This is a genomic window from Streptomyces sp. B8-7 (genome assembly GCF_058833805.1).
The window spans coordinates 403,700-630,944 of record NZ_JBYRRL010000002.1; the positions used below are offsets into that span (position 1 = coordinate 403,700).

The 227,245-nt window shown below is 74.1% G+C and carries 191 protein-coding genes, 1 tRNA gene and 5 pseudogenes (2 of these 197 cut by a window edge); 109 read left to right on the forward strand and 88 right to left on the reverse strand.

The features are described from left to right. The 3 genes in view from AC5K6T_RS10520 to AC5K6T_RS10530 are tightly spaced (at most 27 nt apart) and all read right to left on the reverse strand, a layout consistent with a single transcriptional unit that may run on beyond the window. Window positions 1–1,754 carry the 5' end (the start) of an RHS repeat-associated core domain-containing protein gene (locus AC5K6T_RS10520; protein WP_493209275.1) on the reverse strand. The gene continues 2,383 nt to the left of window position 1, outside the view, so only the first 1,754 of its 4,137 coding nucleotides appear in the window; the start codon lies at window positions 1,752–1,754; its stop codon lies beyond the left edge, outside the window. After that, window positions 1,669–2,352: a SpvB/TcaC N-terminal domain-containing protein gene (locus AC5K6T_RS10525; protein WP_493207851.1), complete on the reverse strand. Its 684-nt coding sequence runs from the start codon at window positions 2,350–2,352 to the stop codon at window positions 1,669–1,671. The genes AC5K6T_RS10520 and AC5K6T_RS10525 overlap by 86 nt, the downstream gene beginning before the upstream one ends. 27 nt (window positions 2,353–2,379) lie before the next feature. Beyond that, window positions 2,380–4,026, reverse strand: coding sequence for a phosphodiester glycosidase family protein (locus AC5K6T_RS10530; protein ID WP_493207853.1), 1,647 nt, complete (start codon window positions 4,024–4,026; stop codon window positions 2,380–2,382). 202 nt (window positions 4,027–4,228) lie between these two features. On the opposite strand from AC5K6T_RS10530, the gene AC5K6T_RS10535 reads away from it, so the two are divergent. Further along, window positions 4,229–5,866: a carboxylesterase/lipase family protein gene (locus AC5K6T_RS10535; protein ID WP_493207855.1), complete on the forward strand. Its 1,638-nt coding sequence runs from the start codon at window positions 4,229–4,231 to the stop codon at window positions 5,864–5,866. Between the two features lie 319 nt (window positions 5,867–6,185). On the opposite strand, the gene mmuM is transcribed toward AC5K6T_RS10535, so the two are convergent. Together mmuM and AC5K6T_RS10545 are read right to left on the reverse strand one after the other, a co-directional pair. Then, the gene (gene mmuM, locus AC5K6T_RS10540) at window positions 6,186–7,124 is read right to left on the reverse strand and encodes a homocysteine S-methyltransferase (RefSeq protein ID WP_493207857.1); all 939 of its coding nucleotides are present in this window, start codon (window positions 7,122–7,124) and stop codon (window positions 6,186–6,188) included. A gap of 105 nt (window positions 7,125–7,229) precedes the next feature. Further along, window positions 7,230–7,809, reverse strand: a pseudogene (locus AC5K6T_RS10545) (TetR/AcrR family transcriptional regulator). A gap of 561 nt (window positions 7,810–8,370) precedes the next feature. Between AC5K6T_RS10545 and AC5K6T_RS10550 the strand changes: the two are divergent. Next, window positions 8,371–9,714, forward strand: coding sequence for a radical SAM protein (locus AC5K6T_RS10550; protein WP_493207859.1), 1,344 nt, complete (start codon window positions 8,371–8,373; stop codon window positions 9,712–9,714). A gap of 183 nt (window positions 9,715–9,897) precedes the next feature. Beyond that, the gene (locus AC5K6T_RS10555; RefSeq protein WP_493207861.1) at window positions 9,898–11,499 is read left to right on the forward strand and encodes a cellulose binding domain-containing protein; all 1,602 of its coding nucleotides are present in this window, start codon (window positions 9,898–9,900) and stop codon (window positions 11,497–11,499) included. Window positions 11,500–11,570: 71 nt separating this feature from the next. On the opposite strand, the gene AC5K6T_RS10560 is transcribed toward AC5K6T_RS10555, so the two are convergent. Continuing rightward, window positions 11,571–13,742: a SpoIIE family protein phosphatase gene (locus AC5K6T_RS10560; RefSeq protein WP_493207863.1), complete on the reverse strand. Its 2,172-nt coding sequence runs from the start codon at window positions 13,740–13,742 to the stop codon at window positions 11,571–11,573. Between the two features lie 529 nt (window positions 13,743–14,271). Between AC5K6T_RS10560 and rsgA the strand changes: the two genes are divergently transcribed. Next, entirely contained in the window at window positions 14,272–15,429 is a 1,158-nt protein-coding gene (gene rsgA / locus AC5K6T_RS10565) for a ribosome small subunit-dependent GTPase A (protein WP_493207864.1), read from the forward strand. A 163-nt stretch (window positions 15,430–15,592) separates the two neighbouring features. Beyond that, the gene (locus AC5K6T_RS10570; protein WP_493207866.1) at window positions 15,593–17,011 is read left to right on the forward strand and encodes a bifunctional transcriptional activator/DNA repair enzyme AdaA; all 1,419 of its coding nucleotides are present in this window, start codon (window positions 15,593–15,595) and stop codon (window positions 17,009–17,011) included. A 102-nt stretch (window positions 17,012–17,113) separates the two neighbouring features. On the opposite strand, the gene AC5K6T_RS10575 is transcribed toward AC5K6T_RS10570, so the two are convergent. The 3 genes from AC5K6T_RS10575 to AC5K6T_RS10585 all read right to left on the reverse strand — a co-directional run bounded on the left by AC5K6T_RS10575 (window position 17,114) and on the right by AC5K6T_RS10585 (window position 19,253). Then, the gene (locus AC5K6T_RS10575; RefSeq protein WP_493207868.1) at window positions 17,114–17,545 is read right to left on the reverse strand and encodes a PPOX class F420-dependent oxidoreductase; all 432 of its coding nucleotides are present in this window, start codon (window positions 17,543–17,545) and stop codon (window positions 17,114–17,116) included. A gap of 190 nt (window positions 17,546–17,735) precedes the next feature. After that, the gene (locus AC5K6T_RS10580; RefSeq protein ID WP_493207870.1) at window positions 17,736–18,218 is read right to left on the reverse strand and encodes a DUF456 domain-containing protein; all 483 of its coding nucleotides are present in this window, start codon (window positions 18,216–18,218) and stop codon (window positions 17,736–17,738) included. A gap of 36 nt (window positions 18,219–18,254) precedes the next feature. Beyond that, entirely contained in the window at window positions 18,255–19,253 is a 999-nt protein-coding gene (locus AC5K6T_RS10585; RefSeq protein WP_493207871.1) for a helix-turn-helix domain-containing protein, read from the reverse strand. A 479-nt stretch (window positions 19,254–19,732) separates the two neighbouring features. Here AC5K6T_RS10585 and AC5K6T_RS10590 point away from each other — a divergent pair, with 479 nt between their 5' ends. Beyond that, the gene (locus AC5K6T_RS10590; protein ID WP_493207873.1) at window positions 19,733–21,409 is read left to right on the forward strand and encodes a protein phosphatase 2C domain-containing protein; all 1,677 of its coding nucleotides are present in this window, start codon (window positions 19,733–19,735) and stop codon (window positions 21,407–21,409) included. A gap of 423 nt (window positions 21,410–21,832) precedes the next feature. After that, window positions 21,833–22,306: an ATP-binding protein gene (locus tag AC5K6T_RS10595; RefSeq protein ID WP_493207875.1), complete on the forward strand. Its 474-nt coding sequence runs from the start codon at window positions 21,833–21,835 to the stop codon at window positions 22,304–22,306. Window positions 22,307–22,384: 78 nt separating this feature from the next. Here AC5K6T_RS10595 and AC5K6T_RS10600 read toward each other — a convergent pair whose 3' ends face one another. After that, entirely contained in the window at window positions 22,385–23,431 is a 1,047-nt protein-coding gene (locus AC5K6T_RS10600; protein WP_493207877.1) for a DUF2637 domain-containing protein, read from the reverse strand. Between the two features lie 720 nt (window positions 23,432–24,151). Between AC5K6T_RS10600 and AC5K6T_RS10605 the strand changes: the two genes are divergently transcribed. Further along, a complete protein-coding gene (locus tag AC5K6T_RS10605) occupies window positions 24,152–25,114 on the forward strand; it encodes a GntR family transcriptional regulator (RefSeq protein WP_493207879.1) in 963 nt (320 codons plus the stop codon). A gap of 18 nt (window positions 25,115–25,132) precedes the next feature. Here AC5K6T_RS10605 and AC5K6T_RS10610 read toward each other — a convergent pair whose 3' ends face one another. Beyond that, entirely contained in the window at window positions 25,133–25,906 is a 774-nt protein-coding gene (locus AC5K6T_RS10610) for a hypothetical protein (RefSeq protein WP_493207881.1), read from the reverse strand. 128 nt (window positions 25,907–26,034) lie between these two features. Beyond that, entirely contained in the window at window positions 26,035–27,783 is a 1,749-nt protein-coding gene (locus AC5K6T_RS10615; protein ID WP_493207883.1) for a PucR family transcriptional regulator, read from the reverse strand. Window positions 27,784–28,150: 367 nt separating this feature from the next. Between AC5K6T_RS10615 and AC5K6T_RS10620 the strand changes: the two genes are divergently transcribed. The 5 genes from AC5K6T_RS10620 (at window position 28,151) to AC5K6T_RS10640 (ending at window position 34,895) form a co-directional block, all read left to right on the forward strand. Beyond that, entirely contained in the window at window positions 28,151–29,041 is an 891-nt protein-coding gene (locus AC5K6T_RS10620; RefSeq protein WP_493207885.1) for an FAD binding domain-containing protein, read from the forward strand. Then, on the forward strand, window positions 29,041–29,625 hold the full coding sequence (locus AC5K6T_RS10625; RefSeq protein WP_493207886.1) for a (2Fe-2S)-binding protein: 585 nt from the start codon (window positions 29,041–29,043) through the stop codon (window positions 29,623–29,625). The genes AC5K6T_RS10620 and AC5K6T_RS10625 overlap by 1 nt, the downstream gene beginning before the upstream one ends. Window positions 29,626–29,630: 5 nt before the next feature. Continuing rightward, window positions 29,631–32,015 carry a xanthine dehydrogenase family protein molybdopterin-binding subunit gene (locus AC5K6T_RS10630; RefSeq protein ID WP_493207887.1) on the forward strand — a complete coding sequence of 795 codons (2,385 nt, stop codon included), beginning with the start codon at window positions 29,631–29,633 and terminating at the stop codon, window positions 32,013–32,015. A 209-nt stretch (window positions 32,016–32,224) separates the two neighbouring features. Continuing rightward, window positions 32,225–33,691, forward strand: a complete 1,467-nt coding sequence (locus AC5K6T_RS10635) for an NCS2 family permease (RefSeq protein WP_493207889.1) — start codon at window positions 32,225–32,227, stop codon at window positions 33,689–33,691. Window positions 33,692–33,743: 52 nt separating this feature from the next. Further along, window positions 33,744–34,895 carry an XdhC family protein gene (locus AC5K6T_RS10640; RefSeq protein WP_493207891.1) on the forward strand — a complete coding sequence of 384 codons (1,152 nt, stop codon included), beginning with the start codon at window positions 33,744–33,746 and terminating at the stop codon, window positions 34,893–34,895. A 94-nt stretch (window positions 34,896–34,989) separates the two neighbouring features. Here AC5K6T_RS10640 and AC5K6T_RS10645 read toward each other — a convergent pair whose 3' ends face one another. Continuing rightward, the gene (locus AC5K6T_RS10645; protein ID WP_493207892.1) at window positions 34,990–35,430 is read right to left on the reverse strand and encodes an SRPBCC family protein; all 441 of its coding nucleotides are present in this window, start codon (window positions 35,428–35,430) and stop codon (window positions 34,990–34,992) included. A 175-nt stretch (window positions 35,431–35,605) separates the two neighbouring features. Between AC5K6T_RS10645 and AC5K6T_RS10650 the strand changes: the two genes are divergently transcribed. Next, on the forward strand, window positions 35,606–36,823 hold the full coding sequence (locus tag AC5K6T_RS10650; protein WP_493207893.1) for a cytochrome P450: 1,218 nt from the start codon (window positions 35,606–35,608) through the stop codon (window positions 36,821–36,823). A gap of 179 nt (window positions 36,824–37,002) precedes the next feature. Here the strand turns inward: AC5K6T_RS10650 and AC5K6T_RS10655 are convergent, their stop codons facing one another. The 7 genes from AC5K6T_RS10655 to AC5K6T_RS10685 all read right to left on the reverse strand — a co-directional run bounded on the left by AC5K6T_RS10655 (window position 37,003) and on the right by AC5K6T_RS10685 (window position 46,437). After that, window positions 37,003–37,803: a polysaccharide deacetylase family protein gene (locus AC5K6T_RS10655; protein ID WP_493207895.1), complete on the reverse strand. Its 801-nt coding sequence runs from the start codon at window positions 37,801–37,803 to the stop codon at window positions 37,003–37,005. A 494-nt stretch (window positions 37,804–38,297) separates the two neighbouring features. Then, on the reverse strand, window positions 38,298–38,609 hold the full coding sequence (locus AC5K6T_RS10660) for a hypothetical protein (protein ID WP_493207897.1): 312 nt from the start codon (window positions 38,607–38,609) through the stop codon (window positions 38,298–38,300). Between the two features lie 98 nt (window positions 38,610–38,707). Next, window positions 38,708–39,313 carry a DUF6069 family protein gene (locus tag AC5K6T_RS10665; protein ID WP_493207899.1) on the reverse strand — a complete coding sequence of 202 codons (606 nt, stop codon included), beginning with the start codon at window positions 39,311–39,313 and terminating at the stop codon, window positions 38,708–38,710. 300 nt (window positions 39,314–39,613) lie between these two features. After that, window positions 39,614–40,501 (reverse strand): potassium channel family protein, encoded by an 888-nt coding sequence (locus AC5K6T_RS10670; protein ID WP_493209277.1) that lies wholly within the window; start codon window positions 40,499–40,501, stop codon window positions 39,614–39,616. A gap of 435 nt (window positions 40,502–40,936) precedes the next feature. Continuing rightward, entirely contained in the window at window positions 40,937–41,113 is a 177-nt protein-coding gene (locus AC5K6T_RS10675) for a hypothetical protein (RefSeq protein ID WP_493207901.1), read from the reverse strand. A gap of 465 nt (window positions 41,114–41,578) precedes the next feature. Continuing rightward, complete coding sequence (locus AC5K6T_RS10680; protein ID WP_493207903.1) at window positions 41,579–44,392, reverse strand: AAA family ATPase; 2,814 nt, start codon at window positions 44,390–44,392, stop codon at window positions 41,579–41,581. Between the two features lie 1,058 nt (window positions 44,393–45,450). Continuing rightward, a complete protein-coding gene (locus tag AC5K6T_RS10685; RefSeq protein WP_493209278.1) occupies window positions 45,451–46,437 on the reverse strand; it encodes a helix-turn-helix transcriptional regulator in 987 nt (328 codons plus the stop codon). A 253-nt stretch (window positions 46,438–46,690) separates the two neighbouring features. On the opposite strand from AC5K6T_RS10685, the gene AC5K6T_RS10690 reads away from it, so the two are divergent. Continuing rightward, a complete protein-coding gene (locus AC5K6T_RS10690) occupies window positions 46,691–48,358 on the forward strand; it encodes an AMP-binding protein (protein WP_493207905.1) in 1,668 nt (555 codons plus the stop codon). Window positions 48,359–48,601: 243 nt separating this feature from the next. Here the strand turns inward: AC5K6T_RS10690 and AC5K6T_RS10695 are convergent, their stop codons facing one another. From AC5K6T_RS10695 to AC5K6T_RS10705, 3 genes are read right to left on the reverse strand one after another with little or no spacing between them, the layout of a single operon-like run. Further along, on the reverse strand, window positions 48,602–49,771 hold the full coding sequence (locus AC5K6T_RS10695; RefSeq protein ID WP_493207906.1) for a hypothetical protein: 1,170 nt from the start codon (window positions 49,769–49,771) through the stop codon (window positions 48,602–48,604). 4 nt (window positions 49,772–49,775) lie between these two features. Next, entirely contained in the window at window positions 49,776–49,913 is a 138-nt protein-coding gene (locus tag AC5K6T_RS10700) for a hypothetical protein (RefSeq protein ID WP_493207908.1), read from the reverse strand. Beyond that, complete coding sequence (locus AC5K6T_RS10705; protein WP_493207910.1) at window positions 49,910–50,521, reverse strand: hypothetical protein; 612 nt, start codon at window positions 50,519–50,521, stop codon at window positions 49,910–49,912. Before AC5K6T_RS10705 ends, AC5K6T_RS10700 begins: the two co-directional genes overlap by 4 nt. Before the next feature lie 190 nt (window positions 50,522–50,711). Here AC5K6T_RS10705 and gcl point away from each other — a divergent pair, with 190 nt between their 5' ends. Continuing rightward, window positions 50,712–52,496 carry a glyoxylate carboligase gene (gene gcl / locus AC5K6T_RS10710; RefSeq protein ID WP_493207912.1) on the forward strand — a complete coding sequence of 595 codons (1,785 nt, stop codon included), beginning with the start codon at window positions 50,712–50,714 and terminating at the stop codon, window positions 52,494–52,496. Between the two features lie 174 nt (window positions 52,497–52,670). On the opposite strand, the gene AC5K6T_RS10715 is transcribed toward gcl, so the two are convergent. From AC5K6T_RS10715 to AC5K6T_RS10725, 3 genes are all read right to left on the reverse strand, one after another. Next, a complete protein-coding gene (locus AC5K6T_RS10715) occupies window positions 52,671–53,840 on the reverse strand; it encodes a glycosyltransferase (RefSeq protein WP_493207914.1) in 1,170 nt (389 codons plus the stop codon). A gap of 332 nt (window positions 53,841–54,172) precedes the next feature. Next, window positions 54,173–55,441 carry a nucleotide sugar dehydrogenase gene (locus AC5K6T_RS10720; RefSeq protein WP_493209280.1) on the reverse strand — a complete coding sequence of 423 codons (1,269 nt, stop codon included), beginning with the start codon at window positions 55,439–55,441 and terminating at the stop codon, window positions 54,173–54,175. 77 nt (window positions 55,442–55,518) lie between these two features. After that, window positions 55,519–57,036 carry a glycosyltransferase family 4 protein gene (locus tag AC5K6T_RS10725; protein WP_493207915.1) on the reverse strand — a complete coding sequence of 506 codons (1,518 nt, stop codon included), beginning with the start codon at window positions 57,034–57,036 and terminating at the stop codon, window positions 55,519–55,521. Between the two features lie 37 nt (window positions 57,037–57,073). Here AC5K6T_RS10725 and wecB point away from each other — a divergent pair, with 37 nt between their 5' ends. From wecB to AC5K6T_RS10745, 4 genes are read left to right on the forward strand one after another with little or no spacing between them, the layout of a single operon-like run. Beyond that, window positions 57,074–58,162: a non-hydrolyzing UDP-N-acetylglucosamine 2-epimerase gene (gene wecB, locus AC5K6T_RS10730; protein ID WP_493207917.1), complete on the forward strand. Its 1,089-nt coding sequence runs from the start codon at window positions 57,074–57,076 to the stop codon at window positions 58,160–58,162. Then, window positions 58,155–58,781 (forward strand): class I SAM-dependent methyltransferase, encoded by a 627-nt coding sequence (locus AC5K6T_RS10735; RefSeq protein WP_493207919.1) that lies wholly within the window; start codon window positions 58,155–58,157, stop codon window positions 58,779–58,781. Before wecB ends, AC5K6T_RS10735 begins: the two co-directional genes overlap by 8 nt. Beyond that, window positions 58,781–60,577, forward strand: a complete 1,797-nt coding sequence (locus AC5K6T_RS10740; protein ID WP_493207921.1) for a hypothetical protein — start codon at window positions 58,781–58,783, stop codon at window positions 60,575–60,577. The genes AC5K6T_RS10735 and AC5K6T_RS10740 overlap by 1 nt, the downstream gene beginning before the upstream one ends. Then, window positions 60,574–62,763 (forward strand): glycosyltransferase, encoded by a 2,190-nt coding sequence (locus tag AC5K6T_RS10745; protein WP_493207923.1) that lies wholly within the window; start codon window positions 60,574–60,576, stop codon window positions 62,761–62,763. Before AC5K6T_RS10740 ends, AC5K6T_RS10745 begins: the two co-directional genes overlap by 4 nt. Window positions 62,764–62,886: 123 nt before the next feature. Here AC5K6T_RS10745 and AC5K6T_RS10750 read toward each other — a convergent pair whose 3' ends face one another. The 4 genes from AC5K6T_RS10750 to AC5K6T_RS10765 form a co-directional block, all read right to left on the reverse strand. Beyond that, entirely contained in the window at window positions 62,887–63,117 is a 231-nt protein-coding gene (locus AC5K6T_RS10750; protein ID WP_493207925.1) for a hypothetical protein, read from the reverse strand. A gap of 467 nt (window positions 63,118–63,584) precedes the next feature. Continuing rightward, window positions 63,585–65,042 carry a catalase gene (locus AC5K6T_RS10755; RefSeq protein ID WP_493207927.1) on the reverse strand — a complete coding sequence of 486 codons (1,458 nt, stop codon included), beginning with the start codon at window positions 65,040–65,042 and terminating at the stop codon, window positions 63,585–63,587. 176 nt (window positions 65,043–65,218) lie between these two features. Then, a complete protein-coding gene (locus AC5K6T_RS10760) occupies window positions 65,219–66,127 on the reverse strand; it encodes a 2-hydroxy-3-oxopropionate reductase (protein ID WP_493207929.1) in 909 nt (302 codons plus the stop codon). 26 nt (window positions 66,128–66,153) lie between these two features. Beyond that, window positions 66,154–66,993, reverse strand: coding sequence for a TIM barrel protein (locus AC5K6T_RS10765; RefSeq protein ID WP_493207931.1), 840 nt, complete (start codon window positions 66,991–66,993; stop codon window positions 66,154–66,156). 260 nt (window positions 66,994–67,253) lie between these two features. Between AC5K6T_RS10765 and AC5K6T_RS10770 the strand changes: the two genes are divergently transcribed. The 7 genes from AC5K6T_RS10770 to AC5K6T_RS10800 all read left to right on the forward strand — a co-directional run bounded on the left by AC5K6T_RS10770 (window position 67,254) and on the right by AC5K6T_RS10800 (window position 73,113). After that, window positions 67,254–67,505, forward strand: coding sequence for a hypothetical protein (locus tag AC5K6T_RS10770; protein WP_493207933.1), 252 nt, complete (start codon window positions 67,254–67,256; stop codon window positions 67,503–67,505). Window positions 67,506–67,549: 44 nt separating this feature from the next. After that, a complete protein-coding gene (locus tag AC5K6T_RS10775) occupies window positions 67,550–67,861 on the forward strand; it encodes a helix-turn-helix domain-containing protein (protein ID WP_493209281.1) in 312 nt (103 codons plus the stop codon). A 139-nt stretch (window positions 67,862–68,000) separates the two neighbouring features. After that, window positions 68,001–68,510 carry a 2-oxo-4-hydroxy-4-carboxy-5-ureidoimidazoline decarboxylase gene (gene uraD / locus AC5K6T_RS10780; protein ID WP_493207935.1) on the forward strand — a complete coding sequence of 170 codons (510 nt, stop codon included), beginning with the start codon at window positions 68,001–68,003 and terminating at the stop codon, window positions 68,508–68,510. Window positions 68,511–68,512: 2 nt separating this feature from the next. After that, entirely contained in the window at window positions 68,513–68,914 is a 402-nt protein-coding gene (gene uraH, locus AC5K6T_RS10785; protein ID WP_493207936.1) for a hydroxyisourate hydrolase, read from the forward strand. A 4-nt stretch (window positions 68,915–68,918) separates the two neighbouring features. Continuing rightward, window positions 68,919–69,866, forward strand: coding sequence for a factor-independent urate hydroxylase (gene pucL / locus AC5K6T_RS10790; protein WP_493207937.1), 948 nt, complete (start codon window positions 68,919–68,921; stop codon window positions 69,864–69,866). Window positions 69,867–70,031: 165 nt separating this feature from the next. Then, window positions 70,032–71,411: an 8-oxoguanine deaminase gene (locus AC5K6T_RS10795; RefSeq protein WP_493207939.1), complete on the forward strand. Its 1,380-nt coding sequence runs from the start codon at window positions 70,032–70,034 to the stop codon at window positions 71,409–71,411. A 313-nt stretch (window positions 71,412–71,724) separates the two neighbouring features. After that, window positions 71,725–73,113, forward strand: coding sequence for a nucleobase:cation symporter-2 family protein (locus tag AC5K6T_RS10800; protein WP_493207941.1), 1,389 nt, complete (start codon window positions 71,725–71,727; stop codon window positions 73,111–73,113). 389 nt (window positions 73,114–73,502) lie between these two features. Here the strand turns inward: AC5K6T_RS10800 and AC5K6T_RS10805 are convergent, their stop codons facing one another. From AC5K6T_RS10805 to AC5K6T_RS10825, 5 genes are all read right to left on the reverse strand, one after another. After that, window positions 73,503–73,925, reverse strand: a complete 423-nt coding sequence (locus tag AC5K6T_RS10805; RefSeq protein ID WP_493207942.1) for an acyl-CoA thioesterase — start codon at window positions 73,923–73,925, stop codon at window positions 73,503–73,505. 69 nt (window positions 73,926–73,994) lie between these two features. Continuing rightward, window positions 73,995–74,654: a hypothetical protein gene (locus tag AC5K6T_RS10810; protein WP_493207944.1), complete on the reverse strand. Its 660-nt coding sequence runs from the start codon at window positions 74,652–74,654 to the stop codon at window positions 73,995–73,997. 639 nt (window positions 74,655–75,293) lie between these two features. After that, window positions 75,294–76,154, reverse strand: a complete 861-nt coding sequence (locus AC5K6T_RS10815) for a hypothetical protein (RefSeq protein WP_493207945.1) — start codon at window positions 76,152–76,154, stop codon at window positions 75,294–75,296. After that, complete coding sequence (locus AC5K6T_RS10820; protein WP_493207947.1) at window positions 76,154–77,416, reverse strand: VWA domain-containing protein; 1,263 nt, start codon at window positions 77,414–77,416, stop codon at window positions 76,154–76,156. The genes AC5K6T_RS10815 and AC5K6T_RS10820 overlap by 1 nt, the downstream gene beginning before the upstream one ends. A 69-nt stretch (window positions 77,417–77,485) precedes the next feature. Next, on the reverse strand, window positions 77,486–79,036 hold the full coding sequence (locus AC5K6T_RS10825; protein WP_493207948.1) for an IucA/IucC family protein: 1,551 nt from the start codon (window positions 79,034–79,036) through the stop codon (window positions 77,486–77,488). A 107-nt stretch (window positions 79,037–79,143) separates the two neighbouring features. Here AC5K6T_RS10825 and AC5K6T_RS10830 point away from each other — a divergent pair, with 107 nt between their 5' ends. The 3 genes from AC5K6T_RS10830 (at window position 79,144) to AC5K6T_RS10840 (ending at window position 82,500) form a co-directional block, all read left to right on the forward strand. Continuing rightward, window positions 79,144–80,670 carry an IucA/IucC family protein gene (locus AC5K6T_RS10830; protein ID WP_493207950.1) on the forward strand — a complete coding sequence of 509 codons (1,527 nt, stop codon included), beginning with the start codon at window positions 79,144–79,146 and terminating at the stop codon, window positions 80,668–80,670. A gap of 357 nt (window positions 80,671–81,027) precedes the next feature. Further along, window positions 81,028–81,459: an NfeD family protein gene (locus AC5K6T_RS10835; RefSeq protein ID WP_493207952.1), complete on the forward strand. Its 432-nt coding sequence runs from the start codon at window positions 81,028–81,030 to the stop codon at window positions 81,457–81,459. 3 nt (window positions 81,460–81,462) lie between these two features. Beyond that, on the forward strand, window positions 81,463–82,500 hold the full coding sequence (locus AC5K6T_RS10840; protein ID WP_493207954.1) for an SPFH domain-containing protein: 1,038 nt from the start codon (window positions 81,463–81,465) through the stop codon (window positions 82,498–82,500). 194 nt (window positions 82,501–82,694) lie between these two features. Here the strand turns inward: AC5K6T_RS10840 and AC5K6T_RS10845 are convergent. Beyond that, window positions 82,695–82,901 (reverse strand): annotated as a pseudogene (locus AC5K6T_RS10845) (RICIN domain-containing protein); the annotation flags it as partial. A 573-nt stretch (window positions 82,902–83,474) separates the two neighbouring features. On the opposite strand from AC5K6T_RS10845, the gene AC5K6T_RS10850 reads away from it, so the two are divergent. Together AC5K6T_RS10850 and AC5K6T_RS10855 are read left to right on the forward strand one after the other, a co-directional pair. Then, on the forward strand, window positions 83,475–84,386 hold the full coding sequence (locus AC5K6T_RS10850) for a HipA family kinase (RefSeq protein WP_493209283.1): 912 nt from the start codon (window positions 83,475–83,477) through the stop codon (window positions 84,384–84,386). Next, window positions 84,383–84,664 carry an Rdx family protein gene (locus AC5K6T_RS10855; protein WP_493207956.1) on the forward strand — a complete coding sequence of 94 codons (282 nt, stop codon included), beginning with the start codon at window positions 84,383–84,385 and terminating at the stop codon, window positions 84,662–84,664. Before AC5K6T_RS10850 ends, AC5K6T_RS10855 begins: the two co-directional genes overlap by 4 nt. Here the strand turns inward: AC5K6T_RS10855 and aceB are convergent. From aceB to AC5K6T_RS10870, 3 genes are all read right to left on the reverse strand, one after another. Next, a complete protein-coding gene (gene aceB, locus AC5K6T_RS10860; RefSeq protein ID WP_493207958.1) occupies window positions 84,654–86,276 on the reverse strand; it encodes a malate synthase A in 1,623 nt (540 codons plus the stop codon). The two genes, AC5K6T_RS10855 and aceB, sit on opposite strands and share 11 nt — an antisense overlap. A 185-nt stretch (window positions 86,277–86,461) precedes the next feature. Continuing rightward, window positions 86,462–87,121, reverse strand: coding sequence for a nucleotidyltransferase family protein (locus AC5K6T_RS10865; protein ID WP_493207960.1), 660 nt, complete (start codon window positions 87,119–87,121; stop codon window positions 86,462–86,464). A 215-nt stretch (window positions 87,122–87,336) separates the two neighbouring features. Further along, entirely contained in the window at window positions 87,337–88,131 is a 795-nt protein-coding gene (locus AC5K6T_RS10870; protein ID WP_493207961.1) for an IclR family transcriptional regulator, read from the reverse strand. Between the two features lie 255 nt (window positions 88,132–88,386). Between AC5K6T_RS10870 and allB the strand changes: the two genes are divergently transcribed. The 3 genes from allB to AC5K6T_RS10885 all read left to right on the forward strand — a co-directional run bounded on the left by allB (window position 88,387) and on the right by AC5K6T_RS10885 (window position 91,852). Continuing rightward, window positions 88,387–89,724 carry an allantoinase AllB gene (gene allB / locus AC5K6T_RS10875; protein WP_493207963.1) on the forward strand — a complete coding sequence of 446 codons (1,338 nt, stop codon included), beginning with the start codon at window positions 88,387–88,389 and terminating at the stop codon, window positions 89,722–89,724. A 149-nt stretch (window positions 89,725–89,873) separates the two neighbouring features. Beyond that, window positions 89,874–90,989: an allantoicase gene (gene alc, locus AC5K6T_RS10880; RefSeq protein WP_493207965.1), complete on the forward strand. Its 1,116-nt coding sequence runs from the start codon at window positions 89,874–89,876 to the stop codon at window positions 90,987–90,989. Window positions 90,990–91,225: 236 nt separating this feature from the next. Next, window positions 91,226–91,852 (forward strand): dihydrofolate reductase family protein, encoded by a 627-nt coding sequence (locus AC5K6T_RS10885; RefSeq protein ID WP_493207967.1) that lies wholly within the window; start codon window positions 91,226–91,228, stop codon window positions 91,850–91,852. Window positions 91,853–92,007: 155 nt separating this feature from the next. On the opposite strand, the gene AC5K6T_RS10890 is transcribed toward AC5K6T_RS10885, so the two are convergent. Next, the gene (locus AC5K6T_RS10890; protein WP_493207968.1) at window positions 92,008–92,319 is read right to left on the reverse strand and encodes a hypothetical protein; all 312 of its coding nucleotides are present in this window, start codon (window positions 92,317–92,319) and stop codon (window positions 92,008–92,010) included. Window positions 92,320–92,607: 288 nt separating this feature from the next. Here AC5K6T_RS10890 and AC5K6T_RS10895 point away from each other — a divergent pair, with 288 nt between their 5' ends. Then, window positions 92,608–93,792: a cytochrome P450 family protein gene (locus AC5K6T_RS10895; protein WP_493207970.1), complete on the forward strand. Its 1,185-nt coding sequence runs from the start codon at window positions 92,608–92,610 to the stop codon at window positions 93,790–93,792. Between the two features lie 54 nt (window positions 93,793–93,846). On the opposite strand, the gene AC5K6T_RS10900 is transcribed toward AC5K6T_RS10895, so the two are convergent. Continuing rightward, window positions 93,847–94,866, reverse strand: a complete 1,020-nt coding sequence (locus AC5K6T_RS10900; protein WP_493207971.1) for a Gfo/Idh/MocA family protein — start codon at window positions 94,864–94,866, stop codon at window positions 93,847–93,849. Window positions 94,867–94,982: 116 nt separating this feature from the next. Between AC5K6T_RS10900 and AC5K6T_RS10905 the strand changes: the two genes are divergently transcribed. From AC5K6T_RS10905 to AC5K6T_RS10955, 11 genes are all read left to right on the forward strand, one after another. Next, complete coding sequence (locus AC5K6T_RS10905; RefSeq protein ID WP_493209285.1) at window positions 94,983–95,732, forward strand: GntR family transcriptional regulator; 750 nt, start codon at window positions 94,983–94,985, stop codon at window positions 95,730–95,732. 286 nt (window positions 95,733–96,018) lie between these two features. After that, the gene (locus AC5K6T_RS10910) at window positions 96,019–97,023 is read left to right on the forward strand and encodes a sugar ABC transporter substrate-binding protein (protein ID WP_493207973.1); all 1,005 of its coding nucleotides are present in this window, start codon (window positions 96,019–96,021) and stop codon (window positions 97,021–97,023) included. Next, the gene (locus AC5K6T_RS10915) at window positions 97,020–98,048 is read left to right on the forward strand and encodes an ABC transporter permease (RefSeq protein WP_493207975.1); all 1,029 of its coding nucleotides are present in this window, start codon (window positions 97,020–97,022) and stop codon (window positions 98,046–98,048) included. Before AC5K6T_RS10910 ends, AC5K6T_RS10915 begins: the two co-directional genes overlap by 4 nt. Continuing rightward, entirely contained in the window at window positions 98,045–98,821 is a 777-nt protein-coding gene (locus AC5K6T_RS10920; RefSeq protein WP_493207976.1) for an ATP-binding cassette domain-containing protein, read from the forward strand. The genes AC5K6T_RS10915 and AC5K6T_RS10920 overlap by 4 nt, the downstream gene beginning before the upstream one ends. A 471-nt stretch (window positions 98,822–99,292) precedes the next feature. Next, window positions 99,293–100,438, forward strand: coding sequence for an ROK family glucokinase (locus AC5K6T_RS10925; RefSeq protein WP_493209287.1), 1,146 nt, complete (start codon window positions 99,293–99,295; stop codon window positions 100,436–100,438). Next, window positions 100,435–101,016, forward strand: a complete 582-nt coding sequence (locus AC5K6T_RS10930; protein WP_493207978.1) for a sugar kinase — start codon at window positions 100,435–100,437, stop codon at window positions 101,014–101,016. The genes AC5K6T_RS10925 and AC5K6T_RS10930 overlap by 4 nt, the downstream gene beginning before the upstream one ends. Window positions 101,017–101,398: 382 nt before the next feature. Continuing rightward, entirely contained in the window at window positions 101,399–104,422 is a 3,024-nt protein-coding gene (locus AC5K6T_RS10935; RefSeq protein ID WP_493207979.1) for an SCO1167/SCO6262 family helicase, read from the forward strand. After that, entirely contained in the window at window positions 104,419–106,698 is a 2,280-nt protein-coding gene (locus AC5K6T_RS10940) for an SWIM zinc finger family protein (protein WP_493207981.1), read from the forward strand. The genes AC5K6T_RS10935 and AC5K6T_RS10940 overlap by 4 nt, the downstream gene beginning before the upstream one ends. A gap of 667 nt (window positions 106,699–107,365) precedes the next feature. Next, window positions 107,366–108,673, forward strand: a complete 1,308-nt coding sequence (gene pcaDC, locus AC5K6T_RS10945; RefSeq protein WP_493207983.1) for a bifunctional 3-oxoadipate enol-lactonase/4-carboxymuconolactone decarboxylase PcaDC — start codon at window positions 107,366–107,368, stop codon at window positions 108,671–108,673. 51 nt (window positions 108,674–108,724) lie between these two features. Beyond that, window positions 108,725–109,360 (forward strand): MBL fold metallo-hydrolase, encoded by a 636-nt coding sequence (locus tag AC5K6T_RS10950; RefSeq protein WP_493207985.1) that lies wholly within the window; start codon window positions 108,725–108,727, stop codon window positions 109,358–109,360. Between the two features lie 158 nt (window positions 109,361–109,518). Further along, entirely contained in the window at window positions 109,519–110,301 is a 783-nt protein-coding gene (locus tag AC5K6T_RS10955; protein WP_493207986.1) for an exodeoxyribonuclease III, read from the forward strand. A 104-nt stretch (window positions 110,302–110,405) separates the two neighbouring features. Here AC5K6T_RS10955 and AC5K6T_RS10960 read toward each other — a convergent pair whose 3' ends face one another. After that, a complete protein-coding gene (locus tag AC5K6T_RS10960) occupies window positions 110,406–112,208 on the reverse strand; it encodes a GDSL-type esterase/lipase family protein (RefSeq protein ID WP_493207987.1) in 1,803 nt (600 codons plus the stop codon). 151 nt (window positions 112,209–112,359) lie between these two features. On the opposite strand from AC5K6T_RS10960, the gene AC5K6T_RS10965 reads away from it, so the two are divergent. Both AC5K6T_RS10965 and AC5K6T_RS10970 read left to right on the forward strand, forming a co-directional pair. Beyond that, on the forward strand, window positions 112,360–112,806 hold the full coding sequence (locus tag AC5K6T_RS10965; RefSeq protein ID WP_493207989.1) for a DUF6278 family protein: 447 nt from the start codon (window positions 112,360–112,362) through the stop codon (window positions 112,804–112,806). A 179-nt stretch (window positions 112,807–112,985) separates the two neighbouring features. After that, entirely contained in the window at window positions 112,986–113,423 is a 438-nt protein-coding gene (locus AC5K6T_RS10970) for a hypothetical protein (RefSeq protein WP_493207991.1), read from the forward strand. A gap of 498 nt (window positions 113,424–113,921) precedes the next feature. Here the strand turns inward: AC5K6T_RS10970 and AC5K6T_RS10975 are convergent, their stop codons facing one another. Beyond that, window positions 113,922–114,677 (reverse strand): hypothetical protein, encoded by a 756-nt coding sequence (locus tag AC5K6T_RS10975; RefSeq protein ID WP_493207993.1) that lies wholly within the window; start codon window positions 114,675–114,677, stop codon window positions 113,922–113,924. Between the two features lie 79 nt (window positions 114,678–114,756). Here AC5K6T_RS10975 and ggt point away from each other — a divergent pair, with 79 nt between their 5' ends. Then, window positions 114,757–116,595 (forward strand): gamma-glutamyltransferase, encoded by a 1,839-nt coding sequence (gene ggt, locus AC5K6T_RS10980; RefSeq protein ID WP_493207994.1) that lies wholly within the window; start codon window positions 114,757–114,759, stop codon window positions 116,593–116,595. Window positions 116,596–116,873: 278 nt separating this feature from the next. Here the strand turns inward: ggt and AC5K6T_RS10985 are convergent, their stop codons facing one another. Beyond that, window positions 116,874–119,390, reverse strand: coding sequence for an ATP-dependent Clp protease ATP-binding subunit (locus AC5K6T_RS10985; protein WP_493207996.1), 2,517 nt, complete (start codon window positions 119,388–119,390; stop codon window positions 116,874–116,876). A 563-nt stretch (window positions 119,391–119,953) separates the two neighbouring features. Then, entirely contained in the window at window positions 119,954–120,721 is a 768-nt protein-coding gene (map, locus tag AC5K6T_RS10990) for a type I methionyl aminopeptidase (RefSeq protein ID WP_493207997.1), read from the reverse strand. A 32-nt stretch (window positions 120,722–120,753) separates the two neighbouring features. Between map and AC5K6T_RS10995 the strand changes: the two genes are divergently transcribed. The 9 genes from AC5K6T_RS10995 to AC5K6T_RS11035 all read left to right on the forward strand — a co-directional run bounded on the left by AC5K6T_RS10995 (window position 120,754) and on the right by AC5K6T_RS11035 (window position 132,383). Further along, a complete protein-coding gene (locus AC5K6T_RS10995; protein WP_493207999.1) occupies window positions 120,754–121,005 on the forward strand; it encodes a helix-turn-helix domain-containing protein in 252 nt (83 codons plus the stop codon). 153 nt (window positions 121,006–121,158) lie between these two features. After that, entirely contained in the window at window positions 121,159–122,574 is a 1,416-nt protein-coding gene (locus tag AC5K6T_RS11000; protein ID WP_493208001.1) for a hypothetical protein, read from the forward strand. A gap of 281 nt (window positions 122,575–122,855) precedes the next feature. Then, window positions 122,856–123,698 carry a nitrilase-related carbon-nitrogen hydrolase gene (locus AC5K6T_RS11005; protein WP_493208003.1) on the forward strand — a complete coding sequence of 281 codons (843 nt, stop codon included), beginning with the start codon at window positions 122,856–122,858 and terminating at the stop codon, window positions 123,696–123,698. Beyond that, window positions 123,695–124,981 (forward strand): aspartate aminotransferase family protein, encoded by a 1,287-nt coding sequence (locus AC5K6T_RS11010; protein ID WP_493208005.1) that lies wholly within the window; start codon window positions 123,695–123,697, stop codon window positions 124,979–124,981. The genes AC5K6T_RS11005 and AC5K6T_RS11010 overlap by 4 nt, the downstream gene beginning before the upstream one ends. Before the next feature lie 43 nt (window positions 124,982–125,024). Continuing rightward, complete coding sequence (locus AC5K6T_RS11015; protein WP_493208006.1) at window positions 125,025–126,611, forward strand: PucR family transcriptional regulator; 1,587 nt, start codon at window positions 125,025–125,027, stop codon at window positions 126,609–126,611. A 155-nt stretch (window positions 126,612–126,766) separates the two neighbouring features. Beyond that, entirely contained in the window at window positions 126,767–127,609 is an 843-nt protein-coding gene (locus AC5K6T_RS11020; protein WP_493208008.1) for a nitrilase-related carbon-nitrogen hydrolase, read from the forward strand. Between the two features lie 147 nt (window positions 127,610–127,756). Further along, window positions 127,757–129,160: a dihydropyrimidinase gene (gene hydA / locus AC5K6T_RS11025; protein ID WP_493208009.1), complete on the forward strand. Its 1,404-nt coding sequence runs from the start codon at window positions 127,757–127,759 to the stop codon at window positions 129,158–129,160. A gap of 11 nt (window positions 129,161–129,171) precedes the next feature. Further along, complete coding sequence (locus AC5K6T_RS11030; RefSeq protein WP_493208011.1) at window positions 129,172–130,194, forward strand: TIGR03842 family LLM class F420-dependent oxidoreductase; 1,023 nt, start codon at window positions 129,172–129,174, stop codon at window positions 130,192–130,194. Between the two features lie 659 nt (window positions 130,195–130,853). Beyond that, window positions 130,854–132,383, forward strand: a complete 1,530-nt coding sequence (locus AC5K6T_RS11035; RefSeq protein ID WP_493208013.1) for an NCS1 family nucleobase:cation symporter-1 — start codon at window positions 130,854–130,856, stop codon at window positions 132,381–132,383. A gap of 23 nt (window positions 132,384–132,406) precedes the next feature. Here AC5K6T_RS11035 and AC5K6T_RS11040 read toward each other — a convergent pair whose 3' ends face one another. After that, entirely contained in the window at window positions 132,407–133,090 is a 684-nt protein-coding gene (locus AC5K6T_RS11040) for a hypothetical protein (RefSeq protein ID WP_493208014.1), read from the reverse strand. A gap of 429 nt (window positions 133,091–133,519) precedes the next feature. On the opposite strand from AC5K6T_RS11040, the gene AC5K6T_RS11045 reads away from it, so the two are divergent. The 9 genes from AC5K6T_RS11045 to AC5K6T_RS11085 all read left to right on the forward strand — a co-directional run bounded on the left by AC5K6T_RS11045 (window position 133,520) and on the right by AC5K6T_RS11085 (window position 142,820). Continuing rightward, entirely contained in the window at window positions 133,520–134,365 is an 846-nt protein-coding gene (locus tag AC5K6T_RS11045; protein ID WP_493208015.1) for an inositol monophosphatase family protein, read from the forward strand. A 291-nt stretch (window positions 134,366–134,656) separates the two neighbouring features. Next, window positions 134,657–136,075 (forward strand): phytoene desaturase family protein, encoded by a 1,419-nt coding sequence (locus AC5K6T_RS11050; protein WP_493208017.1) that lies wholly within the window; start codon window positions 134,657–134,659, stop codon window positions 136,073–136,075. 93 nt (window positions 136,076–136,168) lie between these two features. Further along, entirely contained in the window at window positions 136,169–136,678 is a 510-nt protein-coding gene (locus AC5K6T_RS11055; RefSeq protein WP_493208018.1) for an O-acetyl-ADP-ribose deacetylase, read from the forward strand. A 174-nt stretch (window positions 136,679–136,852) separates the two neighbouring features. Beyond that, a complete protein-coding gene (gene lpdA, locus AC5K6T_RS11060; protein ID WP_493208019.1) occupies window positions 136,853–138,265 on the forward strand; it encodes a dihydrolipoyl dehydrogenase in 1,413 nt (470 codons plus the stop codon). Between the two features lie 109 nt (window positions 138,266–138,374). Continuing rightward, a complete protein-coding gene (locus AC5K6T_RS11065; protein WP_493208021.1) occupies window positions 138,375–139,745 on the forward strand; it encodes a hypothetical protein in 1,371 nt (456 codons plus the stop codon). Then, window positions 139,742–140,221 carry a DUF7144 family membrane protein gene (locus AC5K6T_RS11070; RefSeq protein WP_493208023.1) on the forward strand — a complete coding sequence of 160 codons (480 nt, stop codon included), beginning with the start codon at window positions 139,742–139,744 and terminating at the stop codon, window positions 140,219–140,221. The genes AC5K6T_RS11065 and AC5K6T_RS11070 overlap by 4 nt, the downstream gene beginning before the upstream one ends. A 23-nt stretch (window positions 140,222–140,244) precedes the next feature. Then, the gene (locus AC5K6T_RS11075; protein ID WP_493208025.1) at window positions 140,245–140,601 is read left to right on the forward strand and encodes a SpoIIAA family protein; all 357 of its coding nucleotides are present in this window, start codon (window positions 140,245–140,247) and stop codon (window positions 140,599–140,601) included. Between the two features lie 240 nt (window positions 140,602–140,841). Then, window positions 140,842–142,326, forward strand: a complete 1,485-nt coding sequence (locus AC5K6T_RS11080; protein WP_493209289.1) for an AlkA N-terminal domain-containing protein — start codon at window positions 140,842–140,844, stop codon at window positions 142,324–142,326. Between the two features lie 11 nt (window positions 142,327–142,337). Then, window positions 142,338–142,820, forward strand: a complete 483-nt coding sequence (locus AC5K6T_RS11085) for a methylated-DNA--[protein]-cysteine S-methyltransferase (protein WP_493208027.1) — start codon at window positions 142,338–142,340, stop codon at window positions 142,818–142,820. Window positions 142,821–143,037: 217 nt separating this feature from the next. On the opposite strand, the gene AC5K6T_RS11090 is transcribed toward AC5K6T_RS11085, so the two are convergent. Next, the gene (locus AC5K6T_RS11090; protein WP_493208029.1) at window positions 143,038–143,790 is read right to left on the reverse strand and encodes an SIR2 family NAD-dependent protein deacylase; all 753 of its coding nucleotides are present in this window, start codon (window positions 143,788–143,790) and stop codon (window positions 143,038–143,040) included. A gap of 329 nt (window positions 143,791–144,119) precedes the next feature. After that, window positions 144,120–144,611: an NUDIX domain-containing protein gene (locus AC5K6T_RS11095; protein WP_493208031.1), complete on the reverse strand. Its 492-nt coding sequence runs from the start codon at window positions 144,609–144,611 to the stop codon at window positions 144,120–144,122. Window positions 144,612–144,781: 170 nt separating this feature from the next. Between AC5K6T_RS11095 and AC5K6T_RS11100 the strand changes: the two genes are divergently transcribed. Further along, complete coding sequence (locus AC5K6T_RS11100; RefSeq protein ID WP_493208033.1) at window positions 144,782–145,939, forward strand: glycerate kinase; 1,158 nt, start codon at window positions 144,782–144,784, stop codon at window positions 145,937–145,939. A gap of 353 nt (window positions 145,940–146,292) precedes the next feature. Here the strand turns inward: AC5K6T_RS11100 and pssA are convergent, their stop codons facing one another. The 9 genes from pssA to AC5K6T_RS11145 all read right to left on the reverse strand — a co-directional run bounded on the left by pssA (window position 146,293) and on the right by AC5K6T_RS11145 (window position 157,656). Continuing rightward, window positions 146,293–147,108, reverse strand: a complete 816-nt coding sequence (pssA, locus tag AC5K6T_RS11105; RefSeq protein WP_493209290.1) for a CDP-diacylglycerol--serine O-phosphatidyltransferase — start codon at window positions 147,106–147,108, stop codon at window positions 146,293–146,295. Between the two features lie 22 nt (window positions 147,109–147,130). Beyond that, window positions 147,131–147,787, reverse strand: coding sequence for a phosphatidylserine decarboxylase (locus tag AC5K6T_RS11110; RefSeq protein ID WP_493208035.1), 657 nt, complete (start codon window positions 147,785–147,787; stop codon window positions 147,131–147,133). Between the two features lie 169 nt (window positions 147,788–147,956). After that, complete coding sequence (locus AC5K6T_RS11115) at window positions 147,957–149,171, reverse strand: acyl-CoA dehydrogenase family protein (protein WP_493208037.1); 1,215 nt, start codon at window positions 149,169–149,171, stop codon at window positions 147,957–147,959. A 2-nt stretch (window positions 149,172–149,173) separates the two neighbouring features. Further along, window positions 149,174–149,698, reverse strand: coding sequence for a MaoC family dehydratase (locus AC5K6T_RS11120; protein WP_493209292.1), 525 nt, complete (start codon window positions 149,696–149,698; stop codon window positions 149,174–149,176). 103 nt (window positions 149,699–149,801) lie between these two features. Then, window positions 149,802–150,776 carry an HpcH/HpaI aldolase/citrate lyase family protein gene (locus AC5K6T_RS11125; RefSeq protein ID WP_493208039.1) on the reverse strand — a complete coding sequence of 325 codons (975 nt, stop codon included), beginning with the start codon at window positions 150,774–150,776 and terminating at the stop codon, window positions 149,802–149,804. Next, complete coding sequence (locus tag AC5K6T_RS11130; RefSeq protein ID WP_493208041.1) at window positions 150,773–152,845, reverse strand: protein meaA; 2,073 nt, start codon at window positions 152,843–152,845, stop codon at window positions 150,773–150,775. The genes AC5K6T_RS11125 and AC5K6T_RS11130 overlap by 4 nt, the downstream gene beginning before the upstream one ends. An 18-nt stretch (window positions 152,846–152,863) precedes the next feature. Then, a complete protein-coding gene (gene ccrA / locus AC5K6T_RS11135; RefSeq protein WP_493209293.1) occupies window positions 152,864–154,201 on the reverse strand; it encodes a crotonyl-CoA carboxylase/reductase in 1,338 nt (445 codons plus the stop codon). Window positions 154,202–154,684: 483 nt separating this feature from the next. Beyond that, a complete protein-coding gene (locus AC5K6T_RS11140; protein ID WP_493208042.1) occupies window positions 154,685–155,503 on the reverse strand; it encodes a TetR family transcriptional regulator in 819 nt (272 codons plus the stop codon). A 329-nt stretch (window positions 155,504–155,832) separates the two neighbouring features. Beyond that, window positions 155,833–157,656 (reverse strand): 3-hydroxyacyl-CoA dehydrogenase family protein, encoded by a 1,824-nt coding sequence (locus tag AC5K6T_RS11145; RefSeq protein WP_493208044.1) that lies wholly within the window; start codon window positions 157,654–157,656, stop codon window positions 155,833–155,835. A 488-nt stretch (window positions 157,657–158,144) separates the two neighbouring features. Between AC5K6T_RS11145 and AC5K6T_RS11150 the strand changes: the two genes are divergently transcribed. Continuing rightward, window positions 158,145–158,720 carry an adenylosuccinate lyase gene (locus AC5K6T_RS11150; RefSeq protein WP_493208046.1) on the forward strand — a complete coding sequence of 192 codons (576 nt, stop codon included), beginning with the start codon at window positions 158,145–158,147 and terminating at the stop codon, window positions 158,718–158,720. A 242-nt stretch (window positions 158,721–158,962) separates the two neighbouring features. Here the strand turns inward: AC5K6T_RS11150 and AC5K6T_RS11155 are convergent, their stop codons facing one another. The 4 genes and pseudogenes from AC5K6T_RS11155 to AC5K6T_RS11170 all read right to left on the reverse strand — a co-directional run. Next, a complete protein-coding gene (locus AC5K6T_RS11155) occupies window positions 158,963–159,364 on the reverse strand; it encodes a RidA family protein (RefSeq protein WP_493208048.1) in 402 nt (133 codons plus the stop codon). A gap of 90 nt (window positions 159,365–159,454) precedes the next feature. Then, a complete protein-coding gene (locus tag AC5K6T_RS11160; protein WP_493208050.1) occupies window positions 159,455–161,074 on the reverse strand; it encodes an alpha/beta hydrolase in 1,620 nt (539 codons plus the stop codon). 436 nt (window positions 161,075–161,510) lie between these two features. Continuing rightward, window positions 161,511–162,095 (reverse strand): 3'-5' exonuclease, encoded by a 585-nt coding sequence (locus tag AC5K6T_RS11165; RefSeq protein WP_493208052.1) that lies wholly within the window; start codon window positions 162,093–162,095, stop codon window positions 161,511–161,513. A 786-nt stretch (window positions 162,096–162,881) separates the two neighbouring features. Further along, window positions 162,882–163,115 (reverse strand): annotated as a pseudogene (locus tag AC5K6T_RS11170) (Rv2578c family radical SAM protein); the annotation flags it as partial. Between the two features lie 134 nt (window positions 163,116–163,249). On the opposite strand from AC5K6T_RS11170, the gene AC5K6T_RS11175 reads away from it, so the two are divergent. From AC5K6T_RS11175 to AC5K6T_RS11215, 9 genes are all read left to right on the forward strand, one after another. Beyond that, window positions 163,250–163,693, forward strand: coding sequence for an SRPBCC family protein (locus AC5K6T_RS11175; RefSeq protein WP_493209295.1), 444 nt, complete (start codon window positions 163,250–163,252; stop codon window positions 163,691–163,693). Window positions 163,694–163,945: 252 nt separating this feature from the next. Beyond that, window positions 163,946–166,450: a SpoIIE family protein phosphatase gene (locus AC5K6T_RS11180; RefSeq protein ID WP_493208054.1), complete on the forward strand. Its 2,505-nt coding sequence runs from the start codon at window positions 163,946–163,948 to the stop codon at window positions 166,448–166,450. A 176-nt stretch (window positions 166,451–166,626) separates the two neighbouring features. Then, window positions 166,627–167,349: a class I SAM-dependent methyltransferase gene (locus AC5K6T_RS11185; protein WP_493208056.1), complete on the forward strand. Its 723-nt coding sequence runs from the start codon at window positions 166,627–166,629 to the stop codon at window positions 167,347–167,349. Window positions 167,350–167,509: 160 nt separating this feature from the next. After that, a complete protein-coding gene (locus tag AC5K6T_RS11190) occupies window positions 167,510–168,343 on the forward strand; it encodes a M55 family metallopeptidase (RefSeq protein ID WP_493208058.1) in 834 nt (277 codons plus the stop codon). Then, entirely contained in the window at window positions 168,336–169,652 is a 1,317-nt protein-coding gene (locus tag AC5K6T_RS11195) for a M20/M25/M40 family metallo-hydrolase (RefSeq protein ID WP_493208059.1), read from the forward strand. Before AC5K6T_RS11190 ends, AC5K6T_RS11195 begins: the two co-directional genes overlap by 8 nt. A 17-nt stretch (window positions 169,653–169,669) precedes the next feature. Beyond that, entirely contained in the window at window positions 169,670–171,622 is a 1,953-nt protein-coding gene (locus tag AC5K6T_RS11200) for a S9 family peptidase (protein WP_493208060.1), read from the forward strand. After that, window positions 171,619–172,548: a S66 peptidase family protein gene (locus AC5K6T_RS11205; RefSeq protein ID WP_493208062.1), complete on the forward strand. Its 930-nt coding sequence runs from the start codon at window positions 171,619–171,621 to the stop codon at window positions 172,546–172,548. Before AC5K6T_RS11200 ends, AC5K6T_RS11205 begins: the two co-directional genes overlap by 4 nt. Before the next feature lie 551 nt (window positions 172,549–173,099). Beyond that, window positions 173,100–173,336, forward strand: a complete 237-nt coding sequence (locus AC5K6T_RS11210; RefSeq protein WP_493208064.1) for a LapA family protein — start codon at window positions 173,100–173,102, stop codon at window positions 173,334–173,336. A gap of 17 nt (window positions 173,337–173,353) precedes the next feature. Then, on the forward strand, window positions 173,354–173,899 hold the full coding sequence (locus AC5K6T_RS11215; protein WP_493208066.1) for a GNAT family N-acetyltransferase: 546 nt from the start codon (window positions 173,354–173,356) through the stop codon (window positions 173,897–173,899). Here the strand turns inward: AC5K6T_RS11215 and AC5K6T_RS11220 are convergent. From AC5K6T_RS11220 to AC5K6T_RS11230, 3 genes are all read right to left on the reverse strand, one after another. Beyond that, window positions 173,877–174,224 carry a DUF6204 family protein gene (locus AC5K6T_RS11220; protein WP_493208068.1) on the reverse strand — a complete coding sequence of 116 codons (348 nt, stop codon included), beginning with the start codon at window positions 174,222–174,224 and terminating at the stop codon, window positions 173,877–173,879. The genes AC5K6T_RS11215 and AC5K6T_RS11220 overlap by 23 nt on opposite strands. Before the next feature lie 289 nt (window positions 174,225–174,513). Further along, window positions 174,514–174,684, reverse strand: a complete 171-nt coding sequence (locus AC5K6T_RS11225) for a hydrophobic protein (RefSeq protein WP_493208070.1) — start codon at window positions 174,682–174,684, stop codon at window positions 174,514–174,516. Window positions 174,685–174,727: 43 nt separating this feature from the next. Continuing rightward, window positions 174,728–175,549: a methyltransferase domain-containing protein gene (locus AC5K6T_RS11230; protein WP_493208071.1), complete on the reverse strand. Its 822-nt coding sequence runs from the start codon at window positions 175,547–175,549 to the stop codon at window positions 174,728–174,730. Between the two features lie 286 nt (window positions 175,550–175,835). On the opposite strand from AC5K6T_RS11230, the gene AC5K6T_RS11235 reads away from it, so the two are divergent. From AC5K6T_RS11235 to AC5K6T_RS11260, 6 genes are all read left to right on the forward strand, one after another. Next, window positions 175,836–176,489 carry a histidine phosphatase family protein gene (locus AC5K6T_RS11235; RefSeq protein WP_493208072.1) on the forward strand — a complete coding sequence of 218 codons (654 nt, stop codon included), beginning with the start codon at window positions 175,836–175,838 and terminating at the stop codon, window positions 176,487–176,489. Between the two features lie 42 nt (window positions 176,490–176,531). After that, the gene (locus AC5K6T_RS11240) at window positions 176,532–178,151 is read left to right on the forward strand and encodes an ATP-binding cassette domain-containing protein (protein WP_493208074.1); all 1,620 of its coding nucleotides are present in this window, start codon (window positions 176,532–176,534) and stop codon (window positions 178,149–178,151) included. Window positions 178,152–178,287: 136 nt separating this feature from the next. Further along, window positions 178,288–178,605, forward strand: coding sequence for a DUF6158 family protein (locus AC5K6T_RS11245; RefSeq protein WP_493208075.1), 318 nt, complete (start codon window positions 178,288–178,290; stop codon window positions 178,603–178,605). 430 nt (window positions 178,606–179,035) lie between these two features. Continuing rightward, a complete protein-coding gene (locus tag AC5K6T_RS11250) occupies window positions 179,036–179,728 on the forward strand; it encodes a hypothetical protein (protein ID WP_493208077.1) in 693 nt (230 codons plus the stop codon). Between the two features lie 184 nt (window positions 179,729–179,912). Next, on the forward strand, window positions 179,913–181,160 hold the full coding sequence (locus tag AC5K6T_RS11255) for an aminotransferase class I/II-fold pyridoxal phosphate-dependent enzyme (RefSeq protein WP_493208079.1): 1,248 nt from the start codon (window positions 179,913–179,915) through the stop codon (window positions 181,158–181,160). Further along, on the forward strand, window positions 181,157–182,290 hold the full coding sequence (locus AC5K6T_RS11260) for an MBL fold metallo-hydrolase (protein WP_493208081.1): 1,134 nt from the start codon (window positions 181,157–181,159) through the stop codon (window positions 182,288–182,290). Before AC5K6T_RS11255 ends, AC5K6T_RS11260 begins: the two co-directional genes overlap by 4 nt. A gap of 112 nt (window positions 182,291–182,402) precedes the next feature. Here AC5K6T_RS11260 and AC5K6T_RS11265 read toward each other — a convergent pair whose 3' ends face one another. Together AC5K6T_RS11265 and AC5K6T_RS11270 are read right to left on the reverse strand one after the other, a co-directional pair. After that, window positions 182,403–183,023, reverse strand: coding sequence for a DedA family protein (locus AC5K6T_RS11265; protein ID WP_493208083.1), 621 nt, complete (start codon window positions 183,021–183,023; stop codon window positions 182,403–182,405). Further along, on the reverse strand, window positions 183,020–183,793 hold the full coding sequence (locus AC5K6T_RS11270) for an MBL fold metallo-hydrolase (RefSeq protein ID WP_493208085.1): 774 nt from the start codon (window positions 183,791–183,793) through the stop codon (window positions 183,020–183,022). The genes AC5K6T_RS11265 and AC5K6T_RS11270 overlap by 4 nt, the downstream gene beginning before the upstream one ends. 84 nt (window positions 183,794–183,877) lie before the next feature. Here AC5K6T_RS11270 and AC5K6T_RS11275 point away from each other — a divergent pair, with 84 nt between their 5' ends. From AC5K6T_RS11275 to dnaK, 4 genes are all read left to right on the forward strand, one after another. After that, window positions 183,878–184,315 carry a hypothetical protein gene (locus AC5K6T_RS11275; protein ID WP_493208087.1) on the forward strand — a complete coding sequence of 146 codons (438 nt, stop codon included), beginning with the start codon at window positions 183,878–183,880 and terminating at the stop codon, window positions 184,313–184,315. 121 nt (window positions 184,316–184,436) lie between these two features. Continuing rightward, the gene (locus AC5K6T_RS11280) at window positions 184,437–186,557 is read left to right on the forward strand and encodes a phage holin family protein (RefSeq protein WP_493208089.1); all 2,121 of its coding nucleotides are present in this window, start codon (window positions 184,437–184,439) and stop codon (window positions 186,555–186,557) included. Between the two features lie 109 nt (window positions 186,558–186,666). Continuing rightward, the gene (locus AC5K6T_RS11285; protein WP_493208091.1) at window positions 186,667–187,092 is read left to right on the forward strand and encodes an OsmC family protein; all 426 of its coding nucleotides are present in this window, start codon (window positions 186,667–186,669) and stop codon (window positions 187,090–187,092) included. A gap of 400 nt (window positions 187,093–187,492) precedes the next feature. Next, window positions 187,493–189,418: a molecular chaperone DnaK gene (gene dnaK / locus AC5K6T_RS11290; RefSeq protein WP_493208093.1), complete on the forward strand. Its 1,926-nt coding sequence runs from the start codon at window positions 187,493–187,495 to the stop codon at window positions 189,416–189,418. A 115-nt stretch (window positions 189,419–189,533) separates the two neighbouring features. Here dnaK and AC5K6T_RS11295 read toward each other — a convergent pair whose 3' ends face one another. The 3 genes from AC5K6T_RS11295 to AC5K6T_RS11305 form a co-directional block, all read right to left on the reverse strand. Continuing rightward, on the reverse strand, window positions 189,534–190,040 hold the full coding sequence (locus AC5K6T_RS11295; RefSeq protein WP_493208095.1) for a nitrate reductase molybdenum cofactor assembly chaperone: 507 nt from the start codon (window positions 190,038–190,040) through the stop codon (window positions 189,534–189,536). A 256-nt stretch (window positions 190,041–190,296) separates the two neighbouring features. Next, window positions 190,297–191,106 carry an SAM-dependent methyltransferase gene (locus AC5K6T_RS11300; RefSeq protein WP_493208097.1) on the reverse strand — a complete coding sequence of 270 codons (810 nt, stop codon included), beginning with the start codon at window positions 191,104–191,106 and terminating at the stop codon, window positions 190,297–190,299. Window positions 191,107–191,380: 274 nt separating this feature from the next. Next, window positions 191,381–192,244 carry a Sco1979 family transcriptional regulator gene (locus AC5K6T_RS11305; RefSeq protein ID WP_493208099.1) on the reverse strand — a complete coding sequence of 288 codons (864 nt, stop codon included), beginning with the start codon at window positions 192,242–192,244 and terminating at the stop codon, window positions 191,381–191,383. A 384-nt stretch (window positions 192,245–192,628) separates the two neighbouring features. On the opposite strand from AC5K6T_RS11305, the gene AC5K6T_RS11310 reads away from it, so the two are divergent. From AC5K6T_RS11310 to AC5K6T_RS11325, 4 genes and pseudogenes are all read left to right on the forward strand, one after another. Further along, a complete protein-coding gene (locus AC5K6T_RS11310; protein ID WP_493208101.1) occupies window positions 192,629–192,934 on the forward strand; it encodes a 4a-hydroxytetrahydrobiopterin dehydratase in 306 nt (101 codons plus the stop codon). A gap of 37 nt (window positions 192,935–192,971) precedes the next feature. Further along, entirely contained in the window at window positions 192,972–193,709 is a 738-nt protein-coding gene (locus tag AC5K6T_RS11315; RefSeq protein ID WP_493208103.1) for a class I SAM-dependent methyltransferase, read from the forward strand. A gap of 116 nt (window positions 193,710–193,825) precedes the next feature. Next, a pseudogene (locus AC5K6T_RS11320) lies at window positions 193,826–194,212 on the forward strand (cellulose binding domain-containing protein); the annotation flags it as partial. Between the two features lie 311 nt (window positions 194,213–194,523). Then, window positions 194,524–195,576, forward strand: coding sequence for a class I SAM-dependent methyltransferase (locus tag AC5K6T_RS11325; protein ID WP_493208105.1), 1,053 nt, complete (start codon window positions 194,524–194,526; stop codon window positions 195,574–195,576). 264 nt (window positions 195,577–195,840) lie between these two features. Here AC5K6T_RS11325 and AC5K6T_RS11330 read toward each other — a convergent pair whose 3' ends face one another. The 3 genes from AC5K6T_RS11330 to AC5K6T_RS11340 form a co-directional block, all read right to left on the reverse strand. Next, window positions 195,841–196,677 (reverse strand): aldo/keto reductase, encoded by an 837-nt coding sequence (locus AC5K6T_RS11330; protein WP_493208107.1) that lies wholly within the window; start codon window positions 196,675–196,677, stop codon window positions 195,841–195,843. Between the two features lie 127 nt (window positions 196,678–196,804). Further along, complete coding sequence (locus AC5K6T_RS11335) at window positions 196,805–198,631, reverse strand: AMP-dependent synthetase/ligase (protein ID WP_493208109.1); 1,827 nt, start codon at window positions 198,629–198,631, stop codon at window positions 196,805–196,807. Window positions 198,632–199,211: 580 nt separating this feature from the next. Beyond that, complete coding sequence (locus AC5K6T_RS11340) at window positions 199,212–200,087, reverse strand: LysR substrate-binding domain-containing protein (RefSeq protein ID WP_493208111.1); 876 nt, start codon at window positions 200,085–200,087, stop codon at window positions 199,212–199,214. A gap of 224 nt (window positions 200,088–200,311) precedes the next feature. On the opposite strand from AC5K6T_RS11340, the gene AC5K6T_RS11345 reads away from it, so the two are divergent. Continuing rightward, a complete protein-coding gene (locus AC5K6T_RS11345; RefSeq protein ID WP_493209297.1) occupies window positions 200,312–201,352 on the forward strand; it encodes a bile acid:sodium symporter family protein in 1,041 nt (346 codons plus the stop codon). 173 nt (window positions 201,353–201,525) lie between these two features. Here the strand turns inward: AC5K6T_RS11345 and fdhD are convergent, their stop codons facing one another. Beyond that, window positions 201,526–202,392: a formate dehydrogenase accessory sulfurtransferase FdhD gene (gene fdhD / locus AC5K6T_RS11350; protein WP_493208113.1), complete on the reverse strand. Its 867-nt coding sequence runs from the start codon at window positions 202,390–202,392 to the stop codon at window positions 201,526–201,528. Window positions 202,393–202,830: 438 nt separating this feature from the next. Between fdhD and AC5K6T_RS11355 the strand changes: the two genes are divergently transcribed. Then, entirely contained in the window at window positions 202,831–203,778 is a 948-nt protein-coding gene (locus AC5K6T_RS11355; protein ID WP_493208115.1) for a beta-ketoacyl-ACP synthase III, read from the forward strand. A 150-nt stretch (window positions 203,779–203,928) separates the two neighbouring features. Here AC5K6T_RS11355 and AC5K6T_RS11360 read toward each other — a convergent pair whose 3' ends face one another. Beyond that, on the reverse strand, window positions 203,929–205,260 hold the full coding sequence (locus tag AC5K6T_RS11360) for a DUF2254 domain-containing protein (RefSeq protein ID WP_493208117.1): 1,332 nt from the start codon (window positions 205,258–205,260) through the stop codon (window positions 203,929–203,931). A 139-nt stretch (window positions 205,261–205,399) separates the two neighbouring features. On the opposite strand from AC5K6T_RS11360, the gene AC5K6T_RS11365 reads away from it, so the two are divergent. Both AC5K6T_RS11365 and AC5K6T_RS11370 read left to right on the forward strand, forming a co-directional pair. Further along, window positions 205,400–205,484: transfer RNA gene (locus tag AC5K6T_RS11365), tRNA-Leu, on the forward strand. Between the two features lie 273 nt (window positions 205,485–205,757). Then, on the forward strand, window positions 205,758–206,459 hold the full coding sequence (locus tag AC5K6T_RS11370; RefSeq protein ID WP_493208119.1) for a recombinase family protein: 702 nt from the start codon (window positions 205,758–205,760) through the stop codon (window positions 206,457–206,459). A gap of 21 nt (window positions 206,460–206,480) precedes the next feature. Here AC5K6T_RS11370 and AC5K6T_RS11375 read toward each other — a convergent pair whose 3' ends face one another. The 7 genes from AC5K6T_RS11375 to AC5K6T_RS11405 all read right to left on the reverse strand — a co-directional run bounded on the left by AC5K6T_RS11375 (window position 206,481) and on the right by AC5K6T_RS11405 (window position 211,586). Then, window positions 206,481–207,335 (reverse strand): hypothetical protein, encoded by an 855-nt coding sequence (locus AC5K6T_RS11375; protein ID WP_493208120.1) that lies wholly within the window; start codon window positions 207,333–207,335, stop codon window positions 206,481–206,483. Further along, window positions 207,316–208,221, reverse strand: coding sequence for an aldo/keto reductase (locus tag AC5K6T_RS11380; protein ID WP_493208122.1), 906 nt, complete (start codon window positions 208,219–208,221; stop codon window positions 207,316–207,318). Before AC5K6T_RS11380 ends, AC5K6T_RS11375 begins: the two co-directional genes overlap by 20 nt. Beyond that, the gene (locus AC5K6T_RS11385) at window positions 208,218–209,405 is read right to left on the reverse strand and encodes a cupin domain-containing protein (protein WP_493208123.1); all 1,188 of its coding nucleotides are present in this window, start codon (window positions 209,403–209,405) and stop codon (window positions 208,218–208,220) included. The genes AC5K6T_RS11380 and AC5K6T_RS11385 overlap by 4 nt, the downstream gene beginning before the upstream one ends. A gap of 14 nt (window positions 209,406–209,419) precedes the next feature. Beyond that, window positions 209,420–209,557 (reverse strand): hypothetical protein, encoded by a 138-nt coding sequence (locus tag AC5K6T_RS11390; protein WP_169748831.1) that lies wholly within the window; start codon window positions 209,555–209,557, stop codon window positions 209,420–209,422. 493 nt (window positions 209,558–210,050) lie between these two features. Continuing rightward, window positions 210,051–210,884 (reverse strand): helix-turn-helix domain-containing protein, encoded by an 834-nt coding sequence (locus tag AC5K6T_RS11395; protein WP_493208125.1) that lies wholly within the window; start codon window positions 210,882–210,884, stop codon window positions 210,051–210,053. After that, entirely contained in the window at window positions 210,881–211,393 is a 513-nt protein-coding gene (locus AC5K6T_RS11400) for a DUF6879 family protein (RefSeq protein ID WP_493208127.1), read from the reverse strand. Before AC5K6T_RS11400 ends, AC5K6T_RS11395 begins: the two co-directional genes overlap by 4 nt. Beyond that, the gene (locus AC5K6T_RS11405) at window positions 211,377–211,586 is read right to left on the reverse strand and encodes a hypothetical protein (RefSeq protein ID WP_099202101.1); all 210 of its coding nucleotides are present in this window, start codon (window positions 211,584–211,586) and stop codon (window positions 211,377–211,379) included. Before AC5K6T_RS11405 ends, AC5K6T_RS11400 begins: the two co-directional genes overlap by 17 nt. Window positions 211,587–212,238: 652 nt before the next feature. Here AC5K6T_RS11405 and AC5K6T_RS11410 point away from each other — a divergent pair. Next, window positions 212,239–213,483, forward strand: coding sequence for an IS110 family RNA-guided transposase (locus tag AC5K6T_RS11410; protein ID WP_493208129.1), 1,245 nt, complete (start codon window positions 212,239–212,241; stop codon window positions 213,481–213,483). Between the two features lie 81 nt (window positions 213,484–213,564). On the opposite strand, the gene AC5K6T_RS11415 is transcribed toward AC5K6T_RS11410, so the two are convergent. Beyond that, the gene (locus AC5K6T_RS11415; protein ID WP_493208130.1) at window positions 213,565–214,197 is read right to left on the reverse strand and encodes a hypothetical protein; all 633 of its coding nucleotides are present in this window, start codon (window positions 214,195–214,197) and stop codon (window positions 213,565–213,567) included. A 192-nt stretch (window positions 214,198–214,389) separates the two neighbouring features. Between AC5K6T_RS11415 and AC5K6T_RS11420 the strand changes: the two genes are divergently transcribed. After that, the gene (locus AC5K6T_RS11420; protein WP_493208132.1) at window positions 214,390–214,917 is read left to right on the forward strand and encodes a transposase domain-containing protein; all 528 of its coding nucleotides are present in this window, start codon (window positions 214,390–214,392) and stop codon (window positions 214,915–214,917) included. Continuing rightward, window positions 214,815–215,288 carry a transposase gene (locus AC5K6T_RS11425; RefSeq protein ID WP_493208134.1) on the forward strand — a complete coding sequence of 158 codons (474 nt, stop codon included), beginning with the start codon at window positions 214,815–214,817 and terminating at the stop codon, window positions 215,286–215,288. The genes AC5K6T_RS11420 and AC5K6T_RS11425 overlap by 103 nt, the downstream gene beginning before the upstream one ends. Before the next feature lie 108 nt (window positions 215,289–215,396). Here the strand turns inward: AC5K6T_RS11425 and AC5K6T_RS11430 are convergent, their stop codons facing one another. From AC5K6T_RS11430 to AC5K6T_RS11445, 4 genes are all read right to left on the reverse strand, one after another. After that, window positions 215,397–215,942 (reverse strand): HAD domain-containing protein, encoded by a 546-nt coding sequence (locus AC5K6T_RS11430; RefSeq protein WP_493208135.1) that lies wholly within the window; start codon window positions 215,940–215,942, stop codon window positions 215,397–215,399. Window positions 215,943–215,968: 26 nt separating this feature from the next. Beyond that, window positions 215,969–216,637, reverse strand: coding sequence for a class I SAM-dependent methyltransferase (locus tag AC5K6T_RS11435; RefSeq protein WP_493208137.1), 669 nt, complete (start codon window positions 216,635–216,637; stop codon window positions 215,969–215,971). A 1-nt stretch (window position 216,638) separates the two neighbouring features. After that, complete coding sequence (locus AC5K6T_RS11440) at window positions 216,639–217,556, reverse strand: phosphotransferase family protein (RefSeq protein WP_493208139.1); 918 nt, start codon at window positions 217,554–217,556, stop codon at window positions 216,639–216,641. A gap of 92 nt (window positions 217,557–217,648) precedes the next feature. Then, a complete protein-coding gene (locus AC5K6T_RS11445) occupies window positions 217,649–218,395 on the reverse strand; it encodes a hypothetical protein (protein WP_493208141.1) in 747 nt (248 codons plus the stop codon). A 227-nt stretch (window positions 218,396–218,622) separates the two neighbouring features. Here AC5K6T_RS11445 and AC5K6T_RS11450 point away from each other — a divergent pair, with 227 nt between their 5' ends. Together AC5K6T_RS11450 and AC5K6T_RS11455 are read left to right on the forward strand one after the other, a co-directional pair. Further along, window positions 218,623–219,876, forward strand: a complete 1,254-nt coding sequence (locus tag AC5K6T_RS11450; RefSeq protein WP_493208143.1) for a helix-turn-helix transcriptional regulator — start codon at window positions 218,623–218,625, stop codon at window positions 219,874–219,876. Window positions 219,877–219,890: 14 nt separating this feature from the next. Continuing rightward, window positions 219,891–220,250, forward strand: coding sequence for a hypothetical protein (locus AC5K6T_RS11455; RefSeq protein WP_493208144.1), 360 nt, complete (start codon window positions 219,891–219,893; stop codon window positions 220,248–220,250). A gap of 104 nt (window positions 220,251–220,354) precedes the next feature. On the opposite strand, the gene AC5K6T_RS11460 is transcribed toward AC5K6T_RS11455, so the two are convergent. Continuing rightward, window positions 220,355–220,963 (reverse strand): lasso peptide biosynthesis B2 protein, encoded by a 609-nt coding sequence (locus tag AC5K6T_RS11460; protein WP_493208145.1) that lies wholly within the window; start codon window positions 220,961–220,963, stop codon window positions 220,355–220,357. Between AC5K6T_RS11460 and AC5K6T_RS11465 the strand changes: the two genes are divergently transcribed. Beyond that, window positions 220,905–221,069, forward strand: a complete 165-nt coding sequence (locus AC5K6T_RS11465; RefSeq protein WP_493209378.1) for a hypothetical protein — start codon at window positions 220,905–220,907, stop codon at window positions 221,067–221,069. The genes AC5K6T_RS11460 and AC5K6T_RS11465 overlap by 59 nt on opposite strands. 122 nt (window positions 221,070–221,191) lie before the next feature. After that, window positions 221,192–221,917 (forward strand): nucleotidyltransferase domain-containing protein, encoded by a 726-nt coding sequence (locus AC5K6T_RS11470; protein ID WP_493208147.1) that lies wholly within the window; start codon window positions 221,192–221,194, stop codon window positions 221,915–221,917. Between the two features lie 218 nt (window positions 221,918–222,135). Here AC5K6T_RS11470 and AC5K6T_RS11475 read toward each other — a convergent pair whose 3' ends face one another. Beyond that, window positions 222,136–222,906 (reverse strand): CDP-alcohol phosphatidyltransferase family protein, encoded by a 771-nt coding sequence (locus tag AC5K6T_RS11475; protein ID WP_493208149.1) that lies wholly within the window; start codon window positions 222,904–222,906, stop codon window positions 222,136–222,138. 117 nt (window positions 222,907–223,023) lie between these two features. Between AC5K6T_RS11475 and AC5K6T_RS11480 the strand changes: the two genes are divergently transcribed. The 5 genes and pseudogenes from AC5K6T_RS11480 to AC5K6T_RS11500 all read left to right on the forward strand — a co-directional run. Then, window positions 223,024–224,001, forward strand: a complete 978-nt coding sequence (locus AC5K6T_RS11480; protein ID WP_493208151.1) for a zinc-dependent alcohol dehydrogenase — start codon at window positions 223,024–223,026, stop codon at window positions 223,999–224,001. A gap of 126 nt (window positions 224,002–224,127) precedes the next feature. Beyond that, entirely contained in the window at window positions 224,128–224,526 is a 399-nt protein-coding gene (locus tag AC5K6T_RS11485) for a 6-pyruvoyl trahydropterin synthase family protein (RefSeq protein ID WP_493208153.1), read from the forward strand. After that, window positions 224,523–225,689, forward strand: coding sequence for a glycosyltransferase family 4 protein (locus AC5K6T_RS11490; protein ID WP_493208155.1), 1,167 nt, complete (start codon window positions 224,523–224,525; stop codon window positions 225,687–225,689). The genes AC5K6T_RS11485 and AC5K6T_RS11490 overlap by 4 nt, the downstream gene beginning before the upstream one ends. Beyond that, window positions 225,686–226,714: a class I SAM-dependent methyltransferase gene (locus AC5K6T_RS11495; RefSeq protein WP_493208156.1), complete on the forward strand. Its 1,029-nt coding sequence runs from the start codon at window positions 225,686–225,688 to the stop codon at window positions 226,712–226,714. The genes AC5K6T_RS11490 and AC5K6T_RS11495 overlap by 4 nt, the downstream gene beginning before the upstream one ends. Next, window positions 226,711–227,245, forward strand: a pseudogene (locus AC5K6T_RS11500) (lysylphosphatidylglycerol synthase transmembrane domain-containing protein); its annotated part runs 794 nt beyond the window's last position; the annotation flags it as partial. The gene AC5K6T_RS11495 and the pseudogene AC5K6T_RS11500, both read left to right, overlap by 4 nt.

The following is a 227,245-nucleotide window of genomic DNA, read 5'->3' on the forward strand; positions in this document are numbered from 1 at the left end:
TAGTCGGCGTCGTAGGCGGTACTCGCCGCGCCCTCCACCGTGACCTTGGAGTTCGTCAGACGGTCCGTGCCGGCCTCGAACGAGTTGGTGATCCAGGTCTTCTTCGAGGTGGAGTCACCTGTGAACAGCTCCAGCTGCTCCAGGTTCGAGGTGGGCGAGTAACTCACGTTCGTGACGTACCGCAGCCCTCCGAGGGACGAGTGCAGTGCGACGGGCCGCTGCAGGTCGTCGTAGGTGTAGGCGAGCGCCTCGGCGGACAGCCCGCCGGCCGCGGGGATCCCCTGGCCCTGCACGCTGCCGTCGGCGTTGTACTGAGTGGTGAACTCGTACGTGCCGCCCAGTTCCGGCTCCACCGCCTTGTTCAGCGTGTACCGGGTTGACGTGGGCTGGTAGTCGTTGTCGGGGTCGAGGGCGGGATAGGTCACCGCGGAGTGGACGGTGCCGCTCTTGTACGTGTAGACGCCGTAGACGGTGCCCTTGGCGAGGGTGTCGTACTTGGTGAAGGACAGGCGGCTGCCTGTGTCCGCCTCTCCGTCCCAGGTGGCGACGGTCCGCCCCAGTGCGTCATACGTCGTCGAGGTCTTGTTGCCGTTGACGGTGACGGACGTGACGCGGTCCAGCGCGTCGTAGGCGTACTCCGTGGTACCCGTGTCGGGGTCGATCGCCTGGTGCCGCCGGCCCAGCTGGTCGTACGTGTACGTCCAGGAGTTGCCCTTGGTGTCGGTGACCTTCTTCAGCTGCCCAGCGGGAGTGTAGGCGTAGGCCGTGGTGACCGTCCCACCGCCGGTGGGGTATTGGAACTGCGTGACCATCCGGTCGCGCGCGTCCGTGACCGCGGTGGTCCTGGTTCCGCCCGCGGGCGGGGTGGTCGTGACCCGGTCTCCGTCGTGGGCGTAGGTGGTGCGGAACTTCTCGGTGCCCTGGACGTTGAGGATCGAGGCGGTGACGCGGCCTGCGCCGTCGTACTGCGTCACCGTCTGGGCGTGGAGGTCGGCCTCCACCGGCGTGAAGAGCGCCGAGGAGGGAGCCCCGGCCGCGTAGTAGGTGTCGTTGACGGTGACGACGCGGCCGGATCCGTCGTAGAGCGTGTCGGCGACCATGCGGCCACCGCCGGCGCCCTCCGTCTGCTTCTGGCGTGGTCGCAGAAAGCCGTCGTACAGCGTCCATTCGCTGCCGTAGGAGGTACGGTCCTTCTCGATCTTCTCGGTGTGGACGGCGGTGATGCCACTGGTGCCGCGCACGACGTAGCCGTACTTCATCGACGGCGTGAGACCGATGCGGTCGGGAAGCCAGACCGAGGTGAGGCGGCCCAGGGCGTCGTAGGCGAGTTCGGTGCGCTTGCCGTTGGCGTCGACCTTCGCGACGGGGTGTCCCCGGTCGGGGGCGTACTCCGTGGTGGTGGTCCATCCAACGGCGTTCGTGGTGGTCGACTTCGCGGCGAGGCCGTAGCTGTCGGTGTACGTGGTGGAAGACGCATGCGTGGTGGAAGAGGCGAGCGTCTCGGCGTCTTCGACCACCAGGGGGCGGCCGAACGCGTCGTAGGTCGTCTCGGCCGTCGTCTGGTGTGCAGGCGTCGAACCGTCGTGCGAGGCCAGCCGCTTGGTCCTGGTCACGTCGCCCTTGGCCGGGGCCGCGCCCAGAACCGACGAACCGTCGTAGTAGGTCAGGTCATCCGAGATCACCTGACTCGCCCGGTCCGGTGCGGTGCCGCAGCCGACGGCTACCTTCTCCACCCGCGACACGTAGCTGTACATGTGCAGGGCGGCGTTGTCGGCGTACTCGGTGCGGGTGCAGGTGTCGTCGGGCACCCCCACCTCGCCGAGTGATCCTGGTGAGTTTCTTCCGGGTCCAGAAGGTCGGCGAGTTCTGGCCCGGGCACTTGGTGTCGGCCTGGCAGTTCTGGTCCCAGGGGACATCGGGCCAGTCCGCGGCCGTGGAATCGGAAAGATCACCGGGCTGGCAACTGGTCAGGGAGCCCAGGCAGCGCTCCGCCGTGGTGAGCACGACACGGGCCGCCGGCCGGGTCGAGTAGACCTTGTCGGCGCGCTGTCCGTAGTCGATCCGCTTGAGGTAGCCACCGCGGACGTGGGGCTTGCCGTTCTCGGTGGTCTTCAGCCCCTGGGTGTAGTGGTTGGTCTCCGTGCCGTACCAGTACGACATGACGTTGCCGTGCGGATCGACCACATGGTCGAGGTTCCACCGCCAGGCCTGCACGCAGCGGGCGTCTGCCAGCGTGACGTCGTAGCAGGGCTCACCGGCGTCGTCGCCGTAGACGGGCACGGTCGCCAGCTGCTCGCCGGCCGGTCCGACCGGTCCCGCGGCTCCGAGTGCTCCGACCGGTGCGGGCGGCACCCGGCCGGTGGCGCGGCCGGCGTGGCCTCAGGCCGCCGGCATCACCAGCAGTGCCTCGGCGCCGGCCCGCTCACCGGTCCGGTCGCTGGGCAGCCCCTGCAGGCGGCCCCCCACGACCATGGCCGTCGACCCGCCCCCGTCCAGATTGAGGGCGTCCACCGCGCCCAGGCTCCGCATCACCGCGGCCGTCTCGGCGATCGTCAGGCCGATGCTGTGGTCGGGCTTCCGGCCGTCGGCCGTCACCAGGACGATCCGCCCGTCCGCGGTCACGCCCGCCGCCGTGCGTGGTGCGCGCTGCAGGAACCAGCTGTTGTACGGGAGCGCCCGGTCCTCCCCGTCGATGTCCTCCGGGCTCCATCCGTCCCGCACGTCGTCGACCGCCTCCGCGCCGTCCCGCAGCAGCAGCGGACCGCCGTTGACCACGGACGTCGTCGACGTGAGCGGCAGCCGCACGTCCGCCTCCGTGTCGAGCAGCTCCGTGCTCAGCGTCAGCACGGCACCGGTTCCGGCGTGCGTGCGCAGCCACTCCGCCCCGGTGCCCGTCCCCTGCAGCACGGTGCCCTCCACGGGGACCGCGCCGCCCCGGCCGTCCTGGACCGCGGTCACCCGGCCCTCGCCGTCGAGTGTGACCTGATACCCGGAGCCCCGCGGCGCGCTCGCTCCGAACGCCGACGTGATCGCGACCACCTCGTTGCCGTTGCCGCACGTGTAGTCGTGAGCCGGGTGACGGAACGGCGTCGCGTCTCCCACGCCACCGCAGTTCACCACCAGGCCCGCCTGCCGGTTCAGGCCCGTCACCTCACGGCTCGCACCGCCCGCCGCGGTCACCCTGATCCTCGTTCCGACCCGCCGCACGGCCGCGCCCCGGCCGGACCCGTCCGGCAGCACGAGCGCCGGCCGGCCGTTCACGGCCTCCGAGACCACCACACCGCCGATCACGGCGACCCCGGCGGGATCGCCGTCCGTCCCCGCCAGCCAGGGACCCGGCGTCGTCCGCTCCCCGGCCTGCACGAAGAACCCGCCGTTCACGGCGGCCAGCGCACCCGCCCGCCGGGCCGTCGTGCTCGTCCGCTCCCGCACCGGCACGATCCCGCCCGCCAGCTCCGACCGCACACTCCCGTGGAACCGCGCGGGGTCCACCACCAGGACGTTCACCACCCACGGCCCGGTGGTGGCCCGGCCGTCCTCGCTGGTGTGCTCCACCGTCCCGGTCAGCCCCCGCGCGGCCATCGCGCGCTTCACCCGGTCGGCCTCGGCCCGGTCCTGGTACCGGCCCACCCGCACCAGCCGGCCCAGCGGGCCGTCACCGCCGTCCAGGGGGTCCGGCCCGGCGGTCTCGTCCCGGTACGGCGTGTAGCCCGCCGCACGGACCTTGCGTTCCAGTGCAGCCACTTCCCGCTCGGTCGTCCCCAGGCCGACCGTGACCGTCCAGACGTCGTCCGCCGACGCCTCTCCGCGGCGGATCGACACATGGGTCACGCCCTCGGCTATCTCCCGCGCGAGGCGCGATTCGGCCAGCGTGCCCACCCCCAGCGGCAGCCCCTCGGCGTCCGACGCCTCGCTCCGTTCCTCCGCCGAGGGCAGCAGGGCCACCCCCGTGGCTATCGACGCGGCCGCCACGGCGGCGGCCAGGACCTGCCCCGTTCCACCGCCGAGGGTTCTTCGCTTCTTCATCCGGCGGTTGCCTTTCGATCATGGTTCTGGGCCGCGACCGTGCAGGATATGTCCTGCCGCTTTCCGGCCGCCCACCGGCCTTCGCGCACCGGCCCCGCCCCGGTACGTCGCCCTGTGGCCAGATGCTCCGGCGTGCGGTGTGATGCTCTGATGTGAATGCTGCTGTCATGAGGCATCGGCGTGGTGAAGGGCTGGTGGGCACATGACGTCGGACCGGACGCACCCCGTGGTCGGCACACCCTGCGGCGCCGTACGCGGCCGCTACGAGGACGGCATCGCCGTGTTCCGCGGCATCCCCTACGCCGCACCGCCCTTCGGTGCCCGGCGCTTCCGGCCTCCCGAGCCGCCCGAGCCCTGGACCGGCGTGCGGGACGCCCTCTCCTTCGGTCCGACCGCGCCGAAGCCGGCCTACTCCGACGCCTTCGCCCAGTACCTCGCCGACCCCGCCGTCCCCGGCGACGGCTGCCTCAACCTCAACGTCTGGACGCCCGAGCCCGGGCCCGGCGCCCGGCTGCCCGTGCTCGTCTGGCTGCACGGCGGCGCCCTCACCAGGGGCTCCTCAGCGGTCCCCGTGTACGACGGGCACGCCTTCGCCCGCGACGGGGTCGTGCTGGTGTCGGTGAACTACCGGCTCGGCGTCGAGGGCTACGGCCTCTTCCCCGACGCACCCGCCAACCCCGGCCTCCGCGACCAGCTGGCCGCACTGCGCTGGGTGCACTCCTGCATCGGCGCGTTCGGCGGCGACCCCGGCCGGGTGACGCTCGCCGGCCAGTCCGCCGGTGCGATCAGCACCGGGGCGCTGATCGCCGCCCCGCAGGCGCAGGGGCTGGTCCGGCGCGCCGTGCTGCAGAGCGGGCCGCCCGAGGCCGCCGACCGCGACAAGGTGCGGCGCATGGTGCGGCGCATGGCCGCCCGGCTGAAGGTGCCCGCCACCGCGGAGGCCTTCGCCGCCGTCGACCGCGACGTCCTGCTGCGCACCCAGAGCGACGTCGGACGGCTCAGCAGCCCCGTCCTGGGCGGGCCCGCGTTCGGCATCGTCATCGACGGGGACCTCGTCCCCCGGGACCCGCTCGACGCGCTCGTCGACGGGTCCGCCGCGGCCGGCGCCGAACTGCTGCTCGGCTGGACCCGCGACGAGTACCGGCTCTGGCTCGCGCCGGGTGGCCTGCTGGAGCGCGTCGACCGGCTCGGGGCGGTCGCCCTCGCCGGAGCGCGGGCCCGCTGCCGGTGCGGGCCCGACGTCCCACGCGGCTACCGGGCCCTCCACCCGGAGGCCGGGACCGCCGAGATCGTCGGGCAGATGGTCACCGACCACCTCCTGCGGGTGCCGCTCCAGCGGCTCGCCGAGGCCCGGCCCGGGTCCGCCTACGTCTACGAGTTCGCCTGGCCGTCCCGGCTGCCGCGGCTGGGCGCCTGCCATGCGCTCGAACTCGGGTTCGTCTTCGACACCGGGCAGGTGCCCGAGGCGGTGAAGCTCGCGGGCGAGGGGGCGCCGGGGGAGCTGGCCCGGTCCATGCACCGGGCGTGGGTGCGGTTCGTGACGTACGGCGATCCCGGATGGCGGGCGTGGGACGCCTCGCACCCCGTGCGCGTCTTCGGCGAGGAGGCGCCCGGTGCGGACGAGGGGCGCGCGGTACTGGTACCGGCCCATACGGTGACCGGACTGCGAGACGGTGAGCTCGCTCTGTGGAACGGGGCGGGGAGCGGGACCGGCGCGGGCGCGGATGCGGATGCCGGTGAGGGGGAGCCGGCCGAGGAGGAGGACGTCCTGCTGCGAGGGGCCGAGCTGCGGTCGGTGGTCAGACGGCTGCGGAGGTCTGCCTCGGTGCGGAGGCACTGAGCGCTCCGCCGGAAGCACGGTGGTCCGACGACGGCCGGCCGTGGCGCCGTCGTGGCCGCTCGCGCGGTTCCCCACTCCCACGGTGGCCGGTGCCGGCGGGCCGCTCGGGACGGTGCGGGGTTGCGCGCCGCGCCGCTGTGACGGGTGGTGCCGGTGGACTGCCCGGCGCGGTGGGGTTGCGCCGCTGTGCCGGCGGTTGGGCGGGGCCGTGCCGGCGGGTGTCCGTCCTCGGGTCGGCGGTGGGGCGGGTGGGGTGGTGCGGGGGGTTTCGGCCGGATGCCGGGGGCGGGCGTCCCCGGCGTGCCGCCCGATCGCCGTTCTACCGCCGTTCGCCGCACTCCGGCCGGGGCAGCGCTTCGGCCAGGGCGCTGATCTCGCGGGGGCCCACCCGGCAGCAGCCTCCGATGAGGCGGGCGCCCGCCCGGTGCCAGGTGAGGGCGTTGGCGGGGGTGAACGTCGGGGGGCCGGCCCAGGTGCGGGCGGCCGGGTCCCAGGCCTCGCCGCTGTTGGGGTAGGCCACCGCGGGTTTGCCCGTGACACGGACCGCCGTGGCCAGTGCGGCGGGAGCGTCCTCGGGGGCGGAGCAGTTGACGCCCACGGCGATGACGTCGTCGCTGTCGGCCGCCAGGGCGAAGGCCTCCTCCAGGGGCTGGCCCGCACGGGTGCGGTGGCCCAGGACGGCGTACGACAGCCAGGCGGGGACGCCCAGGCCGCGGATCACCCGGAGCAGGGCCCTGGCCTCGTCGGTGTCGGGGACGGTCTCCAGGGCCAGCGCGTCGGGGGCCGCCTCCGTCAGCGTCTCGATCCGCGGCCGGTGGAAGCGCTCCAGCTCCGTCACGCTCAGTCCGTAGCGGCCCCGGTACTCGGAGCCGTCCGCGAGCATCGCGCCGTACGGGCCGACCGACGCCGCCACCCACAGCGGGCGCGTGACGCCCCGCGCCCTGGCCCGGTCCGTCGCCTCGCGGGCCCGCTCCACGCTCGACCTGAGGAGTTCCGCGGCCCGCCCCCGGGCGATGCCGCGCCGCGCGAAGCCCTCGTACGTCGCCTGGTAACTGGCGGTGATCGCCACGCTCGCGCCTGCCGTGAAGTAGGCCAGATGCGCTTCGGTGAGCGCCTCCGGCCGTTCCGAGAGCAGCCGGGCGGACCACAGTTCGTCGCTCAGGTCGTGGCCCGCGGACTCGAGCTGGTTGGACAGGCCCCCGTCGAGCACGACCGTCCCGGTCGCGAGGGCGCAGGCGAGCGGAGGTGCGGCCGTCATGGTTCGACAGTAGTCCGGCCCGCGCCCCCGGTGCCGTCCGCGACCGCCCCGGCCGCCGGCCCACCCCGCCGTCCACGCGTCCCGCCGCGGCTTCGGGGCGCCCGGTCAGCTCTCGCGGGGCCAGTTCTCCAGGGCCACGTGCAGCGCCTCCACGGCCCGGTCCCACGACCGGCGTACGTCGCGCGGGGCCCCGAAGCCGCCTGCGGCCTCCAGAGCGCAGTAGCCGTGGAAGGTGCTGCGCAGCAGGCGCACCGCGTCGGTCAGGTCGGGTTCGGTCAGGCCGTACGCCCGGAGCGCGCCGTGGGTGAGGTCTGCGGTGCGCCGCGGGACGGGGGAGGCGGAGACCGGGTCCTGGCCGACGCGGATCTGCGTCGCCGCGTAGCGGCCCGGGTGGGCCAGGGCGTACTCGCGGTAGGCGCCCGCGAACGCCACCAGCGCCGCCTTTCCCGCCCGGCCCGCCACGGCGTCGGCGATCCGGCCGGTCAGTTCCGCCCCCCGCGAACAGGGCCAGCCGGGTGCGCAGGTCCCGCAGGCCGCGCACATGCGCGTACAGGCTGGCGTCCCTGACCCCGAAGCGGCGGGCCAGCGCCGACAGGGTGACGTTCTCGAAGCCCGCCTCGTCGGCGAGTTCGGCGGCTGCGGCGACGAGCCGCTCCGCGGTGACACCGGCGCGCGGCGCCGCCATGAGGCCTCCTCCGGCCGGGACACGGGACGTGAGACACGGGACGTGAGACACGGGACACGGGACACCGGCGGGGTGGTGAGCCACCGGGCCCGGAGATCCGGACCAATCGGTCCGGCACAGCCTGGGCGCTCCGCCGGAAGGGCCGCGACAGGGAGCCGGCCGACCGCGGCGCCGCTCCGCGGGGCGGCGCCGCGACGCGCCCCGGCCGCCCCCGTCGCACGCCCGACGGTCACCGGGGCACCCTCGCCCCTCCCCCTGGCCCCGCCCCCTCGTCCCTCCTCCTGGCCCCGCCCCTGGCCCCGCCCCCTCGTCCCTCCTCCTGGCCCCGCCCCTGGCCCCGCCCCCTCGTCCCTCCTCCTTCGCTCCGCCCCTTCGCTCCGCCCCTTCGCTCCGCCCCTTCGCTCCGCCCCTTCGCTCCGCCCCTTCGCTCCGCCCCGCGGGAGCGTCGCCTGCGTCACATCCGCGCCGGTCCGGGCCGCCTTGCCCGGACCCGGCTGCACGGACGTCGGTGAAGGGGCATACCGTGAGGAGTCGCACGACTGAACCGGGAGGAGACACGGCATGGGCAGCCGCACCGCGCTCGTCGAGGATCTGATGGAGCGCTTCCCGCACGTGCCGCGGGAGGCCGTGTTCAAGGAGGACCTGCTCCGCGGAGGTGTGGCCTTCGACGCGTCCGCGCTCAGCGACAACGAGAGCGGCGAGGTGAAGCCGAAGTCGTACTTCATCTTCTCCTTCGACCACGGCACCCTGCCCGAACTGGGCGAGGCCGCGCTGCGACGGCCGCCCGAGGAGATCATCCTCACCGGCGGCCCCTACGACCTGCGCCGCACCGTGGTCTCCGTACGGGTGAACCCCGCCTCGCCGTACCGGGTCGCCGCCGACGAGGAGGGCCTGCTGGGCCTGTACCTCGACGGCAGGCGGATCGCCGACGTCGGTGTGCCGCCCATGCCCGAGTACTACCGGCACACCCTCTCCAACGGGAAGTCGGTCATGGAGGTCGCCCCCACCATCCAGTGGGGCTACCTGATCTACCTGACCGTGTTCCGGGTCTGCCAGTACTTCGGCGCCAAGGAGGAGTGCCAGTACTGCGACATCAACCACAACTGGCGCCAGCACAAGGCCGCCGGCCGGCCCTACACCGGTGTGAAGGACGTGGAGGAGGTGCTGGAGGCACTGGAGATCATCGACCGGTACGACACGGCCCGGGCCTCCACCGCCTACACCCTGACCGGCGGCGCCATCACCAGGACCGTCGGCGGCCGCGACGAGGCCGACTTCTACGGCCGTTACGCCAAGGCCATCGAGGAGCGCTTCCCCGGCCGCTGGATCGGCAAGGTCGTGGCCCAGGCCCTGCCGCGCGACGACGTGCAGCGCTTCAAGGACTACGGCGTGCAGATCTACCACCCCAACTACGAGGTGTGGGACCGCCGTCTGTTCGAGCTGTACTGCCCCGGCAAGGAGCGCTACGTCGGCCGTGACGAATGGCACCGGCGCATCCTGGACTCCGCCGAGGTGTTCGGGGCGCGCAACGTCATCCCCAACTTCGTGGCGGGCGTGGAGATGGCCGAGCCGTTCGGGTTCACCACGGTGGATGAGGCCATCGCGTCGACCACCGAGGGCCTGCGCTTCTTCATGTCGCACGGCATCACGCCCCGCTTCACCACCTGGTGCCCCGAACCCACCACCCCGCTCGGCAAGGCCAACCCGCAGGGCGCGCTGCTGGAGTACCACATCCGCCTGCTGGAGGCCTACCGCGCCACCATGGACGACTTCGGCCTGACCTCCCCGCCCGGCTACGGCCCGCCCGGCCCCGGCCGCGCCGTGTTCTCCGTCAGCTCCTTCATGGACAGCCTCCCCGAACGGGAGACCGCCGAGGAGGCCCCGCAGCAGGCTTCCGCGGTCTGACCCGGCCGGACCCGCACCCCCGGCGGACGGGCCCCGACTCCCGCGGAGTCGGGGCCCGTCCTGTCCGGCCGGTCCGCTTGTCAGCCGCGTCGGCGGCGTGAAAGGGTCGGAACCACCGCGAGGCACCCCACAACTCTCCTGTACCTCGGGCGAGTTGACCTCGCTCGTGGACGCAGGAGAACCATGCCCGACCCGTCGGCCCTCCGGAACGCCGCCGAGGCGGCCCTCTTCACCGAGTACCGGGACACCGTCCTGTGCTACGCCCGCCTGTGCGCCCGCGACCCGGCGTCCGCCGAGGAGCTCACCCGCGAGGCACTCGGCCGCGGCCTGCGCGAGATCCGGGCCCGGCCGCCCGGTCCCGCGTCCCGCCCCTCCCGCCCGGCCCGCCGTGTGCCCCGGCTGCCCGCCCGTCCGCTGCTGCTGACCGCCGTCCGCACGACCGCCGCCGCGTGGGAGGCGGGCGGCCGCGGCCACCGGCTCGACCCCGGGCTGCGGGCCTGGCTGCGCTCCGCACCGGCCGCCCGCCACACCGGACCGCCGTTACTGCGGCCCCTCGCCCTGCGCGCCCTGCGCGACATGCAGGAGGCCGACGCCGACCTGCTGTGGCTGACCGACGTCGAGTGCCTGCCGGCGGCCGTCGTGGCCCGCCGACTGCGCCTGGACCCCGCCGCGCTCGCCGAGGAACTCACCGAGGTGCGAGGCCTGTTCCGCGACCGCTGCCGTCGCGCCCACCTCGACCGGCCCATGGACGGCGAGTGCCGCTCCTACGCCCGGCTCCTCGACGCGGTCCACCGCGGTCCCGCCGCCGAGTCCCCCGCGGGCCTCACCGCCCATCTCGACCGCTGTACCCCGTGTGCCGAGGCCGCGGCCTGTCTGCGCCCGCACGGTGCCGCGCTGCCCGCCGCGCTCGCCGACGGCGTCATCGGCTGGGGCGGAGCCGCCTATCTGGCGCTCCGCCGCCACGCGGCCGAGGCACCGCCCGGACCGGCGCACCCGGACGGCGGCGGGCCCGAAGCGGCCGAGGCCGGCCGGGCGCGCGTCCTGCGGGGCGGCCTCGTCGTCGCAGCCGTCCTGGTGTCGCTGCTGGCGCTGGCCGTGACCCTGGTGCCGCGCCACGGCTCCGGCGGCCGGGACGGCCCGGCGCACGGTGAGGCCGCCGCCCGGCGGCCGGTCGCCGACGCGAGCACCCGACGGGGCGCCCCGATCCCGCCGTCCGGGCGTACGCGCCCCACCGCCCCCTCCACCCCGCAGGCCCCGCACGCGGCGTCCACCGCTCCCACCGCGCCCGGTGGGGCCGCCGCGGCGGCCCGGGACAGGGCCGCCTCACCGGGCGCAGCACCCTCCGCCGGCGTACCGCTGCCGTCGCGGCCCGCCGCGTCGACGACCCGTGCCGCGCCCGCCCCGCCCGCCGTGCGCGTCCCGGGACCGGGGCGCACCACCGGCTCGGCCGCCCCCGCGACCGGCGGGCCGCCGTCCTGCCGGGTCGCCTACCGCCCGGCCGGCGAGTGGCCCGGCGGCTTCCAGGCCACGGTCACCGTCACCACCGGCGGCGCACTCGACGACTGGACGCTGACCTGGGCCTTCCGGGACGGCCAGCGGGTCACCCGGGCCTGGGGCGCACGGCTCACCCAGCACGGCGCCCGGGTCACCGCCCGTGCCCCCGACCACCACCGGGCCGTGCCCGCCCCGGGCACCCTCTCCTTCGGCTTCCTCGGCTCCTGGAGCGGCCGGAACACCCCGCCCCACGGGTTCGCGCTCGACGGGCGGGCGTGCGCGGACCGCTGAGAAGAACCCCCTGACCGCCTCCCGTCCCGCGCGCTGCGCGCGCGGCGACGGCGGCTGCGCCGTCGTGACCGTCAGATGGCGGTGACGACCAACGCGGCCCGGTCGTCGAGGGAGGCATCACCTGCGAACGTGGTGACCGCAGCGGTGACGGACTCGACGAGGGCGGCGGCGGTGGGCGTCGTGATCCGGTCGGCGACGAGCGCGTCGGCCAAGCGGTCCTCGCCGAAGAACTCGCCCTCGGCGGAACGCGCCTCGGTGATGCCGTCGGTGACCAGGACCAGGCTGTCGCCGGGACGCAGGTCGATGTCGCACGGGCAGAAGCCCGGGTCGGGACGGATGCCCAGCAGCAGGCCGGGTTGCGTGAGCTCCTCGACCGTGCCGCCGACCCGGCGCACCAGGGGCGGTACGTGGCCTGCTCGAATCAGGTTGAGCGCGAGGTGGGACGAGGAGCGCCGCAGTTCGCCGTAGACGAGTGAGACGAAGCGGTCCTCTTCGGCGGTGCCTGCCGTCAACGCGTCGTTGATGGCGGCGACCACCGCCACCGGGTCGTGCAGCAGGCGGGCGGCGGCGCGTGCGGTGTGGCGGACCATTCCGGTGGTGGTGGCCGCCAGCGCGCCGCGCCCCGACACATCGCCGATCATGAACGCCCAGCGGTCGCCGGACAGCGCGAAGACGTCGTAGAAGTCGCCGCCGACGTCGAGTCCTTCACCGGCCGGATGGTACGAGGCGGCCAGGGTCGCGCCGGGAATCCTGGGCAACTCGGGAGGCAGCAGGCCTGCCTGCAGATCGTGGGCCAGCCGGACGCGGTCGGTGAACTGGTGGGCGTTGTCGGCACTCGAGGCGGCCCGGCGGGCGAGTTCCTGGGCCAGGGCGATCGTGTGGCCGTCCAGCGTGAGGGAGGTGGCCAGGAGCGTCAGCGTGCCGAAGGTACGGCCCCGGGTGGCCAGCGGCACGCACACGTAACCCGTGACCCCGAGCTGTGCGCAGGGGCTGCCCGTGCGGGCCGTCTCGATGGTGCCGGAGGCCAGTACGCGGGCGACGGCGGCGTCCACGTCGTCGCACAGCGCGGGGGAGGAGAGAAGCCGTTCTCCGTCCCGTGTCGAGGCGGCGACGGCGATGCGGCGGGTCCGGCCGTGCTCGGCCACATGGACGGCACACAGCGGCGCCAGGGCCGGAACGGTCAGCCTGGCCAGGCACTGCAGGCTCTCCGCATAGTGTGTCTCGCCCGTGATCGTGGTGCTTGCTTCCAGCAGGAAGGCCAGATCCTCACGGACGGCCCTCTCCCGCTCCTGGGCGGCGCGCCGCGCTTCCACGGCACGGTGGCGCTCGATGGCCAGCGCGGCTATGCGCGCGAACACCACGCTGAGCGTCACGTCCCTGTCTGCGGGTGCCTTGGGGGTGCGGTGGTACATCGCGAAGGTGCCCAGCAGCCTGCCGTCCGTGTCCTGGATCGGCGTGGACCAGCACGCCGCGACATCGGCCTGCAGCGCCAGGTCTCGGTAGTCCTTCCACAGGGGGTCGGTGGCGATGTCCGTGACGATCACGGGTTCGTTCCGGAAGGCGGCCGTGCCGCACGAGCCGACGCCCTCGCCGATGGGTGTCCCGTCGATCGCCTCGTTGTAGAAGTCGGGCAGGCGCGGGGCGGTGCCGTGCCGCAGGCGCTGTCCGTCGGGATCGACGAGCAGCACCGAGACGATCATGTCCGGGGAGAGCTCCTCGATCGCCGTGGCCATGCCGTCGAGGATCTCGGTGAGAGGGGCGTCACGTGCGATCTGCTCCAGCAGCACGCGCTGCTCCGAGGCCAGGAGACGCGCGTCGTGGTGCGCGGTGGTCTCGACCGCGATCACCACGACCCCGTCGATCCGGCCGGCCTCGTCCCAGCGGGGCTCGTAGGTGAAGTCGAAGAAGCGCTCCCGCTGCCTGCCCGGCTCTCCCAGCATCAGCCGCCCGTCCCGGGCCCGGTAGGCGACGCCGGAGCGGTAGACCTCGTCGAGCCGGGCGAGGACGCCCTGCGGAACCAGTTCCGGAATCACCTCTCCGACCGGCTCGCCGATCCGCCCGCGGTCGCACCCCATGGCCTCGAAGAACGCCGAGTTCGCGACTTCCAGCAGGTGTTTCGGGCCGCTGAGCGCAGCGAAGATCACCGGGGCCTCCCCGAAGAGGTCCGCGTACTCCTCGCTCCGCCGGTCGATGGGGACGGAGCCGGCCATGGCCGGGCTGTGGGGATCGAAGTAGGTAGACATGACAGGCCGCCCTCTCCTGTCTCACCTCTCCACTCTGACACATGCTGCCGCTGCTTCCAGGGCCGCGGCCGGGCCGATCGGACGGCCGGGCGCGTCGTCGGCCGGCAGAGGCCCGGCCGTCCGCATGCGGCCTCGTGCCGAAGGGAGACCGGGGTCGCCACACCGCCCGGCGTGCGTATGAGCGGTGTGCCGAGCCGCACCGGCCGCCGTCCACTCGACCTGCGGTCGCCCTGCGGCACGGCACGACCCGTGCCCCGAGGACGTGCGACCGGGGTGCCGTATGTCGATTGCGTCTCGGGCCCACGTACCTCTAGGGTCGAAGCTGTTCGAGTGGTGGCCCCGCCTGGCCGGGGTGCCGTGACCTGTTCGGGAGGTGTGACCGATGGCTGTCGTTGAGACGGGCGTTGCCCGCATCCGGAAGTTCATTCAGTCCGCTTCCGTGGCCTCCGGCTGACCTCTCCGCTTCTCCCGCGCCAGTGAGCGCGGTGCCGGGGCCACCCTTGTGAAGGGTCACCCCTTGTCTTCCCCTTTGTCTTCCTCTTTCCTTTCGGCTTCTTCCGCTTCGTCGCACCCCCTCGCCGTCTACGGCTGGGACGAGGGCTGGGAGGCCGAGTTCGCTCCCTCGGCCGAGCAGGGGCTCCTGCCCGGCCGCGTCGTCCGGGTCGACCGCGGTCTGTGCGACGTCGTCACCCCGGCCGGTACCGTCCGTGCCGACACCGAGTTCGTCGTCCCGCGTGATCCGATGAAGGTCGTGTGCACGGGTGACTGGGTCGCCGTCGATCCCGAAGGCAGCGACCCGCGGTACGTGCGGACACTGCTGCCGCGCCGTACCGCCTTCGTGCGGTCGACGTCGTCGAAGCGTTCCGAGGGCCAGGTCCTGGCCACCAACATCGACCACGTCGTCATCTGTGTGTCGCTCGCGGTCGAACCCGACCTCGGGCGCATCGAGCGATTCCTGGCACTTGCCATGTCCAGCTCCAACGGTGCGGCACTGCTGCGTCAGCCGGCGGACTCCCGGGAGTCCGGCGCCCGGCCCGTCGTCGTCCTCACCAAGGCCGACCTGGTCCCGGACCCGGTCGCGCTGTCCTACCTCGCGCAGGACGTCGAGACCAGCGCCCCCGGCGTGCCCGTGCTGACGGTCAGCGCTCAGGACGGCACCGGGCTGGACGTCCTCACCGCGCTCGTCGGCGCCGGTACGTCCGTGCTCCTCGGGCAGTCCGGCGCGGGCAAGTCCACCCTCGCCAACGCGCTGCTCGGCAGGGACGTCATGGACGTGCGGGAGGTCCGGGACGTCGACGGCAAGGGACGCCACACCACGACCACCCGCAACCTGATGCCGCTGCCCACGGGCGGCACCCTCATCGACACGCCCGGACTGCGCGGGGTCGGACTGTGGGACGCCGCAGCCGGCGTCGACCAGACGTTCTCCGAGATCGCCTCGCTCGCCGAGCGGTGCCGCTTCCACGACTGCGCACACGAAGCCGAACCGGGCTGCGCGGTGCGCGCCGCCGTGGACGACGGTGAACTGCCCCGGCGCCGGCTCGACAGCTACCGCAAGCTCCAGCGCGAGAACCAGAGGATCGTCGCCAAGACCGACGCCCGGCTGCGCGCCGAGATCCGCAAGGAGTGGAAGCGCCGCGGAGCCGAGGGCCGCGCCGCGATGGAGCTGAAGCGGGGCCGCCGCTGACCCACCGGATACCGTGTCCGCGGGCTCCGCGGTGCAGGCGGAGCCCGCGGTGCAGGCGGTGTCCGCGGTGCAGGCGGAGCCCGCGGTGCAGGCGGTGTCCGCGGTGCAGGCGGTGTCCGATTTCCGCCAGCGGGCCCGGCCGGTCCGGCGGACACTGGAAGGCATGACGGACCAGGACGGCAGGTACGAGGCGGTGCGGAGCCGGGACGCCCGGTTCGACGGGGCGTTCTTCTTCGCCGTCTCCACCACCGGTGTCTACTGCCGGCCCAGCTGCCCGGCGGTGCCGCCCAAGCGCCGCAACGTGAGGTTCTTTCCCACGGCCGCGGCCGCGCAGGGGGCCGGGTTCCGGGCGTGCCGGCGGTGCCGCCCGGACGCCTCGCCCGGCTCGGCCGAGTGGAACACCCGCGCCGACGTCGTCGGCCGGGCCATGCGGCTGATCGGCGACGGCGTCGTCGACCGGGAAGGCGTCCCCGGTCTCGCCGGCCGCCTCGGATACAGCGCCCGCCAGATCCAGCGGCAGCTCACCGCCGAGGTGGGGGCCGGGCCGGTCGCGCTGGCGCGGGCACAGCGGGCGCACACCGCGCGCGTCCTGCTGCAGACGACCGCGCTGCCCGTCACCGAGATCGCCTTCGCCTCGGGGTTCGCCAGCGTGCGCCAGTTCAACGACACCGTCCGGGCCGTGTACGCCACGACACCCAGCGGGCTGCGCGCCGCCGCACCGGACGGCGCGCGCCGCACCCGCCGGGCCCCAAACCCCGCCACCGGGATCCCGCTGCGGCTCGCCCACCGCGGGCCGTACCACGCCGCCGCCGTGTTCGACCTTCTCGCGCGCGAAGCCGTACCGGGTGTGGAGGAGGTCGGCGGCCCGCCCGGCGCGCGCATCTACCGGCGAACCCTGCGGCTGCCCTACGGGACCGGTGTCGCGGCCGTCGAGGAGCGGGCCGCCACGGTGCCCTCCGGTGCGGTCCGACCCGGCGGCTGGCTCGACGCGCGCCTGCACCTCACCGACCCGCGGGACCTGACCACCGCCGTGCAGCGGCTGCGCCGGCTGTTCGACCTCGACGCCGACCCGTACGCCGTCGACGAGCGGCTCGGCACGGACCCGCGGCTGGCCCCGCTGGTCGCCGCCCGGCCCGGACTGCGCTCGCCCGGCGCCGCCGACCCCGAGGAGACCGCGGTGCGCACGCTGGTCGGGCCGGAGCGGGCCGAGCGGCTCGTGCAGGCGTACGGCAAGCGGCTCGACACCCCCTCCGGGGGCCTCACCCATCTGTTCCCGGAACCGGCCGTCCTCGCCGGCGCGGGTCTGCGCGGCGCGGCCGGGGTGCTGGCCGCCGCGCTCGCCGACGGGGCCGTGCGGCTCGACGCGGGCGCCGACCGCGACGACGCCGAGGCGGCGCTGCGGGCGCTGCCCGGCCTGACCCCCGCCGCCGTCGCGGTGATCCGCGTCCGTGCCCTCGGCGACCCCGACGTCGCGCCCGGCGGCGAGGACGTCCCGGACGCCTGGCGCCCCTGGCGCTCCTACGCCGCGGTCCATCTCGACGAGGCCCGCCGCGCGACCGCCCCGCCCCGTCCGGCCCGCTGAGACGCCGGCCGCCCGCGACGCCCCGTGCCCCTGCCGGGCGCCCCGTGCCCCTGCCGGGCGCCCCGTGCCCCGGGGAGCCCGGTGCGGGCCGGAGCGGCCGGGTCACACCTCGTCCAGGCCCCAGCTGTGGATCCGCTTCGGGTGGATGCGGATGACCTCCTCGCTGAAGTACGGGCCCAGCGCGTGCGGGCCGGTGAGGAGCTCCGCGTCACCGCGGATGTCGACACCGCGCACCCGCCAGGGCCGCTCGCTCAGGATGTCGTCGACGACGAGGGCGACCTTCGGGTTGCGCCGCAGGTTGCGCCACTTCTTGGTGTCGCCCATCGCGCGGCCGCCGACCAGGATCGTGCCGTCGTCCTGCGGGAAGAAGCCCACCGGGTTCGCCTGCGGCTGCCCGGACGGGTCCACGGTCGCCAGCCGCCCCAGCCGCTGCGACCTCAGATACGCGCGTTCGGCCTCGCTGAACGCCTTGTCGGGCGACGGGCCGGACGACGGGCCGGACGACTCGCCGGTTGATGCGCTGGAATCGGTCATGGAGGCAGCCAACCACCCCGGCCCGCCCCGCGCATCGGCGGCCGGTCCTACGCCGCCGGTCCTACGCCGCCCCGCCCCACGCCGGCGCCCCGCCCGGCCCGCACCCGCCCGGCCCGCACCCGCCCACGCCGCTCGGCGGCGGCCCGGCCCCGCGCCGTCGGCCCGGCGCCCGGCCGTGGGGCCCGCGCCGTCATCCCCAGATCACCGCACCCAGCCACGCGCCCGCGATCAGCAGACAGGTGAACAGCTCCGCCAGCACGCTGGAGCCGCCGTTGCGCATCGCCTGCCGCAGCGCCGCCCGCGCCTGACCGTGCCGCCCGAGACGCAGCCGTTCGTACAGGTAGATGCCGCCGACGAATCCCAGGATCGCGCCCACCACGGGGACCAGGAAGAAGCCGAGGAACGCGCCCGTTCCCGCGTACACCCCCATCCGGGGCGTGGCGCCGCTCTCGCGCAGTCGCCGCGGCGGCAGCGCCCAGCGCACCACCTGCGACACGAACAGCGCCAGCGTGGCCCCCACCAGCACCCACCACGCCACCGGCTCCGGGTCCTTCAGCGCCCACCACAGCACCGCGGCCCACACCAGCCACGAGCCCGGCACGCCGGGCACCAGGACTCCGCCCAGGCCGAGCAGGATCACCGCGCCGACCAGCAGCAGCTCCCACACGCCCATCTGCCCAGCGTGCCGGAGGACACCGCGAGCCGCAGGTCAGCGAAGCGGACCCGAGCCCTCCCGGGCGACCCAGCCGCGCTCGTGGGCGTGCCAGCCCAGCTGCAGCCGGGTCGTCGCCCCGGCCAGGTCCATCAGGTGCTTCACCCGCCGCTGCACGGTCCGCAGACCCAGGTCGAGCTGCTTGGCGACGCTCACGTCGGTCAGTCCGGCCAGCAGCAGGGAGAGGATCTCCAGATCCGTGGAGTCGGGGCCGTCCGGGGTCTGCTCGGTGACACCCGTCCGGCCGATCCGCAGCGGCAGGGCCTCCCGCCACACCGACTCGAACAGGCCCGACAGCAGCTCCAGCAGGCCGCTGGCGTGCACCACCAGGGCGGACGGTTCGGCGGTGTGCGAGGTCAGCGGCACCAGCGCCAGCGTCCGGTCGACGACCACCAGCTTCGTCGGCACCCGCTCCACCACCCGGACCTGCTCGTCCCGGCCCAGCGCCGCGCTCAGCTCCGCCAGCCCCTCGGGCCGGTCCAGCGCCGCCCGCTCCAGCACGACCCGGTAGTGCACGCCGCGCCCGGCGGCCTGCTCCTCGGCCTTGTTCTCCATGCTGGTGACCGCCACCGGGTTGCCGGTCACCAGGGCGCACACCTCCTCGGCCGCGCCCAGCTGGAGCTGGAGGAAGCGCTGGGCGACCGCGGCCGCTCCGCACACCACCTCCACCAGGTCGTGCACGGCGGGCTCGGCCGCCGCCGCCCGGTACTCCTCCGCCAGCAGCGCCGCCGTCAGCTCGGCCTGCTCCAGCTCGTGCCGACGCTGGGTGAGCAGCGCGCCCAGCGCGACACCCGGCGGGGCGGCCACCCAGCGGCCGGGGCGGGCCGAGGACTGGGCCGCCAGCCCGTGCAGTTCCAGCCGGCGCAGCGCGCGTTCGGTGTCGCGTTCGCCCCGCGCCAGCCGCCGTGCCAGGTCCGGCACCTCGGCCGCGCCCGCGGTCACCAGCGCCCGGTACGCCGCCTCGTGCGTCTCGTCCAGCCCTATCGCCGCCAGCATCAGGCGCCGCCCTCCCGGAACCCTCGACTCCGCGGGTGCCTCCGTGGCGGAAACCGGCCACGGCGCAAACCCGCCTCGGACATCATCCCCGTACGCGTGTCCCCTCTGCCAAGGTGGTGGTCGTCGGCCATCGGGCGGCGCTTCTCGGCCATCCGTGCGACGCCCCCGCCGCACCGGGCCGCGCGGAGCCCGCGCGGCGCGTCCGGCCGGTTCCGCAGGCCGTGGCCCGGGTCCGAGCGCGTTCCGGCGCAGGGGAACCGGACCGGGGCCACCCGGACGTCACCGGGCGGTTCTCCCGTGGGGGGTGGAGCCGCCCGGTGGCCGCCGCCCGGCCGCCCCCTCCGGTGGCCTCGGTCGGCCGCCCCGTCCTCGTACAGGAGTACGGGACCTCGCCGACACGCCGTCAGCCTCGGCCCGGACGGGCGGGATTTTCCCGATGCCCCGTTTCCCACCCGCCCGCGCGGTGGACAATGAGCGGCATGAGCCAGCAGGGGGGAAGATCCACCGGTTCCGCGCCCGAGGACGACTGGTGGCGGCAGTTGTACGACGACGCCACCGAGGACACCGGCCCCACGGCCGCCGCGGACTCCCTGGACGACCGGTTCGCCTCGGCCTCCGGGGTGACGGGGCGGGAGGAGCCGGACGCCGGGCGCGGCCCCGGCCGGGCGCCCGCGGACTCCGGGCCGGACCTCCCCCGCCCCGCCGGGGAACGCCCGCCCGCCGTGCCCCCCGGCCGGGCGGCCCCCGCCCCGCGCACCCCTCCGGAGCCGGAGAAGGAGCCGGAGAAGGAGCCGGAGAAGGAGCCGGGGAGGGCGCCGGAGAGGGGGCCGTGGAAGGAGCCGGCGACCGGGTCGGAGACGGAGCCCGCCGTGGTCCCGGAGCCCGGCTCCGCCCCGCACGCCGCGCCCGCCGCGGAGCCCGTCCCCGCCCCCTCACCCGTGCCGGGGCGGCCCGCCCCCGCCCCGCCGGCTGCCCCGGCCCCGACCGCGCAGCCCGCTCCCGCCCCGCCCCCGGTGCCGGGCCCCGCCCCGCACACCGCGCCCCGCCTCTCTGCGCCGCCCGAGCCCCGGCTCGCACACGTCGGATCGCGGCCGCCCACCTACGAGCCCGAACCGGTCACCCTGCCGCCGGCCGACCCCGACGACCTCGCGGAACTGGTCGCGGACACCGTCCTGGACGGCGCCCGGTGCGGTTCCGGCACGCTGCGCGCGGTGTCCGTGCGCGGGGACTCGGCACGCTACCGGGGCGAGCCGCGGCGCGACGCGCTCCTCGTGGCCCGGTTCGGGGCGGGGGAGGACGCCCTGGTGCTGGTGGCGATGGCCACCGGCGCGCGGGCCACCGCCGGGGCGCACCGGGCGGCCGCCGAGGTCTGCCGGTGGATCGGGCGGGCGGTCGGGCGCAGCCACACCCGGCTCGCCGAGGACATCCGCTCCGCCCGGCGCAGCGAACTGAAGTCGGGGCTGCACCGGCTCACCGACCGCAGCCTGGGCAGGCTGCGGGCCGGCGCCGCCGAGCGGGGGGTGCCCGAGGCGGAGTACACGGCCACGCTGCGCTGCCTGCTGCTGCCGGCCGACCCCGGCTGCCGGACCAGAGTCTTCTTCGGCGTCGGCGCGGGCGGGCTGTTCCGGCTGCGGGACGGCGTGTGGCAGGACATCGAGCCCCGGGTGGGGCAGGTGACCGGGGAGCCCGTCGTCGGCTTCGGCTCGCCTTCCCCCGCACCCCCCGCACCCCCCGCACCCCCCGCACTCTCCACCGGCCCCGGCGCGCCCGCAGCCGGCACCCCGGCCGGGCCCGGCGACCCGACCGGGGCCGCCGCCGGCCTGCTCGCCCGGACGCCGGCCGAGACCTCCGGCGGTGACCGGGGCACCCTCGGCCTCGCCGTCCCGGAACAGCCGGCCCCTGGCGAGCCCGTCCCGCGGCCACCGCACGAACCGTTCCGGTTCCGTGCCTCGGTGGCCCGGCCGGGTGACACGCTCCTGCTCTGCACGGACGGGCTCGCGGAGCCGCTGCGGGGCGAACCGGAGCTGTGCACGCACCTGAGAGAGCGCTGGGCCGGCCGCCGGCCGCCGGGCCTCGCCGCGTTCCTCGCCGACGCCCAGGTCCGGGTCAAGGGGTACGCCGACGACCGTACGGCGGCCGCCGTCTGGGAGGCGTAGCCGCCGGCCGCGACCGCGACGGCCGTACCGTACGTCGGACCGGAAGCCGGACTCCGCGGCGGCCGCCCGCGCCCGCCGGGCCGGCCCGCAGGAGTGCTCGAGGACGCCCTCAGACGCGGGCGAACAGCGCTCGTGGACGGCGTGACCGTTCCCGGCGCGCCGTCCGCCCCGCCGAGGGCCGGTACCGGCACGGCGACCGGCTCCGCCCCGGCCGCGCCGGGAACGGTGCTGGACACAGGCGTAGGACGGATGCCGCAGACGGCCCGGTCCCCGCTGCGCCATGTGCACCGCCCGTGCCGGTACGGGCCGGACGTCCCGGGGCGGGGCCGTTCGGCAGGAGTGCCCGGGTGCGGGCAGGGGCATTGATTCCCGTGAACGTGTTCGAGCAGGAAGGAATCCGGCATCGGCGCGCAGGCGGGGGTCATGAAGAGGCAGGCATCAGGGGGCGGTCCCGCGACGATCGGGACGGCCTCGCACTCGGCCCGGGACCGGGCCTCAGGCGCTCCGCAGCGGGCGCCCCAGCTCAGTCGCAGACTCGGACGCGCGGACCTGCGGGCGGTGCCCGAGGCACGCAGGGAACTGCGGGAACTCTTACACCAGTGGGGGAGGCCGGGACGATCGGAGATTGCGGAGCTGCTGACCAGCGAGCTCGTCACCAACGCACTCGTGCACACCGACCGCGAAGCGGTCCTGACCGCCACCGTCTCCGCGCACGGGCTGCGCGTGGAGGTACGGGACTTCACCGGCAAGCGGCCCAGACTCCGGGTCCCGGACGCCGACGACGGTACGCACGGCCGCGGGCTGTACCTGGTCCAGTCGCTCGCCGACTCCTGGGGCGTGCGCGCCCATGAGGTGGGCAAGTCGGTGTGGTTCGAACTCGACGCGGAGGCCGCGTGACCGGGCGGTCGCCGGAACACGGCGGGGGCACGGCTCCGTCGACCGGACCGTGCCCCCGCCGTGCTGTGCTCCGGACGGTCAGCCGAACTGCTGCTCCAGGTCCTTGAGCTTGCGCTCCAGGGAGTCCAGACGCGGCAGGGCCATCGTGTCGTCCTCGGCGGTGAGGTCGACGGTGACCGGGTCAGTGCTCTTGCGCACGGGCTGCAGGGAGGGCCGTGCGCGCACCGGCAGCTGTTCCGGCGCCGATATGGCAGGCTCCACGGAGGCGCGTTCCGAGGCGCCGCGCTCCACCGCCGGAACCTCGGCCTGCCGTCCGAGGCCCCGACCGGGAAAAGGGCCGCGGTGCCCCCGGCTGATCGCCTTCAGCTGGGCCCGCTCCACACGCTGCTGCTCGCGGCGGCGCAGCCGGGTCTCCTCCTTCTGTCGCTGGTCCTCGCGGACCTCCTCGACGGCCTCGTCGAGGCTGCGCACGCCCTCCAGCAGCATCAGCGACCACGCCTTGTACGTCTCGCGCGGCGCCCGCAGCCAGCGGACGATGCGGATCTGCGGCAGCGGCCTGGGCACCAGGCCCTGCTCGCGCAGCGCGGCCCGGCGGGTCTGCTTCAGCGCCCGGTCGAACAGCACCGCCGCGGACAGGGACATGCCGGCGAAGAAGTGCGGGGCGCCGGCGTGGTCCACGCCGCGCGGGGCGTGGACCCAGTTGAACCAGGCCGCGGCGAAGGCGAAGGTCCACACGAGTATCCGGGAGCCGAGCGCGGCGTCGCCGTGGCTGGCCTCACGCACCGCCAGGACGGAGCAGAACATGGCCGCCCCGTCCAGGCCGAACGGGACCAGGTACTGCCAGCCGCCCGAGAGGCCGAGGTTCTGTTCGCCGAAGCCGACCAGGCCGTGGAAGGACAGCGCGGCGGCCACCGCGGCACAGCAGAACAGCAGCACATAGGAGACCGTGCCGTATATGGCCTCCTTGCGCCTGCGGCGCTCCTCGCTGCGCTCCCACGAGTCCTCCGCGCCAGAGTCCTTCCCCGAGGAGCGCTTGCCGCGCAGCACCGCCACCGCCGCCAGCATGCCCAGGAGCAGTACGGCGCCCGGAAGCAGCCAGTTCAGCGATATGTCGGTCAGTCTCATCTGGGGTCCCTTGCATTGGGATAGGGCGTAACGCCCGCCATAGTGACCCAAACCCTCCGGTCCTCAGGGGGTTTCGGGGCAAGAGGCCGCCAACGAAGCGCACGGGGATGCCCAGGACGGCGTTCTGCTCGAACTGCCGCTTGAGGCGCGGGAGTTGAGTTCGAATAAGACTACCCGTACGGATGGTTCCTCGGAAAGTTCCTGCGCCGGGTGAGGGCGATGTGAAGCAACTGTGACCGAGTGGGCGTCCCGTTCGGGAGGATCCTAGCCCCACGGAGGGCCCGCCCGCTCGCCGAAGGGCCGTCAGGTGACCGCCGGCAGACGGGAGATGCGCTCCGCGTCGCCGGTGCGCGGGCAGGTGACACGCGGTCGGGGTCGGGCAGGCCTCGGTGAGCGGGTGCGGGCGGCCGCGAGGGCCGAGGCGGGGGCGGGCGGGCCTCAGGCCGTCGAGGGGGCCACCGATTCACCGGGGGATGTCGCTGCGGGGATGTCGCTGCGGGGGTTCGCCGCGGGGTTCACCGCGGGGGTTCGCGGCGGGGTCGCCGAGGGGGAGGGGCGCGGACCGTCGGCGGAGCCGCCGCCGACGGGAAGTAAGGCAAGCCTGACCTGATGCGGCATGGCCGGAATTTGACCTGTCCGGTCTTGCGCCTATCGTGCTTGACGGATGAGTGACAACTCGCCGTAATGACCCCAAGCGCCGACAAGACAGGAGGAGGGCCCGTGAACCAGGGCGCGCAGGGCTCCACGACCGGAACGGGCATTCCGGAATCCGGTACGGGCCCCGCCCGGGTGCCACGGCAGTTCCCTCCGGGCGCGGGGGCCCCGGACACCGGCGAGGCGCCCCGGCCGCGCCGGGCGCCTCAGAGCCCCGGGGCGCCCGAGGTCCCCGGGCGCCCCGGAGGCTCCCCGGAGCACGGCAACCCCAGGGCGTACGGGATCCGCGACGTGCCGGAGTCCCGTGAGGGGGGCACCGCCGACGCCGCCGTGCGCGGCGGGCACCCGGCCGTCGAGCCGCCCGCCCCGAATCCCGGTCCGCCCGCGGAGCCCCCGGCGCCGCCCCGGCCGGTGGTGCAGCGCGCGTCCGTGCGCGGGCAGGTCCTCGACGCCCTGCGCACCGCTCTGGCCGGCGGCGACCTCACCCCCGGCAGGGTGTACTCCGCACCCGTGCTGGGCGAGCGGTTCGGCGTCTCCGCCACTCCCGTGCGCGAGGCGATGCAGCAGCTCGCTCAGGAGGGCGCCGTCGAGGTCGTCCCCAACCGGGGCTTCCGTGTCGTCCAGCGCGACGCCCGCGAGCTGGCCGAGCTCGCCGAGGTCCGCTCCCTGCTGGAGGTGCCGGTCCTGCTGCGGCTGGCCGGCTCCGTGCCCGCCGAGCGGTGGGCGCAGCTGCGCCCCCTCGCCGACGCCGCCGTGCGCGCCGCGGCCACCGGCTGCCGGGCCACCTACGCCGAGGCCGACCGCGCCTTCCACCGCGCCCTGCTCCGCCCGGCCGGCAACGAGCAGCTCGTCCGCGTCGTCGACGACCTCCACCGCCGTGCCCAGTGGCCGCTCACCGCCGGGCGCCCCCCGCGCCCGCAGCTGATGGCCGACGCCGTGCAGCACACCGCGCTGCTGGACGCCCTGGCCCAGGGCGACACCGAGCGGGTCCGCCTGCTCGTGGGCGAGCACTTCGGCGCCGTCCGCTGAACACCGGCCCGGTGCGCCTCAGGCGGTGGCCGCGGGCGGCGTCAACTGCGCGGCCAGCCAGGTCGGGACGCCGCCCAGCAGGCGGAACAGACGCCGGGCCTCGGTGCGCAGCCGGGAGGCCTCCGGCTCGCTCTCCGCATCCGCGAGGGACGCGAGCGCCGGGGCGGTGCCCACCAGGTAGCCCAACTCCTCACGCAGCCGCAGGGATTCGGCGAAGCCGTGCCGGGCCTCGGCCGACTCGCCCTCGCGCAGCGCCAGTCCGGCCAGATGCCGCCAGGTGGACGACAGCAGCAGCGGGTCCGCGTGGGTGACGGCCCCCGCGTGCGCCCGGCGGAACGCGGCCCGCGCGGCCTGCGCCGAGCCGCTGACGTTCTGCGCCACCAGGCCCCGCCGGTAGTCCAGCAGGGCGCGCCCCGCGGTGTCCGGCGGGATCAGGGCGGCCGCCCGGCCGAGTGCCGCCCGCGCCTCGTCGGCCCGGTCCCGCACCCCGAGCAGGGTGGCGGCGTACGCCAAGTGCCCGCGTTCACAAGCGGCCGCGCCGCGCTCCTCGTCGCTGTCGGCGAGGGCCTCCGCGGCGCGCAGCGCGTCCTCCGCGTCCTCCCAGCCCTGCTCGGTGTACAGGCAGCGCTCCACCAGCAGCCCGGCCCGCTGCAGCGCGGCCGCCGCGGACACCGGCTGGACCAGCGCGGCCGCGTCGGCCCAGCAGGCCCGCGAGCGCAGCCGCCATACCGCGGTCTGGAGTGGATCGTCACCGGCGGTCGTTCCGTAACCAGACATGGCGGTATACGCCACCTCGCCCTCCCCGAGCACGCCATCGAGCCTTGAGTGGTGGCCGCATCTCAGCACGGATCACCGGGCCCGGCCAAGAGGGTGGGTGAAGGATTTCACAAAGTCGTGGGACGGTGCGCCCCCAGCGGGATTCAGCTCATCCGCAGGGCCAGGAAGAAGTCCAGCTTGTCCTCCAGCCGCGACAGGTCACGGCCCGTCAACTGCTCGATGCGGCCCACCCGGTAGCGCAGCGTGTTGACGTGCAGGTGGAGGCGGGAGGCGCAGCGGGTCCAGGACCCGTCGCAGTCCAGGAACGCCTCCAGGGTCGGGATGAGCTCCGCCCGGTGGCGGCGGTCGTACTCGCGCAGCGGGTCCAGCAGCCGCGCGGTGAAGGCCCGCCGGACGTCGTCGGGCACGAACGGCAGCAGCAGCACGTGCGAGGCGAGCTCCTGGTGGCCGGCCGCGCACACCCGGCCGGGCCGGGCCGCCGCGACCCGCCGCGCGTGCCGGGCCTCCTCCAGCGCCCCGCGCAGCCCCTCCGCCGAGTGCACGGCCGCGCTGACGCCGACGGTGATCCGTCCGTCGCCGTCGAGTCCGGCCGCGAGCGGCTCCCGTACGGCCCGCAGCAGGACGTCGGCGTGGATGCCGGTGCCGGCGCCGTCCGGCTCGTCCGCGACGGCCGGCAGCGGCACCAGCGCGATGGCCTCGTCACCGGAGTGGGCGACGGCGATCCGGTCGGAGGGCTCCGGGCCGGTGCTCAGCGGGTCGACGAGGATCTCCTCCAGCAGCGACTGGGCGACCGGCCCGCCGTCCGGCCCGCCCGCCGCGCGCCCGCCGTCGGCGCCCGCCGCTCCGGCCGTGCCGTCGGTCCGTTCCCACTCCACCCTGGCCACGACCACCTGCCAGTGCGGGGCCGCCCCGGCCCCGGGCAGCAGCACCGGCGCCGCGACCCGGAGCCGGGCCGCGATCTCGGCGGGTGCCGCGCCGGACTGCACCAGCTCCAGCACCTCGTGGGCGAGGCGGCGGCGCACCGTGCGGGCCGCGTCCCGGCGGTCGCGCTCGACCGCGATCAGCTGGGTGACGCCGTGCACCAGGTCCAGCCGCTCCTCGGGCCAGTCGCCGGCGTCCGCCTCGACGGCCAGCAGCCAGTCCGACAGCACGCTCTCCCGGACGTCCCGGGCGGCCTGCGGCACCCGCGTCGCGCTGGCCGCCGCCGGGCGCTGCCCCCAGCTGCGGATCGGGAACGTGCTGTACGTCGTCGCGCCGACCACCGCCCGGTGCGGGCCGCGCCGCCCGGTGCGGGCGGCCGCCAGGTGCTCGCCCGCGAGCCGTGCGCACACCTCGGCAGGCAGGGCCGGCCCGGCGGCCTTGGGGCCCGCGATCAGCCGGCCGGCCGGGGACAGCACCCAGGCCCGCAGGTCGAGGTCGGAGCCGAGCAGGTCCAGCACCACGTCCGGGCCGCCGCCGGCCGGGCCGGAGGTCATCATCCGCCGGTGCCGGTCCACGACCGCGGCCAGGTCGCCGGCGCGCTCCCCGCTGACCTGCCGTACGACGTGCTCGGTGATCGTGGCGAAGGCGACCGACTCGTGCACCGCGAACAGCGGCAGCCGGTGCCGGGCGCACGCCTCGACCAGGTCCTCGGGCACATCCCCCAGCTCGGCCTCGCCGGCCGCCAGGGCCGCCACGCCCGCCTGCGCCAGGATCCGGGCGAAGGGCTCGGAGTCGGCGGCGCCCCGGCGCCAGGCCAGGCCCGTCAGGACCAGTTCGCCGCCGGACAGGTAGCGGCTGGGGTCCTTCAGGTCGGTCGTCATGACGCCGCGCACGGTGCGGTCCAGCTCGTCCTCGCCGCCGAGCAGCCTGAGGCCCAGCGCGTCCGTGTCCAGCAGTGCGCGCAGCCGCATTCTCGTCGCCGCCGTTCCTTGTCTCGAAAACTACGATGATCCTTGACACGTCCGGCCCGTCCGGCGGGTGCGGAGCGCCGCCCGCCGCCGCCGGACGGCCGTTGCGGGCTGTGTCCCAGGTCACGTGGGCCGTGTCTCACGTTTCCACGGGAGAGCAGGGAGGTTACCGATGACCTCCGTTCATACGAATCTACAAGATGCCCGGCTCGACCAGCCAACTCCTTCATGGTTTCGGTGACTGACTCCAGCGGAGTACGGCGCTGTGTACTGACCCCACTGCGCGTCAACACGATGTGAACGAGCCGGGCCCGCCGCACACGGATTGGCTCAATCTGGACGATCCACACGACGAAGAAGAGAGCCGGTCATGGACTTCCTTCGCCCCGCCAGCTGGGAGGAGGCGCTCGCCGCCAAGGCGGAGCACCCCACCGCTGTGCCGATCGCGGGCGGCACCGACGTGATGGTCGAGATCAACTTCGACCACCGCCGGCCCGAGTACCTCCTCGACCTCAACCGCATCGGCGACCTCTACGAGTGGGAGGTCGGCGAGGAGAGCGTGCGGCTCGGCGCCTCCGTGCCCTACACGAAGATCATGGAGAACCTGCGCGCCGAGCTGCCGGGCCTGGCCCTGGCCTCGCACACGGTCGCCTCCCCGCAGATCCGCAACCGCGGCGGGGTCGGCGGCAACCTCGGCACCGCCTCCCCGGCCGGCGACGCCCATCCGGCCCTGCTCGCGGCCGGCGCCGAGGTCGAGGCGGAGTCCGTCCGCGGCACCCGGCTCATCCCCATCGACGCCTTCTACACCGGCGTCAAGCGCAACGCGCTCGCCCCCGACGAGCTGATCCGCGCCGTCCACGTCAGGAAGGCCGACGGACCGCAGCAGTACTCCAAGGTCGGCACCCGCAACGCCATGGTCATCGCCGTGTGCGCGTTCGGCCTGGCCCTGCACCCCGGGACCCGCACGGTCCGCACCGGCATCGGCTCCGCCGCCCCCACCCCGGTCCGGGCGAAGGCGGCCGAGGAGTTCCTCAACGCGGCCCTCGACGAGGGCGGCTTCTGGGACAACGGAAAGATCATCACCCCGTCCGCCGTCAAGCAGTTCGCGGACCTGTGCTCCGCCGCCTGCAACCCGATCGACGACGTCCGCGGCACCGCGAGCTACCGCCGCCACGCGATCGGCGTCATGGCCCGCCGGACGCTGACCTGGACCTGGGAGTCGTACCGCGGCACCCGCCACGCCTGCGAGGGAGCTGCGTAATGCGCGTCAACTTCACCGTCAACGGACGTCCGCAGGAAGCCGACGACGTCTGGGAGGGCGAGAGCCTGCTCTACGTCCTGCGCGAGCGGCTGGGCCTGCCCGGTTCCAAGAACGCCTGCGAGCAGGGCGAGTGCGGCTCCTGCACGGTCCGCCTCGACGGCGTGCCGGTCTGCTCCTGCCTGGTCGCCGCCGGCCAGGCCGAGGGCCGCGAGGTCGTCACCGTCGAGGGCCTGGCGGACTACGCCCGGCAGCGCGCCGAGGGCGGCTGCGCCACCGGCGCCTGCGGCGGCACCTCGCCGGACGAGGCGAAGGGCGGGCAGGCGCGGGGCGCCGGCTCGCAGACCGGCGGGGACGCCGGACTCTCGCCGATCCAGCAGGCGTTCATCGACGCCGGCGCCGTCCAGTGCGGCTTCTGCACCCCCGGGCTGCTCGTCGCCGCCGACGAGATGCTGGAGCACAACCCCGACCCGACCGACGCGGACATCCGCGAGGCGCTGTCGGGCAACCTGTGCCGCTGCACGGGCTACGAGAAGATCATGGACGCGGTCCGTCTGGCCGCCGCCCGCCAGTCCGAGGGGGTCTGACCACCATGCCCACCAACGGTGCTCCCACGAAGATCACCCAAGGCTCCCGCACCCGCGGCGGCATCGGCGAGTCCACCCTCCGCCCGGACGGCACCCTCAAGGTCACCGGCGAGTTCGCGTACTCGTCCGACATGTGGCACGAGGACATGCTCTGGGGGCAGATCCTGCGCTCCACCGTCGCCCACGCGGAGATCGTCTCCATCGACACCGCCGAGGCCCTCGCGACCCCGGGCGTGTACGCCGTCCTGACGTACGACGACCTGCCCACCGAGGTGAGGAACTACGGCCTGGAGATCCAGGACACCCCCGTCCTCGCCCACGGCAAGGTGCGCCACCACGGCGAGCCGGTCGCGCTCGTCGCCGCCGACCACCCCGAGACCGCCCGCCGCGCCGCCGCGAAGATCAAGGTGGAGTACCGGGAGCTGCCCGTCGTCACCGACGAGGCCTCCGCCACCGCCCCCGGAGCGGTCCTCGTCCACGAGGGCCGCGACGACCACCACGCCGGGCACGTCCCGCACCCCAACATCGTGCATCGCCAGCCCATCGTCCGCGGCGACGCGGCCGCGGCCGCCGGGCGGGCGGACGTGATCGTCCGGGGCGAGTACACCTTCGGCATGCAGGACCAGGCCTTCCTCGGTCCCGAGTCCGGTCTGGCGGTCCCCGAGGAGGACGGCGGCGTCCACCTCTACGTCGCCACCCAGTGGCTGCACTCCGACCTGCGCCAGATCGCGCCCGTCCTCGGCCTGCCCGAGGACAAGGTGCGGATGACGCTGTCCGGCGTCGGCGGCGCGTTCGGCGGCCGCGAGGACCTGTCCATGCAGATCCACGCCTGCCTGCTGGCCCTGCGCACCGGCAAGCCCGTCAAGATCGTCTACAACCGGTTCGAGTCGTTCTTCGGACACGTCCACCGCCACCCGGCGAAGCTGTCCTACGAGCACGGCGCCACCCGCGACGGCAAGCTCACCCACGTCAAGTGCCGGATCGTCCTGGACGGCGGCGCCTACGCCTCCGCCTCCCCGGCCGTCGTCGGCAACGCCTCCTCCCTGTCGGTCGGCCCGTACGTCGTCGACGACGTCGACATCGAGGCCATCGCCCTCTACACCAACAACCCGCCCTGCGGCGCCATGCGCGGCTTCGGCGCGGTGCAGGCGTGCTTCGCCTACGAGGCGCAGATGGACAAGCTGGCCGCGGAGCTGGGCATGGACCCGGTGGAGCTCCGGCAGCTGAACGCCATGGAGCAGGGCACGGTCATGCCCACCGGGCAGCCCGTCGACTCGCCGGCACCCGTCGCCGAACTGCTGCGCCGCGTCAAGGCGATGCCGATGCCGCCGGAGCGCCAGTGGGAGTCCAGCGAGGGTGCCGACGTACGGCAGCTGCCGGGCGGCCTGTCCAACACCACGCACGGCGAGGGCGTCGTCCGCGGCGTCGGCTACGCGGTCGGCATCAAGAACGTCGGCTTCTCGGAGGGCTTCGACGACTACTCCACCGCCAGGGTGCGCATGGAGGTCGTGGCCGGCGAGCCCGTCGCCACCGTGCACACCGCGATGGCCGAGGTCGGCCAGGGCGGCGTCACCGTCCATGCCCAGATCGCCCGCACCGAGCTCGGCATCACCCAGGTGACCATCCACCCCGCCGACACGCAGGTGGGCTCCGCGGGCTCCACCTCCGCCTCCCGGCAGACGTACGTCACCGGCGGTGCCGTCAGGAACGCCTGCGCGCTCGTCCGCGAGCGGGTCCTGGAGATCGGCCGCCGCAGGTTCGGCTCCTACCACCCGGCCTGGGCGACCGCCGAACTCCTCCTGGAAGGCGGCAAGGTCGTCACCGACGGCGGCGAGGTCCTCGCCGACCTCGTCGACGTCCTGGAGAACGAGGCCGTCGAGGTCGAGGAGGAGTGGCGGCACCGCCCCACCGAGGCCTTCGACCTGCGCACCGGCCAGGGCAACGGGCACGTCCAGTACTCCTTCGCCGCGCACCGCGCGGTCGTCGAGGTCGACACCGAGCTCGGCCTGGTCAAGGTCATCGAACTGGCCTGCGCGCAGGACGTCGGCAAGGCCCTGAACCCGCTGTCCGTGGTCGGCCAGATCCAGGGCGGCACCGTCCAGGGCCTGGGCGTCGCGGTCATGGAGGAGATCATCGTCGACCCCGCGACCGCCAAGGTCAGGAACCCGTCCTTCACGGACTACCTGATCCCCACCATCCTCGACACGCCGACCATCCCCGTCGACGTGCTCGAACTCGCCGACGACCACGCGCCGTACGGGCTGCGCGGCATCGGGGAGGCCCCCACCCTGTCCTCCACGCCGGCCGTTCTCGCGGCCGTCCGCGCCGCGACCGGGCTGGAGCTCGACCGTACGCCGGTACGCCCGGAGCACCTCACCGGGACCGCGTAGCAGACCCTCCGGGCGGCGCAACGGAACGTCACAACCTCCCCGCGCCGCCCGGAGCACTCCGGCAGCCGCACCGCTCGCGGCCGCCGGAACCGACTGATCGTTCGCCTCGGGCCGTCCCCCGGGTCGTGCGGCCCCAGCACCTTCCCAAATCCCGCAGCCGCCCAGGCGGCCGACGCGGGTGCCCCTTTGAACCTTGGGAGTAGGCCCACATGACCCAGCAGTCACTGGAGCCGGAGACCGTCGCGGAGGACGCGGGCAATGGAACCCGCGTCCCGGCCGGACGCTCCTGGCTCGACCGGTACTTCCACATATCCCAGCGGGGATCCACCGTCGCCCGCGAGGTGCGCGGTGGCGTCACCACCTTCATGGCGATGGCGTACATCCTGCTGCTCAACCCCCTGATCCTGTCCGGCGAGGACGCGGCGGGGAACATCCTCGGCCAGCAGGCCCTGATCACCGCCACCGCGTTCGCGGCGGCCCTCACCACGCTGCTGATGGGCTTCGTGGGCAAGGTGCCGCTCGCCCTCGCCGCCGGCCTGTCCGTCTCCGGCGTCCTCGCCTCGCAGGTCGCCCCCGAGATGACCTGGCCGCAGGCCATGGGCATGTGTGTGATGTACGGCGTCGTCATCATGCTGCTGGTCGTCACCGGCCTGCGCGAGATGATCATGAACGCGATCCCGCTCGCGCTCAAGCACGCGATCACCATGGGCATCGGCCTGTTCATCGCGCTGATCGGCCTGGTCAAGGCCGGCTTCGTGCACGAGAACCCGGCACCCGGCGGCGGCCCGGTGATCCTCGGCCCCGGCGGTGAACTCGCGGGCTGGCCCGTGCTGCTGTTCGCCGCCACCCTGCTCGGCATCTTCATGCTCCAGGCGCGCGGCGTCCCCGGCGCCATCCTGATCGGCATCGCCGGCGGCACGGCCCTCGCCGTCGTCCTCAACGTCACCGGAGTCGTCAACCCCGCCCAGTGGGCGTCCGGCGCACCCGAACTGCACGGCGGCGCGGTCTCGATGCCCGACTTCTCCGTCTTCGGCGACGTGGAGTTCGGCGGCTGGGGCGAGGCCGGCGCGATGACCGTCGGCATGATCGTGTTCACCCTGGTGCTGGCCGGCTTCTTCGACGCGATGGCCACCATCATCGGCGTCGGCACCGAGGCCAAGCTCGCCGACGAGCAGGGCCGCATGCCGGGCCTGTCCAAGGCGCTGTTCATCGACGGCGCCGGCGGCGCGATCGGCGGGGTGGCCGGCGCGTCCGGCCAGACCGTGTTCGTCGAGTCCGCGACCGGCGTCGGCGAGGGCGCCCGCACCGGACTGTCCTCCGTGGTCACCGGCCTGTTCTTCGCGGCCTGCCTGTTCTTCACCCCGCTCACCGCGATCGTGCCCGGCGAGGTCGCCGCGGCCGCCCTGGTCGTCATCGGCGCCATGATGATGATGAACGCCCGGCACGTGGACTGGTCCGACCGGGCCACCGCCATCCCGGTCTTCCTCACGGTCGTGCTGATGCCGTTCACCTACACCATCACCACGGGCGTCGCGGCCGGGGTCATCGCCTACGTCGCCATCAAGACCGCCCAGGGCAAGGCCCGCGAGATCGGCGCCTTCATGTGGGGCCTGACCGCGGTGTTCCTGGTCTACTTCGCGCTCCACCCGATCGAGGGCTGGCTCGGCGTCCACTGAGCCCGCCCGGCGCCGCACCCCTTCACACACCCGCTGTTAAGGAGACCGAGACATGCTGGACATCGCCGACGAGCTGAACCGGTGGGTCGAGCAGGGCCGTGACTTCGCCGTCGCCACCGTGGTGGCCGTCGGCGGCAGCGCCCCGCGCCACCCCGGCGCCGCCCTCGCGGTGGACGCCGACGGCACGGCGGTCGGCTCGGTCTCCGGCGGGTGCGTGGAGGGCGCGGTGTACGAGCTGTGCCGGCAGGCGCTCCAGGACGGCACCACCGTCCTGGAGCGCTTCGGATACAGCGACGACGACGCCTTCGCCGTGGGCCTGACCTGCGGCGGAGTCATCGACATCCTGGTCACGCCGGTCCGGGCGGGCGACCCCGTCCGGCCGGTGGCCGCGTCCGCGCTCGCCGCCGCCGCGCACGGGGACGCGGCGGCGGTGGCGCGGATCGTGTCCGGACCCGCCGAACTCCTCGGCCGCGCCCTGCTGGTCCGCCCCGACGGCTCCCACGAAGGCGGCTTCGGCGGCCACCGGGAACTGGACCGGACGGTCGCCGCGGAAGCCCGCGCCTTCCTGGACGCCGGACGCACCGGCACCCTGGAGATCGGCGAACAGGGCTCCCGGTGCGGAGCACCCCTCACCCTGCTGGTCGAGTCCTCCGTACCCGCCCCCCGCATGATCGTGTTCGGGGCGATCGACTTCGCGTCCGCGCTGGTGCGCGTCGGCCGGTTCCTCGGCTACCACGTCACCGTCTGCGACGCCCGCCCGGTCTTCGCGACCCGGGCCCGCTTCCCCGACGCCGACGAGATCGTCGTCGAGTGGCCGCACCGCTACCTGGAGCGCACCGCGACCGACGGCCGCACCGTGCTCTGCGTCCTCACCCACGACGCCAAGTTCGACGTGCCCCTGCTGCGGCTCGCGCTGCGCCTGCCGGTCGCGTACGTCGGCGCGATGGGATCCCGGCGCACCCACCTCGACCGGGCGGCGCGCCTGCGCGAGGTCGGCGTCACCGAGCTGGAACTGGCCCGGCTGCGCTCCCCGATCGGCCTCGACCTCGGCGCCCGCACCCCCGAGGAGACCGCGCTGTCCATCGCCGCGGAGATCGTCGCCGACCGGCGCGGCGGCAGCGGGGTCTCCCTGACCGGGGCGCACACCCCGATCCACCACGACACCACGACACCTCCGGCGGGACGGATCGGGTCGGTGGCCTGAGGGGCCCCCGAGCCGGGACGGCCGTCCGCGCCGAGGGCTCTCCGCGCCGAGGGTCCTCCGCGCCGAGGGTCCTCCGCGCCGAGGGCCCTCCGCCTCAAGGCCGTCGAAGGAGCCGGTCCACCGCGCGTCCGAACACGGCCCGCCCCGCCGCCGCGACCAGCGGGCCGGCGGCTCCCGGGACGAACCTGACACCCACCTCCTCGCGCCACAGCACCCGCGTCCGCCCGCCCGGTCCCGGCAGCACCTCGATCTCGGCCCAGCCGCGCACCACCCGGCCGCGCTTCTCCAGCCGGCACCGCCCCGGCCCGTCACCGGCCGGCGGACGCCACACCGTGACCTCCATCCGGTCGTCGAAGGCGAGCGGCCCCACGCCGGTCCGGGCCACCACGACGGTGCCCTCGCGGGTGGGCGGGTCCGGAGCCACCGCGACCCGGGTCAGCGGCACCACGGCAGCGTGCCGGGGCCACTCCGTCAGGCGGCGCCAGGCCTCGCCGGGCGGCAGCGGCACCGTGCGCCGGAGCTGGAAGTAGGCCACCCGACGATCCTAGGGACTCCGTCGCCGCCGGGGGACGAGGAGCGCCGCCCCGTCGGCGCGCCGGAGCGGAAGGTGTTGTTCCGTCAAAAAGCATCCGATGCCAGCCCTTCCGGACGTGTACCCCTTCAGGGCACCATGATCGGCGACCGACGACCCGCCCGCCCGGAGGACGCCCATGGACAGCGAACTGCTCGACCGGCTCGGCGCGATGCACCGCGACCCCTACCCGCACTACGAACGGGCCCGGCAGGCCGACGGACTCCTGCGGGTTCCCGAACTGGACGCCTGGATCGTGGCCAGGGACGCCGACGTGCGCGAGGTCCTCGGCCGCCCCGAGGACTTCTCCTCCGTCAACGCGCTCAAGCCCGACATCCCGCCCGCCCCCGCCGCACTCGCCGTCCTCGGCGGCGGCGTGCCCGACCTGCCCCATGTCGTCGTCACCGACGGCGACCTGCACAAGCGGCTGCGCGAGCCGATCGTGCGCGGTCTGTCCCCGGCGAAGGTGGACGCCGTCGCCCCGTTCGTCGCGGAGCGCGCCGCCGCCCTCGTCGACGCGTTCGCCGACCGGGGCGCCACCGAGCTGATGACCGCCTACGCCCGCCGGCTGCCCGGCGAGGTGGTGGGCCGGATGGTCGGCATCGACCCCGCGGACATACCCGGGGTCGTGGACGGCGGCTACCGCTTCCTGGAGCTGGTGTTCGTCCCCATGCCGGAGGACGAACAGGTCGCCGCCGCCGAGTCGGTGGTCCGCACCCAGCGCGTCCTCGACCGGTACGCCGTCGCCCGCCGCGCCGAGCCCCGCGACGACCTGCTCACCGCCGTCGTCGTCGACGTGGCCGGCCAGGGCACGGCCCCGCTGACCGTCGGACAGCGCCACGAGATCGTCTCCCACCTGCAGAACCTGCTGCTCGCCGGGCATCTGACGACCAGTGCGCTGATCGGCACCACGGTGCTGCACCTGCTGCGCCACCCCGGGCAGTGGAAGCTGCTGTGCGAGGAGCCGGAGCGCATCCCGGCGGCCGTGGAGGAGGCCGCCCGCTACGACAGCGCCCTGCAGGGCTTCCGCCGGATCACCACCCGCCCCCTCACACTGGCCGGCACCGACCTCCCGGCCGGGGCCGACGTGTACGTCGCGTTCGGCTCCGCCAACCGGGACGGCGCGCAGCATCCGCGGCCCGACGACTTCGACATCACCCGTGAGCCCGGCCGCCACCTCGCCTTCGGGGTCGGCGCCCACAGCTGCCCCGGTGCCCGGCTCGCCCGCGAGCAGCTCCAGCTGACGCTCAAGGAGCTGACCTCGCGTCTGCCGGGCCTCAGGCTGGCCGAGGACCGGCCGGTCACGATGCTGCCGATGGTGCTGCGGTCCGTACGGGAGCTGCACGTGCGGTGGTGACATGACGTGCGGTGGTGACGCGGTGCCGACGGTGGCCGCTGCCGTGCCGTGCCGTGCCGTGCGGTGCCGTGCGGTGCCGTGCCGTTACGGCGCGTTACGGCGGTGGCGCGATACGGCGGTGGCGCGGTCACGGGCCGACGCGGTGACGGGGCCGGCCGGCGGAGGGGGCGGCCCCGGCCCTATCGGTAGACCCGGCCCGGCTCCGCTCGCCCCGGGGCGAGCAGCTGGGGGACCGTGACGAACACGAACCCGCGCTCCTTGAGCGCCTTGACGATGCCGGGCACGGCCGGGACGGTCCCCGGGTAGATGTCGTGGAGCAGGATGATGCCGTCGCGGGAGGACTGCTCCAGGACGCGCCGCTCGATGAGCGCGGAGTCGCTGGTCCGGTAGTCCTTCGCCGTGACGCTCCAGAGGACCTCCGCGAGGCCCAGCTCTCGGCAGATCTCGTGCACGGTGTCGTTCGTGCGGCCCTGCGGTGGACGCATCAGCGTCGGGGCGCGGCCGGTGAGGCGCTCTATCTCCTGGTTGGGGCGGCGCAGCTCCTCGCGTATCGCGTCCGGGCCGAGCTCGGTGAGGATGCGGTGGTCCCAGGTGTGGCTGGCCGTCTCGTGGCCCTCGTCGGCCATCCGCCGCACCAGTTCGGGGTACTTCTCGATATGGCGCTTGCCGAGAAGGAAGAACGTCGCGGGTACGCGCTCCCGGTGCAGGATGTCGAGCAGCCGCGCGGTGTTCTCGCCCGGCCCGGCGTCGAAGGTCAGGGCGATGCACTTGGCCCTGCGGCAGTCGACGCTGCCGAGCTGTGCCGGCGCGCCCGCGAGGGGCCGTGCCCGGGCGGTGCTCGGCGCGGTCGTCTCCAGCGTGGCGCACCCCGTCAGTGCGAGCGCCAGGCAGGCGAGGGCGGTGCCGATCGCGGCGGCACGCAACCCGGTCCCCGGTCTGTTCGTCTTCCTGTTCGGAAGCTTCTTGGTCAGAGAAGGCATGGGCGGACTATACACACCGGGTATAAACGCGGTTTATAGTGGGTTGGCCTGCGTCTTTGACGGTCGATGGCGCACTCGTCGGCGTCTTTCGACCTGCCCCGTCCGGCCTCGGGCGGCCGCCGTCCGAGGCCGGACGGTCGTACCGGCGCGGAGGCGGAGCCGGGCGCCGTCGAGGCGGGGCACGGCCCGCGCCGCCCTCGCCCGGGCCACCTCCGCACCCGGCCGGCCGCCGCGCCGTAGGGACGTCGGACGGCGTCGCACCGGGCCGCGCCGGAGTCCGGCCCGGTGCCGCCGCGGCCTGCTCGCGGCCGCGGCCGGGTGTGCCGCTACACCGCCGCGGGCGCGGGCCGCGCCCTGCGGCCCAGGCGGGCCACCAGCTGCCCCACGATGCTCGCGACGACCGTCCGCGGTCGGCACGATCAGCGGCATCTGGTCGTAGGCGTCCTTGCCGAGCAGCAGAAGGGCCAGCACGGTGCCGGTCGGCGGCAGCCCGGTCACCACGGCGGCCGCGGCGGCAGGGTGGCCGGCGCCGCGAGGACGACTCCGGGCGGTTCCTTCGGGCCGATCGGGGTTCCGCCGGCCAGGCCGTGCACCGCGACGTGCCCGCCGCGCCCCGGCAGACGGGTGACGATCGGCGCGAGGATCAGTCCGGCCGGCAGCAGCGCGGGCAGCGGCCACCGGCACGGGGCGCGGTCGTGGCCCACCGCCTCGGGCAGGGACTCCCGCACCCGGCGCTCCAGTGGGTGCTGGAGACTGACGAAGAAGAGGCAGGCGAGCGCGATCGGCACGCCGAGCAGCACGCACACCAGCAGGAGCCGCAGGGTGGTCGCGGCTGAGCACGCTGCCGCACAGTGGGGGAGGAGCCCCCGCCCGGCCGTCCGATGGGGCCGGGGCCTCCGCGTCGTCAGACGCCACGGCGCGGCGTTCTCCGGGCCACCGACCCACGGCCCACCACGGACAGCAGCGAACCGATGGTCAGGCCGACCGCGCACCACACCACGGCGGTGCCGACCTTGGCCCCGACGGCGGCCGTGGTGGTGAACGGCAGCAGCGCGAGCCCGGTGGTGACGAGCGCGACGATCCAGCCGAAGAACCGCACCGGCCGCGGTGTGGTCCGCACCAGTACGTGCAGCAGGGCGGTCGCCGCGAGCGCGGCCGCGGCCGCGCCGGCCGTCGGCAGCACGGTCGAGGCGTCGGCCAGCCCGCCACGCCGTCGGGCCGCGAGGACCGGGACACCGAGCACCCCGCGCACCAGCAGCAGCGTGACCAGGGCCGCCAGTCCCGCCACTCCGGCGGTCATCACCCCTCCGGACCACAGGCGCGCGGCGTTGAGGCGGCCGGTCGGCTCACCGGGCAGCGGCTGCGGACACCCGGTGGGGGAGCCGCTGCCGCGCCCGTACGGGGCCGGGTGCGGGTCGGGGTCCGGTGACGGGGGCGTGGTCGGTGGTGTGGACGGTGGTGTGGTCGGTGGTGTGGACGGTCCGGCGGGAGGCGGGGTCGAGGGCTGCACGTGCGGTCTCCTCTCGGTCGGCGGGGGGAGGTCGGTCGTCCGTGCGCCGCTCGCGGGCCGCGCCTGAACCACGGCCGGAGGACCGCCGCCGGTCGTGGAGGAGGGAGCGGCCCGCGGGGCCTCCGGTGTTCCCGGAACCACGAGTTGGTGGGTCTCAGTAAAACCAACGGGCGCACAGGCCGCATGTCGGACGGCCGGCCGCCCGGTGCCCCGGCCGGCCGCCGCGCCGCCCGGCGACCCGGCCGGCCGCCGCGCCGCCCGGCGACCCGGCCGTCTCCTCGCCGCGGCAGCGCGGCGGTGTCAGCCGGCGGCTGTGCCGCCCGCGTCCCGCCCGTGGTCGGCGGCGTAGGCGGCGAACACCCGCGCGGGCGGGCCGCCCGTGTGCAGGAAGCGGTCGTCCAGCACGGCCGCGAGGTCCGCGAGCGCGGCCGCGAGCACCTCGCCGGCCAGCCGCACCTCCGCGCGCTGCGCGCCGCGGCCGCGTTCGGCGAGGAGGCCGGCGTGGCCCACCGTGGCGGCCAGCGAGGAGCGGTCCTCCCCGTCGTGGAAGTAGTACGCCTCGGCGTACTGGGTGAAGTCGATGCGGACGCGGACCACGTCGGAGGCCAGGTCGTGCAGCAGCAGCGCCCCGGCGGTGCAGTCCAGCTGCCGAGCCGTCGGGGCCGCGTCGCGCAGCAGTGCCAGACGGACGGCCAGGGCCCTTCTGCGGGTCAGCGCCGGGTAGATCTCCAGTACCCAGGACACGGTGGCCGTCAGCAGCACGAACCCGACCAGCGCCTCCAGCGGCGAGACCACACGCAGCCAGGCCTCCTCGGGGGAGATGTCGCCCAGTCCCAGGGTCGTCACCGTGACCAGGGACAGATAGAGGGAGTCCAGCAGCGCCGGCTCCTGGGCCGCCTTCGAGCCGGGCGAGAAGGTGAACGCCTCCGGCATGTGCGGCCAGTAGACCAGGGCCCAGCCGAGCACGATCGTCAGTGCCCACATGGCGACCACGGTGACCATCGCGAGCGGGCCGACCAGCCCGGCGACCCGTCCGCGCGAGCGGAACCGCCGGGCGGCCCGCCACAGCCCCGTCATCACCAGACGGCTCAGACCGCCGTGGCGTGTCGGGTGCCACAGCGTGTGGAACAGGTCCCTCAAGGTGATCATCACCAGGGCCAGACCCGCGAGGGAGACGAACCACTCCATCCGCTTCCCCTCACCCGCCTCCCACGACCGGCGGGAGATCCTTTGCTCCTGCTCCTGCTCCTGCTCCTGCTGCTGCCGCCGCCACGCCGCTGCCATCGCCGCGGTCCGCCGTCGCCGTCACCTCCGGCGGCGGGCAACCCGCGTGTGCCCACCGTGCCACTCCCGGCGGGCCGCCGCTACACAGGCCGGGGCCGCGGTCCCCGGGGCCGTGGGTCCGGGGCGAGGGCAGCCGAGCCTCCGTGGGTCCCTTCCCGTCCGCGGCTCCGTTGAGCGCTGAGACGGGCGGGTTCCCCACCGGGGGTGAGGGCCGCGCGGTGGGGCGCGACAGCGTGTCGTGATGTCCGGGCAATGGAGAGGGGGCGTTGCGGGCCGCTCTTGGAGGCCCGCAACGCCCCCTGGTCTTTCACCTGAGGGGTGCTCAGGAGTCCTGCGGCATCAACCGGTGCCGCGTCCGGCCCGGGTGGAGCCGGTGAGGCCACCGGGACGCCCGCAGCGGGTGCGGCCCGCGGGAGCGCCGTGCTGCGCGGGGGCGCCGAGGCTGAGCCGGGCGGCGCGGGCGGCGCGGGCGGCGCGGGTGGCGGCGGATCTGCTGGCGCGGGTGGGCCCGGACACGAGTCTCCTCAGGGACGGCCGGTGGGGGGTCGCCGGGGTGGGGGGTGCACAAGGGGTCTGCGGGCCGACCCCGATGTGCCCGGCGAGCGGCACGTCCTCTAGGCTAGGGTCGGCCGCATCGTGTCCCAATGAGGGACTTCCCTAAGGGAGTTGGGGCAGGGAAAACCCTCGGTCGAGCCGGAGCGGGCCCCGCCGGGAGGCTCCCGCGGGGCGGTGTTCCCCGGTAACCGGCTCACCGGGGCGAGCCGTCGGGTCCGCACCTGCCGGAACAGTACCGCCGCAACGGCCCGCGAGGACCGGACGGGCCGGAACGGGCCGGAACGAGCCCGCAGGAATGGCCTGTCACCACCGGCCTGTCACCACCGGCCCGTCGAACGGACCCGTCGAACGGACCCGTCGAACGGACCCGTCGAACGGACCCGTCGAGCGGGGACACTGCCCGTCGCCCGGGGACGGCGGGCCCGGTCATCTGGCCTGGCGTCCGGCCGCGAGTCGTACGATGTCCACCCGCGAGCGGATCCCGAGCTTCCGGTAGACCCGGGTCAGGGTCGCCTCGACCGTCTTGACGCTGATGAACAGCCGCCCCGCGATCTCCCTGTTGGTGGCGCCCTCCATCACCAGCGCCGCCACCTGACGCTCCATCGAGGCCAGGCCGGCCAGCGCGTCGACGGGGGCGGGCGCGGGGGCCGGGGCCGACGGCTGCGACCGCCGCTCCGCCTCGGCCGCCTCCACCTGCCGCAGCCAGGGCAGCGCCCGGCACCGCCGGAACAGCCGCTCCGCCTCGTCGAAGTCGGCCGCGCCCGGCCGGTGCGGGCGCAGCCGGGCCAGCGCGAACGCCGCGCGGGCCTCCTCCAGGCCGTAGCCCAGCTTCGCCAGACGGTCCTGAACGGACGTCAACTGGGCCATGGCCGCGTCGTGTTCGCCGCGTGCGGCGCGTACCAGGGCCTCGGCGCGGTCCAGCACGGCGAGGACGCTCTCGCGGCCCAGCCGCAGCGCCTGCTCGCGGGTGACGTCGATGAGGTTCTGCGCCTCGTCCGGCTCGCCGACCAGGACCAGTGCCTCGGCGAGGTCGCCGTGCCAGCGCCCGCGCGCCGGGTCCGTGACACCGAGGCCGCCCTCCAGCTGGCGTACCCGCCGCAGCGACAGCACGGCGCCCTGCGCGTCCCGCGCCACCAACTGGGCGTGCCCGAGGGCGCCGAGGGCCAGGGAGAGGTAGACCGGGTCGCCGTCCTCCTCGGCGAGGCCGACGGCCTCCCGGGCCAGCGCCATGGCGCGCTCGGTGTCCCCGCCGGCCGCCTCCGCGAGGGAGGTCAGCATGGCGGAGGCGCCCTCGCCGATACCGCAGTCGCGGGCCAGCAGCAGCCCCTCGCGGGCCAGGTCGAGGGCCCGGCCGCAGTTCCCGGAACGCAGTTCGGTCTCGGCGACGAAGCGCACGAAGTGCACCTCGCTCTCGACGACACCCCGCAGCCGCGCCTCCCGCAGCAGGCCGGTCGCGGTGGCGCGGGCCTCGACCAGCTGGTCGCTCATGACCAGCCAGCGGAACCGGGCCGCCCCGGCCCCGTTGTGGTGGCAGGCCACCTGCGGGTCCTGGGGCTCCCGCAGGGCACGCTTGATGCTGGCCGGGGCGTCGGGGTGCCCCATCAGCGTCTCGGTCTGCGCCTGGAACGACAGCGCGAGCAGTTCCGTCCTGCGGTCGTCGCCGCGCGCCGCCAGCTCGGCGGCGTGCAGCGCCTCCAGCCGTGCCTCGGCGAAGTCGCCCTCGACCATGAGCGCCCGCCAGGCGAGCTGGTAGTGGACCTGCGCGAGCAGCCGCGGGTCGTCGCCCGCGTCGGCGAGGGCCTGCGGGAACACGGAGTCCACGTCGCCGAGGGCCTGCCCGGCCGACTCGATCACCACCATCCAGGCCCGGACCCGGTCCGTGGAGGAGGTGGCGCGGGTGAGCACGTCACGGGCGATGTCCCGGGCCAGATCGATCTCGCCCGCGGTCAGCGCGTCCTCGGCGGCCTGCAGACGGCGGGTGTCCGGACCGGGCACCATGCCGGCCGGCGCGTGCCGGGCGGCCAGCAGCCCGAGCGAGGCGGCCACCGAAGGCGCCCCCCGGTCGCGGGCCAGCGCGGCGGCTCCGCCCAGGCGTTTGGCGACCTCCGGGTCGGTGCCGGTGGTGGCCAGTGCCAGATGCCGGGCACGCTCGATCGGGTCGGAGGCCGCGGTGGACAGCGCGGAGTGTGCGGCCCGCCGGGTCTGCGCGGGGGCCTCCGCGTAGAGGGCGGCGGAGATCAGCGGATGGGCGAAGCGCAGCGCCGGCGCCTCGGGCTCGACGGTGAGCAGCCCGAGCGCCGCCGCCTGGGCGGTCTCGGCCTCGGCGTCCTCCCGGCCGGCGGCGTGCAGCAGGGCCAGGGTCGGGCGGGCACCGGCGCTGGCCACCAGCAGGGTGTGACGCGCCTCGGCGGAGAGCATCTCCAGCCGGCTCAGCACCAGGGCCCGCAACGAGGTCGGCACCGGCAGCGGTTCGCCCGGCCGGGGCGCGGCGCTGCTCTCGGCCAGGGCACGGCCCAGCTCCAGGGCGAACAGCGGGTTGCCGCCGCTGGTGCGGTGGATGTCGCGGACCGTGGAACGCGGCAGCCGGTAGCCGCCCTGGTCCAGCAGCGCCGACACCTGGGTGCGGGTCAGCGGACCCAGTCGCAGCGCGAGTGTCTCGGGCGGCGTGGCGCGCACCTGCCGGTCGTACTCCTGGCCCTCGGTGCGCACCGCGCACAGCAGCTGCACGGGGAAGTCGCCGAGGCGGCGGGCGGCGAAGCCGAGCAGCTCCGCGCTGGCGGAGTCCAGCCACTGGAGGTCGTCGGCGACGACCAGGACCGGGCCCTCGGCGGCCAGTGCGCGCAGCGCCGACAGCACCGCCAGGCGCAGAGCCAGTCCGTCGCGCTGGAGGCTGGACTCGCCGCGCCCGGTGAGCGCCGACTCCAGCGCCGTGCGCTGGGCGGCGGGCAGCCGGTCGGACACCTCGGGCAGGACCAGGCCGAGCAGGTCGGCGAGGGCGAGGAACGGCAGATGCGATTCCGACTCGGTGGCCGAACAGCGCAGCACGGTCCGCGCGGAGCGGCCGTAGTCGGCGGCCAGCGCCCGCAGCACGGTCGACTTTCCGATACCGGCCGGCCCGTGCAGCAGCACACTGCCGCCCCGGTCGAGCTCCGCCCGCGCCGTGGCGAACAGCTCCTCCCGGCCGATGACCAGCTCGGAGCGGCCTCGGGCAGGCTCCTGGTAGTCCCGTCGCACGGTCACCGCTCCCTCCCTGAATCGTGGCCGTGCCAAATTCTAGGCAACGAGTCATTGAAATTCGGAGTGACGAGGTGGTGAGGGAGATAACAACTGGGGAGCATCCGGAAAATCAGGACTCCGGTGTGTGAACGGCCGCCTCGTACTGCGGCCCCCCGCGCTCCGGGCCCCGCGGCCCCGGCCGGGCACGCCCCGCGCCCGCCCGTCCCGGTCCCGCGTGCCCGGCTCCCGCGTATCCGGGTGCGGCCCGCCCGGCCGCTCCGCGTGCCCGGCGGGTGCGCCGCGCTCCCCGGCGTCCCGGACTCCCGGAGCCGCGGCCCGGGCGCCCCGCGCCGCAGTGTTCCGGACCGCGGCGTTCCGGACCGCGGCGTTCCGGACCGCGGCGTTCCGGACCGCGGCGTTCCGGACTGCTGTGTCCCGGACTGCTGTGTCCCGGACGTGCCGCTCCGGGGCCGACGCGTCCCGGGCTCCCGCGTCCCGGGCCTCCCGGCCTCGGGCCCGTACATCCCGCACCTCTCTCCCCGGGGCCTGTCGGTCCCGGCCCCGCGCTCCTTCTGCCTCCGTGTGGCAGGTCTCCCTGTCACGGGCCCCACGTCCTCCGCCTCATGTTCCGGGCCTCCTCCGGGGAGCGCGGTCTCCGGTCCGCCCGCTCCGCGCCCCCGTGTCCCTGTGTCCCCGTGTCCCCGTGCCCAGGTCCCCGTGCCCAGGTCCCCGTGTCCCCGTGTCCCCGTGCCCAGGTCCCAGTGTCCCGGGTTTCCGCGCCCCTGACCCTCCGCATCCCGCAACCAGTTCCCCGCGACCCGCGGTCCCGCACCGCGCGGTCCCGTGCCCCGCGGTTCCCGTGTGCCGCCGCGCCGCCGGTGCCGCGACCGGAACGGTTCACCGGATCGCGACGCCCGGCCCGGCACCCCGCCGCGCCGTCGACGCACCCGGGCTGTCCGGTCCGCGGGTGGCGCCCCGCCGTGCCGGGCACCGCGCCGGACGCGGGCTTCCCGGCAGGCGCCGCCGGTCGCGGGACGGCCGGGCACGGGACGGCCGGGCACGGGACGGCCGGTCGCGGGACATCAGGGCAGGGCCCCCGTGCGGCGGGCCGCCGCGACCGCCTCGCCGCGGGTGTGGGCGCCCAGCTTGCGCATCGCCGAGCGCAGATAGCTCTTGACCGTCTCGGGCCGCAGTCCCAGTCTGGCCGCCGTCGCGGCGTTGGTGGCGCCTGCCGCCACCCAGGCGAGCACGTCGACCTCGCGGGGTGCGAGCCCCGCCGCCGCACCCGGTGCGCCGGGAACGGCGGGCGGCGCCAGCAGTTCGCACGCCCCCAGCAACTCCGCCCGCAGCGCCGGGTCGGTGATCCGCGGCACCAGCGCGCGCAGCGCGGTGTGCGCCTCCCGCATCCGCTCGCGCGCCGCCGCGTCCCCGGTCCCGGGGCCGGGCCCCGGCCCGACGGCCGGCCCGGCCCCCGTGTCCGCGTCCGGCCCGGTGCCGATGCCGGGCGCGGACCGGACCGCGTCCCGGACCGGCCCCGGGACCAGACCGCCGCCGGGCCCCTGGGCGAGGCCGTGGAGCGGCCGGTGGAGCAGCCCGTGGACCGGTCCGGGGACCACTGCCAGCAGCCCGCGCGCCTCCTCGGCCGCCACCATGGCCTGCTCCACGTCCCGGGCGGCCTCGACGGCCGCGTGCAGGGCGCGGTCGCCGAGCGGCTGGGCCGTACGCAGCGCGCCGTACAGCACCCCGCGCACCCGGCGCCGCACCACCACGGGCACCGCCAGCACCGAGCGCAGCCCCTCCGCGGCGACCGGCACGTCGTACTCGTGGCTGATCTGCCGGGACGCGGAGTAGTCCGTCACCGCGCACGGGCGGGCCAGTGCCACCACCCTGCCGCCCAGGCCGCTGCCGGCGGTCACAGCGAGCGCCCGCAGCGCGGGCGTGGCGGTGCCGCTCAGCTCGCTGATGCGCACCTGCGGCCGCCCGGGCTCCACCAGTCCGCCGAACGCCACCGGCAGGCCCGTGTCCCGGCGCAGCCGCAGCAGCGCCGCCCGTACGTCCGCCCTCGGCATCCCGGCCGCCGCCGTGTCCTCTGCCACCGACTCGCCCCTTCCCGCCGCAGTCGAAGCCGTGCGCCGGCCGCGTCCGCCGGCCCTGCCGACGGGCGGGCCGGGCCGGGTGGCCACGGCCCCGCGCCGGCCCACCGGACACGCCCGGGCCGCAACCTCACGGCGCACACCCCCGTTCGGGGGTGGTGAGACCTGCATCACGGATTACACGATGGCGGAAAGCCGCCCGGCAATGGTCCGGAACAGAGGAGGACGGATGACGGCGACCGAGGACTTCCGCAGGGCACGGAACTTCCTGCTGGAGCACCGCGAGGACTACGCCACCGCCGCGGCCGGCTTCGTGTGGCCGCGCCCGGAGTACTTCAACTGGGCTCTCGACTGGTTCGACCGCGTCGCGGAGGGCAACGACCGCACGGCCCTGCACATCGTCGAGGAGGACGGCGCCGAGACGCTGCTGTCCTTCTCCGTGCTGGCCGACCGCTCCGACCGCGTCGCGAACTGGCTGCGCGGGCTGGGCGTGGCCGCCGGGGACCGGGTCCTGGTCATGCTCGGCAACCAGGCCGAGCTGTGGGAGACGGCGCTGGCGGCGATGAAGCTGCGCGCCGTCGTCATTCCCGCCACCCCGCTGCTCGGCCCGGCCGACCTGCGCGACCGCGTCGGGCGCGGACACGTCCGGCACGTGATCGCGCGGGCCGCGGACACGCCGAAGTTCGCCGACGTGCCCGGCGGCTACACCCGGATCGCCGTCGGCGGCACGGGCGGTGAGTGGCATGCCTACGAGGACGCCTACGCCGCCCCGGCCGGCTACACCCCCGACGGGCCGACCCGGGCCGACGACCCGCTGATGCTGTACTTCACCTCCGGCACCACCGCCCGCCCCAAGCTGGTCGAGCACACCCACACCTCGTACCCGGTCGGCCACCTGGCCACCATGTACTGGATCGGCCTGAAGCCGGGCGACGTGCACCTGAACATCTCCTCGCCGGGCTGGGCCAAGCACGCCTGGTCCAGCCTCTTCGCGCCCTGGAACGCGGAGGCGACGGTCTTCGTCCACAACTACCCGCGGTTCGACGCCGCCCGGCTGATGGCGGAGATGGACCGCGTGGGCGTCACCTCCTTCTGCGCGCCGCCGACCGTGTGGCGCATGCTGATCCAGGCCGACCTCACCCGGCTCGCCCGCCCGCCGCGCGAGGCGGTGGCTGCGGGGGAGCCGCTGAACCCCGAGGTGATCGAACAGGTCCGCCGGGCCTGGGGGGTGACGGTCCGGGACGGCTTCGGGCAGACCGAGACGGCCGTGCAGGTCTCCAACAGCCCCGGCCAGCCGCTCAAGACCGGCTCGATGGGCCGGCCCAGCCCCGGCTTCCGCGTCGAACTGCTCGATCCGGTCACCGGCGCGCCCGGCGCCGCCGAGGGCGAGATCGCGCTCGACCTGTCCGCCCGTCCGGTGGGCCTGATGACCGGCTACCACGGTGACCCGGAGCGCACCGCCGAGGCCATGGCGGACGGCTACTACCGCACGGGGGACGTCGCCTCCCGCGACGCGGACGGCTGTCTGACCTACGTCGGGCGCAGCGACGACGTGTTCAAGGCGTCCGACTACAAGATCTCCCCGTTCGAGCTGGAGAGCGCCCTGCTGGAGCACGAGGCCGTCGCCGAGGCCGCCGTGGTGCCCGCGCCGGACGAGCTGCGGCTGGCCGTGCCGAAGGCGTACGTCGTCCTGGCCGACGGCTGGCAGCCCGGGCCCGGCACGGCGAAGGTGCTCTTCGCGCACTCCTGCGAGACCCTCGCCCCCTACAAGCGCCTCCGCCGGCTGGAGTTCGCGCCGCTGCCCAAGACCGTCTCCGGCAAGATCCGCCGTGTCGAGCTGCGCGAGGCGACCGCGGCCGGCTCGGACGCCGAGTACCGCGAGGAGGACTTCCGGTGACCCCGACCCCGACCCCGTCGCCGTCCCCGGCCCCGGCCGCGTCCCCGGCCCCCGCCTCGGGCCCGGCTCCGGCCCCGGCTCCTGCCGAAGATCCGGCATGCGCCGGGCCGAACCTCGGGGAGGCGGTCCACGTCCTCCGCGAACAGCCCTCCGCGCGGGGCGGGCGCATCCGGTCGGGCAGTGCGGTCATGGCTTCGCCGTAGCGGTACGTCGGGTCCGGAAGGCTGCGCGCGCGGGGCTGTCCTACTCGGCCGGCAGACGGAGCATCGGTTCGAAGGCCGCGTCCTCCTCGCCCTCGACCGAAGGGAGGAAGCCGTCCGGGACGGTGCGGGCGGCCGTGGTGAGGAGGCGGGCCAGGACCTCGGGCTCGGTGGCCGGGGGGAGGCGGAGGGCGGCGAGGAGGCGGTCGCGGACCTCGGGGTGGTCCGGGTTGTCCTCAAGGTAGTCGGCGTTGAGCGCAGGGGGACGGAAGCCGGCCAGGGCGTCGTGCCAGGAGGGGAGGACGATGGCCAGGGTCAGGGCCTCGGCGAGGGACTCCGCGATGAGGGAAGCCCGGCCCTCGGAGTCGGTGTGGAGGACGGGGCGGACGCGGTCGGAGCCGGCCGGGCCGCAGAGGTAGTGGGTGCCTCCCGCGTTGCAGCCGGCCACGGGCTCCACCGGGAGACCGGCCGGCAGGGCGATCGACTCGATGGGGTCGGTCCGCATGAGGTCGAACTCACCGTCGCAGGCGAGGTACGCCTCGACCTCGGGGTCGGCGGCGATCCGGCGGAGCAGGGCCTCGTCGGAGAGGGCGGCCGGGTTGAGGCCGCGGGCGGCTTCGGGGGTCAGGGGGTGGCCTGCGAGGACGTGGCGGACGGTGTCGAGGGGGACGGGCCGCCCGTAGTCCGCCTCGAAGTGCTCTTGGACGGCCTCGGGGGAGCGGTCTGTGAGGAGGTGGAAGAGGAAACCGGAGCCGTCCGGGTCCTCGCTGTCGGCAGGGAAGGCGATGGCCGAGCCGGTGCGCCAGGCCGTGTCGCCGGTCTCCCACCACAGGCAGGCGGTGACCCGCGGGGCGCCGAGGCCCTCGTCGACGAAGGCCGGGTCGTCCAGGAGCGGGCGCAGCGCGGCGGGCACCTCGTCGATGACACCGGGCCAGACCTGTTCGTCGTCCGTGGCGTACGGGCTCATCTCCGACTCGTGGTCGAAGCCGCGGACGAGCACACCGGCCGGGGTGAAGAGGACGGAGAAGTCGTCACCCGAGCCACTGTCCATCAGGGCCGCCTCCGTCCCAGGCCCCCAGGTGGTGGAGAAGGAGTAGCGGGAGAACCGCGGGTCGCGGCAGATGGCCTGGTCCAGCACGGCCAGCGCACGCAGGTACGCGCGGAGCTCGGCGGGGTCCGGGAGGAGGGCGGCGGTCGTGTGCACGGTGTCCATGGGCTCATGCAAGCAGCCGGCACTGACATCCGGGGCGGCGGTTCGGGGTGGTGCCCTTCAGCTCGGGGAGCCACGACTCGATGATGTCCGCGGCCTCCTCGACCGTGTACCTGCCCCCGGGGAAGTACACGCCGAAGCTCACCGTGTTGTCGGCTCACTCGGTCGGTAGATGGTGTGGACGCCTTCCGTCACGCCGGGCATCTTCGCGATGGAGCCGGTCGGTGCCACGGTGGTCACCTTCACCGGCTCGGGTACGCGGAGCCTGAAGGCGTAGGCGCGGGCCTCTTCGCGGACCGTGTCGTACAGGTCCCTCTCCAGGGCCTCCCGCCCTGAAGCCTCCCCCGCAAGGGTCTTCCCCGGCCCGGGATTCCCCGCCTTCTCGTGGGTCCGCGCGGTGTCGGGGGTCCCGCTCCGCTCCTGGCTCTCCTCCTCCGCACGGGCCGCTTCCGCCGCGGTCACGGGGATGCGCAGCATCGTCCCGCAGGGGCAGCCCAGTTCCGGCCGGGGCCAGTCGGAGCGGCGCCCGCAGGCGGTGCACCGCAGGGTCAGCCACTCCTCCGCCCAGGTGCGGTGCGTGACGGCGACCGGGTTCCCGGCGGGGTCCAGCGGCGGGGCGAGCGGCGCGCCGCAGACGCACGGGCAGGTCTGCGCCGTGTAGGTGTGCGCGCGGCGGCAGGCGGGGCAGCGCACCGTGACGCTCGGGGACATGGCCCGCTCCAGGACGTACTCGGGTGGGTTCGGCCCACCCATCGTCCTCCCGGAGACCCTCTCCTGTCCGTCTCTTGACGGGGTTCACCCCTCCCTCTACATTGCTTCCAGATAGCAGAAAAGAAATTCCGCAATGTGGAATCGTGTGAATCACGGGCGGAACAAGCGCGGAAAGGGTCTCACCGCGGGGCGCGACGGAGAGCCCATCCGAAAGCCGAAGCAGGAGTACTCCATGGCTCGTATGACCGCTGCCCGCGCGGCAGTCGAGATCCTCAAGCGCGAGGGCGTCACCAACGCGTTCGGTGTCCCGGGCGCGGCGATCAACCCGTTCTACGCGGCGCTCAGGGCCGCGGGCGGTGTGACCCACACCCTCGCCCGTCACGTCGAGGGCGCCTCGCACATGGCCGAGGGCTACACCCGCACCCGTCCGGGCAACATCGGCGTGTGCATCGGCACCTCGGGCCCGGCCGGCACGGACATGATCACCGGCCTGTACTCCGCGACCGGCGACTCCGTCCCGATCCTGTGCATCACCGGCCAGGCCCCGACCGCGGTGATCCACAAAGAGGACTTCCAGGCGGTCGACATCGCCTCCATCGCCAAGCCCGTGACCAAGATGGCCGTCACCGTCCTGGAGGCCGCGCAGGTGCCGGGCGTCTTCCAGCAGGCCTTCCACCTGATGCGCTCCGGCCGGCCCGGACCGGTCCTGATCGACCTGCCGATCGACGTCCAGCTCACCGAGATCGAGTTCGACCCGGAGACGTACGAGCCGCTGCCGGTCTACCGGCCGGCCGCGACCCGCGCCCAGATCGAGAAGGCGATCGGCATGCTGAACGCCTCCGAGCGTCCGCTGATCGTGGCCGGTGGCGGCGTCATCAGCGCCGACGCGAGTGAACTCCTGGTCGAGTTCGCGGAACTGACGGGCACTCCGGTGGTGCCCACCCTGATGGGCTGGGGCGCTCTCCCCGACGACCACGAGCTGAACGCGGGCATGGTCGGCCTGCAGACCTCGCACCGCTACGGCAACGCCACCTTCCTGGAGTCCGACTTCGTCCTCGGCATCGGCAACCGCTGGGCCAACCGGCACACCGGCAGGCTCGACGTCTACACGGCGGGCCGCACCTTCGTGCACGTCGACGTCGAGCCCACCCAGATCGGCAAGATCTTCGCCCCCGACTACGGCATCGCCTCCGACGCCCGCGTCGCGCTGGAGCTGTTCGTCGAGGCGGCACGCGAGCTGAAGGCGGCCGGGAAGCTGCCCGACCGCTCCGGCTGGGCCGCGGCGGCGCAGGAGCGGAGGTCGACCCTGCTGCGCCGTACCCACTTCGACGACATCCCGATCAAGCCGCAGCGCGTGTACGAGGAGATGAACAAGGCCTTCGGCCCGCAGACGCGCTACGTCAGCACGATCGGCCTCTCCCAGATCGCCGGCGCCCAGATGCTGCACGTCTACCGCCCGCGCCACTGGATCAACTGCGGCCAGGCCGGACCGCTCGGCTGGACCGTCCCGGCCGCGCTCGGCGTCGCCACGGCCGACCCGTCGGCGTCCGTCGTCGCCCTCTCCGGCGACTACGACTTCCAGTTCATGATCGAGGAGCTGGCCGTCGGCGCCCAGCACAGGATCCCCTACATCCATGTCCTGGTGAACAACTCCTACCTCGGCCTGATCCGCCAGGCCCAACGGGCGTTCGACATCGACTTCCAGGTCAAGCTGGAGTTCGAGAACATCAACTCGCCCGAGCTGGGCGTCTACGGCGTCGACCACGTCAAGGTCGTCGAGGGCCTCGGCTGCAAGGCCGTCCGGGTCACCGACCCGGCCGAGCTGGGCGCCGCCTTCGAGGAGGCCAAGAAGCTCGCCGCGCTGCATCAGGTGCCCGTCGTCGTCGAGGCCATCCTGGAACGCGTCACCAACATCTCCATGTCCGGCACCAACGACATCAGCAACGTCGTGGAGTTCGAGGAGATCGCCACCGAGCCGGGGCACGCCCCCACCGCCATCAGGCCCCTGACGGTCTGACCCGGCCCGCCCGGGACGCCCGGGGCCCGCGCGGCACCGTGCGGGCCCCTCCGGCCGGTCCGGACACGGCACGGGGCGATCAGCCGGCCGCGCCCGGCGGGCGGGCCGGGGCGGGCCGGGCGGAACGCCTCGCGCACGGACCCGCGCCACCCGGCCGCGCCGGAGGCGGTGCGCTCATGCGCGGTGTTCGCCCTCCAGCGGGGCCGGAGCCGGCGCCGCGGTCCGCACTCGGGCGCCGGACGCCCCGGCGACCCACGCCTCCAGGCAGGCCACGAACTCGGCGGACCTCGCGGTCCAGTCGAGCTCGGCGGCCGCCGCGTCCCGGCCCCGCCGCGCGGCCCGCAGCCGCAGCGGGACGTCGTCGCGCAGACGCCGTACCGCCGCCGCGGTGCCGGCCGGATCCCGGTGGGGGACGACCAGGCCGCAGCCGTGCCGCTCGACGAGCTCGGCGGCCAGCGGGCTCGGCGTGGTGACGACGGGGACGCCGTGGGCCATGTACTCGACGACCTTGGTGGGCCGGGAGTGGCGGTAGTTGGGCTGGTCGTGCAGGAGCGACAGTCCGGCCAGCGCTCCGGGCAGCAGGGCGAGGGCGCGGTCGTTGGGCAGGAATCCGCGCCAGCGCAGCACGCCGTCCCGGTCGGCCGCGGCGAGCGCGCCGCGCACGTCGGGGTCGGCCGCGCCGATCGCCTCGACCCGGACGTCCGGCGCGAGCAGCCGTGCCGTCTCCAGCAGGTCCAGCGCGCCGCGCGCCCGGGACAGGTGGCCCAGGTAGACCACCCGGTCGGCCCCCGCGGGCAGCGGGGCGGCGGCCGGTGCGGCGGCGAGGTTCGGCACCACGGGGTGCAGGCGGCGGAACCGGGACTGGTAGGCGTCCTCGGCGAGCAGCAGCCGCAGATGGCGCTCGGCCAGGCGCTCCGCCGCCCGCACGGCGAGCCGCAACGGCGACCGCAGCGGTCCGGGCAGCCAGCCCTTCATCACCAGGGCGGCCGCCGTGTCCTCGTGCACGTCCCACACCGTCACCGGGGCCCGGCCGGTGCGCCGCCAGCGGCGCAGCGTGCCGGGCAGTGTCAGCATCAGCTCGGGGTCGTGCAGCAGCAGCAGGTCGACGTCCTGGCCGCGTTCGACGATCAGGGCCCGGGCCGCGCGCAGGGCGTCCCGGCGGGAGCGGCCCGCGGCCCGGGGCAGGTCCACGCCCTCGACGTACGGCCTCGGCGCCACGCCGCACGCGGAGTACGGCGCGGCGTAGACGATCTCGTGGCCGCGGTCGCGCAGCGCGGCGATCTCGCGGTGCAGGATGCGGGCGTCCTCGGGATGGTGGACGACGGTGACGACGAGTATGCGCATCGGGGGACCTCTCAGCTCCCTCCGGCTCCGCGCGGAGCCCGGGAACACGGAGCGCGGAGTGCGGGGGCGCGGGGGCGCGGGAGTGCGGGGGTGCGGGGGTGCGGGGGTGCGGGGGTGCGGGGGTGCGGAGTCGGGGGGGTGCGGAGTGACGAGGGAGGGGTGCGGCGGCCGGACGGGGCTGCCGGGGAGCTCGCGGCACCCGGTGCGGTGCCTCGCACGGCGGAGCGTCACCCGCGTACCGGACGTGTCCGGGCGGTGCGCGCGGCGCGGCGGGGCGCCGTGCCGCGCGCCGCGGGCCGGGCGCGACGTCCGCAGCGCCCGTCCGCAGGGCCCTAGAGCACCTCGACGCCCGGCTGGAAGATCCGCCCCCGGGTGTCGAACAGCAGGCGGGCCTGGTCGGCGAGGGCGGGCAGGTCGTAGGCGGTGTGGTCCTGCAGCAGGATCGTCAGGTCCTGGCCGCGGGCCGCCGCCAGGGGGTCCGCGACGCCGGGTACCGGTTCACCGTCGACGGACCACTGCCCGACGTACGGGTCGTGGAAGGAGACCTCCGCGTCCCGTTCCCGCAGCAGCCGGGCCACCGGGATCGCCGGTGACTCGCGCTGGTCGGCGACGTCCGGCTTGTAGGTGACGCCGAGCAGCAGGACCCGGGAGCCGTGCAGCGGTCTGCCGACGCTGTTGAGGAGGTCCTGGGCGCGGCGTACCACGTACTCCGGCATCCGGCGGTTGATCTCCTGGGCCAGCTCGACGAAGCGGAACTCGTAGCCGAGCGAGGAACGCACCTTGTAGGAGAGGTAGTTGGGGTCGATCGGGATGCAGTGCCCGCCGACTCCGGCGCCGGGGCGGAAGGGCTGGAAGCCGAACGGCTTGGTGGCGGCGCAGCGGATCGCGTCCCAGAGGTCGACCCGCAGTTCGTGGCTGATGATGGCCAGTTCGTTGACCAGGGCGATGTTGACGTGCCGGTAGGTGTTCTCGATCAGCTTGGCCAGCTCGGCCTCGCGGGTGCCCCTGGCCTGCACGACGGTGTCGACGAGCTTGCCGTAGAAGGCGGCGGCGCGCGCCGCGCAGGCGGGTGTGCAGCCGCCGACGACCTTCGGCGTCCCGCGCAGCTGGTGGGTGGTGTTGCCGGGGTCGATGCGCTCCGGTGAGAAGGCCAGGGCGAAGTCCGTGCCGACGGTGAGACCGGACTCCTCCAGCAGCGGTCTGACGACCTCCTCGGTGGTGCCCGGGTAGGTGGTCGACTCCAGGACCACGAGCTGTCCGCGGCGCAGCCGGAGGGCGACCGACCGGGCCGCGGCGGTCACCGCGCCCAGGTCCGGGCCGCCGTCGGAGCCGAGCGGGGTCGGTACGCAGATGACCACGGTCTGGGCGGAGGTCAGGCAGGCGTCGTCGGTGTACGCGCGGAACCCGGCCGCGCGCATCCGGCGCACGTCCTCGCCGGAGACGTCGTCGACGTGCGAGCGGCCGGCGTTCAGTGCCGCGACGACGCCCTCGTCCCGGTCCAGCCCCACCACCCGCAGGCCCACCGACGCGGCTTCCCGTGCCAGCGGGAGCCCGACGTAGCCGAGCCCGATCACGGCGAGTTCGACGCCGTCGGCCGGTATTCGGTCCGGCCCGTTCTCGTCCCCGAGCGGCCCGTTCTCGTCCCCGAGCGGCCCGTTCTCGTCCCCGAGCGGTGCGTTCACTTCCCCGAGCGGTTCGGTCCCGTCGGCCTGCATGCGGCTTCACCCGGCTTTCGAGGCGGGAGTCGGCAGCCCAGCGTGCGATAGGCATCGCAGGTCAGGGCGGCGACCCGGTTCCAGGTACGGCTCCGCCCGACGAGCGAGCGGGCGTGTGTTCCCATTTCTTGACGCCGGTTTTGAGCGTAAAGCAGCTCTTCGAGGGCGTCTGCCCAAGTCTGCGGTGATCCGGGTGGAATGAGTCGGCCACTTGCCCCGGACTCGACCAGCTCTCTCAGCGCGGGGAGGTCGCTGGCCGCCACCGGCAGGCCGCTCGCCATCGCCTCGACGGGCTTGAGCGGGGTCACCAGACGGCACACGCGTGCGTCGGTGCGGGGCACCGCGAAGACGTCCAACGCGGCGTGGTACGAGCGCACTTGCCCGTGCGGCACCCGGCCGGTGAACAACGCCGCCCCGTCGCCGAGCCCGAGCCGCCCGGCCAGCGCCTCCAGCTCCGCCCGCTCCGGTCCGTCCCCGACGATCAGCAGCCTCAGCGGCACCCCGCGACGGCGCAGCGCGGCACCCGCATGGAGCAAGGTGCCGATACCCTCGTACGGAGTAAGGCTGCTGACGGTGCCGACCACGAGGTCGTCCGGTGCGATGCCGAGCCGGCGCCGCACCGGAGCCCGGTCCGGCAGCGGCGCGAGGAACGTGTCGTCCACGGCGTTCGGGGAGATCAGGACCCGTTCCTCGGGCACCCCGCGGGACACGATCTCGGCCTTCATGGCCGCTCCCAGGGTCAGCACCAGGTCGGCCTCGCGCATGCAGTGCGTCTCCAGCGCGCGCCGGGCGCGGTACGTCTCGTCGTCCGGGCCGCGCCCCGGCGCCTGGGTCAGCCAGGTCTCCTCCAGGAACCCCCGCACCTCGTAGACCACCGGCAGGCCGTAGGTCTCGCGCAGGGCGAGGGCCACCCGCCCGTTGCCGTGGTCGGTGGCCGCGTGCAGCACGGCGGGCCGCAGCCGTTCCACCAGCCGCCCCGCCAGCTCGGCGTTCCGGGCCAGTGCCGCCGCCTGCCCGTACGGCAGCCAGAGCGGCAGCAGCCGGTGCTGGGGCACGCCGGCCACACTCTGCGCGGGCCGCGCGTCCAGCACGCCCTGCGCCACCGGGAAGCCGATGCGGGTGACGACATGAGGGTCGAGCCCGGCCGCCCGCTGCGCCTCGGCGAGCTTCTGGGTGCGCACGGTGTAGCCGGCGTGCCTGAACGGCAGCCCGTTGGTGACCAGATGGAGTACCCGGCCCGGGACCGGCTCGAAGGCCCGCCCGGCGGGTGCGCGCACGCGTGCCGCCGGGGTCGGCGCGGCAGCGGGGCCGGCCGTGCGGGCGCGGGCTGCCAGCCCGCGTTCGACGGGCCGCAGCCCGCGCCGGAGAGGCGGCGGCAGCAGCCGCAGACCGAGCAGTCCCGCGCGCGCGGGATCCTGCCGCAACTCGCCCAAAGCGACGGAGACCGCCAGACTGAGGGCCCGGGAGACATTACGGGACATATCGCAACGTTAGGTCGACAGAGCGGAGACTCACACCATGACCGGCCGTGTACTCCATGTCGTCGGCACCCGGCCGAACTTCGTCAAGGCGGCACCGGTGGTGGCCGCCCTCCGCCCGGCCGGCTGCGCACAACTCCTCGTACACACCGGCCAGCACTACGACGGGCGCCTGTCGGACGTCTTCTTCCGGCAGCTCGGCCTGCCGGAGCCGGACACCGACCTCGGTGTCGGCTCCGGCAGCCACGCCCGGCAGACCGCCGACCTGCTGGTCGCGCTGGAAGCCGAGCTCACCGCCCGGGAGCCCGACCTCGTCGTGGTGTACGGGGACGTCAACTCCACGCTGGCCGCCGCCCTCGCCGCCGCGAAACTCGGCATCCCGGTCGCCCATGTGGAGGCGGGCCTGCGCAGTTTCGACATGGCGATGCCGGAGGAGGTGAACCGGCGCCTGGTGGACCAGCTCGCCGAACTGCTGTTCGCCACCAGCCCGGAGGCCGTCGGCCACCTCGCCCGCGAGGGGGTGGACGTGGACCGGGTCCACCTCGTCGGCAACCCGATGATCGACACCCTGCTCACCCATCTGGACCTGTTCGACCCGGTCGCCGCGCGCACCGCGTACGGCCTGCCCGAGCGCTACGGTGTGGTCACCCTGCACCGGCCGGCCAACGTCGACGACCCCGAGGCGGCCCGCGCCGCCGTCCGCGTCCTGGCCGAGGCGGCCCGCCACGTCGACCTCGCCGTGCCGCTGCACCCGCGCGGCCGGGCCGCCCTGGAAGCGGCCGGACTGGCGGGGGCCACGGGCGTCCATGTGCTCGACCCCCTGGGATACGTCGAGTTCATGAGCCTGGTCCGGGGCGCCGCCGCCGTGATCACCGACTCGGGCGGCGTCCAGGAGGAGACCACCGTCCTGCGCGTGCCCTGCCTGACCCTGCGGACGACGACCGAACGCCCGGTCACCGTCACCCACGGCACCAACCGCCTGGTCCGGCACGGAGAGCTCGTACCGGCGCTGCGCAAGGTGCTGGACGGCGGCGGGCCCGCGCACGGCGAGGGCCCACCGCTGTGGGACGGCTCGGCGGGCGCCCGGATCGCCCAGGTCGTCACCCGCTGGCTGGACCACCATGACTGACCGCATCCTCACCCAGCCGGAGGAAGCCGTGCGGGCCGCGGCGTACGGCTTCGACGGCGGTACCGGCCCGGACCCCGGGGGCCGGGAGATCTTCCACGCCCTGCGGCTGGGCACGCTGCTGCGCCTGATCGGCGACCTGTCGAGCCCCCGGGCGCCGCTGTTCGTGCTCGACGCGGGCTGCGGCGAGGGACACCTCGCGCGTGCCCTGGCCCGTTGCGGGCACCGCGTCGACGCCTTCGACGCGGACGCGGAGACCGTCGCCCGGGCCCGTGCCGAGGGCGGCGGCCCGCGCTACGCCGTGGCCTTGCTGGCCGACTGGCGCAGCCCCTGGCCGTACGACGTCGTGCTCGGCGTCGACGTGCTCTTCCACGTCCCCGACGACACGGAGTGGGCGGCGGGGGTGCGCAACCTGGCCTCGCTGGTGCGCCTGACCGGCCGGCTGATCGTCACCGACGCGGACACCGGGGAGCGCCTGCCGCGCGGCGGCCCCGTCGTGCACCGCCCGGCGGACGCCTACCGCGCGGAGCTCGAACCGGCCGGCCTGCGGCACACGCACTTCCAGCCGTACGGCTTCCGCGAGAACGAGGTCGGATTCCACGTCTTCACGAGGACCCGCTGATGAGACTGACCGATCTGCTCCGCCCGCACCTCGACGGCGTCACCGCCGTCGTCGACGCGACGCCCGAGGGCGGGCCGCGCCTCGAACCCTATCTGCACCTCCCGGACGGGATCACGCTGCGCCGGGACGACGAGAGCCCCGTGGAGCGGGGCGAGCTGGTCCTGCTGTCGTACGGGCCCGGCCCGCACGGTACCGAGGACGCCGGTACGTCCGTACTGGAGCGGATCCGGCCCGGCGGGCGCGGCGTGCTCCTCTTCGGCCACCGCGAACCGCCGTACCACCGCCTGCTCGACCACCTCGTCATCCACCACTGCCAGGTGCTGCGTGCCGCACCCCTGGAGTACGCCTCCCTCCACGCGGGCGCCGTGTTCGCCCGCACGGACGAACTCCTGCCGCCGCACGACTGGTTCGGGCGCCCGGTGCCGGCCGACGGAGCGGCCACGCAGCTGCGGATGGCGAACGAGTACGTCCTCGCCGACCTGGTCTCCCGCTCCCTGCGGGCCCGTGTGCTCGATCTGGAGAAGGACGCCGAGGACGCGGCACGGCTGGGTGACGCCGCCCGCGAGGACGGTCTCGCCGACCGGCTGGCCGCCGCCGTACGCGAGCGGGACCAACTGGCGTCGGCGCTGCGCGGGGCCCGGGACCGGGTCGAGGTCCTGCAGGCGCGCGTGGCCATGCTGGAGGGCTCGACCTCGCTGCAGGTCGGCCGGGCGCTGGTGTCGGCGGCCCGCTCGCCGCGCCGGCGGGCGCCCCTGCTGCCCCGTGAGCTCTACGGACTGTGGCGGGGGAGGTCCAGAGCGCGGCCCGCTCCGGCAGGGCAGCGCACGCGCGAGACGCCGCAGATGGCGGACGGACGCTTCCACCTCGCCCACCGGGCCCTGTCCTCCGCCCCGCGCGACCGGCTGGTCCTCGCCGGGGTGCTCACCGACCGGACCGCCGGGGACTTCGCGGCGGACGCCTGCGTGAACCGTCTGCTGCCGCACGACGGCGAGCTGCTGGTGCGGCGCACCGACCCGGACGCCGTCGTCGTACAGCTGAGCGCCTGTACCGGCGACGGCCCCTGGTCGCTCACCGGCACCGGTCTCGCCCCCGACCTGGACCGGCGGCTCGCGGAACTCCTCACGGAGGCCGGGGCCCTCGGCCGGACGGCCGTGCTGTGGCGGGACGCCCCGGCGGCCGGCGCACCCCTGCTGGCGCGGCTGGCGTGGGACGCGGTCATCGACGCGGACACCGGCGTCCGGCTCTCCCGGCTCGATCCCGACGTGTGCGGACGGGACGGGCTGCGGGAGGCGTTCTGGCAGGACTGCACCCGGGTACGGCTGGCGAGGCTGGCCCGGCTGACCGGCGCCCCTGACCCGCTGGCCCGGCGCCGGGTCGCCGTACTGGCCGATCCGCGCGACCGGCACGACGCCGCCCGACTGGCCGGCCAGGTGCTCGAACAACTGCACCGTCCGGCCGAGGTGGTGGTGCCCGGCCCCGCGGGCGGCCTGCTGGACGAGCTGACCGCGGCCGGGGTGACGGTCCGCAGCGGTGCGCCCACGGCGCCGTGGATCGCCGACTGGACCGACCTGTCCGCGACCCGCCCGCCCACCCTGCTGCTGGACCTGATGTGCGCCCAGGAGTACTCGGGCGCCGACGCCGTCGGTCACACCCCGGCCGACGACGACTACACCTTCGTACCGGCGCTGACCCCGCTCCTCGTGCGCCGGTCCCTGCACCTGGCCGGCACACCCCCCAAGGACTGGCTGAGCGAGGGGCAACGGCTGTTCGCCGTCCGCGGGAAGGAGTCGTCATGAGCCGCACGCTGCGCGCCCTCGTCTACGGCGACGTGGACCTCAACCTGATCGACGGCTCGGCGGTGTGGGCCCAGTCCACGGTGCAGGCGCTGTCCGCGGCGGGCTGCGAGACCCGGCTGGTGCTCAAGGCACCGGTACGGACCGGCCGGCTGACCGACCCGCTGGCCGGGCTCCCCGGGGTCACGCTGGTCCAACCGCACGAGGAGCAGCTGCTGCCCGGACGGTCCGCCCGGCCGCTGTCCCCCTTCCAGGCGTCGCAGGTGCTGGAACGGCTCGACCGGGAGGCGCCCTGCGACCTGCTGGTGCTGCGCGGCCGGCGGCTGACCGGCCGGGTGGTGGCCGACGGGCACTTCCACGGGAGGATCTGGGCCTATCTGACCGACATCCCGCAGTCGGCCGCGGAGATGACCGGCCAGGCCCGCGAAGAGCTGGCCCGGATCGCCGAGGCGTCGGCGCAGCTGCTGTGCCAGACCGAGGAGCTGCGCTGCTTCCTGGAGGCCTGGGTGCCCGCGGCCTGCGGCCGCTGCCTGCTCGCCCCGCCCGCCGTGCCCGACCCGGACTTCCCGGTCCCGGAGCACGACCGGCCGCACGACCCCTTCCGGCTCGTCTACACCGGCAAGTTCGCGCCGCTCTGGAACACCCTGCCCATGACCCGGCTGCCGGCCCTGCTCGCCGAACAGGGCATCCGGGCCGAACTGCACACCGTCGGCGACAAGATCCACGAGGATCGTGCCCACCCGGACTTCCACGCGGCCATGGCCCGTGCGCTGGCCGACGGCACGCCGGGTCTGGTGCACCACGGCGGGCAGCCCCGCGAACAGGCCATGCGCATCGCCGCCGACTGCGACCTCGGCCTCGGCTGGCGCGACCCAGCTCTCGACGCCAGCCTCGAACTGTCCACCAAGGTGCTGGAGTTCGGCGCGCTCGGCCTGCCCGTCGTGCTGAACCGCACACCCGCCCACGAGGCGCTGCTCGGCTCCGGCTACCCGCTCTTCGTGCCCGGCCGCGCCGAACTCCCGGACGCCGTCGCGGCAGTGGCCCGCGCCGTACGCGAGCCCGAGGCACGGCAGCTGGCGGCCGACCGCTGCCGGGAGGCCGCCGGCCGGTACACGCTGCGCAGCGCCGCGCAGCGCTGGCGCGCCCACCTCGACCGCGCCTTCCCCGCCGCGCCGCCCGCCCTGGAGCGCCGGGGAAGACCGCTGCGGGTCGGGGTCGCGGGCCACGACCTGAAGTTCCTCACCCGGCTCCTGGACCACGTCCGAGCCCTGCCCGGCGTCGAGGTCCGGATCGACGCCTGGCCCGCGCTGGCCCGCCACGACCCGGCGGCGAGCCGCGAACTCGCCGACTGGGCCGACGTACTGGTCGTGGAGTGGTGCGGCCCGGCCGCCGTCTGGTTCAGCCGCCACAAGCGGCGCGACTGCCGCCTGGTCGTCCGGCTGCACCGCTTCGAGCTGGACGCCGACTGGCCGCGGCGGGTCGACATCGACGCGGTCGACCGGGTGGTGTGCGTCAGCCCGTACTACGCCCGCCGCACCCGGGAGGTCACCGGCTGGCCCGAGGCCAAGATCACGGTCCTGCCGAACTGGGTCGACACCGACCAGCTCGACCGCCCCAAGGCGCCCGGGGCGCAGTTCCGGCTCGGCATGATCGGTATCGCGCCCAGCCGCAAGCGGCTCGATCTGGGCATCGACGTCCTGGAGAAGCTGCGTGCCCATGACCGGCGCTGGCGGCTGTCGGTCAAGTCCAAGCCGCCGTGGGAGTACTGGTGGATCTGGAACAAGCCGGAGGAACGCGAGCACTACGACGCCGTGCTGCGCCGGGTCCAGACCTCACCGCTGCTGGAGGGGGCGGTGGTGTTCGACGCGTTCGGAACGGATGTCGCGAGCTGGCTCCGGCGCGTCGGGCATGTGCTGTCCACCAGCGACGACGAGTCCTTCCATCTCTCCCCGGCCGAGGGCATGGCCTCCGGCGCGGTGCCCGCGCTGCTGCCGTGGCCCGGGGCGGACGAGATCTACGACCGGCGGTGGATCCACGACACTCCCGAGGCGATGGCGGAGGCGACCGCCCGGCTGGCCGACCCGGAGCGCTGGCGGTCGGCCGCCGAGGAGGCCCGCACCCAGGTGCGCCGGTCGTTCTCACTGGAACGGGTGGCGCGGTCCTGGACCGACCTGCTGGTGGGCGGCTGACGGCGGACCCGGCCCGGGGGAGGTGAGGCGGGACCGCGTCCCGGGCGACCACGTCTCGCCGGGGCGGCCTCGCGCCGCCGCCCCGGCGAGGCCGCGGGCGGGCGGGTGCACGGCAGGACTCGTTCAGAGGGTGTCCGACAGCCCGGGCCAGTCCTCCGGCCCGCCGCCCTGCCACTCGATCAGGTCCTCCTCCTCGACCTCGATCCGGTCCAGGTCCGCCACCCGCAGGATCTCCACCACGTCGTCCAGATGGGAGGCGACCCCCAGCGGCCGCTCGTCCGCCGTCACCCGGCGCGACCCGTCCAGAGCCGGCGGCCGCACCACCACGTGAGGATGCCGCACAGAACCACCCATGTCCCCCACCCTGCACCCCTGCCCCCGAAGAAGCCACCCGGCCCGGGAGAGCCGGCTCCCACCCCTCACCCTGAAGCGCCCTCACTCCAACCCCCCGCCGAATCCAAGGAGCGCCGGGCGCGGGACCGTCCGCACCCGGCGCTCCCCGGCCGGTGAGGCTTCTGTGGTGGCCGCCCGACGGCACGAGGCCGGGCGCGACCGGGTCGTTCGCGCCGCCGGACGGAGCCGGCGCCCCCGCGAAGGGGGCGGTCATGGGCCGGTACCGCGACGGATGCGACGGTTCCGGGAGGCCTCCCCCCTCAGGTCGGGAAGAGGCCCCGGACCTTCACCACCGCACTGGCTCGCACTCCGCCGCGGCCCGTACCTGTCCGCACCGCCGACGATCACCCCTCATCCGGATCGCCGACGCCGCGGACCGTGCGTCCGGTACCCGACCTCCCGTCGGGGTCCGGACGCGGTCGGTGAGGTCAGTCCTCGCGCAGGGCGCGGACCGCCTCCTCCACCCGCCGCCCGTACTCGGGGTCGGCCGCGTGGAAGTGGGCCAGGTTCCTCTCGACCACGTCGTCGCGGGAGACCTGGGACAGGCCGCCGGCGATGTTCGCGACCAGGCGGGACCTCTCCTCGGCGGACATCAGCCGGTACAGCTCGCCCGCCTGGAAGAAGTCGTCGTCCTTGGTGTGCTGCGGCGCCTCGTGGGTGCCGGTGTACCCGGAGACCGCCAGCGGGGCGGAGAGCGGGCGGCCGGTCTCGACGGGGCCGTCGTAGGAGTTGGGCTCGTAGTTCTTGGCGTGGCGGCCCTGGGTGCCGGACGCCATGAAGCCGTCGCGGCCGTAGTTCTCGGCCGTGGTGGCCCGGGGCGCGTTCACCGCGAGCCGGGTGTGGTTCACGCCGAGGCGGTAGCGGTGGGCGTCGGCGTAGGCGAAGAGCCGGCCCTGGAGCATCTTGTCGGGGGACGGGCCGATGCCGGGCACGAAGTTGTTCGGGGAGAACGCGGCCTGCTCGACCTCGGCGAACACGTTGTCGGGGTTGCGGTCCAGGACCAGGCGGCCCACCCGCTTGAGCGGGTAGTCCCGGTGCGGCCAGACCTTCGTCAGGTCGAAGGGGTTGAAGCGGTAGTCCGCCGCCTCGGCGGCCGGCATGACCTGCACGTACAGCGTCCAGGAGGGGTGCACGCCCCGCTCGATGGCCTGGAGCAGGTCCGTCTGGTGGGAGGTGGGGTCCTGGCCGGCCGTCTCCGCGGCCTGCTCGCTGCTCAGACAGCGGATGCCCTGGTTCGTCCTGAAGTGGTACTTGACGAAGAAGGCCTCGCCGTCGGCGTTCGTCCACTGGTAGGTGTGCGAGCCGTAGCCGTTCATGTGGCGGTAGGACGCCGGGATGCCGCGGTCGCCCATCAGCCAGGTCACCTGGTGGGTGGCCTCCGGGGCGTGCGCCCAGAAGTCCCACACGTTGTCCGGCTCCTGGCGGCCCGTGAACGGGTCGCGCTTCTGCGAGTGGATGAAGTCGGGGAACTTGACCGGGTCCTTGATGAAGAAGACCGGCGTGTTGTTGCCGACCAGGTCGTAGTTGCCCTCGCGGGTGTAGAACTTGACGGCGAAGCCGCGCGGGTCGCGCACCGCGTCCGCGCCGCCGAGGGAGTCGGCCACGGTCGAGAAGCGCAGGAACACCTCGGTGCGCCGGCCGATCTCGCCCAGGAAGTCGGCGCAGGTGAAGCCGGTGACGTCGTCGGTCACCTCGAAGTGGCCGTACGCGCCGGAACCGCGGGCGTGCACCACACGCTCCGGGATGCGCTCACGGTTGAACCGGGCGAGCTTCTCCAGCAGGTGCTGGTCCTGGAGCAGCAGCGGGCCGCCGACGCCGGCGGAGGCGGAGTTCTGGTTGTCGGCGACCGGGGCGCCGGACTCGGTGGTGAGCACGCGCTTCGACATCGTGGACCTTCCGTACGAGATTCAGCGGAAACCTGTTTCCGCTTCGTGGAGCCTAAAATCGGGCGGACGGGGCGTCAACAGTTTGTTGAAGGGGATTCCGGGCGGCGCCCCCGCCTGGGCGCGACAGGACAGGTGTCGGCGGCGGCGCCGCCCGGAAGTCTGTGGGTGCCTCCGCGTCAGACCTGGGCGCCGGACAGGCGCTCGACGGCCCGCAGCAGGGCCGAGTGGTCCAGGCCGCCGTCGCCCTGGGCGCGCAGCGAGGCGACCAGCTGGGCGACGGCCGCACCGACCGGCAGGGCCGCGCCGACGTTGCGGGCGGCGTCGGTGACGATGCCCATGTCCTTGTGGTGCAGGTCGATCCGGAAGCCCGGCCTGAAGTCGCGGTTGAGGAAGTTGTCCTTCTTGCGTGTCAGCACGGTGGAGCCGGCGAGGCCCCCGTTGAGGACGTCCAGTGCGGCCTTCAGGTCCACGCCGGACCGCTCCAGGAAGACCACCGCCTCGGCACACGCCTGGATGTTCACGGCGACGATCAGCTGGTTGGCGGCCTTCACGGTCTGGCCGGAGCCGTGCGGGCCGCACAGCACGATGGTCCTGCCCAGCGCCTCGAAGACCGGCCTGGCCTCGTCGAAGTCGGCCTGGTCGCCGCCGGCCATGATGGACAGCACGGCCTCGACGGCGCCGGCCTCGCCGCCGGAGACGGGTGCGTCCAGGACGCGGATGCCCTTGTCGCGGGCGGCGGCGGCGAGGTCGACCGAGGTCTGCGGGGTGATCGAGGACATGTCGATCAGCAGGGCGCCCGGCCGGGCGTTCTCCAGGATGCCCTCGGGACCGTAGGAGATCGCCTCGACCTGCGGGGACGCCGGGACCATCGTGATGATGACGTCGGCCTCGCGCACCGCCTCGGCGATGGAGGAGGCCGCGGTGCCGCCCGCCGCCGCGAGCCGGTCGAGCTTGTCCTGCTCCAGGGTGAAGCCGGTGACCTGGTAACCCGCCTTGATCAGGTTCTCGGACATGGGGGAGCCCATGATGCCGAGGCCGATCCAGGCGACGGACGGCAGGGCGGAGTCGGTCCGGGTGTTGCTCATGAGGGTGCCTCTCGGGGGATCGGGGGTCAGCGGGACAGCCAGTCGAAGGCCTCGGCGCTGGGGCGGTCGCCCGGCTTGTACTCCAGGCCGACCAGGCCGTCGTAGCCGGCCTTGCGGAGCTGGTCGAGCAGATCCGCGAGCGGAAGCGCGCCGGTGCCCGGGGCCCCGCGGCCGGGGTTGTCGGCGATCTGGACGTGGCCGGTCTTCGCGGCGTACCGCTCGATCACCGCCGGCAGGTCCTCGCCGTTCATGGACAGGTGGTACAGGTCCATCAGGAACCGGGCGTTGTCCAGGCCGGTGGCCTCGTTGACCCGGTCGACGACCTCCACCGCGGCCGGCGCGCTGACCAGCGGGTACAGCGGCGACTCGGGCCGGTTCAGCGCCTCGATCAGCAGGATCGCGCCGATCCGGTCGGCCGCCCGGGCCGCGAGGACGAGGTTCTCCAGGGCCAGGGCGTCCTGCTCGGCCGGGTCCACGCCGTCGACGCGGTTGCCGTACAGCGCGTTGAGCGCCCTGCAGCCCAGTGACTGCGCGAAGCCGGCGGCCACGCCGACGTTGGCGCGGAACCGCTCCGACTCCTCGCCCGGCACCGACAGGGCGCCGCGGTCCGGGCCGGGGAGCCGGCCGGCGTAGAAGTTCAGGCCCGTGAGCTGCACGCCCGCGTCCTCGATCGCCTTCCTCAGGGCGTCGAGCTCGGACTGCTCCGGGGTCGGGGTGTCGATCCAGGGCCACCACAGCTCGACCGCGGTGAAGCCTGCCGCGGCCGCCGCCGCGGGGCGCTCCAGGAGCGGGAGTTCGGTGAAGAGGATCGACAGGTTGACGTCGAAGCGCTGGTCTGCGGCTGTGCTCGATGCAAAACCTGGCATCGGGTCCGCGCTCCCTTCCGTACTGTGCATTTCCGTACCGTGCATTCCGTATTGCGGAAGTTCGTTTCTGCTCAACGGAAGATTGCCTTCGTCGAGGGACGGCTGTCAAGGGTCCTTGCGACAAACTGCCCACCGGTGGCGTCGTACGAAGGCACGGAGCGCCGCAGGTCCGGGACCTCTTCCGGACGGCGGGGCGCCGGACGGCCCGGCACGCTCGCGGGGGCTGCCGGAACCTCCGTGCGGGGCGTTAGGTTGGGCGCGTGCGATTGAGAGTGGAGTTCACGACCGAGCCGTTCGACCTCGACGAGGCGCCCGCGCACGCCACGGCCGCGCGCGGGGTGATCGAGGCGGCCGAACTGGACGCGGTGGACGTCGGCCCCTTCGGCAACACGGCGGAAGGCGGCGCCGACGCGGTTCTCGCCGCCGTGGACGCCCTGCTGCGCGCGTCGCTCCAGGCCGGGGCCACCCGGGTCTCGCTCCAGGTCAACGTGCTCGCGGAGGGTGCCGAGTGAGCGCCGAGCCCTTCATCGCGGCGGTGAAGCCCCTGGTCGACGCCATGGGCGGGGAGATCCTCCCGCCGGACGAGGCCGGCCCCGAGGACGTCGTGCTCTCCTGGGAGGGCGCGGCCGTCGTCGCCGTGCGGCTGCCGCAGCTCGCGGACTCCCTGGATCACATCCTCGCCGCGATGGAGCGCAGGAAGGGCATGCCGCTCGCGGACCTGGACCGCAGGGCGAAACAGGAGGTGGTGCGGATCCTGGAGGCGCGCGGCGCGTTCGCCGTGCGGCACGGCGTGGAGACGGTGGCCGGCGCCCTCGGGGTCAGCCGCTTCACCGTCTACAACTACCTCAACCGTGAGAAGGGCGCCTGAGCCCGGCGAAGGCCCCCGGGTGCGGGTGACGGCCCCGTCACACAGAATTTTCAACAAAGTGTTGACGTCGCGTTCCGGAGGGCGTTAGCTGTCCGCAGCCCGTTCAGCACGAAGGCCGTATCCGGCCACGGAGGCTCCCGTGACGTCGACATCCACGCCGGGCCTGGCCCGGTTCAACGCACTTGAGGAGGACGCGGCACGTGCCGCGCTCCACGAGGCGTGCGCCTCCACCGCATGGGGGCGGCGGCTGCTCGCCGCCCGCCCGTACGCCACGCCCGAGCAGCTCTACGCCACCGCCGACGCCGCCCTCGCCGGCCTGACCGCCGAGGACCTCGCGGAAGCGATGGCCGGACACCCGCCGATCGGCCGCCCCAAGCCGGGCGACCCCACCTCGGCGCGCGAGCAGCGCGGCCTGGCCGGCGCCTCCGAGGAGCTGAAGGCGGAACTGCTCGAACTGAACCTGGCCTACCAGGACAGGTTCGGCCACGTCTTCCTGATCTGCGCCACCGGCAGAACCGGCGAGCAGATGCGGGACGCGGTCAAGGAGCGGATCGGCAACTCGCCGGAGCGGGAGCGCGAGATCGTGCGCACCGAGCTGGGCAAGATCAACCGCATCCGACTGGCCCGACTCGTCGAAGAGGACACCTGAGCATGAGCACCAGCACCACCGCCTCCGTGTCCACGCACATCCTGGACACCTCCGCCGGCCGCCCGGCCGCGGGGGTCGCCGTCCGGCTGTCCGCCCGTGGCGGCCGGCTCGCGGACTGGCGGGCGCTCGGCGGCTCCGCGACCGACGCGGACGGCCGGTGCAAGGACCTTCCGGACCTGCCGGAGGGGACGACCCACGTGCGGCTCGACTTCGGGGTCGAACCGTACTTCGAGGAAACCGCGAAGAAGCAAGCCGATGCGCAGCAGGACGCCCCCGCGACTCGGGACAGCGGTGCCGTGTTCTTCCCGGAGGTGGCGATCACCTTCGCCGTGAACCCCGGCGAGCACTACCACGTACCGCTGCTGCTCAACCCGTTCGGCTACTCCGTTTACCGAGGGAGCTAGCTAAATGACCGTCAATTCCCGCCCTGCCCGGCCTGTGCTTCTGGGACAGAACCAGTACGGCAAGGCCGAGAACCGAGTCGTCAGGATCACACGGGAGGGCGCCACCCACCACATCAAGGACCTCAACGTGTCCGTGGCACTGAGCGGCGACATGGAGGAGGTCCACTACTCCGGCTCCAACGCCCACGTGCTGCCGACCGACACCACGAAGAACACGGTGTTCGCGTTCGCCAAGGAGCACGGCATCGAGTCCGCCGAGCGGTTCGGCATCCACCTCGCCCGCCACTTCGTCACCTCCCAGGAGCCCATCCGGCAGGCACGTATCCGCATCGAGGAGTACGCCTGGGAGCGCATCGAGTCCTCCGACGCCAACAGCAGGTTCATCGGCGCCGACGAGGTCAGGCACTCCTTCGTCCGCCAGGGCCAGGAGGTCCGCGTCACCCAGATCACCTACGACGGCTCCTCGTGGGAGGTGATCTCCGGTCTGAAGGACCTCGTGGTGATGAACTCGACCAACTCCGAGTTCTGGGGCTACGTCAAGGACAGGTACACGACCCTCCAGGAGGCCTACGACCGCATCCTGGCCACCCAGGTCTCCGGCCGCTGGCGCTTCAACTGGACCGACGACGAGCAGAAGATGCCCAACTGGGACAAGTCCTACGAGCAGGTCAAGAAGCACATGCTCCAGGCCTTCGCCGAGACGTACTCGCTGTCGCTGCAGCAGACGCTCTACCAGATGGGCGCGCGCATCATCAACAACCGCAGCGAGATCGACGAGGTCCGCTTCTCGCTCCCGAACAAGCATCACTTCCTGGTGGACCTGGAGCCGTTCGGGCTGAAGAACGACAACGAGGTGTACTACGCCGCCGACCGCCCCTACGGCCTGATCGAGGGCACCGTCCTGCGGGACGGCTGCGAGGCGAGGATCCCCGTGGACCTCACCAACCTGTAGGCCGCAGGACACCGGGCCCCGGCCCGGAGCACGACCGACTTCGGCACCCGCGGCCGGGCGGGCTGTGGAGCCCCCCGGCCGCGGCACTCAAAATCTCCCAGGGTCCTGCCGTGCCCTCTCCACTTCAGTATCTTTCATGAAAAGCATGAAAAAAGGGGACGCATCATGGCAGCAGGCCAGCGCATCGTCATCGAGAACTGCGCGATCGCGACCGTCGACGCGAACGACACCGAGCACGCCTCCGGATACGCCGTCCTCGCCGGCAACCGCATCGAGGCGCTCGGCGCGGGCCGGGCCCCCGAGGGCCTGGAGAACGTCGTACGCCGCATCGACGCGACCGGGCACCTGCTCACCCCCGGCCTGATCAACACCCACCACCACTTCTACCAGTGGATCACCCGCGGCCTGGCCACCGACCACAACCTGTTCGACTGGCTGGTCGCCCTGTACCCGACCTGGGCGCGCATCGACGAACAGATGGTCCACGCGGCCGCCCAGGGCTCGCTCGCCATGATGGCCCGCGGCGGCGTCACCACCGCCATGGACCACCACTACGTCTACCCGGAGAACGCCGGCGACCTGTCCGGCGCGATCATCCGCGCCGCCCGCGACATGGGCGTCCGCTTCACCCTGGCCCGCGGCTCGATGGACCGCAGCGAGAAGGACGGCGGACTGCCGCCGGACTTCGCGGTGGAGACACTCGACGGCGCACTCGCCGCGACCGAGGAGACCGTCCGGCAGTACCACGACGCCTCCTTTGACGCGATGACCCAGGTCGCGGTCGCCCCCTGCTCCCCCTTCTCCATCTCCACCGACCTCCTGCGGCAGGGCGCCGAACTGGCCCGCCGCCTCGGTGTGCGCATGCACACCCACGGCTCGGAGACGGTCGAGGAGGAGAAGTTCTGCCACGAGCTGTTCGGCATGGGCCCGACCGACTACTTCGAGTCCACCGGCTGGCTCGGCGAGGACGTGTGGATGGCGCACTGCGTCCACATGAACGACTCCGACATCGCCGCCTTCGCCCGCACCCGGACCGGCGTCGCCCACTGCCCCTCGTCCAACGCCCGGCTCGCGGCCGGCATCGCCCGTGTCCCCGACATGCTCGCGGCCGGAGTCCCCGTCGGCCTCGGCGTCGACGGCACCGCCTCCAACGAGTCCGGCGAACTCCACACCGAACTGCGCAACGCGCTGCTCATCAACCGCCTGGGCGCCCACCGCGAGGCCGCGCTCAACGCCCGCCAGGCCCTGCGCCTGGGCACCTACGGCGGTGCCGAGGTCCTCGGCCGTGCCGCCGAGACCGGCTCCCTGGAGCCCGGCAAGCTCGCCGACCTGGTGCTGTGGAAGCTGGACACCCTGGCCCACGCCTCCATCGCCGACCCGGTGACCGCGCTGGTGTTCGGCGCGGCCGCCCCGGTCACCGCCTCCTTCGTCAACGGCGTGCAGATCGTCGACAACGGCCGCCTCACCACGGCCGACGAGGACGCGATCGCCCGCACCACGCGCGAGCAGGCGCAGCGCCTGGCGCGGATCGCCGCCCGGGGCTGACCGCCCGCAGAGACTCCGGCCGGGAGGGACGGCTCCCGGCCGGCGGCCGTGGACCCGAGCGGGGTCCACGGCGGCCGTCTCCGGGGCGCGCGCCGGACGTGCGCGCCCCGGAACGGTCCCCGTCCCGGGCCCTCCCCCTTCTCGGCCCTTCTCGGCCCTTCTCGGCCCTTCTCGGCCCTTCCCGGCCCCTCTCGGCCCTTTCTCGGCCCTTCTCGGACCGGCCGGGGCGGGAGGCACCCCCTCATGCCCGCGTGCACCACCTCCCTGAAACCCGTGTCAGATCCGACGCGTTACCCGACCGGAGGAGCCGCCCGTGTCCGCCCACCCCGTCGACGAGAAACTCCCCGCCCTGAAGATGGCGACCACCGGCCTCCAGCACGTGGCCGCCATGTACGCCGGGGTCGTCGCCCCGCCTCTGATCGTCGGCGCCGCCATCGGCCTGACCGGCACCGAACTCACCTTCCTCACCGGTGCCTGCCTGTTCACCGCGGGTCTCGCCACCCTCCTGCAGACGCTCGGCGTCTGGAAGATCGGCGCCCGTCTGCCGTTCGTCAACGGCGTCACCTTCGCCGGGGTCGCCCCCATGACGGCGATCGTCGCCTCCACCGACGACCCGTCCGATGCTCTGCCGGTCATCTTCGGCGCGGTCGTCGTCGCCGGACTCCTGGGCTTCCTCGCCGCCCCCGTCTTCTGCAAGGCGGTCCGCTTCTTCCCGCCGGTGGTCACCGGCACGGTCATCACCCTCATCGGTGTCTCCCTGCTGCCGGTCGCGTTCGGCTGGGCCCAGGGCCCGGACCCGTCGGCGGACGGCTACGGCTCGGGCGCCCATCTGGGCCTGGCCGCCGTCACCCTGCTGATCGTGCTCCTGCTGCGCCGGTTCACCCGCGGCTTCGTCAAGCAGATCGCCGTGCTCCTCGGCCTGGTGGCCGGCACCCTCATCGCCGTGCCGCTCGGCGCCACCGACTTCTCGCCGGTCGCGGACGCGGACATCGTCGGCTTCCCCACCCCGTTCCACTTCGGCGCGCCCCGGTTCCAGCTCGCCGCGATCGTGTCCATGTGCGTGGTGATGGTGGTGTCGATGACCGAGTCCACCGCCGACATGCTGGCGCTCGGGGAGATCGTCGAACGCCCGGCGGACGAGCGGACCATCGCCGCCGGACTGCGCGCCGACACCCTCGGTTCCGCCCTGAGCCCGGTGTTCAACGGGTTCATGTGCAGCGCCTTCGCCCAGAACATCGGGCTGGTGGCGATGACCCGGGTCCGCAGCCGCTTCGTGGTGGCGGCCGGCGGAGGCTTCCTGGTCCTGATGGGCCTGTGCCCGGTGGCCGCCGCCCTCATCGCGGTGGTGCCCCGCCCGGTGCTCGGCGGCGCCGGAGTGGTGCTGTTCGGCTCGGTCGCCGCCAGCGGTGTCCAGACGCTGGTCCGTGCCGGCCTCGACCGGGACGACAACGTCCTCATCGTCGCGGTCTCCCTGGCCGTCGGCATCATCCCGATCACCGCGCCGGACTTCTACCACTCCTTCCCCGAGACCGCGAGGATCGTCCTCGACTCCGGCATCTCCACCGGCTGTGTGGCCGCCGTCCTGCTCAACCTGGTCTTCCACCACCTGGGCCGGGGGCGGCAGGCCCAGGACGTCACCCGCCCGACGGAAGCGGGCGACGAACCCGCCCCCGCGGCGAGCCGGGCTCCCACCCGGTCCTGAGTCCTCCCGGCCCGGGCCGGGAGGCACCGGCCCCGCCGCACCGCGGGCGCGGACCCGCCCGGCAGGAGCCGCGGAGACCCGCTCCGGCTCGACGGTCCCGGGCCGCCCGGCCCGCGCCGCCGTCCCGTCCCGGCAGGAGGTGACGCCCCGTCCCGGCCGGGGCGTGCCCCCGCGGTCGCCTCGCACGCCGGACGGTCGTCCGGGCGGGGCAGCGTACGTGTCCGGGCGGGGGACGCCTCCGGTACCTGTCCCGTACCTGTCCCGTACCTGTCCCGTACCTGTCCCGGTTCCCACCGGTGGGAACCGGGGGCACCCACCGGACGGGGGGCCGGCGGGACCGGGAGGCTCGGGTGACGCCGGTGCACCCGGCCGCTCCGGCGGCCCCGGGCCTACAGGCCGAAGAGCGCCGGGTCCGCCGCCATCTCCTTGAACCGCTCGCGCGGATCGGCCAGCAGGCGGCGGGCCGAGAGATCCATCAGGCCGCCCACCGCCTCGATCTCCGCGGCGACCGTGCCGTCGGCCTTCCGGATCGTCTGCACGATCCGGAACGTCTTCCCCTCGCTCCAGACGAAGGTGCAGCTCACATCGACCTCTTCACCGGCCAGCAGTTCACGCCGGTACCTGATCGTCGTCTCCAGCGCGACCGGGCCGACACCCCGCTCCTGGAGGTCCCGCTGGCGGATGCCCACGGCCTGGAGCAACGACCAGCGGGCGTGCTCGGCGTAGTTGAGGTAGACGGCTTGGTTGAGGTGGCCCTGGACGTCGGTCTCGTAGCCACGCACGGTCACCGGGACGGAGAACGGCTCGCTCACTGCTTTCCCTCGTCTTCCCCTCATTGCGGCAGGCGCTGTGGGTGCGCTGCACCGATCCTGTCACGCCGTTCACGCCCGGCGCGGTGAGGCCAGCAGGTACCGCTCCCGGCTGCGCGGGTCCGTGTGTTCGCCGGCCTGCCAGCCCGCCCGCTCCAGCGTGTCCGCGCAGCCCCGCAGCGCCGCCGGGTCCGGGGCGTGCACGGCGACGGCCTCCGGCTGCGGCGTGGCCCGCACCCGGTAGCCGGGAGCGTCCGGCCCGGCCGGCGGCTGCCCGCCCGCCTCCAGTGCCAGCGCCGCGGCCCGCACCAGGTGTGCGCGCTCCCAGCCGCACGGCCGGTCCGCGGCACCGTCCGGGTTGGTCATCCGGCGCAGCTCCAGCAGCCCCTGCCAGGCGCCGTGCACCTCCCGCGCGCGGGCCGGCCCGGTGCCGGCAGGGTCCTCCTCGCCGCCCACCCGCGCGGCGAACACACCCCCCGTCGCCGCGGGCTCCGCGGACCCGCCCCGGGACGGCACGGCGGCCTCCGCGGGTATCGCCTCCTGCCGCTCCGCCTCCCGTATCCGGTGCCCCGCGGGCGTGAGGAAGTGGGCGTGCGGCGGCCGTGGGTGGCGGAACGCCAGGCCATGTCTGACCAGCGCCGCGAGCTGCGTCTCCGATCCCTGGAGCCGTCCGGTGACCGGGTCGGCGGCGTGGATGACACGCCGCTGGGCGGCGGTGGGCGGTCGGGTCACGGCATGCTCCTCTCCCTGAGGTCTCGACGGTCCTCCGGGGCCTCGGCCGTCCGGCCGGCCGCGGATCGGCCGTCCGGCCGGGGCAGCCCGGCGTCCACGGCTCCGGCCCGGCAGGGCCACCGAGCCGGTACGGACTCTACGAAGACTACGACCCGCCACCGACCGTCGCCCCGGACCGGCCCTGCGACCCCGGCCGAAGGCCGGGGGAGTGCCGGCGGGCCCCGTCCTGGACGCACACGGGCTTCCGGCCGGTGCGGCGAGTGGGGCTCCGCCCACGCCCCTGCGGGAGGGGGCGAGCGTGCCGGGCGTCGCGACGGGGCGACCGTCCGGCGCCGTGGCACCAGGGCGCGCGGGGTTCCGGAAGGGCGGAGGCCCGCCCCGCGCACCCCGGCACACGACGGGCCTCCGCCCCACTCGCCCGCCCCCGGCCCGGGCCCGCTCCGGGCGCGGCCGGAGCCTGGCCGGGACGCGCAACGGGCCGATGCCGGGCCGGACGACAGGGACCGGACCCGGCCGGACCGGGCCGTGCTCGGAGCCGGGCCGGGCCGTGGCCACAGGCCCCGTCGGGCCCCGCCCCGCCACCTCTCGGCCCGCCGCCTCTCGGCCCGCCGCCTCTCGGCCCCGTCCGCGGACTCGGCGTCAGGTTCCGGACGTCGGAACCCGCAAGGGCCGGCCCGACCCGCGGGTCAGCCGGTAGCCGCCGATCCCGGCGAGCGCGGCCAGTGCGCCGCCCACCGCGGTCCACACCCAGCGGTCCGACCACCAGCCCGAGGACCAGCCGTCCTCCGGCTCGATGGCGGACAGCACGGCGGCGGCCGAGTCCTGCCCTTCGGCCTCTTCGGCCTCGGCGTCCCCGCCGCCGTCCTCGTCCGCGCCGCTCTGCGAGGACTGCGCGGACCCCATCGCGACGCCCGGGACCAGCGGCTCGCCGAGCGACCCGTCGACCGCGGCCGCGCCGCCGATCTCCTTGGCGTCGACCCGCACCTCCGCCTCCACCGGCAGGCCGCGGTCGGCGGTGCTCAGGCCGACCGCGGTGAGCCGCAGGTAGTAGGTGCCGGGCAGCGGGTCGTTGGCCCACGGCTCGGACCAGGCGCGCACGGTCCGCAGCACGCAGGCGAGTTCGAGGGAGGTGACCCCCGCGGCGGCGGTCCGCGTCTGGCGGCCGTACTGGCACGACTGGTGGCGGCGCAGCCCGTCGTAGACGTCCACCTGCCAGGTCCCGCCGGTGTGGGCCGGCGGCAGCTTCACCGTGGCCGTCACCTTCGGCCGCTGCCCGGCGTCCGCCGGGAAGGACCAGTACAGGTAGTCGCCGGTGGAGCCGTTCGCCGTGGCGGTCCGCCCCTGGTCGATCTCGGTGGCGGTGCGGAAGGACGTGCCCGCGACGGTGGGGGCCGCGCCGTCCTCGGACGGGCTCGCCGACGGCGTGGAGTCCGCGGCGGCGGGCGCGGCCGCGAGACCGAGCACCAGCAGGGCCGCGCCGAACATCTTCGTGACACGCATCAGTTGGTCCTCCAGACCGCGACCCGCCAGCGCGACAGCCAGCCCCACAGCACACCGGCCAGGAACCCGGCCACGATCAGCGCGCCCAGCAGCCACCAGCCGCGCCCGAGACCGAAGGCGGCCACGTCGTCGGAGTCGCCGGGGCCGTCGACGACGTCCACGGTCAGCTCCAGCGGCAGACCGGGGGTGGCCTGCACACCGGAGGCGCCGGAGAAGGAGTGCGCCACCTGGAGGCAGACGGCCTCGGCCGGTGCGTCCTCGTCGTCGCCGTCCGCCTTCGGGTAGCGCAGGCCGGTCGACACCATGTCCGTACGGCCGGTGCCCGCGGCCTCACCGCGGACAATCTCCCGCCCGTGGACGGTGACGGCCCGCAGCAGCACACCGTAGGAGGGGGAGACGGCACGGTCGGCGGCCACGCTCACCGAGGCACGGAGCTCCTTGCCCGGCTCGACGTCCACCCGGTACCAGCGCTGCTGCCCGAACTCCGCCCGGTCGGTGTAGAGACCGGAGGTCAGGGCCGGCGCCCCGGCGCAGGCGTCGGCGCCCTCGGCGGCCACCGGAGTCACCACCGGGTCCGCCGCCCGGTCCACCAACTGGTTGACCTTGTCGGTGAGTTCGTCGGCGTGCTCGACGGAGGTGTAGGTGCCGCCGGTCGCCTCGGCGATGCAGCTGAGCTGCCTGCGCATCTTCGTGTTGGGCACCAGACCCAGCGTGTCGATGGTCAGCCCGATGCCGCGCGCGGCGATCTCCCGGGCCACCTCGCACGGGTCCAGCGGGGCGCAGGTGTCCTCCCCGTCGCTGATCAGCACGATGCGCTTGGAGCCGGTGCCGCCGTCGAGGTCGTCGGCCGCCTTCAGCAGCGCCGGGCCGATCGGGGTCCAGCCGGTGGGTGTCAGGGTCGCCACCGCCGTCTTGGCCTCGGTGCGGTCCAGCGGGCCGACCGGGTACAGCTGTGCGGTGTCCTTGCAGCCCGTCTTCTGGTCGTCGCCCGGGTAGTCGGCGCCGAGGGTGCGGATGCCCAGCAGGACCCCGTCCGGGGTGGCGTCCAGCACCTCGTTGAACGCGTGCTTCGCCGCGGCCATCCGGGACTGTCCGTCGATGTCCCGGGCCCGCATCGAGCCGCTCACATCGATGAGCAGGTTCACCTTCGGCGCCGTGGCCGTGGTCTCGTCGGCGACGGCCGCGGTCGGGGCCGCGAGCCCGGCGGCCAGGGCGGCCAACAGGACGCACACTCCTGACGCCAGCCGTTTTCTTGTGATCATCGGCGGATCCTATTGAGCCGGGGCGCCGGGCTTCAAAGCGGGGTCTTCCGCGCCGTCGGCAACTCCCCCTCACCTCAGCGGATTCGGCAGCCGGGTCCACCGGCCGCCCGGTGCGCCCGGGGACAGCCGCATCGACGTCAGGGCCTTCGCGGGCAGCGGCCGCCCGGTCAGCGCCTCCAGGTCGGGGGTGCGCGGCAGATCCCCTACGGCCGCCTCCAGCGCGGCCCGCAGCGCCGCGCGGGATCCGGCCGTTCCCGCGAGGGCGCCTGCCACCAGCGATCCGAACAGCTTGCGCCGCAGGGCCTCCACGTCGTCGGTGAGGACCCGTGCGGGCACCCCCGCGGGCAGCGCGATGCCGTGGCGGGCCAGCCGGACGGGACTGACCCGGATGTCGGCCATGTCGCGGTAGACCAGCCGCAGCGGGTCGCCCGAGGCGGAGAGCACCACCAGCAGGTTCTGCCCGTGCGCCTCCAGTGCCACGCCCAGCTCCAGGACCCGCAGGCCCACTCCGAGAGCGAGCCGGGCGAACGCGGCCTGCCAGCCGGCCCGGCCGGGAAGCCCGGTCGAGGGCAGTGCGGCGACCGGCACCACCCGCTCGTCCCCGGCCGCGTACACCTGAGGCGGCTCGCGCAGCAGCGCCGCCAGGCCGGGGGAGCCGGCGGTGGCCGCGCCCAGCGTCCGCGTCAGGTGCAGCAGCCCGTCGGTGCGGGCCGCGAGTTGCTCGCCGAAGACCGACAGAGCCGCCGCGGCGGCGACGGACCCCGTCGACATGTCCCGTACCGAGGACGTCAGCCGGGTGCTCAGCGCGGTCTTCACATGGGGCCCGCCGGGCACCTCCAGGGTGCGCAGCGACATCAGCGGCCGCGCGGACGGCCCCGGCCCCGGCGTCGCCTTCAGGACGTGCGCGGCCTGCCAGGGATGCACGGGGAGCAGGAGGCGCCGGCCGTCGCGCAGCTCCTTCGGCCAGCAGCCCGACACCAGGCAGTGCCCGGCCGCCACCGGCACCAGCCCCAGCTCCACCAGCGGCCCGTGCTCCGGCCCGTACGCGAGCTGGTCGGCTGTGGAGAAGCCCGGCCGGGAACGGCAGTTGGGGTGGTACGGGTGCCCGTCCGTGACCCGCCGCTCCCACTCCCAGCCGTCCACCGGCCACCCGGCGCCGCCCTGCGGGCGGTTGGCCCGGGACAGCGCCAACGAGACCGCACTGTGGTCGAGTTCCCCGGCGAAACCCGCGTACGGTGCCCGCCCGGCGGCCGCGGCGGAGTCGCTGGACCCGGTCGTCCCGGGCCCGCCGTCCGGCGACCCGAGCGCCGTCACGAGCCGCGCCGGATCCTCGTACCGCACGCCGTCCAGCCGCACCTGCGTGACGTACGCGTCGGTGGCGTACGGATCCGGCGCCGGGCCGTGCAGCCGGCGCCCGTCGCGCAGCCGCAGCACGAGGACGTCGCGGGCGGGCTCGCGGCGCTCCACCCAGCGCAGCGGGTCGTGCGCCAGCCCCCGCCACAGCCGGGTCAGCACCGCCGCCCGCGCACCGGCCAGCCCGGCGGTGAACGCCGGCAGCAGGCCGGGGCGTACGACGGCCAGTTCGGCGGCCATCGTGGCCTCGGCAGGGTAGGGATGCACGGTCGGGCTCCTCGGGTGTCCGGGGAGGCGAGCGTACGACGGTCCCGGCCGGGCGGGGCGCCAGCGATACTGATCGTCTCCGCTCTTCACGGACCGTATGGAACGAAATGGATCGCGTGGATCTTCTTCCCCCGCACACCGGTGACGACGTCACCGCACGCGCCGACGCCTACGCGGCCGCGCCGCTGCTCAACTGCCTGCTGCGAGAGGTGGCACGCCCGGTGGAGACCGGGCTCGGGCGGTCCGGGTGGTCCGTGCACCGGCTGCCCGGGGGCCGGCTGCTGCGGGTGCGCGGCACCCGGCGGCCCGCCGCCGCCGAACTCGGCGCGGACGGCGCATGGCGCCCGCTGGGCCACGGCGATCTGGTGCAGCTGGTCGCCGAGGAACTGACCCTGCACACCGGCCGGTCCAACCACGAGCTGCCGGCCGAAATGGCCGACAGCCGGGACGCGGTCGCCGCGATCCTCGCCGCGCGGGCCTGGGCCGCCCCGCCGGACGACCTCTACCTGCGCTCGGAGCAGTCGCTGGTCACCGGCCACCCGTTCCATCCGGCGCCCAAGGCGCGCGGTGGCGGACCCGCGCACGGCTGGCTGCCGTACGCACCGGAGGCGTACGCCCGGTTCCCGGTGGTACTGCTCGGGGTCCGCGCGGACGAGGTGGTGGCGGACGGCGACACCGCCGCCCTGGACGCGCTCGGCCAGGCACCGCCCGGCTACCGGCTGCTGCCGGCCCATCCCTGGCAACTTCAGCTGCGGGGCGGCGAGCTGGCGGACGCCTTCGCGGACGGCCGGCTGATCCGGCTCGGCACCACCGGCTTCCCGCTGTGGCCGACGTCCGCCGTGCGCACGCTGTACGCCCCCGCACCGGACCTGTTCCTCAAGTTCAGCCTGGACGTGCGCATCACCAACGACATCCGCCGGCTGTGGCGGCACGACCTGGCCGCGCTGCGCCGTACCGACACCGCGGTGGTGCGGGCGTTCACCGGGCTCCCCGGGGCGTCCTGGCTGAGCGACCGGGGATACCGCACCGCACGGTTCGCCTTCGAGGAACTGGCCGTGCTGGTCCGCGAGGGCTTCACGGACCGGGTGCCGCCCGGCGCGGTGCCGGTGCTGGCCGCCGGGCTGGTGGAGGGCTTCGAGGGCAGTCCGCTGGACCGCACGGCGGACCCGGCGGGCTGGTGGGAGGCCTATCTGCGGGCGGTCGTGCCCCCGGTGCTGGCGGCCTTCGCCGACCACGGCGTGGTGCTGGAGGCGCATCTGCAGAACACGCTCGTCGCGGTGGACGCCGACGGCACGCCCGTGCGGGCCCTGTTCCGCGACGCGGAGGGCGTGCGACTGCTCGCGGACACGGACCGGGCGGCGGGCTGGGAGCGCCTGGTGTACTGCCTGGTGGTCAACCACCTGATGGAGATCGCGGCCGCTCTCACCGAGCGGCACCCCGGGCTGGACCCCTGGCCGGCCGTGTGCCGCGAACTGGCCCGGCACGGACTGTCCGAGGCGGCCGCCCTGCGCTCCGCGCCGACCCTGCCCGGCAAGACGAACCTGCTGCTGCGCTGGACCGGCGCGGCCGGCGCGGACGCCCGCTACCTGCCCCTGCCCAACCCGCTGGCCGCCGTGTCGGAGGCCTCGCCGTAGCGCACGCCTCGTCGTGGCTCGCGCCCCGGGCCCGGACGTACTCCTCACCGCGGCGCTGTGCCGTCCAGGGACGTCCGCGGTACGGGCTCGTCGTACGGTCGGGCTCGTCGTGCCGTACGGGCTCGTCGTGCGGTCCGGGACCGTCATGCCGTACGGGATCCCCGACGAGACGGGGTTACTTTCTCCCTTACAGGTTAAAATGAGAGTAAAGGTTGTCACCGCGCTGTGCCGGGGACACCCAGCGTCGGACCCTGCTGTGCGGGCCGTACCGTCACAGGGGTATCCACCGTCCCCCCGGCGGGGGTCCAATAGCGGGAGTCACGCCTTTCCTAGCCGCGTCGGCAGAAGGGGCAGGCAATGGATCTTTGGCTGATCTGGTTGATCATCGCGGCCGTGCTGGCCGTGGCGGAGGTCTTCACGCTCACCGCCGCACTGGGCATGCTGAGCGCCGCCGCGCTGGTGACGGCGGGGTCCGCCGCGGTCGGGCTGCCGCTGCCCCTCCAACTGGTGGTGTTCACCGTGGTCACCACGGTCACGCTGCTGTTCGTCCGTCCTCTCGCGCTGCGGCGTGTGCTCCAGCCGCCGAAGGCCCGCTTTGGGGTGGACGCGCTGGTCGGCCAGGACGGCTACGTCGTCGCGGAGGTGACGGGGCGGGGCGGCAGGGTCCGCATCGGAGGCGAGGAGTGGACGGCCCGCGCCTACGACGAGACGCTGGTGATTCCTTCGGGCGCGGTTGTCGACGTCATAGAGATCAGTGGTGCCACAGCGATCGTCTACCCACGGGGCTGAAACATGGACATCTCGGCGTTCCTCGTTGCCGGCCTGATCGTCGCGCTCTTCGCGGTCTTCACCGTGGTGCGGGCGGTCCGTATCGTGCCCCAGGCACGCGCCCGCAATGTCGAGCGGCTCGGCCGCTACCACCGGACACTGACTCCCGGCCTCAACCTGGTCATCCCCTACATCGACCGCGTCCATCCGGTGATCGATCTGCGGGAACAGGTCGTCTCGTTCAAACCGCAGCCGGTGATCACCGAGGACAACCTGGTCGTCGAGATCGACACCGTCCTCTACTTCCAGGTCACCGACCCCCGGGCGGCCTTCTACGAGATCGCGAACTTCCTCCAGGCGGTCGAACAGCTCACCGTGACCACCCTGCGCAACGTGGTGGGGTCCATGGACCTGGAGAAGACCCTCACCTCGCGGGACACCATCAACAGCCAGCTCCGCGGTGTGCTGGACGAGGCCACGGGCAAATGGGGGCTGAGGGTCAACCGCGTGGAGATCAAGGCCATCGACCCCCCGCAGACCATCAAGGACGCGATGCAGAAGCAGATGCGCGCCGAGCGGGACAAGAGGGCCGCGATCCTCGGGGCCGAAGGGCAGCGCCAGTCGCAGATCCTCACCGCCGAGGGCGACAAGCAGGCCGCCGTCCTGCGCGCCGAGGGCAACCGGACCGCCGCCATCCTCCAGGCCGAGGGCCAGTCCCGGGCCATCGACGAGGTCTTCCAGGCCGTGCACCGCAACGACCCCGACCCCAAGCTGCTCGCCTACCAGTACCTCCAGATGCTGCCGCAGCTGGCCCAGGGCCCGGGCAGCACCTTCTGGGTCATCCCCAGCGAGATGACCTCCGCGCTCCAGGGGGTGTCCCGCGCCTTCAGCGAGGTGCTCCCCCAGTCGCCGGCCACCCGCGAGGCTCCGCGGGACGACATGTCCGCCCAGGCCGCCAGCGACAAGGCCCAGGCCGAGGAAGCCGCCGCGGCGGCCCTGGCCGACGCCGCCGAGGCCGACAGCGGCACCCCCGGCGCGCTGCCCCCGGACGTCTCCCGCTGACCCGAGCGCACCGGGGAGCCGTCGGTGGGCGAGGGACCCTGCACGCCGGACGCGGCGGTGCCGGCGGGCAGCGGGCCGCGGGGAGGCGCATGGTGTGCACCTCCCCGCCGCCCCGGAGACCGGGCCCCGGAGGGTGGGTCGACCCCGGGCCGCCTCACGAACGCGCGAACTCACGGCCGGGCGGCCTCACGGCCTCACGGGGTCGCCGGGACGGTCGGGACGTTCCATTTCTGGTTGGCTCCGCCGTTGCAGTCCCAGATGACCAGCCGGGTGCCGTCCGTCGTGTTCCACCCCGGCACGTCCAGGCAGCGGCTGGATGTGGTGTGGCGCAGTGTGCCGTCCTCGTACGTCCACTGCTGGCTCGCGGCCCCGCTGCACCGCCCCAGGACCGTCGGCGTGCCGTTGGCCGTCCCGCCGCGGTCGACGGGCGGGCTCTCGGACTACGACCTGATCGAGTGGCGCAGGCCTCTGCGGTTGACCCGGGGCGTGGGCGGAGCCCGGAGGGCATCGGCCGCGCCGGGGGCGTTCTCCGCCTTCGCCGGGCTTCCGTGCGCTGCGGCACGCTCACGCCCGCGCCGTGCCGGAGGCGGGGGAGTCCGCGGCGGGACCGGCGCGCCGGCCCGGGCGCTCCTCCCCGGCCGTCACGCCTGCCTACTATGCTCTTTTCGTACCGAAGGCCGAAGGCCGAAGACCGAAGGCCGAAGACCGAAGGCCGAAGACCGAAGGCCGAAGACCGAAGGCCGAAGACCGAAGGCGGAAGACCGGCGGTCGAGGGCCGGCGGCCGGAGACCGGCGGCCGGAAGCGGGCGCACCCCCGTGGACGCCCTGCCGGGGAGAGCGGGAGGCGGGCCGGCCGGGAACTCCCAAGAACTCCCCGGATTCTCCCCAGGGCTGAGCGGGGAGGATCTCCCGGATTGCGCCGCAACGGAGTGTGCCGTGGAATGTCAGGTGATCGAGTTGTGGGGTCTTGGAAGATGCTGAGAGAGGTTGTTGCGACCCGCTACATCGAACCCCTGCACTCCGGCGGGTCCGTCCCCGGCGTCGTCGAGGCGGACGACCTGGGCACGTACGTCGTCAAGTTCACCGGGTCCGCGCAGGGGCGCAGGGCACTGGTCGCCGAGGTGATCGTCGGGGAGCTGGCCCGCGCGCTCGGGCTGCGGTTCCCGGAGCTGGTCCTGGTGCACTTCGACCCGGCCGTCGCCGCGCACGAGCCGCACCAGGAGGTGCGTGACCTGCACGGGGCGAGCACGGGAGTCAACCTCGGGATGGACTTCCTGCCCGGGGCGCGGGACCTCACCCCTCAGCTCGCCGAGTCGTTTCCGGTCGACCCCCTGGAGGCGGGGCGGATCGTCTGGCTGGACGCGCTGACCGCCAACGTCGACCGGACGGTGCACAGCTCCAACCTGATGGTGTGGCCCACCCTGGGCACCGTACCGCCGCGGCTGTGGCTCATCGACCACGGTGCGGCGCTCGTGTTCCACCACCGCTGGGACGGCGCCGACCCGGCCCGCGCCTACGACTTCCGGCACCACGCCCTCGGGCGCTACGGCCCCGACGTGCGCACCGCCGACGCCGAGCTCGCGCCGAAGGTCACGGGGGAACTGCTGCGCCGGATCGTCGCGGGAGTACCGGACGCCTGGCTCGCCGACGCCGGCACCGGCCCGCCCGCCGAGACCCGCGAGGCGTACGTGGAGCACCTCCTCGCGCGTGCGGCGGCGTCCGGCGCGTGGCTGCCCACCGACTTCCCCAGCCGGGAGGAGCTCGCCGCCGAGGACGCCCGGCGGGCGGCGCGGACCCGGCAGGGCCGGCCGGCGTGGCTGAAGCGGGTCCCCGACCTGCACGGCAGGCCGGCCGTGGAGCACGACGGGTCGGTGCACCTGCGATGAGCGGACGGGTCCAGATCGAGTACTGCACCCAGTGCCGGTGGCTGCCGCGCGCGGCCTGGCTGGCCCAGGAGCTGCTCACGACCTTCGAGGCCGAGCTGGAGGAGCTGGCGCTCAGGCCCGGCACCGGCGGGGTGTTCGTGGTGCGGGTCGACGACGAGGTGGTCTGGGACCGCCGTGAGCAGGGCTTCCCCGAGCCCACGGCGGTCAAGCGCGCCGTACGCGACCGGGTGGCCCCGGGCAGGGCCCTGGGCCACTCGGACCGGGACGTCAGCCCCTGAGCTGCTCGTAGGCGGGCAGGGTCAGGAAGTCGGCGTAGTCGGCGTCGAGCGACACCTCCAGCAGCAGGTCGTGGGCCTGCTGCCAGTGGCCGGCCGCGAAGGCCTCCTCGCCCGTCTCCTCGCGGATGGCGTCCAGCTCCTGCGCGGCGACCTTGCGGGCCAGCTCGGGCGTGGCCTTCTCGCCGTTCTCGAACTCGACCCCGGCGTTGATCCACTGCCAGATCTGCGAGCGGGAGATCTCGGCGGTGGCCGCGTCCTCCATCAGGTTGAAGATGGCTACGGCGCCCAGGCCGCGCAGCCACGCCTCGATGTAGCGGATGCCGACCTGGACGGCGTTGACCAGTCCGTTGTAGGTCGGCTTCGCCTCCAGGGTGTTGACTGCGATCAGGTCGGCCGCCTCGACGTGGACGTCCTCGCGCAGCCGGTCCTTCTGGTTCGGCCGGTCGCCGAGCACCTTGTCGAAGGACTCCATGGCGATCGGCACCAGGTCGGGGTGGGCGACCCAGGAGCCGTCGAAGCCGTCGCCGGCCTCGCGGTCCTTGTCGGCGCGCACCTTCTCGAACGCGACCTGGTTGACCTCCGCGTCCCGGCGGGAGGGGATGAACGCGGCCATGCCGCCGATGGCGTGCGCGCCGCGCCTGTGGCAGGTGCGCACCAGCAGCTCGGTGTACGCCCGCATGAACGGGGCGGTCATCGTGACCGCGTTGCGGTCCGGCAGCACGAACGCCGGTCCGGCGTCGCGGAAGTTCTTCACGATGGAGAACAGGTAGTCCCAGCGGCCGGCGTTCAGGCCGGAGGCGTGGTCGCGCAGCTCGTAGAGGATCTCCTCCATCTCGTACGCCGCGGTGATGGTCTCGATCAGCACGGTGGCGCGGACGGTGCCCTGCGGGATGCCGAGCCGGTCCTGTGCGAAGACGAACACGTCGTTCCACAGGCGGGCCTCAAGGTGCGACTCGGTCTTCGGCAGGTAGAAGTACGGGCCCTTGCCGAAATCGAGCAGCCGCCGGGCGTTGTGGAAGAAGTACAGGCCGAAGTCGACGAACGCGCCCGGCACCGGCTGCCCGTCGACCTGCAGGTGGCGCTCGTCCAGGTGCCAGCCGCGCGGCCGCATGACGACGGTGGCGAGCTCCTCGTCCGGGCGCAGCGCGTACGACTTGCCGGACCCGGGGTCGGTGAAGTCGATGTTCCGGGTGTAGGCGTCGATCAGGTTGAGCTGGCCGGTGACGACGTTCTCCCAGGTGGGCGCCGAGGCGTCCTCGAAGTCGGCGAGCCAGACCCGGGCGCCCGAGTTCAGGGCGTTGATCGTCATCTTGCGGTCGGTGGGGCCGGTGATCTCGACGCGGCGGTCGTTCAGCGCGGCGGGCGCCGGGGCGACCTTCCAGCTGTCGTCCGCGCGGATCGCGGCGGTCTCGGGGAGGAAGTCGAGCGTCGAGGTGCGGGCGATCTCGGCGCGGCGCTCCCGTCGGCGGGCGAGGAGTTCGTCACGCCGGGGCGTGAACCTCCGGTGCAGCTCGGCCACGAAGGCGAGCGCCGCATCGGTGAGGACCTCCTCCTGCCGGGGCAGAGGCTCGGCGTCGACGATGGCCAGCGGAGACGGCGCTGGTGCGGACATGAGCTGTCACTTCCTTCAGCGATGGCACCGGGTGCCATGAGGGACGAACAGGGGCGATTCGCACCCGCTGTGCGGTCGAGTGCTTCTGATCAGTGGATAGTAGTTTCCTCATTGTGGAATCTCAATGGTTTGTTGATGTCGAGATTCTCCGAGTCGAGGCAAGGTGGCGCACGGTGCCACCTCGTTCACTCAAGGTGGTCCAGGTCGGCCTCGGTGTCGACGTCGTGCGACGCGGCCACGTCACCGCACTCCACCAGCGTGATCTCCCGCGCGTGTTCCCGCAGGTAGGAGCGGGCTCCCTGGTCGCCTGAGGCGCTCGCCGCGATGCCGCTCCAGTGCGCCGAACCGAACAGCACGGGATGGCCCCGTACGCCGTCGTAGGCGGCCGCGGCCAGGGAGTGCTCACCGGTGTAGGCGGCCCGGACCCGTGCCATCGCGGCCGCGCCCACGCCGGGCTGGTCGACCAGCGACACGAGCGCGGCCTGCGCGCCCACCGCGGCGAGGGAGGCCAGGCCGGCGCGGAGCGAGGACCCCATGCCCTGCTCCCACTCGGGGTTGTCCACGAGCACGCATCCGTCCAGCCGCGCCCGCTCGCGCACGGCGTCGGCGCGCGCGCCCAGCACCACGTGCACCCGGGTGCATCCGGCCGCGCGCAGCGCCGCCACGGCGTGCTCCACCAAGGGGCGGCCGCGGTGGACCAGCAGGGCCTTCGGCCGCCCGCCGAGCCGCCGCCCGCCCCCCGCGGCGAGCACCAGTCCGGCCACCGGGTCCTCGGGGGCGTGCACCTGCGGTGCCCGCGACGTCCGGGGTGCGGGTGGTGCGGCTTCTTCGGTCCGTTCCGTCATGCGTCCTGCATACCTGACGCGACATCAGCCCTGGCGCGGGGTCCGGACGGAGTGTCGGGCGCGCCGGGTCCGGGGCGCGCCGCGCCGGGTGCGGGTGGTGCCGTGCGGGTGGTGCCGTGCGGGTCCGGGTTGTGCGGGTCCGGGCTGTGCGGGTGCGGGGAGCCGTGCGGGACCGGCCGGCCGGTGCCCCGCCGGGCCGGTTCGTCCGGCGGGCTCTACGCGGGGCTCTGGCTGGCGAGGGCCTCGGAGAGTTCCCCGGCGATCTGCTGGAGGACGGGCACGATGTCCTGTGTGGCTCCCTCGGTCACCCGGCCGGCCGGGCCCGAGATGGAGATGGCGGCCGCGGTGGGGGAGTCGGGCACCGAGACGGCGAGACAGCGCACGCCGATCTCCTGCTCGTTGTCGTCGACGGCGTACCCGAGGCGGCGTACCTCGGCCAGCGCCGCGAGGAAGCCGTCGGGCGTGGTGATGGTCTTCTCCGTCGCGGCGGGCATGCCGGTGCGGGACAGCAGGGCCCGCACCTCGTCGTCCGGGGTGTGGGCGAGCAGGGCCTTGCCGACGCCGGTGGAGTGCGGCAGCACCCGGCGGCCCACCTCGGTGAACATCCGCATGGAGTGCTTGGAGGGAACCTGGGCGACGTAGACGATCTCGTCACCGTCCAGCAGGGCCATGTTCGCCGTCTCGCCGGTCACCTCGACCAGGCGGGCCAGGTACGGGCGGGCCCAGGTGCCCAGCAGCCGGGAGGCCGACTCGCCGAGCCGGATCAGGCGGGGGCCGAGCGCGTACCGCCGGTTGGGCTGCTGGCGGACGTAGCCGCAGGCCACGAGCGTCCGCATGAGCCGGTGGATGGTGGGCAGCGGCAGTCCGCTGCTGGCCGACAGCTCGCTCAGCCCCACCTCGCCGCCCGCGTCCGCCATCCGCTCCAGCAGATCGAAGGCGCGCTCGAGGGACTGGACCCCGCCCGTGGCGGACTTGGCGGAGTCGTTGGTGCTGGCGCTGGACGTCGGCACGGCGCGTTCCTTTCGAACTGGCGGGAGGGCAGCAGCCTACCCGGCAGCCGGCCGGCTTCCCGGTTGTGCATAGCTACGTTCTGCTCACCGGAAGTCTATTTCCGCCTTGTGAAAAAGTCCAGGGTGTGGGCTGAGGGTGCACCGTGGAGGCGTGTGCTCTTGACGGGGCTGCGACGGGAGTGAAGACTCCTGAACAAGTTCAACAGAGTGTTGAATTTCGTTTCGCGGACGTAACGCGGCAGAGAGGGGTCCCCGGTGTCCGACGCTGAACTGATGCTGCGCTCCACACGCGTCATCACACCGGAGGGGACGCGCGCCGCGTCCGTCGCGGTCGCAGACGGCACCATCACCGCGGTCCTGCCCCACGCCGCCCCGGTACCGGACGGCACCCGGCTGGAGGACTTCGGCGACGACGTCCTGCTGCCCGGCCTGGTCGACACCCACGTGCACGTCAACGACCCCGGGCGCACCGCGTGGGAGGGCTTCTGGACCGCCACCCGCGCGGCGGCGGCCGGCGGCATCACCACCCTCGTCGACATGCCGCTCAACTCCCTTCCGCCGACCACCACCGTCCCCCACCTGGAGGCCAAGCGGCGGGTGGCCGCCGACAAGGCGCACATCGACGTGGGCTTCTGGGGCGGCGCCCTGCCCGACAACGTCAAGGACCTGCGCCCTCTGCACGAGGCCGGCGTCTTCGGCTTCAAGGCGTTCCTGTCGCCGTCCGGTGTGGCGGAGTTCCCCCACCTGGACCAGCGGCAACTCGCCCGGTCCCTGGCGGAGATCGCCTCCTTCGACGGTCTGCTCATCGTGCACGCCGAGGACCCGCACCACCTGGCCGCGGCCCCGCAGCAGGGCGGTCCCCGCTATGCGGACTTCCTCGCCAGCCGCCCGCGGGACGCCGAGGACACCGCCGTCGCCCAGCTCGTCGACCAGGCCAGGCGGCTCCGGGCGCGCGTGCACGTCCTGCACCTGTCCTCCGGCGACGCACTGCCGCTGATCGCCGCGGCCCGCGCCGAGGGCGTACGGCTCACCGTCGAGACCTGCCCGCACTACCTCACCCTCACCGCCGAGGAAGTCCCCGACGGGGCCAGCGAGTTCAAGTGCTGTCCGCCGATCCGCGAGGCCGCCAACCAGGACCTGCTGTGGCAGGCCCTCGCCGACGGCACCATCGACTGCGTGGTCACCGACCACTCCCCGTCCACCGCCGACCTCAAGACCGACGACTTCGCCACCGCCTGGGGCGGCATCTCCGGTCTCCAGCTCAGCCTGCCCGCCGTGTGGACCGAGGCCCGCCGGCGCGGGCACGGCCTTGAGGACGTGGTCCGCTGGATGTCCACCCGCACCGCCGAACTGGCGGGCCTCACCCGCAAGGGTGCCATCGAGGCCGGCCGCGACGCCGACTTCGCCGTGCTCGCCCCCGACGCGACGTTCACCGTCGACCCCGCCGCCCTCCAGCACCGCAACCGTGTCACCGCCTACGCCGGCCGGACCCTGTACGGCGTGGTGCGGTCCACCTGGCTGCGCGGCCGGCGCATCGTCGCCGACGGCGAGTTCACCGAGCCGCAGGGACGTCTCCTCACCCGCCCCAGCTGACCCGTTCCCCGCGCGTCCGCCACCGCGCATCCTCCACCGCGCATCCTCCACCGCGCATCCTCCACCGCGCATCCTCCACCGCGCATCCTCCACCGCACATCCGCCACCGCGCATCCGCGCCGGCATCCCGAAAGGACGACCTGATCACCGTGACGGCGATTCCGAGTTTCACCGGCGACGCGAACCCCTACTCAGGTGGCGACCCCTACGCGGACTACCGCACCGCCGACTTCCCCTTCACCCGGTACGCCGACCTCGCCGACCGGCGCCTCGGGGCGGGCGTCATCGCCGCCAACGACGAGTTCTTCGCCCAGCGCGAGAACCTTCTTCTCCCCGAGCGCGCCGAGTTCGACCCCGAGCACTTCGGTCACAAGGGCAAGGTCATGGACGGCTGGGAGACCCGGCGCCGCCGCGGCGTGTCGGCCGGCCACCCCTGGCCCACCGCCGAGGACCACGACTGGGCCCTGATCCGCCTCGGAGCGCCCGGCGTCGTCCGCGGGCTCGTCGTCGACACCGCCCACTTCCGCGGCAACCACCCGCAGGCCGTGTCCGTCGAGGGCGCCTGTGTGCCGGGCTCCCCGTCGCCGGAGGAACTCCTCGGCGGCGACGTCGGGTGGACCACCCTCGTGCCGCGCACCGCCGTCGGCGGCCACGCGGCGAACGGCTTCGCCGTGTCGGTGGAGCAGCGCTTCACCCATCTGCGTCTCAACCAGCACCCCGACGGCGGCATCGCCCGTCTGCGCGTGTACGGCGAGGTCGTGCCCGACCCCGCGTGGCTGAGCGTGCTCGGCACCTTCGACGTGGTCGCGCTGGAGCACGGCGGCCAGGTGGAGGACGCCTCCGATCTCTTCTACTCGCCCGCCACCCACACCATCCAGCCCGGCCGCTCCCGCAAGATGGACGACGGCTGGGAGACCCGTCGCCGTCGCGACCAGGGCAACGACTGGATCCGCTACCGGCTCGCCGCCCGGTCCGAGATCCGCGCGATCGAGATCGACACGGCGTACCTCAAGGGCAACAGCGCCGGCTGGGCCTCCGTCTCCGTCAAGGACGGCGAGGACGGCGAGTGGACCGAGATCCTCCCGCGCACCCGCCTCCAGCCCGACACCCGGCACCGGTTCGCCCTGCCCGAGGCCGCGGCCGGCACGCACGCGCGCGTGGACATCTTCCCCGACGGCGGCATCTCCCGCCTCCACCTCTACGGCTCCCTCACCGCCCAGGGCGCCGCCGCCCTGACGGCCCGGCACCAGGAGCTGGGCGGCTGACCCGGGAGCCGGAGCCGGGGGTCAGGGGCGCAGGCCGGGAGCGGGGAACCTGGACCGCGACGGTGGCGCCTTCGACGGGGCGGCGCAGTCGACGCGGCGGGCCGTCGACGCGGCGGCGGCCGTCACGACGCGCGGGACAGTCGCGGATCCGGGCCCGGACGCACCGATGAATCGCGGGCGGCCACCGGGTCTCATGCGGTGACAGCAACCGCACTCACCGGAAGAAGGCACCCGCCATGGGCCGGCTCGTCTCCACCGTCTTCGTCACCCTCGACGGCGTCTACCAGGCGCCCGGTGCCCCCGGGGAGGACACCTCCGGCGGCTTCGAACGGGGCGGCTGGTGCGTCCCGTACGGCGACGAGGACTTCGGCGCGTTCGTCGACGAGGTCTTCGCACGCCCGGCCGCGTTCCTCCTGGGCCGCCGCACCTACGACATCTTCGCCTCCTACTGGCCGAAGATCACCGATCCGGACAGCCTGGTCGCCGGCAGGCTGAACGGGCTGCCGAAGTACGTCGTCTCCGCCACCCTCGGCACACCGGACTGGCCGGGCACCACCGTGCTCCGCGGCGACCTCGCCCGGGAGGTCTCGGACCTGAAGGAGCGCACCGACGGCGAGGTGCAGACCCACGGCAGCGGTGCCCTGGTCGGCAGCCTGCTGGAGCTCGGCCTCGTCGACACCCTGAACCTGCTGACCTTCCCCGTGGTGCTCGGCTCGGGCCGGCGCCTGTTCCGGGAGGGCGCCGCCCCGGCCCGCTTCCGCCACCGCACCGGCCGGTTCACCTCCACGGGCGTCTCCCTCCAGACCTACGACCTCGACGGCGCGCCCGAGTACGGCAGCTTCGACCTGCCCCCGGAAGGCTGATCCCCGGAGGCCGGCCCACGAGACCCCGGCCCGCCCCGGTGGTCGTGCCGCCGTGGTCAGCCCGCCACGGCTCGGACGGTGCGCCCCGGCAGCGGCGCGGCGGTCTCGGCCCGGGAGGCTCCGGGCTGCGGAGCGGTGGGGGCCGGGACTCGGGTTCAGGACACCTGATGGCTGCTCCGGGCGCCCCTGCGGTGCCGCTCCACGGCCCGGTACACCGTGTCCAGCACCAGAAGCAGGACGGACAGCGCGAAGCAGGACCGGGCCGCGCCCCACGACCCGGCGGCGATCGCCCGGGCGTAGGAGGCGACCCACGGCCCCGCGCTCCCGAGGTCCCAGGCGGGCCGCTCCGGGAACACGGGACCCACCGCCCGACTCAGCTGCCAGCTCGCCAGCGAGAGCAGACTCAGACCGACGGCAGCGATCACCAGCCTCCCCAGAACCGGTCGCCGCCGCAGTACCTCGCGCATGCCGTCTCCTCCCCTGTCCGTGCTGCTGCTTGCTCGTCGTGTGCCTTCGCACGTCTTCGCCGGTCGGCCACCCCCACCCGGTGCCCCGGGCACCACCACTGCCCCGCGCACCATACGAGGCGCCGGGGAGCCCGTCCGCACCCTCCCACGGCCTCCGTCCTCCCCGTATGACGCGAAAAGCACCCCCGCGGATCCGCCGGGCAGGCACTCTTCCCGCGGCCCGAGCGTTGGGCGGGGTGACGGAACAACGGAACACGAGGGGCGACTCGGGTCGCCGGGGGAGGATCCATGACCGAGGTGATCGACCTGGGCGGGTTCGGCGACACGTTCCGCACCGACCCCCACCCGGCCTACGCCGCGTTGCGCGCCCGGGGTCCGGTGCACCGGGTACGGCCGCCGGGAGCGGAGACCGGACACGAGACCTGGCTCGTCGTGGGACACGAGGAGGCCCGCGCGGCTCTCGCGGACCCGCGCCTCGCCAAGGACCCCTCGAAGGTCGGCCTGACCTTCCTCGACGAGGAGCACATCGGCAAGTACCTGCTGAGCGTCGACCCGCCCGACCACACCCGGCTGCGCTCCCTCGTGTCACGCGCCTTCACCGTGCGGCGGGTGGAGGCGATGCGCCCCCGCATCCAGCGGATCACCGACGACCTGCTCGACGCGATGCTGGCGCGGGGCAGCGCCGACCTCGTGGAGGCCTTCGCCTTCCCGCTGCCCCTGACCGTCATCTGCGAGCTGCTGGGCGTTCCCGAGATGGACCGCACCGCCTTCCGCGAGATCTCCACGGAGGTGGTGGCACCCACCAGCTCCGGCAGCGAGCACGACGCGGTGCTCGCCCTCGCCGACTACCTCACCGCGCTGATCGAGGACAAGCGGTCCGGCAGCCCGGGCGACGACCTGCTCGGCGACCTGATCCGCACCACCGCCGAGGACGGTGACCGGCTCTCCGCGGGCGAACTGCGCGGCATGGCCTACCTGCTGCTCATCGCCGGCCACGAGACGACCGTCAACCTCATCACCAACGGTGTGCACGCGCTGCTCACCCACCCCGGCCAACTCGCCGATCTGCGTGCCGACATGAGCCTGCTCGACGGTGCGGTGGAGGAGATGCTGCGCTGGGAGGGACCGGTGGAGAACGCCACGTACCGGTTCGCCGCCGAGCCGATGGAGATCGCCGGGGTGCCGATCGCCCAGGGCGAGTCCGTGCTCGTCGGACTCACCGCCGCCGACCGTGACCCGGAGCGCTATCCGGACGCCGACCGCTTCGACATACGCCGCGATCCGCGCGGTCATGTCGCCTTCGGCCACGGCATCCACTTCTGCATGGGTGCCCCGCTGGCCCGCCTGGAGGGCCGCACCGCGATCCGCACATTGCTGGAGCGCGCCCCCGGTCTCGCCCTCGACGGCCCGGCCGGGGAATGGCTGCCCGGCATGCTGATGCGCGGCATGCGCACCCTGCCCGTGCGCTGGTGACCACCCGTGTGCCGGTGACCCCCCGTGTGCCGGTGACCGTTCGTGTGCCGGTGGCTACGCGTCCGTGTCCCGCCCGCCCGCGATCTCGGCGAGCCGCACCGGTCGGTGCTCACGCCGGGAGAGCTCGCAGGCCTCGGCGATCCGCAGGGCCTGCAGGGCCTCCCGCCCGTCGCAGGGGTTGGCCCGCTCGCCCCGTACGACCTCGACGAACGCGGCGAGTTCCGCCTCGTAGGACGGCCCGAAGCGCTCCAGGAAACCGGTCCACGGTTTGGAGGCGGCCGGCGGCCCGGCCGGCTCGGTCGACGCGATCGGCGTGCGGTCGTCGAGGCCGGCGGTGATCTGGTCGAGCTCCCCGGCGAGCTCCATCCGCACGTCGTATCCCGCGCCGTTCAAGCGGGTCGACGTCGCCGTCGCGAGCGTGCCGTCGTCCAGGGTGAGCACCGCCGCGGCGGTGTCGATGTCGCCGGCCTCCCGGAACATGGCGGGCCCCGCGTCCGAACCCGCCGCGTACACGTCGACCACCTCGTGGCCGGTCACCCAGCGCAGCGCGTCGAAGTCGTGGATCAGGGTGTCCCGGTACAGCCCGCCCGACAGCGGCAGATACCCGGGCGGCGGCGGAGCCGGGTCGGAGGTCATGGCCCGTACCGTGTGCAGCCGCCCCAGACGGCCCGAGCGGACCGCGTCGCGGGCACCGGTGTACCCCGCGTCGAAGCGGCGCTGGAAACCCATGTGCAGGACCGTGCCCGCCGTCTCCACCTCGGCGATCGCCTGCAGCGTGCCGGGCAGGTCCAGGGCGATGGGCTTCTCGCAGAACACCGGCAGCCCCGAACGGGCGGCCCGCCCGATCAGCTCCGCGTGCGCGGACGTCGCCGTGGTGATCACCATGGCGTCCACGCCCCACTTGAAGATCTCGTCCACACCCGGCGCGGCCGTCTCACCCAGCCGGTGCGCGAGGTCCTGAGCCCGCGCGGGGTCCGCGTCCGTGAGGATCAGAGATCCGACGTCGCGATGGCGGCTCAGCGTGTTCGCATGGAAGGTGCCGATGCGGCCCGTACCGATGACCCCGATGCGCATGGAATCAAGGTGAGGGGCGACCGGGGATCTGTCAATGTGTATGTCCGGACAATGTGACTTCACAACTTCCCGTCAACCCGTCACGGGGCTACGCTCGGGCCGTGCCCAAACCAGACGTGGATCCGGCCGTACGACTCGATCTCAGTGTGGACCGCGGCTCCCCGGTGCCCCTCTACTTCCAGCTCTCGCAGCAGCTGGAGGCGGCCATCGAGCAGGGTGCGCTCACCCCGGGCAGCCTGCTGGGCAACGAGATCGACCTGGCGGCCCGGCTCGGGCTGTCCCGGCCCACCGTCCGGCAGGCCATCCAGTCCCTGGTGGACAAGGGGCTGCTGGTGCGGCGCCGCGGTGTCGGCACCCAGGTCGTGCAGAGCAGGGTCAGGCGCCCGCTGGAACTCAGCAGCCTCTACGACGACCTGACGGCGGCCGGCCAGGGCCCGGTGACCCGAGTGCTGTTCAACAGCCTGGTGCCCGCCTCCGCCGAGACCGCCGCCGCGCTCGGCGTGCCGCCGGGCTCGGACGTGCAGCGCGTGGAGCGGCTGCGCCTCGCGCACGGCGAGCCGCTCGCCCACCTGTGCAACCACCTGCCCGCCGGGCTGCTGGACCTGGACACCGCCCGTCTGGAGGCCACCGGCCTGTACCGGCTGATGCGCGCCGCCGGGATCACCCTGCACAGCGCCCGCCAGTCCGTCGGGGCCCGCGCCGCCGGCGCCGCCGAGGCCGAGCGGCTCGACGAGAGAGAGGGCGCGCCGCTGCTCACCATGGAGCGCACGGCCTTCGACGACACCGGCCGGGCCGTCGAGCACGGCAGCCACCTGTACCGGGCGAGCCGCTACTCCTTCGAGTTCCAGCTCCTCGCGCGCCCCTGACCCCTGCCGCGCCGGACGGTCCCGTGCCCCCCGACGCCTGTCGCGCCGGACGGTCCCGTGCCGTCGGTCCCTGCGGCACCGGACGGTCCCGCGTCGCTGACCCCTGCCGCGCCGGACGGTCCCGCCCGGCGTCTCCGGGGGGACGCATCGATGTCATGTACCGATAAAAATCAGCCGATCTGTGCTCCCCGCCTGCGGGGCCGCCGCCCGCATGCCCGATACTGGAGCGTTTGCGGCCGGTCGTGGGACCGGCCCGGCGTCGACACGGAAGGAAGGGCTCGGCCTCGTGGCACGGTTTCGGACGTGGACAGGGATCGCGTTGGCGGGAGCACTCAGCGTGTCCCTGGCGGCGTGCAGCAGCACCGGTGGCAAGCGGGCCGAGGACGCCCGCAAGGCCGCGGCGGCCCAGGGCAAGGCCGCGGTGACCACCCCCCGCTGGACCGTGGCGATGGTCACCCACTCCGGCGACGGCGACACCTTCTGGGACATCGTCCAGAGCGGCGCCGAGGACGCGGCCGCCAAGGACAACATCAACTTCCTGTACTCCCACGACGACGAGGCCCAGCAGCAGGCGCAGCTGATAGACGCGGCCGTCGACAAGAAGGTCGACGGGCTCATCGTCACCCTCGCCAAGCCCGACGCGATGAAGGCCGCCGTCGCCCGCGCCGTGAAGGCCGGCATCCCGGTCATCACCGTCAACTCCGGCTCCGCCGAGTCCCGCGCCTTCGGCGCCCTGACCCACATCGGGCAGGACGAGACGGTCGCCGGCCAGGCCGTCGGCGAGGAGCTCAACCGCCGCGGGCGCAAGAACGCGGTGTGCGTCCTGCACGAGCAGGGCAACGTCGGCCACGAGCAGCGCTGCGCCGGCGTGAAGGAGACCTTCGACGGCGAGGTGCAGAACCTCTACGTCAACGGCACCAACATGCCCGACGTGCAGTCCGCCATCGAGGCCAAGCTCCAGGCCGACCGCTCCGTGGACGCCGTGGTCACCCTCGGCGCGCCCTTCGCCGACACCGCAGTGAAGGCCAGGCGCGGCGCCGGCAGCGACGCCGAGATCGACACCTTCGACCTCAACGCCAAGGTCGCGGCCGGCCTCGAGGACGGCACCCTCGGCTTCGCCGTCGACCAGCAGCCCTACCTGCAGGGCTACGAGGCCGTCGACCTGCTCTGGCTCTACCGCTACAACGCCGACGTGCTCGGCGGCGGCAAGCCCGTGCTGACCGGCCCGCAGATCGTCACCAAGGACCAGGCGGCCGCACTCGGGGCCTACACCCGGCGGGGTACCCGATGAGCGCCGTCGCGCAGGAGCTCCCGGCGCGCGGCGCATCGCTGCGCAGGCTCCTCGGCCGCCCCGAGCTGGGCTCCGTCGTCGGCGCGATCGCCGTCTTCGTGTTCTTCTCGGCGGTCGCCGACAGCTTCCTGCAGGCCTCCAGCCTGAGCACCGTCCTGTACGCGTCCTCCACCATCGGCATCATGGCCGTCCCGGTCGCGCTGCTGATGATCGGCGGCGAGTTCGACCTCTCCGCGGGGGTGCTCGTCACGTCCTCGGCGCTGATCTCGTCGATGTTCAGCTACCAGATGACCGCCAACGTCTGGGTCGGCGTCGGCGTCTCCCTGCTGGCCACCCTCGCCATCGGCGCGTTCAACGGGCTCATGCTCACCCGTACCGGCCTGCCCAGCTTCATCATCACGCTCGGCACGTTCCTGATGCTGACGGGCATGAACCTCGGCTTCACCAAGCTGGTCGCCGGCACGGTCTCGACGAAGAGCATCGACGACATGGAGGGGTTCTCCTCGGCCCGCGACGTCTTCGCGTCGACCTGGACGATCGGTGACGTCGACTTCAAGATCACGATCCTGTGGTGGTGCGCACTCGTCGCCGTCGCCTCCTGGATCCTGCTGCGCACCCGCTTCGGCAACTGGATCTTCGCCGTCGGCGGCAACAAGGACGCGGCCCGCGCCGTCGGCGTCCCGGTCGCCAGGACCAAGACCGCCCTGTACATGGGCGTCGCGTTCGGCGCCTGGGTCGCCGGCCAGCACCTGCTCTTCTCGTACGACGTCGTCCAGTCCGGCGAGGGCGTCGGCAACGAGCTGATCTACATCATCGCGGCCGTCATCGGCGGCTGTCTGATCACCGGCGGCTACGGCAGCGCCGTCGGCTCCGCCGTCGGGGCGCTCATCTTCGGCATGACCAGCAAGGGCATCGTCTTCGCCGAGTGGAACCCCGACTGGTTCAAGTTCTTCCTCGGAGCGATGCTGCTCCTCGCGACCCTGCTGAACGCCTGGGTCCGCAAGCGTGCGGAGGCCGCCAAGTGACCCTCGTCGAGCTGACCGGTGTCAGCAAGCACTACGGCACCGTCCGCGCCCTCGACGGCGTGTCGATGACCGTCGGCGCGGGGGAGATCACCTGCGTCCTGGGCGACAACGGCGCCGGCAAGTCAACCCTGATCAAGATCATTGCGGGACTGCACCGGCATGACGGCGGCGTCCTGAGCATCGAGGGCGAGGAGACCCGGCTGTCCTCCCCGCGCGACGCTCTGGACCGGGGCATCGCGACCGTCTACCAGGACCTGGCGGTCGTCCCCCTCATGCCGGTGTGGCGGAACTTCTTCCTCGGCTCCGAACCCCGGAAGGGGGCCGGCCCCTTCCGGCGCATGGACGTCGCCCACATGCGTCGCACCACCCATGCCGCGCTCCTTCGCATGGGCATCGACCTGCGCGACGTCGACCAGCCGATCGGCACGCTCTCCGGCGGCGAACGCCAGTGCGTCGCCATCGCCCGCGCCGTGCACTTCGGCGCCAAGGTCCTCGTTCTCGACGAGCCCACGGCCGCCCTGGGCGTCAAGCAGTCGGGCGTCGTCCTGAAGTACGTGGCCGCGGCACGCGACGCGGGCCTGGGTGTCGTACTGATCACCCACAACCCCCATCACGCCTACCTCGTGGGGGACCGCTTCGTGCTCCTCAAGCGGGGCACCATGGTGGGCAACCACACCCGGGACGAGATCACCCTCGACGAACTGACCCGGCAGATGGCAGGCGGAACGGAGCTCGACGCGCTGCGCCACGAACTGGAGCGCGACACGCCCTAGCGCCGCGGCAGGCGGCGTTCGCCCCGTCGCGACGCCCGGCACGCGACGCCCGGGCACGCGGCACCCCGGGCACGCGGCACCCCGGGCACCCGGCACGTGGTGTGCGGCGCCCGGCACCGCGGTGCGACGGCGGCCCGGAGCGCAGCCGCGGCCACGGCCGTGGTCACGGCCGGGACCCGAGCCGAGCCGTGCCGTGACCGTGACCGCGGTCGGCACCGATCTGTGACAGTGGCGGCGACCGCCACCACGCAGGACCCCCGACGCGGCCGCTGCCGCGACCGTGACCACCACCGCTCGGCACCCCTGACCGGGAGTTTTCACCGGCCCCGGCCGCGGCGCCGGCCACCGGGACCGACGGGCGACCGGCAACGGCGCGCCCTTCACCCCGCCCGCACCCGCCCGCGACATGTCCCGCCCCCTCGCCCGCCGGTCCGCACACGGCGCGCGCGTGCGGCAGAATCGGCCCTGATGATGAGCACCTACCGCGACCTCACCGCCCCCATCGGCTCCCGCCGTGCGACCGTCCTGCGCACGGTCGGCACCCGGGAACGCCGCTCGCACCTGACGGCGCCCCGCGTGCCCACCGTCGGCATCGACATCGGCGGCACCAAGGTGATGGCGGGCGTGGTCGACGCCGACGGCAACATCCTGGAGAAGCTCCGTGCCGAGACGCCGGACAAGTCCAAGAGCCCCAGGGTCGTCGAGGACACCATCGTCGAACTGGTCCTGGACCTGTCCGACCGGCACGACGTGCACGCCGTCGGCATCGGGGCGGCCGGCTGGGTCGACGCCGACCGCAACCGGGTGCTGTTCGCCCCCCACCTGTCCTGGCGCAACGAACCGCTGCGGGACCGCCTCTCCGGCCGCCTGTCGGTGCCCGTGCTGGTCGACAACGACGCCAACACCGCCGCGTGGGCGGAGTGGCGCTTCGGCGCCGGCCGCGGCGAGGACCACCTCGTGATGATCACGCTCGGCACCGGCATCGGCGGCGCCATCCTGGAGGACGGCCAGGTCAAGCGCGGCAAGTACGGCGTCGCCGGAGAGTTCGGCCATATGCAGGTGGTGCCCGGCGGCCACCGGTGCCCCTGCGGCAACCGCGGCTGCTGGGAGCAGTACAGCTCCGGCAACGCGCTCGTCCGCGAGGCGAGGGAACTGGCCGCCGCCGACTCCCCGGTCGCCTACGGGATCATCGAGCACGTCAAGGGCCAGGTCGGCGACATCACCGGCCCGGTGATCACCGAGCTGGCCCGCGACGGCGACGCCATGTGCATCGAGCTGCTCCAGGACATCGGCCAGTGGCTCGGTGTCGGTATCGCCAACCTCGCGGCCGCCCTCGACCCCTCCTGCTTCGTGATCGGCGGCGGCGTCTCGGCCGCCGACGACCTGCTGATCGGCCCCGCCCGGGACGCCTTCAAACGCCACCTCACCGGCCGTGGCTACCGCCCCGAGGCCCGCATAGTGCGGGCCCAGCTCGGCCCCGAGGCCGGCATGGTCGGAGCCGCCGACCTCGCCCGCCTGGTCGCCCGTCGCTTCCGGCGCGCCAAGCGCCGCCGGGTGGAACGGTACGAGCGCTACGAACGCCTCGCGGCGGCCCGGCGGACGGAGGGGTCGCTGTGACGCAGTCCCTGCCGCGCCAGCCCGGTCCGCCGGACGAGCCGCCGGACAGCCCGGAGGGCCGCCGCCACCGCAACGTCCGCCGCGCGCTCACCCTGCTCATCATCGTGCTGCTCATCGGCGTACCGGCCGGCTACCTGGCGATCTCCGCCGAGCAGAGCCGGGCCAGCGGCCGCGACAAGGAGGCGCGCTACTCCGCCCGTGGTCTGACCGACGACTGGCCCTCCAAGGTCCAGCGCCGCCTCTACCAGGTGCCGATCCCGCACCCGTCGGGCAAGGTCGCCTACTACGAGACCAACAACTGGAAGACCAGCCGCCTCTACGTCCAGTTCCAGACCCCCAACGCGAACCTGGACCAGTTCCTGCGGAGCCTGGGAACCGACCGGACCGCCCTCAAGCGCGACGACATCACCGTCAGCGCCCGCGACCGGAAGGTCACCGGCTGGGACTTCAGCGGTTCCGGGCCCTGGTACGGCCTCGTGCACGAACAGGGACAGCCCGCGCCCACGCACGACGTCGTGGTGAACCTGTCCGAGCCGAACAACCCGTTCGTGTACGTCGTCTCCCGCACGGTCCCGTGACCGGGCTGGCCGCGGCCGACCGGCCGCGGCCGACTGTCGGACCCCGCCCGTAGAGTCGGAGACAGCCGGAGACAGCCGAAGACGGCCGACGACGGCCGAAGCGGCACCGGCGGCACACGGGCGGGAGGTGACAGGACGGATGCGCGACACGGCGCCGGGGCGGGCAGCCCTGCGCACGACCACGAGCACGAGCCCGACCACGAGCACGAGCACGAGCACAACGACGAGCACAGCGACAAGCACGACTGCAAGCACGACTACGAGCACGACTACGAGCACGACTACGAGCACGGACACGGTCGGGGCCGCGGGCGCGGCCCCGGCCTTCGGGGCGGGGCGGACCGGCACGCCGTACGGGGCCGGGGCGGGCGGGGCCACCCGAGTGGGCGGGGCCACCGGGGCCGTCGTCCCGCAGCGGACCACGGAGCCGTCCGTGCCGGTGCGTCTCGCCGCGGTCTTCCTGCCGGGTCGCCTTCCCCGCGAGGGCCGGGTCGCCTTCTGGGACCCCGACGGCGCCCCGCCCCCGGCAGCCGGCCCCGGAGCTGAGAACCGCGCGGCCCGGCAGGACGACGCCCCGCCGTCGCCGCGCGGGACCGACCGGACCGACCGGACGGACCGGATCGACCCGGCCGACCGGACGGAGCTGACCGTGGTCCGCCCGCACGGCAAGGGCGTCCGCCGCGGCCCGGCCGCCGCGTTCGTGCTGCCCCTGGCCGAGGCGCTCCCCGTCCTGGCCCGGGCCCGTCGCGACCCGGCGGCCCATCCCGCCACGGCCTGCTGGGGTGCGGCCGCCCTGCACGCGCTGCGGATCGTCGCCCGCGGCAGGCTGCTGCCCGGCCTCACCCCGTCCGGGCACGACGCCTGGCGGGCCGGGCCCCTCGACCCCGAGGACATCGCGCATCTGCGCGCCGTCGCGGCAGCCCTGCCCGCCGAGGGCCACGCCGTCCCGCTGCCCGGTCCCGGCCCCGTACGGCTGCCGGAGCCGGAGGCCCTCGTCCGGGCCTTCGTGGACGCCGTCGCGGACACCCTGCCCCGCACCCCGGCCGCCCCGCACGCCGTCGGCCGGCCCTTCGCCGACACCCGTCCCCAGCTCCTGCCCGACGCCCGCGACTGGGCCGCCGAGGTCGCCGCCGGCATGGACGCGGGCGTACGTGTCTCACTGCGCCTGGACCTGTCGGCGTACGAGGTGTTCGACACGGACACGGCGGGGGAGCCCACCACCGGCCCGGCCTCCGCGCCGGGGGCGGGCCGGGACACCCGGCGGGCCGGCGCCGCGATCGTCCAGGTGCACAGCCTCGCCGACCCCACCCTGGTCGCCGATGCCGCCGCCCTGTGGGCGGGGGAGGCCGACGGGGCGTTCGGCCCCCGCGCGCGCGTGGACGCCGCCCTCGCCGTCCGCCGCGCGGCACGGGTCTGGCCGCCGCTGGAGCGGCTCGTCGAGCAGGACGTGCCGGACGTCCTGGCCCTGTCCGAGGAGGAGGCCGCCGATCTGCTCGGGGCGGCCGCCGCCCGGCTCGCCGCGGCGGGCGTCGCCGTGCACTGGCCCCGCGACCTCGCCCGCGACCTCACCGCGGCGGCGGTGGTACGGCCCGCGCCCGGCTCGGCGACCGACGGCACCGGCTTCTTCGACAGCGGCGAACTGCTCAGCTTCCGCTGGCAGCTGGCCCTCGGCGGCGACCCCCTCAGCGAGGCCGAGATGGACGCGCTGGCCGAGGCCCACCGCCCGGTCGTACGGCTGCGCGACCGGTGGGTCCTGGTCGACCCCGCTCTCGTCCGCAAGGCGCGCAAGCGCGAACTGGGGCTGCTCGACCCGGTCGAAGCACTGTCCGTCGCGCTCACCGGCAGCGCGGACGTCGACGGCGAGGCGGTGGAGGCGGTCCCGGTGGGCGCGCTCGCCGCTCTGCGCGACCGGCTGACCGCCGGAGTGCGCCCCGCCGAACCGCCCGCAGGGCTCGCCGCCACCCTGCGCGACTACCAACTCCGCGGCCTGGCCTGGCTCGACCTGATGACCTCGCTCGGGCTGGGCGGCTGCCTCGCCGACGACATGGGTCTCGGCAAGACCGTCACCGTCATCGCCCTGCACCTCCAACGCGCCCGCACCGAACCGACCCTGGTGGTCTGCCCGGCCTCGCTGCTGGGCAACTGGCAGCGGGAGATCACCCGGTTCGCGCCCGGCGTCCCGGTGCGCCGCTTCCACGGCGCCGAGCGCAGCCTGACCGGCCTGGACGGCGGCTTCGTCCTCACCACGTACGGCACCCTGCGCGGGTCCGCCCCCGCACTCGCCGAGCGGACCTGGGGCATGGTCGTCGCCGACGAGGCGCAGCACGTGAAGAACCCCCACTCCGCCACCGCGAAGGCGCTGCGCACGCTGCCCACACCCGCCCGCGTGGCCCTCACCGGAACGCCGGTGGAGAACAACCTCTCCGAACTGTGGGCCCTCCTGGACTGGACGACCCCGGGCCTGCTCGGCCCGCTGAAGTCCTTCCGTGCCCGGCACGCACGCGCCGTGGAGAACGCCGGGAGCGCCGGGGGCGCCGGGGGCGCCGGGGGCGCCGGGACCACCGAGAACACCGAGGCGGTCACGCGTCTCGCCCGGCTCGTACGGCCCTTCCTGCTGCGCCGCAGGAAGTCCGACCCCGGGATCGTGCCCGAACTGCCGCCGAAGACCGAGACCGACCACCCGGTGCCGCTCACCCGCGAACAGGCCGCGCTGTACGAGGCGGTGGTCCGCGAGTCGCTGCTGGCCATCGAGACGGCGCAGGGCATCGCCCGGCGCGGACTGGTGCTCAAACTCCTCGGCGCGCTCAAGCAGATCTGCGACCATCCGGCCCTCTACCTCAAGGAGGACGAGGGGCAGGTCCTGGGCCCGCCTGCCGCCCGCTCCGGCAAACTCGCCCTGCTGGACGAGCTGTTGGACACCCTGCTGGCGGAGGACGGCTCGGCCCTGGTCTTCACGCAGTACGTCGGCATGGCCCGGCTCATCGGCCGGCACCTCCGGGCCCGCGCGATCCCGGTGGACCTGCTGCACGGCGGGACACCGGTGGAGGAGCGGGAGCGCATGGTGGACCGCTTCCAGAGCGGCGCCACCCCGGTGCTCGTCCTCTCCCTGAGAGCCGCCGGCACAGGCCTCAACCTCACCCGTGCGGGCCACGTGATCCACTTCGACCGCTGGTGGAACCCGGCGGTGGAGGAGCAGGCCACCGACCGCGCCTACCGCATCGGCCAGACCCAGCCCGTGCAGGTGCACCGCCTCATCACGGAGGGCACCGTCGAGGACCGCATCGCCGAGATGCTCGCCGCCAAGCGAGCCCTCGCCGACGCCGTCCTCGGCTCCGGCGAGGCCGCCCTCACCGAACTCACCGACCGGGAGCTGTCCGACCTGGTGTCGCTGCGGAGGACGTCATGACGGACGAACCCCGCGAGCTGCAGGGCCCGCCCCCGGCCGCACCCCCCGCCCCCGGTCCGGCCCCGACACCGTCCAGCGACCGCGCCGCGGCCGCCGACGGGGTTTCGGACGCCGACTGTGCCCCGGCTGCCGACGGGGTTTCGGCCGCCGGCCTCGCCCCTGCCGCCGACGGGGCTTCGGCGATCGACCGGGCCGAGGCCGTGCAGGCCTCGGCCGGCGGTGCTCCGGCCACGGAGGCCCTGACCGTGGACGGGGCCTCGGCGGCCGACCCGGCCCCGGCCGGTCCGCACGCGGCCGGTCCGCCTTCGGCTCATGTCCCGCCTGTCGCCGCGCCCGCTGCCCCGGACCGCTCCCCGGCCCAGGGAGCCGCCCCCGCCGCGGCGCACCCCGCCCCCGCTGCCGCGCACCCCGCCCCCGCTGCCGCGCACCCCGCCCCCGCTGCCGCGCACCCCGGCCCCGCGGACGCGGCACGCCGCGCCCTGCGGGCGGCCCTGGAGCGCGGTGCCCCGGAGCCGGACCCCGGCCGGACCCGGAAGCGGACTCCCGGAACGCGCCGCCCCCCGGGTGACGGCCCGGCCCGCCCCGGCGACGCCGCCCGCGCGGCGCTGCGGCGCGGCCCGCACCGGACCGAGCCGGAGCAGGAGCCCTCGGCGTCCGCGGCACCGCCCGGCCCGGTCCCCCCTGGCGTCCAGCCACTCCCCGGCAGCCCCACGGGGGCGGGCCACCCCGCCCGCCCCGACGACCTGTCCCGTCCGGGCGACGCCGCGCGCGCCGCGCTGCGGGCGGCCCGGGCCGAGCAGCGCGCCGCGTCCGAGGCCGCCCCCGACGGCACGGCCGGATCCGACCCCGGGGCAGCCGTCACACCCGCACCGCGCCGGAAGCCCGCCCCCGCCCCCGGCACCCGCCGAAGCGCCGACCCCGCCCCGCCGCCCGCCGCTCCCCAGCCCGGCCCCGGCCCGGTCACGCCGGCCGACCGGACCCCCACCCGTCCGCCGCGTCCTCCGGCGGCACCGCCCACCATGGCCACACCCCGCCGCGACCACGACCTCCGCCGCACCTTCCCCGCGCTCGCCCCGGTCTCCGGCGGCTCCGGCCCCGCCGCGTCCTGGTGGGGCGGCGCCTGGGTGCGGGCGCTGGAGGACGGTGCGCTGGACGTCGCGCGACTGGCCCGAGGACGCGGATACGCGGAGCGGGGCCACGTGGACGCGATCACGGTGACGCCCGGCCTGGTCCTGGCCTATGTGCAGGGCAGCCGTCCCCGCCCCTACCGGGTCCAGATCCGGGTCCGTACGCTGGACGACGCCGACTGGGAGCGGTTCCTGGACGCCGCGGCCGAGCAGCCCGCGCACATCGCCGCCCTGCTCGACGGGGAACTTCCCCCGTCCCTCGCCGAGACCGGCACCTCCCTGCTGCCCGGCCCCGGCGACCTCGAGCCCCGGTGCAGCTGCCCGGACAGCGGCCGCCCCTGCAAGCACGCCGCGGCCCTCTGCTACCAGACGGCCCGGCTGCTGGACACCGATCCGTTCGTGCTGCTCCTGCTGCGGGGCAGGGGGGAACGCGCCCTGCTGGACGCGCTGTCGCGCCGCAGCGCGGCGCGCTCCGTGCGGGCGGCCCGGGAGGGCGACCCGGCCGCACTCCCCGGGGTCCGGGCGAGCGAGGTGCTCGCCCGGCGGGAACGCCCGCCGCTGCCCGCCCCGCTCCCGCCGCCCGCGCACCCGGAGCAGCCGCCCGCCTACCCGGCCGCGCCGGGTGGTCCGGACCCGCTCGCGCTGGACCAACTGGCCACCGACGCCGCCGCGCGGGCCCACCGGCTGCTGGCCACCGGAGAGGACCCGATGGCCGGGCTGACACTGTGGCACGACGCGGTGCGCCTGGCCGCGGCCCGCCCCGGCTCCGGACTGACGGCCGGCACCCGCGCCCTGTACGCGTCGCTGTCCGCAGCGGCCGGCCGCACCCCGGCCGAGCTGGCCCGCGCGGTCGCCGCGTGGCGGCAGGGCGGCCCGGACGGGCTCGCGGCCCTGGAGGAGCCGTGGGACCCGCCGGCCGGGCGCTTCGACCGGGCGCGCCCCCTCCTGCTCGCGGCGGACCTGCCCGCCTTCCGCCCCGCCCGCAACCGGCTCACCCACCCCGGCGGCCACCTCCAGCTCCGCCTCGGCCGCGACCACCTCTGGTACGCCTACGAGTCGGAGCCCGGAGCAGACGACTGGTGGCCCCGCGGCACCCCGGACCACGACCCGGTCGGCGCCCTCACCGGCCTGTACACCCCGGCCCCCTGACCGCGCCGCCCCGGCCACCCGCCGGGCACGGCGGCGTCGGCGGCAGCGCGCAGCCGGGCCTTGAGCAGCGTGTCGAGCCTGCCGTGCCGTGACACCGTCCCCGTGGCGGCGGGCTCTGCGGCGGCCGGTCGAGCCAAGAGGCGTCCACACGCCGGCCACGGCAACGGCAACCACAGCACCCTTCCAGGCCGCCGCTCAGCAGACCGGGTCAGGTGCCACCCAACCTCGGGGCAGTCCCGGCTGTCGACCCTCCGCAAGTCAACTCGTCATTCACCGGGGCCATGTGAGTCAATCTTGTCGAGTGTGCCAGGTGCCTGCTCCCGGCCTGCCGCAAGTCGGCCCGGGAACCGTCTTCATGCCCTGGCCGGCACACCTTCCGTCACCACGGCCGAGGTGGCAGCTGCTGGGGACACCGCTGCGGGAGCGGGGCCGATGCCGGCTCCCACCGGGTGCCGTCAGCGGTCGCCTCGGTGCCGGAGCGATGCCCCGCCCCGCGCATCGCAGGAGTGGGCCGCCCTCGGGCCGTGCGGTCTCGCTCTCATGCAAGGATGAGAGCCATGGCACGACCCTCGATACCCTCGTCCCAGCAGCGCAGGCGCCCGGGCCGGCCGGCCGTGGAGATCCGCGGTGGCTGTCCGACCGGAACCGCCATGAGAGGGTCTGACGGGTGAGCGAGACATCACCTAACGCCCTGCAGTACCGCTTTGACGGGCCGGAGGACGCGCCCGTGCTGATCCTGGGGCCCTCCCTGGGGACCACCTGGCACATGTGGGATCGGCAGGTGCCGGAACTGGCCCGGCAGTTCCGGGTGTTCCGGTTCGACCTGCCGGGGCACGGCGGGGCGCCCGCCTACCCCGGGGGCTCCGTGGCGGATCTGACGGAGCGGCTGCTGGCCACGCTGGACGGACTCGGCGTGCAGCGCTTCGGCTTCGCGGGCTGTGCGCTCGGCGGTGCCGTCGGCATCGAGCTGGCGCTGCGTCACCCGGAGCGGGTGGCCTCGCTCGCGCTGATCGCGGCGTCGCCGCGGTTCGGCACGGCCGACGAGTTCCGGCAGCGTGGAGTGATCGTCCGTACCAACGGGCTCGACCCCATCGCCCGCAGCGCGCCCGACCGCTGGTTCACCGCCGGGTTCGCGGCGGCGCAGCCCGCCATCACCGACTGGGCGGTGCAGATGGTGCGCACCACCGACCCCGGCTGCTACATCGCGGCCTGCGAGGCGCTCGCCGCGTTCGACGTGCGTCCGGAGCTCGGCCGGGTCGGAGTGCCGACACTGGTGCTGGTCGGGTCCGAGGACCAGGTCACCGGTCCGGCCGAGGCACGCACACTGGTCGCCGGGATCCCCGACGCCCGGCTGGCGGTCGTGCCGGGCGCCTCCCACCTGGTGCCGGTGGAGCAGCCCGTCGCCGTCACCGACCTGCTCGTCCGGCACTTCGCCACGGCCTGGCAGCCCGCCCACGACACCGGAACCGGTACCGGACACATCCCGGTACCGGCGGTGGCGTCGGTCCCGGCCCAGCCGTTCCCCGTGCCCACGCAGACCGCGCCCCCGGCCGAACTCGGCCCGTCCCCGGACCGGCCCGAGGCCGGCGGCCGCGCCGACGCCTACGCGGCCGGGACGAAGGTGCGCCGGCAGGTGCTCGGCGACGCGCACGTGGACGCGGCGCTGGCACGCTCGGACGCCTTCTCCGCCGACTACCAGGACCTTCTCACCCGCTGCACCTGGGGCGAGATCTGGGACCGGCCCGGCCTGGACCGGCGCACCCGCAGCTGCGTGGCGCTCACCGCCCTGGCCGCGGGCGGCCACCTGGAGGAGCTCGCCGTGCACACCCGGGCCGCCCTGCGCAACGGCCTCACCCCGGACGAGATCAAGGAGGTGCTGCTGCAGACGGCCGTCTACTGCGGCATGCCGGCAGCGGGCCGCGCGTTCCGGGCGGCGCAGCAGGTGATCCTGGAGGAGACCACGCCCCAGGAGTGAGCGGCCGCGCGGAGCGGGCGGCAGGGCGGAGCGGGCGGCAGGATGGTGCGCATGAAGCTCACGAAGCACTCGCACGCCTGTGTCCGCCTGGAGAAGGACGGCCGCGTACTGGTCGTCGACCCGGGCGGCTTCACCGAGGCGGACGCCGCCGTCGGCGCGGACGCCGTGCTGGTCACGCACGAGCACCCGGACCACTTCGACGAGGGCCGGCTGCGGGCCGCGCTGGAGGCGGATCCGGCCGCCGAGATCTGGACGCTGAAGGCCGTCGCGGACCGGGTCTCCGCGGCGTTCCCGGGCCGCGTCCACACCGTCGGGCACGGCGACACCTTCACCGCGGCCGGTTTCGACGTCGAGGTGCACGGCGAACTGCACGCGGTGATCCACCCGGACATCCCGCGGATCACCAATGTCGGCTACCTCGTCGACGGCGGCCGCGTCTTCCACCCCGGCGACGCCCTCACGGTGCCCGAGCGGCCGGTGGAGACGCTGATGCTGCCGGTGATGGCGCCCTGGAGCAAGATCTCCGAGGTCATCGACTACGTCCGCGAGGTGCGGCCGCAGCGCGCCTACGACATCCACGACGCGCTGCTGACCGACCTGGCCCGGCCGATCTACGACCGGCAGATCGGCGCCCTCGGCGGCGCCGAGCACCTGCGCCTCGCACCGGGCACCTCCACCGAGGTCTGAACGCGGGCCCGGACCCGGCGCCCGCACGCGCCCCGATCCGGGCTCCGGGACGAGTCCTCTGCACGCCGGGCCTGCACGCCGGGCCTGCACGCCGGGCCCGCACCGGGTCCGCACGCCGGGCGGGGGCGTTGTCGGACCCTCCGGGTAGGTTGTGGGGCATGCGCATCGCGACCTGGAACGTGAACTCGATCACCGCCCGCCTGCCCAGGCTGCTGGCCTGGCTGGAGAGCAGCGGCACCGACGTGCTGTGCCTGCAGGAGGCGAAGGTCTCCGAGGAGCAGTTCCCGTCCGAGCAGCTGCGCGAGCTGGGCTACGAGTCCGCGGTCCACGCCACCGGCCGGTGGAACGGGGTGGCGGTGCTCTCCCGCATCGGCCTGGAGGACGTCGTCAAGGGCCTGCCCGGCGACCCCGGCTACGACGGCGTGGTCGAGCCCCGTGCCGTCTCCGCGACCTGCGGCCCGGTCCGCGTCTGGTCGGTGTACGTGCCGAACGGCCGCGAGGTGGACCACCCGCACTACGCCTACAAGCTCCGGTGGTTCGAGGCCCTGCGGGCCGCCGTCGCCGGGGACGCGGCCGGCGGCCGCCCCTTCGCCGTCCTCGGCGACTACAACGTGGCGCCGACCGACGACGACGTCTACGACACGGCCGCGTTCGAGGGCGCCACACACGTCACCGCCCCCGAGCGGGCCGCTCTGGCCGCGCTGCGCGAGGCGGGCCTGGGCGACGTGGTGCCGCGGCCGCTGAAGTACGACCACCCGTTCACGTACTGGGACTACCGGCAGCTCTGCTTCCCGAAGAACCGCGGCATGCGGATCGACCTGGTGTACGGCAACGAGCCGTTCGCCAAGGCCGTCACCGACGCCTATGTGGACCGGGAGGAGCGCAAGGGCAAGGGCGCCTCCGACCACGCGCCGGTGGTGGTGGACCTCGACCTGTCCTGAGCCGCCGCCCTGAGCCGCCGCCCTGAGCCGCTGTCCTGAGCCGCTGTCCTGAGTCGCCGCCCTGAGTTGCCGCAGGGCCCGTCCCCGCCGCGGGGCCGCCGCCGTCACAGCAGCGACAGGTCCACCGAGCGGGCCAGCGCGGCCAGTCCCGCGTCGTTGGGGTGCAGGTGGTCGCCGCTGTCGTAGGCGGGCAGCATCCGCGACGGGCTGCCCGGGTCGCGGACCGCGGCCTCGAAGTCGCACACCCCGTCCAGCACGCCCGAGGCCCCCGCCCGGTGGATCCAGGCGTTCACCTCGGCCCGCCGGGACTGCAGGTCGGCCGTGCAGTACCCGTTGCCCCCGCAGGGCAGCAGGGTCGCCGCGAGCACCCGTACTCCGCGGGCGCGGGCGCGGGCGGCGATCTCGTCGAGGGCCGCGGTGACCCGTCCGGCGGAGACACCGGAGATCAGGTCGTTGATGCCCTCGAACACCACGAGGGTGCGCACCGACGTCTGGGCGAACACGTCCCGGTCGAGACGGTGGAGCGCGCTGACACCGGCCGTGTCGGTGGCGGTGCCGTCGCCGGGGTAGCGGTCCAGGGTGACCCGGTTGCCGGAGATGCCCTCGTTGAGCACGCCGTAGCGGGGAAGGACCGACTGGGCGCCGAGCCGGTCGGCGAGGACGTCCGGCCAGCGCCGGTTCGCGCCCGTGGTGGAGCGGGCGCCGTCGGTGATCGAGTCGCCGAGCAGCGCCACCGAGCCGGGCCCGCCCGCGACGTCCACCCCGGTCAGCAGCGGCCAGGTGGTGATCGTCGACGTGTAGGCGGTCCCGGCGGTGTCGGCGGTGTGGTCGCCGGGCTCGCTCAGGTACGACCGCTGCACCGCGAGGCTGTGCAGCGGCAGTGTGCGCGCGGTGCCGGGCAGCCGGAAGCTGACCAGCAGGTCGGAGTCCGCGGGCACGGCGAAGTCGAGGGGGTCGCTGACGGCCTGGGCACCGGCCGGGACGGTGACGCCCGGCGCGCCCCCGAAGGCCAGCGGCACGGGAGCGGCCAGCGCGTCCGCGTCCTCGTCCCGCACCGCGACCGTCGCCGCACCGATCCGCACCGGTGCCGAGGCGAAGGTGTTGTCGAACCGCAGCCGCACCCGCGGGCCGCCCGCCGAGGTGTGCACGACCAGTCGCAGCGTGCGGTCCGTCCACGGTCCCACGGCCGACTGCCCGGACGTCGGCGCCGCCCACGTCCCGGTCCAGCCCGTCGTCCCGGCGCGCACGGACACCGCGAACACGTGCAGGTCGCGGGCGCGCGGCAGGGTGACGGAGACCAGGTCCCGGTGCGGGTCGACCGGCACGGTCAGCACGTACAGCCGGGCCCTGGCGTCGAGCCGGCCGCCGGGGGTGTTGACGTGCGGCAGCGCCACGGCCTTGGTGGGCAGCGGCCCGGTGCGCCAGTCGGGGGCGGCGAGCGGGTAGCCGGCGGTGCCGCCGTCGGCGTACTCGACGAGACCGGTGCCGGCCGCGTCGGTGCCGGTGCCGGCCACGAGGAAGGCGAGCGCGTCCCCGCGACCGGTGACGTCCACCCGCTGCCCGGCGGCCCGGACGTTGTCCGGCTCGCCGGGGAGCCCGCGCGGCCAGTCCAGCCGGGCGCCCTGCACGGTGACGGTGCCGCCCGGCAGCCAGCCCGCGGCCGTCAGGTCCTGGGCGGACAGCGAGGCGCCCGAGCCGTCGAAGTCGGCCGCGCCGGGCCGGGTGTCGTCGCTGACGGCGGTGTTGTCGAACAGCCGTTCCAGCGGCTGCGGAAGAGGTGCCTCCGTCGCGGTCGCACGCGGTGCCGTCGGGGACACCGCCGAGGCGAACAGAACGAACACGGCCGCGGCGAACAGGCGGCGTCCCCGGTGTACCAACCGATCCTCCAGGTCACTGGTCGGGCGCATCGACCGCTGTGCACGGGAGCGGCGCAGGTCGAAGCTAGGGAGAGGGCACCACCCGGTCAAACCACGGCGGTACGGGCCCCGGGATTTCACCCGCAAGGGGAGTTCCGCGCGCCTGTGGTGCGTACGCCGGTACGAATGTCAGTCTGGGTGTATGAACATCCCGTTCCTGGGCGGGCGCCGGCGGCGCAGGCGCGGACCGGCGCGCGGCGTCGCGGTGTACACCGACGGCGCGGCCCCCGATCCCGAGGGGATGGCCGCGCTGCTGTCCGAATGCGAACTGCTGCGCTCCCAGGCCGAGGAGGCGGGGGTGCGGCTCGACGACACGGCGGTCTCGCTGGAGGCGCTGGACCAGTTGCTGCCGCGGTGGCGCGACGACGCCGAGACCCTGCCCTGGCTCGGCAACGACGCGGGCCTCTATCTGGGCACCGTGATCGTGCGGACGGTGCCCGGTGCCCGCTGGCGCCTGCTGCCGAACGGCACGCCGGTGGTACGGCTCCCCTCCGGCAGGGAGTTCGACGTCGTGACCGCCGGGCACGAGTGGGCCGCCGGCGGTGTGCCCGAGCTGTCCCAGCTGTACGCGGAGGTCGCCGAGGCCTGAGTGCGCGCCGGGGCACCCCATGTGATGCTCCACCAGGTGCCCGGCTCCCCGCGGCCCCCGCGCTGCGACGAGCGGTTCATACGGCTAATCGCCGCGGGATGCGTGTCGTGCACCGGCGTCCCCGCCGGGTGGATAGTTTGCGGCAGCCACGACACAGCGACGAGTGAGTGGGGCTGGCCATGGCCGTCGATCCATTGATCGGGCTGAGTGAAGTGAACGCGTACGTCGAGGATCCGCCCGTCCGTCAGGACGTGGGTCTCACCGTCGGCAAGGGGGAGGTGGTCGTCTTCAGCGGCCCGTCCGGGCCGGGCAGGCAGGTCCTGCGCGGGGCGGCCGACCGGCTCGGTCCGAGCCGGTCCGGGACGCGCCCGAGAGGCGGGTGGCCGCCACGGGTGCGGCGGCGCGGCAGGCCCGCAACGCCGCGCGCCGGCGCCGCCGGGCGCTTCCCGTCCCGCAACGCCCTCCCGCCCTCCGGTCTGCTCGCGAAGCCTGTCGCCACCGTCTTCCCGACGCCGCTCCCGAACTCCGTCCCGAACTCCGTCCCGAACTCCGTCCCGAACTCCGTCCCGAACCCCCACCCCCACCCGCACCTGGTCGCGCAGCCCCTGCACCGCTGAACGGCCGGGGGCGGCCCCGCCTCACCCCGCACCCCTGTGCGCCGCCGGGCCGGGCCGCCCCGCCCGACGACGTGCCTTCCGGGCCTCGACTACGATGTGACCTTCACCCAGGGCGGAGGCGGTCGTGGTCGTCGCCGCCGGACCAGGGACACTGCTGCCGAGTGGGGGCCTCCCCATGGTCCCTCGACCGCAGGGGGCAGCAGTCGCGGAGAGCCAGACCCGCCCGGCGGCAGCCGGAGATCACTGCTCGCGCGGCGGGACCGTCCATCGGGACGCGTCGTGCGCCGGCGAGGAGAAGGTCAGCTGCGCGCCGGTCGGGTTGTGCTCGCTGTGGGACGGGCCGACGTGCCCGGGGAGGGCATGTACGGCCGACCGGCGTGCCGAGGCCGGGCGGGCCCCGTCGTACCCGTGGCGACGCGGGTCCCGCTCTCCTCGGCCGGCGCCGGCGCGGCCGGGGCTCCGGCGTCAGGGCGGTTCCGCGGGATGCGACCGGGGGCGTCAGGGGGCCCGATGGGATGCACGGGGCGCCTCCGTCGGCAGCGGGGACTGCGCAGCCCGCGTCACGTCCGACACCAGTTCGACCACGTCGGGTCCGTACGCCTGCGAGTTGACGACCTTCAGCAGCAGTACGAACGACCCCGTCCCGTACTTCCGGGCCAGCCGCTCGTGGTGGCGGGCCAGATAGCGGGTGGCCGCCTGGTTGGTGATCGCCCGCTGGCCGCAGAACAGGAACACCGGCCGCGCAACCGTATTCTGACTGTCCGTCAGTCTTGCCAGCAGGACGTACTCGGTGCGTCCCGCGTCCATGCGGTAGCGTTCCGCGCCGATCTGGAACGCCCCCCGGTCCGGGCCCGGTTCGGGATCCACGTTGACCTGGACGCCCGGCAGCATGGCCGCCATGTGCGCCGTCATCCGCCGGTTGGAGGCGGGCCCGCCCACACAGAACTCGGTCCGCTCGCCGAAACCCGGCTGCGCGGTGTCCTGGGTGACGATCCGGGCGTGCGCACCGCATTCCTTGATCAGCGCCGACAGTTCCAGAAGGGCGAACACGTCGAAGCGGTGGACGGCCGGTTCCGCCGCCGCCGGATCGCGGTTGACGACCAGCACCGCCTCCGCGTTCTCCGGCAGCCCGAGGAAGCGCTGCCTGCGGCGCAGCCTGCGCTTCCACAGAGAGGTGCGGGCGAGCCAGCCGAGCGCGGCGCTGATCCCGGCGGCCACCACCCCGAGCACGATGTTGCGGACGTCGTCATTCATGGGCGCGCATGCTACTTGCCTGACGTGACCATGGAAGGAATAGGCTCCGGGCAACGGTCCGAACCGACTGGAGGTGCGCATGCGTCGCCCTGTCCCCGTCGCACGGAAACTGACGGTTCTGGCGGTCTCGGCCGCCGTGGTGTCGGTGGGGGCGGCCGCGCCCCCCGCCGCGTCGCCCGCCCCGCCGCCCGCGTCGCCCGCCCCGCCGCCCGGGCATCCCGCCAAGTCACCCGTCGCCGTCGGCTACGGCGGAGCCGTGGCCAGCGTCGACGCCGACGCCTCGGCGGCCGGCATCGAGGTGTTACGCAAGGGCGGGAACGCCGTCGACGCGGCCGTCGCCACCGCCGCCGCCCTCGGGGTCACCGAGCCCTACTCGGCGGGCATCGGCGGAGGCGGCTACTTCGTCCACTACGACGCCGCCACCCGCTCCGTGCACACCGTCGACGGCCGCGAGACCGCACCGCTGAGCGCCGGGCCCGGCCTCTTCCTGGAGGACGGCCGGCCGCTGCCGTTCGCCGAGGCCGTCAGCAGCGGCCTCGGCGTCGGCGTCCCCGGCACCCCCGCCACCTGGCGGACGGCCCTGCGGCACTGGGGCAGCCGCCCGCTGGGAACCCTGCTCAAGCCCGCCGAGCGGCTGGCCCGCAGAGGCTTCACCGTCGACGCGACCTTCCGCGCGCAGACCGCCGCCAACGAGGGCCGCTTCCGCTACTTCCCGGACACCGCCGAGCTGTTCCTGCCCGGCGGCCGGCTGCCCGAGGTCGGCTCCACCTTCAAGAACCCCGACCTGGCCCGCACCTACGCCGAACTCGGCCGCAAGGGCGTCGGCTCCCTCTACCGGGGCGCCCTCGGCCGGGACCTGCTCGACGCCGTCAACCACCCCCCGGTGGACCCGGCCTCGGGCTGGACGGCCCGCCCGGGGAAGCTGACCGCGGCGGACCTCGCGGCCTACCGCGCGAAGCGGCAGGCCCCGTCCAGGACGTCGTACCGCGGGCTCGGCGTCTACTCCATCGCGCCCTCCTCCTCCGGCGGCACCACCGTCGGCGAAGCCCTCAACATCCTGGAGAACACCGACCTCGCCACCGCCGACGAGGCCCGCTACCTGCACCGCTTCATCGAGGCCAGCCGCATCGCGTTCGCCGACCGCGGGCGCTGGGTCGGCGACCCCGCCTTCGAGGACGTACCGACCCGGCACCTGCTCTCGCAGCGGTACGCCGACGCGCGGGCCTGCCTGATCAGGGACGACGCCGTCCTCACCAGCCCCCTCCCGCCCGGGGACCCGCGCCACCCCGCCGACTGCGCCTCCGCCGGTGCCCCGGCCCCCACCCCGTACGAGGGCGAGAACACCACCCACCTCACCGTCGCCGACCGGTGGGGCAACGTCGTCGCCTACACCCTCACCATCGAGCAGACCGGCGGCAGCGGCATCACCGTCCCGGGCCGCGGCTTCCTGCTGAACAACGAGCTGACCGACTTCTCCTTCGCGCCCGCCGACCCCGCCGTACCCGACCCGAACCTGCCCGGACCGGGCAAGCGGCCGCGCTCGTCGATCTCCCCGACCATCGTCCTCGACCGGCACCACCGGCCGGTGGTGGCACTGGGTTCGCCCGGCGGCGCGACCATCATCACCACGGTCCTGCAGACCCTCACCGGCGTGCTCGACCGCGGGCTGCCGCTGGTCGACGCCATCGCCGCACCCCGCGCCAGCCAGCGCAACCAGACCACCACCGAGCTCGAACCCGGCCTCTACGACAGCCCGTTGCGCGCCCGCCTCGAAGCGCTCGGCCACGCCTTCCGCCCCAACCCCGAGATCGGCGCCGCGACCGGAGTCCAACGCCTCCCCGGCGGCAGGTGGCTCGCCGCCGCGGAGAGGACCCGCCGGGGCGGCGGCGCGGCCATGGTCCTCCACCCCACCCCCTGACCCCCGCGGCACAGCGCCCTCAGCCGGCCGGGCCGGGCGTCTCGGCGCCGGGCGGGACAGCGCCCCCGGGGGTGCGGGGAGTCGCGCGGCAGGCCCCGGCGGCGGGTTCGGCGGAGGAGCACCGGTGCCGCGGTGTGCCGGGGCCGGGGCTCTGGCGCCGGTTCCGGCAACGCCCTCGGGGGTGCGGGGAGCCGCTCGGCCGGCCACCGCGGCGGGTTCGCCGGCCGGACCACGGTGGCCGTCCGCCGACAGCGGCACCGCGCCGGGCGGACGGGGCTCTACGTCCGGAACTCCAGCCGCCCGTCCGCGACGTCCACCGTGACCCGGTCCCCCTCGGCGACCCTGCCGTCCAGCAGCAGCCGGGACATCCGGTTGTCCACCTCGCGCTGGATGGTGCGCCGCAGCGGCCGGGCCCCGTACTCCGGCTGGAACCCCTGCCGGGACAGCCAGTCGACGGCGGCGTCGGTGAAGTCGACGGTCATGCCCCGCGCCCGCACCAGCCGCCGCGTCTGCTCCAGCAGCAGATCGGTGATCCGGTGCAACTGCTCCGACGTCAGCCGCCGGAAGACGACGACCTCGTCGATGCGGTTGAGGAACTCCGGCCGGAAGTGCTCGCGCAGCGGGCGCAGCACCCGCTCCCGCCGGGCCTCCTCGTCCGCCTCCTCGCCGCCCGCGCCGAAGCCGATCCCGCCGCCGCTCCGGGTGACCGCCTCCGAGCCGAGATTGCTGGTCATCACGATCACCGTGTTGGTGAAGTCGACGGTGCGGCCCTGGGAGTCGGTGAGCCGGCCGTCGTCGAGGACCTGGAGCAGGATGTTGAACACGTCCGGGTGCGCCTTCTCCACCTCGTCGAGCAGCAGCAGCGAGTACGGATGCCGCCGCACCACCTCGGTGAGCTGTCCGGCCTCCTCGTGCCCGACGTACCCGGGCGGGGCGCCGACCAGCCGGGACACGGTGTGCCGCTCCTGGTACTCGCTCATGTCGAGCCGCACCATGCGGTCCTCGCTGCCGAACAGCGCCTCCGCCAGCGCGCGGGCCAGCTCGGTCTTGCCGACGCCGGTCGGGCCGAGGAAGAGGAAGCTGCCGATGGGCCGGTCGGGGCTGGCCAGGCCCGCGCGGGAGCGCAGCACCGCGTCGGAGACGACCCGGACCGCCTCCTCCTGGCCGATGACGCGCTGGTGCAGGTGGTCCTCCAGGTTCAGCAGCCGGTCCTTCTCCTCCTCGGTGAGCCGGCTGACGGGGATGCCGGTCCGCCGGGAGACGACCTCGGCGACGGCCTCCGCGGTGACCTCCAGGTGCTGGCCCTCGTCGGCGGCGTCCTCCCCGGCGGCCGCCGCGATCCGCTCCTTCAGCTCGCCGATGCGGTCGCGCAGCCGCATGGCCTCCTCGTACTGCTCCGACGCCGCGGCCTGGTCCTTGTCCCGGACCAGCTGTTCCGCCTCGCGCTCCATGGCCCGTACGTCCGTGCCCTTGGTACGGGCGCGCAGGCGGACGCGGGCGCCGGCCTGGTCGATCAGGTCGATCGCCTTGTCGGGCAGGCGGCGGTCGGTGAGGTAGCGGTCGGACAGCTCCACGGCCGCGTCGAGGGCCTCGTCGGTGTAGCGCACCTGGTGGTGGGCCTCGTAGCGGTCGCGCAGGCCGCGCAGGATCTCCAGCGCGTCCGCCGGGGTCGGCTCGGACACGAGGACCGGCTGGAAGCGGCGGGCGAGGGCGGCGTCCTTCTCGATGCGGCGGAACTCCTCCAGGGTGCTCGCGCCGACCACGTGCAGCTCGCCGCGGGCCAGGGCGGGTTTGAGGATGTTGCCGGCGTCCATGGAGCCGCCGCCCTCACCGCCGCCGCCCGCGCCGACCACGGTGTGGATCTCGTCGATGAAGACGATGAGCTGGTCGGAGTGGGCGCGGATCTCCTCCACGATGGAGTTCAGCCGTTCCTCGAAGTCGCCGCGGTAGCGGGTGCCGGCCACCACCGAGGTCAGGTCCAGCGCCACCACCCGCCGCCCGGCCAGGATGTCGGGCACGTCGCCCTCGGCGATCCGCTGGGCCAGGCCCTCCACGATGGCGGTCTTGCCGACGCCGGCGTCGCCGATCAGCACCGGGTTGTTCTTGCCCCGCCGGGAGAGCACCTCGACCGTCTGCTCGATCTCGGCGTCCCGGCCGATCACCGGGTCGATACGGCCCTGCCGGGCCTGCTCGGTGAGGTCGCGGCCGTACTTGTCGAGCGTCGGCGTGGCGCTCGGCTGCCTCCGCTCGGTGCGCGGCGGTGCCAGGTCCGGAGTCTCGGGGGGCGGGGCGGCGGGGCTGAAGTGCGCCTGGCTGAGGATGTGCCCGGCCGCGGAGTCGGGGTTCGCCGCGAGGGCGGTCAGTACGTGCTCGGGGCCGATGTGGCCGGCGCCGCGGGACCGGGCCAGTTCGTGCGCGTCGAGCAGGGCCCGCTTGGCGGCCGGGGTGAGGGAGAGCGAGGTGGGCGGCGGCGCCTCGGCGGGCTGGTGCACGACCGGGCCGGAACGCTCGTCGATCTCCGTGGCGAGGGTGTCGGGGTCGGTGCCGGACCGGCTGATGAGGCTGCGGGTCGGCTCCGCCTTCAGCGCCGCGCGCAGCAGGTGCTGGGTGTCCAGGTCGCGGCTGCCGTGCTCGGCGGCGTACTGGGCGGCGCCGCGCACCAGTTCCCGGGCCGGCTGGTTGAGCAGCTGGCCGATGTTGATCTGCCGGGGGCCGGGGCGGGGGCCGCCGAAGAAGCGGGCGAGGAACTCCCCGAAGGCGTCGTAGCTGTCCGGGCCGCTGAAACCGCTGGTCATGGCGTTCCCATCCGGCGTCCCTGCGCGGGCAGGGTCGCCCTCGCTGCTCGAAGCCGGAGCCGGGTGCCCCGGCCGGAAGCCGGACAACCCCTGGCCGCACTCGTAGAACACCTTCGCACGAACGAGGACGACGGGCACCTTCAGGAAAGCGCCGCCCCGGCGGGGCCGTACGGACCGTCCCGCGGGGCGCTCCGGGGGCACTCCGGGCGGTCGGCCGCCCGACGGCCCGGGCCCGGGGTGCGCGGGCGGGCTGCCCGAGGAGCCCCCGCGGCGGTCCGCGGGCCGGACCGCCGCGGGCGCTGCCGACGGGCCGGGCCGTGGCGCCGAGGGCGCCGGCGAGCGGCGCGGCCGGGATGCGGGACGGGCCGCCGGGCGGGTCTGCGGAGGTCCCGGCCGGGTCCGCCCGCGGTCTCCCGCCCGGTCCTGCGGTGCCCCGGCGCGGGGCTCGGGCGCCTCGCTCCCGGCCCGCCGCCCGTCCGGAAGCCCCCGCGGACGGCCCGTGGCGGGCGCCACCGCAGGACTCGGAGCACACACCCGCCGGGCGGTGCGCGGGGGCGGGGCGCTCAGCGGGCCGTCAGGACGCGCGGGCCGGCTTCCGTGATCGCCACCGTGTGTTCGGCGTGGGCCGCCCGGGAGCCGTCGTTCGTGCGCAGGGTCCAGCCGTCGGAGGCCACCCGGTAGTCGTCGCGGCCGCCCGCGATGACCATGGGCTCGATGGCGAGCACCATGCCCGGGCGCAGACGCAGACCCCGTCCGGGGCGGCCCTCGTTGGGGACGGGCGGGTCCTCGTGCATGCGGCGGCCGATGCCGTGTCCGCCGAAGCCGTCGGGGATGCCGTACCCCGCCGCGCGGCACACCGTGCCGACGGCATGGGCGATGTCGCCGATGCGGTGTCCGGCGACCGCGGCCTCGGTGGCGGCGGCGAGCGCGCGCTCGGCGGTCTCGATCAGCCGCCGGTCGGCGGGGCGGGCCCGGCCCACGACGAGGCTGAGCGCCGAGTCGCCGACCCAGCCGTCCAGTTCGGCACCGCAGTCGACCGAGAGCAGGTCGCCGTCGCGCAGGCGGTAGCCGGTGGGGATGCCGTGCACGATCGCGTCGTTCACGGACGCGCAGAGCACGGCCGGGAAGGGGGTCGGTGCGAAGGAGGGGCGATAGCCGAGGAAGGGGGAGCGCGCGCCCGCCGCGCGCAACACCTCGCGCGCCACCTCGTCCAGCTCCCGCAGGGAGACGCCCACCCCCGCGGCCTCGCGCACGGCCGTGAGGGCACGCGCGACCACCTGTCCCGCTTCGTACATCGCGTCGATCGAGGACGCCGTCTTCAGCTCCACCATGCCAATTACTATACCGGTATTAGAATGGTGTCATGGTGCGCACCCCTCTCACTCCGGAAGAACGCGAGCGCGGCGAACGCCTCGGGCGGCTGCTGCGCGAGGCCCGCGGCGACCGCAGCATGGCCGATGTCGCGGCCGCCGCCGGTCTCTCCGCCGAGACCCTCCGCAAGATCGAGACCGGCCGCGCGCCGACCCCTGCGTTCTTCACCGTGGCCGCGCTGGCCCGCGAACTCGGCCTGTCGACGGACGACCTCGCCGCACGGTGCGCGCTGCTGCCCACCTGACCGGCGTCCGCCCGGCGCCGGACCGGTGTCACCGCGGCGAGGGCCGTGCGGCGAGGGGGCTGCGCCTCCGCGGAAAACTCCCTGTAGCCGCGCCGTAACACGACTGGTGTTGCCTGACGAGTCGGAATGCTCCGGTCTCTCGGAGGGCGTGCGATGTCAGTGGATCAACTCCCGTCTCGGGTGAGGGAGTTCGCGAACTACCTGGACGGCCTGATGGCCCGCCTGGACGAGGGCGGAGGGTGGTGCGCCGTGTTCTGGCAGCGCGACCCGGAGGGCATGCAGGCCTGCCTCGACGGACGTGAGGTGCCGCCCTGGGACGTGCTGGACGCCCTGCTCCAGGACCTGTCCGCCGGGTACGGCATCGCGGCCGCCGCCGGTGAGCTGGACCGGGCCCGGGCCCTGCACACGGCGGCACTCGCCGCCTTCGACCGGCGCCCCGGCGGGCGTGACGCCCTCGTCGACCGGCTCGACGTGATGCTGCGCGAGCAGCGGTACGCCGCCGAACGGCTGGCCGCACTGGACGCCGCGCTGCCTTCCGCCCGCTCGGCCGCGGACGCCGAGGCCCTTCGCGTCGATCTGGCCTGGGCCCGCGACGACCACGAGCGGGCGACCGCCCGCTGCGCGGAACTGCGCCGCCGGATGGCGGGACTCGACAGCCCCGCACCCGCCCCCGTACCCGCCCCCGCGGTGACGCCCGCGGCGCCCGCCGTCCCGGCGACGGGGCCCGCTGAGTCGGCCGCCCCCGCAGCCCCCATCCCCCCGGCCGCCCCGGCCGCCCCCGCCGCCCCGGCCGCCCCGTCGGCGGCCTCCGCCCGCTCCGCCCCCGTCCCCAAGCAGCGCAAACGCCGGCGCGGCAGCGCCCGCTTCGCCGGGATGGCCGAGGACGAGCCCTTCGCGCCGGCCCCCGCCTCCGCGGCCGTACCGCCGGACCCGCCCGCGCCGGCGGCCGGTGCGGCGGGCCGCACGCCCACCGGAGCCCGCTTCGCCGGGGCCGCCGGGGAGCCGCCGCGGGCGCCGGAACCGCGGCGCGTGCTCGGCCCCGAGGACCGGGCCGTGGTCGTCGGCACGGTGGGCGCGCTGGGCCGGCTGCGCGGCGAGGGGCGCAGCGGGGAGGCGCACGCCCTGCTGGTGGAGGCCGCCGGCTGGCCCCCGGCCCGGTTCCCGGTGCTCGCCGCCGAGCTGGAACGCGCCGGACTCGGCGCGGACTGGGCCACCCTGCTGTGGGAGGCGGCCTCGCTGCCCCCGGACCGCCTCGTCGCGGTGGGGGACGCGCTGTCCGCCGCCGGGCGGGCGGCCGACGGGCGGCAGATCCTGCGGCAGGGCCTGGTGCGCCCGGCCGCCGAGGTCGGGCGCGCCGTCGTGGAGCTGGCCGGCGAGGGCCGCCGCCGCGAGGTGCACGCCCTGCTCGACGCCTATGTGCGGATCCGCACGCCCGAGGAGGCGGCCCGCAGCGCCGCGGCCGAACCGCACACCGTGGTCCCGCTGCTGCTGGAGGCCGCCCGGGGTGTGTCCGACGAGCGCTACTGGGACCTGCTGCACGCGTTAAGGGTGGCGGGCCTCGCCGCCTGAGCACCGGCGGGCGGCGCCGCCCCCGGGCACCCCGGGGGCCCGTCCGGCCCGCGTGTCCCGCCGCCCGCCCCCGGCCCACCGCCGGACCGGCCCCGGCCCGGCGCCCCGCGGCCCGACTCACCCACGCGAGCCCGACTCACCCACGGGAGTGGGAAACGCCGCGGAGGGCGCGGGTTGCCGACAATGGTCTTGGCAAGGCCCTCGGGTAGGCATACGTTCATCCCTCTACGTCCCTGTTCTACGGGCGTAGAGGCGCTGACGTCCCGTCGAAGGAGCAGCTCATGGCGAACGTCGTCCGTGCCGCTCTGGTCCAGGCCACCTGGACCGGCGACACCGAGTCCATGGTGGCCAAACACGAGGAGCACGCCCGTGTGGCGGCCGGCCGGGGAGCCCGGGTCATCGGCTTCCAGGAGGTCTTCAACAGCCCCTACTTCTGCCAGGTCCAGGAGCCCGAGCACTACCGCTGGGCCGAGCCGGTCCCGGACGGGCCGACCGTGCGCCGGATGCAGGCCCTGGCGCGGGAGACCGGCATGGTCGTGGTCGTGCCCGTGTTCGAGGTCGAACAGTCCGGCCTCTACTACAACACCGCGGCCGTGATCGACGCCGACGGGACCTGCCTCGGCAAGTACCGCAAGCACCACATCCCGCAGGTCGAGGGCTTCTGGGAGAAGTACTACTTCAGGCCCGGCAACCTGGGCTGGCCCGTCTTCGACACCGCCGTCGGCAGGATCGGCGTGTACATCTGCTACGACCGGCACTTCCCGGAGGGCTGGCGCCAACTCGGCCTGAACGGCGCCCAGCTGGTCTACAACCCGTCCGCCACCCACCGCGGGCTCTCCGCCCACCTGTGGCAGCTGGAGCAGCCGGCCGCCGCCGTCGCCAACGAGTACTTCGTCGCCGCGATCAACCGCGTCGGACAGGAGGAGTACGGCGACAACGACTTCTACGGCACCTCCTACTTCGTCGACCCGCGGGGCCGGACCGTCGGCGGCACCGCCGGCGACACCGAGGAGGAACTCCTCGTCCGCGACCTCGACTTCGACCTGATCGAGGAGGTCCGGCAGCAGTGGGCCTTCTACCGGGACCGCCGCCCCGACGCCTACGAAGGGCTGGTACAGCCGTGACCGAGGACCTGCTGGGCCGCCACCGCGCCGTGCTCCCCGACTGGCTCGCCCTGTACTACGAGGAACCGCTGGAGATCACCCACGGCGAGGGGCGCCACGTCTGGGACGCCGACGGCAACCGCTACCTGGACTTCTTCGGCGGCATCCTCACCACCATGACCGCGCACGCCCTGCCCGAGGTCACCAAGGCGGTGAGCGAGCAGGCCGGCCGGATCGTCCACTCCTCCACCCTCTACCTCAACCGGCCCATGGTGGAACTGGCGGAGCGCATCGCCCAGGTGAGCGGCATCCCCGACGCCCGGGTGTTCTTCACCACCTCCGGCACCGAGGCCAACGACACCGCCCTGCTGCTCGCCACCGCCCACCGGCGCAGCAACACCGTGCTGGCGATGCGCAACAGCTACCACGGCCGCTCCTTCAGCGCGGTCGGCGTCACCGGCAACCGCGGCTGGTCGCCGACCTCGCTGTCCCCGCTGCAGACCCTCTACGTGCACGGCGGCGTCCGTACCCGAGGCCCCTACGCGGCCCTGGACGACCGGGAGTTCGTCGAGGCCTGCGTGGCGGACCTGGAGGACCTGCTCGGCCACACCCGTCCGCCCGCCGCGCTGATCGCCGAACCCATCCAGGGCGTCGGCGGGTTCACCTCCCCGCCCGACGGGCTCTACGCCGCCTTCCGCCGGGTCCTCGCCGAGCGGGGCGTGCTGTGGATCGCCGACGAGGTGCAGACCGGCTGGGGCCGCACCGGGGAGCACTTCTGGGGCTGGCAGGCGCACGGGCAGGCCGGCCCGCCGGACATCGTCACCTTCGCCAAGGGCATCGGCAACGGCATGTCCGTCGGCGGGGTCATCGCCCGCTCCGAGATCATGAACTGCCTGGACGCACAGAGCATCTCCACCTTCGGCGGCACTCAGATCACCATGGCGGCAGGCCTCGCCAACCTCACCTACCTCCTGGAACACGACCTGCAGGGCAACGCCCGCCGGGTCGGCGGCATGCTCGTCGAGCGGCTGCGGGCCGTCGCCGCCCAGGTGCCGGCCGTCCGCGAGGTGCGCGGCCGCGGCCTCATGATCGGCATGGAACTGTGCCGGCCCGGCACCGGCCAGGCCGACCCGCAGGCCGCCACCACCGTACTGGAGGCGGCCCGCCGGGGCGGGCTGCTCATCGGCAAGGGCGGCGGCCACGACACCAGCGCGCTGCGCATCGCCCCGCCGATGTCCCTGACCGTCGCCGAGGCCGAGGAGGGCGCCGCGATCCTCGAACGCGCCCTGCACGAGATCCAGTAGCCCGAGGCGAACGAGGCAGCGCCGGACACGAGGGAGCGCCGAGATGACCACCGCTCTGGAGACCCTGGAGCCCGCCCTGTCGGTCCGGCAGGTGCTCGGCCTGGAACGGGTCCTCGCCGGGGAGCCCGAGGTGGTGGCCGGGGCGGGCCACCTGGACCGCACGGTGCGCTGGGTGCACGTCGCCGAGGCCGCGGACGTCGGCGTCATGCTCACCGGCGGCGAGATGGTCCTCACCACCGGGGTGCTGCTCGCCGGCGACGAGCACAAGCAGGCCGAGTACATCCGCTCCCTGCACCGCGCGGAGGCCGCGGCCGTCGTCCTCGGACTCGGCCGCGCCTTCCCCGCCCCGCCGGACGTGATGCGCCGCGCCGCCGAACGCTGCGGACTGCCCCTGGTCGTGCTGCACCGGCCGTTCCCCTTCGCCGAGCTGACGGAGGAGGTCCAGTCCCGGCTGGTGCGCCGCAAGTACGCCGCCGTCAGTCTCTCCGAGGCCGTACGCACCGCCCTGACCGGTCTCATCACCGCCGGGGAGCCGCTGCAGCGGCTCCTGGACGAGGTCGCCCGGCACAGCGGCTGCCCCGTCGTCGTCACCAACCTCGCCCACCGCGTACTGGCCACCGCGGGGGAGCGGCCCGCCGTGGACGACGTCCTGCGCGACTGGGAGCGCATCGCCCGGCAGGCCGGCCGCAGCGAGGGCGACGGCTGGATCCGCGCCGAACTGGGCGGGCGCGGCGAACGCTGGGGCCGCATCCTGCTGTGCGGGTTCCGCGGCGACGCGGCCGCCGGCCGGCTGCTCGCCGACCGCGCCGCCGAGGCCCTCGTGCTGCACCGCCTGCTCGGCGGCACCGCCGCGTCCTCCTGGGAGGAGCAGTCCGCGCAGAGCCTGCTCACCGACCTCGTCTCCGGCGCCGTACCGGCCCGGCGGCTGCTGCCGCGCGCGCGGGCCGCCGGACTGCCCGTCAACCGGCGCACGTTCGTGCCGCTCGTGGTGCGCGGCGCCCGGCCCGGCCGGCTCGACCGGGTGCTGCGGCTGGTCGGCCTGCCCGGCCTGGTCGCCGAACTCGCCGACGGTGCGAGCGCCGTCCTGCTGAGCCTCGCCCGGGACCAGGACGCCGACGCCCTCACCGGGCACTTCGCGGACCGCCTGCGCCGGCCGGACCCGCCGCCGGCGCCCGAACGGCCGGACCCGGCCCCCGTGGTGGCCGCGGCCGCCGCCCGCCCCGACTGGGACGACGTACCCGCCGGGCTGCGCGAGGCCCGGCACGTCGCGGACGCCGTCGCCGACTCCTCCGGCGCGCTCCGGCTGCCACCGGTCGTCCGCCTCAGGGACGTCCACCTGCGCGGACTGGTCCGGCTGCTGCGGGACGACCCGCAGGTGCAGTCCTTCGCCGAGCGGGAGCTGGCCGGGCTGCTGCACACCGCCGACGACGACCTGCTCGCCGTGCTGCGCACCTATCTGGCGACCGGCCGCAACAAGTCCCGCACCGCGCAGCTCCACCATGTCTCCCGGCCCGCTCTCTACCGCCGCCTGGAGGCCATACAGTCCCGGCTCGGAGTCGACCTCGACGACTTCGAGCAGGCCGCCTCCGTCCACATCGCGCTCCTCGCGCACGACGCGCAACAGGGCTGAAACACCCGACGACCTGGGAGAACGGTGAGGAAACATGCGCTCGATCCCGGATGACACGGTGCCACGCCGCACCCCCCGAGACGTGACACGGTGCCACTCAATGCGGGCCCGCGCACTGCCTAGGCTCACCGGACACCGAGCTACCGGAGGTCCCGATGAGCCGAGTGATCCGCGCCGCCGTCTTCCAGACCGCCTGGACGGGCGACAAGGAGTCGATGATCCTTGCGCACGAGCAGGCGGCCCGCGACGCCGCCGCCCAGGGCGCCCAAGTCCTCTGCTTCCAGGAGCTGTTCTACGGACCGTACTTCTGCCAGGTGCAGGACCCGGCGTTCTACGAGTACGCCGAGCAGATCCCCGAGGGCCCGATCGTGCGCCGCTTCCAGGCACTCGCCGCGGAACTGGGACTCGTCCTCGTCCTGCCGATGTACGAGGAGGAGCAGCCCGGGGTCCTCTACAACACCGCGGCCGTGATCGACGCGGACGGCTCCTACCTCGGCAAGTACCGCAAGACCCACATCCCGCAGGTGCGCGGCTTCTGGGAGAAGTTCTACTTCCGCCCCGGCAACAGCGGCTGGCCCGTCTTCGACACCGCCGTCGGCAGGATCGGCGTGTACATCTGCTACGACCGTCACTTCCCCGAGGGCTGGCGGGCGCTGGGCCTGGCCGGTGCCGAGATCGTCTTCAACCCTTCGGCCACCTCGCGCGGACTGTCGGCCTACCTGTGGCAGCTGGAGCAGCCGGCCGCGGCCGTCGCCAACGAGTACTTCGTCGGCGCGATCAACCGGGTCGGCGTGGAGGAACTGGGCGACAACGACTTCTACGGAACCTCGTACTTCGTGGACCCCGAAGCCCGGTTCGTCGGCGAGGTGGCCAGCGGCAAGGAGCCCGAACTCGTCGTCCGCGACCTGGACATGGCCAAGCTGCGCGAAGTCCGCGACCGCTGGCAGTTCTACCGGGACCGGGCGCCGGGGGCGTACGGCCCGCTCACCGCGCCCTGACCAGGTCTGCCGTGCGGCTGCCGGGGCGCCGCACGGCAGGCCGGAGCACCCCCCGTCCCGCGACCGGCGTGCGGCCCGGTTGCCGGCCCGCCCCTCGCCACCGGCCGCGCACCACCGGCATCCGACACCCGTGAGGAGCGACGACGCATGAGCACCCGTACCGTCATCCGCGGCGGCCTCGTCATCACCGCCGCCGACGAGATCCACGCCGACGTGCTGATCGAGGACGGCCGCATCGCCGCCCTCGCCGCCGCGGGCACACCCGCCGCCCGTACCTTCACCGCCGACCGTACGATCGACGCGGCCGGGAAGTACGTCATCCCGGGCGGCGTCGACGCCCACACCCACATGGAGCTGCCGTTCGGCGGCACCTTCGCCTCCGACACCTTCGAGACCGGCACCCGCGCGGCCGCCTGGGGCGGCACCACCACCATCGTCGACTTCGCCGTGCAGAGCGTCGGCCACAGCCTGCGCGAGGGACTCGACGCCTGGCACGCCAAGGCCGAGGGCAACTGCGCCGTCGACTACGGCTTCCACATGATCGTCTCCGACGTGAACCAGGACACGCTCAAGGAGATGGACCAACTCGTCGAGGAAGGCGTCACCTCCTTCAAGCAGTTCATGGCCTACCCGGGCGTCTTCTACAGCGACGACGGCCAGATCCTGCGCGCCATGCAGCGCTCCGCCGGGAACGGCGGCCTGATCATGATGCACGCGGAGAACGGCATCGCCATCGACGTCCTCGTCGAACAGGCCCTGGCCCGCGGCCAGACCGATCCCCGCTACCACGGCGAGGTCCGCAAGGCCCTGCTGGAGGCCGAGGCCACCCACCGCGCCATCCGGCTCGCGCAGGTCGCGGGTGCCCCGCTGTACGTCGTGCACGTCTCGGCGGCGGAGGCGGTCGCCGAACTGGCCCGGGCACGCGACGAGGGCCTCGACGTCTTCGGCGAGACCTGCCCGCAGTACCTGTTCCTGTCCACCGACAACCTCGCCGAACCGGACTTCGAGGGTGCGAAGTACGTGTGCAGCACCCCGCTGCGCCCCCGGGAGCACCAGGCCCGGCTCTGGCAGGGGCTGCGCACCGACGACCTCCAGGTCGTCTCCACCGACCACTGCCCGTTCTGCTTCGCGGGACAGAAGGAACTCGGCCGCGGCGACTTCTCGAAGATCCCCAACGGCCTGCCCGGGGTGGAGCACCGCATGGACCTGCTCCACCAGGCCGTGCTCGACGGCCACATCACCCGGCGCCGCTGGATCGAGATCGCCTGCGCCACCCCCGCCCGGATGTTCGGCCTGTACCCGAAGAAGGGCACCATCGCGCCGGGCGCCGACGCCGACGTGGTGGTCTACGACCCGCACGCCGAGCAGATCCTGTCCGCCGAGACCCACCACATGAACGTCGACTACTCGGCGTACGAGGGCAGGCGCATCACCGGCCGTGTGGAGACGGTGCTCTCGCGGGGCGTCCCCGTCATCACCGAGCGGGAGTACACGGGCCGTGCCGGACACGGCGTCTACACCCCGCGCTCCACCTGTCAGTACCTCAACTAGGAGTGGCGCCCATGGACTTCGGACTCGTCCTGCAGACCGACCCGCCCGCATCCCGGGTCGTCAGCCTGATGAAGCGCGCCGAGCGCAACGGCTTCACCCACGGCTGGACCTTCGACTCCGCCGTGCTCTGGCAGGAGCCGTTCGTCATCTACAGCCAGATCCTCGCCAACACCACCCGGCTGAAGGTCGGCCCGATGGTGACCAACCCGGGCACCCGCACCTGGGAGGTGACCGCGTCCACCTTCGCCACCCTCAACGACATGTTCGGCAACCGCACCGTGTGCGGCATCGGCCGCGGCGACTCCGCGATGCGGGTGGCCGGCCGCACACCGAACACCCTCGCCCGGATCAGTGCCGCCATGAAGGTCATCCGCGACCTCGGCAGCGGCCGCGAGGCCGACCTCGGCGGCGGCACGGCCGTACGCTTCCCGTGGATCCGGCCCGGCGCCGAACTGCCCGTCTGGATGGCCGCGTACGGGCCGAAGGCGCTGCGGATGACGGGGGAGGAGGCGGACGGGTTCATCCTCCAGCTCGCCGACCCCTACCTCACCGAGTACATGATCAAGGCGGTGCGGACCGCGGCGAGCGACGCCGGACGGGACCCGGCCGAGGTCACCGTCTGCGTCGCCGCACCCGCCTACGTCACCGCCGACGACTCGCCCGCGGCACTCGCCCATGCCCGCGAGCAGTGCCGCTGGTTCGGCGGCATGGTCGGCAACCACGTCGCCGACCTGGTCGCCAAGTACGGAGAGAACTCCGGGCGGGTCCCCGACGAACTCACCGACTACATCAAGTCCCGCGAGGGCTACGACTACGCCCACCACGGGCGCAGCGGCAACCCCGACACCGCGTTCGTGCCCGACGAGATCGTGGACCGGTTCTGTGTGATCGGCCCCGTCGAGAAGCACATCGAGAAGATGAACACCCTGCGTGAGCTGGGCGTCGACCAGTTCGCCGTCTACGACATGCACGACGCGCAGGAGGCCGTGATCGACGCGTACGGCACGCAGGTGATCCCGGCCGTGAACGGCTGACCGCAGCGCTGGTCCCGCCGGTGCCGCCGGTCCCGCTGGTGCCGCCGGCCGCACCGGCGGGACCGGACCCCTAGGGCGTGTTTCGAAAGTAGCGTCGTCTGCCCGAAGGGCAGGTCTGGCGGCGTCTGGTGCGTGCGATCGCAAGGCGGAGGGTCGCCCCGATACTGGATGTATCGGGGCGAGCCCGACAACGCGGCGAGCGTGCGTGCCAGACGCCGCCAGGCAGGCGGGACTTTCGACACACGCCCTAGGTGGCCGCGGCGGTTGCCCGGTCCCCGCCGCGCGGAGCGGCGCGGCCACCGCGCACCCTTCCGGACCCCGTCGCCGCCTCCCCCTCCCCGCCGTTGCCTCCTCGTCCCCGTTCCTCCCTGCCCCTTCCTGCCCCTTCCTGCCTCTCCCTGCCTCTCCCTGTCCCTCCCTGTCCCTCCCTGTCCCTCTCTGGCCCTCTCTGTCACCTTATGTTCCTCCCTGCTCTTCCCTGCTCTTCCCTGGTCCTCCTTGCCCGTCCCCGCTCCTCCTCGTCCGTCCTGCCCGTCCCCCGCCGGTCAGGCTCCCCCTTCCCGCCGTCCCGGGAAGGGGGCCAGGGCGCATCCGCGCACCCCCCCTCGGTTCCACCCGCACGGCCTCTCCCCGTCCCACCTCGTCCGATTGGCCTGCCCATGACCGACACCGCTCCCACGGCCACGCCGTCCACCAGCCACGTCACCCTCGCCGACGGGCGGGTGGAGATCGCCCCCGACTCCCCGCCGCCGAGCGGCCGTTACGCCAACGAGGACCTGCTGCCGGTCCCCGTGGCCAAGCGCACCTGGACGACGTACAACTTCTCCGCGCTGTGGGTCGGCATGGCCCACAACACCGCCTCCTGGACCCTCGCCTCCGGGCTGATCGCCGTCGGCATGGACTGGAAGCAGGCGGTGCTCACCATCGCGCTGGCCAACGTCATCGTGCTGGCCCCGATGCTGCTCACCGGGCACGCCGGTCCCAAGTACGGCATCCCCTTCCCGGTCTTCGCCCGCGCCTCCTTCGGCGTCCGGGGCGCCAACCTGCCCGCCGTGGTGAGGGCGTTGGTGGCCTGCGGCTGGTTCGGGATCCAGACCTGGATCGGTGGTGAGGCGATCTACTTCCTGGCGGGCAAACTCATCGGCGAGGGCTGGACGGACACCGCGAAGATCGGCGGATACGCCTGGACGATGTGGCTGTCCTTCGCCGTCTTCTGGGCGATCCAGGTCGCGATCATCTACCGGGGCATGGAGACGATCCGCCGCTTCGAGAACTGGGCGGCGCCCTTCGTGCTCGTCGGGGCGTTCGTGATGCTGTGGTGGATGAGCGACAAGGCGGGCGGCTTCGGCCCGCTGCTCGACCAGCCCTCCTCGCTGGGCTGGGGCGGCGACTTCTGGAAGCTGTTCTGGCCCGCCCTGATGGGCATGATCGGCTTCTGGTCGACGCTCTCCCTCAACATCCCCGACTTCACCCGCTACGGCCGGAGCCAGAAGGCGCAGACGTGGGGACAGGCCCTCGGACTGCCCACCACGATGACGCTGTTCGCGTTCCTGTCGGTGCTCGTCACCTCCGGATCGCAGGCCGTCTACGGCGAACCCGTCTGGGACCCGGTGCAGTTGGCGGCGAAGACCGACAACGTGGTGGGCCTGCTCTTCGCGCTGGTCACCGTGCTGGTGGCGACGCTGTCCGTCAACGTCGCCGCGAACCTGGTCTCACCGGCCTTCGACTTCTCCAACCTCGCGCCCCGGCGGATCAGCTTCCGTGCCGGTGCGCTCGCCACCTGCGTCCTCGGCGTGCTGATCTTCCCGTGGAAGCTGTACTCCGACCCGCAGGGCTACATCTTCACCTGGCTCGGCCTGGTCGGCGGCCTGCTGGGCACCGTCGCCGGCATCCTCATCGCCGACTACTGGATCCTGCGCCGTGCCCGCCTGGACCTCGTCGACCTCTACCGCGAGGGCGGCCGCTACTGGTACGACCGAGGCTGGAACTGGCGGGCCGTCGCGGCGTTCCTGGCCGGCGGCGTGCTCGCGGTCGGCGGGGCCACCTTCGAGCCGCTCGTCGACGGCCGGCCGGTCCCCGCGCTGGAGCCCCTCGCCGACTACGGCTGGGCGGTGGGGCTCGGCACGTCGATGCTGCTGTACCTGCTGCTGAGCGTGGCGACCGGACGGCACCGCGGCGCGAAGGCCTGAGGAGCACCTCCCCGAAGGGGCGGTCAGCCGGAGGACGGTGACGGTCGGGAAGCGCCGTCCTCCAGCACCGCCATCGCCTCCTTGGCCGCCCTGATGGCACCCTTGTTGATCTCGTCGGTGCCGGGCGCCTTCTTCGACTCGAAGTCGCTGCCGGTGTACGTGACCACCACCAGCGCGTTGTGCGACCGGGTCAGCACCGTTCCCTCGCGGGTGTCCTGCCCGTCCTCGGTGGTGAGGTTGACGACGGAGTACCCGCTGTCGCCGAGCCCGGGGACGTCGCCGCCGCCCTTCGCCGCGTCCAGACGGCTCCGGTAGGACTTCTCCGCGGCCTCGTCCGACTCCATGACCTCGAACGACACGTCCAGCCACCGGTAGTCGAAGCCGTCGAGCGCGTTCCACGAGCAGGTGCGGCGCAACGTCGCGTCCGTGGACGGAATCTCCTTGCCCGCGGTCTTCGCGGCGGGCACCAGGGACGTGATCGTCTTCTTCGCCAGGCTCGTGCAGGGCGCGGGCGCGCCCGTGTACGTGGGGGGCGCGGCCGCCGTCGCGGGCGCGGACGCCGCCCGCGTGGCCGTGCCGCGGCCGGGCGGGTCCTGGGCGGCCGGCGCGGCCTCGGTGCCGGAGGAGAGGGCCCAGCCGGCGCACGCGAGCACGACGACGGGGGACAGCCGCGCGGTGAGGGCGAGCGGCAGGGGAAGAGAACGCACGGGCGCACTTTCCGTGGGGGACGGTGCGGAGGGGGTCCGCACTGCGGACGGGACGCCAGTGTCACACGACGGACAGTGAGGGGGAAGTGCCAACTCGCTGTGTGCCCGCACGGTGACGGGGGTGAGTGGGTGACGGGTCGTCTGTCCCGTTATGTCCCGTCAGTGGCGGTCGTGGTCCCGTCGGAACCCCGTCGGAACCCCGTCGGAACCTCGTCGGAGCGGCCCCGCCCGGCGCGGGCGGCGTGCGGCGCGGGCGGGCCGGATGCCCGGCGGGCGGCGGGGCGGGGTCGCTGCCGTGTGAGGCGCGGTCACCCTCGGTGAGGGGGAGCGCCGGTGCGCGTCCGGAGCCGAACCTGGAATTCATCTGGAATGCACCACTTGTACACAGGGCGGGTGGGGATTGTCAGCGGCGCGTGCTCTCATGGAGGCATGATCGAAGACACGGAAACCATCGACGAGTTTCTCGCACGCCGCTCGGCCGACGTGGAGGAGGCGGTCCGCGAGGCCGCCGCGGCCGAGATCATGCCCCGCTTCCGGAGGCTCGCCGCACACGAGATCGACCAGAAGAGCGGGCCGCACGACCTGGTGACCGACGCCGACCGGCAGGCCGAGCTCCACCTCACCGAGGCGCTCGGCTCCCTCCTGCCCGGCTCCGTCGTGGTCGGCGAGGAGGCCGTGCACGCCGACCCCGCCGCCTACCGGGCGATACAGGGCGACGCCCCGGTCTGGATCGTCGACCCGGTCGACGGCACCCGGCAGTTCGTGCACGGCGACGACGGCTTCTGCACCCTCGTCTGCCTCGTCCGGCGCGGTGAGCTGCTCGCCTCCTGGACGTACGCGCCCGCGCGCGGCCAACTCGCCGTCGCGGTACGGGGCCGGGGCGCCTACCTCGACGGCGAGCGGCTGCACACCGGCGCGCCCGCACCGGGCCGTTCCCTGCGGGTGGCCACCTCCCACCCGGACTACACCACCGACGAGCAGAAGAAGGCCCTGCTCGGCCTGTGGACCGAGGGTGTGGCGCCGCGCGCCTGCGGGTCGGCGGGCCTGGAGTACCTCGCCGTGGCCCGCGGTGAACTGGACGCCACGGCCTTCTCCTGGGAGGCGGCCTGGGACCACGCGGCGGGCCTGCTCCTGGTCGAGGAGGCGGGCGGCGCCCACCTCACCCTGACCGGCGAGCCGTTCCGGGTCACGGGCGGCAACAGCCTGCCCTTCACCGCGGCCCGGGACACCGCCACCGCGCACCGCGTACGGACCCTGCTCGCCGGCCCGGCCTGACCGGCGGCCCGGCCTGACCGGCGGCCCGGCCTGACCGGCGGTCGCGGCCCGGCCCGGCCGCACCGTCCGGTGGCTGGGCGCGGTCTGCGGACCGGGTGCGGTGGGCGGCCGGGTGCGGAGCGCCGTGCACCGCACCGGCGGCGGGGCGCGGCCGGGGTCCCGTCCGCCCGGCGGTGCGGCGGCACCGCGGCGCGAGGGGGCGACGGGCGGGAGGCGGCCTCGGCGAGGGTGCCGCGGCTGCGGGGCATATTCTGAGGCCCAGAGGCCGCCGGCTGACGAAGGAGTCCGAAGGTGCCGTCCATGTTCGATGCCGTCGTGGTGGGTGCGGGGCCGAACGGGCTCACGGCCGCCGTCGAGCTGGCCCGCAGAGGCTGCTCCGTCGCCCTGTTCGAGGCCCGCGACACCGTCGGCGGAGGTGCCAGGACCGAGGAACTCACCCTGCCCGGCTTCCGCCACGACCCCTGCTCCGCGGCCCACCCGCTCGGCGTCAACTCGCCCGCCTTCCGCGCCCTTCCGCTGCACCGGCACGGGCTGCGCTGGCTGCACGCCGACCTGCCCATGGCCCACCCGTTCCCCGACGGCAGCGCGGCGGTGCTGTCCCGGTCGGTGGCGGAGACGGCCGCCTCCTTCGGGCCGCGCGACGCGGGGGCGTACCGCAGACTCGTCGCACCGTTCCTGCCGCACTGGGACACCCTCGTGCGGGACTTCATGTCCCTGCCCCTGACCGCGCTCCCCCGCGACCCGGTCACGCTGGCCCGCTTCGGCCTGCGGGGGCTGCCGCCCTCCACCTGGCTCACCCGCCGCTTCCGGGACGAGCGGGCCAAGGCCCTCTTCGCCGGCCTCGCCGCCCATGTCATCGCCCCCCTCGACGGCCTCGCGACCAGTGCCGTCGGCCTGGTCTTCGCGCTCGCCGCGCACGCCCGCGGCTGGCCCGTCGCGGAGGGCGGTTCCCAGGCCGTGTCCGACGCCCTCGCCTCCCTGTTCCGCGCCCACGGCGGCACCGTCCACACCGACTACGAGGTCAGGCGGCTCGACGACCTCCCGCCCGCCCGCGCGTACGTCTTCGACACCTCGCCCACCGCTCTCGCCCGGATCGCCGGGCTCGGCGACCGCTACGGCCACTACCGCTACGGCGCCGCCGTCTTCAAGGTCGACTACGCGCTCGACGGGCCCGTCCCGTGGACCGCCGCCGAGGCCCGTCGCGCCGGCACCGTCCAGCTCGGCGCCGACGCCGCGGAGATCGACACCGCCCTGCGTGCGGCGTCCCGTCAGAAACGCGCCCCCGAGGTGCCGTTCCTCATCACCGTGCAGCCCAGTGTGGTCGACCCCACCCGCGCCCCGGCCGGACAGCACGTCTTCTGGGTGTACGGACACGTCCCCAACGGCTGGACGGGTGACCTCACCGACGCCGTCGAACGCCAACTGGAGCGCTTCGCACCGGGCTTTTGCGACCGCGTGCTCGCCCGCGCCACCGCCGGCCCGCCCCAACTCGCCGCCCGCAACGCCAACTACGTCGGCGGCGACATCGCCTGCGGCGCCTTCACCGGCCTGCAGGCCCTGCTGCGCCCGCGGCTGTCCCTGTACCCGTACCGCACCCCGCACCCGGCCGTGTTCCTCTGCTCCTCCGCGACCCCGCCCGGCCCCGGTGTACACGGCATGTCCGGGCACAACGCGGCCAAGGAGGTCTGGCGCGCCCTGCGCCGGACCTGAACGGGAGGCAGAAGACCTCGCGGGGGGCCGAGAGCCACTGAAAGACCAGCAGAGGCCGGCAGGGGTCCGGTCCAGGGACAGGAGGGAGTCGTCATGACCGTCATCGCGCTCGTCCGGGGCGACATCACCCGGCAGACCGCCGACGCCATCGTCAACGCGGCCAACTCCTCGCTCCTCGGCGGTGGAGGCGTCGACGGCGCGATCCACCGCCGCGGCGGTCCGGCCATTCTGGCGGACTGCCGCCGGCTGCGCGCCGGACACTACGGCAAGGGCCTGCCCACCGGCCGGGCCGTCGCCACGACCGCCGGCGAACTGGACGCCGAGTGGGTGATCCACACCGTGGGCCCCCGCTACAGCCGGGAGGAGGACCGCTCCGCGCTGCTCGCCTCCTGCTACCGCGAGTCGCTCCGCGTCGCCGACGAGCTGGGCGCCCGGAGCGTCGCCTTTCCCGCCGTCTCCGCCGGCATCTACGGCTGGCCCGTGGACGACGCCGCCCGTATCGCGGTCGCGGCGGTCCGGGCCGCGGACACCGCGGTGGCGGAGATCCGGTTCGTCCTCTTCGACGCGCCCGCCTACGAGGCCTTCGCGGCGCAGCTGCGCTGACCCGCCCGCGGACGGGACGGCCCGGGACCGGCCCGCGGCCCGGGACCGGTCCCACCCCGCCCGGTGAGGGTGATCACCTTTGCCGGGGCCGTGTGGCGGCGGGCCGGGCCGGGCGAAACAATCTGAGGCGCACCGAGCGGACAGCCGCTGCCACGTCACCGAAGAGGACCAGCCATGCACGAGCAGGACGAGCACTTCGACGTCGTCGTACTCGGCGCGGGCCCCGGCGGGTATGTCGCCGCCGTGCGCGCCGCCCAGCTCGGGAAGAAGGTCGCCGTCGTGGAGGAGAAGTACTGGGGCGGCGTCTGCCTGAACGTCGGCTGCATCCCCACCAAGGCCCTGCTGCGCAACGCCGAGCTGGCGCACATCTTCACCCACCAGGCCGGGACCTTCGGCATCAAGGTCGACGGCGAGGTCTCCTTCGACTACGGCGAGGCGTTCCGGCGCAGCCGCAGGGTCGCCGACGGCCGGGTCAAGGGGGTCCACTACCTGATGAAGAAGAACAAGATCACCGAGCTGGACGGCCGCGGCACCTTCCTGGACGCGCACACCCTCCAGGTGGCCGGCTACGACGGCGACACCCGCACCATCGGCTTCACGCACTGCATCATCGCCACCGGCGCCACCCCCAAGCTGCTGCCGGGCACCAAGCGCAGCGCACGCGTGGTGACGTACGAGGAGCAGATCCTCGCCGAGGACCTGCCCGGGTCGGTGGTGATCGCGGGCGCGGGCGCGATCGGCATCGAGTTCGCGTACGTCCTGCACAACTACGGGGTGAAGGTCACCGTCGTCGAGTTCCTGGACCGCATGGCGCCCCTGGAGGACGCCGAGGTGTCCGCCGAACTCGCCCGCCAGTACCGCAAGCTCGGCATCGACGTGCTCACCTCCACCCGGGTCGACGGCATCGACGAGTCCGGCGCCACGGTGCGGGTCGCCGTCACCGGCAAGGACGGCGCGCGGCAGGTGCTGGAGGCGGACAAGGTGCTCCAGGCGATCGGGTTCGCGCCGAACGTGGAGGGCTACGGCCTGGACAAGACCGGGGTCCGCCTCACCGAGCGCGGCGCGATCGACGTCGACGGCCGCTGCCGCACCTCGGTGCCGCACCTCTACGCCATCGGCGACGTCACGGCCAGGCTGATGCTCGCGCACGCCGCCGAGGCGATGGGCGTGATCGCCGCCGAGACGCTCGCGGACGCCGAGACGATGGAGCTCGACTACGCGATGATCCCGCGCGCCACCTACTGCCAGCCGCAGATCGCCAGCTTCGGGTACACCGAGGCCCAGGCCCGTGATCTCGGCTACGACGTGCAGGTCGCCAAGTTCCCGTTCAGCGCCAACGGCAAGTCCCACGGCCTCGGCGACACCACCGGCTTCGTCAAGCTGATCAGCGACGCCACGCACGGGGAGCTGATCGGCGGCCACCTCGTCGGCCCCGACGTCACCGAGCTGCTGCCGGAGCTGACCCTGGCCCAGCAGTGGGACCTCACCGTCCACGAGGTCGCCCGCAACGTGCACGCCCACCCGACCCTGGGCGAGGCCGTCAAGGAGGCCGTGCACGGCCTGGCCGGACACATGATCAACATGTGAGGCGGGGGCGGGGCCGCTCACCCGAACGGCCCGGCAGCGTTCGCCGCCGCCCCCTGGACGGGTTGTCCTTGCTGCGTCGGGTCACTCCGGCGCAAGCGAGGGAGCGGCCATGGCGGACGACCGGCCCCCGGCGGGGCAGAGCGAGCTGGAGCGGCTGCGGGCCCGCGTCGAGATGCTGGAGGCCGAGCAGACCCGCCCGCCCCGCCACCGCGTCAGGTCGTTCCTCGCCGCCGTGCTGATCGTGCTGGGCTGTGTCCTCGCGCCGTTCAGTCTGGTGGCCGCCTGGAGCGCCGAGTTCATCGGCGACACCGACCGCTACGTCGACACCGTCGCGCCGCTGGCCCGCGACGAGGCCGTGCAGAACGCCGTCGCCGACCGGGTCACCGACGCCGTCATGGAGCACCTGGACCTGCCGGCCCTGCTCCAGGGCGTGGCCCCCGCGGACCGGCCCCTGGTGGACAAGGCCCTGGGCCGGCTGGGCGACTCCCTGGAGGGCGCCGTCGCCAGCTTCGTCCGCGACAGGACGCGGGCCGTGGTCGCCTCCGACGCCTTCGAACGGATCTGGACCGAGGCCAACCGCCGTGTCCACGCCGCCGTGGACGAGGCCCTCACCGGCGGCGGCGACGGCACCGTCCAGCTCACCGACGACACCGTGACCGTGGACCTCGCACCCCTCGTGGAGCAGGTCAAGCAGCGGCTCGTCGACTCGGGTCTGACCGTGGCCGCGAACATCCCCACGATCCACGCCCGGTTCACCGTCGTGGAGTCCGAGGAGATCGGGAAGATCAGGACCTATGTCCGGCTGCTGGAGCTGGCCGGGTTCTGGCTGCCCGTCATCGCGGTGCTGCTGATCGCGGCCGGGGTGCTGCTGTCCGCGCACCGCCGCACGGCCCTGATCACCGCCTCGCTGTGCGTCGCGTTCGCCGCGCTCGTCCTCGGTGTCGCCCTCACCGTGTTCCGCGGGGTCTACCTCGACGCCCTGCCCTCCGACGTGGACCAGCCGGCCGCCGGCGCCCTCTACGACACGCTGATCCGCTACCTGCGGACCGCCGTACGCGCGGTGGTGGCGCTGGGCGTGGTGATCGCCGTGGCGGCCTGGCTGTCCGGACCCGGCCGCTGGGCGAGGGGGCTGCGCCAGATGTGGCACTCGGGGATCACCGCCAGCCGCGGCACCGCCGACCAACTGGGCATGCGCACCGGGCCGGTGGGCCCGTTCGTGCTCCGCTACCGCACCTGGATCACCTGGATCCTGGTCGTCGCCGCCGTCCTCGCCTACGTCCTGTGGTCCTACCCGACCGGCTGGGTCGTCGTCGGCCTGGCACTCACGCTGCTCTTCGCGCTGAGCGTGGCCGACTTCCTGGCGGTGGGCGAGGGGGACGGCCCGGGAGCCGGGGGAGGAGGCCCGCAGGAGGGGGCGGGTGACGGGGGGCCGCACGAGGGGGGTCCGCACGAGGGGGCGACCGAAGGGACGCGACCATGAGCCAGCAGGAAGGACGGCCCGAGGGCCGGCCGGACAGCGAGATCGGCTCCGCCTGGAGCGCGGGGCGCCGAGGGGCACCGCCCGCCGGACCGGCCGGCCCGGACCCGTGGGTGACCGGCGGAGTCCTCTTCGCGGGCGTGCTGATGCTCTGCGGCGGCGTGCTCGCCGTCCTGCAGGGCATCGCGGCCGTCGCCGAGGACGACGTGTACGCCCGCATCGGGACCTATGTCTACGAGCTGGACCTCACCGGATGGGGCTGGATCCACATCGTCGTGGGAGTGCTCGTCGCCGTCACCGGGGCGGGGCTGCTCAGGGCTGCCCCGTGGGCCCGGTTCGCCGGCATCTTCTTCGCCGCGCTCAGCCTGGTCACCCAGTTCCTGTTCCTGCCGTACGCGCCCGTGTGGTCCGTGGTGATGATGGCGATCGACGTGTTCGTCATCTGGGCGCTGGCCAGCCGCACCGCTCAGACAGGCTGACACCCCACCCGAGAGGAGCGATCATGATCAGCAGGCTCGACGGGATGCCGGACGGCGTCATCGGCTTCGAAGCCACCGGGAGGATCTCCGCGCAGGACTACCGCGACACGGTGCTGCCCGCGCTCACCGGCGCGGCCGCCTCGGGCGAAGTACGGTTCCTGCTCGTCGTCCGCGACTTCGGCGGCATGTCCGGCGGCGCGATGTGGGAGGACCTCAAGGTCGGCGTCGAACACCTGCGCTCCTGGAAGCGCATCGCGCTGGTCACCGACCTCGACTGGATGAGCCACCTCACGGCGCTCTTCGGCTGGATGACGCCGGGAGAGACCCGGACGTTCCCGCTGGCCCAGCGCGCGGAGGCGACCACCTGGGTCGCGGGCTGACCCACAGGCCCACCCGGGCGCTGCACCCCGCCGCGGCCCGGACGGGCCCGTCGGCTGTGCACCGGCGTCGCGCCCGATGCCCGCGCGGGCCGCCAGGGCTGTCGGGCGGCGGTCCCGCGAGGCGGCCCCGCCGCCCCGGGCGACGGCGAACCGGACCGGTGCAGGGCGGGCGAGGTCGATGTCGGAAACTCGCCAGACCCGGGGTGCCGGGTCCGGGATGCTGGACGTATGCAGAACGCGATGCACACCGACCGGGAGCACTGCGTGCGCGCGGTCCAGGGCAAGGACGCGCGTTTCGACGGCTGGTTCTTCACGGCGGTGACGAGCACCGGCATCTACTGCCGGCCCAGCTGTCCGGCGGTGCCGCCCAGACCCGAGAACATGGTGTTCCACCCGAGCGCGGCCGCCTGTCAGCAGGCCGGGTTCCGGGCCTGCAAGCGCTGCCGGCCGGACACCACGCCCGGCTCCCCGGAGTGGAACCGGCGCGCCGACCTGGTGGCCCGCGCCATGCGGCTCATCGCCGACGGCACCGTCGACCGCGACGGTGTGTCCGGCCTCGCCGCCCGGCTCGGCTACAGTGCCCGGCAGATCGAACGCCAGCTCGTCGCCGAGCTCGGTGCCGGCCCCCTCGCCCTGGCCCGCGCCCAGCGCGCCCAGACCGCCCGGCTGCTGATCGAGACGACGGCCCTGCCCATGGCGGACATCGCGTTCGCCGCCGGCTTCACCTCGGTGCGCACCTTCAACGACACGGTCCGCGAGGTGTACGCACTCACCCCGACCGGCCTGCGCACCCGGGCACCCCGGGCGGGCCGCCAGAACGGCGTGCTCACCCTGCGCCTGCCGTTCCGCGCCCCGCTCAACCCCGACAACCTCTTCGGGCACCTCGTCGCCACCGCCGTACCGGGAGTGGAGGAGTGGGTCCCCGCCGGGCCCGACGGCGCGGGCGGCAGCTACCGCCGGACGCTGCGGCTGCCCTACGGCCACGGCATCGCCGCGCTCGGCCCGCGCCCCGACCACGTCTCCTGCCGGCTCAGCCTCAGCGACCTGCGCGACCTGCCCGTCGCCATCAGCCGGTGCCGACGCATGCTCGACCTCGACGCCGACCCGGCCGCCGTGGACGGACAGCTGCGCACCGACCCGCTGCTCGCCCCGCTGGTGGACAAGGCGCCCGGCCGCCGGGTGCCGCGTACCGTGGACGAGGCCGAGTTCGCCGTCCGGGCCGTCCTGGGCCAGCAGGTCTCCACCGCCGCCGCCCGCACCCACGCCGCCCGGCTGGTCACCGCGTACGGCGAACGCGTCGACGACCCCGAGGGCGGGCTCACCCACCTGTTCCCCACGCCCGGCGCGCTGGCCGCCGTCGACCCCGGGTCGCTGGCGATGCCCCGTACCCGCCGGCAGACCTTCACCACCCTCGTCGGCCGGCTCGCCGACGGCTCGCTGCGGCTGGGCGTCGACAGCGACTGGGCCGAGACCCGCGCCCGGCTGCTGTCCCTGCCCGGCTTCGGGCCCTGGACCACCGACGTCATCGCCATGCGCGCCCTCGGCGACCCCGACGCCTTCCTCCCCACCGACCTCGGCATCCGCCGTGCCGCGCAGGAGCTGGGCCTGCCCTCCACACCGGCCGCCCTCACCGCCCGCGCGGCCCTCTGGCGCCCCTGGCGGGCCTACGCCGTCCAGTACCTGTGGGCGACCGACCACCACCCGATCAACTTCCTTCCCGTCTGAGGATCACCACCATGAAGCAGCACACGGTCATCGACAGCCCCTACGGGCCGCTCACCCTGGTCGCCGACGACGGCGTCCTGTGCGGCCTCTACATGACCGACCAGCGCCACCGGCCCGCCGAGGAGACCTTCGGGCCGCTCGACGACGCGCCCTTCGGACCGGCCGAGGAGCAGCTCACCGCCTACTTCGCGGGCGAGCTGAAGGAGTTCACCCTGGAACTGCGCCTGCACGGAACCCCGTTCCAGCGCTCGGTGTGGGAACGGCTGGTCCGCATCCCCTACGGCGAGACCCGCAGCTACGGCCGGCTCGCCGACGACCTGGGCAACTCCAAGGCCTCCCGCGCGGTGGGCCTCGCCAACGGCAGGAACCCGGTCAGCATCATCGTCCCCTGCCATCGGGTGGTGGGCGCCGACGGCAGCCTCACCGGCTACGGCGGCGGCCTGGACCGCAAGCAGCGGCTCCTTGACTTCGAACGGGGCACCGCACTGTTCTAGGGCGTGTTTCGAAAGTAGCGTCGTCTGCCCGAAGGGCAGGTCTGGCGGCGTCTGGTGCGTGCGATCGCAAGGCGGAGGGTCGCCCCGATACTGGATGTATCGGGGCGAGCCCGACAACGCGGCGAGCGTGCGTGCCAGACGCCGCCAGGCAGGCGGGACTTTCGAAACACGCCCTAGCGCCCCGTGCACCCCGGCCGCCGCGCGCGTCGGGGCCGGGTCAGCCGGCCGGGGCCGTACCGGAGCCCGGAGCCGCCAGCTCGCGCAGCAGTTTTGGGAGCGCCGTGCCGATGGGTTCCCGTACGACGGTGTCGGCGCGGTCGTCGTACGGGGTCGGTTCGGCGTTGACGATGATCAGGCGGGCACCGTGGTCGGCGGCCAGACCGGCCAGAGCGGCGGCGGGCTGCACCTGGAGGCTGGTGCCGACGGCGACGAAGACCCGGCAGGCCTTGGTGACGGCCAGGGCGTCGCCGAGGACCTGCGGGTCGAGACGCTCGCCGAACATGACCGTCGCCGACTTGAGGATGCCGCCGCACCCCAGGCACGCCGGGTCCTCCTCGCCGGCTTCCACCCGGGCGAGGGCGTCCTCCATCGGACCGCGCGCCCGGCACGAGGTGCACACGACGCTGCGCGCGCTGCCGTGCAGTTCGAGCACCTTGCGGGCGGGCATCCCGGCGAGCTGGTGCAGCCCGTCCACGTTCTGGGTGATCACCCGCACCGGGACCCCGGCCCTCTCCAGGTCGGCGACGGCGCGGTGCGCGGCGTTCGGCTCGGCCCGCAGCGTGCGGCTCCCGCGCCGCATCTGCCAGGAACGCCGCCGGATCTCCGGGTCGCCCATGTAGTACGCGTAGGTCACGAGCTTCTCGGCCTCGGGATCCGTGCGCCACAGCCCGTTGGGGCCGCGGTAGTCGGGGATCCCGGAGTCGGTGCTGATACCGGCGCCGCTGAGGATCGCGACGAGGGGCTTGGTCATGCGCCCGAGGGTAGGACCCTTGACCGCCCGGGGCGAGCGGCTTTCCCCACACCGCACCCCGGCGGGGTCGTGCGTGCTGTCACGCGGGTGCGGGGGCTGCCGGCGTCCTGGCACGGCAGCCGAGGTCAGCGTCTCTCCGGCCGCCGGACTCGCCGTGGAGGCGATGGTGCTCTCCGGTGCCGGCAACCCGCAGGACGCCGTCGAACTCGTCGTCCGCGACCACGTCCGCGGCGGCCACCGCACCGAGGCCGGAGCCGTCGAGCGGGACGACGCGCTGCGCGAGCGGCAGACCCCGTCCCGGGCCGTCGAGGGCCGACGGGCCCCGGTGGTCAGCCCACCCGGCGGCCGTTCTCCAGCTCCACCGGGCCCGACCCCTCCTCCAGGACCTCCAGCGCGGCCAGCACACGCCCGCCCAGGGAGCCCGGCAGCAGGACGGGCAGGTCCTCACGGGCCGCCATCCGCCAGGACAGCAGCTCCTCCTCCTGGAGCCGGACCGCCTTCAGGTCGTCCTCGCCCAGCACCCCGCCGTCGTACAGGTACGCCACCAGCGGCGGGCGCCCCGGACCGTGCGACCAGTCCACCGCGAGCAGCCGGCCGATCTCCCTGTCCAGGCCGATCTCCTCGGCCGTCTCCCGCCGTGCCCCCTGGCGCGGGGTCTCGCCGTCGTCGGACTCGACGGTGCCGCCCGGCAGCCCCCACCCGTCGCGGTAGTTCGGCTCCACGAGCAGCACGCGCCCCTCGGCGTCCCGGAACAGGGCGGCGGCACCCACCAGGACACGGGGCAGTCCGGCGATGTACGCGGCGAAGTCACCAGTGGTCATCACGGCACTGTACCCAGCCCGCCCCGCCCCGCACTGTACCCAGCCCGCCCCGCCCCGCCCTGGTTCCACCCTCCGGGCAGGGCATGGCGGGGGCGCCGCCCCGGGGATAGGGTCGCAGCGGCGCGACTGCCTTGACGTGCGCAAGGCTCGAAGATCAAGGGGATGGCAAGGTGGCAGACGCTGCACTGGAGAGCACCCGCGGGGTGCTCGTGGCCGCGGACAAGTTCAAGGGGTCGCTGACCGCGGTGCAGGTCGCCGCGCGGGTGACCGCCGGGCTGCGCCGGGTCGTGCCGGACCTGCGGGTGGAGGCGCTGCCGGTGGCCGACGGCGGCGACGGGACCGTGGCCGCGGCGGTCGCGGCCGGGTTCGAACGCCGCGAGGTCCGGGTGGAGGGCCCGCTCGGGGACGAGGTCACGGCGGCCTTCGCGCTGCGCGAGGGCACCGCCGTGGTGGAGATGGCGGAGGCGAGCGGACTGCAGCGGCTGCCGGAGGGTGTCTTCGCGCCGCTCACCGCGTCGACGTACGGCTCCGGGGAACTGCTCGCGGCCGCGCTGGACGCGGGCGCGGGCACCCTCGTGTTCGGCGTCGGCGGCAGCGCCACCACCGACGGCGGGGCGGGAATGCTGGCCGCGCTCGGGGCGAGGTTCCTGGACGCCGACGGACGGCCGGTGCCACCGGGCGGCGCGGGACTCGCCGAGCTGGCGACGGCCGACCTGTCCGGGCTCGACCCGCGGCTGGCCGCGGTGGACCTGGTGCTGGCCAGCGACGTCGACAACCCGCTGACCGGGCCCAAGGGGGCGCCCGCGGTGTACGGCCCGCAGAAGGGGGCGACGCCGCGGGACGTGCGCGCGCTGGACGCGGCGCTGGCGCACTTCGCGGAGGTCCTCCGGGGGGCGGTGGGGCCGCGCGCCGCGGAGTACGCGGCGTCACCGGGGGCCGGTGCGGCCGGCGGCATCGGCTTCGGCGCGATGCTGCTCGGGGCGCGGTTCCGGCCCGGTATCGAGGTCATGCTGGACGTGCTGGGGTTCGCGCCCGCCCTTGAGCGGGCGTCCCTCGTGATCACGGGGGAGGGGTCCCTGGACGAGCAGACCCTGCACGGGAAGGCCCCGGCCGGGGTAGCGGCCGCGGCGCGGGCCGCGGGCAGGGAGGTCGTCGCGGTGTGCGGGCGGCTGGCGCTGGAACGGGAGGCGCTGGAGCGCGCCGGTATCCGGCGGGCCTACCCGCTGTCCGCGGTCGAGCCCGACCCGGCCCGCAGCATCGCCGGGGCCGGCCCCCTGCTGGAGGACGTGGCCGAGTCCATCGCGCGGGACTTCTTCGGCACGCCCTAGGGCGTGTTTCGAAAGTAGCGTCGTCTGCCCGAAGGGCAGGTCTGGCGGCGTCTGGTGCGTGCGATCGCAAGGCGGAGGGTCGCCCCGATACTGGATGTATCGGGGCGAGCCCGACAACGCGGCGAGCGTGCGTGCCAGACGCCGCCAGGCAGGCGGGACTTTCGAAACACGCCCTAGCGGCCGCGGTGTGCCCGCGCCCCTTCAGGGCGCCGCCGAACCGTGGTGGACCTCGCGCGGCCGGCCCGGACGGCCGTCCGGGCGGTCGGCCGTCCGGCGAGGGCCCGGCCTCCGGGGACACGACGAAGGGCCCGGGCCTGCATCAGGCAGGCGCGGGCCCTTCGCGGGTACCGGGGCTACGGGAGCTGGGCTGCCCGGGCCTCGCGGCGGTTGCCGCGGAAGTTGTTCACCCGGCGGGCCGTGGCGAACAGCGGGATGACCGCGCCCGTGACGAGCTGGAGCGCGCAGCCGGTCTGGAGGAGGATCTCGCCGCTGGGCGCGTCGAACGCCCACGCGGTCAGCAGACCCATGCTGAGCACGATCCAGGACAGCATCGCCACCGCGAGGCGGCCCCGCGGCTTGGGGTACTCGACCCGGCTGACCATCAGCCAGGCGGTGCCGATGATCGCCAGCAGGGTCGCCACGAAGGGCAGCTCCAGCAGCACGATGGAGACCACCGTCAGCGCGCCGAACGGGGACGGCATGCCCTGGAACATGCCGTTCGTCGGCGTCACGCACGAGAACCGCGCCAGGCGCAGCACGACCGCCAGCAGGACCACGATCGCGCCCACCGCGGCCACCCGCTGGTGGGCGTCGTCGGCGACCATGCCGTACACGAGCACGAAGTACGCCGGGGCGAGACCGAAGCTGATCAGGTCCGAGAGGTTGTCCAGCTCCGCGCCCATCGGGGAGGACCGCAGCTTGCGCGCCACCAGGCCGTCGAAGAGGTCGAAGACCGCCGCGCAGAGCATCAGGATGACCGCCGTGGCCGCGCTGTGGCGGGCCATGCCGGACTCCTGGCTTCCGGTGAGGTGCGGGATCAGGATGCCGGTGGTGGTGAAGTACACCGCCATGAACCCGCAGGTGGCGTTACCCAGAGTGAGGGTGTCCGCTATCGACAGGCGGAGCGAGAGCGGCATCTCCTCCTCGTCCGCCTCGTCGGCCTCCGGCACCCACTCGGTCCGGGTCTCCGGGTCAATCACGGTCAATGCGAGTCACCCCCGCCACGGTCTTCTGGCCGACCTCGACCGCGACCTCGACGCCCTCGGGGAGGTAGATGTCGACGCGGCTGCCGAAGCGGATCAGACCGACGCGGTCGCCCTGCTCGACCTTGGTGCCCTCCGGCAGGTACGGGACGATGCGGCGGGCCACCGCACCGGCGATCTGGACCATCTCGATGTCGCCGAGCTCGGTGTCGAAGTGCCAGACGACCCGCTCGTTGTTCTCGCTCTCCTTGTTGAAAGCGGGAACGAAGCCGCCGGGGACGTGCTCGACGGACGTCACCGTGCCCGCCAGGGGAGCGCGGTTGACGTGTACGTTGAGCGGGCTCATGAAGATCGCGACCCGGGTCCGCCCGTCCTTCCACGGCATGATGCTCTGCACCACGCCGTCGGCGGGGGAGATGACCCGGCCCTGGGCGATCTCGCGCTCGGGGTCGCGGAAGAACCACAGCATGCCCGCCGCGAGAGCGGTGGCGGGCACGGCCACGGCCCGGGCGACGCCGGAGCGGCGGGCACGGGCCAGGCTGAGAGCCGCGGTGGCGACGGTCGGGAGAAGCCACGGCGATGCTCCGCGCGCGAGGCGTACGCCGACCTGGCGGTCGCTTGGTGCAGAGGTTTGGCTGTGGGGCATGGATGACCTTCGTAGCGGATGATGCCGCGCATGAGGGGGGACGGCGGCTTTCCGGCGATCGTAGCGGTTAAGCGTCACAACTGGGTAAGCCGGGAAGCCGAGTCGGCGTCCGAAGAGTGCCTACAGGGTGTGATCTTCTTCTCGATGAAAACACCCCGACCCCGGACAATCAGCCCTGGAATCGATACTCTTCGAGCAGTCGGCGCCCAATGATCATTTTCTGGATCTCGGCGGTACCTTCACCGATCAGCAGCATCGGGGCCTCCCGGTAGAGGCGCTCGATCTCGTACTCCTTGGAGAACCCGTAGCCGCCGTGGATCCGGAAGGCGTCCTCCACGACCTCCTTGCAGTACTCGGAGGCGAGGTACTTCGCCATCCCCGCTTCGAGGTCGTTTCGCTCCCCGGAGTCCTTTTTGCGTGCAGCGTTCACCATCATGGCATGCGCGGCCTCGACCTTGGTAGCCATCTCGGCCAGCTTGAACTGGATCGCCTGGTGCTGGGCGATCGGCTTGCCGAAAGTGTGACGCTGCTGGGCGTACCGGACGCCGAGTTCGAAGGCACGCTGTGCGACGCCGCAGCCACGCGCCGCGACGTTGACGCGGCCGACCTCGACGCCGTCCATCATTTGGTAAAAACCTCGCCCGGTGACCCCGCCGAGCACCCGGTCCGCCGGAATGCGCAGGTCGTCCATGATGAGCTCGGTGGTGTCGACGCCCTTGTAGCCCATCTTCTCGATCTTGCCCGGGATGGTCAGGCCGGGCCGCACGTCGCCGAAGCCGGGCTCCTTCTCGACCAGGAAGGTGGTCATCGACTGGTGCGGCCTGGCGGCCGCCTGCTCGGGGGAGTGTCCTTCGTCACTGCGCACCAGAACGGCCACCAGCGAGGAGGTGCCGCCGTTCGTCAGCCACATCTTCTGGCCGTTGAGGACGTACGAGTCGCCGTCCTTGACCGCCTTGGACGTGATGGCCGACACGTCGGAGCCGAGGCCCGGCTCCGACATGGAGAACGCGCCGCGGATGTCGCCGGCCGCCATCCGGGGCAGGAAGTGGTCCTTCTGCTCCTGCGTGCCGTGCTGCTTGAGCATGTACGCCACGATGAAGTGCGTGTTGATGATGCCGGACACCGACATCCAGCCGCGGGCGATCTCCTCCACGCACAGCGCGTAGGTCAGCAGCGACTCGCCCAGGCCCCCGTACTCCTCGGGGATCATCAGACCGAACAGGCCGAGCTCCTTCAGGCCGTCGACGATCGTCTGCGGGTACTCGTCGCGGTGCTCCAGCTCGGTGGCGACCGGGATGATCTCCTTGTCCACGAAGTCGCGGACCGTGGCCAGGATCTCCTGCTGGACGTCGGTCAGACCGGCGGTCTGGGCGAGTCGCGCCATCTCTACTTCTCCGTCTTCTCCGTGGGAGCGTTCAGCTCCGGGCGGCCGGGCTGTTCGCCGCCGCGCTCCTTGATGTACGTCTCGGTGGGCACCATCACCTTGCGGCGGAAGACGCACACGAGGGTGCCGTCCTGCTTGTAGCCCTTGGTCTCGACATGGACGATGCCGCGGTCGTCCTTCGACTTCGACGGCCACTTGTCGAGCACGGTGGTCTCGCCGTAGATCGTGTCGCCGTGGAAGGTCGGCGCCACGTGGCGGAGCGACTCGATCTCCAGGTTGGCGATCGCCTTGCCGGACACGTCCGGCACGGACATGCCCAGCAGCAGCGAGTAGACGTAGTTGCCCACCACGACGTTCCTGCCGAAGTCGGTGGTCTTCTCCGCGTAGTTGCTGTCCATGTGGAGCGGGTGGTGGTTCATGGTGAGGAGGCAGAACAGGTGGTCGTCGTACTCGGTGACCGTCTTGCCCGGCCAGTGCTTGTACGTCGCCCCGACCTCGAACTCCTCGTAGGTGCGCCCGAACTGCATCGCGTTCACGGCCCTTTCTGTCTCGGCTTCTCTCCGGCCGCTTGTCCGGCCGCTGTCCGGCCGCCGGCCGCTGTCCGGCCGCTGTCCGGCGGCGGCCCGGCGGTTACGGGGCGGGGATCTCGAAGGTGCTGGTGCGGCGCATCCCGGCCGCGCGGCCCTTGCCCGCGATGACCAGCGCCATCTTCCGGCTGGCCTCGTCGATCATCTCGTCGCCGAGCATCGCGGAGCCCTTCCTGCCGCCGGCCTCGGACGTGCAGTACTCGTAGGCGTCCAGGATCAGCTCGGCGTGGTCGTAGTCCTCCTGCGACGGCGAGAAGATCTCGTTGGACGCCTCGACCTGGCCCGGGTGCAGCACCCACTTGCCGTCGAAGCCGAGGGCGGCCGCGCGCCCGGCGACCTCGCGGTAGCCGTCGACGTTGCGGATCTGGAGGTAGGGGCCGTCGATCGCCTGGAGGTCGTTGGCGCGGGCGGCCATCAGGATCTTCATCAGGATGTAGTGGTAGGCGTCCGCCGGGTAGCCCGGCGGCTGCTCGCCCACGACCAGGGACTTCATGTTGATCGACGCCATGAAGTCGGCCGGGCCGAAGATGATCGTCTCGGTGCGCGGGCTGGCCTGGGCGATCGCGTTGACGTTGTTGAGGCCCTGCGCGTTCTCGATCTGCGCCTCGATGCCGATGCGGCCGACCTCGAAGCCCATGGTCTTCTCGATCTGCGTCAGCAGCAGGTCGAGCGCCACGATCTGCTGGGCGTCCTGCACCTTCGGCAGCATGATGCAGTCGAGGTTCTGGCCCGCGCCCTCGACGACCGTGACGACGTCCCGGTACGTCCACTCGGTCGTCCAGTCGTTGACGCGCACCACCCTCGTCTTGCCGGTCCAGTCCCCCTCGTTGAGGAACTTGACGATGGTGTGCCGGGCCTCCGGCTTGGCGAGCGGGGCGCAGGCGTCCTCCAGGTCGAGGAAGACCTGGTCGGCGGGGAGCCCCTGGGCCTTCTCCAGGAAGCGCGGGTTCGACCCCGGGACGGCCAGGCAGGAGCGGCGCGGGCGCAGGCGGTTGACCTGGGGGGTGGGCGTGGTCATACGGGGACCTCCTGGGGGTCGAGCTTGTTCGCAGTCCGGATCTCGTCGACGATACGGCCGATGATCCCGGTGATGTCGAAGTCCTTGGGCGTGAAGACCGCGGCCACGCCGGCGGCCTTCAGCTGATCGGCGTCGGCGTTCGGGATGATGCCGCCCGCGACGACCGGGATGTCGGTGGCGCCGGCGTCGCGCAGCCGCTGGAGGACGTCCGGCACCAGCCGCGCGTGCGACCCGGACAGGATCGACAGCCCCACGGCGTGCACGTCCTCCGCCAGAGCGGCGTCCACGATCTGCTCCGGGGTCAGCCGGATGCCCTGGTAGACCACCTCGAACCCGGCGTCGCGGGCCCGGACGGCGATCTGCTCGGCGCCGTTGGAGTGCCCGTCCAGTCCGGGCTTGCCGACCAGGAAGCGCAGCTTGCCGACGCCCAGCTCCCGGGCGGTGGCGTCGACCCTGTCGCGGACCCCGGCCATCGGCGAGCCCGCCTCGGCGGGCACGGCCACCGGCGCCGAGGAGACGCCCGTCGGTGCCCGGAACTCCCCGAAGACCTCCCGCAGGGCGCCCGCCCACTCGCCGGTCGTGACGTCGGCGCGGGCGCACTCCAGGGTGGCCTCCATGAGGTTCTCCGTGCCCGCCGCGGCCTCCTTGAGGCGGTCGAGCGCCTGCCGCACGGTCGGGAAGTGGAAGGGGTCGCCCATGCCCTGACGGTCCGAGGACTCCTGCCGGGTGGTGCGCCACTCCTCGACGGCGTCCACGACACGCGCCTCCACCCGGGCGTCGACCGTCTGCACCGCGGTGTCCAGGTCGGCCGTGAGCGGGTTGGGCTCGCTCGTCTCGAACACGTTGACGCCGACGATCTTCTCCTGCCCGGACTCGATGCGGGCCCGGCGCTCGGCGTGCGAGGCGACCAGCTGCGACTTCAGGTAGCCGGACTCGACGGCGGCCATGGCGCCGCCCATCTCCTGGATCCGCTCGATCTCGGCGAGGGAGTCCTCCACCAGCCGGGTGACCTTGGCCTCGACGACCGTCGAGCCGGCGAAGATGTCGTCGTACTCCAGCAGGTCGCTCTCGTGCGCCAGGACCTGCTGGATGCGCAGGCTCCACTGCTGGTCCCAGGGCCGGGGCAGGCCGAGTGCCTCGTTCCACGCCGGGAGCTGGACGGCCCGTGCCCGGGCGTCCTTGGACAGCGTCACGGCCAGCATCTCCAGGACGATCCGCTGGACGTTGTTCTCCGGCTGCGCCTCGGTCAGACCGAGCGAGTTGACCTGGACGCCGTAGCGGAACCGGCGCTGCTTGGGGTTCTCGATGCCGTACCGCTCGCGCGTGATCCGGTCCCAGATCCGCCCGAACGCCCGCATCTTGCACATCTCCTCGATGAAGCGGACTCCGGCGTTCACGAAGAAGGAGATGCGGGCCACGACGTCCCCGAACCGCTCGGCGGGGACCTGCCCTGCGTCGCGCACGGCATCGAGAACCGCGATCGCGGTGGACATCGCGTACGCGATCTCCTGGACCGGAGTGGCGCCCGCCTCCTGCAGGTGGTAGCTGCAGATGTTGATCGGGTTCCACTTCGGGATGTGGGAGACCGTGTAGGCGATCATGTCCGTCGTCAGCCGGAGTGAGGGCCCCGGCGGGAAGACATGGGTTCCCCGCGACAGGTATTCCTTCACGATGTCGTTCTGGGTCGTGCCCTGGAGCTTGGCGACGTCCGCGCCCTGCTCCTCGGCGACGACCTGGTAGAGCGCCAGCAGCCACATGGCGGTGGCGTTGATCGTCATCGAGGTGTTCATCTGCTCCAGGGGGATGTCCTGGAACAGCCGGCGCATGTCGCCCAGGTGCGCGACCGGCACGCCGACCCGGCCGACCTCGCCGCGGGCGAGGATGTGGTCGGGGTCGTAGCCGGTCTGGGTCGGCAGGTCGAAGGCGACCGACAGACCCGTCTGGCCCTTGGCGAGGTTGCGCCGGTACAGCTCGTTGGAGGCCTCCGCCGTGGAATGGCCTGCGTAGGTCCGCATGAGCCACGGCCGGTCCTTCTCCCGCTGCACCTCGGCGGGCTGGCGCTCAGTCATCTATGACCTCGGGTGTCGTCAGATGTTGCGGAAGCGGTTGATGGCGTCGATGTGCCGGGCGCGCATCTCCTGGTCGCGCACGCCGAGGCCTTCCTCGGGCGCGAGGCAGAGCACGCCGACCTTGCCCTGGTGGGCGTTGCGGTGGACGTCGTGGGCGGCCTGGCCGGTCTCCGCCAGGGAGTAGACCTTCGACAGGGTGGGGTGGATCTTGCCCTTGGCGATGAGGCGGTTGGCCTCCCAGGCCTCGCGGTAGTTGGCGAAGTGCGAGCCGATGATGCGCTTGAGGGACATCCACAGGTAGCGGTTGTCGTACTGGTGCAGGTAGCCCGAGGTCGAGGCGCAGGTGGTGATGGTGCCGCCCTTGCGGGTGACGTACACCGAGGCGCCGAAGGTCTCGCGGCCGGGATGCTCGAAGACGATGTCGATGTCCTCGCCGCCGGTGAGTTCGCGGATGCGCCTGCCGAAGCGCTTCCACTCCCTGGGGTCCTGGGTGTGCTCGTCCTTCCAGAACCGGTAGCCCTCGGCGCTGCGGTCGATGATCGCTTCGGCGCCCATCGAGCGGCAGATGGCCGCCTTCTGCTCGCTGGAGACGACGCAGACCGGGTTCGCGCCGCCGGCCAGGGCGAACTGGGTGGCGTAGGAGCCGAGGCCGCCGCTGGCGCCCCAGATGAGGACGTTGTCGCCCTGCTTCATGCCGGCGCCGTTGCGGGAGACCAGCTGGCGGTAGGCGGTGGAGTTCACCAGGCCCGGCGCGGCGGCCTCCTCCCAGCTGAGGTGGCCCGGCTTGGGCATCAGCTGGTTGGACTTGACCAGGGCGATCTCGGCCAGGCCGCCGAAGTTGGTCTCGAAGCCCCAGATGCGCTGCTCGGGGTCGAGCATGGTGTCGTTGTGGCCGTCGGAGGACTCCAGCTCGACGGAGAGGCAGTGCGCGACGACCTCGTCGCCGGGCTGCCAGGCGTTGACGCCGGGGCCGGTGCGCAGGACCACGCCGGCCAGGTCGGAGCCGATGATGTGGTAAGGCAGGTCGTGCCGCCTGGCCAGGTCGCTGGTGCGGCCGTAGCGCTCCAGGAAGCCGAAGGTGGACAGCGGCTCGAAGATCGAGGTCCACACCGAGTTGTAGTTGACCGAGGAGGCCATCACGGCCACCAGCGCCTCGCCCGGTCCCAGCTCGGGCAGCGGCACCTCGTCCAGGTGCAGCGACTTGCGCGGGTCCTTGTCGCGGGTGGCCTGGCCCGCGAACATCTCCGTCTCGTCCTTGTGGACGGTGACGGCGCGGTACGACTCCGGGAGCGGGATTGCGGCGACGTCGGCGGACGTGGCGTCCGGCGACTGGATCGCGTCGAGGATGTCCTTCACGGTCACGGTGTTGCCTCCGGCGATGCGCACCCTGAGGGAGGGGTGCTGACTGAGCGCCCCGGGGGAGGGACGCCTGAGGGTTCGTCGAGTGCTGCTGGGGGGTGGGTGTTCCGGTGCCGTTGGGCCCGGCGCGGGTGACGCCGGCGGCAGCGCTTGGTGGCGCAGGAGGGTTGCCTGTGACGCAGGCGTCCGGGCGGCGCGAACCGGGTTCTTCCGCCGGGCCTTCGGGACGCCGGGGACGGTCGCGGGGACAGCCTTCGCGCGAGGGATCGATGCGCTCCGGCCGCCCGGACCTCTTCAACGTATGGCACACCGTGTCAGCCCGCAAGGCACTGAGTGCCAGAAGTTGGCCTCAGATGAAATCTTTACGCAACACATGAGCGATGATCGATCGAACGGCCCGGTGCCGGACCCCGGAAACCCCCTCCGACATGCGAAAACGGCCACCCCGAAGGGTGGCCGTCCGGATCCGGGCGCGGAGCCTCAGCGGTCCGCGAGCGCCTCCTCGATGGTCCGCAGGACCTCGTCCAGCGGGGCGTCGGTGCGTGCCACGGCCACCAGGACCTCGCTCCGGCCGGCGGCCGGGACCGACGGCGCCGTACGGGACGCCTCCGTGCTCGTGCGGCCCGCGCCGATGCCGGTGCCGAAGGTCCTGCGCACGATGGCGAAGGCGTGGTCGAGCTGCGCCTCCACGTCGCCCTGCGCGCCCGCCCTGAGCCAGCGCCGCAGCACGTGGTTGTGGGCGGTGACCACCGCGGAGGCGGCGACCTCGGCGAGCAGCGGGTCGTCGTTGGCGTCGTCGTCGTGCGCGTGCTCGTCGAAGTGGCCCAGGAGGTAGCGGGTGAACAGCCGCTCGTAGCGGGCCACCGACGCGATCTCCGCCTCGCGCAGGGTGGGGACCTCGCGGGTCAGCTTGTAGCGGGCGACCGAGATCTCCGGCCGGGCCGCGTACATCCGCATGACCTCCTTGATGCCGCGGCACACGGTGTCCAGGGGGTGCTCGTGGGCGGGCGCGGCGTTCAGCACGGCCTCGGCGCGGATCAGGGTGTCGTCGTGGTCGGGGAAGATCGCCTCTTCCTTGGAGCGGAAGTGGCGGAAGAACGTGCGGCGCGCGACCCCGGCCGCGGCCGCGATCTCGTCGACGGTGGTCGCCTCGTACCCCTTGGTCGCGAACAGCTCCATGGCCGCGGCCGCCAGCTCCCGGCGCATCTTGAGCCGCTGGGCCGCCGCGCGGGACCCCGCGGCACTTTCCGGCGCGTCGGGGGTGGCGGGAGTACGTGAGGACTTGGCGGGCTGGGACATGACCTGAACGTACTGCATGCGTGCAGCCCGGCGCGCAGCCACGGGGGTACCCGCGGCCCAGGCGGACACGGCGGCGGACCCGGCTGCGGACCCGGTGGCGGACCCGGTGGCCGCCGGAGTGGGCCCGCCGGGGCCGTGGCCGGCCGAGGCCCCCCGGCTGCCGGGGGGCCGTTCCTTCGCCGGAGCGCCGGGCCCGTCGGCGGCCCCGGCGGCGTCGGTGGCCCCGGCCGGGGGCTGCGCACCGCGGGGGCCGGGCCCGGCTGGGGGCCGTTGCGGGGGTGTCGTCCCAGAGGTGGGCTGCCCGGAGGGCGGCTGCCGGGAGGGCACCGCTACGGGCGGGCGTACTCGCGGAAGCCGCGGCCGGTCTTGCGGCCGAGGCAGCCGGCCGCCACCAGGTGCTCCAGGAGCGGCGCGGGGGCGAGGCCGGGGTCGCGGAACTCCTGGTGGAGCACCTGCTCGATCGCCAGCGAGACGTCCAGGCCGACGACGTCCAGCAGCTCGAACGGGCCCATCGGGTATCCGCCGCCCAGCTTCATCGCCGCGTCCACCTCGTCGAGGGTCGCGTAGTGGTCCTGGACCATCTTCACGGCGTTGTTCAGGTACGGGAACAGCAGCGCGTTCACGATGAAGCCGGCCCGGTCCCCGCAGTCCACGGCGTGCTTGCCGATCCTCTCGCACACCGCGCGGACCGTCGCGTGCGCGTCGTCGGCGGTCAGCACCGTACGGACCACCTCGACCAGCCTCATCGCGGGCGCCGGGTTGAAGAAGTGCATCCCGATCACGTCCCGCGGGCGCGAGGTGGCGCGGGCACAGGCCACGACCGGCAGCGAGGACGTGGTGGTGGCGAGGACCGCGCCCGGCTTGCAGACCTTGTCCAGCGTCGCGAAGAGCTGCTGCTTGACCTCCAGGTCCTCCGCGACCGCCTCCACCACCAGGTCGGCCTCGGCGAACGCGTCCCAGCTCCCGGCGGGCGTGATCCGCTCCAGGGCCCCCGCGGCCGCCTCCGCGGTCAGCCGGCCCCTGCCGACCGCCCGCGACAGCGACCGGCCGACCCGCGCCTTCGCCGCCTCCGCCTTCTCCAGGCCGCGCCCGGCGAGCACCACGTCGAAGCCCGCCTTGGCGAACACCTCCGCGATCCCGGACGCCATGGTCCCCGAACCGGCGACGCCGACCGAGGAGACCGTACGGCCACCGGCGAGCGCGGCGCCCTCCGGCGGGGTCAGCGCGTCCCGCACCACCGCGGGGCTGCCCGGAGCCTCGTAGGTGTAGAAGCCGCGCCCCGCCTTGCGGCCCGTCAGACCCGCCTCGCTGAGCTGCTTCAGGATCGGCGCCGGGGCGTGCAGCCGGTCGTGCGACTCGGCGTACATGGCCTCCAGCACCCGGCACGCGCAGTCGATGCCGATCAGGTCGAGCAGGGCCAGCGGGCCCATGGGCAGGCCGCAGCCCAGCCGCATCGCCGCGTCGATGTCCTCGCGGGAGGCGTACTTCGCCTCGTACATGGCGGCCGCCTGGTTGAGGTAGCCGAACAGCAGCCCGTCGGCGACGAACCCGGGCCGGTCGCCGACCGCGACCGGCTCCTTGCCCAGCTCGACCGCCAGGTCGGTGACCGCGGCGACCGCCTGCGGGGCGGTGAGCACCGAGGAGACCACCTCCACCAGCCGCATGGCGGGCGCCGGATTGAAGAAGTGCAGGCCCAGCACCCGCTCGGGGCGCTCGGACTCCGCGGCCAGCCGGGTCACCGACAGCGCGTTGGTGCCGGTCGCCAGGATCGTCCCCGGGCGCACGATCCGGTCCAGCTCGCGGAAGATCCGCTGCTTCAGCTCGTACGACTCCGGCACCACCTCGACGACCAGGTCGGCCTCGGCCGCGGCGGCGAGGTCGGTGGTGGTGCGCAGCCGGGAGAGGACCTGCGCGCGCTCCCGCTCCGCGAGCCGCCCGCGCGCCACGGCACGGGCGGTGGCGGACTCCAGGGCGGCGACGCACCGCGCGGCCTGGGCCTCGTCGACGTCGATGCCGACGACCTCGCGGCCGGCCCGGGTGAGCACCTCGGCGATGCCGGTGCCCATCGTGCCGAGGCCGACGACGGCGACGGTCCGCAGCGGGGATCCGGAGGACTGGGGGGACAGAGGGGTGTCGGACAGGGGAGTGGCCATCGCGGGACTCCAGGAAGAGGGTGGTGACGACGGGGAACGCCCCCGGGTGCGCGAGGGGCGCACCGGGCGGCGGAGGGAGCCGCGGGAAGGGTGAGGGCCGGGCCGCAGGCGCACACGCCCGGCGCCGGACCGGCGGGCGCGCACAACGCCCGTCCCGCGGCGGAGACCGGCCGGCCCTGTCCCTGGGCCGGGTCGCACGACGGCGGTACGGCGTACCGCCACACAGCGGTACACGTCCTGCCGGACTGGTCGCGGCCGCCTGCGGCCGACGGCACCTGGGTGCGGTCGACGTCAGGCCGGCAGCTCGCCCGCTGCCCCGAAGACATGGGCGGTGTTCCCGCAGGGCGGCCGCGTCACCAGACCGCCACGAGGGCTGCGCGGGTGGGTGACCCGCTCGTCTGAGCTTAACCGGCGGGTAACGAGCGCGCCAGCCCCCGGACTTTGTGAGGTACGTCCCGTCCCGGGCCGATCCCGCCTACGCTCGGCCCATGGACGAAGAGTTGCGATCGCTCACGGAGCGCTTACGGCGCGAGTCCGGGGCCGTCCCGGCCTTCGCGCACCTGGCGGCGACCGGCGACCCGGACGAGCTCGCCCAGGTGCTCACCGCGCCCGGACAGCCGCTGTGGGCCCGCGAACTGGCCGCCTTTCGGCTGGGCCTGGCCGGGGACCGGCGCGCCTTCGAGACGCTCGTCCTGCTGCTCAACCACCGTGATCCGCAGCGCTGCGCGTCCGCCGCCCACGCCCTGGCCCGGCTCGGGGACCCACGCACCGCCCGCGCGGCCGCCGCCCTCGCCACCAACGAACTGCGCGTCGCCTACGCGCTGCACCCGGTGCGCCTGCTGGTGGTGCTGCGCGCCCCGGAGTCGGTGCCCGCGCTGATCACCGCCCTCGAACGGCGGCTGCGCCCGCACGACCCCTACGGCCGGGTCGCCCTGGCCTGTGTGGAGGGCCTCGGCGCGCTGGGCGACGCGCGGGCCAGGACCGTGCTCACCGAGGCGCTCGCCCATCCGCCGCTGGCCCGGGCCGCGGTGCACGCGCTGAGCCGGATTCCCCGGCAGCGGTGAGGTCCGCCGTGCAGCGCAGCGCCGGCGCCCCGCCCGCCTCGAACGGCTCCCGCGCCCCGTCCGGCCGGAAGCCCGCCCGCCTCGAACGGCTCCCGCGCCCCGTCCGGCCGGAAGCCCGCCCGCCTCGAACGGCTCCCGCGCCCCGTCCGGCCGGAAGCCCGCCCGCCGCCCCCGGATCCCGGCGACCCGGCGGCAGCCGGCGGGTGCCATCTCCCGCACGTGCGGCGCCGGTCCGCGCGGCGTCATCCGGCCACCACCGCGTACGCCTCGATCTCCATCAGGTACTCCGGCCCCACCAGTGCGGCCACCTGCACCGCGGAGGCGGCGGGGAGCCGGTCGTCCGGGATGTGCTCGGCGCGGGCCGCGCGGATCGCGGGCAGGTGCGCCATGTCCGTGACGAAATAGGTGAGTTTGACGACGTCGTCGAAGGTCGCCCCGGCGGAGGCCAGGCACCGCCGGAGGTTCGCGAAGACCTGCCGGGCCTGGGCGGCGGGGTCGCCGGGGCCGACCAGGGCGCCGTCCGCGTCGAGCGGCAGCTGGCCGGAGACGGCCACGAACCGGCCGGTGCCGGTGACCACATGGGTGTAGGCCGCCGCGGGCGCGACGCCGTCGGGGGCGGGGATCCGGATGATCGACTCACTCATGGCCCCATGGGACCACGGCGTCGTCCCCGCCCGCCCCCGGTTCCGGAGCCCGGCCCCGGCCGGTGCCCCGTCGGCGCCCCGGCGGGCGGGTCAGCCGCGGAAGCCCAGCAGGCCGTGCAGCGTCGCGCCGCGCGCGGACCTGGACGCGGACTCGAGCGGCTCCGGGTCGGGCAGGGCCGGGCACACCGCGTCCGCCTCGGCGCCGCCGCCGCGCGGCACCGTGCCGTCGGTGAGGTACGCGGCCAGGTGCCGGTCCAGGCAGCTGTTCCCGCTCAGCGTGATGCCGTGGTTGCCGCCGCCCTGCTCCACCACGAGGCTGGAGCCGCGCAGCAGGGTGTGCATCCTGGTGCCGCCCCGGTAGGGGGTGGCGGCGTCGTCGGTGGCCTGGAACAGCAGTGCCGGGGGCAGCGCGGCGTTGGCCACCTGCACCGGCCGCAGCGGCCGTACCGGCCAGAACGCGCACGGCGCGTTGTACCAGGCGTTGTTCCAGGTCATGAAGGGCGCCTTCGCGTGTGTCGCCCAGTTGTCCTGACGCCAGGTCGACCAGTGGCGCGGCCAGGACGCGTCCCGGCACTGCACTGCGGCGTAGACGCTGTACCCGTTGCCTCCGTCGGCGTCGATCGCGGCGAAGGCCTCGTACGCCTCGACCAGCGGGGCGGAGTCGTGGTCGTTGACGTAGGCGGCGAACGCCTCGGCGAGGTAGGGCCAGTAGCCGTTGTAGTAGCCGCCCGGCAGGAAGGTGTCCTCCACTTCGGCGGCGCCCACCGTGCCGCCGGCCGGCTTCTTCGCCAGCTCGGCCCCCATCGCGTACCAGGCGGTCTCGATCGCGGCCGGGTCGGTGCCGAGCCCGTAGGCGGCGTCGTGCTCGGCGACCCAGGCCGTGAACGCCCGGTGGCGGTCGTTGAAGGCGTGGTCCTGCGTGAGGTTGTCGCCGTACCAGACGCCGGTCGGGTCGACCACGGAGTCCAGGACGAGCCGGCGTACCCGCTCGGGGTGCAGCTTGGCGTAGACCGCGCCGAGGTAGGTGCCGTAGGAGTAGCCGAAGTAGTTGATCCGGCGGGCGCCGAGTGCCCGCCGGATCAGGTCCATGTCCTGCGCGGCGGCGATCGTGCCGATGTGCGGCAGCAGGTCCCGGTACTTGGCGGCGCAGGCGTCGGCGAAGTCCTGGGCGCGCGCCAGGTTGGCCCGCTCGATCGCGGGGGTGGCCGGGACGGAGTCGGGGCGCACCGGGTCGAAGTGGCCGGGCAGACAGTCCAGGGCGGGCCTGCTCCTGCCGACGCCGCGCGGGTCGAAGCCGATCACGTCGTACTGGGCGGCCACCTCCTTCGGCAGCGCCTTGGCGACGAACCCGGCGAGGGTGCGCCCGCTGCCGCCGGGACCGCCCGGGTTGACCAGCAGCGGCCCCTGGTACCGCTCGGCGGTGTGCCGCACCCGGGTCAGGGCGAGGGTGATCTGCCGGCCCCGGGGGCGTGCGTGGTCCAGCGGGACCTTCAGGGACGCGCATTCGAGGGTGGGGTAGGCCGCGGTCGCGCAGTCCTTCCAGGCGGGTCGGGAGGCGGCCGAGCCCTGTCCGGCCTGCCCGGTGACCTGACCGGCGGCGACGGCGGTGTCCGGTCCGGGGTCCTGGGCGGTGGCGCGGGCGGGCAGGGTGGTGAACGACCCGGCCAGGATGGCGGCGGTGCCGCACAGTACGGCTGCGCGTCTCTTCATGGTGTCCTTCCGGGACGGAGGTCGGCCGGACCGCCGGGAGACGGCCCTCGCGGCATCGTCCCGGAACGCGCGCGCGGAGGAACCTGTTCCGCACGTACGTGACCCGATTGGATCGCTCGGTGCGCTCGGATGCACCCCACACCAGCATGAGTTGAGTAGGCCCGGGCACCGGCTCGGGGGCCGGCGGGCGCTCCCGGACGCGACGCGGCAGCCCGGCCTCCGGCCTGAAGCAGGCGATCTCCCGGAGCTGGAGGAGGCGCGGCCGAGGGCCGCGCCGTCGACTCTTCATCGCCTGCCGGCCGGACAGCTCGCTGCTCTGGTGGGTCGCCGGGCGCGGCAGGATCGCCGCGCAGGAGGGCGAGGATCCGCACACCACGGGTGTGGCCTCGTGGCTGCCGGCTCGGGCCCACCGGGACACGGGCGTCGGGCCGGTGCGTCAGGCGGGGGGTTCTGACGCGATCGGCCAGACGCCCCGTTCGGAGAGGTGCAGCACGAGGGCCGCGATGTTCCAGGCGTCGTCCTCGCCCCGGTGGTGACGGCCTTCGAGCCGCCGCCCGGCCATCTCCAGGGCCTGTGCCATACCGGGGCGCTTGCGCAGACCGTATGCCTCGGTGAAGACGGCCTTGGCGTTGGTGTGACGGCGTCCGAAGGGGTAGGGCGTCCGCGTGGCCTGACACTGCCGGGTGAACTGGCGGCGGTCGTAGTCGCCCCAACTGACCCACGGCCGGGCGCCTGCGCGGTGCTCGGCCGCCAGGAGCCGGCACGCCTCGGCGAAGGTGACCCCCTGGTCGACCTCGTGTCGAGTGAGGCCGGTGAGCTCCGTGCAGAACCCGCTGACCGTGGACCGGGCGGGCCTCACCAGGATCCGGTGCCGGGCGAGGCGCCGGCCGGCGTCCAGGTCGATGACGGTCAGCCCGATCTCGATGATCTCGCTGACCTCGCCGGGCGGCGGGGAACCGGCCCAGCAGGTCGCTTCGACGTCCACGATGTTGACGAGGCCCTCGGCCCAGGAGCTGCCCATGGCGGGAAGCCTAGGCAGGCGCGGCGGCCGGGACACCTGGTTTTCGGGGCTGCGGAACGACCCGGGACGCGCGGAACTCCCGGCGTGGCCCCGCCGGGTGGGGCCGGCTCGGCTTCCTGCGCCGTGCAGCCGCTTCTCAGCCGTGCTGCGGAACGACCCGGGACGCGCGGAACTCCCGGCGTGGCCCAGCCGGGTGCGGCCGGCTCGGCTTCCTGCGCCGTGCAGCCGCTTCTCAGCCGTGCGATGGAGCCCGAAGAAGGTCTCACCGGCGGTCTGCGATGCGTCCGCCCGGGTCGCGGCGCCGCTCGACGATCCGTTCCGGGGTGTCGCGAGGCACTCGGCAGAGTCGTACGGGCCGTGGTCGTGTGCCGGCACCGGCCCTGAGGTGTTCTCCGGCGACGTGTCAGGACATCCGGGCTGCCCCGTTCGCCCGCCCTGCCGAGCGCCGCAGGTCTCCGGTCGGGCGGGTCCCGTCCTGGCCGGCTGCCGCCGCCCTCGCGTGGGAGCCCGCCCGCTCCGAGGGCGGCCCCCCCGGTGCTCCCGGGCGCGGACGGGGCGCCGGCCGGGTCGTCGAGGGGCTCGGGGTTCTTGGCCCTGCCCTCGCCGAGCAGGGTCGCGTAGGCCGCCGCGCCGGCCCGGGGTGTGTCCCGTCCGCCGGTGGTGGGCGCGTCGTTCGGCGGGAGTCCTCTGGCCGTGCTCCGCCATGCGCTGTCGATGCGCACGGGCCTCGCCGGGGACTTCGTCCGGGAGATCCGGGGAGCCGGGTCGTCCGAGGAACTACGCGCGGGCACGGGATCGGCCTCGGCAGGGGGTGAGCGTCCACGCGAACGGCCTGCGGGACGCGCCCGGCACCCGGTCGAGGGCCGACCGGGCCCGGATCCCGGGGAGGGTGATCCCCCGGAACCCGGGCGGGCCGGACGACCGGCTGATCACCGCGTCGGCGCCGGACGGCGCGGCGCCGGCCCGGCTGTGCTCGGCCCGGCTGTGCTCGGCGCGGTCGGTGAGGTTCTCCCAGCGCATGAGTCCTCCTCGGTGGCACGGGAGCCCACAATAGAACATATGTTCCCATGATCGTGCGCTCCCGATTTGGGCGGCCGGGCGGCAGGGTGGTTGGCTTGCCCCAACCCCGAGAACCGAAGGTCCTGGAGGAAGCAATGGCGCAGGTCGAGGCCAGCACGGAGCGGGTCGTCGCGGCGGACCCGGAGACGGTGTTCGACACGCTCGCCGACTACAGCGGCACCCGCGCGAAGCTGCTCCCCGAGCACTTCAGCGAGTACGAGGTGCGCGAAGGCGGCGACGGTGAGGGCACGCTCGTCCACTGGAAGCTCCAGGCCACCAGCAAGCGGGTGCGCGACTGCCTCCTGGAGGTCACCGAGCCCACCGACGGCGAACTGGTCGAGAAGGACCGCAACTCCTCCATGGTCACGGTCTGGCGCGTCACCCCGGCCGGCGAGGGCGCCTCGCGCGTGGCCGTCACCACCACCTGGAAGGGCGCCGGCGGCATCGGCGGCTTCTTCGAGAGGACCTTCGCCCCCAAGGGCCTGGGCCGGATCTACGACGTGGTGCTCGCCCGGCTCGCCGCCGAGGTCGAGAAGTAGGTTCCCCTCCGGGCAATGCGCTCCGCGCCCGGGGGCGTGCAAGTCCCCGGCCGTGGAGGGCCGTCGGTCCTCTTCACCGGATCGGGTGGAATCCCGCCCGCCCCGCCCGCCCCGGCCGGCCCCGTGCAGGCCCGGCCGCCGGGGCACCCCGTGCCGTCAATTCCCGTATTGCCGCCCACGGCGGTGCGCCGGAGCCGTACGGTGGTGCGGGGGACAGATCTTGTGGAGGCGTGCGGAGAGAGGGCTTGGGCCATGGACCGTGGCACCGACCGGGCAGCACTCCCCAGTCGGCCGGACGGCGTCGGCGGGGAGGCCGGCCCCGCGGCCGGGCGCGTCCCGCTCGCCGTGGCCGTCGTCGACCGCGACGGGCTGGTCTCGCACTGGAGCAGCGGCGCCCGACGGCTCTTCGGCACGCCCAAACAGGACGCGATCGGCCGGCCCGTCACCGACCTGCTGCCGGTCTCCGGCGCGCTCCCCGAGCGGCAGGAGGACAGTCCCTTCGGCGCCTACCCCGTGCACGAGGGGCTCGGCCACGATCCGCTCGGTCACGACCTGGGGTCCTCGCTCGGCGGTGCCCTCGCCTATCCCGCGGCCGGACGCGCCCGCCTGGACGTGCCGGGCGGCACGCGGGCCGACGTGCTCTGGTGGGCCTACCCGCTGGTCGGCCCCGGCCCCGAACGGCTGCTCGTCCTCGCCGCCGACGCGGCCGGACCCCACCTGGGCGGACCGGCCGCCGGTCCGGGCACGGGCACGGGCACGGAGCGCGTCGCGCCGGCCTTCGCCCTGCACACCGACTTCCCCGGCGCCGCCGAACTCGCCCGCCGCCTGCCCGACATCCTGCCCAGCATGAGCGTGGAGGACAGCGCCCGCATCGTCGCCCAGGTCCTCGAACTGGGTTATCCCGTACTGGAGTTCAGCCAGAACGACCGGGTGCCCGTGACTCCCGACTGGGGCGTGCCCCGGCGCGCCGAACGCCAGGCCCGCCGCGAGCGCCTGGCCCGCGCCGCCTCCGGCCTGCCGCTGCCCGCCGACCTGACCGCGGACGAGGCCGAGGATCTCGCGGAGGACCTCGAACACGCCGCCGTGCGCGAGCGCCTGGAGTTCCTCAACGAGGTCAGCGGGCGCATCGGCACCTCCCTCGACCTGTCCCGCACCGTCATCGAGGTCAGCCGGGCGGTGGTGCCGCGCTTCACCGACGTCGCCGGCACCTACCTGCGCGAACAGGTCGTCGCGGGTGAGGGGTTCCCCGAGGGCGTCCCCGACACCACCACCCTGTGGCACCGGGTGGCCGTCGAGCACACCGACGAACCCGGCCGCTGGGACGACGTCGTGCCGGTCGGCGAGGCCATGCCGTTCCCCGCGCACACCCCGTTCTTCCAGTGCATGACCACCGGCGAACCCGTCCTGGTGCCCCGGATCAGCGAGCAGCTCGGACACGCCATCGCCTCCCAGTTCGAGAAGCGGGACATCCGGCCGCTGATCACCGGCCGGTCCATGCTGGTCGTACCGCTCAAGGCCCGCAACGTCGTCCTCGGCTTCATGGTCCTGCTGCGCCACCCCGAGCGCGCCGAGTTCAACGACATGGACCGCGTCACCGGCGCCGAACTCGCCGCCCGCGCCGGGCTCGTGCTGGACAACGCGCGCATGTACACCTACCAGGAGTCCGTCGCCGAGACGCTCCAGGACAGCATGCTGCCGCACATCCCGGCGCGCCGGGCGGGCTGCGACATCGCCACCCGCTACCTGCCGGGCACCCTCCTCGGCCGGGTCGGCGGCGACTGGTTCGACTCGGTCAAGCTGCCCGGCGCCCGGACCGCCCTGGTGGTCGGCGACGTCATGGGCCACGGGCTGAACTCGGCCGCGATGATGGGCCAGTTGCGCACCGCCGTACAGACCATGGCGGCGCTCGACCTGCCGCCCGCCCAGCTCCTGCGCAACCTGGACGACCTCGCCCAGCGGCTCGGTGACGGCTACCTGGCGACCTGCCTCTACGCCGTGTACGACCCCATCGCGGGCGAACTGTGCCTCGCCAACGCCGGACACATCCCGCCCGTGGTCGTCCGGGCCGGGGACGGCCGCAGCGAACTCCTCGACCTGCCGACCGGCGCCCCGATCGGCGTCGGCGGAGTCCCCTTCGAGACCGTCCGCGTCCGTGTCGGGCCGGGCGACCGGCTGGTGATGTGCACCGACGGGCTGGTGGAGATGCGCGGCGAGGACATCGGGGTGGGGCTGGCCACGCTGTGCGAGTCCGCCGCGCATCCGGCCGCCTCCATGGACGCCGCCTGCGACACCATCATCCGCGCCCTCAACACCCGCGGCGGCCGCAAGGACGACGTCGCCCTGCTGATGGCGCGCCTCAACGGCATCGCCCCCGACGACGTCGCGGAGTGGAGTCTCGCGCTCACCCCGGCCGAGGTGCCGCGGGCCCGCGCCGTGGTCCGCGAGCAGCTCCGCACCTGGGGGCTCGCCCGGCTCGCCGACCCGGCCGAACTGCTGGTCAGCGAGCTCGTCACCAACGCCGTACGGCACGCGGACAGCAGGCCGGTCACCCTCAGGCTGGTGCGCGGCGACACCCTGCTGTGCGAGGTGGAGGACGACGGGCACGAGCTGCCCACCCTGCTGAGCACCGGGCCCGGCGACGTGGCGGGGCGCGGACTGCGGGTGGTCTCCGCACTCGCCCGGGAGTGGGGCACCAGCCGCACCGGCACCGGCAAGACCGTGTGGTTCGAGCTCGCGCTCCCCGCCCGGCCCCACTGACACACCCTCAACTCCACGTCCCTGCACAGGGTTCGGCGCCCCGCTCGACGAGCCCCGGACATCGAACGCGCCGTGAAGAAGCCCGTCCCGCGGTTGTTTCGGCGACCGGGGAAGGGTAGACCGTACTGGCCCGTCGCACACGGCGGGATCGCGTCGCACCTTGGGGAGTTGGGGACATGAGCGTGACGAGCCGGTACCGGAGCGCCTGGGAGGGCTTCTGGCAGGAGGCCTCCGACGAACAGGGAGCCGTGTTCTGGGATGCCGAGCCGTCCCTGACCGCCGCACGGCACGTGGCCCTGTTCGAGCCGCTGCTCACCGACCCCGGTCTGCCGCTGATAGACCTGGGCTGCGGCAACGGCACCCAGACCCGCTTCTTCGCCGCCCGCTTCCCGCGGGTGATCGGCGCCGACCTGTCGCCCGCCGCCCTGCAGCACGCCCGGCTCGCCGACCCCGCCGGGCAGGCGGCCTACCGGGAGCTGGACGCCACGGACAAGTCCGAGGCCGAGACGCTGCACGCGGAGCTCGGCGACGCCAACGTCTACATGCGCGGTGTGCTCCACCAGTGCGAGCCGGACGACCGGCTGCCGCTGGCCGACGCGCTCGCCGCCCTCCTCGGCGAGCGCGGCCGCGGCTTCCTCGTGGAGCCGTCCGAGCAGGCCGGTTCCGTGCTGCGCGGCCTGGCCCAGGGCCCGGACGGGCCGCCCGCCAAGCTGGCCCCCGTCCTCAGACACGGCATCGCCCCCGGCGAGGTGGCCGACTCCGCGGTGACCGGCCTCCTCGCCGCCGCCGGGCTCGCCGTCCTGGCCGACGGTGACCTGCCGCTCGCGACGACCGAGCGCACCGCCGACGGCGCCCTGATAGAGCTGCCGTCGAAGTGGCTGGTGGTGGGCGCCGCATAGCGCCCGGCCGGACCCGGCGGGGCGCCGCACAGCGCCCGGCCGGCCCCGGAGGCGGACCTCCCGGCAGCCGGCCACCGGGCCGGCCCGGGGCGAAGCCGCCGGTCACGGCGCGATGGGACGTCCTGGCCCGTTCGCGTGTCCCGGCGTAACGTGGCGCTCCATGAAGATCCTCATCAGCGCCGACATGGAGGGCGCCACCGGCGTGACCTGGCCCGCCGACGTGCTTCCGGGGACACCGCAGTGGGAGCGGTGCCGGTCGATGTTCACCTCGGACGTCAACGCCGCGGTGCTCGGCTTCCACGACGGCGGCGCCGACGAGGTCCTCGTCAACGAGGCCCACTGGAGCATGCGCAACCTGCTGCTGGAGCAGCTGGACCAGCGGGCCGAGATGCTCACCGGCCGGCACAAGGCGCTGTCCATGGTGGAGGGCGTCCAGCACGGCGACATCGACGGCATCGCCTTCGTCGGCTACCACGCGGGCGCCGGCATGGAGGGCGTCCTCGCCCACACCTACCTCGCCAACCAGATCACGGGCGTCTGGCTGGACGGCGTACGGGCCAGCGAGGGCCTGCTCAACGCGCACGTCGTCGCGGAGTACGGCGTCCCGGTCGTCCTCGTCACCGGGGACGACCTGGCCTGCGAGGACGCCCTGGGCTACGCCCCCGAAGCGCTGAAGGTGGCCGTGAAGGACCACGTCTCGCGGTACGCGGCGGTCTGCCGCACCCCCGCCCGGACCGCCGCCGACATCCGCGCGGCCGCCAAGGAGGCGGCCGCGCTCGCCGTGCGGCGCGAGCCCGTCACGGCCGGACCCCACACCGTCGCCCTGGAGTTCGACGCCGAACACCTGGCGATGGCCGCCACGGTCGTGCCCGGAGTGGACCGCACCGGGGAGCGCAGGGTCGCCTACACCAGCGACACCATGGTCGAGGGGATCCGCACCTTCAAGGCGGTCACCACCATCGTCTCGGCCGCCGTGGAGGAGCAGTATGGCTGACGAGCAGGCACTGGACGAGGTCGTCCGCTTCACCTCCGACCTCATCCGCATCGACACCACCAACCGGGGCGGCGGCGACTGCCGGGAGCGGCCCGCCGCCGAGTACGCGGCCGAGGCCCTCACCGGAGCGGGCCTGGAGCCGGTCCTGCTGGAGCGCACCGAGGGCCGGACGAACGTCGTGGCCCGGCTGCCCGGCACCGACCCCTCCGCGGACGCGCTGCTGGTCCACGGGCACCTGGACGTGGTGCCCGCTCAGGCGGCCGACTGGAGCGTGCACCCCTTCTCCGGCGAGATCCGCGACGGCGTCGTGTGGGGCCGCGGCGCGGTCGACATGAAGAACATGGACGCGATGATCCTGGCCGTCCTGCGGTCCTGGGCGCGCACCGGTGTCCGGCCGCGCCGCGACCTGGTGATCGCGTTCACCGCGGACGAGGAGGCCAGCGCCGAGGACGGCTCCGGCTTCCTCGCCGACCGGCACCCGCACCTCTTCGAGGGCTGCACCGAGGGCATCAGCGAGTCCGGCGCCTTCACCTTCCACGACGGCTCCGGCCGCCGGATCTACCCCATCGCGGCGGGCGAGCGCGGCACCGGCTGGCTGAAGCTGACCGCCCGCGGCCGGGCCGGGCACGGCTCCAAGGTCAACCGGGAGAACGCGGTGAGCCGGCTCGCCGCGGCCGTCACCCGCATCGGCGACCACGAGTGGCCGCTCCGGCTCACCCCCACCGTGCGGGCCGCCCTCACCGAACTCGCCGCGCTCTACGGCATCTCCTCGGAGATCACCCCCGACTTCGACGACGTCGACGGCCTGCTCGCCAAGCTGGGCCCGGCGGCGAAGCTGGTCGAGGCGACCGTGCGCAACAGCGCCAACCCGACCATGCTGCAGGCGGGCTACAAGGTCAACGTGATCCCCGGCGAGGCCGTCGCCCATGTCGACGGCCGCTTCCTGGCGGGCGGCGAGGAGGAGTTCCGCGCCACCCTGGACGAACTGACCGGACCGGACGTGGACTGGGAGTTCGACCACCGTGAAGTCGCCCTCCAGGCACCCGTGGAGTCGGAGACCTTCGCCCGGATGCGGGCCGCCGTCGAGGAGTTCGCGCCCGAGGGGCACGTGGTGCCGTACTGCATGTCGGGCGGCACCGACGCCAAGCAGTTCTCCCGGCTGGGCATCACCGGGTACGGTTTCGCACCTCTGAAACTGCCGGAGTCGCTGGACTACCAGGCCCTGTTCCACGGGGTCGACGAACGGGTGCCGGTCGAGGCGCTGCACTTCGGCGTCCGCGTCCTGGACCGCTTCCTGCGGACGGCCTGAGAGAAGTGGGGGACGACGTGCGGACACTGCCCTACGGATCGTGGCCCTCGCCCATCGACGCGGCGCTCGCCGCCGCGAACGACGGGCACCCCGAATGGGTCGGGGTCGTCGGCGAGGAGACCTGGTGGACCGAGCCGCGCCCCGCCGAGGGCGGGCGGCGCACCCTGGTGCGCCGGCACCCCGACGGGCGGGAGGAGGCGGTCCTGCCCGCGCCGTGGAACGTGCGCAGCCGGGTCATCGAGTACGGCGGGCAGCCCTGGGCGGGAGCCGTCGTCGACGGCCGCCCGCTGGTGGTGTTCGCCGACTTCGCCGACCAGCGTCTGTACCGCTTCGCACCCGGCGGCACCCCGGTCCCGCTCACCCCGGTCTCCGCGACCGGCGGCGGACTGCGCTGGGCCGACCCCGTGGTGCTGCCCGAGCGGGGCGAGGTGTGGGCGGTGCTGGAGGAGTTCACCGGCGACGGGCCGGGCGACGTGCGCCGCGTCCTGGCCGCCGTCCCGCTGGACGGATCCGCCGCCGGGGACCGCCCCGCGGTACGCCGGCTCACCCCCGAACGCCACCGCTTCGTGACCGGACCGAAGCTCTCGCCCGACGGGCGGCGGGCCGCCTGGCTCGGCTGGGACCATCCGCGGATGCCCTGGGACGGCACCGAACTGCTGCTCGCCGACGTCACCCCCGACGGCACCCTCCACGCGCCCCGGACGGTGGCGGGCGGACCCGAGGAGTCCGTCTGCCAGGCCGACTTCGCCGCCGACGGGGCGCTGCTGTGGGCGAGCGACCGTACCGGCTGGTGGAACCTCTACCGCGACGGAACGCCCCTGTGCCCGCGCGAGGAGGAGTTCGGCGGACCGCTGTGGAAGGTCGGCCAACGCTGGTTCGCACCGCTGCCCGGCGGGCCGGTCGCCGTGGTGCACGGACGCGGCGCCACCGCGCTCGGCCTGCTCGACCCGGAGACCGGCGAGGTCGTCGACGCCGCCGGACCCTGGACGGAGTTCGCCCCCACCCTCGCCGTGTCCGGCGACCGGGTCGTCGCCGTCGGAGCCAGCCCGCGCACCGGGTACGAGGTCGTCGAACTCGACACCGCCACCGGGCACGCCAGGGTGACCGGCGCCGCGCACACCGACGACGTCGACCCCGTGTACTACCCCGAGCCGCAGATCCGCACCTTCACCGGCCCCGACGGCCGGGAGATCCACGCGCACGTGTACCCGCCGCACAACCCCGGCTGCGCCGCCCCCGACGCCGAGAGACCCCCGTACGTGGTGTGGGCGCACGGCGGACCCACCGGCCGCTCCCCGCTGGTGCTCGACCTGGAGATCGCCTACTTCACCTCCCGGGGCATCGGCGTCGCCGAGGTCGACTACGGCGGCTCGGCCGGCTACGGGCGGGAGTACCGCAACCGGCTGCGCGGGCAGTGGGGCGTCGTCGACGTGGAGGACTGCGCGGCCGTCGCCCTCACCCTGGCCGGCGAGGGCACCGCGGACCCCGCCCGGCTCGCCCTGCGCGGCGGCAGCGCGGGCGGCTGGACCGCGGCCGCCTCGCTCGCCGCCACCGACGTGTACGCCTGCGGCACGATCATCTACCCGGTGCTCGACCTGGCCGGCTGGGCGGCCGGCGAGACCCACGACTTCGAGTCCCACTACCTGGAGACCCTGGTCGGACCCCGCGCCGAGGTGCCCGCACGGTACGCGGAGCGCTCGCCCGTGGAGCACGCCGACCGCATCACCGCCCCGTTCCTGCTGCTGCAGGGCCTGGACGACGTGATCTGCCCGCCCGCCCAGAGCGAACGCCTGCTCGCCCGCATGGCCGGGCGGGGCGTGCCGCACGCCTACCTCGCCTTCGAGGGCGAGGGGCACGGCTTCAGGCGGGCCGACACCATGGTGCGCGCCCTGGAGGCCGAACTGTCCCTGTACGCACAGGTGTTCGGGCTCAATCCGCCCGGCGTCCCGGTGCTGGAGCTGACCACGTGAAGCAGCTGACCCGCCCTCGTCGGCTCGCGCCCGGCGCCCGGGTGGCCGTCGTCGCGCCCAGCGGCCCCGTCCCCGAGGAGCGTCTCCAGGCCGGCCTCGACGTGCTCCGCGGCTGGGACCTCGACCCGGTCGTCGCACCCCATGTCCTCGACCGGCACCCCGAGTTCGGCTACCTGGCAGGCGCCGACGCCGACCGGGCCGCCGACCTCCAGGCCGCCTGGTGCGACCCGGCCGTCGACGCCGTGCTGTGCGCCCGCGGCGGCTACGGCGCGCAGCGCATGGCCGGCCTGCTGGACTGGGACGCGATGCGGGCCGCCGGGCCCAAGGTGTTCGTCGGGTTCAGCGACATCACCGCCCTGCACGAGGCGTTCGCCGTCCGGCTCGGACTGGCCACCCTGCACGGGCCGATGGCGGCCGGCGTCGACTTCCTGAAGAACACGCGCGCCCAGGACCACCTGCGGGCCACCCTGTTCGCGCCGGAGACCGTCACCACCGTCCGCGCCGCCGACGGAGGCCGGGCCATGGTCCCGGGCCGGGCCCGCGGGGTGCTGCTCGGCGGCTGCCTGTCGCTGCTCGCCGCCGAGGCGGGCACCGGGCACGCCCGCCCCTCGGCCGCGGGCGGGCTGCTGTGCCTGGAGGACGTGGGGGAGGAGCCGTACCGCGTCGACCGCTGCCTCACCCAACTGCTGCGCGCGGGCTGGCTGGACGGCGTCAGCGGGGTGCTGCTCGGCTCCTGGGAGGGCTGCGGCCCCTACGACGCGCTGCGGCCGCTGCTCGCCGACCGGCTCGGCGGGCTCGGCGTGCCGGTCGTGGAGGAGTTCGGCTTCGGGCACGGCCCCGGGGCGCTGACCGTCCCCTTCGGAGCCGTGGCCGAACTGGACGCCGGGGCGGGCACCCTGACCCTGGACGAACCGGCCCTGCGCTGAGCCCCGCGGACGCCCGGCAGGGGCCGGCGGGTGCGTGCGGGGCGGGGCTCGCCCCGGCCTCCGGCAGGCGCTGCCACGGCGTGGCCGCTGCCGGCCCGGCACCGCCGTGGCCGGAGCCGAACCGGGGTGCGCGTGCGCCGGGGGACCTGCTGCCGTGACCGGGGGCGTTCACCGGCCCGCGGCGCCCGGCACGGCGCCGCCTCGCCGCGTTGCGGCCTCACCCGCGCACGGCCGGCACGCGGCTGATGCTCCGCCCCGCGGCGCACCGCACCGCAGGGCGCGAGCCGTGCGGCGAACCCCTCCGGTCACCGCACCGGCCGCCGCGGGACCGGCCCGTGGGCGGTGCGGCGGCGCGCTCCGTGCGCGGTGCGGCGGCGCGCAGCGCGTGGCGTGGCGGCGCGTGGTGTGGCGTGGCGGCGCGTGGCGTGGCGGCGGGCGGGGTGCGGGCGCGGGCCGTACCGGGCCCGCGGCAGGGGCCGAAGCACGCCCGGCCCGGGCCCTCCTCGTGCCCTCACCGTGCGTGACGTGTCCGGTGGGCGCACCCTGGGGGTATGAGTCCGAAGACCTCCGAGAAGGACCGGGGCAGACTGCGCGAGGCGATGACCCCGGCGCGGACGGCGGTCCTGGTGCTCGCCGTCCTGGCCCTGATCTTCATCTTCGAGAACACCCGTGAGACCGAGATCCGGCTGCTGATCCCCGAGGTCACCGTGCCGCTGTGGACGGCGCTGCTCGCCACCGGGATCGTCGGCGCCCTGTGCGGGGCCTACTTCATGAGGCGCCGGCGCTGACGGCATAGGGTGAGCCGATGCCCCACCCCGTATCGCGCCACCTCGCGGAGGGCCCCCGCGTGGGCATACGCCCGTTCACGCGTGCCGACGGCCCCGAGTTCACCGCCCGCGCCCAGGAGAGCAAGGACCTCCACCGCCCCTGGCTGTTCCCGCCCGACGACGCCCCCGCCTACGACGCCTACGCGAGCCGGCTCATCGAGGACCCGACGAAGGAGGGCTTCCTGGTGTGCGAGAGGCACGACGGGTCGATCGCCGGGTTCGTCACGATCAACAACATCGTGCACGGAGCGTTCCTCTCGGGCGCCCTCGGCTACGGGGCCTTCGCGCACGCGGCCGGTCGCGGCCTGATGCGCGAGGGCCTCGGGCTGGTCGTCGACCACGCCTTCGGACCGATGCGGCTGCACCGCCTGGAGATCAACGTGCAGCCCGGAAACGCCGCCTCCATCGCCCTGGCCCGCTCCTGCGGGTTCCGGCTGGAGGGCTTCTCCCCGGCGATGCTGTTCATCGACGGGGCCTGGCGCGACCACGAACGCTGGGCGCTCACCGCCGAGATGCGGGCTTGAGGTTGATCTTCATCGTGTCCAGGTCGGTGACCGTCGAGCGCAACGGCCCGAAGCCGTAGCCCAGCCCGCGCAGCACCGTCTTGGCCCGGTCCTCGGCGATCGCCGCCGCCATCTCCTCGCCGTCCGCCGCGTCCGACACCACCACGAACCGCATCGAGAAGTGCTTCAGCGGTCTCGGTTCGTAGGACAGCGTGCCCTCCTCGGTGAAGCGCATGCTCGCCAGACCGTGCTCAGCCGCTTCGGCCAGCAGCCGCTCCCCGGCCTCCTCGGTCAGCTCGCTCCAGGTGCCGCGCACGATCACCCGGTAGGTGTGCTGTTCCGCCATGTCGGCCTCCTCCGTCCGCGGGTCGAAGATCCGACTGTACGTCGTGCGCCGCCCGGGACGGGCAGGTATTCCTGCGGGCGGACACCGAGCGTCTCCGGGGGACACCAGACACCACGGGGCCCGACGGGCAAGAGCGGGTGCGGGCGGGCGGGCCCGGACAGGTACCGGCGTGCGCGGCGGGATCGCACGCGCGGCGGGGACCGGACCCGCGGCGGGGACCGGACCCGCGGGGCGGCGGGATGCCCACCGGCACCCCGCCGCCCCGCACCCACCGGCCCGGAAGCGGGCCTCACCACCTGTACCAGCGGCCCCTGCCCCCGCCGGCGGACGTGCCCCGCACCAGGAACCCGAGCAGCCACACCACCAGCACCGCCAGGGCGATCCACCAGAGCACCTTCACGGCGAAACCGACGCCGAACAGCAGCAGTACCAACAGCAGGACGAGCAGAATCGGAACCATGTCGTCGACCTCCTGACCGCCCGTGTTTCCCGGATTCCGCGGTTCAGACCTCGGTGCGGCAGAGGATCTCCCCGTGCAGGACGGCGAACCAGCCGTCCTCCCGGCGCCCCCACTCCTCCCACGCGGCCGCCGCCGCCCGGAGGTCCGCGGCCGTCGCGTGGCCGCCCGCGACGGCACGCTTCGCGAAGGCGGAGGCCAGTGTGCGCTCCGCCCACAGGCCGCTCCACCACGCCCGCTCCCCAGGGGTGGCGAAGGTCCAGGCCGAGGAGGTGGCGGTGACGTCGGTCAGGCCGGCCGCCCGAGCCCACGCGGTCAGCCGCCGCCCCGCGTCCGGCTCACCGCCGCCCGCGCGGGCGACCCGCTCGTACAGGTCCCGCCAGGCGTCCAGGCCGGGAACCGCCGGATACCAGGTCATGGCCGCGTAGTCCGCGTCACGGACGGCGACCAGGCCGCCCGGTCGCGTGACCCGCCGCATCTCCCGCAGCGCCCGGACGGGGTCACCGACGTGCTGGAGCACCTGGTGGGCGTGGACGACGTGGAACGTGTCGTCCGGGAAGCCGAGCGCATGGACGTCCGCGACGGTGAAGTCCGTGTTCGTCAGCCCCCGTTCGGCCGCGGTGGCCCGGGCGGTCGACACGATCCCGGGGGCCCGGTCGGCGCCGGTGACATGCCCCCGCGGAACCAGCGCGGCCAGGTCCGCGGTGATCGTCCCGGGCCCGCAGCCGATGTCCAGGATCCGCATGTCCGGCCGGAGCGAACCGGTCAGGTACGCGGCCGAGTTGGCGGCGGTGCGCCAGGTGTGGGAACGCAGCACCGACGCATGGTGCCCGTGCGTGTAGACGGCGGTCTCCCGGTCGCTCGGCATGGCCGTACCCCTCTCACCGGACGCCTCGCGGCCCCGGACTTCCCGAGTCTTCGCTTCGTCGGCCCGTCGGCCGGCCCGTCGGCCCCGCTCTACGGGCTCGGGCCCGTCCCGGCAGCATCCGGGGCGGCTGCTGCCACCGTACGCCTCCTTCGCCGCATCCTGAGACAGGTGTCCTGAGATATGGACTGACGTACTGTCAGTGAGCGGATCGCCGTCTCCGCCGCGGGTAGGCTGAAGTGGTCGTACGGCCGGCCTGCGCCGTGCCGCCCAGTGAGAGGACCCGCGGATGCGGCTGCTTCTGATACGCCACGGTCAGACCGTCGCCAACCTGGACTACCTCCTCGACACCGCGTTCCCCGGTACGCCGCTGACCGGGCTCGGCGAACGGCAGGCCGCCGCCCTGGCCGAGGCGCTCGCCGACGAGGACATCGGGGCGGTGTACGCCTCCCCGCTGACCCGCACCCGGCACACCGCGGCCCCGCTGGCCGCCGCCCGCGGCCTGGAGGTCCAGGTCCGCGACGGTCTGCGCGAGGTCTCCGCGGGCGAGCTGGAGATGCTGCCCGGTCACTTCGGGGACGGCGAGCGCTACCTGCACACCCTGGTCGCCTGGATGCACGGTGACACCCGCCTGCGGATGCCCGGCGCGGACACGGGGCAGGAGGTCCTCGCCCGCTTCGACGCCGTGGTCGCGGAAGCCGCCGGCCGGAGCGCCGGCGCCGCCGCCCTGGTCAGCCACGGAGCGGTCATCCGGCTGTGGACGGCGGTGCGTGCCGTCAACATCGACGTGGCCTACGCCGCCGCCCACGGGCTGGACAACACCGGTGTGGTCGTCCTGGAGGGCACGCCCGCCGACGGCTGGAAGGCGCTGACCTGGGCGGGCGCCCCGATGCCGGCCGCCGGGAGCGGTCCTGCCGGGGAGCCGCTGGAGGACCCCCGATAAGGGTTTGCCCGCGCCCGCGGGCCGACCGCACAATGCCTGACCATGGGACATCTGGAAGCCGCGCACCTCGAGTACCACCTCCCCGACGGGAGGACCCTGCTGGGCGACGTGTCCTTCCGGGTGGGGGAGGGCGCCGTCGTCGCCCTCGTCGGACCCAACGGCGCCGGCAAGACCACCCTGCTCCGGCTGCTCTCCGGAGAGCTCCGGCCGCACGGCGGCGGCGTCGCGGTCAGCGGCGGGCTCGGCGTGATGCGGCAGTTCGTCGGCTCGGTCCGCGACGAGACGACCGTCCGCGACCTGCTCGTCTCCGTCGCCCCGCCACGCATCCGCGACGCGGCCGCCGCGGTCGACGCCGCCGAGCACGCCCTGATGACCGTCGACGACGAGGCCGCCCAGCTCGGCTACGCGCAGGCCCTCGCCGACTGGGCGGAGGCACGCGGCTACGAGGCGGAGACCCTGTGGGACGTGTGCACCACGGCCGCGCTCGGCGTCCCCTACGACAAGGCGCAGTGGCGGCTGGTGCGCACCCTGTCCGGCGGCGAACAGAAGCGGCTGGTGCTGGAGGCGCTGCTGCGCGGCACGGACGAGGTGCTGCTGCTCGACGAGCCCGACAACTACCTCGACGTGCCCGGCAAGCGGTGGCTGGAGGACCGCCTGAAGGAGACCCGCAAGACCGTTCTGTTCGTCTCCCACGACCGCGAACTGCTCTCCCGCGCCGCCCAGAAGATCGTCTCCCTGGAGCCCGGCCCGGCCGGTGCCGACGCCTGGGTGCACGGCGACGGCTTCGCCACCTACCACGAGGCCCGGCGCCGGCGCTTCGCCCGCTTCGAGGAGCTCCGCAGGCGCTGGGACGAGCAGCACGCCCGGCTCAAGAAGCTCGTACTGACGCTCCGTCAGGCTGCCGAGAACAGCCCCGACATGGCCTCCCGTTACCGCGCCGCGCAGACCCGGCTGCGCAAGTTCGAGGAGGCCGGACCGCCGCCCGAGCCGCCCCGCGAGCAGGACATCCGGATGCGGCTGAAGGGCGGCCGCACCGGTGTCCGCGCCGTCACCTGCGAGGGACTCGGGCTCACCGGCCTGATGCAGCCGTTCTCCCTGGAGGTCTTCTACGGCGAGCGCGTCGCCGTCCTCGGCTCCAACGGCTCCGGCAAGTCGCACTTCCTGCGGCTGCTCGCGGGCGAGGACGTGGCCCACACGGGGGAGTGGCGGCTCGGCGCACGGGTCGTGCCCGGCCACTTCGCGCAGACCCACGCCCACCCCGAGCTCGAGGGCCGCACCCTGCTGGACATCCTGTGGAAGGAGCACGCCCAGGACCGCGGCGCGGCGATGTCCCGGCTGCGCCGCTACGAGCTGACCGGCCAGGCCGAGCAGAGCTTCGACCGGCTCTCCGGCGGCCAGCAGGCCCGCTTCCAGATCCTCCTCCTGGAGCTCCGGGGCGTCACCGCGCTGCTCCTGGACGAGCCCACCGACAACCTCGACCTGGAGTCCGCCGAGGCCCTCCAGGAAGGCCTGGAGGCGTTCGAGGGCACCGTCCTCGCCGTCACCCACGACCGCTGGTTCGCCCGCTCCTTCGACCGCTACCTCGTCTTCGGCAGCGACGGACGGGTCCGGGAGACCCCCGAGCCGGTGTGGGACGAGCGCCGGGTGGAGCGGGCCCGGTAGCCCCGCCCCGCCGGGCGCTCCCGTACGCGGAGCCCGCCGCCCGGTTTGTCCGTACAGTGGAGGCAGAGGAGCGAGGCCGGCGGTCCGCTCCCGGACACCGCGCGGACGCTGCGCTCCGGGCCGGTGCCCGAACGGCATGGACGAACACGACGAGCGGGGCACCACCATGACCGGAGTCGACCCGGGCCGTCTGGACGACCAGCAGCTCATGAGAGAGCTGGAGACGATCCACCGCACGCGCCACGACACCCTGCTGTACGGCTCGAACGACGCCCTGCGCGTGCACAACGAGCGCATGGCGCAACTGGAGGGCGAGTACCTGCGCCGCAATCCGCGCCGGTCCGTCTCCGCCGGCCGGACCCGGGACGGCGCCCGCGACCGGGCACACGTCGACGGCGACCCCCGTACCCCGGTCGGCAAGTGGGGCTCGGGAGCGGGCTCCGCCCGGCGCTGACCTTCCGCACGCCCGGCCCGGCAGAGCCGGCCCCCCGGTCCACCCGGTGCACCCTGTTTACGCGGTCCGGCACCGCGGCGCGGACGGGGCGGCCCCGCGGACCGGTGATCACCCTGCCGGAGGAGCCTGAGCCGCCGCCGCCGCCACCACCGCCACCACCGCCGCCACCGCCGCCGCACGCCGGTGCCGGGGCGGGCGCCGGTGACACCCCGCACCGCCGCCACGCCCCGGGAGGCGGCGGCACGGCACGGTGCGGCGCGGTGCGGCGCGGCCGCGGGGAGCACGGGGCGGTGTCACCCGGTCGGGCGCGCGCGTCCCCCTGATGGTGCCCGGCCGCGCGCGGCGCGCGGCCGGGCGGGCTGTCATGGCTGGGGGCGCTGTCACCCGCGCCGCCAGCCACCCCAGCCCGCCCGGCCGAGGAGCCCGCCGTATGCGCCGCACCGCCCGTGCCCTGTCCGCCGCCCTCGTCGGTGCCGCGACCGGTGCCGTCCTGGCTGTCGCCGCGCCGCCGGCGGCGGCCGGTCCGGCGGCCGGTCCGGCAGCCGGTCCGGTAGCCGCTCCGGCCGCGGAGGTGAACCCCGCCACCGCGCAGCCCGGCGGCACCGTCACCGTCTCCGTCTCCTGCGACCACACCGACGGCGACCCGCCGCCGGACATGGAAGCCACCTCCGACGCCTTCGAGGAGGTCACGGTCGCGCTCCATCTGGTGCCCGACGACGCCGACGCGGTGTCCGGCCCGGCCTACCGCGGCACCGCCCGCATCGCGTCCGCCGCCGACCTGGAGAGCGATCCCGCGGGCCTCGGCCCGGACACCGCCTGGACCGTCGAGGGCACCTGCCCGCCGCCGGACGGCCGGGGCAAGCCCTGGAGCGCCACCTTCACCGTCACCCGCGAGCCCGGCCCGCACCCCTGCCCCACCCCCCACGGTCCGGCCTGTCCGCCCGCACCGCACACGCCGCCCGCACCGCCCGCACCGCCCGTCGAGCACGGCGTACGGGCCGGGGCGGGCGGCGCGTTCACCGGCTCGGTGCCCGCACTCGTGGCCGGCGGGCTGTTCGTCGCGGGGGCCGTCGCCGGTGCCGTGTACCGGCTGCGCCGCCGGAGCCCGGCCCGGGACACCTGACCCCGGCGGGCCCGGCCCGGCAGGCCTCTCCCGGCCCGGCACGGGGACGCCTGACCCGGTGCCGCGCTGGGTACGCAGAGCCCCGGGAGGCCGACGGCGCCCCGTGCGGCACACGGACCGCGCCCGCGGGCCCCGGGCACGGCGACAGGGACAGACGCACGGCGGGCAGCACACGGAGGTGGGCATGCGGTGGACGGACGCTCAGGGACACGGCTCCGTCCGGTACGGGCCGCCGCCGCCCGACGACGGCCTGCCGGTGCTGCCCGAGCTGCGCGGCGCGCTCACCGCCGCGGCCGGCCGCCCCGGTGCCGAACCGGTCGGCGGCGGGCCGCGCCTGCTCCGGGCCGCCGCCGGCTACTGGGACCGGCGAGGACTGCGGACCGACCCCGGCCACGCCGCCGCCGGCCCCGGCGCGCCCAGTCTGCTGCTCGCGCTGACCGCCGCGCTCGGCGGCGACGTCCTCGTGCCCCGGCCCTGCGCCGCCTGGTGGGCACCGTACGCCCGGCTGCTGGGCAGACCCGCGTACCACGTCTCCACCCCCGCCGAGTGCGGCGGTGTGCCGGACCCGTACGCCCTGCTGGAGACCGTGCGCCGGGTCCGCGAGGAGGGCGGCGAACCCCGGCTGCTCGTGGTCTCCGTGGCCGACGACCCCACCGCCACCGTCGCCCCGCCCGAGCTGATCCACGAGACGGCCGAGGCCGCGGCCGCCGAGGGACTGCACCTGGTCAGCGACGAGACCTGGCGCGACACCGTGCACGCCCCGCCCGCCACCGTGCTGCTCAGCCCCGCCGAGATGCTCCCCGACCGGGTCACCGTCGTCACCGACCTGGCCGGAGCGCTGCTGCCGCCCGCCTGGCCCGCCGCCGTCGCCCGCTTCCCCGCCGGGGCGGCCGGGGTCCGGCTCCGCGCCCGCGTCCTCGACATCCTCACCGCCCTCGGCGCCGGTGTGGCGGGCCCGGTCGCCGCCGCGGCCGCGCACGCCCTCGACGAGCCCCGGCCGGTCACCGACCGGGTGGCCGCAGCCGTCCGCCTGCACGCCCGCCTGGCCGCCGGCCTGCACGCCGCCGTCGTCGGTGCCGGGGCCCTCGCCCGCCCCCCGCAGGCGGGCCGCCACCTCTACGCCGACCTCGGCCCGCTGCGTGCCGCGCTGTCCGCGCACGGGGTGGGCGACGCGCAGGAACTGGAGGACTTCCTCACGGCCCGCCTCGGCATGCCCGCACCCGGCGGACAGCGCTTCGGCGACGACCTGGCCGCACCGCGGGTCCGGCTCGCCACCGGCTCCCTGCTCGGCGGCACGGACGAGGAGCGCGCGCACTGCCTCACCTCGCCCCGGCCGTGGGAACTTCCGCATGTGCGACGTGCTCTGACCACCGTGCGGACGGTCTTCGACGATCTCCGCGAGGACGCCAGTCGATGGGAGCCCTCTCGATGACGCAGCAGCCCGAGCCGTCCGGTCCGAGGGCGGGTGCCGCCGCCGCGGGGCCGGGCATCCGGGAGACCCCCGCCGGGCCGCCCCCGCGGCCCGGCCCGGCGGCCTCCTTCGGCCCGACCACCCCGTCCGGTCCGGCGGGCCCGCCCCCGGCCGAGCCGCCCCCGGCCGAGCCGCGCCCGCCGGGCGAGCGCCGGGTGTGGCCGCGCACCTTCCACCACCGGCTCACCGCCCCGCTGCCGGGCCTGAAGGCGCTGGCCCGCTTCGCCCGCGAGGGCTCCGTACGCCCCGGCGCCGCGGGCCTCGCCGACGTCCCCCGGCTGCCGTACGAACCCGGTCCGCTGCCCCGTGCCGACGCCCGCACGGTCGCCGTGTCCTGGGCCGGACACGCCAGTTGGGTGCTGCACATCGGCGGGCTGACCGTGCTCACCGACCCGGTCTGGTCGCGCCGCATCCTGGGCACCCCGGCCCGGGTCACCCCCGTGGGTTTCGACTGGAGCGCGCTGCCGCGGGTGGACGCCGTCGTCATCAGCCACAACCACTACGACCACCTCGACGCGCCGACCCTGCGCCGACTGCCCCGCGGCACCCCGGTGTTCGTGCCCGCGGGCCTCGCCCGCTGGTTCCACCGCCGCCGCTTCACCCGCGTCACCGAGCTGGACTGGTGGGAGGCGGCCGAACTCGACGGCGTCCGCTTCGACTTCGTCCCGGCCCACCACTGGTCCAAGCGCACCCTGACCGACACCTGCCGCAGCCTGTGGGGCGGCTGGGTCCTCACCGCCCCCGACGGCAGGCGGGTCTACTTCGCCGGGGACACCGGCTACGGGCACTGGTTCTCCCGCATCGGCGGACGCTACCCGGGCATCGACCTCGCCCTGCTCCCCATCGGCGCCTACCACCCCCGCTGGTGGCTGAGCGACGTCCACTGCGACCCGGAGGAGGCCGTGCGGGCGGCCCGGGACCTGGACGCCCGCAGAATGGCCCCCATGCACTGGGGCACGTTCATCCTCTCCGCGGAGCCGGTGCTGGAGCCGCTCACCCGGGTGCGGCGGGCCTGGCGCGCGGCGGGCCTGGACCGCGACGACCTGTGGGACCTGCCCGTCGGCGGCTCGCGCGTGCTGCCCGAGCGCTGAGGGCGGAGCCGGCGCCCTCGGGGCAGGTGCCCTCAGGGCAGGCGCCCCGGCACCGGGCGGGGGCCCGGCCCGGCGGCAGGGGCGCCCGAGCCGGACGCGCCGCCGGACGGGCTCACTCCGCCGGACGCCACCGCCGCCGCACCACCGGGGCCGCGCTGATCACCAGGGTGAGCGAGATCGCCGCGACCACCCCCTGCCACGGCTCGGGGAACAGCGACCCGCCGAGAATGCCGATCAGCTGGTAGGTCAGCGCCCACGCCAGGCACGCGGGCAGGTTCCCGCGGACGAACCTGCGGATCGGCCACTCCGCCAGCAGACACGCCAGCATCACCGGCAGCCGGCCGGCGGGCAGCAGCCGGGACAGCACCAGCACGGACACCCCGTGGTCGGCCAGCTTCGACCGCGCCCGCTCCAGCCGGTCCTCCGGCGCGCGCGACCGGATCGCCTCCAGCCAGCGCGAGCCGCCCCGCGACCCGACCCCGCGCCGCCCCAGCCAGTACAGCGTCAGATCGCCCAGGAACGCGGCCACCGACGCCGTGACGAACACCAGCACCAGCGAGAACGGGGCCGTCTGATGGAACGCCACCACCGCCGCCGAGGACACCAGCGCCCCCGTCGGCACCACCGGCACCAGCGCCCCGGCCAGCACCAGCAGGAACAGGGTCGGATAGCCGATGGCCTGCTGCGTCGACTCCGCGGGCACCGCGGTGGAGGCCTCCGCGAGCCACCTCACCGCGCCCCCTGGACCCGCACGTGCTCCCCGTGCGCCAGCCGGTGCACCCGCACACCCGGCGCGCGCTCCGCGGCCAGCCGTACGAACTCCTCGCCCGGCGCGTGGAACTCGTGCGGGCGGACCGCGTCCAGCCCGATCGGCCAGTACGTGCCGTAGTGCACCGGCACCGCGCTGCCCGCACCCAGCCGGGCCAGCGCCCGCGCGGCCAGCCCCGCGTCCAGATGCCCCTCCCCGAGGTACGGTCCCCAGCCGCCGACCGGCAGCAGTGCCACGTCGACCGGCCCGACGTCCTCGGCCATCGTGTCGAACAGCCCGGTGTCCCCGGCGAAGTAGGTCCGTGCCTCGCCCGCCACCACGTAGCCGAGCGCGGGCGAGCGGTGCGGCCCGACCGGCAGCCTGCGCCCGTCGTGCGCCGCGGGCACCGCGCGCACCAGCAGCCCGCCCGCGCGCACCGTGTCACCGGGAGCCACTTCCTCGATCCGCAGGTGGCCGAGCCGGCGCAGCGAGGGCACGGCCCGGGGCGCGCCCCGGGGCACGAGCAGCAGGGTTCCCGGCGCGAGCCGTGCCAGCGACGGCACGTGCAGATGGTCGGCGTGCAGATGCGACACCAGCGCCACGTCCGCCCGCCAGGCCTCCGGCGGCGGCAGCGCGCCGCGCCGTCGCCGCAGGTGCGCCAGCCTGCGGGCGAACAGCGGGTCGGTCAGGACCCGGGTGCCCGAGTCCGCGACCGTGCAGCTGGCGTGCCCCCACCAGGTGATCTCCACCGGCACCCGTCCGCCCCTTTCGCACGACTCCCCCGAAGCCTACGTGCAGGAGTAGGGTCGGCGGCGAAACCCGGAGGTGAGGGGGACGCCATGGGAACGCCGCAGGGTGTCTTCGGACGGCCGGACGCCGAGGTCGTCCAGGTCACGGCCATCGCGAGCCTGACCCCGCTGGAGGAACTGGAGGCCGATCCGTTCCTCGTGGACTCCCGGGGCCAGCACGCCATGTGCGCGCGCTGGGCCGCCGAGCGCGGCTACGTCGTCGCCCGCGAGCTGCTGGTGCGCCGGCTGCGGCCCGACCACCTCGCCCTGTGGGACGGCGTCCGGCCCGGACGCGACCTGTTCGTGGCGCCCAGCCGGCGCGTGCTGGAGCGGGCCCTCGCCTCGCTGGAGGAGTTCGCCGCCGAGTGCGCCCGGCGCGGGGTGCGGGTGGAGACGGTGGGCAGCGCCGAGCCGTCGTACGACGCCGGTATGAAGGCCCTCGTGCACCGCAGGCTGTCCATGCCGACCGCGGGCTACGACGGCCGCTGACGGCGTGCCGGGCCCTGCCCCGCGGCCGGTACGGTCCGGCCCCGGGCCGGTCACGGCAAGCGGTGTGACACGCTGGACAGCGGGCCCGCGGCGGCGGCGGGCCGGGACGTGAGGTGTGCGCGTGCGGGGACGGCGTTGGCGGCGGGCCGTGAGCCAGATCGGCCGGAGCACCGCGGTGTGGGCCGTGTCCACGCTCACGATGCTCGTGCTGGCCGGCCTGCTGCCCGACTTCCAGCTCCAGTCCGCCGACGGCGACAGCGCCACCCGGATCGCCGTCACCGCCGCCCTCGGCGCGGGCGCCTTCGGCCTGCTGTCCGCGCTCGTCTGGCCCCTGCTGGTACGGCTGCTGCTGCTCGTGCCGGCCCTGGTGCTCGGCCTGCTGGTGTTCTTCCTGAACGGCGGTCTGCTGCTGCTCGCGCTGCGGCTGAACCCGGCCGAGGCGGGCGCCGCCGCCTGGGAGACCGCGGTCGTGGTGGCCGCCGTGATGTCCGCGGTCGCCTCCGCGACCGGCGCCGCCCTCGCGGTGCGCGACGACGACGCCTACCGCCGCCGCCTCTACCGCCTGGCCCACCGCCGCCACCGGACCCGCCCGGCCGGCCCCGCCGCCCCCGGCACCCTCTTCCTGCAACTGGACGGCGTGGGCCACGACGTCCTCGCGGACGCCGTCGCCCAGGGGCTGATGCCCACCGTCGCCGGCTGGCTGCACGGCGGGCCGGACGGCCCCGCCACCCACCGGCTCACTCCCTGGCGCACCGACTGGTCCAGCCAGACCGGCGCCAGCCAGCTCGGCATCCTGCACGGAAGCACCTTCGACGTGCCCGCCTTCCGCTGGTACGAGAAGGACCGTGGCGTCGTCATGGTGTGCAACCGGCCCAGCAGCGCCGCCGAACTCCAGCGCCGCGCCGTCCAGCGCACCGGGCGGCCCGGACTGCTCGGCGCGGACGGCGCCAGCCGCGGCAACCTGTTCAGCGGAGGCGCCGACGAGCAGGCCCTGGTGCTGTCGATAGCCGCGCGCCGGCGCAGCCGTGAGACCCGCTCCCGCGCCGGGTACTTCGCCTACTTCTCCGATCCGGCCAACGCGGTGCGCACCGCCCTGTCGTTCGCCGCCGAGGCGGGCCGGGAGATCGGCCAGTCCGTCCGGGCCCGGCTGCGCAGGCAGCGGCCCCGGGTCGGCCGCGGCGGGCTGTACCCCTTCGTCCGGGCCTTCGCCACCGTCGTCGAGCGGGACGTGGTCGTCGCCGCCGTGACCGGCGACCTGCTGGCCGGCCGCACCGCCGTCTATGCCGACCTCGTCGCCTACGACGAGGTGGCGCACCACTCCGGGCCGCGCAGCCGCGACGCCCTGCAGGTCCTCGCCCGGCTCGACCGGTCGCTCGCCCTGATCGAGAAGGTCGCCGAGCACGCCCCCCGCCCGTACCGGCTGGTGCTGCTCTCGGACCACGGCCAGAGCCCCGGCGAGACCTTCCGCGCGCGCTACGGACTCGGCCTCGCCGACCTCGTGCGGGCCGGCTGCGGACTGCCGGTGCCGCGCCGGGCACGCCGTACGCACAGCGGTACCGAGGCCCGGGCGGCGGTCCGCGCTGCGCTGCGCCGCCCCGTGGAGGAGGGCGCCGGCGAGTACCGCCCGCCGCGCCGCGCCGAGCCGGTCGTGCTCGCCTCCGGCAACCTCGGCCTGGTCTCCTTCCCCGACGTGCCGCACCGGATGACGCGGGAGGAGATCGAGGCCCGCCACCCGGCGCTGCTGGCGACCCTCGCCAACCACCCCGGCATCGGCTTCCTCCTCGTGCGCAGCGAGCGGCACGGCGGCGTGGTGCTCGGCGCGCACGGCGCCGAGGTCCCCCTCGCGGAACTCGCCGACGGACGCGGCCCGCTGGCCCCGTTCGGGCCCGGCGCCGCCGAGGCCGTCCGGCGCACCCACGGCTTCCCGCACACCGCCGACATCATGGTCAACTCCTTCCACGACCCGGCCGACGGCGAGGTCCTCGCCTTCGAGGAGCAGATCGGTTCCCACGGCGGCCTCGGCGGCCCGCAGGGCCGGCCCTTCCTGCTGCACCCGGTCCAGCTGTCCGCGCCGCCCGGCCCACTCGCGGGCGCCGAGCACGTCCACCGGCTGCTGCGCCGGTGGCTGCGCGAGGCCGGCGGCACCGCGGCGGTCCCCGGGGACCCGCCCGCCCGCACCGAGGGCGGAGCGGCGCCGCTGTCCGTGCCGGGCGACGGGCTGGTGCCGGACCAGAGCGGCTGACGCGCGATGTTCCGGGTGCTCCGGGTGCGGTGCGCCGGAATGTGGTCCGATAGGGCGTGGCCCCCGGGCGGATCCGGGACCGCCCAGAGAGCCTCCGAAAGGAAGAACCGTGGCAACCACGCGCTCCGCACACACGGTGTGGGAAGGCAACCTGCTCCAGGGCAGCGGTGTCGTCACCTTCGACTCCTCCGGCATCGGCACGCAGCCGGTGTCCTGGCCGTCGCGTGCCGAGCAGGCGGACGGCAGGACCAGCCCCGAGGAACTGATCGCCGCCGCCCACTCCAGCTGCTTCTCGATGGCGCTGTCGCACGCCCTGGCCGGGGCCGGCACCCCGCCCACCAGGCTCGTCACCTCGGCCGACGTCACCTTCCAGCCGGGCGAGGGGATCACGGGCATCCACCTGACGGTCGAGGGCACGGTCGAGGGCATGGACGGCGACGCCTTCGCCGAGGCCGCCGAGGGCGCCAAGGCCAACTGTCCGGTCAGCCAGGCGCTGAAGGCCGTCCCGGTCACCCTGACGGCGAAGCTGGTCTGAGCTGCCCTCTCCGCGTGTCGCACCCGCCGCGGGGCCCGTCGTCCACGGGCCCCGCGGCGCTTCGCGGCACGGGCGCGTCCCGCACCCCGGCGGGGGCGCGCCCCGGGCGCGGCGCCCTCGGCGGCCGCGCTGCCGGAACCCGGCGTGGCGGCCGGCGCGGCGGTCGCGGCCCCCGGCGCCGGCACGGCGTCTGCCGGGCGGTCCTGCGGTGCTCTCCGGGCCGTGGCACGGCGGTTCCGCGGCAGTCGCACGGCGGTCGCAGGCCGGTCGCACGGCGGTCTCCGCGGCGGCCGGGCGGCAGGCGCCCGCGGCGCGGGCGGGGCCCCATTGACAAGCTCCCACTCAAGTTTTGTGCTGGAGGTGCAGGCGGTCGGGCAGGCCCTGGCGGAAGGGGACGGCGATGGCACGTGCGGTCGGGATCGATCTGGGCACCACCAACTCGGTGGTGGCCGTGCTGGAGGGCGGTGAGCCCACCGTCGTCCCCAACGCGGAGGGCGCCCGCACCACACCCTCCGTGGTGGCCTTCGCCAAGAACGGCGAGGTGCTCGTCGGGGAGGTCGCCAAACGGCAGGCGGTGACCAACGTCGACCGCACGGCGCGCTCGGTCAAACGCCACATGGGCGACACCGGGTGGCGCTTCCCGGAGCAGGACTCCGTGGACGGCACCCGCTACCGGGCCCAGGAGCTGTCCGCCCGGGTGCTCCAGAAGCTCAAGAGGGACGCGGAGGCGTATCTCGGCGAGGACGTCTCCGACGCGGTCGTCACCGTGCCCGCCTACTTCGACGACGCGCAGCGGCAGGCCACCAAGGAGGCCGGCGAGATCGCCGGGCTGAAGGTGCTGCGGATCGTCAACGAGCCGACGTCCGCCGCCCTCGCCTACGGCCTGGACCGCGGCCAGGAGCAGACCGTCCTCGTGTTCGACCTCGGCGGCGGCACCTTCGACGTGTCGCTGCTGGAGATCGGCGACGGCGTCATCGAGGTCAAGGCCACCAACGGCGACACGCACCTCGGCGGCGACGACTGGGACCAGCGGATCGTGGAGCACCTGGCGGCCGGCTTCCGCAGCCACCACGGCATCGACCTCACCCGGGACAGGATGGCCGTGCAGCGGCTGCGCGAGGCCGCCGAGCGCGCCAAGATCGAGCTGTCCAGCTCCTTGGAGACCCACCTTCACCTGCCCTACGTCACCGCGTCCGCGGAGGGCCCCCTGCACCTGGAGGAGACGCTCACCCGGGCCCGGTTCCAGGAGCTGACCGCCGACCTCCTCGACCGCTGCCGCAAGCCCTTCCACCAGGCCGTGAAGGACGCGAGGGTCGAGCTGTCCGCGATCGACCACGTCATCCTGGTGGGCGGCTCCACCCGGATGCCCGCCGTCGCCGACCTGGTCCGCGACCTCACCGGCAAGGACCCGCACAAGGGCGTCAACCCCGACGAGGTGGTGGCGGTGGGCGCCGCCCTGCAGGCCGGGGTGATCCGCGGCGACGTCAAGGACGTCCTGCTGCTCGACGTCACCCCGCTGTCCCTCGGCATCGAGACCAAGGGCGGGGTCATGACCCGGCTCATCGAACGCAACACCACGATCCCCACCCGCCGTTCGGAGATCTTCACCACCGCGGAGGACAACCAGCCCTCGGTCGGCATCCAGGTCTACCAGGGCGAGCGCGAGATGGCCGCGTACAACAAGAAGCTCGGCACCTTCGACCTGACCGGCCTGCCGCCCGCGCCGCGCGGGGTGCCGCAGATCGAGGTCGCGTTCGACATCGACGCCGACGGGATCATGCACGTCTTCGCCAAGGACCTCGCCACCGGCCGCGAGCAGAAGATGACCGTCACGGGCGGCTCGGCGCTGCCCAAGGACGACATCGACCGCATGGTGCGGGAGGCCGAGCAGTACGCCGAGGAGGACCGCGACCGCCGCGAGGCCGCGGAGACCCGCAACCAGGCCGAGCAACTCGTCTACCAGACCGAGCGGTTCCTTCGCGACACCACCGACGGCATCCCCGCCGCCACCCGCGAGGAGGTCGAGTCCGCCGTCACCGCGCTGAAGGCGCTGCTCGACCGGAACGCCGGCACCGGCGAACTGCGCACCGGCGTCGAGCGGCTCGCCTCGGTCAGCCAGAAGATGGGCCAGGCGATGTACGCGCGCACCCGGCAGCAGGCCGACGGCGAACCGTCCGCCCCGCCGCCCCCGCAGGACGACGACGGCGTGGTCGATGCCGAGATCGTCGACGACGAGCGGGACCCGGGCGGGGCCGGCGGCGCGGACGGCGCCGGAGAGCACCGGGACACCCGGAGCGGGCGGGACGCCCGGGACGGCGCCGCGTAGCGCGCGCGGCGGCCCGCGACGGCGGCCGCGAGCCGCGGCAGCTCGCGGCCGCCGCTACGGGACGGTGGGGGCCGGTGACGGCGGCGCCGTCACCGGCCCGCGCCCGGCCGGGGACTCACGGGCGCGCTCCGGCCGGGGCGGGCGGCAGGGTGGCGCACACCGCGTCCAGGACGCACGCGTAGGGGGTGCCGAGCCCGGACAGCCGGGCACGCAGCCGCTCCAGGCCGGCCCGGTGCTCCACCAGCAGGGCCACGTCGCCGGTGCGGGCCGCGAACTCCAGCACCGCGGGCAGGAAGTCGGGCAGCTCCCCGTCCTCGACCTCCAGCCCGTGCGCCCGGTAGGCGTCCTCGAACCGCTCCGGGACCCGGTCGGACGGGCTCTGGGAGCTCGGGGCGCCCCCGTCGCTCCACCGGCTCAGGTAGAGGCCGTCGCGGTGCCCGCCCTCGAAGACCCGCAGGTAGTCGGCGGCCAGCACCCGGTCGGGCGTGACGGCGGCGTGGTCGGTGAACTCCCGTAGCTGCGGGGCTGCTTCCCGCAGCAGCGGCAGCCGCGTCCGGAACCCGTCGTCCGGGAACGTCAGGCAGAGGGCGGCCGCCTGGTACAGCACGGCGTCCGAGGGCATCGGGTCCTCCTGGTCCGGGGGCGCCGCCGGCCGGCCGCGACCGGCCCGACGGGCGCGGTCCGCGGTCCGCACACGTACGCTCCCTTGCTCGCCCGGTGGTTCGACTCGAACCTAGGGGCGGGCGGGGGAGCGCACCCGTCCACGGCCTCCGTTCGGGTCACCCGGCGGGCACCGCCCGGACCGGTGCGCCCGGACCGGTGCGCCCGGACCGGTGCGCCCGGACCGGTGCGGCCGGACCGGCGCCCGGCGCGCTCCGTCAGGGCTTGCGCGCCACGCCCGCGTACACCGGCACGATCCCCTCGGCCTGCGCCGCGACGTCCTCCTCCTGAGGGCGCCAGCCGTGCACCGGGATCAGGCCGGGGCCGAGCAGCTCCAGCCCGTCGAAGAAGCGGGCGAACTCCGTCAGCGTGCGCGGGAAGAAGGGCGTGCCGCCGCGCCGGAAGTTCTCCGCCGCCTCGGCGATCGCCTCCGGATTCAGGTCGGGCGTGACCTGGGACAGGATGAGGTGGCTGCCGGGCGCGAGCGCGTCGACGTACCGTCCGAGCAGGCCGTACACGTCGTCGTCCAGGTCGTCCAGGTAGTGGGTGAGCGCGACCAGGGACAGTGCGACCGGCTCGGCGAAGTCGAGGGACTGCCGGGCCCGGTCCAGCAGCGCGTCGGCGTCGCGGACGTCGGCGTGCACGTAGTCGGTGCTGCCCTCGGCGGTGCCGCCCAGCAGCGCTTCCGCGTGGCGCAGCACGATCGGGTCGTTGTCGGCGTACACGACCCGGGCGGCCGGGTCGACCCGCTGCGCCACCTGGTGCAGGTTCGGCTCGGTGGGAATGCCGGTGCCGATGTCCAGGAACTGGCGGACACCGGCCTCGGCGACCGTGCGCACCGCCCGGTGCATGAAGCGGCGGTTGGCGCGGGCGCCGCGCACCACGGTGCCGTCGACGGCGAGGATGCGGCGGGCCAGTTCCTCGTCCACCGGGTAGTTGTCCTTCCCGCCCAGCCACCAGTCGTAGACCCGGGCCGGGTGCGGTCGGCTGGTGTCGATACGGGGGGCCGGGGCGTCGGATCCGGTCATGCGCGGTGTGCTCCTCGAAGACGTGTCGCTGGATGGTGCCGTAGGTGGGCCCGCCGCAGGCGGCGGGGGGCGGCCGGGGCCTGCCGGCCGGGGGCGCCGTACCGCGGCCCCGGTGCCGCGGCAGGCGGCGTGCGCCCCGTCGCGACGCCCGGCACGCACGCCCGCCGCACCGCCCGCACGTCCGGGTACGTCCGGTACGAGGGCTTCCGGCCGGCCCGCCGGGAGCACGCACCCGACGCCGCTCCGCGACGGGCGGACGTCGCCTGCCGCGGCACTAGGAGCGCTCCCGGTACGCGCGGAGGATCTTCTTGGTGCGCCGGGCCGACGCCGCGTGCGCGGTGACGTGGTCCAGCACCTCCAGGTGCGCGGAGACCTCCTGGCGCGAGTCGAGGTAGAGCGCGCCGGTCAGGTACTCGGTGAACACCATGTCGGGAAGCTCGGGTTCGGCGAAGCGGAACAGCGAGAACGGCGCGTACGTCCCGGGGTGCGGGCCGCTCGCGAACTCGGCGATCTGGAGCGTGACCCGCTCGTTCTCGGCGGCCTCCAGCAGGCGGTCGAGCTGGTCGCGCATCACCTCGGGCCGGCTGGAGACGGGCCGCAGCAGCACGGTCTCGTCCATGATCACCCACAGGTGGGGCGGCTGGTCGCGGTCGAGCAGACGCTGCCGCTCCATGCGCAGTGCCACATGCCGGTCGACGGTCTCCGGCCCGTTCTGCCCGATCGTCCCGGCGCCCAGCACGGCGCGTGCGTACTCCTCGGTCTGGAGCAGGCCGGGCACGAAGTGCGGCTCGTAGGAGCGGATCAGGCGCGCCGCGCCCTCCAGACTCACGTACAGACTGAACCAGTCGGGCAGTACGTCGTGGTAACGCTGCCACCAGCCGGGCTGGTTGGCCTCCTCGGCCAGAGCGACGAACGCGGCCGCCTCCGCCGCGGGCACACCGTAGGTCTCCAGCAGCACCTGGACGTACGGGATCTTGAGGGTGACCTCGGCGACCTCCATGCGGCGCACCGTCGCCGGAGCCACCCGCAGCACCCGGGCCGCCTCCTCGCGCCGGAGCCCCGCCGCCTCCCGCAGCTCCTGCAGCCGCTTGCCGAGCACCACTTGGCCCACGGTGGGTGCGGGCCGCCGCTCGCTCACGCCACGCCTCCCCTGATGAGCCCGGAATCCGAGGGCAGTCTGCCATGCCCCGGGGGCCCGATCACCGGATGGCGGTGAGGTGCACGCCACGTTGCCGGGCGGGCCCGGGGCCGCCCGCCCGGTGCGGCGAGGGCGGAGCCCACCCGCTCACGACGGGCCCCGCCGGCCTCCTCCGGCCGCGGCACCGGGTGGCGGAGCCCGCGGCGCGGGAGGCGGCCGCCGGGTTGCCGGGGTGACGCGGACCCGGCGGCGGGCGCGGACACCGCCGCGGGCGCGGGCGGAGGCGAACGGGGCGCGTCCTGTGGACGACCGTGGCCGGGCCGGGCACGCTGGACGGGTACGCGTCCGACGGAGGTGACACCTCCGCCAGGAAGGAGCCCCGCCGTGGCCGTCGAACCCCTGTCGCAGAAGGAGATCGAGGACCGGCTGGCCGAGCTGCCCGGCTGGGCCGTCGAGGACGGCCGCCTCACCCGCACCTACCGCCTCGGCTCCCACTTCGCCGCCGCCGCGCTCGTCGTGCACCTCGCCCAGGTCCAGGAGGAGCTCGACCACCACTCCGACCTCACCCTCGGGTACAACACGGTCCGCCTGTCGGTGAACACCCACAGCGCCGGCGGGGGGCTCACCGAGCTGGACTTCCGCCTGGCGGGCCGGGCCGACGGCCTTGCGCCGGGGCACGGGGCGAGCTGAACCGGCCGAGTGGACTTCGAGGCACGGGGGGTGGGCCATGCTCGACTACGACAAGGAGGCCGGCGCCTACGACGCGCTGCGCGGCGGTGAACCCCGGGCCGCCGCCGCTGCCGAGGCGGTGCTGAGCCTGCTCCCGCCCGGCCTCGGCGCGCTGCTGGACGTCGGCTGCGGCACCGGCATCGTGACCCGCCGCCTGGCCTCCGCCCGGCCCGCCGCCCGGCTGGCCGGTGTGGACCTGGCGATGGGCATGGCCCGGACCGCGGCGGCGCGGTTGCCCGGCACGGTCGTGGTCGGCGACAGCCGCCGGCTGCCGTTCCCGGACGCCTCCTTCGACGCGGTGGTGAGTGTCTGGCTGCTGCACCTGCTCGACGACGCGGACGTGGGGCGGGCCGTCGCCGAGTGCTCCCGGGTGCTGCGGCCCGGCGGCGTGTGGGTGACCACGGTCGACAAGGCGGCCGCGCACAACGTGGGCAGCGACATCGACGCGGTGCTCGCGGCCCGCCCGCGCAGCCCCGCCCGCGACGCCGCCGGGACGGTCGCCGCCCGTGCCGCCGAGCACGGGTTCGCCCCGGCGGGCGAGGCCCGCTTCACCGGCCGGGGCCAGGGGCGCAGCCCCCGCCGCACGATCACCGACCTGCGCCGCGGCTGGTTCGTCACGCTGCCGCCCGGCGACCCCCTCACCGAGGACTTCGCCGCCCGCGTCGCCGGACTGCCGGACCAGGACGTACCCCGCCCGGACCCGGTGTTCAGCCTGCGGGCGTTCCGCCGGACGTAGGCGGGCCGGACGTAGGCGGGCCGGACCTACGCGGGCCGGACCTGCGCGGGCGACCCGCCGACCGGCCCGGACCCACGCGGGCGACCAGCCGACCGGCGACGCGTGGGCCGACCGGCATCGCGTGGAACGCGCGGGTCACCCGGTCCGGGACGGCCGTCATCGTCCGCGACGAGAGCGGCGACGGCACCCTGGCGACGGGCGGTTCGGTCAGCTTCCGGTTCCAGGCCGCCCACAGCGGCAGCACCGCCGTACCGGCCGCGTTCCCCCTCGACGGCGTCGCCTGCAATGCCGACTCCGGACCGGCCGACCCCGGGCCGGACCTGCGCGGGCGACCCGCCGACCGGCCCGGACCCACGCGGGCGACCAGCCGACCGGCGACGCGTGGGCCGACCGGCATCGCGTGGAACGCGCGGGTCACCCGGTCCGGGACGGCCGTCATCGTCCGCGACGAGAGCGGCGACGGCACCCTGGCGACGGGCGGTTCGGTCAGCTTCCGGTTCCAGGCCGCCCACAGCGGCAGCACCGCCGTACCGGCCGCGTTCCCCCTCGACGGCGTCGCCTGCAATGCCGGCTCCGGACCGGCCGACCCCGGGCCGACGGACCCAGGACCGGCCGATCCGGATCGACCGACTCCGGATCGACCGGCCGCGGGTCGGCCGAACCGGATCGACCGGCCGCGGACCGGCCGACCCGGATCGACCGACCCGGATCGGCCGGGTTCTGCCGTTCCGGGTTTTGCCGTTGCGGCAACGTCGCTGGCTCCTCGCCGGTGCGTCGGCGCACCCTGGCGGCATCCCGAGGAGAGGCTGACGACATGGCGCACGCAGAGCACCGGCACGGCGGACAGGGCCCGGAACACCACCCGGGACACGGCCCGGACGAGGGCCCGGACCACGGCCCCGGCCAGGGCTCCGACCAGGGGACGGCCCCGGAACCGGAGCACCGTCAGCACGGCGGGCACAGCCTCGGGCACGGGAGCCACGCCGGACCCGGGCACGGTCCGGGGAACCACCACCACGACACCACGGACATCGACTGGGCCGAGATGGGCCCGTTGCTGGAATCGCAGGCCGAACTGTTCACCCCGCTGTACGAGCACGCCCTGGCCTGGCTGGGCAAGCGGCAGACGGCCCCCGGCCTGGTCGTCGACGCGGGCAGCGGACCCGGAGTGGTGGCCGGGCTGCTCGCCGACACCTTCCCCGGCGCCCGCGTGGTCGCCGTCGACGCGAACGAGCCGCTGCTGGAGCGGGCCCGGGACCGGGCCGTACGGCTCGGCCACGCCGACCGCTTCGGCACCCTGGCCGGCGAACTGCCCGGCGTCCTCGGCGAGCTCGACTACCCCGCCGACCTGCTGTGGGCCAGCCGCAGTCTGCACCACCTCGGCGACCAGCGGGCCGCGCTCGCCGCGTTCGCCGGGCACCTGGCGCCGGGCGGCACCATCGCCCTGATGGAGGGCGGGCTGCCGGCCCGCTTCCTGCCCCGCGACATCGGCATCGGCAGGCCCGGCCTGCAGGACCGGCTGGACGCCGTCGAGTCGGAGTGGTTCACCCGGATGCGGGACTCGCTGCCCGGAGCGGTCGACGAGACCGAGGACTGGCCCGCACTGCTCGCCTCGGCAGGTCTGCGGCCCACCGGCAGCCGCACCTTCCTCCTGGACCTGCCGGCTCCCGCCACCGACCGCGCCCGCGGCTACGTCGCCGACACGCTGTCCCGGATCCGTGCGGCGATGGCGGAGGAACTCGACGCCGGGGACCGCGCGACCCTGGACCGGCTGACCGACCCGGACGACCGGGCCGGCGTCCATCACCGCCCCGACGTGTTCGTACTGGCCGCACACACCATCCACACCGCGACCCGGGCTCTTTGAGCCCTCCCCCGGCCGAAGCGGGGGACTCCTGGCTCAGCGAGCCCCCGCGCCCGGCGAACGCGAGGGCCCGGCCGCTCCCCGCCGGCCGGGCCGGCCGGCGGGGCAGGGCCCGGACGCGCGGCCCCGCCCCGGCCGGCGCGGTCCGTGCGCCCGGTTCCCGCGGCGCACGGTGCGCGGTCCACCCGCTCCCGCGGGCGGTCCGGGTCGTGCATGTCCGGGTCGTGGATGTCCAGGTCGTGGCAGTCCGGGGTCCGGCGGTCCGGGTCAGGCCATCGCGAACGTCGCCGGGTCCGGGCCCAGCCGCCGGTCCTCGTTGAGCGCGCTGATCGCGGCCAGGTCCTCGGTGTCCAGGCTGAAGTCGAACACCTCGATGTTCTCCCTGATCCGGGCCGGGGTGACGGACTTGGGGATGACCACGGTGCCCTGCTGCAGGTGCCAGCGCAGGACGACCTGTGCCGGGGTGCGGCCGTGCTTCTGCGCGATGGCGACCAGGGCCGGCACCTGGAGCAGGCCCTTGCCCTGGCCCAGCGGCGACCACGCCTCGGTGGCGATGCCCTGCTCCGCGTGGAAGGCGCGGGCGGCGTGCTGCTGGAGATGAGGGTGCAGCTCGATCTGGTTGACCGCCGGAATCACCGAGGTCTCGTCGATGAGCCGCCGCAGGTGCTCGGGCAGGAAGTTGGACACGCCGATGGCGCGGGCCCGGCCGTCGGCCAGGAGCTCCTCGAACGCCCGGTAGGTGGCGACGTACGTGTCCCGGGACGGCATCGGCCAGTGGATCAGGTACAGGTCCACGTAGTCGAGGCCGAGCCGGGCCAGGGACTCGTCGAAGGCGCGCAGGGCGGAGTCGTGCCCCTGGTCGCTGTTCCAGAGCTTGGTGGTGACGAAGACGTCCTCGCGGGGCAGCCCGGAGGCGGCGATGGCCCTGCCGGTGCCCCTCTCGTTGCCGTAGATCGCCGCTGTGTCGATGCTGCGGTACCCGGCCTCCAGCGCCGTGCCGACCGCCTGCTCGGCCTCGTCGTCCGGCACCTGCCACACGCCGTAGCCCAGCTGGGGCATCTCGACGCCGTTGTTGAGGATGATCGGGGGGACCTTGCTGCTCACGAGCTCTCGATCCTTCGGTAGCTTGCGGGGGGTACGCCCATCGTCAACGATCACGGACCGGCACGCATTCCTGATCCGCGGACCCGTCGTGGTCCGGGACGCGATCCGCGCCGCGGCCGCCGCGGCCTCAGGTCCGGTAGAGCGCGTCGACCGTCGCCGCGTACGCCTTCTCGATCGCCCTGCGCTTGAGCTTCAGCGAGGGGGTGAGCAGCCCCTCCTCCTCGGTGAAGGGCCGGGCGAGGACACGGAAGGTGCGGATGGACTCGGCCTGTGAGACGAGGGTGTTGGCGGCGACGACCGCGCGCCGCACCTCCGCCTCCAGGTCCGGTTCGCTCACGAGTGCGGCGTCGTCGAGCGGCGGCTTGTCGCACAGCGCCAGCCAGTGTTCGACGGCCTCCCGGTCGAGGGTGACGAGGGCGGCGACGAACGGGCGGTCGTTGCCGACGACGAGGCACTGGTGGACCAGCGGATGCTCGCGCACGCGCTCCTCCAGCACGCCCGGGGAGATGCTCTTGCCGCTGGAGGTCACCAGGATCTCCTTCTTGCGGCCGGTGATGGTGAGGTAGCCGTCCTCGTCGAGCTGTCCCAGGTCGCCGGTGGCCAGCCAGCCGTCCCGCAGGGTCTCCTCGTCCGCCCCGGGGTTGTTGAGGTAGCCCCGGAACACGGTGGGGCCGCGCAGCCAGACCTCGCCGTCCTCCGCGATGTGCACGCTCACCCCGGGCACCGGCTGTCCGACCGTGCCGTAGCGGGTCCGCTCGGGAGGGTTGGCCGTGGCGGCGGCGGTGCACTCGGTCAGGCCGTAGCCCTCGTAGATCTGTACGCCCGCGCCCGCGAAGAACAGGCCCAGCCGCCGGTCCATCGCCGAGCCGCCCGACATGGCGGTGCGGATCCGGCCGCCCAGTGCCGCCCGCAGCTTCGCGTAGACGGCCCTGTCGAAGAACTGGTGCTGCACGCGCAGCGCCGCCGACGGCCCCGGCCCGGTGCCCCACGCCTTCTCCTCCGTGGCCTCGGCGTACCGCACCGCGACCTCGACGGCCTTGTCGAAGGGGCCCGCCCTGCCGTCCCGCTCGGCCGCGCGGCGGGCCGCCGCGTACAGCTTCTCGAAGACGTACGGCACGGCGAGCACGAACGTCGGCCGGTACCCGGCCAGGGCCGGCAGCAGGGCCTGGGCGTCCAGCCGCGGCTGGTGCCCGAGGCGGACCCGGCCGCGGACCGCGGCCACCTGCACCATCCGTCCGAAGACGTGCGCGAGCGGCAGGAACAGCAGGGTGGCCGCCTCCTCGCCCCGGCGGGAGTGGAACACTGGCTTCCAGCGCTCCAGGACGGTGTCCGCCTCGTACATGAAGTTGCCGTGGGTGAGGACGCAGCCCTTGGGCCGGCCCGTCGTACCCGAGGTGTAGATGACGGTGGCCACCGACTCGGGCGTGACCGCGCGCCGGTGCCGGTGCACCACCTCGTCGTCCAGGTGCGCTCCGGCGTCGTACAGCTCGCCCACGCAGTCGGCGTCCAGCTGCCAGAGCCGCTCCAGGCGGGGCAGGCGGCCGATGACCGAGGCGATCGTCATGGCGTGGTCCTCGTGCTCGACCACCGCGGCCGTCACGCCGGCGTCGTGCAGCATCCAGTAGCACTGCTCGGCCGAGGACGTCGGGTACAGCGGCACCACCTGGGCGCCGATCGTCCACAGCGCGAAGTCGAACAGCGTCCACTCGTACCGCGTGCGGGACATCAGGGCCACCCGGTCGCCGAACCGTACGCCCTGTGCCAGCAGGCCCTTGGCCAGGGCGAGCACCTCGTCGCGGAACCCGGCCGCGGTCACGTCCCGCCACCGCCCGGCCGCGTCCCTCCGGCCGAACGCGATGCGCCCCGGGTCCTCCCGGGCGTACTCGAACACGGCGTCGGCCAGGCCGCCCACCGGCGGTGCCGACGCCGGCGCAGGGGTGGTGAACTCGCGCAATCCCGCTCCCGCCTCGATCCGGCGCCCGCAGCGCCGTGAAAGCTACCTCACGCCGCCGGGCGCGCGGGAGGGTGCGGGAGCCGCGGACCTGCCCGGGTCGTACCTGGTCAGCGGAGAGAGAACCACATATAAGGGACGGGTCGGACAGCTTCCTGACGATCCAGTAAGGATCGCGTCGGCGCCCCCGCCGAATCCGTGCGGAAATCTCCACGCGATCCCTACGATCCGAGGCAGCCCCTCCGTCGCACTCCACCGCTCTCCGCCGCCCTGGCACCCGGCTCGCGGCAGCCCTGGCACCCGGCTCTCCGCCGCCCTGGCACCCGGCTCGCGACCGTCCCGGCACCCGGCTCGCGACCGTCCGCACGGGCCTTCTCGCGGGGTGCGCGGGGTGTCCCGGGCAGGCACGCGCGGGACGCCCCGGACGCCTGGGCGTACCACGGCGGCCGACGCCGTGCCGCCACCGGATTCGCCGCGCCGTCGGCGGACTCACGCCGGACCGGCCGCGGGCACGCCGGACCGGTCCGGGGCTCACGCCGGGCTCAGCCGGGGACGCTCCGGGATCGCCGGGGCCCGGCCGGGCTCACGTCGCCCCCGCCCGCCCCGTCGGCCGCACTCCGCCCGCCAGGACCGCCGCCGCGAGGGCGTCCGCCGGACCCTGCGCGGCGGCGCGGCGCCGGTCGTGGACCAGGACGAAGTCGACCCCGCCCAGTTCCGGCAGGCCGGCGCGGTCCGGCACCCGGACCAGACCGGGCGGGACCAGGCCGCGGGAGTGGGCCATCACCCCGAGCCCGGCGCGGGCCGCGGCGACGAGCCCGTTGAGGCTGCCGCTGGTGCAGGCGACCCGCCAGGCCCGGCCCTGCCGCTGGAGGGCCTCCATCGCCCTCGCCCGGGTGATGCCGGGCGGCGGATAGACGATCAGCGGCACCGGCCGGTCCGGGTCCAGGCGCAGCCGCTCGGCGCCGATCCACACCAGCCGGTCGTGCCACACCAGTTGTCCCTGCGGGTCTCCGGCCCGCCGCTTGGCGAGCACCAGATCCAGCCGGCCGGCGGCGAGCTGCTCGTGCAGGGTGCCCGACAACTCCACGGTCAGCTCCAGGTCGACCTCGGGGTGGTCGTGCCGGAACCGCTCCAGGATCTCCGGCAGCCGGGTCAGCACGAAGTCCTCCGACGCGCCGAACCGCAGCCGCCCGCGCAACCGGGTGCCGGCGAAGAACGCCGCCGCCTGCTCCTGCACCTGAAGGATGCGCCGCGCGAACCCGAGCATCGCCTCGCCGTCCTCGGTCAGCTCCACCGAGTGCGTGTCCCGGGTGAACAGCGTCCGTCCGGCGGCGTCCTCCAGCCGCCGGACGTGCTGGCTCACGGTGGACTGGCGCAGCCCCAGCCGTCGCCCGGCCTGCGTGAAACTCAGCGTCTGCGCCACCGCGAGAAAGGTGCGCAGATGGACGGGGTCGTACATGGACCGAGGCTATCGCGATATCGCGATTCATGATGACAGTGAGTCCGGCGTACCGGATTCCCGATGATCCGACGCCGGGGCAGGATGGACCCGGGACGGACCCGCACCCGCCGAGCCGCGCGGGCCCGGTCCAGCCCCCGGCCCCCGGACCGGGGCCCCCGGCCCCCGGTTCCCACCGCAAGGAGAGCACCGCACACGTGAACCGCCCGATACGGCCGACCCGGCTGCCGATCGACCCGTACGTCCTGCTGCTGCTCGGCACGGTGGGGTTCGCGGCGCTGCTCCCGGCGCGCGGAGCCGGCGCCGACGTCGCGGCCGGCGCGGCCGACGTGGCCATCGCGCTGCTGTTCTTCCTCTACGGGGTGCGCCTGTCCACCCGGGAGGCGCTGGACGGCCTGCGCCACTGGAGGCTCCACACCACCGTGCTGGCCTGCACCTTCGTGGTCTTCCCGCTGCTCGGGCTGGCCGCCCGCGGCCTCGTCCCGGCGCTGCTCACCCCGCCCCTCCACCAGGGCCTGCTCTTCCTCACCCTGGTGCCGTCGACGATCCAGTCGTCGATCGCGTTCACCTCCATCGCCCGGGGCAACGTGCCCGCCGCGATCTGCGCCGGGTCCTTCTCCTCGCTCGTGGGCATCGTCGCCACCCCGCTGCTCGCGGCGCTGCTGCTGGGCGGGGACGTCGGCGGGTTCTCGACGGACGCGCTGCTGCACATCGTCGTCCAGCTGCTCGTGCCGTTCCTCGCGGGGCAGGTGCTGCGTCGCTGGATAGGGGGGTTCGTCGGCCGGCACAGGAGGGTGCTGGGACTCGTCGACCGCGGCTCGATCCTGCTGGTCGTCTACACCGCGTTCAGTGAGGGCATGGTGCAGGGCATCTGGCACCGGGTCAGCCCGCTCCGGCTGGGCGGCCTGCTGCTGGTCGAGGCCGTGCTGCTCGCGGTGATGCTGGCGCTGACCTGGTACGGCTCCCGGGCGCTGGGCTTCGGCCGCGGCGACCGGATCGCGATCCAGTTCGCGGGCTCGAAGAAGTCGCTGGCCGCCGGACTGCCCATGGCGAGCGTCCTGTTCGGCGCGCACGCCGCGCTGGCCGTGCTGCCGCTGATGCTGTTCCACCAGATGCAGCTCATGGTGTGCGCGGTGATCGCGCGCCGCCGCGCCCAGGACCCGCCGGAGTCGCCCGACCCGCTCGACCCGGCCCGGGCGGCCGCCGGGACCGGTCCGGCCGGCGGCGCGGGCTCGGGCGACGCCCGGCCCGTGCCTGGCTGCTGAGCGTGCCTGGCTGCTGAGCGTGCCTGGCTGCTGAGCGTGCCTGGCTGCTGAGCGCGCCTGGCTGCTGAGCGCGCCCGGCCGCCCGAGAGCACCTGCCCGGGCGCTTCGCCGTGGCCGGGGACGGCCAGGGCCCGGGCAGCACCCGGGGCCGTGGCCGTCCCCGGCCGGCGCGCCTACCCGGGGGCGGTCCGCCCGGGCGGCACGGACTCCGGCCGCAGCGCGATGCGCTGCTCACCCGCGTACACGTTCATCGAGCCGCCCCGCAGGAACCCCACCAGCGTCAGACCCGTCTCCGCGGCCAGGTCCACGGCGAGCGACGACGGCGCGGAGACGGCCGCGAGCAGCGGGATCCCGGCCATCACGGCCTTCTGCGCCAGCTCGAAGGAGGCCCGCCCGGACACCAGCAGCACCGCCCGCGACAGTGGCAGCCGGCCGTCCCGCAGCGCCCGGCCGACCAGCTTGTCCACGGCGTTGTGCCGGCCCACGTCCTCCCGTACGTCGATCAGCTCGCCGTCCTCGCCGAACAGTGCCGCCGCGTGCAGACCGCCCGTGCGGTCGAACACGCGCTGCGCCGCCCGCAGCCGGTCGGGCAGGGCCGAGAGCAGCGCGGGCTCGACGCGCAGCGGGGGAGTGTCGGCCACGGGCCAGCGGGTCGTGGTGCGCACCGCGTCCAGGCTGGCCTTTCCGCACAGGCCGCAGGACGACGTGGTGTAGACGTTGCGCTCCAGCGTGATGTCCGGGACGGTCACTTCGGGGGCGGTCCGCACGTCGACCACGTTGTAGGTGTTGGAGCCGTCGTCGGTGGCGCCCGCGCAGTAGACGATGTTCCGCAGGTCCTGCTGCGCGGCGAGGACACCCTCGCTCACCAGGAAACCGGCGGCCAGGGCGAAGTCGTCGCCGGGGGTGCGCATGGTGACGGCCAGCGGCCTGCCGTTCAGCCGGATCTCCAGGGGCTCCTCGGCGACCAGGGTGTCGGGGCGGGCGCTGACGGCGCCGTCCCGGATCCGGATCACCTTGCGTCGTTCCGTGACTCGTCCCATACGCCCACTACGCCCATCGGTCCCGGTTCCGTCGGTTCACGGACTCATTGTCCTGCACGGCGTACGGCTGCCCGCCGCCCGGCGTCCGCGGCCGTCGAGGCCGCACCCGGACCCGCCCCGGATCCCAGCCCCCGGCCCCCCGATCCCGGATCCCGGATCCCGGATCCCAGCCCCCGGCCCCCCGATCCCGGATCCCGGATCCCGGATCCCAGCCCCCAGCCCCCGATCCCGGATCCCGGGGAACATCCATGCGGCGCCGGCGAACCGTTGTCCGGGGCGAGGGGGCGCGAGGGCGGTACGCGCGGGTGTGCGGGGGCCCGACTGACCGAAGCCGACAACCGGGACGCCTGTTTCCTGTGCCTTCACCTGCCGGGCTACCCATCAGTCACGAACAACACTGGTGAATCCCGCAGTCGAGGCCAAGGGGGTCCCTCACACATGCACGGCTCGCGCATCGTCGCCGTCGGCCACTACCAGCCCGCCGGGGTGCTGACCAACGACGACCTGTCCCGGACGGTCGACACCAGCGACGAGTGGATCCGCACCCGCGTCGGTATCCGCACCCGCCACATCGCCGGGCCCGACGAACCCGTGGACGAACTGGCCGCCCATGCCGCCGCCAAGGCGCTCGCGGCGGCGGGGCTCACGCCCGCCGACATCGACCTCGTGCTCGTCGCCACCTCCACGGCCGTCGACCGCTCCCCGAACACGGCCGCCCGCGTCGCCGCCCGGCTCGGCATCCCGCAGCCCGCCGCCATGGACGTCAACGTGGTCTGCGCCGGATTCACCCACGCCCTGGCCACCGCCGACCACACCGTCCGCGCGGGGGCCGCCCGGCGCGCGCTGGTGATCGGCGCCGACAAGATGTCCGCCGTGACCGACTGGACCGACCGCACCACCTGCGTCCTGGTCGGCGACGGTGCCGGCGCCGCCGTGGTCGAGGCGAGCCCGGAGGGAGCCGAGCCGGGCATCGGGCCCGTGCTGTGGGGCTCGGTGCCCGAGATGGGGCACGCCGTGAGGATCGAGGGGGAGCCCGCCCGGTTCGCGCAGGAGGGGCAGAGCGTGTACCGCTGGGCCACCCGTCAGCTGCCGCCGCTCGCCCGGCAGGCCTGCGAGCGGGCGGGCCTGGCCCCCGAGGACCTCGCCGCGGTCGTGCTGCACCAGGCGAACCTGCGGATCATCGAGCCGCTCGCGGAGAAGATCGGCGCGGTCGGGGCGGTCGTCGCGCGCGATGTCGTCGAGTCCGGGAACACCTCCGCGGCGAGCATCCCGCTGGCCTTCTCCAAGCTCGTCGAGAGGGGCGAGATCGGCACCGGCGACTCCGTCCTGCTCTTCGGTTTCGGCGGCAACCTGTCCTACGCGGGCCAGGTCGTACGCTGCCCGTGAGCGGGGCCACGCCCACCGGGCGCGGGCCGGACCGGGGCCGCGCCGCGAGGCCACCGTGCCGTGCGGCCGTGGCCGGGGGCCACCGACGGAGGGCGGCCCGCGCACGCTCGGCGGCGGCCGGGGCTCCCTCCGCGGCCCGCGGGACGGCCCTCAGCCGATGCCCTGCCGGTCGGGCTGCAGGGCGAAGGCCCGGTCCGCCGCCGCGGACACCTCACGACCCACCGCCTCCACCAGCAGCTCGCGGTGGCGCTCCAGGGGCGGGCGGCGCTCCTCGGGGGTGACCAGCAGCAGGTCGTCGAGCGCGGCGACGAGCCTCCGGGTGACCTGCGGACTGCCGATGGCGGCGCCCCGGATCTCGGCGAATCCGAGATCCACCAGTTCGGACCAGCCGGGCACCGGCTGCACCAGGCGCACGGTGCGCTGCCGGTCCCGATGGAGCGAGGCGCGCAACGGCCGACGGGACAGCGCCGCCAGGAACTGCACGATCCGGTCGAGGGCCTGCACCGCCGTCGTCGGGTCGTTCACGCCCGGGGACAGCGCGCGCAGCCCGATGTCGGCCAGTTGCCGCAGCCCGAGGGCGAGGTCCTGGTGGAAGGTCCGCTCCACGCCGACGGACACGGTGTAGCTCAGCGACCGCACCGACGGCGCGGGCCCGCCGTGCACGGCGAGCAGCGGCGTGCCGGGGACCACGAAGTCGCCGATCCGCGGCACCAGCCGCAGTACCACCCCCCGCTGCCGTGCCGCCTTGACCAGCCGGGAGATGTTGACGTCGCGCAGCACACCGGCCCGCCCCCGGTGCGCCACCCACGCCGTCACGGGCCCGAGTTCCTCCTCGGCGCCGGAGGCCCCGGCGGAGGGCATCAGCGCGACCATGCGCATGGCCTCCCCGGTGATCCGGTCGATGACATGGCTGACCCGCATGAGCCGCAGGGTCGAGTTCACGTACAGCACGAACAGCACCAGGCTCAGCCCCAGCATGACGATCATGAGCAGCGACTGGACCAGGGGAACCGTGATCACACGGCGCGGGTCGGTCTCGCCGGTGGACGACGTCAGGATGAGCAGGGACAGCAGGAACGTCGACAGGAAGACGGCGAAGGTGGCCTTCGTGATGCGGCTGCGCACGTAGAACCGCACCACGCGAGGCGTGAACTGCCCGCTCGCCATCTGCACGGCCACCAGCGAGATGCTGAACACCACACCGATGAACGTCATCATCGCCGAGCTGATGGTGCTCGCCACCGTCCGGGCGTCCTCGGCGATGCCGATCAGGTCGCGGATGGCGTCGTACTCCTCCGCATCCCGCAGGGTCTCGACGATCCTGCTGTCGAGCTCCGACGCCCCCGTCCACACCACGAAGACCAGCACCATGGCAGCCGCGGGCGCGAACCAGAACGTGTCCCGCAGATGTTCCCGCAACGGCGACAGCGCCCTCGGCCGTCGACCCTCCGGCAAACCGCCGGTAGTCATCCAGTCACCCATGGTGAGACTCTAGGTCCCTCTCCCTCCCGTCCGGCGGACCCGCTCCGCAGCCCCGGATACGCAGGTGAGAGGCGCTCCCAAAGCTTGGTATGGTTGTCCATGTCGCCGCGGGGAGCACCCCGCCGGGCGGCATCACCTGGTCCGGGTGGCGGAATGGCAGACGCGCTAGCTTGAGGTGCTAGTGCCCTTTATCGGGCGTGGGGGTTCAAGTCCCCCCTCGGACACCGGCAGGGACCCCAGTTGATCTGGGGTCTTTCTGTTTCTCCGGCTGTGGCGTGACCAACCACGTGACCAACAGCCGAGCGAACTTCCTGGTCAGACCAGGGATGACAGGCCGAGACGGCTGGCACTCGAAGCAGCCAGCTTCTTCGCTCCCTCAGCGCGACGCCTGCCGTACCGCGCCATGGTGTAGCCCGGCGAGTGGTGCCGGGCGTTGGCCGAGACCTCTACCGGGTTCTCGTGGTTGTCGAGATCGTTCGTGATCTTCGACGCCCGCCGTGCCCTCACTCAAAGCGGAACTCACCGTAAAGACCCCGGCCGACCGCAACACCGGTAAGCGGTGGGTGCAGGGTGAGCCCGTGCCCGTGGTGGCCGAAGCCGTGCCGGGCGCAGCGATACGACTGGGCTATGCCAGGTGCAGCACGGTTGGGCAGGAACTCCAGTCCCAGTTGGATCTACTCGCCCGTGCCGACTGCACCCGCGTCTTCTCGGAGAAGACCAGTACCCGCGTGAAGGAGCGGCCGGAACTGGAGAAGGCCCTCACTCTCGCGCGGGAGTTCAAGGCAGCCGCACCGAATCAGCCCGTCATCCTCACCGTGGTGGAGATGAAGCGCCTTGCCCGCAACGCGGCGGAACTCATGACGTTGTCCTCCACCCTGCAAGCGGACGGCATCCAACTGGAACTGCTCTCCGGTCCCTTGCAGGGTGTGTACGACCCGAACGGGGCGGGTGCCATCGTGTTCGCCGTCCTGGCGGTGGCCGCCGAGGTGGAGCGGGAAGGTATCCGGGAGAAGACGTTGGAGGGGCTGGACACTGCGGCCCGTAAGGGCAACCACGGTGGACGCCCCTCCGTCGTGGATGACGACAAGCTAGCCATAGCCCGTGCCAGGCACGCCAAGGGAGAGAGCGTCACAGCCATCGCCAAGGCTCTGGGGATCTCCCGGGCCACCTTGTACCGGCACATCGGTGAGAGCGCCTGAGACAGGCGCACAGGGGCACGGTCAGGCGCTCACCTCGGAGTGCACCGGGACGGGCGGGCGCACCCCGGTGAGCGCCTCCGCACGGGCCACGAGGTGGGGCGCAAGGCCGGGGTACCAGCCACGGGCTACGGCTTGCAGCATCTCGGCCAGGGCCGCGAGTTCCCCGATTCGGCCGGCGGGGGTGTCGAGGATCGGCGCAAACTCCTTGCGGATGCGGGCGGCTACGTCGGGAACAAGCAGGCTGTTGGCATGGAGGAGTCCCGCGTCATAGCCGAAGGGCACCCGTCCCCACCGCTCCCAGTCCAGCAGGCACAGGGGCGCGGCGGTGAGATTGCCCCAGTGAAGGTCACCGTGACCGGTCACCCGCTCCACCGTGGCGGGGGCAGGGATGCCGAGGAACTGGGGGAAGGCTCGTTCGATCCACCCGTCCCGCACGGTTGCCTTCACTCCCTCCGCTTCAGCGAGGAGGGCAAGGGCTTGGCGAAGGTCCGCCCACCACTCGTCAGGCAACCCCGGGTCGTGGTCGATGTCGGCCCGGTCGGGGGACACGATGGGTTGCGTGAGGTAGTCCAGGACTTCCGACTCGAAGGCCCACTCGCCGTCAGTCCAGTCATGCACCGCGTACAGGTGGGGGCGGGGCACGCCGTCAGGCACCAGCTCCGAGGCGCCGACGATGCCTTCCCCCGCCTTCCTGCCCGCGTTCCTCTTCGCCGTCCGGCTGACCCGTAGCCACCGGTCCCCCGCTCGGCGTCCGAGGGTGACACCGAGGAAGCCCCACGCCAGTGGCCCCGTGCAGGTGAGGCCCAGTGCCTTGGCCGCCCGGTCGTGGGCGGCCTCCATCAGGGCCTGCACCTCCTCATTCACCGGCGAGTTCATCCGTCACCCTCCTGAGTTCCCGGGCCGTCAGCGGCGCAGCCAGAGCCTTGGCCATATCGTCCCAGTGCTCGCGGGTGCTCGCGGAGGTGAGGACGACATCGAGGCCAGGGCACGAGCCAGGGGCCAGCAGGGCAGCGGCTGCGGCCGACAGGCCGGGGCGGATGAGGTTCACCAGTTCGGGTGTCATGGCGTCGAGGAGTTCGCCCCCGTGCAGGGGAGCGGAGCCGAAGGTGATCAGCCCTGCGTCCTTCGCTTGTACCAGTGGTCCGCCGCCGTTCAGGGCCTGTGTGATCGGGGCATCCATGATCAGGCTGACGGGCATCTGCAAGGCCGTGAAGTGGTGCTCGGCGGAACCGGCCGCCTGCCGGGCGAGCGTGAGCAACTCGGGCACGCTGAGCGCTCCGGAGGTCAGGCCCGACCAGGTGGCGACGCCGTACCCGCCGATCCTGCCCGCATGGGCGAACTCTTCCAGCGCCGTGAAGGCTTCCCGTACACGCCCGTGCAGAACGGCACGGTCAAGGCCGTGCCCGTGGTGCTCCGGGTTGTGCACGAACACCAGGTCCACGCGCCCGAGCGCGGCCAACGACCGCTCCGTCTGCCAGCGGACGAAGCCCCGCTCAAGGCTGTGTCTACCGGCCGCCTCTTCCCGGGCGAGCACGCCCTCAGCCAGGGCCGTACCGCCCTGCTCCTCGGTGAAGAACCCCGTCTTCGTGGCTACCCGCACGGTCGGGTACTCCCCGAGAACCGGGCGCAGGTTCTCATGCGCCCGACCACGGGCGTAGTTCGGTGCCGTGTCCACCCAGGGGCTACCGGCGGCCAGGGCGGTGCGTGCCGCCTGAGCAACGGCACGCACGCGGTATGTCCCCAGGCAGAGCGCGGCGGTCACAGCACCGTCCCCACTACTGCGACGGCGTGGCCCTCGATGAGGATGGAGACCAGTTCGGCCACCTCCTTGACCTCAAGCCCGGCGGAGTCGGCCATCTCCCCCAGAGTGGTCGGCTGGTTGGTCAGCAGCGTGCCCAGCGCGGGAGCGGCGGACTCGGCGAAGTCCCACGCGGTACCGGCCGCCGAGAAGGTGACCGTGCCCTGTTCGCGGTTCGCCGTCAGGCGGCCCCTCGGAGTGGTGAGCTTGACCGTGATCTCCCCCCGTGCGGGGAGGCCGTCCACGTAGGGCAGGGACGGAATCGCGTGGCCCAGGTCCGTCGTGTCGATCGACTCTGCCCACCGCTCCACGAGGCGGGGGTCCGCCATCATGTCGGCCACTTCACGGCGTACGGCGTCGGTGAAGTCCGACTGTTCCACCAGCGAGCCGAAGCGCGGGATGTCCCTGCGGAGCGCGAGGGACGCCCGGAGCTGGTCGACGACCCAGAGCATCAGGTCAGCGCCCGTGTGCGGGACCATCCCGAACGTGAGGTGAAGGGATTCCGTCCCTTGGTCAGCGGTGACCGCGTGCCACCAGCCGCGCGGCAGGTAGAGCACGTCACCCGGGGACAGAACGAGGTCCGCCACCGGGACGCCCTCCGGTTCCTCCGGCGACTCCACGTCCCGGAAGGTGGGCGCTTCACGGGTCATCCCCCACAGGCGCCACCGCTTCGAGCCGTGCAGTTGGACCACGACCACATCGTGGTCGTCCCAGTGCCGGCCGAAGCCCTCCCGCTCGGTCCACGAGGCGTACACGTTGGCCTGCACGGAAGTCCCGAGGAAGCGTTCCAGTCCCTCCGCAGCCGCCCCCACGGCGGGGTGGATCTTCTCCACCGCGTCCAGGACCAGCGACGCCCCGTCCCTGAGCTGGCCGTGGAAGTCGGACGGCTGGATGCGGGACCAGGTGACCGCGCGGCGGTTCGTGGTCGGGATCGCGTAGCGGTGGAGCGGGACCATCTCGCCGTCGACCGACAGGCGCAGCCGGGGCGGCTCCAGCCGCTGCGTGGCGATGATCCGGTTCAGGTCATCCCAGGAGAACAGGCCCGCCGTGTCGGCGGCCCCGGGGAAGTGCGCGTAGGAGCGGTGGTACGTCTGGGCGAGGAACGTGTCCCCGCCCAGACGCCCCGCCCACGAGGCTGCATCAAGCAACGTGGGCGCTCCCGTCAGTCGTTGCCGTCGGAACGGCCACTGCTGACGTCAGACTCCTGCTCGGCGCGGGTGCGCGCGGCCACGATCTTCCGCTTCGCGACGAGCAGGCCACCCCCCTCGGGGGCCACCGAAGTGGTGTTCTCTTCCACCATCGGACTACCTCTCTCTTCTCGGGGACTCCCGCCGGGAATTCGGCAGGAAGCAAAGGGAGACAGCGGCGAGTGCGGCGGCTACCGGATCGCCAGAGTTCCGGCGAGAACCAGGACGCACGCCACGCATCACGTCGCCTTCGGCTCCACCGCGACGGGGCGGGGAGCACTGGCAGGCAACGAACTGCGGCCCGTGCACCGAGGGCACCCGCACGGCGGGTACTTGGTCGGCGAACCCAGGATCACCGCATTGCGCGGCTCCACCTGCACCTCACGAACCGGGCCGTACGTCCGGCCGCCGTCGTACGACACCCGCAGAGTCATGCGCCCCGTCACGAGCGCACACCACCATCAGGGCCGAACGTCCGCCGGTACTCCAGCCCCCGACCTACGCCGTAACGCACCCGCTCTTCGTTTCGCTCGGTCGCTGTCATGGGGGAAATCATTGGCCCAGAAAGTGGCGGCTGTGTAGTTCTTTCCCGTCATGGACTAAAGATCATGAACGGCAGGCGGCAGCCCACTCCGTCAACAAGGCTCGCGCTTCGGCCCCGAACAGCGCGTACCCCTCCAGTGTCGAGAACAGTTCCAAATGCATTTCGATGTCGCGTGGATCTCTCAGGAACACGACTCCGGTGGTGTTCTCCACAGTGGCCAGGGTGTTGTCGTAGACAGTGAAGGTGTCCATCGGAGCCATGGGCTTGTATCCCGCGATTGGGATGACACCGAGCTTCACATTCGGCAGGTGGGTCAACGAGGCCAGCCGGTCAATCTGCATCGCCATCGCGGCCGGGGGCAGGATTGGCCACCTCACGGCCTGTTCGGTGAGGATGAAGGTGAACCGCTTCTTCGTGTCGTAAAGAACCTCCTGCCGCTCCAACTTCCTCGCGATCGTCTTAGTGACATCAGCCGGTGAATGGGCAAGGCTGGCCCGGATGTACTCAGGAGTGGACAGCAGTCCCGTAATCATCGAGAGCAGGAAGAAGCGGAACTCGGTGGAGGAGGATTCAAGCGCGGCAAGTTCGGTCTGCTTCTTCTCCAACCCCCTTCGCCGCAGCGAGCGCAGGTCTTGCCACTCGGTATTGGCCAGCCTCGCAAGGGCAATGACCTCCTCGATGACCTCGGGCGGAGCAACGACAGCCCGGAGGATTCTCTCCAGGTCGAGCAGGCTCGGTTGCGCTTTCCCGTTCTCGATCCGACTGATCTTCGATTGGGACATGTTGCAACGCCGAGCGAGCCGGTCCCCAGTGAGGCCGGCTCGCTTGCGTAGTTCTTTCAGCAGGGCGGCCAATTCTTGCTTCGGCTGCCCCAACTGTTCAGGGTCGAACGTCACCCGCTCACGTACTCCAGGAATGGAACCGACTCGGCAATGGCAATCCGCTTCCACTGCCGGTATGACTCGGGATCACCCTCGTATAGTTCCCGGTTTATCTGCGTCCCGTCTTCCCGGTAGTTCATCAGGACCACCTTGGAGTCATCGAACATCCAGAAGTCCTGATCCGGAAGGCCCGGGTTCTCTCGGTCGGTGAGGTCGAGGATACGAATATCCTCGCCCGCCTTGACGTGATGCCGGTAGTAATACTCGAACTCGAACCGGAGGTAATCCGAGAGCGGGCGTGTTACGACGTGGACCCTGCCGACATGCTTTCCTTCCGAGGTCCATTGCCGGACCTCGTCCATCCATGCCGAGGTGTAATCGTCCGGCGAATTCTCCCCGGCGAGAAAGCGCTTCAGCTTCTCCGCTTCCTGCGGCATGGTGTAGACGGGCAGCGTCTCCAGCCGCCACGCCTCACGCTCCATGGAATCGAAGCAGTCATTCCACGCGTCACCATCCAAGTGCACGGAACGCCTCCCTGAGAACCGCCTCGGGGATTTCCACGAGCCCTTCCCCGGTGGGCGGGGTAAAGGCGTCGGACACGTCGCCCTGCACCACGAACGAGCCGGTGGCCGTGCGGTACACGTTCGGGCAGTCCTTTTCTCCGCACTCGCCGTTGCCGTTGCCCGTGAGCCGGGTGAGTGCCGAACGTTCGGACATGCCAAACCCCCTTGCTCTGGATCCGTTTGGGCCGCCTGACCAACGACAGTAGAGGGGGTGGCGCTACGCGTCTATGCGTGAACGCGACTATGCGTGTCCTTGCATAAACAGGTCCCTGGCCGCCGCGAGCCCACCCCGGTACGCGGTCACGTACGCGACCGTGCAGACTGGGCGTAGCCCCGTGGCGCCGTCCGGGAAGCCTGACGCGACCCAGGTGCGGACGCCTCGGAGGAGGGTTGGTCACGTGACCAACGCATGACCAACAGGGGCCTGAGAGGGCCTGAAACAGCAGGAAAGAACAGGAGAAACGCCCGCCGAAATCAAGCCTGTCGACGGGCGTTTTCCCAGGTCAGCGATCCAGCGCACCTTCGGTGCGCGCCGGGGGCGTGGTAAATGTCGTGGCGTGCGCCGAGGTGCTTCCTGTCTGCCCTGACGGGGGTTGATGCCGGTCCGGGACGCTGGTGGGGTTCGTTCCGGCCGAAGCCGATTGCTCTGTGATGCCGGTGAGCTCGCAGGTCAGCGTGGCGCTGAGGGCCGTCCACGGGAACCGTGGAGTGTTGCTGCGAAGCACGGGCGTCAGAATTCCTGTTCCACCCTGGCCCTCCCGGAACGGCGTACCGCTTGGCCGTTCGGTGAGGGAGGGAGCGGGGCCGTGGACGTGCTGCACGAACGCTGCGCCGGTGTGGACATCAGCAAGAAGGACGCCAAGGCGTGTGTCCGCAGCCCGAGTACGAAACGGCGAGGCTCTTTCACCAACGAGACCACGACCTGGGGCTCGACCACGAACGCCGTGCTCGCCCTGCGGGATCATCTGGTCGCTGCCGAGGTCACCCTCGTCGTGATCGAAGCGACCTCGGACTACTGGAAGCCGTTCTACTACCTGCTGGCCGAGGACCTGAACGTGATCCTGGTCAACGCCCGGCAGGTCAAGAACCTGCCCGGCCGCAAGACGGACGTTTCCGACGCCGCCTGGCTGGCTCAGCTCGGCGCACACGGCCTGGTCCGCCCCTCGTTCGTGCCACCCGCACCGGTGCGCGAACTGCGGGACCTGACCCGGGCCCGCACCCAGATGACCCGCGAACGCGGGCAGATCGTCCAGCGGCTGGAGAAGCTGCTGGAGGACACCGGCATCAAACTCGCCGCGGTCGCCTCCGACATCATGGGCGTCTCCGGCCGGGCCATGCTGGAGGCCCTCATCGGCGGGGAACGCGACCCGCAGACGCTGGCAGACCTGGCCAAACGCAAGCTCCGCAACAAGATCCCCGAACTCACCGAGGCCCTGACCGGCCGCTTCCGCGACCACCACGCCTTCCTCACCCGGCTGCACCTGGACCACTACGACCAGCTCACCGACGCCATCGGACAGCTCGATGAGCGGATCGAGGAGGCGATGGCCCCCTTTCGTCCCGCCCTCGACCTGCTCGACACCATCCCCGGCATCAACCAGGCCGTCGCCGAAGTGATCATCGCGGAGACCGGCGGCGACATGGCCCGGTTCACCTCCGCCAGGCACCTCGCGTCCTGGGCCGGGGTCTGCCCCGGCCACCACGAGTCCGCCGGCCGCACCAAGAACACCAAGGTCCGCCCCGGCAACCCGTACCTCAAAGGAGCCCTCGGCCTGGCCGCCTTCGGCGCGGTGAGGACCAAGGACACCTACCTCCAGGCCCGCTACAAGCGGCTGACCGCCCGCCGCGGCCCGATGAAGGCCCTGGTCGCCGTCGAGCACTCGATCATTACCGCGATCTGGCACATGCTCACCGACAACGTCCCCTACCGCGAGCTCGGCGGCACCTACTTCGCCCAACGTGACCCCGAACGCGCCACCCGCCGCGCGATCACCGCGCTCAACCAGCTCGGCTACACCGTCACCCTCAACCCGATCGAGGACGCAGCCTGACGCCCAGGGCCCGGACACCCGGCGACCACCACGGCCACCGGGCACTCAGATCTGCCTCACGCCACCCTGACCTCCACCTATTTACGCGTCAGAGCGGTTGGGGGCTGGTGCCCGAGAGGAGAGTTCAAGTCCCCCCTCGGACACCGGCAGGGACCCCAGTTGATCTGGGGTCTTTCTGTTTCTCCGGCCGCGGCGTGATCTGGCACCGGAAGCGGCCGGCTTCTTCGCTCCCTCAGCGTGACGCCTGCCGTACCGCGCCATCGTGTGGCCCGGCGAGTGGTGCCGGGCGTTGGCCGAGACCCCTACCGGGTTCTCGTGGTGGTCCAGATCGTTCGTGGTCTTCGACGCCCGACGGTCATGCAGCCGGAAGTTCTCCGGCAGGTGCAGACGGTTGCGTGCCGTCCGCCAGCGGGCCGACACCTTCTCGGGGTTTTGCGGTCCGCCGGCCTCGCCCCGGTACAGCTTGAAGCCGTCACGGGCGCACACGAGGTCATGGTCCACCCAGAGATCCCCGAGACGTTCCCGCTCCGCCTGGCGTTCCTTCTGCCACTTGAGGATGTTCATCAGGGCCTGGTCTCCGTAGATGATCGCGTTGTCGTCTCCGTCCTTGGTCAGCTTCCGCAGCCGGTAGGTGTTGCCTTCCTCGACCACGACCCAGGCGAGTTCGATGGCGCACTCATCCCAGTGGATCAGCGACCACTTCCACCCCAGCACCTCACTGCGGCGGCATGAGGTGGCCGCGTAGGCCGTCCACAGCGGGGCGTCCCGAAGACGGGCCTTGCCCCAAGGCCGGGTAGTTAACGTTTTCGCAGGTCACGCAAGCCAGTTGAAAGATCCCTGACTCAGAGCAACGGAGCTCGTTGGTACAGGCAGTCGTCCAAGACAGCTTGTACTTGAGGAGCTCCGTTGCCGCTTCATCATGTCCTGCCGGCCCCGGTGATGGCCATCACCCGTACGGTCACAGTGGGTGCGGGCCGGTTCGCGCCCGGGCATCTGGGCGAGCTGACGGCCGTGGTGCCGTTCGAGCTGGTCGACGCGGTCCTGGCGGAGACGCGGTCGGTGCAGAGACGGCTTCGTGATCTTCCTTCGCGCGTCGGGATCTACTTCCTGCTCGCGATGTGTCTGTTCCCCGAAGTCGGCTACCGGCTGGTCTGGGACAAGCTGACGGCCGGGCTGACCGGGGTGCCGGTGGCCTCCCCGACGCCGAAGGCCCTGCGTGATCTGTGCCGACGGCTGGGCAGTGCACCGGTGCGGGCGCTGTTCGAGGTACTCGCGGGGCCTCTGGACCGCGGCCGACGACACCCGGTGTGCGGTCCGGGCCGTATCGGACTGTGTCATTCGACGGCTGCAGTTCCCAGAAGGTCCCCGACTCCGGGCGAAACAGGGCCTGGCTGGGGCGGACCTCCCATCACGGCTACCCCACACTGGAGTTGATGACGCTGGTCGAGACCGGCACACGGGCCCTGCTCGGCGCGGTGTTCGGGCCCACCGCCGAGGGCGAGACCAGCTATGCCTCGCGCCTGCTGCATCTGCTGCGGCCGGACATGCTCGTCCTGTGGGACAAGGGCTTCGACGGCAACGACTTCCTCGCCTCCGTCACCGCTACCCGCGCTCAGTTCCTGGGCCGGCTCCGCAGCAACCGGCGTACCCCCGTTCTCACACGTCTCGCCGACGGCTCGTACCTGTCGGTGATCGCCGCCGAGAAGGTACGTGTGATCGACGCGAACATCAGGCAGGCTCCGAGTCCGGAACGGAATCCGCGAGAGTCGCCATACGGTCGGCGACAGCCGGACGTTCATGCATAGCCAGGCTGCCGAGTGAGCCGAGGGCGAGCAGGTGAAGCAGGGCCCAGGTCGCGGCGAGCACCGTGCCGAGTCGGTCACGGTCCTGTGGTGCCGCATGTCGAGCCGACATCAAGCCGCCTCCTTCACGGTCATGTGGTTGGCAGCCCACTCCAGAGCGAACGCGATGTGCTCGGGCTGGATGCCCTCGTGCGGGTCAGGCTCGATCAACAGGGTCGGGTTACCGAACGCGGTACGGTCGGCCGCCCACTGGTGGTCGAGGTGGGTGAAGTCGTCATCGATCCACACGGCCGGAGCGGTAGCGAGCCAGTCCGCTACGTGGTTGCGCTTCCACAGGTAGCCGTCGGGGTGGCTGGTCTTGATCGGCAGGTTGGGCAGTTCGATGTGCTCGAAGTCCGGCACGCCCAGCAGTGGGGCGATCACGCGGCGGGCATCGTTTCGCCAGCTCGTGCACCATACGGGCCGAACCAGGCCGGTACCGATCGCGTCGGTGATGAGCTTGCCGTGGTCCGGGTTGAGCCAGACATCGAACGGCTTGTCCACGTCGTCCGTGCTCACCGTGTGGCGGGGGTGGGTTGCCGGGGTGGCGCCGTCTGGTCCGGGGAACGGGATGAAGACGCCGTCTATGTCCAACAGCAGGAACGGGGGTCGGTGCATCGGTGCCTCCCGGATTCGGTCGGGTGTCAGGGCTTCCGTGCGGTGATGAGCAAGGTGGTCGGCCAGCGGGCGTCAGCCGGGGCGAACAGGTTGGTCAAGCCCGTGATCAGAAGCCCGGCCCGGTTGAGCGCCCGCACCCATGCGGCCGGGTCGATGTCCCATCGGTCCACCGTGGCGGTGGTGCCGTCCGGCAAGGTCATCCGGTCACGCGTGAGGGGACTGACCGGGATGTGGCCGGTTCGCTGAGGGTGCGGTACCGAGAAGGCGAGCACGCTCTTGCGGCCGAGGCGGCGGGAGCAAGCGCCGAGCAGTTTCGACGGTTCATCCATGCCGATCGCCCCGAAGACCGAGACGATCACGTCCAGGCGTTCACTCTCGTGCGTGAGGTAGCCCAGTGCCCGGGAGTGGACGAACTCAGTTCCGTGGTGCCCGTAGTGGGCGGACGCCCGTTGGATCTGTCCCTTCGAGCGGTCCACTCCGGTGACCTTGGCGCCGAGGCTGGTCAGGTGGGCGGCGTTGTGGCCGGGTCCGCAGCCCAGCTCCACGACCCGTCGCCCTGTCAGTTCCTCGCCGAAAATCTCGGAGCCGGGGCCGATGCCGGGGCGCTGTGTCCACTCCATCCGGGCGGGTGATTCGAGAGGGCGCAGCGGGCCCTCTGCCAGGCGCTGGGCAGCGTGGGCGTCCCAGGCATCCACGTCATGCCTCCAACAGCCTGACGGCCGCCTGGAGGTGCTTGCGGACGACCTTGATGTAGAGCGGGTCATCCTCGGGGTTGTTGATCCAGCGAAGCGCCTGCTCCATGAACCACTCACTCGCCCACACTCGGTGCCAGCCCAGCGCCCACTGCTCGGCAGGAAGGCCCCCGCGTTCGGTAAGCGCGTCCCCTTCGCCGCCAGCGGTCACGTACGCCTCGATGAAGGCGCGCAGCCTCGCCGGGTTCGGGTCGCCGGTGGTGCCGTGCCAGGACGCGAGGTCGAGCAGGCCGGGACCAGTGAAGGCACGGGCGAAGTCGAGCAGGTACCAGCCTTCCTCGCTGATGTGCAGGCTGGTCGGGTGGAACTCGGAGTGCACCCAGCCGAACGGGGCCAGCTCAGCGCCGGTCGCCCGCTTCTCCGCCGACGCGGCGAGGGTTTCCAGAGCAAGCGTGATCTCGGTGGTGTCCTCGTCCCAGCGGCCGGCATCGTGCAGGCGGCGCAGGTGACCGAGCGCGAGCTCGGGCAGGGCGGCAAGCGCGTCCTCGTCCATCTCCCGAAGCGACGGGGTGGCGGGTGCCTGGTGCAGGGCGACAGCGGCCACGATGCCGTCAGCATCCTGTGCTTCGCGGACCGCTTCGCCCAGGTCCTCGATGACCATGCCAAGGGTTCCGTCTCGGACGATGGAGCCGATGACCTTCGGGACGGGGATGCCGGACCGGTCGGCGGCTCGAAGGATCTCGTCCTCGGTGGCGAACGGTTCGACGGCGTACTTGTAGATCGCGGTGCGCATCTTCGGGGGGAAGCGCAAGCGCTCGACACCCGACATGTCCCACACCCGCATCTCTTCGCGGGTGGGGAGCGGCTGGCCGGTGCGGGCGCAGATGTCGGCGAGGATGGCGGCGGTGAGCTTGCTGTCCACGGGGGCGGTTCCGTTCGTTCGTGGGTGGGTCAGGGGGCCAGGCTCGGGGCGACAGTGCGCTTGGCGCCCCGGGCCGAGGATCAACGTTGGGATCAGGCGGCGGTCACCCGGTAGGAGTTGACCTGCTCGATCCACTCGGCCTTCATCGCGGCCAGCTCCTTGCCGAAGGTGGCCATCGACGCGCCGTAGGGGGCGACGACGCCGCCGGTCTGGTCGGGCTTGGACTGGCAGCCGTGAACCAGCCGACCGCCGAGCGCGGCATGGGCCTTGATGCCCTCGATCCGGCGGTGCTCGTTGAACCACCCGCCGTGGTAGACCTCGTCCAGCATTTGGCCGCCCTCGTCAGAGAGGTCGAAGACCACTCCGGTCGCGGAGGGGAAGAACCAGCACGGGCCGACGTTGGAGATGTGGCCGTCGAGCTCGACCTTGTTCAGGGCCATGAAGGTGGCCGCCTCGCGGAGCATCTTCAGGTGCTCGGCGGTCACGTCCGGCAGGCCGAGCGTGGCGAGGTGCTCGTCCCGGAAGAGGTACGAGTACACCTGGTACGCGATGGACAGGACCTCGCCCGCGTCGCTGGTCGAGCGGCCGTGGGCCTTCACGAACTCCAGCGCCATCTGTTCGACGCTTGCGGTCTCGGTCTCGTCCACGTTCAGCAGGCCGTCCGTCACGGTCTGCCAGTCGATGACGAGCCAGGTGTTGGCCTCGAACCGGAAGAAGTACTCGGCCGGGTCGAGGGTGATCTTCTTGCCGTCCACGGTGATGCCGGGCAGGCGGTTCCAGCGCGGGTCGAACGCCTCGGGCAGTTCGACTGTGATCGTTGCAGTGTCGACGGTGGTCACCTGTGTCTCCGTTCCGGGTGGGCTTGAGGCGGATCGCTAGGTGATCCGCGCTCGTCAGTCGGTCGCTTCCTGGTCCGGCGCCGACCGGTCAGCCAGGGGCGTCTGCCGTTCGGCAACAACTCCAAGAAAAGCGCCGGAAGGCCGTTCATCCCACGGCATCGATGGGGCAGTCTTGATGCACTTCCGTGCACGGGGCAGGGCGGCGCGGGTCACGGAGAGGGGCAGCCATGAGCATGGCCGAACGGCGCAAAGCTCTGGGCTACAGTCAGGAGCAACTGGCCGAGTTACTCGGAGTGGACCGCACGACCATCGGGCGTTGGGAGAGCGGCAGAAGCACCCCTCAGCCGCCCCAGCGACCGAGCTTGGCCGATGCCCTCGAAGTCAGCCTCACCGAGCTTGACGCCCTCCTGGCGCAGTCACGAGGAGTCAGCCAGGGAATTCCAGGGCAGCAGTCCGATGACCATCCTGGCGCGGGAGACCCTGACGAAATGATTCGCCGCGAATTCCTCCGCATACTCACCGTCAGCGGAGCCTTGACCACGCTGCCCTTGGATGAGGCGGAAGCCCTGGCCGACGGAGTACGCAGGGGCGCACCTGCCGACTTCACGCGGATGAACAGCCACCTGTGGCAGGTCTACCAGCTAGCCCGCTCCAAGGGCTCCGTCTACCCCATCGTCCGCGACCAGCTCTCGACACTGAACGAAGCCCTGGCGGACACCCGAGGCAACTCCCGCCCTCTCCTGAACGCGGCATCCGACCTCTTTCAGCTCGCCGGGGAAGTCGCCTTCGATGCCAACCGGTACACCGACGCGGCAGCCTCCTACTCCCTGGCTGCGTCCGTCAGCAAGGACGCCCGAGCCTTCGACCTGTGGGCGTGCGCCCTCGTGCGGCACGCCTACGTGGACGTGTACGAGCACCGATACGAGCAGGCCGCGCAGATCCTGAGAGCGGCGGAGAGACTGGCTCAGCGCGGAGACAGCAGTCTTGCCACCCGTCATTGGGTCGCCGCTGTCCAGGCCGAGGCGTACGCCGGCACTGGCGACCTGGCCTCGTGTGAGCGCGCACTGGACGAGGTCGAGCGGGTGTTGGAACTGGGCACGGACACCGCCAACGGTGGCTGGCTGCGCTTCGACGGCACGCGGTTGGCCGAGGAACGGGGAGCGCGTTACGTACAGCTTGGACGCCTCGACCTGGCAGAAGAGACCTTGAAGCAGGCACTGGCTCAGACCGCCCTTTCCTCCGGACAGTCGTACCGGCGCAGGGGTGCCGTCCTGACCGACCTTGCCGCCGTCGGAGCGAAGCGGCGCGACCCTGAACAAGTCGTCGCGTACGGACGTGAGGCCATCCAGTTGGCCCAAGCATCATCGTCCGGGTACGTCGCCCGTAGACTCCAAGCCCTGTGCGATGAGTTCGGCCCCCTGAGCAGGGACCGCCGGGTAGCGGAGCTGGGGGCGGAGATTGCCGCGCTGAGCACGCCGTGACGAGAGGGGTTGGCATGTCGCAGGTCGAAGGCGCACGAGTGTTCCGGGAGGCCTGGATCGAAGGAGTGCACCGCCACTTCCCGGGGGAGCCGAAGCCTGGGTACGTCACCCCCTGGGAGGACACGCCGCAGTGGGAGCGTGAGGCCGCAGGCGCCGTCTATGACCAGGTCCGCCAGTTCATCGAGATCAGTGGCGGTCACACCGCCAAGCTGTCTCGGGAGCAGAAGGGCCGGTTCGTGGCGGTGTGCTGGACAGCGCAGATGTTCAAGCACTTCGAGGACCCCAAGCCGGGGTACGTCGCCGACTGGCCCGACCTCCCGGCATGGCAGCAGGAGACGGATGCCGACATCTTCGAGGTCATCGAAAAGTCCTGATCAGGGCCAGGGTCCGAGGGTTGGTCACGTGACCAACGCATGACCAACAGGGGTCCGAGAGGGCCTGAAACAGCAGGAAAGAACAGGAGAAACGCCCGCCGAAATCAAGCCTGTCGACGGGCGTTTTCCCAGGTCAGAGCGGTTGTGGGCTGGTGCCCGAGAGGAGAGTTCAAGCCCCCCTCGGACACCGGCAGGGACCCCAGTTGATCTGGGGTCTTTCTGTTTCTCCGGCCGCGGCGTGATCTGGCACCGGAAGCGGCCGGCTTCTTCGCTCCCTCAGCGCGACGCCTGCCGTACCGCGCCATCGTGTGGCCCGGCGAGAGGTGCCGGGCGTTGGCGACAGGCTGGCCGTGAACCTCACAGATCCAGGCGTGCATGCGCATCGGATCGGTGGCGGCGCCGTGTCGCCAGGCTCCACCACGACCGCCGGCCGCCAGCAGGAGCGCGGCTGTCGTGGACTCTTCCAGGCATGCGACACGGGCGGGGAACAGGCGCGCGGCCCAGCGGACCGGCCGGACTGCCAGGCTGGCGTGCGCCCCGGTCGGGCGAGGGAGTTCGCGGCCCACTTCTGCCAGCCGTACCAGGCGACCGAAGCGCGTGCACCCTCGTCCCAGATGGCGTGATGCGAGCCTCGGACACCGGCAGGGACCCCAGTTGAGCCTCTCGCTCCACCACATGACGCGCGGGCTCAGGGACTGGGCGCAGACCCACATGGCCGAGGCCCTCGCGCACCGCGAGAACCACGACGCCCGCACCGCCCGACGACTCACAGCCGACCGTCCGGACGACGTGAACCCGCCGTCCACACCGGCGTTGTGAAAATGCGGTGAGACACACGTGCCCGGCGGGGCATCATGAGGCTCGGCGCCGCGCGGCCCCGCCGGAGTCCCCGGCACGCCCGGGCGCCCGACCCGTGCACCGTCCGCCCACCGGGGGCCTCCATGACCGTCCGCCACCTCCTCCTGTCCGGCATCGTCGGCTCCACCGCGTACGGCCTGGCCCACGCGGGTTCGGACGTGGACCGGCTCGGCCTGTTCGCGGCGCCCACCGAGGACCTGCACGGACTGCACGCACCACGGCAGACCCGGGTGAGCACCGACCCCGACCGCACCCTGCACGAGGCCGCGAAGTGGTGCCGGCTCGCCCTGGGCGGCAACCCGACCGTGATGGAACTCGTCTGGCTGCCGGACGAGTTGTACGAGGTGCGCACCCCGCTCGGCGACGAACTCATCGGCATCCGCGGCTCCTTCCTCAGCGCCCGCCGGGTCCGCGACGCCTACCTCGGGTACGCCGTCCAGCAGGCCCGCAGGCTGCAGTCGCGCGGGTCCCGCCCGGCCGGGTCCGCCGGCGCCGGGCGCGACCGGATCGCCAAGCACGCGCGGCATCTGTTGCGGCTGTGCGAGCAGGGCCACGCGCTCTACCGCACCGGCGAGCTGACCGTCCGGGTCGAGGACCCCGCGGCGTACCACCGCTTCGGCGAGCAGGCCGCGGCCGACCCCGCCACGGCGGTGGCGCTGCTCGGCCGCTACGAGACGGCCTTCGACGAGACGGCCACCGTGCTGCCCGAGCAGCCGGACGAGGCCCCGGCCGAGGACTGGCTGCGCCGCGTGCGCCGCCACTTCTACAGCGACGGGGCCACCGCCGCCGACCCCGTCGCCCTCGCCTGACGGGGTCCGTACGGCCGGACCCGGTGCCGCGGCAGGCGGCGTCCGCCCCGTCGAGGAGCGGCGTCCGGTGCGTGCTCTGCGCGCCGGCCGGAGGCCCTCGTACGGGACGTACCCGGGCTTGCGGGCGGCGCGGCGGGCGTGCGTGCCGGACGCCGCGACGGGGCGGACGTCGCCCGCCGCCGCACCGGCAGAGAGGTGGGGCCGGCCGTGCGCCGTCCTCAGCCCGCCACCGTCTGAAGGGGCCGCTCCGCCCGTCCGGCAGACGCCCCGGTGCGGCCCCGGGAGACCCGCCACAGCCACCGCACGTCCCGCCCGAAGGACCACACCAGTGCCCCGAGCGCGACCAGCACCACCGCGGTCGCGGCCGGGACCGGCAGCAGGCCCGAGGCCGCCACCAGCAGCAGCACGCCCTGCAGGGCGGCCACCGTCTTGCGGGCCGCGGACGGCGGCAGCGGTGCGTTCAGCCAGGGCAGCGCGCGGGCCGCGGCGACGAACGCGTAGCGCATCCCGCCGATCAGCAGCACCCACGGGCCCAGCGCGGCCGCCACGTACACACTCAGCACCAGGATGAGGAACGCGTCGACCTCCATGTCGAACCGCGCCCCCAGCGGCGTGGACGTACCGGTGCGCCGGGCGACCTTCCCGTCCACGCCGTCCAGGATCAGCGCCACCGCCGTCAGCGCCACGAACACCGAGACCGGCGGCGGACTGCGGAAGGAGTCGGCCACCAGCGCCGTCACCGCCCCGACCAGTACGGCCCGGCCCAGCGTGACCCGGTTCGCCGGACCGAAGGACCGCGGCCGGGCGCGGTGCAGTGCACGGGACAGCACCGCCCAGCCGGCCAGCGCGAAGCCGAGCCCGGTCAGCCAGCCCACCGCACCCAGGCCGGCCGCCGGTCCCAGCAGGGCCAGCACCAGCAGTTGCGCGCCCGCTCCGACCGCGGGCTCCTGCTGGACGGGCCTCGCGTCGTACGTGTCGTTCAGCGCCACCGCGCATCCTCCGGCCGTGTGACAGAGTCGATCGACGCCGCGTACCTTGTGCGCGGCCTTGCTCTTCTCCGTACGGGAACGGGTACCCGTTCGTTCAGGACTATCAGGAGGATGCGGATGAACCGAGCCGCACACGCGTTCTGGCTGGCCTCCCCGGGGCGCGGCGAGATCCGCGAGACGGTCCTGCCGGAGCCCGCCGAAGACGAGGTGCTGGTGCGCACCCTGTACTCCGGGATCAGCCGGGGCACCGAGACGCTCGTCTTCCGCGGCGGAGTGCCGCACAGCCAGTACGAGGCGATGCGCGCGCCCTTCCAGGACGGCGGCTTCCCCGGGCCGGTGAAGTACGGCTACCTCAACGTGGGCGTGGTCGAGCACGGCCCGGCCGCACTGCTCGGCCGCACCGTCTTCTGCCTCTACCCGCACCAGACCCGCTACGTCGTGCCCGCCGCGGCCGTCACCCCCGTGCCCGCCGCCGTGCCCGCCGCACGGGCCGTCCTCGCCGGCACCGTGGAGACCGCCGTGAACGCCCTGTGGGACGCGGCCCCGCGGGTCGGCGACCGGATCGCGGTGATCGGCGGCGGCATGGTCGGCTGCTCCGTCGCCGCCCTCCTCGCCCGCTTCCCCGGCGTACGCGTACAACTCGTCGACACCGACCCGGCCCGCGCCGCGACCGCCGACGCGCTCGGCTGCGCCTACGCCGCACCCGAGGACGCCCTCGACGGCTGCGACCTCGTCGTCCACGCCAGCGCCACCGAACAGGGCCTCGCCCGCGGCCTGGAACTCCTCACCGCCGAAGGCACCCTCGTCGAACTGAGCTGGTACGGCGACCGGAAGGTCTCCCTGCCGCTCGGCGAGGCCTTCCACTCCCGGCGCCTCACCCTGCGCGCCAGCCAGGTCGGCACGGTCTCCCCGGCACGCGCGCACCGCACCTACGCCGAGCGCCTCGCGCTCGCCCTGGACCTGCTCGCCGATCCCGCCCTGGACGCCCTCGTCACCGGCGAGAGCGACTTCACCGACCTCCCCGACGTCATGCCCCGCATCACCTCCGGAGAGCTGCCCGCGCTGTGCCACCGGGTGGCGTACCCCGGTCCCTGACCTCAGACGGGGCCGGACGAGAGAGTGAGAGCCCGCTGAACGCGGGGAAGCCACGAGCCGTACTACACGGCACCCCCCGGGCAGGGAACGCGGGGGACCGGACGCGCCGCACTGGAGGGTCGCCCGTTGTTCAGCATCACCGTCCGCGATCACATCATGATCGCCCACAGCTTCCGCGGCGAGGTCTTCGGACCCGCGCAGCGCCTGCACGGAGCGACGTTCCTGGTGGACGCCACCTTCCGGCGCGAGCGGCTGGACGAGGACAACATCGTCGTCGACATCGGCCTGGCCACGCGTGAGCTCGGCGCGATCGCCGCCGAACTCAACTACCGCAACCTGGACGACGAACCGGACTTCAAGGGCATCAACACCTCCACCGAGTTCCTCGCGCAGGTCATCGCCGACCGCCTCGCCCACCGCGTCCACCGGGGCGCCCTCGGCGAGGGCGCGAAGGGCCTGGCAGGCATCACGGTCACGCTCCACGAGTCGCATGTGGCGTGGGCGAGTTACGAGCGTGCCCTGTGACCCGGACGACCACACAGCGCCCCGCGCGCGAGCATCCCGTCCCCGTCGGCGGCGAACTGGTGCCCATGACCCTCAACACCCTGCACTTCGTGATGCCCAACGGCGTCACCGACCCGTCCCGCCCCAGCGGCGGCAACGCCTACGACCGGCGTGTCAGCCTCGACCTGCCCGGCTTCGGCTGGCAGGTCCGCCGCCACCTCATGGCCGGCTCCTGGCCCCGCCCCGACTCGGCCGCCCGCGCCGAACTCGCCCGCACCCTGCGCCGGCTGCCGGACGACGCGGTCGTCCTGCTGGACGGCCTCGTCGCCTGCGCCGTACCCCAGATCGTCCTCCCCGCCGCCGAACGGCTGCGCCTCGCCGTCCTGGTGCATCTGCCGCTCGGCGACGAGACCGGCCTGGAACCGGACGTCGCGGCCGAACTCGACTCCCGCGAACGGTCCGTGCTGCGGGCCGCCCACGCGGTCGTCGCCACCAGCGACTGGGCGGTGCGCCGCCTCGTCTCCCACCACGGCCTCGCCCCCGACCGGGTGCACTCGGCGACCCCCGGAGCCGACATCGCGCCGCTGGCGGCGGGCACCGACGGCGTCACCCACCTGCTCTCGGTCGCCTCCGTCACCCCGCGCAAGGGCCAGCACCGGCTGGTGCAGGCCCTGGCCGAGGCCCGCGATCTGCCCTGGACCTGGACCTGCGCCGGAAACCTCACCCAGGATCCGGCCTACGTCGACCACCTGCGCGACCTGATCGACCGGCACGGCCTCACCGACCGCGTCCGGCTGGCCGGACCCCGGGCGGGTGCCGAACTGGACGCCCTCTACGCCACCGCCGACCTCATGGTCCTCACCTCGTACGCCGAGACGTACGGCATGGCGGTCACGGAGGCACTGGCGCGCGGCATCCCGGTGCTGGCCACCGACGTCGGCGGGGTGCCGGAGGCGGTCGGCCGCGCCCCCGACGGCGGGGTGCCCGGCATCCTCGTCCCCCCGGAGGACCCGGCGGCCCTCGCCGCGGAACTCCGCGGCTGGTTCGGCGAACCGGACGTACGACGCCGGCTCAAGTCCGCCGCACGCGGCCGCCGCGCCGCGCTGGGCGGCTGGGCCACCACCGCCCGCACCCTCGCCGGGGTGCTGCACCGGCTGCCGGGCGAACCCAGGAGGGCGGCATGAAGCGGACCACGACGGCCGACCACGCCGACCGGGCGGTCCCGGCCGGCCGGCCGGACGAGGCGGTGCGGGCGGTCGCCGCAGCCCCGGCCTCCGTCATCCCCGGGGCCGGCCCCACCGCCCCGTCCAGGGCGGCCGGCCCCGGTGCGGAGCGCGAGACCGTACGGCTCCGGCCCGGCCCGGACGGCACCGAACCACCCCGGTACGCGCCGGAATGGCTGGAACTGCGCGAAGCGGCCGACGCCGAGGCGCGCTCGGCGGAACTGCTCGACCCGCTGCGCGCCCGGCTGGCCGGCCCGCCCGGCCGGGACCCCGGCAGGCTGGTCGTGCACGACCTCGGGTGCGGCACCGGCTCGATGGGCCGCTGGCTGGCCCCCCGGCTGGACGGCGCCCAGCACTGGGTGCTCCACGACCGCGACCCCTACCTGCTGCACTTCGCGGCCGTGGCCTCCCCGAAGGCCGCCGCCGACGGCAGCGGCGTCACCGTCGAGACCCGGCGCGGAGACGTCGCCCGGCTCACCCCGGACGCCTTCGACCACGCCTCGCTCGTCACCGCCTCCGCGCTGCTCGACGTCCTCACCCGGGAGGAGATCGACGCCCTCGCCGACGCCTGCTCCGGAGCGGGCTGCCCCGCCCTGCTCACCCTGTCGGTCGTCGGCCGCGTCGAACTCACCCCCGCCGAGCCGCTCGACGCCGAGCTCGCCGACGCGTTCAACGCCCACCAGCGCAGCACCGGCCTGCTCGGGCCCGACGCGGTGGACGCGGCGTGCGAGGCGTTCGGCGAGCGGGGCGCGACCGTGCAGATACGCCCCAGCGCCTGGCGGCTCGGCCCGGACCGGGCCCGGCTGACCGAGCAGTGGCTGCGGGGCTGGGTGGGCGCGGCGGTGGAGCAGCGGCCCCAGCTGCGGGCGGCCGCGGCGGAGTACCTCGCGGCCCGGCTCGCCGCCTGCGCGCGGGGCGAGCTGCACGTCACGGTCCACCACGCCGATCTGCTGGCCCTTCCCCGGCGCTCGGACGCATGCTCATGACGGCGTCCACGAGGGCCCCGGCGGGGCCGCCGGCCGAGTCCCCGACCGGGCCGCTCACGGGGACCCGGACCGCGCCGCGGCCGGGGACCCGGACGGAGCCGCAGTCCCGGGCCCGGACGGAGCCGCAGTCCCGGGCCCGGACGGAGCCGCGTACGAGGACGTGCACGGCGGCGGGGACGGTCCCCGCCGCCACCGGTCCGGCCCGTCGGCCGGCCACCGCAGCCCCGGCCGGACCGGTCCGGCCGGCCGGTGGCCCGGCCGCCCCCGACGGCCCGGCCGCCCCCGACGGCTCCAGCGCCCCCGACGGCCCGGTCGGCCCCGCCGGCCCGGTCGGCCGGCCCGACCCGCTCGGCCCCGTCGGCCCGGCCGGGCCTGCCGTCCTCGCGGAGGCCGCGTCCCCGCCCCGGCCGGCGCGGGGGCGGCTGCGGGCTCGGCTCGGGACCGCAGCCGGACTCGCCGTCCTGGTCGCCGTCACCTGGCGGCTCGGCACCGGAGTGCTGCTGGACGGGCTGCGCCGGATCGACGCCGCCG

Excerpts from the sequence above, each read along its gene's own strand:
- AC5K6T_RS10640 (WP_493207891.1), top strand. The coding sequence starts at position 33,744 with ATGCTGGACATCGCCGACGAGCTGAACCGGTGGGTCGAGCAGGGCCGT.
- AC5K6T_RS10685 (WP_493209278.1), bottom strand. The coding sequence starts at position 46,437 with ATGCCGAGGGCGGACGTACGGGCGGCGCTGCTGCGGCTGCGCCGGGAC.
- dnaK (WP_493208093.1), top strand. The coding sequence starts at position 187,493 with ATGGCACGTGCGGTCGGGATCGATCTGGGCACCACCAACTCGGTGGTG.
- AC5K6T_RS10950 (WP_493207985.1), top strand. The coding sequence starts at position 108,725 with ATGAAGCTCACGAAGCACTCGCACGCCTGTGTCCGCCTGGAGAAGGAC.
- AC5K6T_RS11065 (WP_493208021.1), top strand. The coding sequence starts at position 138,375 with ATGGCGGACGACCGGCCCCCGGCGGGGCAGAGCGAGCTGGAGCGGCTG.
- AC5K6T_RS11020 (WP_493208008.1), top strand. The coding sequence starts at position 126,767 with ATGAGCCGAGTGATCCGCGCCGCCGTCTTCCAGACCGCCTGGACGGGC.
- AC5K6T_RS11315 (WP_493208103.1), top strand. The coding sequence starts at position 192,972 with ATGCTCGACTACGACAAGGAGGCCGGCGCCTACGACGCGCTGCGCGGC.
- AC5K6T_RS11255 (WP_493208079.1), top strand. The coding sequence starts at position 179,913 with ATGCGGTGGACGGACGCTCAGGGACACGGCTCCGTCCGGTACGGGCCG.
- AC5K6T_RS11090 (WP_493208029.1), bottom strand. The coding sequence starts at position 143,790 with ATGACCAAGCCCCTCGTCGCGATCCTCAGCGGCGCCGGTATCAGCACC.
- AC5K6T_RS10865 (WP_493207960.1), bottom strand. The coding sequence starts at position 87,121 with ATGACGGAACGGACCGAAGAAGCCGCACCACCCGCACCCCGGACGTCG.
- AC5K6T_RS11195 (WP_493208059.1), top strand. The coding sequence starts at position 168,336 with ATGGCTGACGAGCAGGCACTGGACGAGGTCGTCCGCTTCACCTCCGAC.
- AC5K6T_RS11035 (WP_493208013.1), top strand. The coding sequence starts at position 130,854 with ATGACCGACACCGCTCCCACGGCCACGCCGTCCACCAGCCACGTCACC.
- AC5K6T_RS10690 (WP_493207905.1), top strand. The coding sequence starts at position 46,691 with ATGACGGCGACCGAGGACTTCCGCAGGGCACGGAACTTCCTGCTGGAG.
- AC5K6T_RS10630 (WP_493207887.1), top strand. The coding sequence starts at position 29,631 with ATGCCCACCAACGGTGCTCCCACGAAGATCACCCAAGGCTCCCGCACC.
- AC5K6T_RS10535 (WP_493207855.1), top strand. The coding sequence starts at position 4,229 with ATGACGTCGGACCGGACGCACCCCGTGGTCGGCACACCCTGCGGCGCC.
- AC5K6T_RS11405 (WP_099202101.1), bottom strand. The coding sequence starts at position 211,586 with ATGTCCGAACGTTCGGCACTCACCCGGCTCACGGGCAACGGCAACGGC.
- AC5K6T_RS11250 (WP_493208077.1), top strand. The coding sequence starts at position 179,036 with ATGCGCCGCACCGCCCGTGCCCTGTCCGCCGCCCTCGTCGGTGCCGCG.
- AC5K6T_RS10550 (WP_493207859.1), top strand. The coding sequence starts at position 8,371 with ATGGGCAGCCGCACCGCGCTCGTCGAGGATCTGATGGAGCGCTTCCCG.
- AC5K6T_RS10765 (WP_493207931.1), bottom strand. The coding sequence starts at position 66,993 with ATGCCAGGTTTTGCATCGAGCACAGCCGCAGACCAGCGCTTCGACGTC.
- uraH (WP_493207936.1), top strand. The coding sequence starts at position 68,513 with ATGAGCACCAGCACCACCGCCTCCGTGTCCACGCACATCCTGGACACC.
- AC5K6T_RS11360 (WP_493208117.1), bottom strand. The coding sequence starts at position 205,260 with ATGGGTGACTGGATGACTACCGGCGGTTTGCCGGAGGGTCGACGGCCG.
- AC5K6T_RS10970 (WP_493207991.1), top strand. The coding sequence starts at position 112,986 with ATGGCCGTCGATCCATTGATCGGGCTGAGTGAAGTGAACGCGTACGTC.
- AC5K6T_RS11430 (WP_493208135.1), bottom strand. The coding sequence starts at position 215,942 with ATGCACCGACCCCCGTTCCTGCTGTTGGACATAGACGGCGTCTTCATC.
- fdhD (WP_493208113.1), bottom strand. The coding sequence starts at position 202,392 with ATGGGACGAGTCACGGAACGACGCAAGGTGATCCGGATCCGGGACGGC.
- AC5K6T_RS11245 (WP_493208075.1), top strand. The coding sequence starts at position 178,288 with ATGGACGAACACGACGAGCGGGGCACCACCATGACCGGAGTCGACCCG.
- AC5K6T_RS11215 (WP_493208066.1), top strand. The coding sequence starts at position 173,354 with ATGCCCCACCCCGTATCGCGCCACCTCGCGGAGGGCCCCCGCGTGGGC.
- AC5K6T_RS11160 (WP_493208050.1), bottom strand. The coding sequence starts at position 161,074 with ATGAAGAGACGCGCAGCCGTACTGTGCGGCACCGCCGCCATCCTGGCC.
- AC5K6T_RS10615 (WP_493207883.1), bottom strand. The coding sequence starts at position 27,783 with ATGCGGCTGCGCGCACTGCTGGACACGGACGCGCTGGGCCTCAGGCTG.
- ggt (WP_493207994.1), top strand. The coding sequence starts at position 114,757 with ATGCGTCGCCCTGTCCCCGTCGCACGGAAACTGACGGTTCTGGCGGTC.
- AC5K6T_RS11015 (WP_493208006.1), top strand. The coding sequence starts at position 125,025 with ATGACCACCGCTCTGGAGACCCTGGAGCCCGCCCTGTCGGTCCGGCAG.
- AC5K6T_RS10890 (WP_493207968.1), bottom strand. The coding sequence starts at position 92,319 with ATGCGCGAGGTACTGCGGCGGCGACCGGTTCTGGGGAGGCTGGTGATC.
- AC5K6T_RS10705 (WP_493207910.1), bottom strand. The coding sequence starts at position 50,521 with ATGGGTGGGCCGAACCCACCCGAGTACGTCCTGGAGCGGGCCATGTCC.
- AC5K6T_RS11165 (WP_493208052.1), bottom strand. The coding sequence starts at position 162,095 with ATGGGCAGCTCCTGGGCCGAGGGCCTCGTCAACATCGTGGACGTCGAA.
- AC5K6T_RS11095 (WP_493208031.1), bottom strand. The coding sequence starts at position 144,611 with ATGACCACTGGTGACTTCGCCGCGTACATCGCCGGACTGCCCCGTGTC.
- AC5K6T_RS10580 (WP_493207870.1), bottom strand. The coding sequence starts at position 18,218 with ATGGGCGTGTGGGAGCTGCTGCTGGTCGGCGCGGTGATCCTGCTCGGC.
- AC5K6T_RS10925 (WP_493209287.1), top strand. The coding sequence starts at position 99,293 with ATGAGCACCTACCGCGACCTCACCGCCCCCATCGGCTCCCGCCGTGCG.
- pucL (WP_493207937.1), top strand. The coding sequence starts at position 68,919 with ATGACCGTCAATTCCCGCCCTGCCCGGCCTGTGCTTCTGGGACAGAAC.
- AC5K6T_RS10830 (WP_493207950.1), top strand. The coding sequence starts at position 79,144 with ATGGATCGCGTGGATCTTCTTCCCCCGCACACCGGTGACGACGTCACC.
- AC5K6T_RS10595 (WP_493207875.1), top strand. The coding sequence starts at position 21,833 with ATGAAGAGGCAGGCATCAGGGGGCGGTCCCGCGACGATCGGGACGGCC.
- AC5K6T_RS10895 (WP_493207970.1), top strand. The coding sequence starts at position 92,608 with ATGACCGAGGTGATCGACCTGGGCGGGTTCGGCGACACGTTCCGCACC.
- AC5K6T_RS10715 (WP_493207914.1), bottom strand. The coding sequence starts at position 53,840 with ATGCGCATACTCGTCGTCACCGTCGTCCACCATCCCGAGGACGCCCGC.
- AC5K6T_RS11055 (WP_493208018.1), top strand. The coding sequence starts at position 136,169 with ATGACCGTCATCGCGCTCGTCCGGGGCGACATCACCCGGCAGACCGCC.
- AC5K6T_RS10740 (WP_493207921.1), top strand. The coding sequence starts at position 58,781 with ATGAGACTGACCGATCTGCTCCGCCCGCACCTCGACGGCGTCACCGCC.
- AC5K6T_RS10915 (WP_493207975.1), top strand. The coding sequence starts at position 97,020 with ATGAGCGCCGTCGCGCAGGAGCTCCCGGCGCGCGGCGCATCGCTGCGC.
- AC5K6T_RS10900 (WP_493207971.1), bottom strand. The coding sequence starts at position 94,866 with ATGCGCATCGGGGTCATCGGTACGGGCCGCATCGGCACCTTCCATGCG.
- AC5K6T_RS11110 (WP_493208035.1), bottom strand. The coding sequence starts at position 147,787 with ATGCCCCACAGCCAAACCTCTGCACCAAGCGACCGCCAGGTCGGCGTA.
- AC5K6T_RS10745 (WP_493207923.1), top strand. The coding sequence starts at position 60,574 with ATGAGCCGCACGCTGCGCGCCCTCGTCTACGGCGACGTGGACCTCAAC.
- AC5K6T_RS10815 (WP_493207945.1), bottom strand. The coding sequence starts at position 76,154 with ATGCGTGTCACGAAGATGTTCGGCGCGGCCCTGCTGGTGCTCGGTCTC.
- gcl (WP_493207912.1), top strand. The coding sequence starts at position 50,712 with ATGGCTCGTATGACCGCTGCCCGCGCGGCAGTCGAGATCCTCAAGCGC.
- AC5K6T_RS10760 (WP_493207929.1), bottom strand. The coding sequence starts at position 66,127 with ATGAGCAACACCCGGACCGACTCCGCCCTGCCGTCCGTCGCCTGGATC.
- AC5K6T_RS10775 (WP_493209281.1), top strand. The coding sequence starts at position 67,550 with ATGGGCGGGGAGATCCTCCCGCCGGACGAGGCCGGCCCCGAGGACGTC.
- AC5K6T_RS11150 (WP_493208046.1), top strand. The coding sequence starts at position 158,145 with ATGGACGAAGAGTTGCGATCGCTCACGGAGCGCTTACGGCGCGAGTCC.
- AC5K6T_RS10555 (WP_493207861.1), top strand. The coding sequence starts at position 9,898 with ATGCCCGACCCGTCGGCCCTCCGGAACGCCGCCGAGGCGGCCCTCTTC.
- AC5K6T_RS11220 (WP_493208068.1), bottom strand. The coding sequence starts at position 174,224 with ATGGCGGAACAGCACACCTACCGGGTGATCGTGCGCGGCACCTGGAGC.
- AC5K6T_RS10820 (WP_493207947.1), bottom strand. The coding sequence starts at position 77,416 with ATGATCACAAGAAAACGGCTGGCGTCAGGAGTGTGCGTCCTGTTGGCC.
- AC5K6T_RS10795 (WP_493207939.1), top strand. The coding sequence starts at position 70,032 with ATGGCAGCAGGCCAGCGCATCGTCATCGAGAACTGCGCGATCGCGACC.
- AC5K6T_RS11130 (WP_493208041.1), bottom strand. The coding sequence starts at position 152,845 with ATGACTGAGCGCCAGCCCGCCGAGGTGCAGCGGGAGAAGGACCGGCCG.
- lpdA (WP_493208019.1), top strand. The coding sequence starts at position 136,853 with ATGCACGAGCAGGACGAGCACTTCGACGTCGTCGTACTCGGCGCGGGC.
- AC5K6T_RS11325 (WP_493208105.1), top strand. The coding sequence starts at position 194,524 with ATGGCGCACGCAGAGCACCGGCACGGCGGACAGGGCCCGGAACACCAC.
- AC5K6T_RS11140 (WP_493208042.1), bottom strand. The coding sequence starts at position 155,503 with ATGTCCCAGCCCGCCAAGTCCTCACGTACTCCCGCCACCCCCGACGCG.
- AC5K6T_RS11300 (WP_493208097.1), bottom strand. The coding sequence starts at position 191,106 with ATGACCGGATCCGACGCCCCGGCCCCCCGTATCGACACCAGCCGACCG.
- AC5K6T_RS10570 (WP_493207866.1), top strand. The coding sequence starts at position 15,593 with ATGACGGACCAGGACGGCAGGTACGAGGCGGTGCGGAGCCGGGACGCC.
- AC5K6T_RS11175 (WP_493209295.1), top strand. The coding sequence starts at position 163,250 with ATGGCGCAGGTCGAGGCCAGCACGGAGCGGGTCGTCGCGGCGGACCCG.
- AC5K6T_RS10850 (WP_493209283.1), top strand. The coding sequence starts at position 83,475 with ATGCTGAGAGAGGTTGTTGCGACCCGCTACATCGAACCCCTGCACTCC.
- AC5K6T_RS11275 (WP_493208087.1), top strand. The coding sequence starts at position 183,878 with ATGGGAACGCCGCAGGGTGTCTTCGGACGGCCGGACGCCGAGGTCGTC.
- AC5K6T_RS11480 (WP_493208151.1), top strand. The coding sequence starts at position 223,024 with ATGAACCGAGCCGCACACGCGTTCTGGCTGGCCTCCCCGGGGCGCGGC.
- AC5K6T_RS10985 (WP_493207996.1), bottom strand. The coding sequence starts at position 119,390 with ATGACCAGCGGTTTCAGCGGCCCGGACAGCTACGACGCCTTCGGGGAG.
- AC5K6T_RS10625 (WP_493207886.1), top strand. The coding sequence starts at position 29,041 with ATGCGCGTCAACTTCACCGTCAACGGACGTCCGCAGGAAGCCGACGAC.
- mmuM (WP_493207857.1), bottom strand. The coding sequence starts at position 7,124 with ATGACGGCCGCACCTCCGCTCGCCTGCGCCCTCGCGACCGGGACGGTC.
- AC5K6T_RS11085 (WP_493208027.1), top strand. The coding sequence starts at position 142,338 with ATGAAGCAGCACACGGTCATCGACAGCCCCTACGGGCCGCTCACCCTG.
- AC5K6T_RS10585 (WP_493207871.1), bottom strand. The coding sequence starts at position 19,253 with ATGCTGGCGGCGATAGGGCTGGACGAGACGCACGAGGCGGCGTACCGG.
- AC5K6T_RS10670 (WP_493209277.1), bottom strand. The coding sequence starts at position 40,501 with ATGGAGTGGTTCGTCTCCCTCGCGGGTCTGGCCCTGGTGATGATCACC.
- AC5K6T_RS11185 (WP_493208056.1), top strand. The coding sequence starts at position 166,627 with ATGAGCGTGACGAGCCGGTACCGGAGCGCCTGGGAGGGCTTCTGGCAG.
- AC5K6T_RS11155 (WP_493208048.1), bottom strand. The coding sequence starts at position 159,364 with ATGAGTGAGTCGATCATCCGGATCCCCGCCCCCGACGGCGTCGCGCCC.
- AC5K6T_RS11455 (WP_493208144.1), top strand. The coding sequence starts at position 219,891 with ATGTCGCAGGTCGAAGGCGCACGAGTGTTCCGGGAGGCCTGGATCGAA.
- AC5K6T_RS11355 (WP_493208115.1), top strand. The coding sequence starts at position 202,831 with ATGCACGGCTCGCGCATCGTCGCCGTCGGCCACTACCAGCCCGCCGGG.
- AC5K6T_RS10725 (WP_493207915.1), bottom strand. The coding sequence starts at position 57,036 with ATGTCCCGTAATGTCTCCCGGGCCCTCAGTCTGGCGGTCTCCGTCGCT.
- AC5K6T_RS10940 (WP_493207981.1), top strand. The coding sequence starts at position 104,419 with ATGACGGACGAACCCCGCGAGCTGCAGGGCCCGCCCCCGGCCGCACCC.
- AC5K6T_RS11240 (WP_493208074.1), top strand. The coding sequence starts at position 176,532 with ATGGGACATCTGGAAGCCGCGCACCTCGAGTACCACCTCCCCGACGGG.
- AC5K6T_RS11180 (WP_493208054.1), top strand. The coding sequence starts at position 163,946 with ATGGACCGTGGCACCGACCGGGCAGCACTCCCCAGTCGGCCGGACGGC.
- AC5K6T_RS11120 (WP_493209292.1), bottom strand. The coding sequence starts at position 149,698 with ATGCAGTTCGGGCGCACCTACGAGGAGTTCGAGGTCGGGGCGACGTAC.
- AC5K6T_RS10855 (WP_493207956.1), top strand. The coding sequence starts at position 84,383 with ATGAGCGGACGGGTCCAGATCGAGTACTGCACCCAGTGCCGGTGGCTG.
- AC5K6T_RS10620 (WP_493207885.1), top strand. The coding sequence starts at position 28,151 with ATGGACTTCCTTCGCCCCGCCAGCTGGGAGGAGGCGCTCGCCGCCAAG.
- AC5K6T_RS11460 (WP_493208145.1), bottom strand. The coding sequence starts at position 220,963 with ATGTGGGTCTGCGCCCAGTCCCTGAGCCCGCGCGTCATGTGGTGGAGC.
- map (WP_493207997.1), bottom strand. The coding sequence starts at position 120,721 with ATGGTGGAGCTGAAGACGGCGTCCTCGATCGACGCGATGTACGAAGCG.
- AC5K6T_RS10650 (WP_493207893.1), top strand. The coding sequence starts at position 35,606 with ATGGACAGCGAACTGCTCGACCGGCTCGGCGCGATGCACCGCGACCCC.
- AC5K6T_RS11075 (WP_493208025.1), top strand. The coding sequence starts at position 140,245 with ATGATCAGCAGGCTCGACGGGATGCCGGACGGCGTCATCGGCTTCGAA.
- AC5K6T_RS11190 (WP_493208058.1), top strand. The coding sequence starts at position 167,510 with ATGAAGATCCTCATCAGCGCCGACATGGAGGGCGCCACCGGCGTGACC.
- AC5K6T_RS10560 (WP_493207863.1), bottom strand. The coding sequence starts at position 13,742 with ATGTCTACCTACTTCGATCCCCACAGCCCGGCCATGGCCGGCTCCGTC.
- AC5K6T_RS10840 (WP_493207954.1), top strand. The coding sequence starts at position 81,463 with ATGGACATCTCGGCGTTCCTCGTTGCCGGCCTGATCGTCGCGCTCTTC.
- AC5K6T_RS11030 (WP_493208011.1), top strand. The coding sequence starts at position 129,172 with ATGGACTTCGGACTCGTCCTGCAGACCGACCCGCCCGCATCCCGGGTC.
- hydA (WP_493208009.1), top strand. The coding sequence starts at position 127,757 with ATGAGCACCCGTACCGTCATCCGCGGCGGCCTCGTCATCACCGCCGCC.
- AC5K6T_RS10960 (WP_493207987.1), bottom strand. The coding sequence starts at position 112,208 with ATGCGCCCGACCAGTGACCTGGAGGATCGGTTGGTACACCGGGGACGC.
- AC5K6T_RS10750 (WP_493207925.1), bottom strand. The coding sequence starts at position 63,117 with ATGGGTGGTTCTGTGCGGCATCCTCACGTGGTGGTGCGGCCGCCGGCT.
- AC5K6T_RS11260 (WP_493208081.1), top strand. The coding sequence starts at position 181,157 with ATGACGCAGCAGCCCGAGCCGTCCGGTCCGAGGGCGGGTGCCGCCGCC.
- AC5K6T_RS11000 (WP_493208001.1), top strand. The coding sequence starts at position 121,159 with ATGTCAGTGGATCAACTCCCGTCTCGGGTGAGGGAGTTCGCGAACTAC.
- AC5K6T_RS11390 (WP_169748831.1), bottom strand. The coding sequence starts at position 209,557 with ATGGTGGAAGAGAACACCACTTCGGTGGCCCCCGAGGGGGGTGGCCTG.
- AC5K6T_RS11295 (WP_493208095.1), bottom strand. The coding sequence starts at position 190,040 with ATGCCCTCGGACGCCGTGCTGTACCAGGCGGCCGCCCTCTGCCTGACG.
- AC5K6T_RS11115 (WP_493208037.1), bottom strand. The coding sequence starts at position 149,171 with ATGGCGCGACTCGCCCAGACCGCCGGTCTGACCGACGTCCAGCAGGAG.
- AC5K6T_RS10755 (WP_493207927.1), bottom strand. The coding sequence starts at position 65,042 with ATGTCGAAGCGCGTGCTCACCACCGAGTCCGGCGCCCCGGTCGCCGAC.
- AC5K6T_RS10965 (WP_493207989.1), top strand. The coding sequence starts at position 112,360 with ATGAACATCCCGTTCCTGGGCGGGCGCCGGCGGCGCAGGCGCGGACCG.
- AC5K6T_RS11235 (WP_493208072.1), top strand. The coding sequence starts at position 175,836 with ATGCGGCTGCTTCTGATACGCCACGGTCAGACCGTCGCCAACCTGGAC.
- AC5K6T_RS10975 (WP_493207993.1), bottom strand. The coding sequence starts at position 114,677 with ATGAATGACGACGTCCGCAACATCGTGCTCGGGGTGGTGGCCGCCGGG.
- AC5K6T_RS11145 (WP_493208044.1), bottom strand. The coding sequence starts at position 157,656 with ATGGCCACTCCCCTGTCCGACACCCCTCTGTCCCCCCAGTCCTCCGGA.
- AC5K6T_RS11045 (WP_493208015.1), top strand. The coding sequence starts at position 133,520 with ATGATCGAAGACACGGAAACCATCGACGAGTTTCTCGCACGCCGCTCG.
- AC5K6T_RS10575 (WP_493207868.1), bottom strand. The coding sequence starts at position 17,545 with ATGACCGATTCCAGCGCATCAACCGGCGAGTCGTCCGGCCCGTCGTCC.
- aceB (WP_493207958.1), bottom strand. The coding sequence starts at position 86,276 with ATGTCCGCACCAGCGCCGTCTCCGCTGGCCATCGTCGACGCCGAGCCT.
- AC5K6T_RS10955 (WP_493207986.1), top strand. The coding sequence starts at position 109,519 with ATGCGCATCGCGACCTGGAACGTGAACTCGATCACCGCCCGCCTGCCC.
- AC5K6T_RS11005 (WP_493208003.1), top strand. The coding sequence starts at position 122,856 with ATGGCGAACGTCGTCCGTGCCGCTCTGGTCCAGGCCACCTGGACCGGC.
- AC5K6T_RS11375 (WP_493208120.1), bottom strand. The coding sequence starts at position 207,335 with ATGAACTCGCCGGTGAATGAGGAGGTGCAGGCCCTGATGGAGGCCGCC.
- AC5K6T_RS11340 (WP_493208111.1), bottom strand. The coding sequence starts at position 200,087 with ATGTACGACCCCGTCCATCTGCGCACCTTTCTCGCGGTGGCGCAGACG.
- AC5K6T_RS11225 (WP_493208070.1), bottom strand. The coding sequence starts at position 174,684 with ATGGTTCCGATTCTGCTCGTCCTGCTGTTGGTACTGCTGCTGTTCGGC.
- AC5K6T_RS11210 (WP_493208064.1), top strand. The coding sequence starts at position 173,100 with ATGAGTCCGAAGACCTCCGAGAAGGACCGGGGCAGACTGCGCGAGGCG.
- AC5K6T_RS11230 (WP_493208071.1), bottom strand. The coding sequence starts at position 175,549 with ATGCCGAGCGACCGGGAGACCGCCGTCTACACGCACGGGCACCATGCG.
- AC5K6T_RS10695 (WP_493207906.1), bottom strand. The coding sequence starts at position 49,771 with ATGGACACCGTGCACACGACCGCCGCCCTCCTCCCGGACCCCGCCGAG.
- AC5K6T_RS10635 (WP_493207889.1), top strand. The coding sequence starts at position 32,225 with ATGACCCAGCAGTCACTGGAGCCGGAGACCGTCGCGGAGGACGCGGGC.
- AC5K6T_RS10530 (WP_493207853.1), bottom strand. The coding sequence starts at position 4,026 with ATGAAGAAGCGAAGAACCCTCGGCGGTGGAACGGGGCAGGTCCTGGCC.
- AC5K6T_RS11125 (WP_493208039.1), bottom strand. The coding sequence starts at position 150,776 with ATGACCACGCCCACCCCCCAGGTCAACCGCCTGCGCCCGCGCCGCTCC.
- AC5K6T_RS10885 (WP_493207967.1), top strand. The coding sequence starts at position 91,226 with ATGGGCCGGCTCGTCTCCACCGTCTTCGTCACCCTCGACGGCGTCTAC.
- AC5K6T_RS11080 (WP_493209289.1), top strand. The coding sequence starts at position 140,842 with ATGCACACCGACCGGGAGCACTGCGTGCGCGCGGTCCAGGGCAAGGAC.
- AC5K6T_RS11470 (WP_493208147.1), top strand. The coding sequence starts at position 221,192 with ATGACCGTCCGCCACCTCCTCCTGTCCGGCATCGTCGGCTCCACCGCG.
- AC5K6T_RS11495 (WP_493208156.1), top strand. The coding sequence starts at position 225,686 with ATGAAGCGGACCACGACGGCCGACCACGCCGACCGGGCGGTCCCGGCC.
- AC5K6T_RS11070 (WP_493208023.1), top strand. The coding sequence starts at position 139,742 with ATGAGCCAGCAGGAAGGACGGCCCGAGGGCCGGCCGGACAGCGAGATC.
- wecB (WP_493207917.1), top strand. The coding sequence starts at position 57,074 with ATGACCGGCCGTGTACTCCATGTCGTCGGCACCCGGCCGAACTTCGTC.
- AC5K6T_RS11450 (WP_493208143.1), top strand. The coding sequence starts at position 218,623 with ATGAGCATGGCCGAACGGCGCAAAGCTCTGGGCTACAGTCAGGAGCAA.
- AC5K6T_RS10600 (WP_493207877.1), bottom strand. The coding sequence starts at position 23,431 with ATGAGACTGACCGACATATCGCTGAACTGGCTGCTTCCGGGCGCCGTA.
- AC5K6T_RS10655 (WP_493207895.1), bottom strand. The coding sequence starts at position 37,803 with ATGCCTTCTCTGACCAAGAAGCTTCCGAACAGGAAGACGAACAGACCG.
- AC5K6T_RS10735 (WP_493207919.1), top strand. The coding sequence starts at position 58,155 with ATGACTGACCGCATCCTCACCCAGCCGGAGGAAGCCGTGCGGGCCGCG.
- AC5K6T_RS10590 (WP_493207873.1), top strand. The coding sequence starts at position 19,733 with ATGAGCCAGCAGGGGGGAAGATCCACCGGTTCCGCGCCCGAGGACGAC.
- AC5K6T_RS10995 (WP_493207999.1), top strand. The coding sequence starts at position 120,754 with ATGGTGCGCACCCCTCTCACTCCGGAAGAACGCGAGCGCGGCGAACGC.
- AC5K6T_RS10835 (WP_493207952.1), top strand. The coding sequence starts at position 81,028 with ATGGATCTTTGGCTGATCTGGTTGATCATCGCGGCCGTGCTGGCCGTG.